General features: G+C 71.5%; 202 protein-coding genes, 1 tRNA gene, 1 pseudogene and 1 riboswitch (1 of these 205 running past the window's edge). Of the genes and pseudogenes, 84 read left to right on the top strand and 120 right to left on the bottom strand.

Going from position 1 to position 229796, the window contains the following annotated elements; genetic code table 11:
- The 4 genes from PUR53_RS42220 to PUR53_RS42205 all read right to left on the bottom strand — a co-directional run.
- Positions 1-1615, bottom strand: the 5' portion of a protein-coding gene (locus PUR53_RS42220; RefSeq protein WP_329912080.1) for a TerD family protein. The gene continues 461 nt to the left of window position 1, outside the view; the window shows 1615 of its 2076 coding nt (coding positions 1-1615); its start codon is at positions 1613-1615; its stop codon lies beyond the left edge, outside the window.
- A gap of 45 nt (positions 1616-1660) precedes the next feature.
- Positions 1661-2239 carry a TerD family protein gene (locus tag PUR53_RS42215; protein ID WP_239753347.1) on the bottom strand — a complete coding sequence of 193 codons (579 nt, stop codon included), beginning with the start codon at positions 2237-2239 and terminating at the stop codon, positions 1661-1663.
- Positions 2240-2409: 170 nt separating this feature from the next.
- Positions 2410-4545, bottom strand: coding sequence for an excinuclease ABC subunit UvrB (uvrB, locus tag PUR53_RS42210; RefSeq protein WP_329899111.1), 2136 nt, complete (start codon positions 4543-4545; stop codon positions 2410-2412).
- Positions 4546-4585: 40 nt separating this feature from the next.
- Positions 4586-5455 (bottom strand): MHYT domain-containing protein, encoded by an 870-nt coding sequence (locus tag PUR53_RS42205; RefSeq protein ID WP_329899110.1) that lies wholly within the window; start codon positions 5453-5455, stop codon positions 4586-4588.
- A gap of 281 nt (positions 5456-5736) precedes the next feature.
- Here PUR53_RS42205 and PUR53_RS42200 point away from each other — a divergent pair, with 281 nt between their 5' ends.
- Both PUR53_RS42200 and PUR53_RS42195 read left to right on the top strand, forming a co-directional pair.
- Positions 5737-6606 (top strand): glycerophosphodiester phosphodiesterase, encoded by an 870-nt coding sequence (locus PUR53_RS42200; protein WP_329899109.1) that lies wholly within the window; start codon positions 5737-5739, stop codon positions 6604-6606.
- Positions 6607-6686: 80 nt separating this feature from the next.
- Positions 6687-7241: a methylated-DNA--[protein]-cysteine S-methyltransferase gene (locus PUR53_RS42195; RefSeq protein ID WP_329899108.1), complete on the top strand. Its 555-nt coding sequence runs from the start codon at positions 6687-6689 to the stop codon at positions 7239-7241.
- A gap of 107 nt (positions 7242-7348) precedes the next feature.
- Here the strand turns inward: PUR53_RS42195 and PUR53_RS42190 are convergent, their stop codons facing one another.
- Positions 7349-7777, bottom strand: a complete 429-nt coding sequence (locus tag PUR53_RS42190) for a VOC family protein (RefSeq protein ID WP_329899107.1) — start codon at positions 7775-7777, stop codon at positions 7349-7351.
- A gap of 99 nt (positions 7778-7876) precedes the next feature.
- On the opposite strand from PUR53_RS42190, the gene PUR53_RS42185 reads away from it, so the two are divergent.
- Together PUR53_RS42185 and PUR53_RS42180 are read left to right on the top strand one after the other, a co-directional pair.
- A complete protein-coding gene (locus PUR53_RS42185; protein ID WP_329912079.1) occupies positions 7877-8782 on the top strand; it encodes a pseudouridine-5'-phosphate glycosidase in 906 nt (301 codons plus the stop codon).
- 1 nt (position 8783) lies between these two features.
- On the top strand, positions 8784-9716 hold the full coding sequence (locus PUR53_RS42180) for a carbohydrate kinase family protein (RefSeq protein ID WP_329912078.1): 933 nt from the start codon (positions 8784-8786) through the stop codon (positions 9714-9716).
- 112 nt (positions 9717-9828) lie between these two features.
- On the opposite strand, the gene PUR53_RS42175 is transcribed toward PUR53_RS42180, so the two are convergent.
- Complete coding sequence (locus PUR53_RS42175) at positions 9829-10626, bottom strand: methyltransferase domain-containing protein (RefSeq protein WP_329899104.1); 798 nt, start codon at positions 10624-10626, stop codon at positions 9829-9831.
- 289 nt (positions 10627-10915) lie between these two features.
- Between PUR53_RS42175 and corA the strand changes: the two genes are divergently transcribed.
- Positions 10916-12043, top strand: coding sequence for a magnesium/cobalt transporter CorA (gene corA / locus PUR53_RS42170; RefSeq protein ID WP_329899103.1), 1128 nt, complete (start codon positions 10916-10918; stop codon positions 12041-12043).
- A 78-nt stretch (positions 12044-12121) separates the two neighbouring features.
- On the opposite strand, the gene PUR53_RS42165 is transcribed toward corA, so the two are convergent.
- A complete protein-coding gene (locus PUR53_RS42165) occupies positions 12122-12550 on the bottom strand; it encodes a CBS domain-containing protein (RefSeq protein ID WP_045560979.1) in 429 nt (142 codons plus the stop codon).
- A gap of 189 nt (positions 12551-12739) precedes the next feature.
- Complete coding sequence (locus tag PUR53_RS42160; RefSeq protein WP_329912077.1) at positions 12740-13381, bottom strand: uridine kinase; 642 nt, start codon at positions 13379-13381, stop codon at positions 12740-12742.
- 92 nt (positions 13382-13473) lie between these two features.
- Here PUR53_RS42160 and PUR53_RS42155 point away from each other — a divergent pair, with 92 nt between their 5' ends.
- The 3 genes from PUR53_RS42155 to PUR53_RS42145 all read left to right on the top strand — a co-directional run bounded on the left by PUR53_RS42155 (position 13474) and on the right by PUR53_RS42145 (position 16360).
- Positions 13474-14157: a DUF2293 domain-containing protein gene (locus PUR53_RS42155; protein ID WP_329899101.1), complete on the top strand. Its 684-nt coding sequence runs from the start codon at positions 13474-13476 to the stop codon at positions 14155-14157.
- Between the two features lie 144 nt (positions 14158-14301).
- The gene (locus tag PUR53_RS42150) at positions 14302-14781 is read left to right on the top strand and encodes an anthrone oxygenase family protein (protein WP_329899100.1); all 480 of its coding nucleotides are present in this window, start codon (positions 14302-14304) and stop codon (positions 14779-14781) included.
- 64 nt (positions 14782-14845) lie between these two features.
- Complete coding sequence (locus PUR53_RS42145; RefSeq protein ID WP_329899099.1) at positions 14846-16360, top strand: glutamate synthase subunit beta; 1515 nt, start codon at positions 14846-14848, stop codon at positions 16358-16360.
- Here the strand turns inward: PUR53_RS42145 and PUR53_RS42140 are convergent.
- A complete protein-coding gene (locus PUR53_RS42140; RefSeq protein WP_443080429.1) occupies positions 16357-16950 on the bottom strand; it encodes a carboxymuconolactone decarboxylase family protein in 594 nt (197 codons plus the stop codon). The two genes, PUR53_RS42145 and PUR53_RS42140, sit on opposite strands and share 4 nt — an antisense overlap.
- A gap of 47 nt (positions 16951-16997) precedes the next feature.
- On the opposite strand from PUR53_RS42140, the gene pdxR reads away from it, so the two are divergent.
- The 4 genes from pdxR (at position 16998) to PUR53_RS42120 (ending at position 22777) form a co-directional block, all read left to right on the top strand.
- Positions 16998-18410, top strand: a complete 1413-nt coding sequence (gene pdxR, locus PUR53_RS42135; RefSeq protein ID WP_329912075.1) for a MocR-like pyridoxine biosynthesis transcription factor PdxR — start codon at positions 16998-17000, stop codon at positions 18408-18410.
- Between the two features lie 190 nt (positions 18411-18600).
- The gene (locus PUR53_RS42130) at positions 18601-21006 is read left to right on the top strand and encodes a PEP/pyruvate-binding domain-containing protein (RefSeq protein ID WP_329912074.1); all 2406 of its coding nucleotides are present in this window, start codon (positions 18601-18603) and stop codon (positions 21004-21006) included.
- Positions 21003-21887, top strand: a complete 885-nt coding sequence (locus tag PUR53_RS42125; RefSeq protein ID WP_329899095.1) for a hypothetical protein — start codon at positions 21003-21005, stop codon at positions 21885-21887. Before PUR53_RS42130 ends, PUR53_RS42125 begins: the two co-directional genes overlap by 4 nt.
- Positions 21888-22048: 161 nt before the next feature.
- Positions 22049-22777, top strand: a complete 729-nt coding sequence (locus PUR53_RS42120; protein ID WP_329899094.1) for a phosphatase domain-containing putative toxin — start codon at positions 22049-22051, stop codon at positions 22775-22777.
- A gap of 85 nt (positions 22778-22862) precedes the next feature.
- Here the strand turns inward: PUR53_RS42120 and PUR53_RS42115 are convergent, their stop codons facing one another.
- The 3 genes from PUR53_RS42115 to PUR53_RS42105 all read right to left on the bottom strand — a co-directional run bounded on the left by PUR53_RS42115 (position 22863) and on the right by PUR53_RS42105 (position 24912).
- Entirely contained in the window at positions 22863-23678 is an 816-nt protein-coding gene (locus PUR53_RS42115) for an SAM-dependent methyltransferase (RefSeq protein WP_329912171.1), read from the bottom strand.
- Positions 23679-23757: 79 nt separating this feature from the next.
- Positions 23758-24042: a DUF397 domain-containing protein gene (locus tag PUR53_RS42110; protein WP_239753367.1), complete on the bottom strand. Its 285-nt coding sequence runs from the start codon at positions 24040-24042 to the stop codon at positions 23758-23760.
- Between the two features lie 9 nt (positions 24043-24051).
- A complete protein-coding gene (locus tag PUR53_RS42105) occupies positions 24052-24912 on the bottom strand; it encodes a helix-turn-helix domain-containing protein (protein ID WP_329899092.1) in 861 nt (286 codons plus the stop codon).
- Positions 24913-25198: 286 nt separating this feature from the next.
- Here PUR53_RS42105 and PUR53_RS42100 point away from each other — a divergent pair, with 286 nt between their 5' ends.
- From PUR53_RS42100 to PUR53_RS42090, 3 genes are all read left to right on the top strand, one after another.
- On the top strand, positions 25199-25996 hold the full coding sequence (locus PUR53_RS42100) for an ATP-binding protein (protein WP_329899091.1): 798 nt from the start codon (positions 25199-25201) through the stop codon (positions 25994-25996).
- Entirely contained in the window at positions 25987-26454 is a 468-nt protein-coding gene (locus tag PUR53_RS42095; RefSeq protein WP_329899090.1) for a hypothetical protein, read from the top strand. The genes PUR53_RS42100 and PUR53_RS42095 overlap by 10 nt, the downstream gene beginning before the upstream one ends.
- Before the next feature lie 260 nt (positions 26455-26714).
- The gene (locus tag PUR53_RS42090) at positions 26715-28688 is read left to right on the top strand and encodes an ABC transporter ATP-binding protein (RefSeq protein ID WP_329912073.1); all 1974 of its coding nucleotides are present in this window, start codon (positions 26715-26717) and stop codon (positions 28686-28688) included.
- Positions 28689-28691: 3 nt separating this feature from the next.
- Here the strand turns inward: PUR53_RS42090 and PUR53_RS42085 are convergent, their stop codons facing one another.
- The 4 genes from PUR53_RS42085 to PUR53_RS42070 form a co-directional block, all read right to left on the bottom strand.
- Positions 28692-28877 (bottom strand): hypothetical protein, encoded by a 186-nt coding sequence (locus tag PUR53_RS42085; protein WP_045555207.1) that lies wholly within the window; start codon positions 28875-28877, stop codon positions 28692-28694.
- Positions 28878-29125: 248 nt separating this feature from the next.
- Positions 29126-30553 (bottom strand): amidohydrolase, encoded by a 1428-nt coding sequence (locus PUR53_RS42080; RefSeq protein ID WP_329912072.1) that lies wholly within the window; start codon positions 30551-30553, stop codon positions 29126-29128.
- A gap of 191 nt (positions 30554-30744) precedes the next feature.
- Positions 30745-32745 carry an FUSC family protein gene (locus tag PUR53_RS42075; protein ID WP_329912071.1) on the bottom strand — a complete coding sequence of 667 codons (2001 nt, stop codon included), beginning with the start codon at positions 32743-32745 and terminating at the stop codon, positions 30745-30747.
- Between the two features lie 590 nt (positions 32746-33335).
- Positions 33336-34067: a DUF7873 family protein gene (locus PUR53_RS42070; protein WP_329899085.1), complete on the bottom strand. Its 732-nt coding sequence runs from the start codon at positions 34065-34067 to the stop codon at positions 33336-33338.
- A 78-nt stretch (positions 34068-34145) separates the two neighbouring features.
- On the opposite strand from PUR53_RS42070, the gene PUR53_RS42065 reads away from it, so the two are divergent.
- Complete coding sequence (locus PUR53_RS42065; protein ID WP_329912070.1) at positions 34146-34688, top strand: SDR family oxidoreductase; 543 nt, start codon at positions 34146-34148, stop codon at positions 34686-34688.
- On the top strand, positions 34685-35083 hold the full coding sequence (locus PUR53_RS42060) for a RidA family protein (RefSeq protein ID WP_319240744.1): 399 nt from the start codon (positions 34685-34687) through the stop codon (positions 35081-35083). Before PUR53_RS42065 ends, PUR53_RS42060 begins: the two co-directional genes overlap by 4 nt.
- Before the next feature lie 71 nt (positions 35084-35154).
- Here the strand turns inward: PUR53_RS42060 and PUR53_RS42055 are convergent, their stop codons facing one another.
- Complete coding sequence (locus tag PUR53_RS42055; protein ID WP_329912069.1) at positions 35155-35871, bottom strand: aspartate/glutamate racemase family protein; 717 nt, start codon at positions 35869-35871, stop codon at positions 35155-35157.
- Between the two features lie 2 nt (positions 35872-35873).
- On the bottom strand, positions 35874-37379 hold the full coding sequence (locus PUR53_RS42050) for an NCS1 family nucleobase:cation symporter-1 (RefSeq protein ID WP_329912068.1): 1506 nt from the start codon (positions 37377-37379) through the stop codon (positions 35874-35876).
- A 194-nt stretch (positions 37380-37573) separates the two neighbouring features.
- Between PUR53_RS42050 and PUR53_RS42045 the strand changes: the two genes are divergently transcribed.
- Positions 37574-38296 (top strand): GntR family transcriptional regulator, encoded by a 723-nt coding sequence (locus PUR53_RS42045; protein ID WP_329899081.1) that lies wholly within the window; start codon positions 37574-37576, stop codon positions 38294-38296.
- Positions 38297-38675: 379 nt separating this feature from the next.
- Here the strand turns inward: PUR53_RS42045 and pip are convergent, their stop codons facing one another.
- A complete protein-coding gene (pip, locus tag PUR53_RS42040; protein ID WP_329912067.1) occupies positions 38676-39644 on the bottom strand; it encodes a prolyl aminopeptidase in 969 nt (322 codons plus the stop codon).
- A gap of 75 nt (positions 39645-39719) precedes the next feature.
- Positions 39720-40484, bottom strand: a complete 765-nt coding sequence (locus PUR53_RS42035; RefSeq protein ID WP_329899079.1) for a uracil-DNA glycosylase — start codon at positions 40482-40484, stop codon at positions 39720-39722.
- A 63-nt stretch (positions 40485-40547) separates the two neighbouring features.
- Between PUR53_RS42035 and PUR53_RS42030 the strand changes: the two genes are divergently transcribed.
- Positions 40548-41057, top strand: coding sequence for an RNA-binding S4 domain-containing protein (locus PUR53_RS42030; RefSeq protein WP_329899078.1), 510 nt, complete (start codon positions 40548-40550; stop codon positions 41055-41057).
- A gap of 72 nt (positions 41058-41129) precedes the next feature.
- On the opposite strand, the gene PUR53_RS42025 is transcribed toward PUR53_RS42030, so the two are convergent.
- The 3 genes from PUR53_RS42025 to PUR53_RS42015 form a co-directional block, all read right to left on the bottom strand.
- Positions 41130-41564: a DoxX family protein gene (locus tag PUR53_RS42025; protein WP_329899077.1), complete on the bottom strand. Its 435-nt coding sequence runs from the start codon at positions 41562-41564 to the stop codon at positions 41130-41132.
- A gap of 120 nt (positions 41565-41684) precedes the next feature.
- Positions 41685-42365 carry a class I SAM-dependent methyltransferase gene (locus PUR53_RS42020; protein ID WP_329899076.1) on the bottom strand — a complete coding sequence of 227 codons (681 nt, stop codon included), beginning with the start codon at positions 42363-42365 and terminating at the stop codon, positions 41685-41687.
- Between the two features lie 117 nt (positions 42366-42482).
- Positions 42483-43472, bottom strand: a complete 990-nt coding sequence (locus PUR53_RS42015; RefSeq protein ID WP_329912066.1) for an acyltransferase domain-containing protein — start codon at positions 43470-43472, stop codon at positions 42483-42485.
- Between the two features lie 87 nt (positions 43473-43559).
- Between PUR53_RS42015 and PUR53_RS42010 the strand changes: the two genes are divergently transcribed.
- Positions 43560-43826, top strand: a complete 267-nt coding sequence (locus PUR53_RS42010) for a DUF6343 family protein (RefSeq protein ID WP_329899074.1) — start codon at positions 43560-43562, stop codon at positions 43824-43826.
- Positions 43827-43841: 15 nt separating this feature from the next.
- Here PUR53_RS42010 and PUR53_RS42005 read toward each other — a convergent pair whose 3' ends face one another.
- The 4 genes from PUR53_RS42005 to rpsA form a co-directional block, all read right to left on the bottom strand.
- Positions 43842-44222, bottom strand: coding sequence for a tetratricopeptide repeat protein (locus tag PUR53_RS42005; RefSeq protein ID WP_329899073.1), 381 nt, complete (start codon positions 44220-44222; stop codon positions 43842-43844).
- Positions 44223-44271: 49 nt separating this feature from the next.
- Positions 44272-44901: a dephospho-CoA kinase gene (coaE, locus tag PUR53_RS42000; RefSeq protein ID WP_239753386.1), complete on the bottom strand. Its 630-nt coding sequence runs from the start codon at positions 44899-44901 to the stop codon at positions 44272-44274.
- A 64-nt stretch (positions 44902-44965) separates the two neighbouring features.
- A complete protein-coding gene (locus tag PUR53_RS41995; protein WP_329899072.1) occupies positions 44966-45904 on the bottom strand; it encodes a proteasome assembly chaperone family protein in 939 nt (312 codons plus the stop codon).
- A gap of 169 nt (positions 45905-46073) precedes the next feature.
- Positions 46074-47570 (bottom strand): 30S ribosomal protein S1, encoded by a 1497-nt coding sequence (gene rpsA, locus PUR53_RS41990; protein ID WP_086800035.1) that lies wholly within the window; start codon positions 47568-47570, stop codon positions 46074-46076.
- Between the two features lie 316 nt (positions 47571-47886).
- On the opposite strand from rpsA, the gene PUR53_RS41985 reads away from it, so the two are divergent.
- Both PUR53_RS41985 and hrpB read left to right on the top strand, forming a co-directional pair.
- Positions 47887-48804, top strand: a complete 918-nt coding sequence (locus PUR53_RS41985) for a class I SAM-dependent methyltransferase (RefSeq protein WP_329899071.1) — start codon at positions 47887-47889, stop codon at positions 48802-48804.
- 25 nt (positions 48805-48829) lie between these two features.
- Positions 48830-51409 (top strand): ATP-dependent helicase HrpB, encoded by a 2580-nt coding sequence (gene hrpB / locus PUR53_RS41980; RefSeq protein ID WP_329899070.1) that lies wholly within the window; start codon positions 48830-48832, stop codon positions 51407-51409.
- On the opposite strand, the gene PUR53_RS41975 is transcribed toward hrpB, so the two are convergent.
- The 3 genes from PUR53_RS41975 to PUR53_RS41965 form a co-directional block, all read right to left on the bottom strand.
- Positions 51399-52391, bottom strand: coding sequence for a DUF3068 domain-containing protein (locus PUR53_RS41975; protein ID WP_329912065.1), 993 nt, complete (start codon positions 52389-52391; stop codon positions 51399-51401). The genes hrpB and PUR53_RS41975 overlap by 11 nt on opposite strands.
- Before the next feature lie 22 nt (positions 52392-52413).
- Complete coding sequence (locus PUR53_RS41970; protein WP_107072277.1) at positions 52414-52548, bottom strand: SPW_0924 family protein; 135 nt, start codon at positions 52546-52548, stop codon at positions 52414-52416.
- A 161-nt stretch (positions 52549-52709) separates the two neighbouring features.
- Positions 52710-54494 (bottom strand): lytic transglycosylase domain-containing protein, encoded by a 1785-nt coding sequence (locus PUR53_RS41965; protein ID WP_329912064.1) that lies wholly within the window; start codon positions 54492-54494, stop codon positions 52710-52712.
- 377 nt (positions 54495-54871) lie between these two features.
- Here PUR53_RS41965 and PUR53_RS41960 point away from each other — a divergent pair, with 377 nt between their 5' ends.
- Positions 54872-55723, top strand: a complete 852-nt coding sequence (locus PUR53_RS41960; protein ID WP_329912063.1) for a DUF4184 family protein — start codon at positions 54872-54874, stop codon at positions 55721-55723.
- A gap of 501 nt (positions 55724-56224) precedes the next feature.
- On the opposite strand, the gene polA is transcribed toward PUR53_RS41960, so the two are convergent.
- A complete protein-coding gene (gene polA, locus PUR53_RS41955) occupies positions 56225-58951 on the bottom strand; it encodes a DNA polymerase I (RefSeq protein WP_329899066.1) in 2727 nt (908 codons plus the stop codon).
- A gap of 285 nt (positions 58952-59236) precedes the next feature.
- On the opposite strand from polA, the gene PUR53_RS41950 reads away from it, so the two are divergent.
- The 9 genes from PUR53_RS41950 to PUR53_RS41910 all read left to right on the top strand — a co-directional run bounded on the left by PUR53_RS41950 (position 59237) and on the right by PUR53_RS41910 (position 69234).
- Entirely contained in the window at positions 59237-61516 is a 2280-nt protein-coding gene (locus PUR53_RS41950; protein ID WP_329912062.1) for an FdhF/YdeP family oxidoreductase, read from the top strand.
- 67 nt (positions 61517-61583) lie between these two features.
- Positions 61584-62072, top strand: coding sequence for a PaaI family thioesterase (locus PUR53_RS41945; RefSeq protein WP_329899064.1), 489 nt, complete (start codon positions 61584-61586; stop codon positions 62070-62072).
- Between the two features lie 81 nt (positions 62073-62153).
- On the top strand, positions 62154-62570 hold the full coding sequence (locus PUR53_RS41940; protein ID WP_329899063.1) for a hypothetical protein: 417 nt from the start codon (positions 62154-62156) through the stop codon (positions 62568-62570).
- Complete coding sequence (locus tag PUR53_RS41935) at positions 62567-63226, top strand: Tat pathway signal sequence domain protein (RefSeq protein ID WP_329899062.1); 660 nt, start codon at positions 62567-62569, stop codon at positions 63224-63226. The genes PUR53_RS41940 and PUR53_RS41935 overlap by 4 nt, the downstream gene beginning before the upstream one ends.
- Before the next feature lie 280 nt (positions 63227-63506).
- A complete protein-coding gene (locus PUR53_RS41930) occupies positions 63507-64736 on the top strand; it encodes a branched-chain amino acid ABC transporter substrate-binding protein (protein ID WP_329899061.1) in 1230 nt (409 codons plus the stop codon).
- 108 nt (positions 64737-64844) lie between these two features.
- Positions 64845-65777, top strand: coding sequence for a branched-chain amino acid ABC transporter permease (locus PUR53_RS41925; RefSeq protein WP_045555231.1), 933 nt, complete (start codon positions 64845-64847; stop codon positions 65775-65777).
- Between the two features lie 5 nt (positions 65778-65782).
- Complete coding sequence (locus PUR53_RS41920) at positions 65783-67606, top strand: branched-chain amino acid ABC transporter permease (protein WP_329899060.1); 1824 nt, start codon at positions 65783-65785, stop codon at positions 67604-67606.
- A gap of 3 nt (positions 67607-67609) precedes the next feature.
- Complete coding sequence (locus PUR53_RS41915; RefSeq protein ID WP_329912061.1) at positions 67610-68521, top strand: ABC transporter ATP-binding protein; 912 nt, start codon at positions 67610-67612, stop codon at positions 68519-68521.
- The gene (locus PUR53_RS41910) at positions 68518-69234 is read left to right on the top strand and encodes an ABC transporter ATP-binding protein (RefSeq protein ID WP_319245650.1); all 717 of its coding nucleotides are present in this window, start codon (positions 68518-68520) and stop codon (positions 69232-69234) included. Before PUR53_RS41915 ends, PUR53_RS41910 begins: the two co-directional genes overlap by 4 nt.
- A gap of 84 nt (positions 69235-69318) precedes the next feature.
- Here PUR53_RS41910 and PUR53_RS41905 read toward each other — a convergent pair whose 3' ends face one another.
- Positions 69319-69975, bottom strand: coding sequence for an ANTAR domain-containing response regulator (locus PUR53_RS41905; protein ID WP_329899058.1), 657 nt, complete (start codon positions 69973-69975; stop codon positions 69319-69321).
- Between the two features lie 100 nt (positions 69976-70075).
- Between PUR53_RS41905 and PUR53_RS41900 the strand changes: the two genes are divergently transcribed.
- Together PUR53_RS41900 and PUR53_RS41895 are read left to right on the top strand one after the other, a co-directional pair.
- Positions 70076-70150: transfer RNA gene (locus PUR53_RS41900), tRNA-Leu, on the top strand.
- Positions 70151-70255: 105 nt separating this feature from the next.
- Positions 70256-70999 carry a helix-turn-helix domain-containing protein gene (locus tag PUR53_RS41895; protein WP_329899057.1) on the top strand — a complete coding sequence of 248 codons (744 nt, stop codon included), beginning with the start codon at positions 70256-70258 and terminating at the stop codon, positions 70997-70999.
- A gap of 4 nt (positions 71000-71003) precedes the next feature.
- Here PUR53_RS41895 and pyk read toward each other — a convergent pair whose 3' ends face one another.
- Positions 71004-72440 (bottom strand): pyruvate kinase, encoded by a 1437-nt coding sequence (gene pyk / locus PUR53_RS41890; RefSeq protein ID WP_329899056.1) that lies wholly within the window; start codon positions 72438-72440, stop codon positions 71004-71006.
- A gap of 110 nt (positions 72441-72550) precedes the next feature.
- Positions 72551-73270: an SIMPL domain-containing protein gene (locus PUR53_RS41885; RefSeq protein WP_329899055.1), complete on the bottom strand. Its 720-nt coding sequence runs from the start codon at positions 73268-73270 to the stop codon at positions 72551-72553.
- 168 nt (positions 73271-73438) lie between these two features.
- Here PUR53_RS41885 and PUR53_RS41880 point away from each other — a divergent pair, with 168 nt between their 5' ends.
- Positions 73439-75247, top strand: a complete 1809-nt coding sequence (locus PUR53_RS41880) for a 5'-nucleotidase C-terminal domain-containing protein (RefSeq protein ID WP_329912060.1) — start codon at positions 73439-73441, stop codon at positions 75245-75247.
- An 80-nt stretch (positions 75248-75327) separates the two neighbouring features.
- Here PUR53_RS41880 and PUR53_RS41875 read toward each other — a convergent pair whose 3' ends face one another.
- The 5 genes from PUR53_RS41875 to PUR53_RS41855 form a co-directional block, all read right to left on the bottom strand.
- Entirely contained in the window at positions 75328-76764 is a 1437-nt protein-coding gene (locus PUR53_RS41875; RefSeq protein WP_329899053.1) for a lysine N(6)-hydroxylase/L-ornithine N(5)-oxygenase family protein, read from the bottom strand.
- Complete coding sequence (locus PUR53_RS41870) at positions 76761-78134, bottom strand: pyridoxal phosphate-dependent decarboxylase family protein (RefSeq protein WP_329912059.1); 1374 nt, start codon at positions 78132-78134, stop codon at positions 76761-76763. The genes PUR53_RS41875 and PUR53_RS41870 overlap by 4 nt, the downstream gene beginning before the upstream one ends.
- Positions 78135-78328: 194 nt before the next feature.
- Complete coding sequence (gene pepN / locus PUR53_RS41865) at positions 78329-80833, bottom strand: aminopeptidase N (RefSeq protein ID WP_329912058.1); 2505 nt, start codon at positions 80831-80833, stop codon at positions 78329-78331.
- 90 nt (positions 80834-80923) lie between these two features.
- A complete protein-coding gene (locus PUR53_RS41860) occupies positions 80924-81448 on the bottom strand; it encodes a response regulator (RefSeq protein WP_329899050.1) in 525 nt (174 codons plus the stop codon).
- Between the two features lie 71 nt (positions 81449-81519).
- Complete coding sequence (locus PUR53_RS41855; RefSeq protein WP_329899049.1) at positions 81520-81906, bottom strand: chorismate mutase; 387 nt, start codon at positions 81904-81906, stop codon at positions 81520-81522.
- A gap of 83 nt (positions 81907-81989) precedes the next feature.
- Here PUR53_RS41855 and PUR53_RS41850 point away from each other — a divergent pair, with 83 nt between their 5' ends.
- Positions 81990-82907, top strand: coding sequence for a hypothetical protein (locus PUR53_RS41850; RefSeq protein ID WP_329912057.1), 918 nt, complete (start codon positions 81990-81992; stop codon positions 82905-82907).
- Positions 82908-83019: 112 nt separating this feature from the next.
- Here PUR53_RS41850 and PUR53_RS41845 read toward each other — a convergent pair whose 3' ends face one another.
- Both PUR53_RS41845 and PUR53_RS41840 read right to left on the bottom strand, forming a co-directional pair.
- Positions 83020-83952: an SDR family oxidoreductase gene (locus PUR53_RS41845; RefSeq protein WP_329899047.1), complete on the bottom strand. Its 933-nt coding sequence runs from the start codon at positions 83950-83952 to the stop codon at positions 83020-83022.
- The gene (locus PUR53_RS41840) at positions 83949-84701 is read right to left on the bottom strand and encodes an SDR family oxidoreductase (RefSeq protein WP_329899046.1); all 753 of its coding nucleotides are present in this window, start codon (positions 84699-84701) and stop codon (positions 83949-83951) included. Before PUR53_RS41840 ends, PUR53_RS41845 begins: the two co-directional genes overlap by 4 nt.
- A 66-nt stretch (positions 84702-84767) precedes the next feature.
- Here PUR53_RS41840 and PUR53_RS41835 point away from each other — a divergent pair.
- The 4 genes and pseudogenes from PUR53_RS41835 to PUR53_RS41820 all read left to right on the top strand — a co-directional run.
- Positions 84768-85511 (top strand): annotated as a pseudogene (locus PUR53_RS41835) (enoyl-CoA hydratase family protein); the annotation flags it as partial.
- Between the two features lie 442 nt (positions 85512-85953).
- Positions 85954-86802 carry a CoA transferase subunit A gene (locus tag PUR53_RS41830; RefSeq protein ID WP_329912056.1) on the top strand — a complete coding sequence of 283 codons (849 nt, stop codon included), beginning with the start codon at positions 85954-85956 and terminating at the stop codon, positions 86800-86802.
- Between the two features lie 11 nt (positions 86803-86813).
- Positions 86814-87572 carry a CoA-transferase subunit beta gene (locus PUR53_RS41825; RefSeq protein ID WP_329912170.1) on the top strand — a complete coding sequence of 253 codons (759 nt, stop codon included), beginning with the start codon at positions 86814-86816 and terminating at the stop codon, positions 87570-87572.
- Entirely contained in the window at positions 87572-88618 is a 1047-nt protein-coding gene (locus tag PUR53_RS41820) for an NAD(P)H-dependent flavin oxidoreductase (RefSeq protein ID WP_329899044.1), read from the top strand. The genes PUR53_RS41825 and PUR53_RS41820 overlap by 1 nt, the downstream gene beginning before the upstream one ends.
- A 10-nt stretch (positions 88619-88628) precedes the next feature.
- Here PUR53_RS41820 and PUR53_RS41815 read toward each other — a convergent pair whose 3' ends face one another.
- From PUR53_RS41815 to PUR53_RS41805, 3 genes are read right to left on the bottom strand one after another with little or no spacing between them, the layout of a single operon-like run.
- The gene (locus tag PUR53_RS41815; protein ID WP_329912055.1) at positions 88629-89786 is read right to left on the bottom strand and encodes an acetyl-CoA C-acetyltransferase; all 1158 of its coding nucleotides are present in this window, start codon (positions 89784-89786) and stop codon (positions 88629-88631) included.
- Positions 89787-89827: 41 nt separating this feature from the next.
- Positions 89828-90463: a TetR/AcrR family transcriptional regulator gene (locus PUR53_RS41810; protein ID WP_329899042.1), complete on the bottom strand. Its 636-nt coding sequence runs from the start codon at positions 90461-90463 to the stop codon at positions 89828-89830.
- Between the two features lie 14 nt (positions 90464-90477).
- Positions 90478-91266, bottom strand: coding sequence for an SDR family oxidoreductase (locus PUR53_RS41805; RefSeq protein ID WP_329899041.1), 789 nt, complete (start codon positions 91264-91266; stop codon positions 90478-90480).
- A 49-nt stretch (positions 91267-91315) separates the two neighbouring features.
- On the opposite strand from PUR53_RS41805, the gene PUR53_RS41800 reads away from it, so the two are divergent.
- Positions 91316-92455, top strand: a complete 1140-nt coding sequence (locus tag PUR53_RS41800; RefSeq protein WP_329899040.1) for an acyl-CoA dehydrogenase family protein — start codon at positions 91316-91318, stop codon at positions 92453-92455.
- A gap of 123 nt (positions 92456-92578) precedes the next feature.
- Positions 92579-93556, top strand: coding sequence for an acyl-CoA dehydrogenase family protein (locus PUR53_RS41795; protein WP_329912054.1), 978 nt, complete (start codon positions 92579-92581; stop codon positions 93554-93556).
- 43 nt (positions 93557-93599) lie between these two features.
- On the opposite strand, the gene PUR53_RS41790 is transcribed toward PUR53_RS41795, so the two are convergent.
- Complete coding sequence (locus PUR53_RS41790; RefSeq protein WP_329899038.1) at positions 93600-94319, bottom strand: vWA domain-containing protein; 720 nt, start codon at positions 94317-94319, stop codon at positions 93600-93602.
- Between the two features lie 153 nt (positions 94320-94472).
- Here PUR53_RS41790 and PUR53_RS41785 point away from each other — a divergent pair, with 153 nt between their 5' ends.
- Positions 94473-95402, top strand: a complete 930-nt coding sequence (locus PUR53_RS41785) for a rhomboid family intramembrane serine protease (protein ID WP_329912053.1) — start codon at positions 94473-94475, stop codon at positions 95400-95402.
- A gap of 151 nt (positions 95403-95553) precedes the next feature.
- Here PUR53_RS41785 and PUR53_RS41780 read toward each other — a convergent pair whose 3' ends face one another.
- From PUR53_RS41780 to PUR53_RS41770, 3 genes are all read right to left on the bottom strand, one after another.
- A complete protein-coding gene (locus PUR53_RS41780; RefSeq protein WP_329899036.1) occupies positions 95554-97014 on the bottom strand; it encodes a glutamate synthase subunit beta in 1461 nt (486 codons plus the stop codon).
- Complete coding sequence (gene gltB / locus PUR53_RS41775) at positions 97007-101608, bottom strand: glutamate synthase large subunit (RefSeq protein ID WP_329899321.1); 4602 nt, start codon at positions 101606-101608, stop codon at positions 97007-97009. The genes PUR53_RS41780 and gltB overlap by 8 nt, the downstream gene beginning before the upstream one ends.
- 388 nt (positions 101609-101996) lie before the next feature.
- The gene (locus PUR53_RS41770) at positions 101997-102725 is read right to left on the bottom strand and encodes a VIT1/CCC1 transporter family protein (protein WP_329899035.1); all 729 of its coding nucleotides are present in this window, start codon (positions 102723-102725) and stop codon (positions 101997-101999) included.
- 277 nt (positions 102726-103002) lie between these two features.
- Here PUR53_RS41770 and PUR53_RS41765 point away from each other — a divergent pair, with 277 nt between their 5' ends.
- The 6 genes from PUR53_RS41765 to PUR53_RS41740 all read left to right on the top strand — a co-directional run bounded on the left by PUR53_RS41765 (position 103003) and on the right by PUR53_RS41740 (position 110482).
- A complete protein-coding gene (locus PUR53_RS41765) occupies positions 103003-104115 on the top strand; it encodes an ADP-ribosylglycohydrolase family protein (RefSeq protein ID WP_329899034.1) in 1113 nt (370 codons plus the stop codon).
- A 389-nt stretch (positions 104116-104504) separates the two neighbouring features.
- Positions 104505-105755, top strand: a complete 1251-nt coding sequence (locus PUR53_RS41760) for an ADP-ribosylglycohydrolase family protein (protein WP_329912169.1) — start codon at positions 104505-104507, stop codon at positions 105753-105755.
- Positions 105752-106948, top strand: a complete 1197-nt coding sequence (locus tag PUR53_RS41755) for an ADP-ribosylglycohydrolase family protein (protein ID WP_329912052.1) — start codon at positions 105752-105754, stop codon at positions 106946-106948. Before PUR53_RS41760 ends, PUR53_RS41755 begins: the two co-directional genes overlap by 4 nt.
- Positions 106945-108417 carry an ADP-ribosylglycohydrolase family protein gene (locus PUR53_RS41750; RefSeq protein WP_329912051.1) on the top strand — a complete coding sequence of 491 codons (1473 nt, stop codon included), beginning with the start codon at positions 106945-106947 and terminating at the stop codon, positions 108415-108417. The genes PUR53_RS41755 and PUR53_RS41750 overlap by 4 nt, the downstream gene beginning before the upstream one ends.
- Positions 108414-109631: a CaiB/BaiF CoA transferase family protein gene (locus PUR53_RS41745; RefSeq protein WP_329899031.1), complete on the top strand. Its 1218-nt coding sequence runs from the start codon at positions 108414-108416 to the stop codon at positions 109629-109631. The genes PUR53_RS41750 and PUR53_RS41745 overlap by 4 nt, the downstream gene beginning before the upstream one ends.
- The gene (locus PUR53_RS41740) at positions 109628-110482 is read left to right on the top strand and encodes an HpcH/HpaI aldolase/citrate lyase family protein (protein WP_329912050.1); all 855 of its coding nucleotides are present in this window, start codon (positions 109628-109630) and stop codon (positions 110480-110482) included. Before PUR53_RS41745 ends, PUR53_RS41740 begins: the two co-directional genes overlap by 4 nt.
- Before the next feature lie 324 nt (positions 110483-110806).
- Here PUR53_RS41740 and lgt read toward each other — a convergent pair whose 3' ends face one another.
- The 11 genes from lgt to hisI all read right to left on the bottom strand — a co-directional run bounded on the left by lgt (position 110807) and on the right by hisI (position 120284).
- Positions 110807-111805, bottom strand: coding sequence for a prolipoprotein diacylglyceryl transferase (gene lgt / locus PUR53_RS41735; RefSeq protein ID WP_329912049.1), 999 nt, complete (start codon positions 111803-111805; stop codon positions 110807-110809).
- Positions 111806-111922: 117 nt separating this feature from the next.
- Positions 111923-112699: a thioredoxin domain-containing protein gene (locus PUR53_RS41730; RefSeq protein WP_329899028.1), complete on the bottom strand. Its 777-nt coding sequence runs from the start codon at positions 112697-112699 to the stop codon at positions 111923-111925.
- 128 nt (positions 112700-112827) lie between these two features.
- A complete protein-coding gene (gene trpA / locus PUR53_RS41725; RefSeq protein ID WP_329899027.1) occupies positions 112828-113646 on the bottom strand; it encodes a tryptophan synthase subunit alpha in 819 nt (272 codons plus the stop codon).
- On the bottom strand, positions 113643-114932 hold the full coding sequence (gene trpB / locus PUR53_RS41720; RefSeq protein WP_329912048.1) for a tryptophan synthase subunit beta: 1290 nt from the start codon (positions 114930-114932) through the stop codon (positions 113643-113645). Before trpB ends, trpA begins: the two co-directional genes overlap by 4 nt.
- 201 nt (positions 114933-115133) lie before the next feature.
- A complete protein-coding gene (gene trpM / locus PUR53_RS41715) occupies positions 115134-115325 on the bottom strand; it encodes a tryptophan biosynthesis modulator TrpM (protein ID WP_329899319.1) in 192 nt (63 codons plus the stop codon).
- Between the two features lie 75 nt (positions 115326-115400).
- Positions 115401-116210, bottom strand: a complete 810-nt coding sequence (trpC, locus tag PUR53_RS41710; protein ID WP_319235418.1) for an indole-3-glycerol phosphate synthase TrpC — start codon at positions 116208-116210, stop codon at positions 115401-115403.
- A gap of 189 nt (positions 116211-116399) precedes the next feature.
- On the bottom strand, positions 116400-116843 hold the full coding sequence (locus tag PUR53_RS41705) for a DUF2752 domain-containing protein (protein WP_329912047.1): 444 nt from the start codon (positions 116841-116843) through the stop codon (positions 116400-116402).
- Between the two features lie 79 nt (positions 116844-116922).
- A complete protein-coding gene (locus tag PUR53_RS41700; RefSeq protein WP_329912046.1) occupies positions 116923-117201 on the bottom strand; it encodes an HGxxPAAW family protein in 279 nt (92 codons plus the stop codon).
- 175 nt (positions 117202-117376) lie between these two features.
- Complete coding sequence (locus PUR53_RS41695) at positions 117377-118021, bottom strand: TIGR02234 family membrane protein (RefSeq protein ID WP_329912045.1); 645 nt, start codon at positions 118019-118021, stop codon at positions 117377-117379.
- A 317-nt stretch (positions 118022-118338) separates the two neighbouring features.
- On the bottom strand, positions 118339-119817 hold the full coding sequence (locus tag PUR53_RS41690; protein WP_329912044.1) for an anthranilate synthase component I: 1479 nt from the start codon (positions 119815-119817) through the stop codon (positions 118339-118341).
- An 11-nt stretch (positions 119818-119828) separates the two neighbouring features.
- Positions 119829-120284, bottom strand: coding sequence for a phosphoribosyl-AMP cyclohydrolase (hisI, locus tag PUR53_RS41685; protein WP_329912043.1), 456 nt, complete (start codon positions 120282-120284; stop codon positions 119829-119831).
- A 181-nt stretch (positions 120285-120465) separates the two neighbouring features.
- Here hisI and PUR53_RS41680 point away from each other — a divergent pair, with 181 nt between their 5' ends.
- A complete protein-coding gene (locus PUR53_RS41680) occupies positions 120466-121101 on the top strand; it encodes a TIGR03085 family metal-binding protein (RefSeq protein WP_329912042.1) in 636 nt (211 codons plus the stop codon).
- Between the two features lie 108 nt (positions 121102-121209).
- Here the strand turns inward: PUR53_RS41680 and hisF are convergent, their stop codons facing one another.
- Genes hisF through hisD form a run of 8 tightly spaced genes read right to left on the bottom strand, consistent with a single transcriptional unit; the run spans position 121210 to position 126973 of the window.
- Entirely contained in the window at positions 121210-121965 is a 756-nt protein-coding gene (hisF, locus tag PUR53_RS41675; RefSeq protein WP_329899020.1) for an imidazole glycerol phosphate synthase subunit HisF, read from the bottom strand.
- A gap of 55 nt (positions 121966-122020) precedes the next feature.
- Complete coding sequence (locus PUR53_RS41670) at positions 122021-122413, bottom strand: RidA family protein (protein WP_086802851.1); 393 nt, start codon at positions 122411-122413, stop codon at positions 122021-122023.
- Positions 122410-123135 carry a bifunctional 1-(5-phosphoribosyl)-5-((5-phosphoribosylamino)methylideneamino)imidazole-4-carboxamide isomerase/phosphoribosylanthranilate isomerase PriA gene (gene priA, locus PUR53_RS41665; protein WP_192362382.1) on the bottom strand — a complete coding sequence of 242 codons (726 nt, stop codon included), beginning with the start codon at positions 123133-123135 and terminating at the stop codon, positions 122410-122412. The genes PUR53_RS41670 and priA overlap by 4 nt, the downstream gene beginning before the upstream one ends.
- 2 nt (positions 123136-123137) lie before the next feature.
- Positions 123138-123803 carry an imidazole glycerol phosphate synthase subunit HisH gene (gene hisH / locus PUR53_RS41660; RefSeq protein WP_329899019.1) on the bottom strand — a complete coding sequence of 222 codons (666 nt, stop codon included), beginning with the start codon at positions 123801-123803 and terminating at the stop codon, positions 123138-123140.
- A complete protein-coding gene (locus PUR53_RS41655) occupies positions 123794-123958 on the bottom strand; it encodes a hypothetical protein (RefSeq protein ID WP_033528086.1) in 165 nt (54 codons plus the stop codon). Before PUR53_RS41655 ends, hisH begins: the two co-directional genes overlap by 10 nt.
- A complete protein-coding gene (hisB, locus tag PUR53_RS41650) occupies positions 123955-124548 on the bottom strand; it encodes an imidazoleglycerol-phosphate dehydratase HisB (RefSeq protein ID WP_329899018.1) in 594 nt (197 codons plus the stop codon). The genes PUR53_RS41655 and hisB overlap by 4 nt, the downstream gene beginning before the upstream one ends.
- On the bottom strand, positions 124545-125654 hold the full coding sequence (locus tag PUR53_RS41645; protein ID WP_329899017.1) for a histidinol-phosphate transaminase: 1110 nt from the start codon (positions 125652-125654) through the stop codon (positions 124545-124547). Before PUR53_RS41645 ends, hisB begins: the two co-directional genes overlap by 4 nt.
- The gene (gene hisD, locus PUR53_RS41640) at positions 125651-126973 is read right to left on the bottom strand and encodes a histidinol dehydrogenase (protein ID WP_329912041.1); all 1323 of its coding nucleotides are present in this window, start codon (positions 126971-126973) and stop codon (positions 125651-125653) included. The genes PUR53_RS41645 and hisD overlap by 4 nt, the downstream gene beginning before the upstream one ends.
- Before the next feature lie 182 nt (positions 126974-127155).
- On the opposite strand from hisD, the gene PUR53_RS41635 reads away from it, so the two are divergent.
- From PUR53_RS41635 to ybaK, 4 genes are all read left to right on the top strand, one after another.
- Entirely contained in the window at positions 127156-128739 is a 1584-nt protein-coding gene (locus tag PUR53_RS41635; protein WP_329899016.1) for an oxidoreductase, read from the top strand.
- Between the two features lie 171 nt (positions 128740-128910).
- Entirely contained in the window at positions 128911-129921 is a 1011-nt protein-coding gene (locus PUR53_RS41630; protein ID WP_329912040.1) for a hypothetical protein, read from the top strand.
- Between the two features lie 70 nt (positions 129922-129991).
- The gene (locus tag PUR53_RS41625) at positions 129992-130732 is read left to right on the top strand and encodes an LON peptidase substrate-binding domain-containing protein (protein ID WP_329899014.1); all 741 of its coding nucleotides are present in this window, start codon (positions 129992-129994) and stop codon (positions 130730-130732) included.
- A gap of 17 nt (positions 130733-130749) precedes the next feature.
- Positions 130750-131250 (top strand): Cys-tRNA(Pro) deacylase, encoded by a 501-nt coding sequence (ybaK, locus tag PUR53_RS41620; RefSeq protein WP_329899013.1) that lies wholly within the window; start codon positions 130750-130752, stop codon positions 131248-131250.
- A gap of 258 nt (positions 131251-131508) precedes the next feature.
- Here ybaK and PUR53_RS41615 read toward each other — a convergent pair whose 3' ends face one another.
- The 4 genes from PUR53_RS41615 to PUR53_RS41600 all read right to left on the bottom strand — a co-directional run bounded on the left by PUR53_RS41615 (position 131509) and on the right by PUR53_RS41600 (position 135540).
- Positions 131509-132177: a DUF2567 domain-containing protein gene (locus PUR53_RS41615; RefSeq protein WP_329899012.1), complete on the bottom strand. Its 669-nt coding sequence runs from the start codon at positions 132175-132177 to the stop codon at positions 131509-131511.
- 34 nt (positions 132178-132211) lie between these two features.
- Positions 132212-133036, bottom strand: coding sequence for an ABC transporter permease (locus PUR53_RS41610; RefSeq protein WP_329899011.1), 825 nt, complete (start codon positions 133034-133036; stop codon positions 132212-132214).
- 106 nt (positions 133037-133142) lie between these two features.
- Entirely contained in the window at positions 133143-134168 is a 1026-nt protein-coding gene (locus PUR53_RS41605; RefSeq protein WP_329899010.1) for an ABC transporter ATP-binding protein, read from the bottom strand.
- 145 nt (positions 134169-134313) lie between these two features.
- A complete protein-coding gene (locus PUR53_RS41600; RefSeq protein WP_329899009.1) occupies positions 134314-135540 on the bottom strand; it encodes an NYN domain-containing protein in 1227 nt (408 codons plus the stop codon).
- A 245-nt stretch (positions 135541-135785) separates the two neighbouring features.
- On the opposite strand from PUR53_RS41600, the gene PUR53_RS41595 reads away from it, so the two are divergent.
- On the top strand, positions 135786-135950 hold the full coding sequence (locus tag PUR53_RS41595; RefSeq protein WP_329899008.1) for a hypothetical protein: 165 nt from the start codon (positions 135786-135788) through the stop codon (positions 135948-135950).
- 122 nt (positions 135951-136072) lie between these two features.
- Here the strand turns inward: PUR53_RS41595 and dnaE are convergent, their stop codons facing one another.
- The gene (gene dnaE / locus PUR53_RS41590) at positions 136073-139612 is read right to left on the bottom strand and encodes a DNA polymerase III subunit alpha (protein ID WP_329899007.1); all 3540 of its coding nucleotides are present in this window, start codon (positions 139610-139612) and stop codon (positions 136073-136075) included.
- A gap of 214 nt (positions 139613-139826) precedes the next feature.
- Here dnaE and PUR53_RS41585 point away from each other — a divergent pair, with 214 nt between their 5' ends.
- From PUR53_RS41585 to PUR53_RS41575, 3 genes are all read left to right on the top strand, one after another.
- Positions 139827-141185 carry a DUF2252 domain-containing protein gene (locus PUR53_RS41585; protein ID WP_329899006.1) on the top strand — a complete coding sequence of 453 codons (1359 nt, stop codon included), beginning with the start codon at positions 139827-139829 and terminating at the stop codon, positions 141183-141185.
- 99 nt (positions 141186-141284) lie between these two features.
- A complete protein-coding gene (locus PUR53_RS41580; RefSeq protein ID WP_329899005.1) occupies positions 141285-141968 on the top strand; it encodes a hypothetical protein in 684 nt (227 codons plus the stop codon).
- Positions 141969-142047: 79 nt separating this feature from the next.
- Positions 142048-142848: a DsbA family protein gene (locus tag PUR53_RS41575; protein ID WP_329899004.1), complete on the top strand. Its 801-nt coding sequence runs from the start codon at positions 142048-142050 to the stop codon at positions 142846-142848.
- Between the two features lie 52 nt (positions 142849-142900).
- Here PUR53_RS41575 and PUR53_RS41570 read toward each other — a convergent pair whose 3' ends face one another.
- Complete coding sequence (locus PUR53_RS41570) at positions 142901-143548, bottom strand: hypothetical protein (RefSeq protein WP_329912039.1); 648 nt, start codon at positions 143546-143548, stop codon at positions 142901-142903.
- A 319-nt stretch (positions 143549-143867) separates the two neighbouring features.
- Here PUR53_RS41570 and PUR53_RS41565 point away from each other — a divergent pair, with 319 nt between their 5' ends.
- The gene (locus PUR53_RS41565) at positions 143868-147245 is read left to right on the top strand and encodes an AAA family ATPase (protein WP_329912038.1); all 3378 of its coding nucleotides are present in this window, start codon (positions 143868-143870) and stop codon (positions 147243-147245) included.
- A gap of 136 nt (positions 147246-147381) precedes the next feature.
- On the top strand, positions 147382-149058 hold the full coding sequence (locus PUR53_RS41560) for an alkaline phosphatase D family protein (protein WP_329912037.1): 1677 nt from the start codon (positions 147382-147384) through the stop codon (positions 149056-149058).
- Positions 149059-149071: 13 nt separating this feature from the next.
- On the opposite strand, the gene PUR53_RS41555 is transcribed toward PUR53_RS41560, so the two are convergent.
- Positions 149072-149722 (bottom strand): dienelactone hydrolase family protein, encoded by a 651-nt coding sequence (locus PUR53_RS41555; protein ID WP_329899000.1) that lies wholly within the window; start codon positions 149720-149722, stop codon positions 149072-149074.
- 38 nt (positions 149723-149760) lie between these two features.
- Here PUR53_RS41555 and PUR53_RS41550 point away from each other — a divergent pair, with 38 nt between their 5' ends.
- Positions 149761-150888: a mechanosensitive ion channel family protein gene (locus tag PUR53_RS41550; RefSeq protein ID WP_329912036.1), complete on the top strand. Its 1128-nt coding sequence runs from the start codon at positions 149761-149763 to the stop codon at positions 150886-150888.
- Positions 150889-151229: 341 nt separating this feature from the next.
- On the opposite strand, the gene PUR53_RS41545 is transcribed toward PUR53_RS41550, so the two are convergent.
- From PUR53_RS41545 to PUR53_RS41525, 5 genes are all read right to left on the bottom strand, one after another.
- On the bottom strand, positions 151230-152816 hold the full coding sequence (locus tag PUR53_RS41545) for a Na+/H+ antiporter (RefSeq protein WP_329898998.1): 1587 nt from the start codon (positions 152814-152816) through the stop codon (positions 151230-151232).
- Positions 152817-152889: 73 nt separating this feature from the next.
- Entirely contained in the window at positions 152890-153366 is a 477-nt protein-coding gene (locus PUR53_RS41540) for a GNAT family N-acetyltransferase (RefSeq protein ID WP_329912035.1), read from the bottom strand.
- A complete protein-coding gene (locus tag PUR53_RS41535) occupies positions 153363-154307 on the bottom strand; it encodes an RluA family pseudouridine synthase (RefSeq protein ID WP_184895226.1) in 945 nt (314 codons plus the stop codon). Before PUR53_RS41535 ends, PUR53_RS41540 begins: the two co-directional genes overlap by 4 nt.
- Positions 154308-154430: 123 nt before the next feature.
- Positions 154431-155042, bottom strand: coding sequence for a signal peptidase II (gene lspA, locus PUR53_RS41530; protein WP_329898996.1), 612 nt, complete (start codon positions 155040-155042; stop codon positions 154431-154433).
- Positions 155043-155123: 81 nt separating this feature from the next.
- Entirely contained in the window at positions 155124-156041 is a 918-nt protein-coding gene (locus PUR53_RS41525; RefSeq protein ID WP_329912034.1) for a TraR/DksA family transcriptional regulator, read from the bottom strand.
- A 649-nt stretch (positions 156042-156690) separates the two neighbouring features.
- Between PUR53_RS41525 and ileS the strand changes: the two genes are divergently transcribed.
- Positions 156691-159834 (top strand): isoleucine--tRNA ligase, encoded by a 3144-nt coding sequence (gene ileS, locus PUR53_RS41520; RefSeq protein WP_329898994.1) that lies wholly within the window; start codon positions 156691-156693, stop codon positions 159832-159834.
- A 272-nt stretch (positions 159835-160106) separates the two neighbouring features.
- Here the strand turns inward: ileS and PUR53_RS41515 are convergent, their stop codons facing one another.
- The 16 genes from PUR53_RS41515 to rsmH all read right to left on the bottom strand — a co-directional run bounded on the left by PUR53_RS41515 (position 160107) and on the right by rsmH (position 178080).
- On the bottom strand, positions 160107-161363 hold the full coding sequence (locus PUR53_RS41515) for a DivIVA domain-containing protein (RefSeq protein WP_329898993.1): 1257 nt from the start codon (positions 161361-161363) through the stop codon (positions 160107-160109).
- A gap of 46 nt (positions 161364-161409) precedes the next feature.
- Positions 161410-161706 (bottom strand): YggT family protein, encoded by a 297-nt coding sequence (locus PUR53_RS41510; RefSeq protein ID WP_033528111.1) that lies wholly within the window; start codon positions 161704-161706, stop codon positions 161410-161412.
- Positions 161707-161766: 60 nt separating this feature from the next.
- Positions 161767-162408: a cell division protein SepF gene (locus PUR53_RS41505; protein ID WP_329898992.1), complete on the bottom strand. Its 642-nt coding sequence runs from the start codon at positions 162406-162408 to the stop codon at positions 161767-161769.
- 129 nt (positions 162409-162537) lie between these two features.
- Positions 162538-163257 carry a YggS family pyridoxal phosphate-dependent enzyme gene (locus PUR53_RS41500; RefSeq protein WP_329898991.1) on the bottom strand — a complete coding sequence of 240 codons (720 nt, stop codon included), beginning with the start codon at positions 163255-163257 and terminating at the stop codon, positions 162538-162540.
- A gap of 5 nt (positions 163258-163262) precedes the next feature.
- A complete protein-coding gene (gene pgeF, locus PUR53_RS41495) occupies positions 163263-164045 on the bottom strand; it encodes a peptidoglycan editing factor PgeF (protein WP_329898990.1) in 783 nt (260 codons plus the stop codon).
- Positions 164042-165235, bottom strand: coding sequence for a cell division protein FtsZ (gene ftsZ / locus PUR53_RS41490; protein WP_086804504.1), 1194 nt, complete (start codon positions 165233-165235; stop codon positions 164042-164044). Before ftsZ ends, pgeF begins: the two co-directional genes overlap by 4 nt.
- Positions 165236-165514: 279 nt before the next feature.
- Entirely contained in the window at positions 165515-166312 is a 798-nt protein-coding gene (locus PUR53_RS41485; RefSeq protein WP_329898989.1) for a cell division protein FtsQ/DivIB, read from the bottom strand.
- Positions 166313-166337: 25 nt separating this feature from the next.
- Positions 166338-167432 (bottom strand): undecaprenyldiphospho-muramoylpentapeptide beta-N-acetylglucosaminyltransferase, encoded by a 1095-nt coding sequence (gene murG / locus PUR53_RS41480; protein ID WP_329898988.1) that lies wholly within the window; start codon positions 167430-167432, stop codon positions 166338-166340.
- A gap of 6 nt (positions 167433-167438) precedes the next feature.
- Positions 167439-168788 (bottom strand): putative lipid II flippase FtsW, encoded by a 1350-nt coding sequence (gene ftsW, locus PUR53_RS41475; protein WP_329898987.1) that lies wholly within the window; start codon positions 168786-168788, stop codon positions 167439-167441.
- Between the two features lie 88 nt (positions 168789-168876).
- Positions 168877-170313: a UDP-N-acetylmuramoyl-L-alanine--D-glutamate ligase gene (gene murD, locus PUR53_RS41470; protein WP_329912033.1), complete on the bottom strand. Its 1437-nt coding sequence runs from the start codon at positions 170311-170313 to the stop codon at positions 168877-168879.
- A complete protein-coding gene (gene mraY / locus PUR53_RS41465) occupies positions 170295-171368 on the bottom strand; it encodes a phospho-N-acetylmuramoyl-pentapeptide-transferase (protein ID WP_329898985.1) in 1074 nt (357 codons plus the stop codon). Before mraY ends, murD begins: the two co-directional genes overlap by 19 nt.
- A complete protein-coding gene (locus tag PUR53_RS41460) occupies positions 171365-172780 on the bottom strand; it encodes a UDP-N-acetylmuramoyl-tripeptide--D-alanyl-D-alanine ligase (RefSeq protein WP_329898984.1) in 1416 nt (471 codons plus the stop codon). The genes mraY and PUR53_RS41460 overlap by 4 nt, the downstream gene beginning before the upstream one ends.
- Before the next feature lie 4 nt (positions 172781-172784).
- Positions 172785-174458 carry a UDP-N-acetylmuramoyl-L-alanyl-D-glutamate--2,6-diaminopimelate ligase gene (locus tag PUR53_RS41455; RefSeq protein ID WP_329912032.1) on the bottom strand — a complete coding sequence of 558 codons (1674 nt, stop codon included), beginning with the start codon at positions 174456-174458 and terminating at the stop codon, positions 172785-172787.
- A gap of 61 nt (positions 174459-174519) precedes the next feature.
- Positions 174520-176301 (bottom strand): peptidoglycan D,D-transpeptidase FtsI family protein, encoded by a 1782-nt coding sequence (locus PUR53_RS41450; protein ID WP_329899318.1) that lies wholly within the window; start codon positions 176299-176301, stop codon positions 174520-174522.
- 191 nt (positions 176302-176492) lie between these two features.
- Complete coding sequence (locus PUR53_RS41445; protein WP_329898982.1) at positions 176493-177107, bottom strand: hypothetical protein; 615 nt, start codon at positions 177105-177107, stop codon at positions 176493-176495.
- 16 nt (positions 177108-177123) lie between these two features.
- A complete protein-coding gene (rsmH, locus tag PUR53_RS41440; protein ID WP_329898981.1) occupies positions 177124-178080 on the bottom strand; it encodes a 16S rRNA (cytosine(1402)-N(4))-methyltransferase RsmH in 957 nt (318 codons plus the stop codon).
- Between the two features lie 356 nt (positions 178081-178436).
- Between rsmH and PUR53_RS41435 the strand changes: the two genes are divergently transcribed.
- From PUR53_RS41435 to PUR53_RS41420, 4 genes are all read left to right on the top strand, one after another.
- Complete coding sequence (locus PUR53_RS41435) at positions 178437-178982, top strand: beta-class carbonic anhydrase (RefSeq protein WP_033528125.1); 546 nt, start codon at positions 178437-178439, stop codon at positions 178980-178982.
- A gap of 285 nt (positions 178983-179267) precedes the next feature.
- Entirely contained in the window at positions 179268-180308 is a 1041-nt protein-coding gene (locus tag PUR53_RS41430; RefSeq protein WP_239753483.1) for an AAA family ATPase, read from the top strand.
- On the top strand, positions 180305-181663 hold the full coding sequence (locus tag PUR53_RS41425) for a DUF58 domain-containing protein (protein WP_329912031.1): 1359 nt from the start codon (positions 180305-180307) through the stop codon (positions 181661-181663). Before PUR53_RS41430 ends, PUR53_RS41425 begins: the two co-directional genes overlap by 4 nt.
- Positions 181660-184191: a transglutaminase TgpA family protein gene (locus PUR53_RS41420; RefSeq protein WP_329912030.1), complete on the top strand. Its 2532-nt coding sequence runs from the start codon at positions 181660-181662 to the stop codon at positions 184189-184191. The genes PUR53_RS41425 and PUR53_RS41420 overlap by 4 nt, the downstream gene beginning before the upstream one ends.
- A 283-nt stretch (positions 184192-184474) precedes the next feature.
- Here the strand turns inward: PUR53_RS41420 and PUR53_RS41415 are convergent, their stop codons facing one another.
- The 3 genes from PUR53_RS41415 to PUR53_RS41405 form a co-directional block, all read right to left on the bottom strand.
- Complete coding sequence (locus PUR53_RS41415) at positions 184475-184876, bottom strand: DUF3040 domain-containing protein (RefSeq protein WP_184895187.1); 402 nt, start codon at positions 184874-184876, stop codon at positions 184475-184477.
- Positions 184877-185164: 288 nt separating this feature from the next.
- A complete protein-coding gene (locus PUR53_RS41410) occupies positions 185165-185935 on the bottom strand; it encodes a methyltransferase (protein ID WP_329898978.1) in 771 nt (256 codons plus the stop codon).
- Between the two features lie 131 nt (positions 185936-186066).
- Positions 186067-186606, bottom strand: coding sequence for an SAV_6107 family HEPN domain-containing protein (locus tag PUR53_RS41405; protein ID WP_329898977.1), 540 nt, complete (start codon positions 186604-186606; stop codon positions 186067-186069).
- Positions 186607-186782: 176 nt separating this feature from the next.
- Here PUR53_RS41405 and PUR53_RS41400 point away from each other — a divergent pair, with 176 nt between their 5' ends.
- The 4 genes from PUR53_RS41400 to PUR53_RS41385 all read left to right on the top strand — a co-directional run bounded on the left by PUR53_RS41400 (position 186783) and on the right by PUR53_RS41385 (position 192486).
- Positions 186783-187721 carry an ATP-binding cassette domain-containing protein gene (locus tag PUR53_RS41400; protein WP_329912029.1) on the top strand — a complete coding sequence of 313 codons (939 nt, stop codon included), beginning with the start codon at positions 186783-186785 and terminating at the stop codon, positions 187719-187721.
- Positions 187693-189777 (top strand): YhgE/Pip domain-containing protein, encoded by a 2085-nt coding sequence (locus PUR53_RS41395; RefSeq protein WP_329912028.1) that lies wholly within the window; start codon positions 187693-187695, stop codon positions 189775-189777. The genes PUR53_RS41400 and PUR53_RS41395 overlap by 29 nt, the downstream gene beginning before the upstream one ends.
- 71 nt (positions 189778-189848) lie before the next feature.
- Positions 189849-190481, top strand: coding sequence for a TetR/AcrR family transcriptional regulator (locus PUR53_RS41390; RefSeq protein ID WP_329912027.1), 633 nt, complete (start codon positions 189849-189851; stop codon positions 190479-190481).
- Between the two features lie 490 nt (positions 190482-190971).
- Entirely contained in the window at positions 190972-192486 is a 1515-nt protein-coding gene (locus tag PUR53_RS41385) for a phytoene desaturase family protein (protein ID WP_329912026.1), read from the top strand.
- 37 nt (positions 192487-192523) lie between these two features.
- Here the strand turns inward: PUR53_RS41385 and PUR53_RS41380 are convergent, their stop codons facing one another.
- From PUR53_RS41380 to PUR53_RS41355, 6 genes are all read right to left on the bottom strand, one after another.
- Entirely contained in the window at positions 192524-193462 is a 939-nt protein-coding gene (locus PUR53_RS41380; RefSeq protein WP_329898972.1) for an SCO2102 family sporulation regulator, read from the bottom strand.
- A 56-nt stretch (positions 193463-193518) separates the two neighbouring features.
- The gene (gene metF, locus PUR53_RS41375) at positions 193519-194442 is read right to left on the bottom strand and encodes a methylenetetrahydrofolate reductase [NAD(P)H] (RefSeq protein WP_329898971.1); all 924 of its coding nucleotides are present in this window, start codon (positions 194440-194442) and stop codon (positions 193519-193521) included.
- A gap of 111 nt (positions 194443-194553) precedes the next feature.
- Positions 194554-195198, bottom strand: a complete 645-nt coding sequence (thiE, locus tag PUR53_RS41370; protein ID WP_329898970.1) for a thiamine phosphate synthase — start codon at positions 195196-195198, stop codon at positions 194554-194556.
- 99 nt (positions 195199-195297) lie between these two features.
- Positions 195298-195663 (bottom strand): Rv2175c family DNA-binding protein, encoded by a 366-nt coding sequence (locus PUR53_RS41365; RefSeq protein WP_190208348.1) that lies wholly within the window; start codon positions 195661-195663, stop codon positions 195298-195300.
- Between the two features lie 107 nt (positions 195664-195770).
- Positions 195771-197000, bottom strand: a complete 1230-nt coding sequence (locus tag PUR53_RS41360; RefSeq protein ID WP_329898969.1) for an NAD(P)/FAD-dependent oxidoreductase — start codon at positions 196998-197000, stop codon at positions 195771-195773.
- 82 nt (positions 197001-197082) lie between these two features.
- Positions 197083-197442 (bottom strand): hypothetical protein, encoded by a 360-nt coding sequence (locus tag PUR53_RS41355; protein ID WP_329912025.1) that lies wholly within the window; start codon positions 197440-197442, stop codon positions 197083-197085.
- A gap of 52 nt (positions 197443-197494) precedes the next feature.
- A riboswitch (TPP riboswitch) is annotated at positions 197495-197606 on the top strand.
- Between PUR53_RS41355 and thiO the strand changes: the two genes are divergently transcribed.
- From thiO to PUR53_RS41330, 5 genes are all read left to right on the top strand, one after another.
- Positions 197604-198779 carry a glycine oxidase ThiO gene (thiO, locus tag PUR53_RS41350; protein ID WP_329912024.1) on the top strand — a complete coding sequence of 392 codons (1176 nt, stop codon included), beginning with the start codon at positions 197604-197606 and terminating at the stop codon, positions 198777-198779. (Overlaps the previous riboswitch by 3 nt.)
- A 29-nt stretch (positions 198780-198808) precedes the next feature.
- The gene (thiS, locus tag PUR53_RS41345) at positions 198809-199009 is read left to right on the top strand and encodes a sulfur carrier protein ThiS (RefSeq protein WP_045555797.1); all 201 of its coding nucleotides are present in this window, start codon (positions 198809-198811) and stop codon (positions 199007-199009) included.
- 4 nt (positions 199010-199013) lie between these two features.
- Entirely contained in the window at positions 199014-199808 is a 795-nt protein-coding gene (locus PUR53_RS41340) for a thiazole synthase (protein ID WP_329898966.1), read from the top strand.
- A 163-nt stretch (positions 199809-199971) separates the two neighbouring features.
- Positions 199972-201891: a Stk1 family PASTA domain-containing Ser/Thr kinase gene (gene pknB / locus PUR53_RS41335; protein ID WP_329912023.1), complete on the top strand. Its 1920-nt coding sequence runs from the start codon at positions 199972-199974 to the stop codon at positions 201889-201891.
- Positions 201892-201957: 66 nt separating this feature from the next.
- A complete protein-coding gene (locus PUR53_RS41330) occupies positions 201958-202869 on the top strand; it encodes a deoxyribonuclease IV (RefSeq protein WP_329898964.1) in 912 nt (303 codons plus the stop codon).
- A gap of 24 nt (positions 202870-202893) precedes the next feature.
- Here the strand turns inward: PUR53_RS41330 and PUR53_RS41325 are convergent, their stop codons facing one another.
- Complete coding sequence (locus PUR53_RS41325; protein ID WP_329898963.1) at positions 202894-203541, bottom strand: sulfite oxidase-like oxidoreductase; 648 nt, start codon at positions 203539-203541, stop codon at positions 202894-202896.
- 175 nt (positions 203542-203716) lie between these two features.
- Here PUR53_RS41325 and bfr point away from each other — a divergent pair, with 175 nt between their 5' ends.
- Positions 203717-204196, top strand: coding sequence for a bacterioferritin (gene bfr / locus PUR53_RS41320; RefSeq protein WP_045555341.1), 480 nt, complete (start codon positions 203717-203719; stop codon positions 204194-204196).
- Between the two features lie 18 nt (positions 204197-204214).
- On the opposite strand, the gene PUR53_RS41315 is transcribed toward bfr, so the two are convergent.
- The 3 genes from PUR53_RS41315 to PUR53_RS41305 form a co-directional block, all read right to left on the bottom strand.
- Positions 204215-204448 carry a (2Fe-2S)-binding protein gene (locus PUR53_RS41315; protein WP_033528147.1) on the bottom strand — a complete coding sequence of 78 codons (234 nt, stop codon included), beginning with the start codon at positions 204446-204448 and terminating at the stop codon, positions 204215-204217.
- A 163-nt stretch (positions 204449-204611) separates the two neighbouring features.
- Positions 204612-205961, bottom strand: a complete 1350-nt coding sequence (locus PUR53_RS41310) for a class II 3-deoxy-7-phosphoheptulonate synthase (protein WP_329898962.1) — start codon at positions 205959-205961, stop codon at positions 204612-204614.
- Positions 205962-206074: 113 nt separating this feature from the next.
- The gene (locus PUR53_RS41305; protein ID WP_329898961.1) at positions 206075-207613 is read right to left on the bottom strand and encodes a hypothetical protein; all 1539 of its coding nucleotides are present in this window, start codon (positions 207611-207613) and stop codon (positions 206075-206077) included.
- A gap of 123 nt (positions 207614-207736) precedes the next feature.
- Between PUR53_RS41305 and PUR53_RS48440 the strand changes: the two genes are divergently transcribed.
- Positions 207737-207793 carry a trp operon leader peptide gene (locus PUR53_RS48440; protein WP_071528813.1) on the top strand — a complete coding sequence of 19 codons (57 nt, stop codon included), beginning with the start codon at positions 207737-207739 and terminating at the stop codon, positions 207791-207793.
- A gap of 118 nt (positions 207794-207911) precedes the next feature.
- Complete coding sequence (locus PUR53_RS41300; RefSeq protein ID WP_329912022.1) at positions 207912-209789, top strand: anthranilate synthase family protein; 1878 nt, start codon at positions 207912-207914, stop codon at positions 209787-209789.
- A gap of 296 nt (positions 209790-210085) precedes the next feature.
- On the opposite strand, the gene PUR53_RS41295 is transcribed toward PUR53_RS41300, so the two are convergent.
- From PUR53_RS41295 to PUR53_RS41280, 4 genes are all read right to left on the bottom strand, one after another.
- The gene (locus PUR53_RS41295) at positions 210086-211114 is read right to left on the bottom strand and encodes a 6-phosphofructokinase (protein ID WP_329898959.1); all 1029 of its coding nucleotides are present in this window, start codon (positions 211112-211114) and stop codon (positions 210086-210088) included.
- 164 nt (positions 211115-211278) lie between these two features.
- Positions 211279-211926, bottom strand: a complete 648-nt coding sequence (locus PUR53_RS41290; protein WP_329899317.1) for a response regulator transcription factor — start codon at positions 211924-211926, stop codon at positions 211279-211281.
- An 83-nt stretch (positions 211927-212009) separates the two neighbouring features.
- A complete protein-coding gene (macS, locus tag PUR53_RS41285; RefSeq protein WP_329898958.1) occupies positions 212010-213257 on the bottom strand; it encodes a MacS family sensor histidine kinase in 1248 nt (415 codons plus the stop codon).
- An 81-nt stretch (positions 213258-213338) separates the two neighbouring features.
- Positions 213339-214154, bottom strand: a complete 816-nt coding sequence (locus PUR53_RS41280) for a lysophospholipid acyltransferase family protein (RefSeq protein WP_329898957.1) — start codon at positions 214152-214154, stop codon at positions 213339-213341.
- A 184-nt stretch (positions 214155-214338) separates the two neighbouring features.
- Here PUR53_RS41280 and PUR53_RS41275 point away from each other — a divergent pair, with 184 nt between their 5' ends.
- From PUR53_RS41275 to PUR53_RS41260, 4 genes are all read left to right on the top strand, one after another.
- Positions 214339-215184 (top strand): alpha/beta hydrolase, encoded by an 846-nt coding sequence (locus PUR53_RS41275; protein WP_329912021.1) that lies wholly within the window; start codon positions 214339-214341, stop codon positions 215182-215184.
- The gene (locus PUR53_RS41270; RefSeq protein ID WP_443078198.1) at positions 215177-215908 is read left to right on the top strand and encodes a hypothetical protein; all 732 of its coding nucleotides are present in this window, start codon (positions 215177-215179) and stop codon (positions 215906-215908) included. Before PUR53_RS41275 ends, PUR53_RS41270 begins: the two co-directional genes overlap by 8 nt.
- Positions 215909-216178: 270 nt before the next feature.
- Positions 216179-216802: an RNA polymerase sigma factor gene (locus PUR53_RS41265; protein ID WP_086784408.1), complete on the top strand. Its 624-nt coding sequence runs from the start codon at positions 216179-216181 to the stop codon at positions 216800-216802.
- A complete protein-coding gene (locus tag PUR53_RS41260; RefSeq protein WP_329912020.1) occupies positions 216795-217871 on the top strand; it encodes a CU044_5270 family protein in 1077 nt (358 codons plus the stop codon). Before PUR53_RS41265 ends, PUR53_RS41260 begins: the two co-directional genes overlap by 8 nt.
- A gap of 18 nt (positions 217872-217889) precedes the next feature.
- Here the strand turns inward: PUR53_RS41260 and PUR53_RS41255 are convergent, their stop codons facing one another.
- The 6 genes from PUR53_RS41255 to PUR53_RS41230 form a co-directional block, all read right to left on the bottom strand.
- Positions 217890-218645, bottom strand: a complete 756-nt coding sequence (locus PUR53_RS41255; protein WP_329901275.1) for an endonuclease/exonuclease/phosphatase family protein — start codon at positions 218643-218645, stop codon at positions 217890-217892.
- A 120-nt stretch (positions 218646-218765) separates the two neighbouring features.
- The gene (locus PUR53_RS41250; RefSeq protein WP_329901274.1) at positions 218766-219719 is read right to left on the bottom strand and encodes an ROK family glucokinase; all 954 of its coding nucleotides are present in this window, start codon (positions 219717-219719) and stop codon (positions 218766-218768) included.
- 94 nt (positions 219720-219813) lie between these two features.
- The gene (locus tag PUR53_RS41245) at positions 219814-220371 is read right to left on the bottom strand and encodes a DUF5304 domain-containing protein (RefSeq protein ID WP_329912019.1); all 558 of its coding nucleotides are present in this window, start codon (positions 220369-220371) and stop codon (positions 219814-219816) included.
- 57 nt (positions 220372-220428) lie between these two features.
- Positions 220429-221607, bottom strand: coding sequence for an ArsA family ATPase (locus PUR53_RS41240; protein WP_329912018.1), 1179 nt, complete (start codon positions 221605-221607; stop codon positions 220429-220431).
- 328 nt (positions 221608-221935) lie between these two features.
- Entirely contained in the window at positions 221936-222376 is a 441-nt protein-coding gene (locus PUR53_RS41235) for an SRPBCC family protein (RefSeq protein WP_329901271.1), read from the bottom strand.
- 107 nt (positions 222377-222483) lie between these two features.
- Positions 222484-223239: a metallophosphoesterase family protein gene (locus PUR53_RS41230; RefSeq protein ID WP_329901287.1), complete on the bottom strand. Its 756-nt coding sequence runs from the start codon at positions 223237-223239 to the stop codon at positions 222484-222486.
- Positions 223240-223595: 356 nt separating this feature from the next.
- On the opposite strand from PUR53_RS41230, the gene PUR53_RS41225 reads away from it, so the two are divergent.
- Entirely contained in the window at positions 223596-225392 is a 1797-nt protein-coding gene (locus PUR53_RS41225) for an AMP-dependent synthetase/ligase (RefSeq protein WP_329912017.1), read from the top strand.
- Between the two features lie 31 nt (positions 225393-225423).
- Here the strand turns inward: PUR53_RS41225 and PUR53_RS41220 are convergent, their stop codons facing one another.
- Both PUR53_RS41220 and PUR53_RS41215 read right to left on the bottom strand, forming a co-directional pair.
- Positions 225424-227010, bottom strand: coding sequence for a GMC oxidoreductase (locus PUR53_RS41220; protein ID WP_329912016.1), 1587 nt, complete (start codon positions 227008-227010; stop codon positions 225424-225426).
- Positions 227011-227204: 194 nt separating this feature from the next.
- Complete coding sequence (locus PUR53_RS41215) at positions 227205-228347, bottom strand: glycosyltransferase family 4 protein (protein WP_329912015.1); 1143 nt, start codon at positions 228345-228347, stop codon at positions 227205-227207.
- Positions 228348-228550: 203 nt separating this feature from the next.
- Between PUR53_RS41215 and PUR53_RS41210 the strand changes: the two genes are divergently transcribed.
- Positions 228551-229777, top strand: coding sequence for a glycosyltransferase 87 family protein (locus tag PUR53_RS41210; RefSeq protein WP_329912168.1), 1227 nt, complete (start codon positions 228551-228553; stop codon positions 229775-229777).
- The last annotated feature ends 19 nt before the right edge of the window (positions 229778-229796 follow it).

Raw genomic sequence — 229796 nt, 5'->3', positions numbered from 1 at the left:
GCACACCGGCCTGCGTCAGGGGTGCCAGCGCGGACGAGCCCGCTCCGGCCGCGTCGACGACGTGCACGGCGAACTCGCCCGGCGGGTAGACCGCGAGCAGTCGGGCGGCGAGAGCCACCGCCGTGTCCAGCGCGAGGCGGCGCAGCTCGTCGGAGTCGACGAGCGAGTCGCGGGAGCCGGAGCGGCCGCTGTCGATCCACAGGCCGCGCTCCAGCGGCAGCCTGACCAGCATCGGTATGCGCACGTCCTCGCTCTCCGGCAGATGGAGATCGCCCAGGCGCAGGGCCATCGGGATCTCCATCGGCACCCGGTAGCCGTGCCAGACCGGGTTGTCCCAGCTCGCGTACGCCGGGGGCAGGGCGGGCTCGACGACGTCCGCCTCGGCCCCGAGCTGGGCCAGGTCCCGGTCGAGGGCGGCCCTGGCCTGGTCGACGAGCTGGGCGTGCTTGGCCCGGGCCGCCTCGCGCGCGGCGTCGCCCTGGCCGCTGATGCGGCTGCGCGGGTCGGACAGGACCTTGTCCAGCTCCTGTTCCATCCGCGACTCGGCGAAGTCGACGGCGCTGCGGTACGCGGCCGTGGTGCGGGCGAGGTCCTCGAACATGCCCCACACCTGGTTGTAGAGCCGCTCCTCCATGGACCAGCCGGTCGCGTCCCCGGCGACGGGCCGCGCGGGCTGTCCCGGCTCGGCCGGGGGCGCGGTCGGCGCGGGCGGTGGCGGCGCGGTGGTCTGGCGGCCGGGGTGGCTGTAGTTGACCGGGCCGGCGGTGGCCGGGCCGGGCTGGCCGGTGACCGGGGCGGCCGGAGTGGGGCCGCCGTGCTGCGCGGCCGCGGCGTGGTCGGGCAGCGTGCCGTCGTGCGGGGAGCCGTACGGGGGTGTCGTGCCGTACGGCGAGGTGGGCTGGTGGCCCTGGGACGGTGCGGGGTTGCCGGTCACGCCCTGGGGTGTCGCACCTTGGGGTGTCGCGCCGCCGTGGGTCTCGTCGGGGCCCGTCGCGGGGGCGGTCGTCCGGCGCGGGCGGTCCGCCTCCGGCAGCCGGGGCGGAGGGGCGGCCACCGAGCGGGCGAGGCCCTGGGCCACTGCCTCGTTGATGCTGCCGGCCAGTTGCTGGGCCTGCGGCAGTCCCTGGTCGGTGAGCAGCGCCGCGAGGCCGCCCGCGTACCCCTGGCCGACCGCGCGGACCTTCCAGGCGCCCTGCCTGCGGTACAGCTCCAGGGCGACGACGGCCGACTCCGGTTCGAGGTCGGTGATGGTGTAGCTGGCTACCTCGGTGCCGTCGAGGCCGGTGACCGCGACGAAGGGGGCGGCCACGGCACCGAAGCGCGCCGGGCCGCCGGTCCCCGTGGGGAGGGCGAGCAGCACGGTCACCCGGTGCACGGACGGCGCCAGGGCGTCGAGGTCCACGGCGAGGCGGTGGTCGGCCGCCGCCTGCCTCGGCACCTCGATGCCCGGGAGAGTGGGCGCGCCCGGGTGGGCGACCCACTCGACACCGCGCACCCGGCCCTGCTCGTCGCCGAGGGTGGCCCCGGCCACGATCGGCGTGCCGGCCGAGACGCGGATCTCCAGTCGGACCTCGGGCAGCGGATGGTTCTGCCCCCGGACCAGCTCGGCCGTCATCGCTTCGTCCCCCTGTGTCGCGTGCTGTGTCTGCTCGGTGCGTGCCTACAGGACCGGCAGGATCGCCGGCATCAGGTCCTGGAAGGTGCGGCCGTTGGCGGGCGAGCCGATGGCGGTCATCTGCCAGCCCGCGCCCGCGCGGTGCACCTTGGCCATGATCTGGGCGGTGTACTGGCCGCCGCCCGCGAGGGTGTAGCGCGCCAGCTCCTGGCCGTTGGTCTCGTCGACGAGCCGGCAGAACGCGTTCTGCACTTCCTGGAAGGTCTGGCCCGTGAAGGAGTTCACCGTGAAGATGATCTGGTCGATGTGGACCGGCACCCGGGCCAGGTCGACGAGGATCGCCTCGTCGTCGCCGCCCTGGCCGACGCCGCCGACCAGGTTGTCGCCGGTGTGACGGACCGAGCCGTCGTCGCTCACCAGGTGACGGAAGAAGACGACGTCGACAGGCTGCTTGTCCGCGAACAGGACGGCGGAGGCGTCGAGGTCGATCTCACGGGTGCGGGATCCGAACAGGCCGCGCCTGGGGGCAGCCTGCCAGCCGAGACCCATGCGCACCGCGGTCAGACTGCCTCCGTCGTTCTTCTGCAGACTGATGGCCTGACCCTTGGTCATGTTGACGGTCACGCGCTGATTCCCCTCTCGAACTGTCCCCTGTCCCCGCGGAGTCCGCGGATGTGCAGCACCTTACGCAGCGGCACTGACATTGCCGCAGCCTGTGTCGCACTTTGTGTCGGTCTTGCAACACAGCGCGCCGACGCCGGGGAGTGCCCCCTCCCCGGCGTCCGTGGGGGCGGTCAGGCCAGGCCCGCCTCCTTCATCTGCCGCAGTTCCTTCTTCATCTCGGAGACCTCGTCACGCAGCCGGGCGGCGATCTCGAACTGCAGCTCGGCGGCGGCCGCGCGCATGCGCTCGGTCATGTCCTCGATCTGCTGGGCGAGCTCGGCCGCGGGACGGTCGGTCGGGACGGTCTCGGCGGCCCTGGTCCTGCCCTTGGCGGACTTGGCCGCCTTGCCGCCGAGGGAGGGCACGGGGGCCTTGGCGCTTGTGCCGTCCTTGCCCTTGCGATAGCCGGAGCCGAGCAGCTGCTCGGTGTCGACGTCCTCGCGGGCGATCTGCGCCACGATGTCGTTGATCTTCTTGCGGAGCGGCTGGGGGTCGATGCCCTTGGCCTTGTTGTAGGCGACCTGCTTCTCCCGGCGCCGGTTGGTCTCGTCGATGGCCTTCGCCATCGCCGGGGTGATCTTGTCGGCGTACATATGAACCTGGCCCGACACGTTGCGCGCCGCGCGGCCGATGGTCTGGATCAGCGAGGTCCCGGAGCGCAGGAAGCCCTCCTTGTCCGCGTCCAGGATCGCCACCAGGGAGACCTCGGGGAGGTCGAGGCCCTCCCGGAGGAGGTTGATGCCGACCAGGACGTCGTACTCACCGGCGCGGAGCTCGCGCAGCAGTTCGACGCGGCGCAGGGTGTCGACGTCGCTGTGGAGGTAGCGGACCTGGATGCCGAGTTCCAGGAAGTAGTCGGTGAGGTCCTCGGCCATCTTCTTGGTGAGGGTGGTGACGAGGACGCGCTCGTCCTTCTCGGTGCGGCTGCGGATCTCGTGCACCAGGTCGTCGATCTGGCCCTCGGTGGGCTTGACGACGACCTCGGGGTCGACCAGACCCGTGGGGCGGATGATCTGCTCGACGTGGCCGTCGGAGCGGGACAGCTCGTACTGGCCGGGCGTCGCCGAGAGGTACACCGTCTGGCCGACGCGCTCCTGGAACTCCTCCCACTTCAGGGGTCGGTTGTCCAGGGCGGACGGCAGCCGGAAGCCGTGGTCGACGAGGGTGCGCTTGCGGGAGGCGTCGCCCTCGTACATCGCGCCGATCTGGGGCACGGTCACATGGGACTCGTCGATGACGAGGAGGAAGTCGTCCGGGAAGTAGTCCAGCAGGGTGTTCGGCGGAGAGCCTGGCTCGCGGCCGTCGAAGTGCATCGAGTAGTTCTCCACACCGGAGCAGGAGCCGATCTGGCGGAGCATCTCCAGGTCGTACGTCGTGCGCATGCGCAGCCGCTGGGCCTCCAGGAGCTTGCCCTGCTTCTCCAGCTCGGACAGGCGCTCCCCCAGCTCCTTCTCGATGTCGTTGGCGGCGCGCTCCAGACGCTCTGGGCCGGCCACGTAGTGGGAGGCGGGGAAGACGTACAGCTGCTGGTCGTCGCTGATGATCTCGCCGGTGAGCGGATGGAGGGTGGAGAGGGCCTCGATCTCGTCGCCGAACATCTCGATGCGGACGGCGAGCTCCTCGTAGACCGGGAAGATCTCGATGGTGTCGCCGCGCACACGGAAGGTGCCGCGGGTGAACGCCAGGTCGTTGCGGGTGTACTGGATGTCCACGAAGCGGCGCAGCAGCTCGTCCCGGTCGAACTCCTCGCCGACCTTGAGGGGGACCATGCGGTCCACGTACTCCTGTGGCGTACCGAGGCCGTAGATGCAGGAGACGGAGGCGACCACGACGACGTCGCGGCGGGTGAGCAGCGAGTTGGTCGCGGAGTGCCGCAGGCGTTCCACCTCCTCGTTGATCGAGGAGTCCTTCTCGATGTAGGTGTCCGACTGCGGGACGTAGGCCTCGGGCTGGTAGTAGTCGTAGTACGAGACGAAGTATTCGACCGCGTTGTTCGGCAGCAGCTCGCGGAACTCGTTGGCCAGCTGGGCGGCCAGTGTCTTGTTCGGCGCCATCACCAGGGTCGGGCGCTGGAGCTTCTCGATCATCCACGCGGTGGTGGCGGACTTGCCGGTGCCGGTCGCGCCGAGCAGGACGACGTCCTTCTCACCTGCTCCGACACGCCGGGCGAGATCGGCGATGGCCGTGGGCTGGTCGCCGCTCGGCTGGTAGGGGCTGACGACCTCGAAGGGCGCCACCGTGCGTTCGATCTTGGAAACGGGCCGCATGCAATCCACCGTACGACCCCGCACTGACAACGGGCTCCGATCAGCGATTCTGCGGGGTGCGGGAACGTCGCTCGCGGTGCTCCTGGTCGGCGCGGGACTCCGGGTGCCGGCAGGCGTGGGCGGTCGCCTGGGCCGGAATACCGGGCCGGCGCTCGACCGGGTTCCCGTGGAACCTGCCCATGATCATGAACGGGTCGAACATCACGACGACGCCCGCGAGGAGCAGGAACACCAGCGGGCCGATCATCAGCGGGGCCAGGAGAGCGGCGGACGACGAACCGACGGCCGGGTCGGGGCCCGCCGCGCTGTGCAGATGGACGCTGAGGGCGGCCATGCCCGTGTAGTGCATGCCGCTGACGGCGATCCCCATGACGAGGCTGGCGCCCACGCTCCACAGGAAGCCGCGCACCTGTCCGGCGGCCCACAGGGCGGCGATCGCGGCCACCACCGCGATGACGACCGAAGCGGCCACGGTGACGGTGTTGTACTGGAACGTGCCGTTGAGCCGCATGCCGGCCATGCCCAGGTAGTGCATGGAGGCGATGCCGAGGCCGGTGATGGTGCCGCCGGTGAAGAGCGCGGCCCCCGTGGCGCCCTTTGAGCCGACCATGAAGATCCCGATGCCGACCATCACGATCGCCACGGCGAGACTCGCGAACGTGGTCAGCGGGTCGTAGTGGATCGGGGTCTGCAGGACCTTGAACCCCATCATCGCGACGAAGTGCATGGTCCAGATGCCGGAGCCGATGGCCGCCGAGCCCAGCGCGAGCCAGCCGATCCGCCAGCGGCCGTCCACGAGCATCGATCTGGTGGTGCAGCGCAGGCCGAGCGCGCCTCCGAGGCAGGCCATGAGATAGGCCACCACCGGTGTGACGAGTCCGTAGCTGAAGCCGTCGACCGTGCCCTGCATTCGCGGCTGCCTTTCCCGCCCTGTCGCGTTACTGGATTTTCTGCAATGCCCCCCAGCCCCGGCACCGCCACGACGGTCAGGGTTGTCGCAGAGAGTATGACCCCCACCGGAATGGTCGAACGATTTTCCGGCAAAGAAACACGGCCTTGCCCCACTTGTGCGGTGCCCGTGAGCGGACTTGGGCAACTCCATTCAGTTCGTGGTCATCCTGCGCCCCTCTGCCGTTGACCCTCTGCTGTCACTCTTGAGCTGACCGTGATCGATCGACGCGAGGAGTACGCATGCACGTGCGCGCAGTTGCCGCCGCGACCACAGCGTTCTTGGGGGCCACCGTCCTCCTGCTCCCCACTTCCGCCGCGCACGCGGCCGCCGACGCCGAAAACCCACTGGTCGTCGCGCATCGCGGAGCTTCCGCCTACGCGCCCGAGAACACCCTGGCCGCTGTCGACAAGGCCCACGAGATGGGCTTCGACTGGGTCGAGAACGACGTCCAGCGCACCAGTGACGGCAGGCTCGTCGTCCTGCACGACGCGACGCTGGCGCGGACGACCAACGTCGAGGAGCTCTATCCCGAGCGCGCGCCCTGGAACGTGGCGGACTTCACCGCCGCGGAGATCGGACGCCTGGACGCGGGCAGCTGGTTCGGCACTGACTACGCGGGCGCGCGCGTGCCCACGCTGGAGCAGTACATGCGGCGGGTGTCACGCAACCACCAGAAGCTCGTCCTGGAGATCAAGAACCCGCAGCTCTACCCGGGGATCGAGCAACAGACCCTGAAGGTGCTCGGCAACGAGGGCTGGCTCGGCCCGGCCCACCTGGAGAAGCTGGTGATCCAGAGCTTCAGCGCCGACACCGTACGCCGGGTCCACGAACTGAGTCCGGCGGTGAAGACCGGTCTGCTCGGCACACCGGACATCGCCGACCTGCCCGAGTACGCGACGTTCAGCGACCAGATCAACTCCTCGTACACGACCATCTCCGAGTCCTACGTCGCCACGATCCACGCGCTCGGAGGCCCGCACGGCAAGCCGCTGGAGATCCTCACCTGGACCGTGAACGACGCCGCCAACGCCCGCCGGGTGGCCGACTACGGCGTGGACGGCATCATCACCAACAAGCCGGACGTGGTCAGGGACGCCACACAGGGCTGACACCTGTCCTCGGCCGGGGTGTGCGTTCCGCGCGAGCGCACACCACGGTCGTTGTCAGTGGGGGCCCCTACGGTGGTCACATGAACAGCCATGCGCAGGGCGAGCAGCAGGTGGTGTGGGCCGTCGTCGGCTCGGACATCGGACCGCTGTTGCTGGCCGCGACGGACGAGGGCCTGGTCAACGTCGTGTTCCACGCCACGGAGCCGGTGCGCGAGCGGACCCTCGACCGGCTCGCCTCCCGCCTCGGCACCACCCCGGTGGAGGCGCCCGACGCACCCCAGCTGGTCGAGGCGATACGCCAGTTCGAGGCGTACTTCGCGGGCGAGCGGCACGACTTCGCGCTGCCGCTCGACTGGTCGCTGATCTCCGGGTTCAACCGCCAGGTGCTGCGCGAACTGGCGTCCGGCGTCCCCTACGGCTCGGTCGTGGGCTACGGCGATCTCGCGCGGCGCGTGGGACAGCCCGGCGCGGCGCAGGCGGTCGGCGTCGCGATGGGGTCGAACCCACTGCCCGTGGTGGTGCCGTGCCACCGGGTGGTGGAGAGTGGCGGCGGCATCGGCGGGTTCGGCGGCGGCCTGGAGACCAAACGGAAACTGCTGGCGCTGGAAGGGGTGCTTCCGGAGCCGTTGTTCTGAGGAGGCCGCGCGCCGACCCGGACGGCCACGGGCTCCGTGGACAGCCTGTGCACATCCCTGGACGACCTGGGTGGCTGGGAACCCTTCACGACGACGGCCGGGGCGCGCTAGTCGTAGTGCCGCGCTTCGAAGACGTTGCCGTCCGGGTCCCGGAAGTAGAAGCTTCGCCGGGCGAGTCCGCGGGCGCCGAAGGAGTCCTCGGAGATCTCCGAGACGGGGACCGCCTGCTCCTCCAGCCGGCCGCGCAGTTCGTCGAACGCGGGGCCGGGCATGGCGAGGCACACATGGTTGACGGGATGCCCGGCGCCCGCGGCGGCGCCCGGCACCATCCGCATCTCCGGCGCCATGGCCAGCGGCATGAGATCGATGATGGTCTCGTCGTTGACCCGGACGGAGGGGAAGGGGGCCTGTCCCGCCGCGTACTCGGTGACCCTCACGGGTTGCAGGCCCACGGCCTTCTCGTAGAAACCGGCCGCGGCAACGGGGTCCCGCACCCAGAGGACGACATGGTCGAGGCGGGTCGTGTTCTCCTTCATGCACCTCAGGCTGGTGTCCTGCACCACAGCGCGCAAGGGTTTGGCCGGGCGCGCCGTCCGCCAGGGATGAGAGAAGAACGTCAGACAGGAGGCAAGCGCGTGCTGGTGGTGTCCGAAGAGGTGCGGGAAGCGGTTGACGCGCGTCGACCCGTGGTGGCGCTGGAGTCGACGATCATCGCGCACGGGCTGCCCCGCCCCCGCAATCTGCAGGTGGCGCTGGAGCTGGAGGAGGTCGTACGGCGGGAGGGCGCGGTACCCGCGACGATCGCCGTGCTGGACGGGCGGCCCCATATCGGTCTCGACAAGCAGCAGTTGGAGCGGGTCGCGAACGAGGACGGCATCCGCAAGCTCGGGCACCGCGATCTGCCGCCGGCGGTGGCCGCGGGCGTGAGCGGGGCGACCACCGTGTCGGCGACCGCGCAGCTGGCGGCCCTCGCGGGCGTACGGGTGTTCGCGACGGGTGGGCTCGGGGGCGTGCACCGGGAGTGGACGGTGACCCAGGACGAGTCCGCCGACCTGGGGCTCCTCGCACGTACCCGGATCACGGTGGTGTGCGCGGGCGTGAAGTCGATCCTGGACGTACCGGCGACCCTGCAGCGGCTGGAGACGCTGGGTGTCGCGGTCGCCGGGTACGGCACGGACCGCTTCCCCGGCTTCTATCTGTCCGACTCGGGTCATCCGGTGGAGTGGACGCTCGGCTCGCCGGGCGAGGTCGCGGACGTCATGCGGGCGCAGGACGCGCTCGGCGGCCCCGAGTCGGCGCTGATCGTCGCCAACCCCGTGCCGGAGGAGGAGCAGCTCGATCCCGAGCTCCACGCGCGCGTGCTCGCGGAGGCGCTGGCGGCGTGCGAGGCGGAGGGTGTGACGGGCCAGGCGGTGACACCGTTCCTGCTGAGCTATCTCGTACGGCACACCGACGGCGCCTCCCTGAGCGCCAACCTGGCGGCGGTACGCGGCAACGTACGGCTCGCGTCACGCATCGCGGCGGCCTGGGCCGGGGCGTGAGGTGAGCGGGTCCGGTGGTGGTGGGGACGGGGCTCTGCTCGTCGTGGGGGACGTCGTCACGGATGTCGTCGCCCGGCACCGCGGGCCACTCGCGGTGGGCACCGACACGGCTTCCGCGATCCGGACGCTGCCGGGTGGGGCGGGCGCCAACGTGGCCTGCTGGGCCGCTCACCAAGGCTGCGCGGACGTGCGACTGCTCGGGCGTGTGGGCACGGACAGTGCCGCGTGGCACGAGCGGGAGCTGCGGGCCTCGGGCGTGCGCCCCCAGCTGGTGGTCGACCCGGAGGCGCCCACGGGGACGGTGATCTGCCTGGTGGACACGGGCGCCGCGGCCGAGCGCACGTTCCTCACCGACAGCGGTGCCGCGCTGCGCCTCGACCCGGACGACTGGTCGCCGTCCCTGCTCGACGGGGTCGCGCGACTCCACCTGTCGGGCTATCTGTTCTACGCCGAGTCGAGTCGCGCGCTGGCCGCCGTGGCCCTGGAGTCGGCACGCGCGCGTGGAGTGCCGGTGAGCGTGGATCCCGCGTCGGCGGGATTCCTCGCGCGGCTCGGCGTGGACCGTTTCCTCGCGCTCATCGACGGGATCGACGTGCTGTTGCCCAGCCGCGACGAGGCCCACCTGCTCACCGGGCTGCCCGATCCGGCCGACGCGGCGGCCAAGTTGAGCCGTTTCGTGCCTCTGGTGGTGGCCAAGCAGGGAGCGGAGGGCGCACTCGTCGCGCGCGAGGGCGGTGTGGTGGCACGGATCCCGGCGACGCCCGCCACACCCCGCGACACCACCGGCGCGGGCGACGCCTTCACGGGGGCGTTCCTGGCAGCGCTGCTCGCGGGCGCGGACGCCGAGGGCGCGGCGGCCGAGGGGTGCGGGGCGGGAGCGCGGGCGGTGGAGAAGGTGGGCGGAAGACCGCCGGGAGCCGACCAGCCCCCGTGACCGGCCGACCGGACCGGCCGCACGTGCCGAGGGATCGCCCCCGGCCGGCCACCCGACCACCCGCACCTGCCGACGGATCTCCCCGGCCCACCATTGGAACCGGCCTCTACAGCTACGCCTTGCGGCCCCAGGCCGAGATCAGGGGTGGGGCGGCGATGTCCATCGTGTCGGCGGCCGCGTTCGTCAGGTGCCGGTCGATCTCCTCCGCCGTGGCGAGGTTCGCCGTGACGAGCGCTTCGCGGAGCCGGCCGACGGTCGCCACCTCCAGGGCGGCGCAGGCCGGTGCGGCGACGGGGAAGTACGCGTCGGCCTCCACACCGCGCAGGCCGGCGGCCCGCAGCAGGCGCGGGAGTCTGCGGCCGTGCGCCGGGTCGATGCCGCGTTCGGCGAGCAACTCGCGCACGGCCTGGCGGAGCCGGTTGGCCGACTGGTGCTCGGGGCCGGATTCCTCGAGGCACGCCAGGGGTTGGAGGGCGAGGTCGATGTCCTCGATCAGGAGTCGTCCGCCGGGACGCAGCGCCTTGATCATCGACGACAACGCCTGCTCGTGGTCCGCCACGTGAGCCAGGGCGAGCCGGGCGTGCACGAGGTCGAAGCCGTCCCCCGGGGGCTGGTCGACGTCCACCTGATGGACGAGGGCCTCGACCGGCGGGCGGGTGACCGAGGGCACGGCCCAGGAGATGTCGGTGTCCGTCGCGATGACCTTGCCCGTCGGTCCGACCCTCTTGGCCAGCCAGGAGACCACCGAGGCGCCGCCCGCGCCGACCTCCCAACAGCGCCAGCCGGACCCCAGGCCGAAGGCCTCCATGTGCCGGAACGTCGTGGGGTCGAAGAGGGTGGCGAAGGCGTCGGGGCCCTGCCCCGTCTCGGCCCGCCGGTGGTCGAGGACATACCCGTCGGTTCGCATCATGCCCCGATCATCCCATTTGACCGACTTGCCCTTGGCGGCGACGCTCCCGCAGCCGCGAGGCCACCCCACGGCGACGGGCCCGAAAGCCGGAACGATTGACCGGAAACCACCGACCGGAAACCACCGGATGACGACGGCCGGATCGGAACGGCCGCGCCGGATCGGACGTCTACAAGTGAAGCGGAACACTCCGTTCCCACAGCCTTACCCGGCACTCGTTCGGCCCTGGCAAACTGGCGCCACAAGGCACGGAGTGCGGTGCGAGGAGATCCACGCAAGGAGAAGCCAGATGTCCATGGCAGGGAATCTGCGGAAGGTCACCGGCCTAGACAGGGTCGTCGGCCTGCGCACGATGGCACGGCTGGCCCGACGGCGCCCCCGCGTCGACCTCAGCCATCCGGCCCGCTCCCCGCTGGGCACCTCGGTGGTGAACTGCGTGGCCTACCACAAGGGCGTCCGCTCCCCCGCGGCCCGCGATGTCGTCGAGGCCGTCAAGCAGGTCCGCAAGCACGACCACGGCTTCGTCTGGCTGGGGCTGCACGAGCCGACACAGCGGGAGTTCGCCGGTATTGCCGAGCTCTTCGACCTGCACCCGCTCGCGGTGGAGGACGCGGTCGAGGCCCACCAGCGCCCGAAGCTGGAGCGCTACGACGACACGCTGTTCGCGGTGTTCAAGACGGTCTGCTACGTCGAGCACACCGAACTGACCGCGACCAGCGAGGTGGTGCACACCGGCGAGATCATGGTCTTCGTCGGCGCCGACTTCGTGATCACGGTCCGCCACGGACGGCACGGCTCGCTCGGTCCGCTACGGGAGGAACTGGAGGCGAATCCCGAGCAGTTGGCCAAGGGACCTGCCGCGGTGCTGCACGCGATCGCGGACCATGTGGTCGACGACTACCTGAGCGTCACGGACTCGGTCCAGACGGACATCGACCAGGTCGAGACGGACGTGTTCGCCTCGAACGGCGCACGTGTGGACCCGGGCCGCATCTACCAGCTCAAGCGCGAACTGCTCGAACTGAAGCGGGCGGTGGCCCCGCTCGCCCGCCCGCTCCTGGAGCTCACCTCACGACCGATCCGCGTGGTCGACCCGGAGATACAGGCCTACTTCCGCGACGTCTCCGACCACCTGCTGCGGGCCACCGAGCAGATCGCCGCGTTCGACGAACTGCTCAACTCGATTCTGCAGGCGCACCTCGCGCAGGTCAGCGTCGCTCAGAACGAGGACATGCGGAAGATCACGGCGTGGGCCGCCCTGATCGCCGTGCCGACCATGGTGTGCGGGGTGTACGGCATGAACTTCGAGTACATGCCGGAGTTGCACTGGAAGCTCGGCTATCCGCTCGTCCTCGGAGTCATAGCCACCGCCTGCGTCACCCTCTACCGGGGCTTCAAGCGCAACGGGTGGCTGTGACTCCCGGAACCGGAAGGTGATCGATCGGCCGGGCGCCACACCCGGCGCCGACGGTCACTGCGTCGCCGTTGCCGGCGGTCAGTGCGTCGCGCTCTTCGCGTAGACGCTCTCGACCCAGGAGGCGATCTGGTCGTCCGACAGATGATGGGCCAGGTCGGCCTCGCTGATCATGCCGACGAGACGCTTGTTCTCGATCACGGGGAGCCGACGGATCTGGTGCCCCTTCATCTCCTGGAGCACCTCGCTGACGTCGGCGTCCGCGTCGATCCAGCGGGGTGTGCCCTTGGCCATTTCGCCGGCCGTGATCGTCGACGGGTCGTGGCCCAGGGCGACACAGCCGACGACGATGTCGCGGTCGGTGAGAATGCCGCAGAGCCGTTCGTTCTGGTCGCTGATGGGCAGTGCCCCGACGTTCAGCTGGCGCATCAGCTGGGCGGCGCGGTCGAGGGTCTCGTGGGCGGGGATCCACTGGGCGCCGCGGTGCATGATGTCTCCGGCGGTGGTCATGTGATACCTCCCGTTGCCGGACGGCCGGCGCGGCGCAGGACGCACCGCTAGTCCCGGCGCCCTACATTCTTGCCGCGTCCGGGCCGGGCCGCACTCGGAGCGACAGCGGCACCCCACCGACGCGAGCGGGGCTCAACCGCGGCGGCGGACGGCTTCATCGCCTGTCGCACCCCGCGCCCCGCGCCCGCATCAGCCGTTCCAGGCCGGGTGGCGTGGGTCGTCGGCGCGCACCAGGACATCGGCCGTGGCAGCCGGGTCGGTCTCGGTCTCGTAGCGCGCGAAGGCGGGGAGGGTCCACTGCTCGCCTTCAGGGGTGCGCCGGCGCAGGGCGCCCGGGGAGAGGAGGACATGGACGGTCAGGTCGAAGGGGAACCAGTGTTTCAGGAGGAGGGGGCCGTGCGTCAGCAGGATCGCGCCGGGCGGGAGTGGGACGTAGGGGCTGCGGGTCGCGCGGTCGGTGGTGGGATCCCAGAGGTCGGGCAGGACCCGCCCCGTGCCGCCGGGGTCGAGCGGACCGAAGACCTCTCGCCACAGGGCGGCGGTGTCGAACCAGCCGTCGTAGTACGCCTCCACGTCCTCGTGGCCGTACTCGAACCGCAGCGACGCAGGCCGGAGGAAGCCCTCGGTTCCCACGACGAGCGAGGACCGGCCGCGTATGCGCAGCGCCTCGGACACCAGGGCGGCGAGATCGCCGGGGCGCGCTGCCGGGGCGCCGTCGAAGGCGATCCGCGGCCAGGGCGATCCGTCGTCCGGCTTCAGGTTGAGGAGGCGGTCTGCGAGCAGGGCGGCGAGCCGCTCCCAGGTGATCGCTTCGAATCGCACACGGCCCATGATGCCGCGCGCCGTGAGCCGTGCCCGACCCGGTCGACGGTCCGGTCCGAGGGTGGGGTGACCGTGCGACCACCAGGGGGAATGAACCGCGTATGGCAGCGCTCGCTACTCCCCCGCCCCGTACCGGACTTGTCGTCGTGCAGGCACTCAGGAAGAAGCACTGCGCCGAGTGCCGGAGCGGTCCGGTGGCGCTGCTGGTCCTGGAGGAGGGGGCGCCGCGTTGCCTGGACTGCGCGGACCTCGGGCACCTGGTGTTCCTGCCCCGGGGCGACACCGCGCTCACCAGGAGGGCGCGGGAGGAGAGTGCGCTGTCGGCCGTGGTCGTACGGTTCAACCGCCGCCGCAGCCGGTACGAGCGGCAGGGCGTCCTGGTCGAGGAGGCGGGGCTCGCCCGGGCCGAGGAGCGGTGTCTGGCGGACGCGGAGGTGCGACGCCGCCGCCGGGTGCGGGACGCGCGCCGCCGGGCGGCGGAGGACGTGCGCTTCACGGACGCGTTCGCCGCGGAGATTCGGCGGCTGTTCCCCGGCTGTCCGCCCGAGCGGGCCCGGGAGATCGCCGCCCACGCCTCGGTGCGGGGCAGCGGTCGCGTCGGCCGTAGCGCGGCGGGGCGTGCGCTGACGGAGTTCGCGGTGACCTCGGCGGTCATCGCGTCCGTACGCCACGTGGACACCCCGTACGACCACCTCCTGATGACCGGCGTGCCCCGCTACGCGGCACGCAGGCGGATCGCGGTCACCGTGGAGGCGACGCTGCGGGGGTGGCGGCCGGCGGGGTGAGGGCAGGGAGGGTGCCGTGCAGGCCGGCCGCGCGCGTATGCGGGTGAGCGGCTCGGCCATGGGGGCTGGGGGCTGTGCGGAGGTTCACTTGTGGGGAGGTCGGACGGTGGGCAGGATCTTCGAGGGATCGAGGTGGGAGCGGACATGATCGATGGGCCGTACTTCGTGCTGACGGTGCTGGGGCTGCTCGGGACGGCGATCGTGGCGGGCGTGTTCTGCGGGTTCTCGACATTCGTGATGAAGGGGCTGGCGTCGCTGCCGTCCGCCCAGGGCGTGGCGGCCATGCAGGCGATCAATGTGAGTGCTCTGACGCCGGCGTTCATGCTCGTGTTCGTGGGTACGGCGGTGCTGTGTGCCGTGCTGGCCGTCGTGACGTTCGTGGTGTGGCCGGACGAGGGCAGGGTCGAACTGCTGCTGGGCAGCGCGCTGTATCTGTTCGGCTGCTTCGGGGTCACGATGGTGGCGAACGTGCCGCGCAACGACACGCTCGCGAAGCTGGACGCGGATACGCCCGAGGCAGCGGCGTACTGGCGCGACTACGTGAGCCGGTGGACCACGTGGAACCACATACGGGCGGTCGCCGCGGGCGCCGCGGCCCTGTCGTACCTGCTGGCGCTCGCCTGAGGCGGGGGCGGCGGGCCCGTCGTATCGTGGCCGGTACGCGTACCTCTCCGTGAGGGAGACGGCCATGGCCGATCCCAAGGGTTTTCTGACCACACCTCGCGAGGACTGGCCCCGTCGCCCTGTGGAGGAGCGGGTCCGGGACTGGGACGAGGTGTATGTTCCCGGGGCTCTGCTGCCGATCATCAGCAAGCAGGCCGACCGCTGCATGGACTGCGGGATCCCGTTCTGTCACGACGCCTGTCCGCTGGGGAATCTGATCCCCGAGTGGAACGATCTCGTGTCGCGTGCGGACTGGCGGGCGGCGAGCGACCGGCTGCACGCCACGAACAACTTTCCCGAGTTCACGGGGCGGTTGTGTCCCGCCCCCTGTGAGGCGGGGTGTGTGCTGGCGATCAACCAGCCCGCGGTGACCATCAAGAACGTGGAGGTGGCCATCGCGGACCGGGCCTGGGAGGACGGCTTCACCCCGCCGCGTCCGCCCGACCGGCTGTCCGGGAAGACGGTCGCCGTGGTCGGCTCCGGGCCCACCGGGCTGGCGGCGGCGCAGCAGTTGACGCGGGCCGGGCACACGGTCGCGGTGTACGAACGGGCCGACCGGATCGGGGGGTTGCTGCGGTACGGGATCCCGGCGTTCAAGATGGAGCGACGCCATCTGGACCGGCGGTTGGAGCAGATGCGGGCGGAGGGCACCAAGTTCCGGACGTCGACCGCGGTGGGGGTGGACGTCGGGGCGGCCGAGTTGCGGGCCCGGTACGACGCGGTGGTGATCGCGACAGGGGCCACGGCGTGGCGTGAACTGGACGTGCCCGGGCGGGAGTTGGTCGGCGTCCATCAGGCGATGGAGTATCTGCCGTTGGCCGACCGGGTGTGTGAGGGGGATCTGGAGGTGTCGCCGTTGTCGGCGGCCGGGAAGCATGTCGTGATCGTCGGGGGAGGTGACACGGGGGCGGACTGTCTGGGGACGGCGGTGCGGGAAGGGGCCGCGTCGGTGACCCAGTTGGACATCTATCCGCTGCCGGAGGCGGAGCGTGACGAGGATGTCGATCCGTGGCCGACGTATCCGAAGGTGTACCGGCTCTCGGCGGCGCACGAGGAGGCGCGAGACCTTCGGTCCGCGCCTGCGGCGGACGCGGACGCGCGGCTCTTCGCGGCGTCCACGCTCCGCTTCACCGGGGACGGGTCGGGGCGGGTGCGGGCCCTGCACCTGGTCGAGGTGGACGAGCGGCGGCGGGCCCGGCCGGGTACCGAGCGGACGCTGCCCGCCGATCTCGTCCTGCTCGCGCTCGGGTTCTCCGGTCCGGACCGTCACGACGGGCTTCTGGAGCAGCTGGGGGTTGCCCTCGATCCGCGCGGGACGATCACCCGGGGGCCGGACTTCGCGACGAACGTGCCCGGTGTGTACGCCGCCGGGGACGCCGCCCGTGGGCAGTCGCTGATCGTGTGGGCGATCGCCGAGGGGCGCTCCGTGGCCGCCGCGGTCGACCGCGGGCTGACCGGCACGGACCGCCTGCCGACCCCGATCGGACCGTACGACCGCCCGATGACGGCCCTGCCACCGGCCACCGGTGGTGGGGGCTAGCGGTTGTCCGTGCCGGCTTGTTTGGCGGTGGCGAGGGCGATGCGGTTCCACGTGTTGATGGTGAGGATCAGGGCCAGGACGTGGGCCAGTTCGGTCTCGTCGAAGTGGGTGGCGGCCTCGGCGTAGACCGCGTCGGGGACACCTCCGTCGGCGACGAGGGTGACCGCTTCGGTGAGGGCGAGCGCGGCCTGTTCGCGGGCGGTGAAGAAGTGCCGGGCCTCGCGCCAGACCGGGATCATGTGCAGCCGGTCCTCGCTCTCCCCGGCCTTGCGGGCGTCGTTGGTGTGCATGTGGAGGCAGTAGGCGCAGTGGTTGAGGTGGGAGGCGCGGATCTGGATCAGTTCGACCAGGGCGGGGTCGATGCCCTCGCGGGCCGCCGCGTCGAAGCCGATGAGGGCGCGGAAGGCGTTCCGCGCCGACTTCGCGAAGTCGAGACGCGGGACGGGGGTCGTCCCCGCGTGCGCCGCTGCCGTGTTCGCCGCGGCCGTTTCAGTCGCCGTCGTGTCGGTCGCTACCGTCTCGGTCGCTGTCGTGTCGGTCGCTGTCGTGTCGGTCACTGCAGTCTCGGTCGCTGTCGTGTTCGTCGTCATGACCATGAATCTACGAGGCGGAAAGACCTGCCGTAGGGTGCATTTCCATGGAGGATTCGTGGGTCAATTCGGCGGAGTCGATCGGGGCCGATCTGCATCTCGAACTGGCCGGTGGGGGTGGGCGGCGGGCGGCACTGATCCGGGCGTTGCGGGAGGCGGTGCGTGGTGGTCGGCTGGCGCCCGGGACCCGACTGCCGCCGTACCGCTCGCTCGCCGCGGACCTGGGCGTCGCGCGCAACACGGTCGCCGACGCGTACGCGGAGCTGGTCGCGGAGGGCTGGCTGACCGCCCGGCAGGGGTCGGGGACGCGGGTCGCGGAGCGCGTCGAACCCCTGGGCTCCGCCGCGCGTGTGCCCCGGAAGGGGCCGCCACGCGCGCGTGGGCCGCAGCACGATCTGCGGCAGGGCACGCCGGACGCGTCGGCGTTCCCGCGGGCGGCCTGGGCGGCGTCGTACCGCAGGGCGTTGACGCGGGCGCCCAACGAGGCGTTCGGGCCGGGTGATCCGGCGGGCCGGGTCGAGCTGCGGGAGGCGCTCGCCGAGTACCTGGCACGCGCGCGTGGCGTGCGGACCGAGCCCTCGCGGATCGTGGTCTGCTCCGGTTTCGCGCACGCGTTGCGACTGCTGTTCCACGGCCGGGTGTTGCGGGGGCCGCTGGCCGTGGAGTCGTACGGGCTGGGATTCCACCGAGAGCTGCTGGCGGCGGCGTCCGTACGGACCGTTCCGCTGCCGCTCGACGAGGACGGTGCCCGGGTGGACGGGCTGGACCGGGAGAGAGCGGTGCTGCTCACGCCCGCGCACCAGTTCCCCACCGGCGGGCCGCTGCATCCCGAGCGGCGGGCCGCGGTCGTGGACTGGGCACGCGCGCGGGGCGGGCTGGTCCTGGAGGACGACTACGACGGGGAGTTCCGCTACGACCGCAGACCGGTCGGGGCCGTGCAGGGTCTGGATCCCGACCGGGTCGTCTTCCTCGGCTCGGTCAGCAAGAGCCTGTCGCCCGCGCTGCGGCTGGGGTGGATGGTCCTGCCGGAGCGGCTCGTGGACGCCGTACGGGAGGCCAAGGGCGAGCGGGAGGCGTGGGCGAGTGTGCCGGACCAGCTCGCGCTGGCGGACTTCGTGGTGTCCGGGGCGTACGACCGTCATGTGCGGCGCATGCGGCAGCGGTACCGGACGCGTCGGGACCGTCTGGTCGCGGCGCTGGCCGCGCAGGCGCCGCACATCGAGGTCACCGGGATCGCCGCCGGGCTGCACGCCGTGCTGCGGTTGCCGCCCGGTACCGAGCGGTCCGCGGTGAAGGCGGCGGCCTGGCGGGGGGTCGCGCTGGACGGGCTGGCGGAGTTCCGTCATCCGGAGGCGAGGGAGGACGCCCCGGACGGGTTGGTCGTGGGGTACGCGACGCCGCCGGAGCACGCGTACGGGGCGGCGCTGGAGGCGTTGTGCGGGGCGCTCCCGCCCGAGTGAGGGCCGTGGGTTCCCGGTCGACAGGAAAAGCGGGGCGGTGGGAACATTGAGGTCAGGAGGTACGTCGCCGCTGTCGCCGCGGGCATCCCACAATTCGGTGGTGGCCTGCCCCCATCCTTCGTTCCGTCGTCAGGCGTAGGGCCCCTCCCTCGCGTCCCCCCTGTTGACGGCCGGTCCTGGAGGGTGCTCGATGACGACGCTCGACGAACGTCACGGAGAACACGGAGAAGGCGCGCACGGCCGGGCTCCGCTCCGGCGCGGTGGCACACTCGGTTCTCACGTCGTCCCCCTGGACCGGCCGACGGCCTCGCTGCCTCTGCTCACCGGTTCCAAGGCGGCCCACCTCTCGCGAGCGGCCCGCGCCGGGTTGCCGGTGCTGCCCGGGTTCGTGATCCCGTACGACGCTCGGGAGGCGGATGACCAGCGGCGGGACGCCGACGCCCTGCGGGACCCCGACGCGATGGCGGACCCTGACGCGATGGCGGACGCCGACGGCCCACGGGACTTGGCTCGTGCCTGGGCCGAGCTGTCCCGGCGCGGTACACGGTCCCTCGTCGTACGGTCCTCCTCGCCGCAGGAGGACACGGAGGAGTCCTCTCTGGCGGGGCGGTTCGACTCGGTGCTCGATGTGCGGGGGTGGGAGGAGTTCCGGGCGGCGGTGCGCACGGTGCTCGGCTCGGCGCGGCGGCCCGACGGTGCCGACGCGCCCATGGCCGTGCTGGTGCAGCCGATGCTCAGGGCCCGGGTCGGAGGTGTGCTGTTCGGCGCGGATCCCGTGGCCGGGCGGACCGATCGGATGCTGGTCAGCGCGGTGCGGGGCGGGCCTCACACATTGGTGAGCGGGGAGCAGCCGGGGACGACTCACTGGTTGAGCAGGTGGGGACGGCTGCTGCGGACGGAATCGTCAGGCGTGGAACCCGGGGCGGATTGCGGGACGGAACCGCTTGAGGTGGAACCGTCGGGCGCCTCGCGGGCGGTCGGCGGTGGGGCCTTGCTCACCGCCGGCGAGTTGCGTCGTCTGGCGCGTCTCGCGCGGCGGGCCGCCCAGGTGTTCGGCGGACCCCAGGACATCGAGTTCGGTTTCGACGAGGGCGGGCGGCTGTGGCTGCTCCAGAGCCGTCCGATCACGGCGATGGGGCCCCGTCCGGCGCGCGGTGCCCGGCTGCTCGGTCCCGGGCCGGTGGCGGAGACCCTGCCGGGGCAGTTGGAGCCGCTGGAGGAGGATCTGTGGGTGGCGCCGATGGAACGGGGGCTCGCGTGCGCGCTCGACCTCAGCGGGAGCGCGCCACGTCGGCGGTTGCGGTCGGTGCCGGTCGTCACGGCGGTCGGTGGCCGGGCCGCGGCGGACCTGCGGCTGCTGGGTGCCGTCCCGCCGAGCCACCCCGGACTGGCGTGGCTCAATCCGGCGCCGGGCGCCCGGCGTCTCGGTGCCGCCTGGCGGGTGGGGCGGCTGACCTCGACACTGCCCGACCTGGCGACGGACCTGGTCGCGGATGTCGACCGGCGGCTGGTCGAGACACCGCAGACCGGGGACCTGCCGACCGTCGAGCTGATCTCGACCCTGCGCTGGACGCGCTCCGTCCTGGTGTCGCTCCACGCGCAGGAGGCTCTGGCGGGTGCCCTCCTCCCGGAGCCCCACGTCACGGCGGCGGGCACCGCTCTCGCCACGCTCACCGAGTCGAGGTTCCGGGACCGGAACCTGTCGGACCACCAGGTGGTGGCCGCCGAGCCCGTGGTCCTCGCGCTGACGGCGCCGAGCCTGTGGGGCGAGCTGCGACTGCCCCCACCCGAACCCGTCCACCACAACGGCGCCTCCGCGACCGCCGCCACATCCACCTCCGTCCCCTTCCCCGAAGCCTCGGCCCACACCCCCGCCACCTCCGCCCCCGCCACCCCCACCCGGGCCCCCACCGCCCCCGGCGACGGCCCGGCCCCCTTCTCCTCCTCCCGGCGCGCGGGCTCCGTCTCCCCGGGTGCCCTGCCGCCACGTGAGGCCCTGCGGCTGCGGATCCGCTGGGTGCAGGAGCTACAGGTCAGGCTGGTGAGGGAGGCGGCGCGCAGGTTGCTCGTCCGGGGTGTGCTGGACGAGGCGCGGCGGGTGGGGCTGCTGCGGTGGAAGGAGTTCGTGACCGCGCTGGAGACCGGTGGGTTGCCGGGGGACTTCGAGGAACGGTTGCCCCGGGCCGTCTCCGCGCCGCTGCCGGACCGGTTCCGGCTCGCGGAGGGCGGTGTGGTCGTCGCCGAGCGCACCGCCGGGCGTTCCGGCGCCGGAAACGGAAACGGAGACGGAGACGGAGGCCGGGGCGTGTCCGGCGGCCGGGGCATCGGCACGGTGTGGAACGGCGAGGGTGCAGGGCCGTCGGATGCCGTGCTGGTGGTCCGGACGCTCGATCCGGCGCTGGCCCCGCTGCTGCCGCGCGTCACGGGGCTGGTGGCGCAGACGGGCAGCCCGTTGTCCCATCTCGCGGTGCTGGCCCGGGAGTTCGGCGTGCCGGCCGTGGTGGGCGTGGACGACGCGGTGCACCGCTTCCCGCCGGGCACTCGGGTGACGGTCGACGGCGGCTCCGGCGAGGTGAGGACGGAGGGTTCGCGATGAGGCGGCTCGCCTACCTCTTCGGGGGCGCGGCGGCGGTCGGCGCGGGCGTCTACTTCGTCGTCTACCTCTACCGGTGGCAGTGGCAGCGGGCCATCCTCAGCGGGGTGGTGCTCCTGATCGTCGGGGTGCTGTTGCTCGGGCTCGTGCTGCTGGGGCGGCTGGCGCGGATCGAGGAGCGGATCCGGGAGAGCGACCGGCGGCAGCAGGACGCGCTGGCCCGGCTCCGGCAGGCGCACGCACGGGAGCGCGGCGACCGTTTCCGCTGGCTGGAGGATCCGGCGAGTCGTACGTATGTCTTCGTGCCCGTGCTGTTGATCACCGGTGTGGTGCTGTCGGGGATCGCGTGGCTGGTGCAGCGGATCGCGTCGGTCACGGCCCGGCCGACGGCGGAGCGGCACCTCGCCGGGCGGCTGGCGGTGCTCACCGCGCCCGACCCGGCGCCGGACGCCGATCTGGAGGACAGGGCTCCGCTCGGCGGCGGCCGGGGGCGGACGGCGCGGCTGATCACGGTGGGCGTCGGCGTCGCACTGCTGGTCTCGCTGGTGGTGGGTCTCGCCGACCTCACCCAGACCAGGAAGGAGGAGCGGAACGGGGCCGTGGCGACGTCCGTGCTGGTCCGCGTGGACATGCGGGGTGTGCCCACGAGCGCCGAGCGGCAGTCCATGGCCGCGTCGCAGGCCTGGGAGCGCTGCCGCAACTCCACGTCGGTGCCGCTGCGGCGGACCACGCTCGGCGAACTGGGCGACGGACTGTTCGCGGGGGTCGTCCGCCCGTCCCTGACCGATCACGACCGTCTGCGGCTGCGCGGCTGCCTGGAGGACGCCGACGTGGACCGCGCCCACCTCACGGTGGTCGGCATCGGCGACGCGGACCAGCCCTGAACCTCGGCAAGTGTCGAGCGACGAGCGACACCGACGCCCCGCCCGAACAAGATCACCTCAACCTCACAAACAACGTGAGTTCTCACACAACCAGACAGAACGCTTATCTCGGGCGGGCTACGATGCCGGACAGACCCCCGTCCCCAACCCCCGGGTCATCCATGTCTGTCGCTGTCACTCCTCCGCCCGTACGCCAGGATCCGCTCCCCACCCCCTCCGCCCGCCCCCGCTCGCTGCGCGGCAAGGTGGTGCGCGTGTTGATCGGTGTGCTGCTCGGCTACCTCGCCCTGTGGGCCACGGGCTCCCTCGGCATCCTGGCCATGTCGTACGTGGCGCGTGAGACCACCTCCGTGCCCGAGGGGGCGCGCTCGGTGAAGGGCATCCACAACTTCCAGCCCGTCGGCACGGACGGCGAGCTGTGGCGCGGGGCCGTCCCCTCCCCCGCCGGTTACCGGGCGCTGGCCGACCTCGGCTTCACCACGGTCGTCGATCTGCGCGCCGAGAAGCTGAGCGGCGCCCAGCTCGCCCTGCCGCGCGAGGCGGGCCTCGACGTCGTACGGGTGCCGATGCGTGACGGGCAGACCCCGACGCCCGAGCAGGTACGGCGCCTGCTTGACACCGTCTCCGAGAACTCCGGGCCGGTGTTCGTGCACTGCGGCGCCGGTGTCGGCCGTACGGGGACGATGGCCGCGGCCTACCTCGTGAGGACCGGGCAGGAGGACTCGCCCGGCGCGGTCTGGCGCAACCTGTCGGTCGGGCCGCCGTCGATCGAGCAGATCTACTACGGGCTGATGCTGGAGCGGGAGCGGGAGACCGCGCAGCCGCCGCTACCGGTGGTCGCGGTGAGCCGCCTCGTGGACGCGCCGCGCCGGATCTGGTCGTACGTGTAGGCGCGCGCAGCACGGTGTGACGACTGCGCGGCGCGGGCCCAGGAGCCCCGCGCCGCGCAGTCGTCACACCTGTCTCGGCGCAGCCCTACGGCTTGCGCGCCACCGCCCCGTAGCCCGGGATGACCCCGTCGTCCTGGCCGGGGACGGGGTCGCCGAGTTCGGGGTGCCAGTGGTGGGGCACCTCGACGCCGGGGTCGACCAGTTCGAGGCCGTCGAAGAAGCGGGTGAACTCCTCGCGGGAGCGCAGGGCCAGGGTGACGCCGGCGGCCTTGAGCTTCTCCGTGGCCGCCTTCGACTCCTCGGGGGTGAAGTCGGCGGTGGCGTGGGTGACGACCAGGTAGCTGCCCGAGGGCAGCTCGGACATCAGCCGCTGGACCAGCGCGTGCGCGCCGTCCTCGTCGGAGACGAAGTGCAGCAGCGCGATCAGCGAGAGCGCCACGGGCCGGTCGAAGTCCAGGATCTTCTTGGCGCCCTCGACGACGGCGTGCGGGTCGCGCACGTCGGCCTGCAGATACTCCGTGCGCCCCTCCGGCGTACCGCGCAACAGGGCCGCCGCGTGGGCCAGCACGATGGGGTCGTTGTCGCAGTAGACGACGCTCGTGTCGGGGGCGACCCGCTGGGCGATCTGGTGCAGGTTCGGCTCGGTCGGGATTCCGGTGCCGATGTCGAGGAACTGACGGACGCCGCGCTCCGCCAGCCAGCGGGTGGAGCGGTGCATGAAGGCACGGTTGACCTGTGCCATCACCGGCACCCGGGGGTCGAGAGCCAGCATCTGCCGGCCCATCGCCTCGTCGACGGGGTAGTTGTCCTTGCCGCCGAGATACCAGTCGTACATCCGCGCGGGATGGGGTCTGCTCGTGTCGATCTCGACGGGGGGACGCCCGTTCATGACGTACTCCATAAGGTTCCGCAGCAGCAAGTGATCAATTCAGGGCCAACATAGGGGGATCGGCTGAGCAACAGGGAGGGCGCAACAGGCCTCAGGAGAGCAGGAAGTCGGCCACCCCCGCCTTGGCGCCCTGGATGAAGGCGTTCATCTCGTCGGGCGTGTAGATCAGCGCCGGTCCGTCGGGGTCGGTGGACTGCCGTACGGCGATCCGGCCGTCGGCGAGCTTCATGGCCTCCAGGCAGTTCCCTCCGTTGCCTCCGCTCCAGGGCTTGTGCCAGCCCTCGCTGCCCAGCTCCCTGGCGGGCATGCCGTTGTAGACGCGTATGTGCGACTGCGTGCGTGTGCGCGCCTGCGACTGCGGCTTGATGAGTTCCATTCGGTGTCTTCAGAGCTCCTCGCGGAGATCCCAGAGGATCTCCTTCGTGCGTTGTGCCGTGGCGGCCTGGGCCGCCATGCGGTCCATGACCTCGAGGTGGGTCGCCACCTCGGAGCGGTCGTCCAGGTAGACGGCGCCGGTCAGGTACTCGCTGTAGACCATGTCCGGAAGCTCCGGCATGGCGAAACGGAACAGGACGAACGGCCCATAGGTGCCGGGGTGCGGTCCTGTGTCGAACGTGGCGACCTGCAGCGTCACATGGAACAGCTCCATCGCCTCCAGCAGTCGGTCGATCTGCGCGCGCATGACCGCCGGTCCGCCGACGGGGCGGCGCAGGGCGGTCTCGTCCATCACGAACCACAGCCGGGGCGCACCCTCACGGGTGAGCAGATCCTGGCGTTGCATGCGCAGGTCGACATGGCGCTCGATGTCCGCGGGTTTGGTCTGGCCGATGGCTCCCGAGGTCATGACGGAACGCGCGTAGTCCTCCGTCTGCAACAGGCCGGGGACGAAGTGCGGGTCGTACCCGCGGATCAGGGAGGCCGCGCCCTCCAGGCTGACGTACATGGAGAACCAGCCCGGCAGGATGTCGTGGTAGCGCTGCCACCAGCCGGGCTTGTTGGCCTCCTCGGCGAGCCGGACGAAGGTCTCGGCCTCCTCGTCACCCACCCCGTACGCCTTCAGCAGGAGCTGGAGGTAGGGAATCTTGAGGGCGACCTCGGCGGTCTCCATACGGCGGACGGTGGCTGCGGTGACGTGCAGGACGCGTGCGGCGTCCTCGCGTCTGATGCCCGCGCGCTCGCGCAGGTCCAGCAGACGCCGACCGAGCACGACCTGCCCGACCGTCGGCGCGGACCGCGGCTCGCTCATCTCGCCTCTCTTCCCTCTGACTCTGCGCTGACCTGCGTCGATGTCCGGCCCGTCCCGGTGCCGACAGCCCTGCGGCGCCCTTCGGAGGCCTCACGCGTCGCACCTGTCCGTGTACACATACGAACACTGTGCGTGCATACGAACGTTGTGCGAGGGATTTCCAACTGGCGCCGCTACACGTGCTGTTGCGTGCAGTGTGCCACGACCGTTCAGAGAGTCACACGGCACTCTGCAATTTTCAGAGTGACACTTGCCAAGTGTTCACGGCGGGGCGATAGTGGCAAGCGTGATTCCGCCCCCTGCGCCGTTAGGAACAGACGCCGCCGGTGACCGTGTCGGTCCCGGTCCGGCCGCCGGGGCGCGCCCCGAGACAATCGCCGAGCGCCGGTTTCGATTCGAGCTGGCCGCGCACCCGGGTGCCGTGGCCCAGGCCCGGCGTGTGACCCGTACCCAGCTCACCGGCTGGGCCCTCTGCGAGGACACCTGCGACACGGCCGCCCTTGTCGTGTCCGAGCTGGTGACCAACGCGATCGTGCACACCGCGAGCACCCAGATCGTCTGCGAGCTGCAGGACGGCGACGAACTGGTGCGGATAGCGGTACGGGACGAGGGCTGCGCTCCCGGCGAGCCGCACCCCTCGCCGCAGCGGCCCGAGGAGGAACACGGCCGGGGGCTGCTGCTCATAGAGTCCCTCTGCCGCTCATGGGGTGCGCAGCCGGTCGGTCTGGGGCTCCTGGTGTGGGCGGACGTGCCGCGCGGCCTCCTCACCTCCGCGGCCACGGCGATCCCGCCGCAGACCGTCGCGGCGGACGCGCCCGACGCGGTCGCGGACATCACGCGCGGCGCGGACATCACGCTCCGCGCGGGCAGCAGCGCGGACACGGCAGCCCGGTCCGATCTGGGCTGGGGTGCGAAGAAGCCGCCGACGGAGGACCGGGACGGTGAGGCCGAGGCCTTCCGTCTCACCGGCGTCGAGAGCCACCGCGGTGGTACCCCGGCCGGGTACCGCACGGGTTTCGAATGTCGTACGGAAGCCGGAGTCCGGCCGCAGGCCGGTCGGCGGGCGGGGGCCGAATGGGTGTGAGCGCGTCGATCGGTCCCCCTCGGCCCCCCGGTGGGGGCAGAGTGGCCCGCGTGGTGAGCCTCGACACCCTGACCCGACTGCGCCGCGCCCAGCGTTCCGCCGCGCCGCCCCGCCCCATTCCGCTGCCCGAGGGCATGACCGCGCCCATGGGATGCGACGCGGTCGCCGTCCCGGCCCGCTTCGGCCCGATGGTCCTGCCCCGGCTGCCCCGCGTGGGCTGTGTCTACGCGGACCGCGCGCACTGGTGGTGGCTGGTGCCGGCCGACTCCGACTACGCGCTGGAGTGGCCGTCGCCGGTGCGTTACACCACCGGGGCGCTGGTCTCCGACAGTGCGGCCGCTCCCGGGCTCATCCTCAGGCCCGAGGGGACGATTCCCTATACGCCGCCGATACCGCTGTATCTGGCGTTGTGCCGGGTGACGGGGACGACGCCTACGTGGTCCCGGATGACGGCGTAAGGCTCCGCCGGTTGGGCCGAGCTCGTGGCAGGGGCTGCGCCCCTGGTGCGCGTCGGGTTGCGGTGGGGTCGGTAGCTGTGCGACTGCCGGTTTGTGAGGGGCTGGTCGCGCAGTCCCCCGCGCCCCTGAAGGAGCCTTCGGTCCTTCATCGCGCGCCCCTTGTGCTCCGGGTGGGGCGTGGTGGCACCGTCGTGCGCCCTGGTCGGGAGCGGAGAGCACCGGGATAGTGGCCGTCTGCGACGACTCGGGGGAGGCCGTGAGTGCGGAAGGCGCGTGATGGGGGCAAGCCGGAGACGTCCGAGTCGGAGACACTGCTCTTCGGAGGGCCGCTGCGGTACGACATGGGCTGGTCGCAGCACGCCGACGCCTTTCTGGAGCTGAACTTCCGCGCGATGGTGCGGCGGCTGCCGTCCCTGCTCGCGTCGAGCTTCCGGCTGGCCTGGCAGGCGGACCGGCGGGCCGCCCGTACCGTGCTGGCCGCCGAGACGGGCCGTGGCCTCGCCCAGGCGGTGAGCCTGCTCGCGGTGAACACGATCCTGGCCCGGCTGATGACGGACGGCACAGTCGAGGAGCGGCTGCGGGAAGCGGTCCCCGCCCTCGTCACCATCGCCGCCGTCATGCTGGTGGCCACGCTGCTGCGGGCCGCGTCGACGTACGCCACGGGCCGGTTGGAACCGAAGGTGGAGCGGGTCGCGACCGAGCTGTACCTGGAGCGGGCGGCGGCGGTGGAGCTGTCCGCGATCGAGGACGACGGCTTCCACAAGCTGCTGGACACCGCGAAGTACGGCGCCCAGTCGGCCCGCCGGATGATCAGCTACTCGGCGCGCGTGGTCAACGCGCTGATCTCGCTGATCGCCGCGGCCGGTGTGCTGACCGTGCTGCACCCGGCCCTGCTGCCGCTGCTCGTCACGATGACCCTGCCGAGCGCCTGGAGCTCCCTGACGATCGCCCGCCGCCGCTACACGTCGTTCCACGCCTGGGTGCAGCACGCGCGCGCGGGATATCTGATCGGCTCCCTGCTGATCGAGCCGGAGGCGGCCCCGGAGATCCGGGTGCACGGTGTCGGCCCGTTCCTGCTGCGCCACTTCCGCTCCATGTCGGAGACCGCGGAGGCCGAGCAGGCCCGCCTGGCCCGGCTGGCGGCCCGTACGGGCCTGTACGCGGCCCTGTGGACGGGGCTGGCCACCGTGGCGACGTACGCGACGCTGGGCGGTCTGCTGCTCGGCGGCGCCATGGCGCTGTCCGTCGCGGGTACGGCGGTGATCGCGATCCGCACCGGCTCCGCGAGCCTCGACACGCTGGTCCTGGAGGTGAACTCCCTGCACGAGGAGGCCCTCTTCGTGGGCGACATGCAGCGGCTGTACGTGGAGGCCGCCAAGCGCGCGATCCCGGAGGGCGGTGATCCGCTGCCCGAGGACCCGCGGGAGATCCGGGTGGAGAACGTGACCTTCGCCTACCCGGGCAAGGCCGGCCGGCCCGCGCTCAGCGACGTCACCCTGACCGTGCCGCTCGGCAAGATCGTGGCCCTCGTCGGTGAGAACGGCTCGGGCAAGACGACCCTGGTCAAGCTGCTCGCCGGGCTGTACACCCCGGACCAGGGCAAGATCATGTGGGACGGCGTGGACGCGGCGGGCGCCGACCGGCGGCAGCTCGCCGAGCGCATCGCGATGGTCGCGCAGGACTTCAAGCGATGGCCCTTCACGGCCCGCGTCAACATGGCGATCGGCCGCCCCGCCGCGCCGCTGACCGAGGAGCGGCTCGCGGCGTCCGTCGCGGAGGCCGGGGCGCAGGACGTGATGGAGGATCTACCGCGCGGCCTCGACACACTGCTGGGCAAGGGGTTCAGCGGCGGGCACGAACTGTCGGGCGGGCAGTGGCAGCGCCTCGGCATCGCGCGGGCCGCGTACCGGCGCGGGCGCATCCTCATCGTGGACGAGCCGACCGCCGCCCTGGACGCGCGCGCCGAGCTGGAGGTCTTCGAGAAGATCCGCGCCCTGGCGGGCACCGGTCAGACGGTCGTCCTGATCACCCACCGGCTGGCCTCGGTCCGCCACGCCGATCTCGTGCACGTCCTCGACCAGGGGCGTCTGGTGGAGTCCGGCACCCCGGACGAACTGCTGGCCACGGGCGGGGTGTACGCCGAGCTGTACTCGCTCCAGGCGGAGCAGTTCGCGGCACGGGTGCCGGCCGAGCGGACCGCAGCGGAGAGGGTTCCCGCGCCGAAGGCGGGGTGACGGTCAGGCCGACGCGGTCGCGGCGGTCTCGGCGCCGCGCACGATGACCAGGAACATGTCCGTCGCGATGTCCATGACGACCTCGGCCTGCTGCCCCTCGAGGCGGGCCGCGTGCGCCAACTCCTCCGCCGGCCACGAGCCGCGCGGCCCACCGGCGGGAAAGCGCCCCAGCACCGTTCGCCCGTTCACCCTGCACCTCCATGTCACGCTGAACCCGTGAGCCCGTAGCCCGCGGCTAGTCAGCTCGTAGATTTAAACGCCAACCATGGGGTGAACGGCTCGCGAAGTGACGGTACTGAGACGTAGTTGACACGAGGTCAACGAAGGATCGTGAGGTACCTCTCAGAAACCACACATTCCGGTGACGCCGCGTGCCAACACTTGCACTATTTGTCACTCTCGGACGCGTCGTGCCCGTGGAGGGTGGGAGGCGGCGGCTACTCGGGCGGCCTGTCGTAGTCCTGGATCCGGCCGCCGTAACCGCGGTCGGTGAGCGCGGCCAGGCGGCCGGTCATCTCCCGCACCGTCGCCCGCACGTCGACGGTGAGCAGCTCGCGGTCGCGCATGAGGACCCGGCCGTCGACGATCGTGGTGGTGACGTCGGCGGACCGGGCGCTGTGCACGAGGGTGGCGGCGAGGTCGTGCACGGGCTGCGTGTGCGGGCCGCTCAGGTCGACCAGGACGATGTCGGCCCGCCGGCCGGGGGCGAGGCTGCCGATGCTCTCCCCCAGTCCCACGGCCCGGGCGCTCTGGAGCGTGGCGTGGTGCAGGGCCTGGCGGGAGGTCAGCCAGCGCGGGTCGCCCTCGGTGGACTTCTGCACGAGCGCGGTGAGGGCCATGGCCTCCCACACGTCGAGGGAGTTGTTGGAGGCGGCCCCGTCCGTGGCGAGCCCGACGGGGATCCCGATGCGGCGCAGGGCACGGACCGGGGTGGTGGGCCAGGCGAACTTGAGGTAGCCCCGGGGCGCGGTCGCGACGGCCACCGGTCCCGTCGCCCGCTCCAGGACCGGCAGGTCGCGCTCGACGATGCCGGTGCCGTGTGCGATGAGGACGCCCGCGGGGACGCCGAGCAGTCCGGTGCGTTCCAGGACCTCGATGGGTGTGACGCCGTGCCGGGCCAGGCTGTTGTCGGTCTGGTCGCGGCTCTCCGCGGCGTGCAGGTGCACCGGGAGGCCGTGGTCGCGGGCGAGTGCGGCGGTCGCTGCGAGGTCGGCGTCGACGACGGTGTAGGGGGCGTGCGGGGCGAGCGCGGTGGTGATGCGGCCGCCGGCCGCGCCCCGGTGCCGTAGCGCGAACTCCAGGGACCTCTCGCGTCCTTCGGGTCCCTGCGAGGAGAAGAAGGCCTCCCCCAGATGCGCCCGCAGGCCGGTCTCCTCGACCACGGCTGCGACGGCGTCCATCGCGAAGTAGTGATCGGCGAAGCAGGTCACGCCACCTCGGATCATCTCCGCGCAGGCCAGCCGGGCGCCCAGCTCGACGTCCCGCGCCGTCAGGTTGGACTCGACGGGCCAGATGACGTCGTTGAACCACTCCTCCGCCGGCATGTCCTCCGCGATGCCCCGCAGCGCCACCATGGGCGCGTGCGTATGGCAGTTGACGAGCCCGGGCACGGCGACCTGGCCCCGTGCGTCGATGCGTTCCGCCGTGGCCACGGGGGCCGTCTCCTCCGCCGGTCCGATGCTCGCGATCACCCCCTCCCGTACGACGATCGCGGCGTCCTCGACGAACGTGATCCCCTCGTGCTCGTCGTGGACGAGGGCGGTGCAGCCGGTGATGACGAGATCAGCGGGAGACGTGGCCGAGGGCGAGGCCGGGACCGTGGGCGGGGGCACGGACGAGGGAGGCGGGGGCGGAGGCGGCGTCATGACGTCACGGTACGACCGGGGCGCGCTCGGGAGGGGGTGACTCGGGCGTCCGACGAGCGGGATCCGGCCGCTTCGCGCGCACGGACTCGGTCGGTCACGCCGACGCCGGGTCAGCGCCGTCGCCCCCTTATCCGTGCCCCCGTCCTCCCGGTCACCCCCTCACCCCGTCACCCCCTCACCCCGTCATGCCGTCATGCCGTCATGCCCGGCCTCGGCAGGAGGTCGGCCACCTCCGGTGGGGTGGGGAGGCTGATGTCGGCGTGCCTCCGGTGGCGGGCGAGTTCGTCGAGGAGCGCGGTGAGCCGCTCGGTGTGGTGGCGGCCCAGCCGTCCCGTGTCGTCGAGGTGCACGGCGCAGGCGGTGGTGGTGTCGACCAGCCGTTCGAGCACGGCGGCGATCTCGTCGGTGCCCTCGGTGTGCCGGGCCAGGGCGGGCAGTTCGGCCCCGGAGAGGGCGATCGCGGCGCGGGCGCCGGCGAGCGAGCGGTAGGCCTCGCGGCGCAGGGTCCAGCGGGCGGCCCGCTCGTCGGCCTCGCCCGGCAGGGCGGCCCCGACGGACACGGTCACGCCGTTGGCCACGGTGACCCCGTGGGGCGTGGACGTCCTGCCCGACGGGGAGGTCCCGCCCCCTCCCGGGCCCGCGCCCGGCGTGCGCGCCTCGTGCAGGACGTGTGCGAGATAGGCGTGCGCTGCCGTGCCCGCTTCGGTGAGCCGGGCGCGTACGCCCCCGCCGCGCTGCCCCCTGGGCATCGGCAGGTGGCCGACGATCAGGACGATGGCGCAGGCCAGCAGGGTCTCGGCGATACGGCTCCAGGAGGCCTGGGGGTCGCCGCCGACCATGACGAGCGCGAGCACCAGCACGGTGACGACCGCGGTCTGGGCGGCGAAGTGCCGGGTGGCCACGGGGATCAGCGCGCCGCTGACCGCGACCAGTGCGATGAGCCCCTCCGGCCGGGGCAGCACCGCGGCGAACCCGGCGAAGAGCACGGCACCGAGCACGGTCCCGGCCGCCCGGCACAGCACCCGGGACACGAGCGGCCCGAGGTCGGGCTTGACCAGGAAGACGGCGGTGGCGGGCAGCCAGTACCAGTGCTGGTGGTGCAGCGCCTGGGCCACGGCCGCGGCGGCGCCGAAGGAGAGGGCGACCCGCAGCCCGTACTCGCGCCCGCCGGAGCCGAGGCCGAGCCGGACGAGCGAACCGAGGGTACGGCGGCGGGTGTGCAGGTCGCGGGGGTCGCCGCCCCGGTCGAAGGCCTCGGCGGCGCGCAGGAGCGCGTCGTCGAGGGCGCGCAGCGCGGGCGCCGAGCGTGCGGGCGCGGGCAGCGGTCCGGTGCCGGTGTTGCCGCGTACGGCCGCGGCGAGCCGCCGGGGGCCTTCGGACGCGCGGCCGACGACGGCGTCCCCGGCCCAGGCCAGCGCGGTCGCCGCCTCGGCGAGCGGGAGAGCGGCCGTGTACTGGGCGTGCAGGCGCCGTTCGGCCGACGAGCTGGCGTAGCGCCGCAGCCGGGGTCCGGCGAGGGCGTCCTGGGCGTGGTCGAGGGCGGCGGTCAGCGCGGCCCGCCGGGCGATGGCACCGGAGGTGCCGACGGCGTCCAGCAGCGCCGCGATCGCGTCGTACACGGCGGCGACGGCGTCCCGTTCGCCGTCGAAGCGGTAGTCGCCGGCGGTGAGGATCGCGGGGGTGGGCAGGGCGAGGCGCACTGCGAGCAGCCATCCGGCGCCGGCCAGGTAGGCGAGCGCCCGCTGCCATCCCGGTTCGGGCAGCGGCATCCCGGCGCCGATGGCGGCGGCGACCAGCAGTTGGGTGCCCGCTCCGGAGGCCACGGGTCCGACAGCGCTCATCGCGCCGGCGAGCAGTCCGAGCGCGGTGAGCAGCAGGGTGAGGACGACGGCCCCGGCGTACTGTCCGGCGTACGTCCCGACGAGGAGCCCCACGGCTCCGGCGAGCGCGGGCACTCCGAGCCGTTGCACGGCGACGCGCCTGCTGCCGGGGCGGTCGTTGATTCCGGCGAGCATGGCGCCGAGTGCGGCGAGGACCCCGACGGAGGGGCGCCCCCACACCACGGCGACCAGCAGCAACGGCCCACCGGCCAACGCCCCTCGCAGCACCGCGTTCCAGGGCACCGGCCCCCGCTGCGCACGCAGAGCATGGGCGAGCCAGGGCGGCAGGGAGAGGACGGCGCGGCGGGACACGGGGCTCCTGTCGTCGGGTGAGGGCGGGGGTGTGCCTTCGGGCGACGGTGGCCGGGGCGTTGGTGGCGTGCGGATGCGGATGCGTGTACGTGTGTGCGTGACTTGTGCGTGCACTCCACCGTAGGTCGCGGACCTGGAGGATATGGGACGCTCGCATTACCGCGATGTGACGATCTCTGTAGAGGCCATGTTCTTTATGAACGCAATAAAGGTGGACCCGGGGGCGTAGCCGGCCCCCGGGCCCTGATATGCCGCCTCTTGGGCACGCCGCCACGGTTGAGAACCCAGGTCAGTCATCATGTCGCCGCGTCCTGCCTTTGGACCACCACGCATCGAGCTGCGCGGGCTGGACTTGAACCAGCATTTCGACGTCCGGGGCCTGAGTCCGGTCGTTGCGGCGATCGGCGGCGAATACTGAGTCTGGAGCAATAGTCTGAGATTGATCACGGCCCGTCCCTGAATTCCTGGGCGGGTACGGACCGCTCCGTCACGACAAGCCTCAGCTTCAGCTTGCGCTCCTCGCGCACCCCGCCCGGCTCACAGGCCGACCGGGGAGTTCATGGGGCTATTGGCCGTCCGAACAGGTAGCCCTATCCGAACAGGTAGCCGAAGACGGCGTCACCGACCCGCTGGTCGACGACGTCCACGCCGTTCGCTTCCTCCCGTGCGAACTTCACGGCCTGCTGCAACTTCTCGACGCGGCCGAGGATCTCGTTGACGCGTCGGGCGGGCAGGGCCCCGGAGAACTTCACGGTCGTCCAGTAGCCGACCGGAATGTCCTCGTAGTACACCTCGACCTGGGCGGGGTGCTTGTCGGTCGCCTCGGCCTTCACATGGTTGCGCGGCACCTTCTTCGTCCGCACCGTCCGCACCGCCTCGGTCTTCCAGGCGTCGGTGGACGGATCCTGCGCCCACGCCTCGGAGGCGTCGAGCACGGGCAGCTTCCGCACCAGTGTGTTGATCTCCCCGAGCTGTTTCTCCAGAAAGAGCAGATAGGCCACCGGAACGTCGGCGACGAGCACCCGTCCCTCGACCTGTACATCCGCCCGCGCGGTGCAATTGGCCCAGTCCTTGGTGGCGGTCACGTCGAACAGTCGCGTGAGAACTCCCGCTGTCTCCCGCAACACGTCCTCCGCCCGCACCTGCACCCGGGTCGACTCGGGCGGCAACTGCTCGCCCTCCTCGTCCTTCGGCTGATAGGTACGCGCGATACCGGCCAGCAAAGCCGGCTTCTGCAGCCCGTGATGAGCGGCCGTCAGGTCCTGCTGCGACTTGGCCTTGACGCCCTTCTCCACTGCGATGATCTGATTGAGTTTCGCCACGCGGAGGACGGTAACAGGGAAACTCCCTCCCTTTCGAAGGATTATTTCCGAGCGCTATTCGGAAGGCGGGAGGCCGTGATGGAACGTCCGGACGAGCGGGTGGCGATCGTCCAGGACGGCGCGGGGGCGGAACTGGCGGCGGAACTCGGCGGACAGTCCCGCCACCGGCGCCTGGACGTCACCGACGAGGACGGCTGGCGGCGGACGGTGGCCGTGATGGAACGGGAGCTGGGCCCGGTCTCGGTGCTGGTGAACAAATGGGGCTTGCGCGGGCTGACGAAGACGGCCGCGCTGGAACTGGCCGCCGACGGGGTCCGGGTGTGCTCGGTCCACCCGGGTGCCATCCGCACCCCGATGACGGCCGGCTTCGGCGACGCCTGTACCGCCGGGCAGCCCCTCCCGCGCTTCGGGGAACCCGACGAGGTCGCCCGAATGGTGCTCTTCGTCATCGCAGACGCCACGTTCTCGACGGGCTGCGCATTCGTGCTGGACGGCGGCGTTCTCGCGGGCCAGCCCCACCGTCGTGGCCTCGAACGACTGACCGCTCCGCTCGCCCTCGCCGGAATTCGGATGCGGAGGGAGAGCGGGACGAGCATCATCGACGGGTGTCTTCAGCGATGATCCGGCGCACCAACGTGCCCAGCCTCTTCTCACCGCCCGTCTACGCGCACGCGTCCGTCGTCGAGGCCGGGACGAAGCTCGCTTTCCTCGCCGGTTCCGTCCCGCTGGACGCCGACGGCAAACTGGTCGGGGAGGGCGATCCGGTGCGGCAGGCCGAGCAGGTGCTGGCCAACCTCGGGGAGCAACTACGGGCGGTGGGCAGTGACTTCGAGCATGTCGCCTACACCGATGTGTACGTCGTCAGCAGCGAGCCGGCCGTCCTCTCCGCCGTCTGGAACGTCGTCGAGGCGTCCGGCCTGAGCATCGGCCCCCACTCCTCGACGCTCCTCGGCGTCGCCTGCCTCGGCTACACGGGCCAGCTGGTGGAGATCACGGCGACGGCGGTGGTCCCGTAGCAGCAGGGATCCCGTAGCAGCAGGGATCCAGTAGGAGCAGTGATCCCGTAGGGCCGCAGCCCGCAAGCCCTCTAACGCGCCCCGTTCCCCCACGTCCTCCCCTTTGGCAGGGGCTTCGCGTAGCTCCCCGCCCGGCTGGTGGTCAGCCCCAGCCCCACCAGCGACTCGGCAAGTTTCACGGCCGCCCCCACCCCGTCGACGACCGGCACCCCCAGCTTCTCCCCCACCACCCGCTGCAGCCCGGTCATCCCGGCGCACCCCAGGACCAGTACCTCGGCCCCCGCCTCGCGGGCGCGCTGTCCGGCCGCGAGGAAGGCCAGGGTGGTGCGGTCGGTGTCGGCGAGGTCGAGGACGCCGAGCCCGGTGCCGACGATCGCGGCGCAGTTGCGGCCCACGCCGGCGGCGTCCAGGCTGTCCTCGATCTGCCCGCAGGTGCGGTCCAGGGTGGTCACCACCCCGTAGCGGCGTCCGAGCAGGCAGGCGAGGTGGGCGGCGGCCTCGGTGATGTCGACGACGGGGACGTCCAGCAGTTCCCGCGCGCCCTCGCGCCCGTGTTCCCCGAAGCCGGCCATGACGACGGCGTCGTACGGTTCCTCGTAGGTCCGCAGGGTGTCGAGGACGGCGGCGGCGGAGAGGTAGCTGTCGAACCAGCCTTCTGCGGACTCGGGGCCCCAAGCGGGAGTCAGTCCGGTCACGGTGGTGCCCGGGCCTGCTGCGGCCCGGGCACCTCGCACGATCTCCTCGGTCATTCCCTGCGTCGTGTTGCAGTTCGTGACGACGATACGCACGCTCAGCCCTCCACGGCGGGGGTCAAGGCGGCCGAGGGGGTCTCGGGGGAAGCCGTCGAGGGGGACCCCGCGGCCCGCTCGTCCCGGCACAGCACCGCGTACAGCCCGGCGGCCAGCGCCGTACCGATGAACCAGGAGTACGGGGCGACCTCGCTGAAGGTGGTGACCAGGGCGAGCACCGCCGAGACCGCGGCGGCGGGCAGGAACGCCCACAGGGCCTTGGGGTTGACGCCCTTGCGGTAGTAGTAGCGGGAGCCGGGCTCGGCGCTGAAGAGCTCGTCGACGTCGATGCGGCCGCGCTTGACCCAGAAGTAGTCGAGCATGATCACACCGAACAGCGGGCCGAGGAAGGCGCCCAGTCCGCCGAGGAAGTACTGCACCACGGTGGGGTTGGAGAAGAGGTTCCACGGGGTGACGACCAGCGCCGCGACGGTGCTGATCATGCCGCCGACCTTGAAGGTGATCTTCTGCGGCCAGACGTTGGCGAGGTCGTACGCCGGTGAGACGAAGTTGGCGACGATGTTGACGCCCATGGTGGCGATGGCGAAGGTCAGGGCGCCCAGGACGAGGATCCAGGTGTTGCCGACCTTGGCGACGAGTTCGGCCGGGTCGGTGATGGCCTCGCCGAAGACCTCCAGCGAGCCGGCCGTGACGATGACGGACACGACCACGAAGGCGGTCGAGTTGATCGGCAGGCCCCAGAAGTTTCCGCGCTTGACCGTCCGGTAGTCGGGGGCGAAGCGGGAGAAGTCGCAGAAGTTGAGCATCAGCGTGCCGTAGGTGGCGAGGACCAGCCCGATCGCGCCGAACCACTGCCGCCACTGCTCGCCGACGGAGACCGGGTTCGGGGTGGAGGTGAGGGAGATGGTCCAGTCGGCCTTGGCGAGGACCCAGACCGCCAGCGCGATCATGACGATCCAGATCGCCGGGCCGCAGAAGTCCTGGAACTTGCGGACCGACTCCATGCCCTGGCTGATGATCAGCGCCTGGATGAGCCAGAGGGCGACGAAGGTGCACCAGCCGAGCTGGTGCAGGCCCAGGAAGGAGTTGTGCGTCCAGGACTCCAGGCCCGGCCAGGCGGCCAGCAGCATGACGTTGACCGCGACGGACGCGAGGTAGGTCTGGATGCCGTACCACATGATGGCGATCACGGCCCGGATGAGGGCCGGGATGTTGGCGCCCCAGACGCCGAAGCTGATGCGGCTGACCACGGGGAAGGGCACGCCGTGGCGCTGTCCGATCTTCCCCATCCAGTTCATCCCGATGTAGATGATCACGAAGCCGACGAGCAGCGAGGTGAACACCTGCCAGACGTTCATGCCGAGGACGAGCAGGCCCGCGGCGAACGTGTAGTTGCCGAGGTTGTGGACGTCGGACATCCACAGGGCGAAGAGGTCGAAGACCTTCCAGTTCCGCTTCCCGGCGGGAGCGAGGTCTTCGTTGGTGAGGCGGGGGTCGGGAACGAACGCTGTGGTGCCGGTGGCTTCGACACTGTCGGCGAGGGACACGGGGCCTCCAGGAGCGAGAGGAGACGAGCGTAGGTGGTGGGGACGGGTGCGGCACCGGCGTGGGGGAACGGGGGAGCACCACGAGCAGTTTGGTATACCAAACTTCGCCCATAGTGCTCCCGTCGACCGTTCTGACCGATGTCGCCGTCGTTAACCCCACGTAAAACACCCCTCGTGTCGGCGAAGATTGCTCCATGAGCTCCCTGACTCCGGAAGGAGCGAAGATCGAACCCCTGGGTGCGGTGCGCGAGCGTGTCCTCGGCACCCTGCGGCAGGACATCATCGCGGGACGTCTCCGTCCGGGCGACCGGCTCGTCGAGCGCGAGCTGGCCGACCGCTTCGGGGTCTCCCGGGTCCCGGTCCGCGAGGCGATCCGCGCACTGGTCGCCGAGGGCTTCGTCCACTTCGAGACCCCGCGCCGTACGGTCGTCCGCCGCCTCACCCCGGCGGACGTGGCGGAACTCTTCGAACTGCGCGAGGCGCTGGAGGTGTACGCGGCCGGGCTCGCCGCCTCCCGCGCCACCCCCGAGTCCCTCGCCGAGCTGTCGGCCCTGCTCGACCGGGCCGCGGAGGCGACTCACGCCGGGGACGCCGAGACGATCACCGACATCAACACGCGTTTCCACGACCGCGTCCTCGCCATGGCCGGCAACAGCCTGCTCGCCTCCGTCATGGAGCCGGTCGACGGCCGACTGCGCTGGCTGACCCGCCAGAACACCGAGTGGCCCCAACTCCTCACGGAACACCGGGAGTTGTACGACGCCATCGCCTCAGGCGACCCGGACCGCGCCCGCGCACACGCCCTCACCCACGTCCGGACCAACTATCGGTCGACCGTGCGGCACCTCTTCGGCGAGACCGGGGAGGACGACCGGAACGGGGAGGGCGGCGTAAACGGGGAGGGCGGCGGAACCTAGAAGGACGCCGGACCGGACACGACGGCCGGACGTGGGAGGACGGCGGACCCGATACGACGGCCGGACGTGGGAGGACAGCGGACCCGACACGACGGCCGGACCTAAGAGGACGGCCGGCCCTGGGAGGGCGGCGGGGCCGGACACGACGGCCGGGTCTTGCGGGCCGTGAACCCCCGGCCGACCGGGTCGGCGGGCCGGCGCCGGTGGGCCGTGAGCCCCGGCGGGCCGTGAGCCCCGGCGGGCCGTGAGCCCCGGCGGGCCGTGAAACCACCGGCTTCTTCTCCCGCTACCGCTGGAGCCCCTGCGGCGCCTCGCCGGACTGTGACGGCGGCGCCCGGCCCGTCTCGGTGGCCCGCGTCGCCTCTGACGGCCGGCGGCCTCAGCCGTTCCCGGCGTACCCGTCCGTCGCCGCCACCAGTGCCTCCGTCATGTCCGGCGCGCCCGCGTCGTGTCCCACGTCGTCGACGAGGATCAACTCGCTGCCGGGCCAGGCGTGGTGGAGGCGCCAGACGATACCGAGGAGGTTGCCGGGGTCGAGGCTGCCCTGGACGAGCGTGCCCGGGATGCCCTTGAGCAGCGGCGCGTCACGCAGGACGACCCCGTCCGCGTCGCCGTCGCCGCCGAGGAAGTGGCCGTTGCCCCAGTAGTGGGTGACGGTACGGGCGAAGCCGTAGCGGAAGACCGGGTCCTCATAGCGCGGCACCGAGCGGGGCGGCTGCGCCGCGATGGCGGTCTCCCAGTCCGTCCAGGCCCGCGCGGCCCGCGCCCGCACCGCCTCGTCGGGCGACTCGAGCAACCGGTTGTAGGCGGCCGGCAGATTCCCGTCCCGCTCCTCCTCGGGCAGCTCGGCCACGAACCGTTCGAACGCCTCCGGGAAGAACTGCCCGAGTCCCCTGGTCAGCAGGGCGACTTCGGCGTCGGACCCGGTGGCGACACCGGTGAGGACCAGCTCCGTCACGGCCTCCGGATGCGTCTGCGCGTACCGCAGACCGAGCGCCGACCCCCACGACACCCCCCACACGAGCCACCGCCCGATCCCGAGGTGCCGCCGCAACAGCTCCAGATCGGCGATCAGCCGCTCCGTCGTGTTGACGCTCATGTCGGTCTCGTACGCGCTCGCCGGCGGCGTCGACCGTCCGCAGCCCCGCTGGTCGAGCAGCACGATCCGGTACGCCTCGGGGTCGAAGAGCCGGGGGAACCAGGCGTTGGCCCGAGAGCCCGGCCCGCCGTGCAGCACGACGGCGGGCTTGCCCCGCGGATTCCCGCAGACCTCCCAGTACACCCGGTTGCCGTCCCCGACGTCGAGCATGCCGTGGTCGTACGGTTCGATCTCTGGATAGAGGGGCATTGCGCGACCCTAACCGGCGTACGACGAGGTCCGCATCCGGTTTTCCGCTGGGCCGCCGCGCAGTTCTCCCCTCGGCTACGGCACGACCGCCAGCCCCGCCGACCTCGCCGCCGTACGCAGGACGTCCCGCAGCATGGCAGGGGTCAAGCGGCCGGTGAAGGTGTTGCGCTGGCTGACGTGGAAGCAGCCGAAGAGGTCGAGACCGTCCAGCGGGACCCGGGTGCCATGGGCGAAGACGGGCCGGGGCCGGGGCACGTCCCAGCCGGCCTCGGCGAGCGCGGGCAGCGCGGCCTGCCACCCGAAGCCGCCGAGCACGACCACGGCCCGCAGCGTAGGCCGCAGCAGCTCCAACTCCCGCACCAGCCAGGGCCGGCAGGTGTTCCGCTCCTCGGGTGTCGGCTTGTTGGCGGGCGGCGCGCAGTGCACGGGGGAGGTGATCCGCACGCCGTGCAGCTGCAGCCCGTCGTCCATGGCGACCGCCGTGGCACGCGAGGCCAGACCCACGTCGTGCAGCGCCGCGTAGAGCACGTCGCCCGAGCGGTCGCCGGTGAACATCCGTCCCGTCCGGTTCGCCCCGTGCGCCGCGGGTGCGAGCCCGACGATCAGCAGCGCGGCGTCGGGCGGGCCGAAGCCCGGTACCGGCCGCCCCCAGTACTCCTGGTCGGCGAACGCGGCCCGTCGGGTGCGCGCGACTTCCTCCCGCCACTCGACCAGCCGGGGGCAGGCCCGGCACCCGGTGATCCGCTCGTCCAGCGCGGCGAGACCGGTGCCCTCGCCGCCGCCTCGACCGCCTCCGCTGTCGGCCACCACCCCGTCACCACCGCTGCCGCCGCCGTCCATGTCTCCACGGTACGTCCGGTGATCGCCTGCCCCGTGGGGCGGCCGGGGAGCTAAGGTCGAGGCATGGCTTCTGAAGGTAGGCGGGAGCGGGCGGGCGATCCGGCCGCGACGGACGGGGGCTCCGACGGATCGCCGGCGACGTCCGCCGTGGCGGCCCGACCGGCGAGCGGCGAGAGCGTGCGCATCGACAGCTGGATCTGGTCGGTGCGTCTGGTCAAGACCCGTTCGATGGGCGCCACCGCCTGCCGTGGCGGCCACGTCCATGTCAACGGCGAACGCGTCAAGCCCGCATACGCGGTGCGCGTCGGCGACGAGGTACGACTGCGCCAGGCCGGCGGCCACGAGCGGATCGTGATCGTGAAGCGCCTGATCCGCAAGCGGGTCGGTGCGCCCGTCGCCGCCGAGTGCTACGTCGACAACTCTCCGCCGCCCCCGCCCCGCGAGGCCGTCGCCCCCGCCGGCATCCGTGATCGGGGCACCGGTCGCCCCACCAAGCGCGATCGACGGGACATGGAGCGCCTGCGCGGCCTGGCCGAGGCGGCGAACGCCGACCGGCACCGCCGCCCCAGCTGAGCCCACCCGCCCGCGCGGCCCCGAGGTGCCGTCGCCCGTATCGCCACGCCCTGCCCTGCCCAGCCGCGACGGTCACGCCCGGCGGCCGTGCGCGAGCTTCGTCAGCCCGGCCGCGTCCCGGCGGCGCACCCAGGCGATCAGGGCGAGCGGAACGATCAGGATGAGCGGTGTCGCCGCGTACTGCCCGTCGAAGGCGGTGAGCTGCGTGATGAACGCCCCCACCATCAACGCGCCCAGCGACACCGCCGCGACCGGGGCCAGCACGGGGATCAACAGCCCGACGGCGCCCGCAAGTTCGAGCACGCCGATGGTGTACATCCCCGCGCTGCCCCAGCCGAGCGTGTCGAAGGACTCGACGGCGGACGGGTGGGCGATCAGCTTGGGCAGAGCGCTCGCGAACCCGTAGAACAACGCGAGCGCGATCTGCAGCGCGCGCAGCGAGATGCGCGCGCCCTTGCCGCGCGCGGTGGCCTCGGTACGGACGACGGGAGCGGTGGTCTCGGACATGGGGTCTCCTCCGGGAAGCGGTTCCGTGTTCGCTGTCACGGAGGTAGACCGGGCCACTCCCCCGAACTCATCGCCGCCCGCCCGGAATTAACGCCTGAATCCGCACCCGGGCCGGTCCGCTCACCCCAACGGCACCGCCTTCACCCAGATCCGGTCCTCCGTCAGATACCGGTCCACCCTCAGCCCGGCCTCCGCCAGCGCCTCCTCGAACTGCTCCTTGGTCATGGGGCGTGAGCGGAACGTCTGGGTCCATTCGCCGTCCGGGAAGAAGTACTCCGCGGTCACCGAGTGGACCCCGTCGCCGATCGGTTCGGTCGAGGCTATGCGGATGGTGAAGCCTCGGGGGTCGACCCGTTCCCTGGGGACGTTGCTGTGGTAGTCCTCCCCCTCGCGCTGGATCAGGATGAAGCCGCCGTCCGCGAGATGGCGCACACACGTCGCGAGCATTCCCCGCCGCACATCGGGGTCCCCGGTGTGGACGAGGAAGGAGGCGAGCAGCACCACGTCGAACGTCTCGTCCAGATCGAGGTCCTCGATCGAGGCGTGGATCGTGCGGGCGCCGCGCACCCGCTCCAGCATCTCCGCCGACTCGTCGACGGCCGTGACGGTGAATCCCCGTTCGATCAGGGGGTGGGTCATCCGGCCCACTCCACAGCCCAGTTCGAGGATGCGCGCCCCCGCGGGTGCGACGCCCGCGATCACCTCCGGTTCGTCCCCCACCGGCAGTCGCGTGTACAGCTCGACCGCGCAGCCGTCCGGGGTGATCGCGCCGGACCCGCTCCCCTTGTATCCCTCACGCATCTGAATGCCCATGTCCGTCCAACGGCCGGGCCGACAGGGGCCGTTCCCCTCAGGCCTCACCCGATGGGGTGAATCAGCGTGTCCTCGACGTCTCGGTTCCGGCGGACCGCGCAAGCCTCACCAGGTGAACCAGCCGTGCCCGCTGTACCAGTGCCCGCCCGCGCGCAGATGATCGACCACGGCCCGTTCGAGACGCGTCCGGCGCGGCAGGGTCTCCACCGGCAGGTCGGGGTCCCCGAACACGAAGCGGACCGGCAGGTCGTCCTCGGGTTCGCCGGTGCCGCCGGCGACCCGGAACCGCTGCTGGAACCGGACGATGTTGGAGTCCGCCGGCAGATACCGCCGCAGCTGCGGGTCGAGGAGCCAGGAGTGACAGCAGCCCGCCGTGTACCGCTCCTCCGGGAAGTGCCGTGCGAAGAAGTCGCGGGCCGACGCCAGCGACCGGTCGCACGCCATCGGCGTCAGGGGCCCCGCGTAGTCGGGTATGTGCAGGTCGAGGCACGGCTCCCCGGGCCGCAGGGCGAGGCCCGCCGCCGCCAGCGCGACGCCCTCCCGTCCGCCCACCCGGGACCGCTGGTACTGCAGCCGGCCGAGCTGGAACAGCTCTCCGTGGAAGTGCAACGAGTACCAGGTCGGCGCGACGAGCCCGCCCACGCCGTACCGCCGGCGGTGCAGCACCAGACCTCGGCCCAGGTCGGCGAGGGTGCGCCGGGAGACGTCGTCGGGAATGCCGCGCTCCCGGTGGTACGCGCGCACGTACGGCAGGGCCGCCACGAAGACGTACACGTGGAAGTAGCGGCCGAGCGGACCCGACTCCAGGGGCAGCGGCAGCAGTCTCAGCCCCTTCCCGACCCTCCCCATGTCCCGTACCAACCCGTCGACGCACCGCCCGAGCAGCCAGGTCGCCCCCTCGTCGGCGGCCAGCGCGCGGCGCAGCGCGATCAGGTCGTTGACGTCCTCGAACGGCACGGTGAGATCCAGCAGCGCGTCGAGCAGTTCGTCGTCGGTGTCCGGCAGCCGCGCCTCCACCGCGGCGGCCCCGCTCTCCTCCAGGCTCCCCAGCCAGTCGGCGAGCCTCTCGTCCGCCCGCACCGCGTCCAGCAGCACCTTCGCCTCCCCGTTTCCGTCGGTCTCCTGGGGAAACGCGTGGGACGAGGAGTACGTTTCCGAACAGGACGAGGAGGAGTGGCGGCGATGCGTACCGGCAGTGAACCGACGACAGCGCGCAGTCCTCTGCGGATGCGGCTCTGGCTGAGTGTGTGGGGCCTGATCTGGGCGATCGCCGGGACGGCGGCCTTCGCGGTCGTCGGCCGTACCGGCTGGGCCGTCGCCTGCGGGGTGCTGTGGATGATCGTCACCGTCGACCTGGTGATGGTCGTGCGCCACATCCGTCAGGGGCCGCACTACCAGCCGGGCCGTGACATCCCGCCGTACCCACCGCCGGGGCCCCACCACCCGTAGCGGGCGGTCGGGCCGTCAGGAGTCGAACCGGGCCGCTTCCACGTACTGCGGATTCGGGTCGAGGGCCGCGGCGAGCCGGAAGTGGCGCTTGGCCTGGTCGGGGCGGGCCTGGCGCTCATAGGTGCGGGCCAGGGCGAAGTGCGCGAACGCGTTGTCCGGCTCGCGCTCCAGGACGATGGTGAACTCCAGCTCCGCGGGCCGCAGTTGGGCCGCGGCGAAGAAGGCGCGGGCGCGCAGCAGCCGGGCCGCCGTGTTCTCGGGGTGCTCGGCTATGACGCGGTCGAGCAGTTTGACGGCACCCCGCGGGTCCTTCGCGGCGAGCAGGTGCTCGGCGGCGCGGAAGTCGATGACATGCGTCTGAGGGCTACGTCCGGTGGAACCGCTGGTCTCGGGCACGGCTGAGTCCTTCCCTTGCTGGGACGGTTCAACGCCCCGTGCGACCCCGCTATTCCTGTGGGTGTTCGGATCCCTCCCGGGACGCGTGGGCCCGGCGGGTCAGGTCCGCCCACACCTCCCGCACTCTCCGCCGCAGGTCGTCGAGGGGGACGTCGTTGTCGACGACGATGTCCGCGATCTCCAGCCGCTTCTCGCGGGTCGCCTGGGCGGCCATGCGCGCGCGGGCGTCCTCCTCGGTCATACCGCGCAGCCGCACGAGGCGGTCGAGCTGGGTTTCGGGCGCCGCGTCCACGACGACCACCAGGTCGTAGAGCGGGGCGAGGCCGTTCTCGGCGAGCAGGGGGACGTCGTGGACGACGACGGAGTCCTCGGCGGCGGCGGTCTCCAGCTCTCTGGAGCGGGCGCCCACCAGGGGGTGCACGATCGCGTTCAGCGCGGCGAGCTTCTCCGGGTCCGCGAACACGACGGAGCCCAGCTTGGGGCGGTCCAGACTGCCGTCCGGCGCGAGGACGCCCTCGCCGAAGGTCTCGACGACCGCCGCGAGTCCGGGGGTGCCCGGTGCGACGACCTCACGCGCGATACGGTCGGCGTCGATCAGCACGGCGCCGCACTCCACCAGCAGCCGTGACACCTCGCTCTTGCCGGCACCGATGCCGCCGGTCAGGCCCACTTTCAGCATGCCCGGCAGCTTAGGCCCTGCCACTGACACACCTGAAGAGCGGACCCGGGCGGGCTCGGCCGGCTCAGCCCTCGCCCTCCCGCTCCGCCAGGAACTTCTCGAACTCCCGCCCGATCTCGTCGGCGGAGGGGATGTCGACGGGCTCGGCGAGCATGTTGCCCCGCGTCTCGGCGCCCGCGGCGGCGTCGTACTGGTGCTCCAGGCCCTGCACGAGAGCGAGCAGTTCCTCGTCGCCCTCCCGGATCTGCCGGTCGATCTCCGTCTGCGTGCGGTGCGCCTCGGTGCGCAGGGCGTGGGCGACGGTGGGCAGCACCAGTCCGGTGGCGGCCGTGACGGCCTCCAGGACGGTCAGTGCGGCGTCCGGGTAGGGCGAGCGGGCGATGTAGTGCGGGACGTGTGCGGCGACGCCCAGCACGTCGTGTCCGGCCTCCATGAGGCGGTACTCCACCAGGGACTCGGCGCTGCCGGGCACCTGCGCCTCCTCGAAGGGGCTGCGGTGGCCGGGGACGAGCTCGGCCCGGTTGCCGTGCGGGGTGAGGCCGACCGGGCGGGTGTGCGGGACGCCCATGGGGATGCCGTGGAAGTTCACCGAGAGGCGGACACCGAGGCGCTCCACGATCTGCCGGACGGCGGCGGCGAAGCGCTCCCACTCCACGTCCGGCTCGGGGCCCGACAGCAGCAGGAACGGCGCTCCGGTGGTGTCCTGGACGAGCCGCACCTCCAGGGCCGGCACCTCGTAGTCGCTCCAGCGGTCGCGCTTGAACGTCAGCAGCGGGCGGCGGGCGCGGTAGTCCACGAGCCGGTCGTGGTCGAAGCGGGCCACCACCTGGTGGGGCAGCGAGCCGAGGAGCCGTTCGACGATCTGGTCGCCCGTCTCACCCGCGTCGATGTATCCGTCGAAGTGGTAGAGCATGACAAGTCCCGCCGACTCCTGGGCGAGTGCCATGTCGACGACTGCCAGGCCCTTCGGCTCCCATGCGTACAAACCCTGCGGATCAAGCACTGTGACCGCTCCTCCTCGTGTTCGTACTGCACAACGCGGGGCGGAGGCCCGGCATTCCCGGGAAGGTGAACACCTCGGCGGGGACGTCCAGTTCATGACGCACCTCGGGCCCGCGTCCAGGAAGGACGCGGGCCCGAGGTGTTATCGGCTAACGCTCAGCCGTGGGCGTTCAGCTCTGGCCGCCGGCCAGCTTCTCGCGGAGGGCCGCCAGGGCCTCGTCCGAAGCCAGGGCACCGGAGGTGTCCGCACCCTCGGAGGAGTAGGAGCCACCACCCGCGGCCGGAGCCGCACCCGCGGCGTCGCCGCCCTCGGCCGCGGCAGCGGCGTCGGCCTCGCGGGACTTGATGACCTGGGCCTGGTGCTGCTCGAAGCGCTGCTGCGCCTCGGCGTACTGGCCCTCCCAAGCCTCGCGCTGGGTCTCGTAGCCCTCGAGCCAGTCGTTGGTCTCGGGGTCGAAGCCCTCGGGGTAGATGTAGTTGCCCTGGTCGTCGTAGGACGCGGCCATGCCGTACAGGGTCGGGTCGAACTCGACCGAGGCCGGGTCCGAACCGAAGGACTCGTTGGCCTGCTTCAGCGAGAGGCTGATGCGACGACGCTCGAGGTCGATGTCGATGACCTTGACGAAGATCTCGTCGTTGACCTGGACGACCTGCTCCGGGATCTCCACGTGGCGCTCGGCCAGCTCGGAGATGTGGACCAGACCCTCGATGCCCTCGTCCACGCGGACGAACGCACCGAACGGAACCAGCTTGGTGACCTTACCCGGGACGACCTGACCGATCTGGTGGGTCCGGGCGAACTGCTGCCACGGGTCTTCCTGGGTCGCCTTCAGCGACAGGGAGACGCGCTCGCGGTCCATGTCGACGTCGAGGACCTCGACCGTGACCTCCTGGCCGACCTCGACGACCTCGGAGGGGTGGTCGATGTGCTTCCAGGACAGCTCGGAGACGTGGACCAGACCGTCGACGCCACCCAGGTCCACGAAGGCACCGAAGTTGACGATCGAGGAGACCACGCCGGAGCGGACCTGACCCTTCTGGAGGGTCGTGAGGAACGTCTGGCGGACCTCGGACTGGGTCTGCTCCAGCCAGGCACGGCGGGACAGGACCACGTTGTTGCGGTTCTTGTCCAGCTCGATGATCTTCGCCTCGAGCTCCTTGCCCACGTAGGGCTGGAGGTCGCGGACACGGCGCATCTCGACGAGGGAGGCCGGCAGGAAGCCACGGAGGCCGATGTCGAGGATGAGACCACCCTTGACGACCTCGATGACGGTACCGGTGACGATGCCGTCCTCTTCCTTGATCTTCTCGATGGTGCCCCAGGCACGCTCGTACTGGGCGCGCTTCTTCGAGAGGATCAGGCGGCCTTCCTTGTCCTCCTTCTGGAGAACAAGGGCCTCGATCTCGTCGCCGACCTTGACGACCTCGTTCGGGTCGACGTCGTGCTTGATCGAGAGCTCGCGGCTCGGGATGACACCTTCGGTCTTGTAACCGATGTCGAGCAGGACCTCGTCCCGGTCGACCTTCACGATGACGCCGTCGACGATGTCGCCGTCGTTGAAGTACTTGATCGTCTCGTCGATCGCGGCGAGGAAGGCTTCCTCGTTACCGATGTCGTTGACCGCTACCTGCGGGGTGGTGGCGGTGGTCTCGGTGCTGCTCGTCATGTGGGAAAGGGCTCCGGTACGGACAGTGAGTCGTAGGTACTGCTACGCCGGGAGCCCGTATCGCTCTGAAGAAGCCGGACAGCCAAGGAAGCGCCCCATGACGAAAAGCCGGTGGCGCCTCGAAAACCGAGGGGACATACAACAGATGCGAGCGCAGCCTGCTACGTCTGAGGTGCGCAGGCCCGCAGCGCAACTTGTAGCATACGGGGGCAGCCAGGCAGGGTCAATGCGCGAAGGCGCACACCCGGGGCGGAACGCCGCATACCCGGCACAAAACCTGTCCCTTGAGGCCACGCAGGCCTGGGAGACCCCTTTCGTGTCACCGCCGGAGCGGGTCGCGGCACGCAGGTTACGGAAGAGTACGACGAGGGAGCCGATCATCCAAGAGCCCGAAGTCCACGAAGCCGCCGGGGCCCACGAGGCGTCCGGTGCCACCGGGACCGACGAACCGGAGGCCACCCGCCGCGACGCCGGGATGACGGAGAGTTCCCGGGCCAACCGGGGCTGGTGGGACCGGAACGCCGACGACTACCAGGTCGAGCACGGCACGTTCCTCGGCGACGACCGATTCGTGTGGGGCCCGGAAGGGCTCGACGAGATCGAGGCGGAGCTGCTGGGGCCGCCGGAGGAGCTGAAGGGCAAGGACGTCCTGGAGATCGGAGCCGGTGCCGCGCAGTGCGCGCGCTGGCTGGCCGCCCAGGGCGCCCGTCCGGTGGCCCTGGACCTCTCCCACCGCCAGCTGCAGCACGCGCTGCGCATCGGCGGGTCCTTCCCCCTGGTGTGCGCCGACGCCGGCGATCTGCCGTTCGCCGACGCCTCCTTCGACCTGGCGTGCTCGGCGTACGGGGCGCTGCCCTTCGTCGCCGACCCGGTGCGGGTGCTGCGGGAGGTCCGCCGCGTCCTGCGCCCCGGGGGCCGTTTCGTCTTCTCGGTGACCCATCCGATCCGCTGGGCCTTCCCCGACGAGCCCGGCCCGGAGGGGCTGTCCGTCTCCGGCTCCTACTTCGACCGCACGCCGTACGTCGAGCAGGACGAGACGGGGAACGCGGTCTACGTCGAGCATCACCGCACGGTCGGCGACCGCGTCCGGGACGTCGTCGCGGCGGGCTTCCGCCTGGTCGACCTGGTCGAGCCGGAGTGGCCCGCCTGGAACACCTCCGAGTGGGGCGGCTGGTCCCCGCTGCGCGGCAACCTGATCCCGGGGACGGCGATCTTCGTGTGCGAGCGGGACTGAGTCGGGCAGGCGACACACTGGGGGCGTGATCCGTTACGACGCCCTGGACGCGCTGCCCGTGCGCGCCGCCCTGCCCGCACTGGACGACGCCCTGGAAGCGCACGGCACCGCCGTCCTCGTCGCGCCGCCCGGGACGGGCAAGACGACGCTGGTGCCGCTCGCCCTGGCGGGCCTGTTGGGCGGCGGGCCGGTACGGCGGGTGGTCGTCGCCGAGCCGCGGCGGATCGCGGCGCGGGCGGCGGCCCGGCGGATGGCGTGGCTGCTGGGCGAGAAGGCCGGCGACAGCGTCGGCCACACGGTGCGCGGCGAACGGGTCGTGGGACCACGCACGCGCGTGGAGGTCGTCACGACCGGTGTACTGCTGCAACGGTTGCAGCGGGACCAGGAGTTGCCGGGTGTCGACGTCGTCGTGCTCGACGAGTGCCACGAGCGGCATCTGGACGCGGACACGGTCGCGGCGTTCCTGCTCGACGTGCGGGCGGCGCTGCGGCCCGAGTTGCGGCTGGTGGCGGCGTCGGCGACGACCGACGCGGAGGGCTGGGCACGGCTGTTGGGCGGGGCGCCGGTGGTCGCGGCCGAGGGGGTGTCGTACCCGGTCGAGGTGGTGTGGACGCCGCCGGCGCGTCCGGTACGGCCGCCGCACGGGATGCGGGTGGACCCGGCGGCGCTGACGCATGTCGCGTCGGTGGTGCGGCGGGCGCTGGCCGAACGCGAGGGCGACGTCCTGTGCTTCCTGCCGGGGGTGGGCGAGATCGCGCGGGTGGCGGGGCAGTTGGGCGGGCTCGGTGACGTGGACGTGCTCCAGGTGCACGGGCGGGCACCGGCCGCGGTGCAGGACGCGGTGCTGGCGGGCGGGGAGCGACGCCGGGTGGTGCTGGCGACGTCGGTGGCCGAGTCCTCGCTGACGGTGCCCGGGGTGCGGGTGGTCGTCGACTCCGGGCTCGCGCGGGAGCCGCGGGTCGACCACGCGCGGGGCCTCGGCTCGCTGACGACGGTACGGGCCTCGCAGGCGGCCGGACGGCAACGGGCCGGGCGGGCCGGGCGCGAGGCCCCGGGCGCCGTCTACCGGTGCTGGGCGGAGGCCGAGGACGCCCGTCTGCCGCGCTTCCCCTCGCCGGAGATCAAGGTGGCCGATCTGACGGCGTTCGCGTTGCAGGCGGCCTGCTGGGGCGACCCGGAGGCCACGGGGCTCGCCCTTCTGGACCCGCCGCCGGGCGGGGCGATGGCGGCGGCGCGGAACGTGCTCTCGGCGATCGGGGCGGTCGACTCCGCGGGCCACGCCACGGACCGGGGTGTACGCATGTCCCGCCTGGGCCTGCATCCCCGGCTGGCCCGGGCCCTCCTGGACGCGGCGCCGCTGGTGGGCGCCGAGCTCGCGGCGGAGGTCGTGGCGCTGCTGAGCGAGGAGCCGCCCCGGGAGTACGGCGACGACCTGCCCGCCGCGTTGCGCAGCGCCCGGCGCGGGGGCGACGCCTACGCGGCCCGCTGGCGCGCGGAAGCCCGGCGCCTGCGGACCGCATCGCCGCCCGCGCCTGCGGCGCGGCCCCTGTCCCACCCGAAACCGGCCCATGACGCCTCGCCGGGCGAACCGCGCGGGGATGCTCCGTACGGTGGGGCGGCGGCGGGTGCCGGGGGCGACCACGCGGCCGGAGTAGTGGCCGCGCTGGCGTTCCCGGAGCGGGTGGCCCGACGGGACGACGGGACGTTCCTCATGGTCTCCGGGACCCGGGCCGAGGTGTCGGAGGCGTCCGGGTTGCGCGGGGTGAGCTGGATCGCCGTCGCCGTCGCCGACCGGGCGGTGGGGAGCGGGCACGCGCGCGTGCGGCTCGGGGTCGCGATCGACGAGGGGGTCGCCCGGGAGGCGGCCGGGGGGCTGTACCGCCGGGACGAGGAGGTCGTGTGGCGGGACGGGGACGTCGTGGCGCGGCGGGTGGAGCGGCTGGGGGCCGTGGAGTTGGGGGTGCGGCCGTTGCGGGATGCGACGCCCGCACGCGTACGCCAGGCGTTGCTGGAAGGGCTGCGGGCCGAGGGGTTCGGGCTGTTGCGGTGGTCCCAGGACGCGGCAGGGCTGCGGCAGCGGCTGGCGTTCCTGAGGGGGCGGCTCGGTGAGCCGTGGCCGGACGTGTCCGACGGCGCCCTGCACGCGCGCGTGGAGGAGTGGCTGGAGCCCGAGTTGAGCCGGGCCAGGCGGCGGGCCGACCTCGCGCGGATCGATGCCGGGGAGGGGCTGAAGCGGCTGCTGCCGTGGGCCACGGGGGACGCCGTACGGCTGGACGAGCTGGCGCCCGAGCGGATCGAGGTGCCGAGCGGTTCGCGGATCCGGGTGGACTACTCGCGGCCAGAACAGCCGGTGCTGGCGGTGAAGTTGCAGGAGATGTTCGGGCTGCGGGAGTCGCCCGTGCTGGCCGGGGTGCCTGTGCTGGTACACCTGCTGTCCCCCGCCGGGCGGCCCGCCGCCGTCACCGCCGACCTCGCCTCGTTCTGGCGGGACGGGTACCGGGCCGTGCGGGCGGAACTGCGCGGGCGGTATCCGAAGCATCCGTGGCCGGAGGACCCGGCGACGGCGGAGCCCACCCGGTACACCAACGCGCGGCTCAGGCGCTGACCGGCTCGGACGCCGGGGGCTTACTGGCCTCCGGTTCGCCGGGCCTGCGGCCGCGGGCCTCGACGTAGAGGGCGAGGGCGAGGAGCAGCAGGCCGAGGCCCAGGAATCCCCAGGGGAGGTAGGAGGTCATGAGCAGGACGAGCAGGCGCTGGGACTTGACCAGGTCGACGGTGTGCTCGATGTAGTCCTCGCGCATCTTCACGTGCCCGGCGAAGGCGGTCACCTTCTCGCGGTCGCCCAGGAGCGTGCCGCCGCGGAGTTCCTCCTTGTGGATCTCCTCGCCGTAGACGGGGGCTCCGGTGACGGGTTCCACCCAGAACTTGCGGACCGTGGTGTACCAGCGGGTCGTGCCCGTCGGGGCGACCGTCTCCCGGGTGATCCCCTCGACGGGCATGACGCGGGGGAAGGGCACCTCGGTCCACGGGATGGTCTGTTCGAAGTAGTAGACCTCGACGCCGCGGAAGTCCTGGGTGCCCTTGTAGTGGATGGGGGCGGTGATCCTGGCCTGGGCGTCGAAGTACTCGTAGTCCCTCTTCTCCGTGAGGAAGGGCCATTTGAATTCCAGGCCCTGGCGTTTCACGGGGTCGCCGTCGACCATCTCGCCCTTGGCGTGGACGGGTTCCTGGGTGTGGGCGTCGAAGATGTAGCGCTCGGGGATACGGGAGACCATCTCGCCGTCGGGGCCCTGGACGTACGACAGGCCGTCCCAGACGACGACGTCCCGGTCGGTCGTCCTCTCGATCTCCTCGGAGGCCTCCACGTTGCCCTTGAGGGTCTGCACGATGGTGACCTTCGGCACCGTACGGGCGGTCATCGTGGCGTAGTCGAGCAGAGTGGCGTCCTTGGCCTCCAGGACCATGTCCTGGTACTGGTTCGCCGGGATCTTGGCCAGGTTCGGGAAGGCGTACCAGCGCAGCAGTGGGGACAGCGCGGTGAAGAACACGGCGAGCGCGAGCAGGATCAGACCGGCCCTACGGCGCATCTCGGGCCTCCCTCCCTGGCGGTCATGGATGTGCGGGGACCGTCGTCAGCAGTGGCTTCGGGGACGTCTTCCCCGTCGGTGAGCCCAGCGCGGTGAGCGTGAACACCAGGGCGAAGGCGAGGGCGAGACCGGTCGCGGCGGCGATCAGGGCGCGCATACGGACCTCCCGACTACGGGCCCCAGAACGGGAACTGATAGTTCGTCAGATCCGGCACCGTAGCAACGGGCGGGCGAGATGAGAACACGTCGCGCACACACGATGGCGGCGCCCCTCCTCCGGGAGGGGCGCCGCCGTGGCCGTGGGACGACCGATCAGGTCTAGGACTCGCTGGGGCTGGGCGTCGCCGGCTCGGTCGTGCCGGTCGACTCCGTCGGTCCGGTCGGCTCCGTCGTCCCGGCCGGGGCCTCCACCTTCAGTTCGAGCGTGAGGGTCGCGCCGCCCTCGGTCTCGATGCGGAGCAGGAACGTGCCGACGGTGTCGTCCGCGTGGAGCTTCGGGAGCTTGAGCAGACCGTCGGCGTCGGTCTCCAGGGCGGTCAGGGTGCGCACGGGGTTGCCCGCCGCGTCCTCGAAGTAGGGGCCCTTGTCGTTCGCGGTGGGGTCGAGGACGGACTTGATCAGGGTCGCCTTGACGGCGACCTTGTCCGCGACCTCGCCCCGGTAGGTGGCCTTGAGCCCGACCTGCTCGGCGAACTCGCCGTTCGTCACGCAGGTCAGCGCGGCCGTGCCGACGCGGGCGAGGGCGTCGGCCCGGCGGGCGGTGACGGTGACCTTGTGATCGAGGGCGGTCACGGAGCGGCCCACGACGGTGGACCGGACCGTGACGGTGCCGGTCTTCTCACCGGCCACGAGCGCCGGGGCGGTGGCCTTGCCCACGCTGTCGGTGATGACGACCGCCACCTTCTCGCCGCCGACGAACGTGGTGTCGGTGTCGCCCACGACGGTGAAGCGGACCCGGACCTTCGCGACGGCCTTGCCGTCCTTGGTCTCGGTGCGGGTGGCGAGCTTGCCGGTGAAGGTGTCCCCGGCCATGGCCGTGAGGTTGGACGCGCCCGCGTTCTCCAGGTGGTGCACGGTGTCCGTGGGGGTGGGCGGCGTCGAGGGCGGCGGTGTGGTGGTGGGCGGCTTCGGGGTGCTGCCACCACCGCCCGGCTCGTTGGTGCCCGGCTTCCCCGGCTTGGACGGATTCGACGGCTTGGGGCTGGGGCTCGTCGTGGAGCCGCCGCCGTTGCGGCCACCGCTGTTGCCGCTGCCGGTGTTGTTGCTGTTGCCGCCGCTCGGCGTCTGGGGCAGGGAGCCGGTGCCGTCCGGGATCTCGTGGGTGCCCTTGCGGTAGTGCTCCAGCCACCTCATGACGGTGTTGTAGTACTCCGTCGAGTTGTTGTAGCTGAGGATCGCGCTGCGCAGGTTGGCGTCGTTCGACAGATCCCAGTCGAAGCGGCACAGGTAGTGGCCGGCGGCGAGGGCGGCGTCGTAGATGTTGTTGGGGTCCTTGGCACCGTCGTCGTTGCCGTCGCGGCCCGCCCACTCCCAGGTGGAGGGGATGAACTGCATCGGGCCGACCGCGCGGTCGTGCGTGCGGTCGTCGTCGTAGGCACCGTCGTCGGTGTCGCTGATGTTCGCGAAGCCGTTGCCGTTGAGCGGGGGGCCGAGGATCTTCTTGCCGGTCGTCGTGCCCTCGGCGTCGACCCGACCGCCGCTCGCCTGGCCGGACTCGACCTTGCCGATGGCGGCGAGGAGTTGCCAGGGCAGGTTGCAGCCGGGCTTGGACTCGCGCAGGGACGCCTCGGCCTGCTTGTAAGCATCGAGGACGGTCGCGGGTATGCCGCGCTCGGAGCCGGTGGTGCCCGAGGTGTCGCCCGTGCCCGTCGTCGGGGTGGGGCTGTCGAGGGGCGGAAGGTCCGTGTAGTACCGCGAGTTGCCGGTGGCGGTGTCGTCGGCCTGGGTGCTCATCTCCGGTGAGGGCGAGCCCGTGGTCTGTCTGCCCGCGCCGTCGGTGGTCACTCCCGGGGCCTGCGAGGCGGCCATCGCCGCCACGGTGGCCGCGGCCAGGACGGTGGTGGCCGCCCCCTTGCGGAGCCTCAAACCGAACTGCGCCGCCATTGAGTGAACCCCTCCCGGTGGCCGAACGCCTTGGCGTTCTTCCCGTCTCGTGATGTCTCGGGCATTTCTTCCGGTTTCGCCGGACCGGCTTTCCCTGCCCAGGTACACCGACTCCGAAGTTCCGGTCTTGGTTGCCCTGTTCCGGCATTCCTTTTCCCGAACTCCGGCGACCACCGCGCCGACCGGCACGACGGCCCAGGCGACCCTACGACAACTTCCGCCGCCCGGACACCCGTTCGTGCCCGATATTCACCGATTGGCCTTATCGGTTTGCTGTCTGTGGGCGTCCTCCTTGGGGCGGCTCCCTTGTCGCGCATACTGGCGACCGGTCATCGCCGGGCGATCCGTCCGGCCAAAGTCCGTCACAGGGGGACGACTTGCCCTTCACGCTCAGCCATGCGGCCGCCGTACTGCCCGCCCTGCGGGGGAACGGCACCGGACGCGGCCCTCTGGTGCCCTCGGTGCTCGTGGCCGGTTCGTTCGCGCCCGACATGACCTACTACGCGGCGAGTGTGCTGCCGGAGGCCATGGAGTTCGGCGATGTCACGCACTCCTTCGCCGGGGTCTTCACCGTCGACGTGCTCGTCACCTGGGCCTTGGTCGGGCTGTGGCTGGTGCTCCGGGAGCCGGTGGTGGCGCTGCTGCCGAGACGGCGGCAGGGGAGGGTGGCCGCGCTGGTGCGGTGCGGGACGGGGGCGCGGCCGTTCAGCTCTTCGGTGGCGCTGTGGTGGTACGTCTCGGCCGCCCTCGGTTCGTTGACCCATGTGGTGTGGGACGCGTTCACGCATCTCGACCGGTGGGGGATGCGGCTCTTCCCCGTCCTCGGCGAGGAGATCGCGGGCTCGCCGCTCTACTGGTACCTCCAGTACGGGGGCTCGGCGGTCGCGGCCGTCGTGCTCGTCGTCTTCGTCGTGCGGGCGCTGCGCCGGCAGCCGGTGGGCGAGCCCGTGGGCGTGCCGGTGCTCTCCTCGGCCGACCGGTGGGTGGCGGGCGTCGTCATCGGTGGCTGCGCGCTGGTCGCGGCGGTGCAGCGGGTGGCCCGGTGGTGGGCGCACTGGGGGGCGGTCGCCAAGCCGTACGAGGTGATCCCGACGGTGTGCTTCGGGGCGGGCGCCGGGCTGGTGGTCGGTGTGATCCTCTACGGGGTCGGGGTCAGGGTGCGGCGCCCGGCTCCTGCCGTTGCGGCGCCCGCAGTCGACGCGGAGGCGGACAGTTCGGTCCGCCGCTGAGTGCCGGGCGCCGGGGTGGGGCTCCGCGGGGGATGCGGGGTCTGGCGGCGCGGGGGGCGTAGGGCGGGACGTGGCCGAGGAGGGCCGCGAGGGGGTGGGTCAGCGGCCAGGGGTAGAGGCTGTGCGGCCGCCGGACGCGGGGGCGGGTCCAGGGGCCCCGGGTGAGGCGGGATCGCACCCCTGACAGGCGGGTGGCAGCTGTCGCTGTACGACGGCGGAGCGTGCGTATGCCCATGCGGGCATCCTTACGGCTGCGCTCCGCTGGGGGCGCGGTGGTGGGGGCCGGTCGGGTGAGTGCGGGGGTTTGTGGGGCCGCGTTCGGGTGCGGGTCCGGTGGGGGCTGGTCGCGCAGTTCCCCGCGCCCCTGAAAAGCAGGGGCTGCGCCCCGTGCTTTTCGGCCCGAAAGGCCGGAGGCCTTTCAGGGGCGCGGGGAACTGCGCGAGAAGCCCCACCGGAGCCGCACCCGACAACGCACCCCGCACCCCACCCCACCTCCGTCGGCTAGTGCGCCGCCGACTCCCAGTCCGGGCCGTGGCCCACCGAGACGTCCAGGGGGGCCAGCAGATGGACTGCGTTGGACATTTCGTGGCGGAGGAGTTGTTCGGTGCGTTCGCGTTCACCGGGGGCGATCTCCAGGACGATTTCGTCGTGGACCTGGAGGAGCATGCGGGAGGCGAGGCCCGCCTCGTCCAGCGCGCGGCCGACGTTGAGCATCGCGATCTTGACGATGTCGGCCGCGGTGCCCTGGATCGGCGCGTTCAGAGCCATCCGCTCGGCGGCCTCGCGACGCTGACGGTTGTCGCTGTTGAGGTCCGGGAGGTAGCGGCGGCGGCCGAACAACGTCGCCGTGTAGCCCGTGGCCCGGGCCTCGTCCACGACCCGGCGCAGATAGTCCCGCACCCCGCCGAACCGCTCGAAGTACGCGTCCATCAGGGCCCGCGCCTCGCCCGCCTCGATGTTCAGCTGCTGGGAAAGACCGAACGCGGACAGCCCGTAGGCCAGGCCGTACGACATCGCCTTGATCTTGCGGCGCATCTCCGCGTCGACGGCGGACTGCTCGACGCCGAACACCTGCGCGGCTGCCGTGGTGTGCAGGTCCTCGCCGGAGGTGAACGCCTCGATCAGGCCCGCGTCCTCGGAGAGGTGGGCCATGACGCGCAGTTCGATCTGGCTGTAGTCCGCCGTCATCAGCGACTCGAACCCCTCGCCGACGACGAAGCCGCGGCGGATGGCCCGGCCCTCGTCGGTGCGGACGGGGATGTTCTGCAGGTTCGGGTCGACGGAGGAGAGACGGCCCGTGGCGGCGACCGTCTGGTTGAAGGTGGTGTGGATCCGGCCGTCCGCGGCGATCATCTTGATCAGGCCCTCGACGGTGACCCGGAGCCTCGCCTGCTCGCGGTGCCGGAGCATGATGACCGGCAGTTCGTTGTCCGTCTGGCCCGCCAGCCAGGCGAGGGCGTCCGCGTCCGTGGTGTAGCCCGTCTTCGTGCGCTTGGTCTTGGGCAGCCCCAGCTCGCCGAAGAGGACCTCCTGGAGCTGCTTGGGCGAGCCCAGGTTGAACTCGTGCCCCGCCGCCGCGTGCGCCTCCTTCACCGCCTGCTGGACGGCGCCCGCGAACATCTGCTCCATGGTCTCCAGGTGCGCCCGGTCCGCCGCGATGCCGTGGCGCTCCATCCGGGCCAGCAGCGCGGAGGTGGGCAGCTCCACGTCACGCAGCAGCTCCGCCGCGCCGACCTCCTCCAGCCGCTCCCCGAAGGCCTCGCCGAGGTCGAGGATCGCGCGGGCCTGCACCATCAGCGCGTCGGCCTCGGCGCCCTCGTCCGCGCCGAAGGCCAGCTGGCCGTCGGCCGTGGCGGCGGGCGCCAGCTCGCGCCCCAGGTACTCCAGGGAGAGCGCGTCCAGGTCGAAGGAGCGGCGGCCCGGCTTGACCAGATAGGCGGCCAGCGCGGTGTCCATGGAGACGCCGTCCACGCTCCAGCCGTGCTCGGCGAAGACCCGCATCGCGGCCTTGGCGTTGTGGAACACCTTCGGCCGGGCGATGTCGGCGAGCCAGGTCGTCCACGCCGTCTCGTCGGTCTCGTCCAGCTGCGTCGGGTCGAACCAGGCGGCCGCTCCCCCGGCGGCGGCGAGAGCGACCTCGGCGACCGAGCCGGTGCCGAGCGCCCAGGTGTCGACCGTGGCGACGCCGAGGACGTCCGTGCCGTGCTCGGTGAGCCAGGGGGCCAGCTCGCCGGAGGCGAGGACCGTGCCGTCCACCGCGACGCCGGGGGCGGCCGGCGAGGCGGCGTCGGATTCCTCGGCGCCCGGGTCGACGGCGAGCAGGCGCTCGCGCAGCGAGGGGTTGCGGATCTCCAGGGTGTCCAGGACCATCGCGACGGCCTTGCGGTCGTACGCGGCGCGCTCCAGGTCGCCCACGCCCTTGGGGAGTTCGACCGTGCGGACCATCTCGGTGAGGCGGCGGTTGAGCTTGACGGCGTCCAGGTGGTCGCGGAGGTTCTGCCCGGCCTTGCCCTTGACCTCCTCGACGCGCTCGACGAGATCCGCGAACGAACCGAACTGGTTGATCCACTTCGCGGCGGTCTTCTCGCCGACGCCGGGGATGCCGGGGAGGTTGTCGGACGGGTCGCCGCGCAGGGCCGCGAAGTCCGGGTACTGGGCCGGGGTGAGGCCGTACTTCTCGAACACCTTCTCCGGGGTGAACCGGGTCAGCTCCGAGACGCCCTTCGTCGGGTAGAGCACGGTGGTGTGCTCGCTGACGAGCTGGAAGGAGTCACGGTCGCCGGTGACGATGAGGACCTCGAAGCCCTCGGCCTCGGCCTGGGTGGCGAGGGTGGCGATGACATCGTCGGCCTCGAAGCCGTCGACGGCGAAGCGGACGGCGTGCATCGCGTCGAGCAGCTCACCGATCAGCTCGACCTGGCCCTTGAACTCGTCCGGGGTCTTCGAGCGGTTCGCCTTGTACTCGGTGAACTCCTCCGAGCGCCAGGTCTTGCGGGAGACGTCGAACGCGACCGCGAAGTGGGTGGGGGCCTCGTCGCGCAGGGTGTTCGCCAGCATCGACGCGAAGCCGTAGATCGCGTTGGTCGGCTGGCCCGTCGCCGTCGTGAAGTTCTCCGCGGGCAGCGCGAAGAACGCGCGGTAGGCCAGCGAGTGCCCGTCCATGAGCATGAGCCGGGGACGGCTGCCGCCGGAGGTGCTGTCGGTCTTCTTCGATCCTGTCTCTGCCACGCCCCCGATCCTGCCACGTACCACTGACACCCGGACCCCAGGGACGTCCGGAGGCCCGGACGGGGCCGGGGCACCGACCGCTCCACCGACGGCCCCGGCCCCCACCGCGGCCCCCTCCCCTCCCCCCGGCCCCCCCCAGTCCCGCCCCGGCACCCCGCTCCTTCACCACCCCGCCCCACTCACCACCCGCCCCCGATCACCCTCGTTCCCGTCCGATCGCTCGTGCGAGGATCGGAGATGTAGCCACCCGCCCGAACAGCACGTGTATGCGATATGGGAGCAGCCATGGCCGGCAAGGCGCCGAAGAATGATCCGGTTCAGGACGCGCCCCGGGTCGCGGAGCCCCAGCACGCGGCGGCGGGGCTGCCCGCGATCGGGCACACACTGCGGGTCGCGCAGCAGCAGATGGGCGTGAAGCGGACCGCGCTGACCCTGCTGCGGGTCAACCAGAAGGACGGGTTCGACTGCCCGGGCTGCGCCTGGCCTGAGCCGGACCACCGGCACGCGGCGGAGTTCTGCGAGAACGGCGCGAAGGCGGTCGCCGAGGAGGCCACGCTCCGCCGGGTCACGCCCGAGTTCTTCGCCGCCCACAGCGTGGCCGATCTCGCCACCCGCAGTGGTTACTGGCTGGGGCAGCAGGGCCGGCTCACCCACCCCATGTACCTCCCCGAGGGCGGCGACCGGTACGAGCCGGTGTCCTGGGACCGCGCCTTCGACATCGTCGCCGAGGAGCTGAAGGCGCTCGCCTCCCCCGACGAGGCCCTCTTCTACACGTCCGGGCGGACCAGCAACGAGGCCGCGTTCCTCTACCAGCTGTTCGCCCGCGAGTTCGGCACGAACAACCTGCCCGACTGCTCCAACATGTGCCACGAGTCGTCGGGCTCCGCGCTCTCCGAGACCATCGGCATCGGCAAGGGCAGCGTCCTGCTGGAGGACCTCTACCGGGCCGACCTGATCATCGTGGCCGGACAGAATCCGGGGACCAACCATCCCCGGATGCTCTCCGCCCTGGAGAAGGCCAAGGCCAACGGCGCGAAGATCATCACCGTCAACCCGCTGCCCGAGGCCGGTCTGGAGCGGTTCAAGAACCCGCAGACGCCGCAGGGCATGCTCAAGGGCGCCGCCCTCACCGACCTGTTCCTCCAGATCCGCATCGGCGGCGACCAGGCCCTGTTCCGCCTCCTCAACAAGCTGATCCTGGAGACGGAAGGTGCCGTCGACGAGACCTTCGTCGCCGAACACACCCACGGTTTCGAGGAGTTCACCGCAGCCGCCCGCGCGGCCGACTGGGACGAGACGCTCACGGCGACCGGTCTGACGCGCGAGAAGATCGACGAGGCGCTGCGCATGGTCCTCGCCTCGAAGCGGACCATCGTCTGCTGGGCCATGGGTCTCACCCAGCACAAGCACTCGGTGCCGACCATCCGCGAGGTGGTCAACTTCCTGCTGCTGCGCGGCAACATCGGCCGCCCCGGCGCCGGTGTCTGCCCGGTGCGCGGCCACTCCAACGTGCAGGGCGACCGCACGATGGGCATCTTCGAGCGGCCCGCCCCGGCGTTCCTGGACGCCCTGGAGAGGGAGTTCGGCTTCGCCCCTCCCCGGGAGCACGGCTACGACGTCGTACGGGCCATCAAGGCCATGCGCGACGACAAGGCGAAGGTGTTCTTCGCGATGGGCGGCAACTTCGTCTCGGCGTCCCCCGACACGGAGGTCACGGAGGCGGCGATGCGCCGGGCGCGGCTGACCGTGCACGTGTCGACGAAGCTGAACCGCTCGCACGTGGTCACGGGCGCCCGGGCGCTGATCCTGCCCACCCTGGGACGCACCGAGCGCGATCTCCAGGGCGGCGGCGAGCAGTTCGTGACCGTCGAGGACTCCATGGGCATGGTGCACGCCTCGCGCGGCCGACTGGAGCCCGCGAGCGGGCAGCTGCTGTCCGAGCCGGCCATCGTGTGCCGGCTCGCCCGGCGGGTCCTCGGCGAGGAGAGCGGGACGCCCTGGGAGGAGTTCGAGAAGGACTACGCGACGATCCGCGACCGCATCGCGCGCGTGGTGCCCGGGTTCGAGGACTTCAACGCGCGCGTGGCCGACCCGTCCGGCTTCGCCCTCCCGCACGCCCCGCGCGACGAGCGCCGCTTCCCCACCGCCACCGGCAGGGCCAACTTCACGGCCGCGCCGGTGGAGTACCCGCGGCTGCCCGAGGGCCGTCTGCTGCTGCAGACCCTGCGTTCGCACGACCAGTACAACACCACCATCTACGGCCTGGACGACCGCTACCGCGGCATCAGGAACGGCCGCCGGGTCGTGCTGGTCAACCCCGAGGACGCGCGGGAGCTGAAGCTCGCCGACGGGTCGTACGTGGACCTGGTGGGCGAGTGGAAGGACGGCGTCGAGCGACGCGCCCCCGGTTTCCGGGTGGTGCACTACCCGACGGCGCGGGGCTGCGCGGCCGCCTACTACCCGGAGACCAACGTCCTGGTGCCGCTGGACTCCACCGCTGACACCAGCAACACCCCGGCCAGCAAGTCCGTCGTGGTCCGTCTGGAACAATCGTCGACCGACTGAGCGTTTGCTCAGCTGTCCGGCGCTCCTCCGCCGGCGGCGAAACGCGATCGACGACGAACGGAGCCCCATGGGCGAGCAGCACCACGCGAAGTTCCCGCAAGAGGTCATCGACGAGTACGCGGCCCTCGGCATCGACCTGGTCGCGATGTTCTCCGCCGGGCACCTGGGCACCCGGATGGGCGTACAGATCGTGGAGGCCTCGGCGGACCGGGTCGTCGGCACGATGCCGGTGGAGGGCAACACCCAGCCGTACGGGCTGCTGCACGGCGGCGCGTCCGCCGTGCTGGCGGAGACGCTGGGCTCGGTCGGCTCCATGCTGCACGCCGGCAGCTCCAAGATCGCCGTCGGTGTGGACCTGAACTGCACCCACCACCGGGGCGCACGGTCCGGCCTGGTGACAGGTGTCGCCACACCGCTGCACCGGGGGCGCTCGACGGCGACGTACGAGATCGTCATCAGCGACGAGGACGGCAAGCGGGTCTGCACCGCCCGGCTGACCTGTCTGCTGCGGGACGCGCCCACCGCCCCGAGCGCGAAGGCCCGGACGGCCGAGTGACCCGTGCGGACGAGGGGCGGGCCGGGGCGGCGACCTGTTCGCCTCTGGTCCGCCGGGCCGCGCAGGCCCTAGCGTCGGGGCATGGCAACGGGAGGAGCCCCCTGGCCGGGGGCGGTGCTCGGGCCGGCGCTGCTGATCGGCGTCCTGGTCACCGGGTGCGCGGAGGCGAAAGAGGCGGACGGGGCGGCGGGCCCCTCGACGGCCGTGCGGGGCGGCGGCTCGCCATCGCCGTCGGCCACCCCGCCCGAGGAACTGTGCGCGAAGCTCGTCTCGCACTGGTCGCTGGAGGTGCTGGACGGCGACACCTATGGGGACTATCAGTCCATGGGACTGTCGAACGGGCAGTACGACATCCTGCGGGAGGTCGTCGACGAGGCGCGGGCCGAGAAGAAGCGCGCGGGCGCCACGGCGGCCCGGCGGCTGATCGAGCGGCGGGCCCGCGCGGGCTGCGAGGAGTGGTACCGCTCGGGCGGCCCGGGCGAGGGGCCCTGGAGTTGAGCGGGGTCGGCCCCGTGGAGCCGGGCGAGGGCACGCGCGCGTGGGACGCGGCCAACGAGCCGGCGGACGCGGACGCCCCGCCCCCGCCGGAACCGCCGCGCGGACGGTACGCCCAGGCGTACGCCCACCACCGCCGGGCCGTGCTCGCGGGGGCGGCGGCGGTCGTCGTACTCGCGGGCGGCGGCTACCTCTACGCGACCCGGCCCACCTCGGCCCCGACGCCGGAGCCGACACCGCGGGAGACGCCGTACCCCTCCCAGGCCATCGTCGTCAGCTACCTCGGTCCGGTGGCGCGCTCCGGCCGGGCGCCGCGCGGACGCTTCGATTTCGAGGTGCGGCTGAGCGTGCGGTACGGCCCCCCGATCACCGTCGAAGGGGTGACCCAGCCCTACGAGGGACTGTCGCTGCGCACGGACCCGCGTACTCCGCTCCGGATCGGGACGAAAGATGCCCGAAAGATCCTCGTCACCATGCGCGTCACCGAATGCGGGAAAGCACCGGAGGGCGCCGGACTCCCCTTCCTGGATGTAACTCTACGTAATACGCGCGCAATAGAAGCGCACAGTTTCATCTTGGGTGAGCGCTACGCACAGGACCTCTCCGACGCCCTCCGAGTCGCTTGTGGCAACGATTCCGCGTCATCACCAAAAAGCTGAACACTCCTGAACCTACCCGCGTCGACCCTGCACGTTCTCACTATGCGGACAGGGCGAATCGGCCTGAATTCCGCGCAACCGCCCACTGAGTACCGCTCTGCATTACCTCGTGTCATAACAAGAGCGTCACAGCCTTGGTCAGACTCTCCTCCACGTTGTCCACACACGCTTAGAGTCACGGCCAGTCACCGCGCCAACGGAATCGAAGTCACGTCTTCGGCCCAGCGCTCGACTCGGCCGCTTCCAAACAGGAAGGGCCGTGCCAGGGAAAGGACTGATCGTGCGTCAACGTTCGCTCATCGCCATCACCGCCGCGCTGGCGGCGGGAGCACTCACTCTCACCGCTTGTGGTTCGCGCGACGACGACAAGGGCGGCTCGGACACCGGCAGTGGGACCACTGTCGTCATCGGCGTCGACGCCCCGCTGACCGGTGACCTCTCGGCGCTGGGCCTCGGCATCAAGAACTCCGCCGACCTCGCCGCCAAGACCGCCAACAAGGACAAGTACGTCGAGGGCATAACCTTCAAGATCGAGGCCCTCGACGACCAGGCGCAGCCCTCCTCGGGCCAGCAGAACGCCACCACGTTCGTCGCCAACAAGGACGTTCTCGGCGTCGTCGGCCCGCTGAACTCCTCGGTCGCCGAGTCCATGCAGAAGGTCTTCGACGACGCCAAGCTCGTCGAGGTCTCCCCGGCCAACACCGGCCCGACCCTGACCCAGGGCGCCGACTGGCAGACCAAGAAGGTCCGCCCGTACAAGTCGTACTTCCGCACCGCGACCACGGACGCCATCCAGGGCCCGTTCGCCGCGCAGTACCTGTACAACAAGGCCAAGAAGACGAAGGTCTTCGTCATCGACGACAAGAAGACCTACGGCGCCGGCCTGGCCGCCACCTTCACCGACGAGTTCAAGAAGCTCGGCGGCAAGGTCGTCGGCACCGAGCACATCGACCCCGAGACCAAGGACTTCTCCACGGTCGCCACCAAGGTCAAGAACTCCGGCGCCGACGTCGTCTACTACGGCGGCGAGTACCCGCAGTCCGGCCCGCTGACCAAGCAGATCAAGGCCGCGGGCGCCAAGATCCCGGTCGCCGGCGGCGACGGCATGTACGACCCGACCTACATCGAGCTCGGCGGCAGCGCCAGCACCGGCGACTTCGCCACCTCCGTCGGCGCCCCGGTCGAGGAGCTCCCCTCCGCCAAGACGTTCATCGAGGACTACAAGGCCGGCGGCTACAAGGAGCCCTACGCGGCCTACGGCGGCTACTCCTACGACTCCGCCTGGGCGATCATCGAGGCCGTGAAGAAGGTCGTCGAGGACAACGACGGCAAGCTTCCCAGCGACGCCCGCGCCAAGATCACCGAGGCGATGCAGAACATCTCCTTCGACGGCGTGACCGGCAAGGTCTCCTTCGACGAGTACGGCGACACGACCAACAAGCAGCTCACCGTCTACAAGGTCGAGGGCGGCGAGTGGAAGGCGGTCGACTCCGGTACCTACACCGGCTGACCCAACCCGCACACACCTGAGCCGCGCGGGGCGCTGCACCACAGCGCCCCGCGCGGACTCACATCCGGTCACATTCGTCGAACATCCGAAAGTCTCGGAGGACATGCGGTGAACGAACTGCCGCAGCAGCTGGTCAACGGCCTGCTACTAGGATCCATGTACGGGCTGGTCGCCATCGGCTACACGATGGTCTATGGCATCGTCCAGCTCATCAACTTCGCCCACGGTGAGATATTCATGCTGGGCGGCTTCGGCGCCATCACGGTCTATCTCTACGTGCTGCCCGACGGAACGAGCATGTGGGTCGCACTCCCGCTGATGCTCGTCGGAGGCATCATCGTCGCCGTGCTCGCCGCCGTGGGAGCGGAACGCCTGGCCTACCGGCCCCTGCGCACCGCACCCCGCCTCGCCCCCCTCATCACCGCCATCGGCCTCTCCCTGGCCCTCCAGCAGGCCGTGTGGGCGTGGTACCCGGACGCCAAGGAGTCCATCAACTTCCCGCACATCGACGGCGGACCCTTCGAGATCGGCAACGTCACCATCCAGACCGGTGACATCTTCCTGCTCGTCGCCGCCCCGATCAGCATGGCGATCCTCGCCTACTTCGTCATGAAGACCCGCACCGGCCGCGGCATGCAGGCCACCGCGCAGGACCCCGACACCGCCAAGCTCATGGGCATCAACACCGACCGCATCATCGTGGTCGCCTTCGCCCTCGGCGCCGCGTTCGCCGCCGTCGGAGCCGTCGCCTACGGCCTCAAGTACGGCCAGGTCCAGTTCCGCATGGGCTTCATCCTCGGCCTCAAGGCCTTCACCGCGGCCGTCCTCGGCGGCATCGGCAACATCTACGGCGCCATGCTCGGCGGCGTCGTCCTCGGCCTCGCCGAAGCCCTCTCCACCGCCTACATCGCCGACATCCCCGGCATGGAACAGTTCGGCAGCCAGTCCTGGGCCAACGTCTGGGCGTTCGTACTCCTCATCCTCGTCCTCCTGGTCAGGCCACAGGGTCTGCTCGGTGAGCGCGTGGCGGACAGGGCGTGACACCGATGACCACAGACACCACCGCGATCCCCGCCTCCACCAAGCACGACAGCACCCCCAAGGGACTCGTCGGCATCCCGGAGAACATCGGCCGTGCCCTCGCCACCGGCGGCGGCGTCCTCACCATTGTCTCCACCTTCCTCGCCTGGACCTGGACCTCCGCCTTCCCCGGCGACCTCACCTACTACGGCTACCCCGGCGGCCTGCAGGTCCTCGCCCTCATCGGCGGCGCCCTCACGGCCCTCTTCGGCCTCGCGTCCTACGGCATCAAGGGCCTGCGCTGGCTCGTCCCCGCCGGCGCCGACAGCGCCATCAGCCTCGCCGCGCTCGGCACCTTCATCACCACCTGGTACACGATCCTCGCCATCAGCATCCAGCTCGGCGGCGTCGTCAACCTCGAACCCGGCGGCTACGTCGCGGCCATAGCGACCCTCGCCGCCCTGCTCGGCGCGCTCTCGCTGCCCTTCGAGCACCCCGAGGCCGAGACCGCCGACCCCGAGGACACCCCGGGAGAACGGCTCGCCCGCGTCGGACGCCAGATCCGCGCCCTGATCAAGTCCGCCTTCGCCACCGGCACACCCACGCCGGCCCCGAAGCTGCCCGCCTACGCCGAGATCCTGATCATCGTCGCGGCCATGGCCCTCGGCCTGCTCGTCTTCACCTACGGCATCGGCACCGAGTACGACGAACTGTTCATCGGCTTCCTCATCATGGCCGGCTTCGGCTTCGGCGCCCTGGCCAAGGCGGGCCTGGTCGGCCGCGTCTCCGCCGTCACCTCGAAGCACCGCACCGTCACCATGGCCGGTGCCTTCGCCGCGGCGGCGGCCTTCCCGTTCACCCAGTCCGACGACCAGTACGCGACCATCGGCGTCTACATCCTGATCTTCGCCACCGTCGCCCTCGGCCTCAACATCGTCGTCGGCCTCGCCGGCCTCCTCGACCTCGGATACGTCGCCTTCCTCGGCGTCGGCGCCTACACCGCGGCCATGGTCTCCGGCTCCCCCTCCTCGCCCTTCGACATCCACCTGCCGTTCTGGGCCAGCGCCATCCTCGGCGCCGTCGTCGCCATGATCTTCGGCGTCATCATCGGCGCCCCGACCCTGCGACTGCGCGGCGACTACCTCGCCATCGTCACCCTCGGCTTCGGTGAGATCTTCCGGCTCGCCGTCCTCAACATGGACGGCACCTCCGGCCCCGACATCACCAACGGCTCCAACGGCATCTCCTCGATCCCGAACCTCAACATCCTCGGCTTCGACTTCGGCCAGGAGCACACCATCGCCGGGTTCACCATCGCCCGGTTCGCCAACTACTTCTTCCTGATGCTCCTCATCACGTTCATCGTCGTGGTGGTCTTCCGGCGCAGCAGCGACTCCCGCATCGGCCGCGCCTGGATCGCCATCCGCGAGGACGAGACGGCCGCCCTCGCCATGGGCATCAACGGCTTCCGGGTCAAGCTCATCGCCTTCGCCCTGGGCGCCGCCCTCGCCGGCCTCGCCGGCACCGTCCAGGCGCACGTCACCTACACCGTGACCCCCGAGCAGTACCAGTTCGCCCACGTGGTCCCGCCGAACTCGGCGTTCCTCCTCGCCGCGGTCGTCCTCGGTGGCATGGGCACCATCAGCGGCCCCCTCGTCGGCGCCGCACTGCTCTACCTCATCCCGGCCAAGCTCCAGTTCCTCGGCGACTACCAGCTCTTCGCCTTCGGACTCGCACTCGTGCTCCTCATGCGCTTCCGCCCGGAGGGCCTCATCCCCAACCGGCGCCGCCAGCTCGAATTCCACGAAGAGGCCGAAGCACCCACAGTCCTCAGCAAGGCAGGGGCCTGACCCATGACCACCGACACCACCACCAAGGACGCCACACCCGGCGCCAACGCCCCCGGCGAGACCGTCCTCGACGCATGCGGCGTCACCATGCGCTTCGGCGGCCTCACCGCCGTACGCAACGTCAACCTCACCGTCAACAGCGGCGAGATCGTCGGCCTCATCGGCCCCAACGGCGCCGGCAAGACGACCTTCTTCAACTGCCTCACCGGCCTCTACATCCCCACCGAGGGAGAAGTCCGCTACAAGGACCAGGTCCTGCCGCCCAAGTCCTTCAAGGTCACCGCCGCCGGCATCGCCCGCACCTTCCAGAACATCCGCCTCTTCGCCAACATGACGGTCCTGGAAAACGTCCTCGTCGGACGCCACACCCGCACCAAGGAAGGCCTCTGGTCCGCCCTCCTCCGCGGCCCCGGCTTCCACAAGGCGGAGAAGGCCTCCCGCGAACGCGCCATGGAACTCCTCGCGTTCGTCGGCCTCGACGCCAAGGCCGAACACCTCGCCCGCAACCTCCCCTACGGCGAACAGCGCAAGCTGGAGATCGCCCGGGCACTCGCGAGCGAACCCGGCCTGCTCCTCCTCGACGAGCCCACCGCCGGCATGAACCCCCAGGAGACCCGAGCCACCGAGGAACTGGTCTTCGCCATCCGCGACCAGGGCATCGCTGTCCTCGTCATCGAGCACGACATGCGGTTCATCTTCAACCTCTGCGACCGCGTCGCCGTCCTCGTCCAAGGCGAAAAACTCGTAGAAGGCGACAGCGCCACCGTGCAGGGCGACGAACGCGTCGTCGCCGCCTACCTCGGCGAACCCTTCGAGGACGCACCCGGCCAGGACGAGATCGCCGAGGTCGAAGCCGCCGAAGCACACGCCGAGGCCTCGAACGACGCCGCGCCCGGCAAGGAGAACGACCGATGACCGCACTGCTCGAAGTAGAGGACCTCCGGGTCGCCTACGGCAAGATCGAAGCCGTCAAGGGCATCTCCTTCAAGGTCGACGCCGGCGAGGTCGTCACCCTCATCGGCACCAACGGCGCCGGCAAGACCACCACCCTGCGCACCCTCTCGGGCCTCCTCAAGCCCGTCGGCGGCCAGGTCAAGTTCAACGGCAAGTCACTCAAGAAGATCCCCGCGCACGACATCGTCGCGCTCGGACTCGCCCACTCCCCCGAGGGGCGGCACATCTTCCCGCGCATGACCATCGAGGACAACCTCCGCCTCGGCGCCTTCCTGCGCAACGACAAGCCCGGCATCGAGAAGGACATCCAGCGCGCCTACGATCTCTTCCCCATCCTGGGCGAACGCCGTAAGCAGGCCGCGGGAACCCTCTCGGGCGGCGAGCAGCAGATGCTGGCCATGGGCCGCGCGCTCATGTCCCAGCCGAAGCTGCTCATGCTGGACGAGCCCTCCATGGGCCTCTCGCCGATCATGATGCAGAAGATCATGGCCACGATCGCCGAGCTGAAGTCCCAGGGCACCACCATCCTGCTCGTCGAGCAGAACGCCCAGGCGGCGCTCTCCCTCGCCGACCAGGGGCACGTCATGGAGATCGGCAAGATCGTCCTCTCCGGCACCGGCTCCGACCTCCTGCACGACGAGTCGGTCCGCAAGGCCTACCTCGGCGAGGACTAGCCTCCGGCCCACACACGACGAGGCCCGCACCCCCTTTCAGGTAGGGGGTGCGGGCCTCGTCGTGTGTGGGCCGGAGTGAGGGGATCAGCCCTTGGCCGCCTTCTTCTCGTCGGCGTCCCGGATGACCGCCTCCGCCACCTGCTGCATCGACATCCGACGATCCATCGACGTCTTCTGGATCCACCGGAACGCGGCCGGCTCCGTCAACCCGTACTCCGTCTGCAGGATCGACTTCGCCCGGTCCACCAGCTTCCGCGTCTCCAGCCGCAGCGTGAGGTCGGCGACCTCCTTCTCCAGCTCCTTCAGCTCCGTGAACCGCGACACGGCCATCTCGATCGCCGGCACCACGTCACTCTTGCTGAACGGCTTCACCAGGTACGCCATCGCGCCCGCGTCCCGGGCGCGCTCGACGAGGTCGCGCTGCGAGAACGCGGTCAGCATCAGCACGGGGGCGATGCTCTCCTCGGCGATCTTCTCCGCCGCCGAGATCCCGTCCATCTTCGGCATCTTCACATCGAGGATCACCAGATCCGGCTGGTGCTCCCGGGCCAGCTCGACGGCCTGCTCCCCGTCACCGGCCTCGCCCACGACGGAGTAGCCCTCCTCTTCGAGCATCTCCTTGAGGTCGAGACGGATCAACGCCTCGTCCTCGGCGATGACGACACGGGTCGTCAGCGGAGGCACGTGCGACTTGTCGTCGTCGGGCGCGTCGAGGGGCTGGGGCGACTCGGGGGCGGTCACGTGGGCTCCTTGTTCGGGGCAGGGGTACTGCTGACATGAGGGTACCTAGCTGCGATATGGTGGTCGGGCAGCGGGTCGAGGTAAACCTTCGATTCACTGAGCCCCGGTAGCCCAATTGGCAGCAGGCAATGGATTCAAAACCCATACAGTGTCGGTTCGAGTCCGACCCGGGGCACTTTCCTTAGATTCCAAGGTCACCATTCGGAAGCGGATGTTCTCGTTCTCGTGAACATCCGCTTTTTGCTGCACGCGGTGGCGATCAGTCACCGAGAGTGGCCGCATGTACGACATCAGCACACGCAAACGAGCACTCGCGTTGGTTGCTCAGGGCCGCAGCCTCAACTCGGTGAGCCGGGAAACCGGCATCTCACGCGCAGCGATCCGTTCCTGGCAGCAGCGCCTCGAACCGCTGCCTCGCATGGCACCCTGCGATCCGGGCCCACCAGCCGATGACGGCGCGTACGCCTATCTGCTGGGCCTCTACCTGGGCGACGGCTGCATCTCCGCACACCCTCGCAGTGGCTACTACCTCCGCATCGCCTGCGCAGACGCTTGGCCCGGGCTCATGCAGCAGTGCCGTGAGGCCATCGCGAAGGTCCGCCCGGGCATTGGCGTCTACTCCTTACAGAAGGAGGGGTACACCATGGTGACCAGCTACTCCCGACACTGGCCCCTACTCTTTCCCCAACACGGCCCCGGCAAGAAGCATGAGCGCCCGATCGTCCTCGCGCCCTGGCAGCGGACCATCGTCGACGCGCACCCCTGGGAGTTCATCCGAGGACTCATCCACTCCGACGGCTGCCGCGTCACCAACTCGACGACCCGTGTCGTCGGAGGCGAGCGCAAGCGCTACGAGTACCCCCGGTACTTCTTCACCAACGTGTCCGGTGACATCCTCCGACTCTTCACAGCAACGCTCGACCAGGTGGGCGTCGATTGGAGACTCGCCAACGCCCGCAACGTCTCCATCGCCCGCAAAGCCTCCGTCGCCCTCATGGACACCCACGTGGGCCCCAAGTACTGACGTCCTACTGCGGGCCGCCGCCCTCCCCGATGTGATGCACCCGCACCATGTTCGTCGTGCCCGCCACCCCCGGCGGTGAGCCCGCCGTGATCACCACCACGTCGCCCTTCTCGCAGCGGCCGTACTTCAACAACAGCTCGTCCACCTGGTCGACCATCGCGTCCGTGGAGTCGACCTGTGGGCCGAGGAAGGTCTCCGCGCCCCACGTCACGCTCAGCTGTGAGCGCGTCGCCGGGTCCGGGGTGAAGGCGAGGAGGGGGATGGGCGAGCGGTAGCGGGAGAGGCGGCGGGCCGTGTCGCCGGACTGGCTGAAGGCGACCAGGAACTTCGCGTCGAGGAAGTCGCCGATCTCGGCGGCCGCTCGGGCGACCGCGCCGCCCTGGGTGCGGGGTTTGTTGTGCTCGGTGAGGGGCGGGAGACCCTTGCCGAGCATCTCCTCCTCCGCCGCCGCCACGATGCGGCCCATCGTCCGCACCGTCTCCACCGCGTACTTGCCCACGCTCGTCTCGCCGGACAGCATCACCGCGTCCGTGCCGTCGAGGACCGCGTTGGCGACGTCGCTGACCTCGGCGCGTGTCGGCCGGGAGTGGTGGATCATCGAGTCGAGCATCTGGGTGGCGACGATGACCGGCTTGGCGTTGCGCTTGGCGAGTTTGATCGTGCGCTTCTGGACCAGCGGGACCTGTTCCAAGGGCATTTCCACGCCCAGGTCGCCCCGCGCGACCATGACCCCGTCGAAGGCCGCGACGATCTCCTCGATGTTGTCGACCGCCTGCGGTTTCTCGATCTTGGCGATGACGGGGAGCCGACGGCCCTCCTCGTCCATGATCTGGTGGACGCGTTCGATGTCCCGGCCCGAGCGGACGAAGGACAACGCGATCACGTCGAAGCCCGTGCGCAGGGCCCAGCGGAGGTCCTCCTCGTCCTTCGGGGAGAGGGCGGGGACCGAGACGGCGACACCGGGCAGGTTGAGGCCCTTGTGGTCGGAGATCATTCCGCCTTCGACGACCCTGGTGTGGACGCGGGGGCCGTCGACCGCCGTGACCTCCAGGGTGACCTTGCCGTCGTCGACGAGGATCTGTTCGCCGGGGGTGACGTCGGCGGCGAGGCCGGCGTAGGTCGTGCCGCAGCCCTCGCTGTCGCCGGTCGCGCCCTCCTCGACGGTGAGGGTGAAGGTGTCGTCGCGTTCGAGGAGTACGGGGCCTTCGGTGAAGCGGCCGAGGCGGATCTTCGGGCCTTGGAGGTCGGCGAGGGTGCCGACGCTGCGGCCGGTCTCGTCGGCGGCCTTGCGGACGCGCTGGTACCGCTCGTCGTGTTCGACGTGACCGCCGTGGCTGAGGTTGAAGCGGGCGATGTCCATGCCGGCCTCGACCAGTGCCTTGATCTGGTCGTACGAGTCGGTGGCGGGCCCGAGGGTGCAGACGATCTTTGCTCGGCGCATGGTGCGAGCCTACGGCTTACCCGCCGGTAGCGACTTGGCGGAGCGTGACTACTCAACGGCGGTCGGGTGAAGGGTAATTGACAAGTAGTCATCAGATGCGGGAGGGCCTGTCACAGGCGTGGGGGCCGCATCGTGAAGCGGGCGTTGACCTGTGCGTGGACGCGCTGGCGTTGGGGTTCGAGGTCGAGGGGTGCGGCGTCGGTGTCGTCGGCGCTCTTGGCTCTGGCGGAGCGCATGAGGCCGCCGGGGGCGTTGGGGCGGAGGGGTTGGGGGGCTTCGGCGCCGATGTCGGCGAGTTCGACGAGGGCGGCGAGGGTGGTGCCGAGGGCTTCGGCGTATTCGCGGGCGCGTTGGACGGCTTCTGTGACCGCTTTCTGCCTGGCCTTCCTGTGGGCGGGTGAGTCGGGGCGGAGGGACCACCAGGGGCCGTCGACCCGGGTGAGGTCGAGGTCGGCGAGGCGGGTGGTGAGTTCGCCGAGGGCGGTGAAGTCGGTGAGTTCGGCGGTGATGTGGACGCGGCCGTGGTAGGCCTGGATGCGTTCTCCTCGGCCCTTCTCCTTGAGTTCGGGGGTGATGGAGAAGGCGCCGGTCTCCAGTCGTTCGACTGCTTCGCCGTAGGTCTTGACCAGGTCGAGGACGGTGGTGTTGCGGCGGGTGAGGTCGTCGAGGGCGGCGCGCCGGTCCTTGCCGCGGGCGAGGACGGTGACTCCGATGCGGGCTATTTCGGGGTCGACGTCGAGGCGGGCTTCGCCGCGTACGGCGATGCGGGGCGCGTCGGGGGTGCCGTAGGGGACGGCGGTGGGCTGGGCTTCCTCTGGACTGGTGGTCATACGCCCCACTCTGTCACTGATGGCCTGGTGGTGGGTGTTGTCGGTCACCAGATCGCAACCTGGGGGGTCTGTTGCGGTGGGGGCGCGGCGGGTCAGAATCTACGCGCGTTGTGACGTCCCTTGTCTACGCGCGTTGCGATCGTCCGTTCCTCCGAGGAGTGCCCCGATATGCCCCTGAACCGCCGGAAGTTCCTGAAGAAGTCGGCCGTCACCGGTGCGGGTGTGGCCGTCGCCGGTACGGCGCTCGCTCCGAGCGCGCAGGCGGCCGAGGTGAAGCCCGAGGGGAAGAAGGCGCCGAAGCGGTACAGCTTCACCGTGATGGGGACGACCGACCTGCACGGGAACGTCTTCAACTGGGACTACTTCACGGACAAGGAGTTCGACGACAAGGCGCACAACGATGTCGGTCTGGCGAAGATCTCCACGCTGGTGAACCGGATCCGCAAGGAGAAGGGGCGCCGGAACACGCTGCTCATCGACGCCGGTGACACCATTCAGGGCACTCAGTTGTCGTACTACTACGCGAAGGTGGACCCGATCACCGCCAAGGGTGGTCCGGTGCACCCGATGGCGCAGGCGATGAACGCGATCGACTACGACGCGGCGGCGCTGGGCAACCACGAGTTCAACTACGGCATTCCGGTACTGCGGAAGTTCCAGGAGCAGTGTCGTTTCCCGTTGCTCGGGGCGAACGCGCTGGACGCGAAGACGCTGCGGCCGGCTTTCCCGCCGTACAGCATGCACCGGTTGCGTACGCCGCACGGGCGTGATGTGAAGGTGGCGGTGCTGGGGCTGACCAACCCGGGGATCGCGATCTGGGACAAGGCGAACGTGCAGGGGAAGATGACGTTCCCGGGGCTGGAGGAGCAGGCGGCGAAGTGGGTGCCGAAGCTGCGGTCGATGGGGGCGGACGTCGTCATCGTGTCGGCGCACAGCGGTTCGTCGGGGACGTCGTCGTACGGTGACCAGTTGCCGTACATCGAGAACGCCGCCGGGCTGGTCGCCGAGCAGGTGCCGGGGATCGACGCGATTCTCGTGGGGCACGCGCACACGGAGATCCCGGAGTACTTCGTCACCAACAAGGAGACGGGCAAGCAGGTCGTGCTGTCGGAGCCGCTGAAGTGGGGGCAGCGGCTGACGCTGTTCGACTTCGAGCTGGTGTGGAGCAAGGGCTGCTGGAAGGTCGAGAAGGTCGCGGCGCAGGTGCTCAACTCCAACACGGTGGAGGAGGACCCGGTGATCGTGAAGATGCTGGGTGACGAGCACGAGAAGGTCGTGGCGTACGTCAATCAGATCATCGGTACGAATGCCGCCGAGATGACGTCGGTGGAGGCGCCGTACAAGGACGTGGCGATCATCGATCTGATCAACCACATCCAGGCCGACACGGTGAAGCAGGCGCTCTCGGCGACCGAGTACGGGTCGTTGCCGGTGCTGTCGCAGGCGGCGGCGTTCTCGCGGAGCGCGGTGATCCCGGCGGGGAACGTCACCATTCGGGACGTCGCCGGTCTGTACGTCTTCGAGAACACGCTGGAGGCGCGTCTGATGACGGGTGCGCAGATGAAGGCGTACCTGGAGTACTCGGCGAACTACTTCGTGCAGACGGCGGCGGACGCGGCGGTCGACCCGGCGAAGCTGACCAACGCGAACGGGACGCCTGACTACAACTACGACGCGGTGAGCGGGCTGTCGTACGAGATCGACATCGCGAAGCCGGCGGGGTCGCGCATCACGAACGTGCGGTTCGAGGGTGCTCCGCTGGCGGACGAGCAGAAGTTCGTGTTCGCGGTGAACAACTACCGGGCCAACGGCGGTGGCAACTTCCCGCATGTCGCCGCGGCGCAGCTGCTGTGGTCGAACTCGGACGAGATCCGTAACACGATGATCGCGTGGGTGAAGGCGAAGGGGTCGATCGACCCGGCCGACTTCGCTTCGGTGGACTGGAAGCTGACGCGGAACGGTACGCCGGTCTTCTAGTCGGTACGCCGGTCTTCCAGGGGGGAGGTGGCCGTAGCGGTTGCTGCGGCCGCCTCCCCCCTTGCTTCTTTGCCTGTCGGCTACCTCACGTCGACCAGGGGGGTGAGGGGGACGGCGGAGTCGGGCCTGCGGGCGGGCGGGATCTGCGGCTGGGGTTCGAGGCCGAAGGTGGTGAAGGCGGTGCGGCCGGGCAGTGGGTAGGGCTCCTTGTCGGTGAGGGTGTTGAGGATGGTGGCGCTGCGCCAGGCGGCGAGGCCGAGGTCGGGGGCGCCGACGCCGTGGGTGTGGAGTTCGGCGTTCTGGACGTAGACGTGGCAGCCCGAGGCGGTGATGGACGGGTCGAGGATCATCCGGAAGTTCTCGTCGACGCGGGGCCGCTCGCGGTTGTCGCGCCGCATGTACGGGTCGAGGCCGGCGAGGACGCGGTCCAGGGGGCGTTCGCGGTAGCCGGTGGCGAGGACGACGGCGTCGGTGGTGAGGCGGGAGCGGGTGCCCTGCTCGAGGTGTTCGAGGTGGAGTTCGACCCGGGTGGTGGCGAGTCGGCCGGCGGTGCGGACGTGTACGCCGGGGGTGAGGACGGCGTCGGGCCAGCCGCCGTCGAGGGTGCGGCGGTACAGCTCGTCGTGGATGGCGGCGATGGTGTCGGCGCCGATGCCCTTGTGGAGCTGCCACTGGGCGGCGACGAGCCGGTCGCGGGTGGGTTCGGCGAGGGCGTGGAAGTAGCGGGTGTAGTCGGGGGTGAAGTGTTCCAGGCCCAGCTTGGAGTACTCCATGGGGGCGAACGCCTCGGTCCGGCCGAGCCAGTGCAGTCCTTCCCGGCCTGCGGGCCGGTGTCTGAGCAGGTCGAGGAAGACCTCGGCGCCGGACTGTCCGGCGCCGATGACGGTGACGTGTCCGGCGGTCAGCAGGCGGTCGCGTTCGCCGAGGTAGTCCGCGGCGTGGACGACGGGCACGCCGGCCGCCTCGACGAGCGGCTTGAGGGGTTCGGGCACGTACGGTTCGGTGCCGACGCCGAGCACGATGTTGCGGGCGTGGGTGCGGCCGAGGGCCTCGACCTCTCCGTCGGCGTCGAGTCGGCTGAAGTCGACCTCGAACAGGTCCCGTTCGGGGTTCCAGCGCACCGAGTCGACCTGGTGGCCGAACCGTAGTCCCGGCAGGTTCTCGGCGACCCAGCGGCAGTAGGCGTCGTATTCGGCGCGCTGGATGTGGAACCGCTCGGCGAAGTAGAACGGGAAGAGCCGGTCGCGGGTCCTGAGGTAGTTCAGGAACGACCAGGGGCTCACCGGGTCGGCGAGGGTCACCAGGTCGGCCAGGAACGGCACTTGGACGGTGGCGCCGTCGATGAGCAGGCCGGGGTGCCAGTCGAAGCCGGGGCGCTGTTCGTAGAAGACGGCGTCGAGTTCGGCGAGGGGGTGGGCGAGGGCGGCGAGGGAGAGGTTGGCGGGTCCGATGCCGACGCCGACGAGGTCGCGGGGAGCTTCGGGGTCGGGCTGGTCGTGCGCGGGGGTGGTGCTCATGTGGGGGTGTGTCCTTCGGCGAGGCTTGCGAGGTCTACGAGCTTCAGCAGGGCGGTGAGATCGTCCGGCCGGGCGTGGGGGTTGAGCAGGGTGGTTTTCAGCCAGAGCCGGCCGTCGAGCTCGGCGCGGCCTATGACGGCCCGGCCGTCGTGGAGGAGCCGGCGGCGAACGGCTGCCACGGCCGTGTCGGGGGCTCCGGCGGGCCGGAAGAGGACCGTGCTGATGGTGGGCCGGTCGTGGAGCTCGAAGCCGGGGTGTGCCTCGACGGTGTCGGCGAACTCCTGGGCGAGGGCGCAGACCTGGTCGACGAGTCGGCCGAGTCCGGTGCGGCCCAGGGTCTTGAGGGTGACGGCGGTCTTGAGGATGTCGGGCCGTCGGGTGGTGCGCAGTGACCGGCCGAGGAGGTCGGGCAGGCCGGCCTCGGTGTCGTCGTCGGCGTTGAGGTAGTCGGCGCGCTGGTGCAGGGCGGCGAGGTCTGCCGCGTCGCGTACGGCGAGGAGTCCGGCGGCGACCGGCTGCCAGCCCAGTTTGTGCAGGTCCAGGGTGACGGTGTGGGCGCGGGCGAGGCCGTCGAGCCGGGGCCGGTGCCGGTCGCTGAACAGGAGGCCTCCGCCGTAGGCGGCGTCGATGTGGAGCCGGGCTCCGTGTGTGCGGCAGAGGTCGGCGATGGCGGGCAGGGGGTCGATGAGTCCGGCGTCGGTGGTGCCGGCGGTGGCCGCGACGAGGAGGGGGCCGGGGAGGTGGGTGAGGGCGTCGTCCAGGGCGGCGGGGTCGAGGGTGCCGGCCGGGGTCGGGATGACGACGGGTTCGGGCAGGCCGAGGAGCCAGGCGGCGCGGGGCAGGGAGTGGTGGGCGTTGGCACCGCAGACGAGTCGTACGCCGGGGTGTGTCTCCCGGGCCAGGAGCAGGGCGAGTTGGTTGGATTCGGTGCCGCCGGTGGTGACGAGCGCGTCGGCGGCGCCGGTCTCTTCGGCGAGTGCCCGGGTCACGAGTGCTTCGAGGGCGGAGGCGGCCGGGGCCTGGTCCCAGGAGTCGAGGGAGGGGTTCAGCACGGAGACGGCGAGGTCCGCGGCGGCGGCGACGGCCAGGGGTGGGGTGTGCAGGTGGGCCGCGCACAGGGGGTCGGCGGGGTCGGCGGTGCCGGCGGCGAGGGCGCGGACCAGGCGGTGCAGGGCGTCCGGGTCGCCTTCGGCGGGCAGCGGCTCTCCGAGGGCGTCCCGCACCATCGCCGCGACGGCCTCCGGGCCACCGGCGGGGAGGGGGCCGCCCCGTGTCCCGGCCCCCTCCCGCAACGCGTCGAGCACGGTGTCGAGCAACGGCCGGAGCGCGTCGGGACCTTGGGGTCCCGAGGCGAGGGGCGGGGCGGTCATGGGTTCCTCCGAGCACGGGGAATCCCATCTTGTACGCCAATCGGGTGCCGAGCCCGAAAAGGCCGTTGATTACAGCCGAAAGAGGGTACGGGAGGACGCCCCGCACAGCAGCGGCCCCGTCAGGGGCGCGGGGAACTGCGCGACCAGCCACGAACGGCCCGCAGAACCCCCAAGCCCCTACGGCGCACCCCGGCCTATGCCTCCCGCACCCGCAACGCCCGTGCGAGATCGTCCAGTTGATCCACGAGCTTGCGCCGGAGCGCCGGGATCACCTCACCGTCCTGGAGGCACCGCTCCCCCAGTCCCAGTGTCTCCGGGTCCACCGCGTACACGGGGAACGCCCACCGCCCCGCCGCTTCCGCGATCGCCGGTCCGCGCCGAGCGGCCAGCGACACCGCGTCGGCCCAGTACCGCTCGACGTACTCCGTGAGGAGTTCCGCCTGTTCGGGCTGCCAGAAGCCCTGGGCGGTGGCGGTGAACAGGTAGTTGGAGAGGTCGTCGGAGGTGAACATCGCCTCCCAGGCGGCCCGCTTGGCCTCGGCGTCGGGCAGCGCGGCCCGGCAGCGGGCCGCGCCTTCCCGGCCGCTGGCGCTGGGGTCCCGCTCCAGTTCGCCGTCGATCGTGGCGGCGTCCACCGCGCCGAGGACGGCGAGCCGGCCGAGGACGCGCCAGCGCAGTTCGGGGTCGAGTTCGGGCCCGCCGGGGACCGTGCCCTCGGCGAGCCAGGCGGCGATGGTCTCGGGGTGGGCGGTGACGTCGATGAAGTGGCGTACGGCGATGAGGCGCAGGCCGGGGTTGTCGCCGTCCTCGGTGCGGCGGATGAGGTCGCGGCAGAGGGAGCCGAGGGTGGCGAGGCCGGCGGCGCGCTGTTCGGGGGCGAGGTAGCGGGCGGCGACCTGGGTGCCGGCGAAGCCGAGGACGCCCTGGACGATGGCGAGGTCGGTCTCGCGCGGGAGGTGGGTGCGGGCCGCCTCCAGGTAGGCGGTGGGCGGGAGTTCGGCGTCGCGTACGGCGTCGCGCAGGGCGTTCCAGACGACGGCGCGGGTGAGGGGGTCGGGCAGGCCGCAGAGGTGGCCGGTGACGGCGGTGAAGGAGTCGGGGTCGAAGCGGACCTTGGCGTAGGTGAGGTCGCCGTCGTTGAGGAGGAGCAGTGCGGGTCGCTTGCCGATGGGCTGGGCGGCGGTCTGGGGGAGGTCGAGTTCGACGCGGTCGCGGAGGGTGAGGTGGCCCTGGTCGTCGCCGTGGTCCCGGTCGTAGAGGCCGACGGCGATGCGGTGGGGGCGGCCGCCGGTGTGGTCGACGGTGAGGGTGTAGGTGCCGTCGGCGGCGCGGGTGACCTCGGGGGTGAGGGTGTCGACGCCGGTGGTGCGGAGCCAGGCGTCGGCCCAGGCGTGGACGTCGCGTTCGGTGGCGCCGGCGAGGTTGTCGATGAAGTCGGCGAGGGTGGCGTTGCCGAAGCGGTGGCGGGTGAAGTGGGCGTTGATGCCGGCGAGGAAGTCCTTCTCGCCGAGCCAGGTGACGAGTTGGCGCAGGGCGGAGGCGCCCTTGGCGTAGGAGATGCCGTCGAAGTTGAGGAGGGCGGCGGCGGTGTCGTCGACGTTCTCGGGGGCGACGGGGTGGGTGGAGGGGCGCTGGTCGGCGTCGTAGCCCCAGGCCTTGCGGGCGACGCCGAAGTCGACCCAGGTGTCCGTGAAGCGGCTGGCCTCGGTGAGGGTCTGGTAGCCCATGTACTCGGCGAAGGACTCGTTGAGCCAGATGTCGTCCCACCACTTGAGGGTGACGAGGTCGCCGAACCACATGTGGGCCATCTCGTGGGCGATGACCATGGCGCGGGTCTGGCGTTCGGTGTCGGTGACGGCGGAGCGGTAGACGAACTCGTCGCGGAAGGTGACGAGGCCGGGGTTCTCCATGGCGCCGGCGTTGAACTCGGGGACGAACGCCTGGTCGTAGGAGTCGAAGGGGTACGGCTCCTCGAACTTCTCGTGGTAGCGGTCGAAGAGGGCGCGGGTGACGTCGAGGATCTCGTCGGCGTCGGTGTCGAGGTGGGGGGCGAGGGAGCGGCGGCAGTGGATGCCGAAGGGCAGGCCGCGGTGTTCGGTGCGGACGGAGTGCCAGGGGCCGGCGGCGACGGCGACGAGGTAGGTGGAGATCAGCGGGGTGGTGGCGGCCCGCCAGGTGCCGTCGTCCTGTCGTTCGGTGATGCCGTTGGCGAGGACGGTCCAGCCTTCGGGGGCGGTGACGGTGAGGTCGAAGGCGGCCTTGAGGTCGGGTTGGTCGAAGGCGGCGAAGACACGCTGCACGTCGTCCATGAAGAGCTGGGTGTAGACGTAGGTCTCGCCGTCGGTGGGGTCGGTGAAGCGGTGCATGCCCTCGCCGGTGCGGGAGTAGCGCATGGCGGCGTCGACGCGCAGTTCGTGGTCGCCCGGGGTGAGGCCCTTGAGGGGGAGGCGGTTGCCGTCGAGGGTGGCTGGGTCGAGGGCTTCGCCGTCGAGGGTGACGGTGCGCAGCTCGGCGGGCTTGAGCTCGACGAAGGTGTCCGCGGCCTTCTTCTTCCCCCGCACGGTGAAGTGGATGACGGTACGGGAGTCGAAGGTCTCGTCGCCGCGCGTGAGGTCGAGTGCGATCTCGTAGCGGTGGACGTCGAGGAGCCGAGCACGGGCATGCGCTTCGTCGCGCGTCAGTACGGACATGAGGGACATGCTGCCTGATGGCCTTGACGCAGGACAGGGGCGGGCCTGGTACGCGACCTTTGTCCGGTCGTACGCGCCGCGCGTCCGGCCGTATGCGGCCTATGCCCGGTCCTTCGCTCCGTCGGCCTGCGCGGGGACGCGCCCCTTGTCGCGGTGGCCGCCGTCGCCGTGGCGCCGGGGTTCGTCGTGGTTCTTGAGGCGTGCGCGCAGGTCGCGGACCTCGCGTTCCAGGGCGTGGGAGCGTTCGTGGGCGTCGTAGAGGTAGCGGACCTTGGTGCGCAGGGCCCAGGGGTCGATGGGTTTCATGACGAGGTCGGCGACGCCGAGGCGGTAGGCGGTGGCGGTGAGTTCGGCGTCGGGGCCGAAGCCGGTGAGGAGGATGACGGGGATGTGCTGGGTCTGTTCGACGCCGCGCATGTAGCGGACGACGTCGAGGCCGCTGACGCCGGGCATGCGGACGTCGAGGAGGAGCAGGCCGACCTGGCCGCGGAGGACTTCCTTGAGTGCCGCGTCGCCGCTGGTGGCGCGCGTCAGCAGGTAGCCCAGGGGGGCCAGGGCGCTCTCCAGGGCGTACAGCGTGTCCTCATGGTCGTCGACGATGAGGATCTTGGTTTCCGACGGCATGGCTTCTCACGGTGTGTGGTCGATTCCTGACAAGCAGTGCTCACGCAGGATGCCCTTTGGAGGACTCGATGTCACTCCCCCCGGTTGGGTGCGGTGCCCGCCGCGCTGTTGAGGGCGTCGTCCGCGATGCGTTCGTGGTGGCGGATGACCTCGGCGATGATGAAGTTCAGCAGTTTCTCCGCGAACGCCGGGTCCAGTTTGGCGCTTTCGGCGAGGCCGCGCAGGCGGTTGATCTGCTGGGCCTCGCGGCCCGGGTCGGCGGCGGGCAGGTGGTGCGCGGCCTTGAGGTGGCCGACCCGCTGGGTGCACTTGAAGCGTTCGGCGAGCATGTGGACGACGGCGGCGTCGATGTTGTCGATGCTGTCGCGCAGCCGGGTGAGTTCGGCCCGGACGTCCGCGTCGACGTGGCCGGCCGGGGCGGCGCCGCTGTTCGCCTGATCGGTGTTGCTGGTGGTCATGGTCGTCACCCTACGACGCCGTGGTTCGCGGCCCGCACCGGCTTAGAGTGGAACGTATCGGGGCGTCTTCTGGGGGTGCGGACGTGGCGAACGGCGGACCTGTCGAGCACGGCTACCCGCACCTGGACACCGTGCGGGCGTCGATCACCGCACTGTACAAGCGGCTCTCGTACGACACGATCCAGACCTTCGCCACCAGTGTGGCCCCCGTCGACGTGGCGTTCTGCGACACCGACGATCTGTATCTGGGGGCGCAGCGGGTGGCGCGGGAGTTGGTGCGGCACTATCGGTTGCCGGACGCGCGGATGATCGTCTCGTTCCGGGAGATGACGCACGCGGCGCATGTGGAGCTGGCGGCGGGGCCGGAGTACTTCGTCGAACTCAACGACCGTTTCCGCAGGCATCGGCGGGACATCGGGGCGGCCCTGGCGCACGAGGTGATGCACGTCTATCTGCACCGGCTCGGGCTGTCCTTTTCCGGTACGCGGGAGAACGAGATCCTGACGGACACGGCGGCGACGTATCTGGGGGCGGGGTGGCTGCTGCTGGACGCGTACCGGGAGGACGGCGCGTCGTCGCAGAAGCTGGGGTATCTGACGCCGGAGGAGTTCGGGTACGTGCTGGCCAAGCGGGCGCAGGTGTTCGGTGAGGATCCGTCGGTGTGGTTCACCAGTGCGCAGGCGTATGCCGCGTTCGCGGAGGGCCGGGTGCGGGCGCGGAGCGACGAGCGGCAGCCGCCGCTGACGGCGGCGGGGTGGGTGGGGCGGCGGCGGTATGTGCAGGATCGGCGCCATGCGGGGGACCTGCGGTCGGCTGGGCCGGGGGGTGTGGGGGCGGGGGGTGCGGGGGTCTCGTATGCGTTCACGGCGGAGGGGCGGGGGGTCGCGTTGCGGGTGTCGTTTCCCTGTCCGACGTGTCAGCAGCGGATTCGGGTGCCGGTGCGGGGGCGGGTGCGGGCTCGGTGTGGGTTGTGTCGGACGGTGTTGGAGTGTGACACGTAGGGGTGGGTGGGGTGGGGCGCGGGAGGGGGTGGTGGGTTCGGTTGGGGGGCGGGTGCGGGTGGGTGGGGGCTTGTCGCGCAGTTCCCCGCGCTCCTTAGGGGCGCGGGTCCGGTCATGAGGTGCCGTATACCGGGGCCGGGGGGCGGGCCTCCGCCAGGAGCTTTCGTACGGTCTCGCCCGCCTCCTCCGGGGTGCGGCGGGCGTGTTTGTCCTCGGTCGGGCCCGGGTGCCAGCCCTCCATGACGGTGATGCGGCCCGCTTCCGTCTCGAAGACGCGGCCGGTGACGCCGTCGCTCGCGGGGGAGCCCAGCCAGACCACCAGGGGGGAGACGTTCTCGGGGGCCATGGCGTCGAAGCCGGTGTCGGGGGCGGCCATGGTCTCGGCGAAGACCGTCTCGGTCATCCTGGTGCGGGCCGCGGGGGCGATGGCGTTGACCTGGACGCCGTAGCGGGCGAGTTCCGCGGCGGCGACGAGGGTGAGGCCCACGATGCCGGCCTTGGCGGCGCTGTAGTTGCCCTGGCCGAGTGAGCCCAGCAGGCCCGCACCGCTGCTGGTGTTGACGATGCGCGCGGTGGGGGTGCGGCCCGCCCTGGTCTCGGCGCGCCAGTGGGCGGCGGCGTGTTTCAGGGGCAGGAAGTGGCCCTTGAGGTGGACGCGGAGGACGGCGTCGAAGTCGTCCTCGTCGAGGTTGACGAGCATCCGGTCGCGCAGGAAGCCGGCGTTGTTGACGAGGGTGTCGAGTCGGCCGTAGGTGTCCAGAGCGGTGCGGACCAGGGAGGCGGCGCCGTCGGTCGTGGCGATGTCCCCGCCGTGCGCGACCGCGTCCCCTCCCTGGGCGCGGATCTCCTCGACGACCCGGGCGGCGGGGCTGTCGGGGTCGGGTGTGCCGTCGAGTCCGACGCCGAGGTCGTTGACGACCACGCGGGCGCCTTCGGCGGCGTACGCGAGCGCGTGCGCGCGCCCGAGGCCGCGGCCCGCGCCGGTCACGACGACCACGCGCCCTTCGCAGAGCCGCCCCGCGCGGTGCCGGTGTGTGCCGCTCATCGTGGTTCTCCTTCGTCGGTGTGGGCCGTCGCCGCGTCCAGGAAGGCGGGGCGTTCGCCGCCACCGTGGACGAGGAGGGAGGCGCCGGTGATGTAGGCGGCCGCGTCGGAGGCGAGGAAGACCGCCGCGTCGCCGATGTCGGAGGGGGCGGCGAGGCGGCCCAGCGGCACGGTGCGGGCGACGGCGGCGACGCCGGCCTCGTCGCCGTAGTGGAGGTGGGAGAGCTCGGTGCGGACCATGCCGAGGACGAGGGTGTTGACCCGGATCTCCGGGGCCCACTCCACGGCCATGGAGCGGGCGAGGTGTTCCAGGCCGGCCTTGGCGGCGCCGTAGGCAGCCGAGCCGGGTGAGGGGCGGCTGCCGCTGACGCTGCCGATCATCACGATCGCGCCCCGGGTCCGCCGTAGCTGCGCGTGGGCGGCGAGGGAGACGGTCAGCGGGGCGGTGAGGTTGAGTTCGAGCACGCGCGCGTGGCGGCGGGCGTCGGCCTCGGTGAGTGGGCGGTAGGGGGTGCCGCCGGCGTTGTTGACGAGGACGTCCACGCGGGGCAGTTCGGCGAAGAAGCGGTGCACCGCGTCGGGGTCGCGGACGTCCAGCGGTATGAACTCGGCGCCCTTGAGCGGTACTTCGGGCGGTCTGCGGGCGCAGGTCACGACCTCGGCGCCGGCTTCGGTGAAGGCGCGGGCGATGCCGGCGCCGACGCCGCGCGTGCCGCCGGTGACGACGGCGACCTTCCCGTTGAGCCGCATCCGCTGCTACCTTCCGCAGAAGAGACGCACCAAACAAACGTTAGGTGGAAGGTAGCTGATGCGCCGATGAGTGTCTCCACCTCGTCCCCGGAAAAGGGGATTTCCGTCGTCACGGTCGACTTCCCGCCGGTGAACGCGCTGCCGGTGCGCGGCTGGTTCGAGCTGGCGGAGGCCGTGCGCGGCGCGGGGCGCGATCCCGAGGTGCGGTGTGTCGTGCTGGGGGCGGAGGGGCGCGGGTTCAACGCCGGGGTGGACATCAAGGAGATCCAGGCGGTGGGGCAGAGCGCGTTGATCGGCGCCAACCACGGGTGTGCGGAGGCCTTCGCCGCGGTGTACGAGTGCGAGGTGCCGGTGGTCGCCGCCGTGCAGGGGTTCTGTCTGGGCGGTGGGATCGGGCTGGTGGGGAACGCGGACGCGATCGTGGCGAGCCAGGACGCGACCTTCGGGCTGCCGGAGCTGGACCGGGGCGCGCTGGGTGCGGCGACGCATCTGGCCCGGCTGGTGCCCCGGCATCTGATGCGCGCGCTGTACTACACCTCGCGTACGGCGACCGCCGCGGAGCTTCGCGCGCACGGCTCGGTGTGGCGGGTCGTACCGCGTGCCGAACTTCCCTCGGCCGCGCTGGAGTTGGCCCGGGAGATCGCCGCGAAGGACGGCCGCCTGCTGCGCCTGGCCAAGGCCGCCATCAACGGCATCGACCCGGTCGACGTCCGCCGCAGCTACCGCTTCGAACAGGGCTTCACCTTTGAGGCCAACCTCAGCGGACTGGCGGACGAGATCCGCGACCGGTTCGGGACGGGGGGAAGGGCCGAGAGGGAGCGGACGGAGGGCAGGGCCGAGACGGCGGAGGGGGCACGGGTGGTGGAGAGGGCCGGGACGAAGGCGAGGGCCGGGACGACGCGGAGGGAGGGAAGGGCCGAGGCGGAGGGGACGGCCGAGACGGCGGAGCGAACGGCAGGGGCGGCGGAGCGGACAACAGGGGCGGAGCGGACGGCAGGCGCAGCCATGGCCCGTCCACCAGCACAAGCCCCACCGCCAACCCAAGCCCGCACACCGGCCCAAGCCGCTCCACCGGCCCAAGCCCGCACACCGACCCAAGCCGCTCCACCGGCCCAAGCCCGCACACCGACCCAAGCCGCTCCACCGACCCAAGCCCGCACGCCAACCCGCGCCCGCACGCCAGCCCAGGCCGGCCCGCCGAACCAAGCTCGCCCGTCGGCCATGAAACCGGACGCGGTGGAGGGGGACCCGGGTGCGTGACAAGAGCATGACGCTCGACGAAGTCGGCTCGCGGCTGGTGAGTGGGATGACGGTCGGTATCGGCGGCTGGGGCTCGCGCCGCAAGCCGATGGCCCTGGTGAGGGCGGTGCTCCGGGCCGGGATCGGCGATCTCACCGTCGTCTCGTACGGCGGCCCGGACGTCGGCATGCTCGCCGCCGCCGGACGGATCAGGAAACTGGTCGCCCCCTTCGCCACCCTGGACTCCATCCCCCTCGAACCCCATTTCCGCACGGCGCGCGAGCGGGGCGCGTTCGAGTTGATGGAGGTCGACGAGGCGATGTTCCTGGGGGGCCTGCGGGCCGCCGCGCACCGGCTGCCCTTCCTCCCGGTGCGGGCGGGCATCGGCTCGGACGTGATGCGGGTCAACCCCGGCCTGCGGACGGTCACCTCGCCGTACGACGACGGCGAGACCTTCGTCGCCATGCCCGCCCTGCGCCTCGACGCCGCGTTCGTGCACGTCAATCGGGCCGACCGCGGGGGCAACGGCCAGTATCTGGGCCCGGACCCCTACTTCGACGACCTGTTCTGCGAGGCGGCCGACACGGCGTATGTCTCCTGCGAACGGATCGTGGACACGGCCGAGTTGACGAAGGAGGCGGCGCCGCAGACGCTGCTGGTCGGCCGCCATGTGGTCACGGGTGTGATCGAGGCCCCGAACGGCGCGCACTTCACGTCCTGCGCCCCCGACCACGGCCGGGACGAGGCCTTCCAGAGGATGTACGCGACCACGCCCTGGGAGGACTTCGCCGAGCGGTTTCTCTCCGGCGACGAGCCCGCCTACCAGTCGGCCGTGCGGACCTGGCAGAAGGAGGGCTCGTGAACGAGGGGCCGATGCCGAGCGGAACGACGCGCGGAACGACAAGCGGAGCAACGCGCGCCGAGTACTGCGTGATCGCCTGCGCCGAGGCCTGGCGCGGGGCCGGGGAGATCCTCGCGAGTCCGATGGGGCTGATCCCGTCGCTGGGCGCTCGCCTCGCCAGGCGGACGTTCTCGCCGGACCTGTTGCTGACCGACGGCGAGGCGCTGCTCGTCGACCTCGACGGCACCGTGGAGGGCTGGCTGCCCTACCGTCGGCATCTGGACCTGGTCACCGGCGGCCGACGGCACGTGATGATGGGCGCGAGCCAGATCGACCGGTACGGCAATCAGAACATCTCCTGCGTCGGCGACTGGGCGAGGCCGAGGCGGCAGTTGCTGGGGGTGCGGGGAGCACCGGTCAACACCCTGAACAATCCGACCAGTTACTGGGTTCCGAGGCACTCCCGGCGGGTCTTCGTCGAGAAGGTCGACATGGTGTGCGGGGTGGGCCACGACCGCGTGGCCGCGCATCCGGCCGCCGCCCGCTTCCACCACCTGCCACGGGTCGTGTCCGACCTCGGGGTGTTCGACTTCGCGACACCCGACCGCGCGATGCGGCTGGCCTCGCTGCATCCCGGGGTCACGGTCGAGGAGGTCGCGGAGGCGACGGGTTTCGCGCTCGCCGTCCCGGACGAGGTGCCGTGCACACGGGACCCGACGGCGGAGGAGCTGCGGTTGATCCGCGAGGTGATCGACCCGGCGGGCACCCGCGACCGTGAGGTCCGGGGCTGATGGAGACGGCGCTGACCCGGCTCGTCGGCGTCCGCCATCCGGTCGTGCAGACCGGTATGGGCTGGGTGGCCGGTCCCCGGCTGGTCTCCGCCACGGCGAACGCCGGGGCGCTCGGGATCCTGGCCTCCGCGACGATGACACCGGCGCGGCTCCGGGACGCCGTACGGGAGGTGCGGTCCCGCACGGACGCGCCGTTCGGGGTGAATCTGCGGGCCGACGCGGGCGACGCGCGGGAGCGGGTGCGGATCCTCGTGGAGGAGGGCGTCCGGGTGGCGTCGTTCGCGCTCGCGCCGTCCAGGGAGCTGATCGCCGAGCTCAAGGACGCGGGGGTGGTGGTGATCCCGTCCGTGGGCGCCCGGCGGCACGCCGAGAAGGTGGCCGCGTGGGGGGCGGACGCGGTGGTCGTGCAGGGCGGCGAGGGCGGCGGACACACCGGGGAGGTGGCGACGACCGTGCTGCTGCCGCAGGTCGTGGACGCCGTCGACATTCCCGTGGTGGCCGCCGGCGGTTTCCACGACGGGCGGGGGCTGGTGGCCGCGCTGGCGTTCGGGGCGGCCGGGGTGGCGATGGGCACGCGGTTCCTGCTCACCTCGGACTCGACGGTGCCCGACGCGGTGAAGGCCCGTTATCTGGCGGCGACCGTCAAGGACGTCACGGTCACGCGGGCCGTGGACGGGTTGCCGCACCGCATGCTCCGCACGGAGTTCGTGAGCGCGCTGGAGGCGTCGGGACGGGCGCGCGCCCTGGTGCGAGCCGTGCGGCACGCGGCGGGCTTCCGGCGGCTGTCCGGGCTCACCTGGCGCGGCATGGTCCGCGACGGCCTCGCGCTGCGGCACGGCAAGGACCTCGCCTGGAGTCAGGTCCTGCTCGCCGCGAACACGCCCATGCTGCTCAGGTCCGCGATGGTGGAGGGCCGTACGGACCTGGGGGTGATGGCTGCCGGGCAGGTCGCCGGGGTGATCGACGACCTGCCGTCGTGCGCGGAGCTGGTGGAACGGATCATGCGGGAAGCGGAGGAGACCCGTCGACGCCTCACCGACACCTGACCGCCTTCCCTCAGAGCCGCTCGATGATCGTCACGTTCGCCTGCCCGCCCCCCTCGCACATCGTCTGGAGCCCGTACCGGCCGCCCGTGCGCTCCAGTTCGTGCAGGAGGGTCGTCATGAGCTTGGCGCCGGTCGCGCCCAGGGGGTGGCCGAGAGCGATCGCGCCCCCGTTGACGTTGACCTTCTCCGGGTCGGCGCCCGTCTCCTTCAGCCACGCCAGGACGACCGGCGCGAAGGCCTCGTTGATCTCGACGAGGTCGATCGCGTCGAGGGTGAGGCCGGACTTCTTCAGGGCGTACGCCGTCGCCGGTATCGGCGCAGTGAGCATCCGTATGGGGTCCTCACCGCGTACGGAGAGATGGTGCACGCGGGCGCGCGGGGTCAACCCGTGCTCCCGTACGGCGCGTTCGGAGGCGAGCAGGAGCGCGGCGGCGCCGTCGGAGACCTGGGAGGAGCAGGCGGCGGTGACGGTGCCGCCGTCGATGACGGGCTTCAGCGCGGCCATCTTCTCCAGCGAGGTGTCGCGGCGCGGCCCCTCGTCGACGGTGACGTCCCCGTACGGCTCGGTCTCGCGCGCGAAGCGGCCCTCGTCGACGGCCCGTACCGCGCGCCGGTGGGAGCGCAGCGCGTACTCCTCCTGGTCGCGGCGGCTGATGCCCCACTTCGCGGCGATCATCTCGGCGCCGGCGAACTGGTTCACCGGCCGGTCGCCGTAGCGGGCCCGCCAGCCCTCGCTGCCCGCGAAGGGGCCGTCCGTGAGTCCGAGGGGGACGGCGGCCTGGCGGGAGGCGAACGCGATGGGGATCATCGTCATGTTCTGGACGCCGCCCGCGACCACCAGGTCCTGGGTGCCGGAGAGCACCGCCTGCGCGGCGAAGTGCACGGCCTGTTGCGAGGAGCCGCACTGCCGGTCGACGGTGGTGCCCGGTACCTCCTCGGGCAGCCCGGCGGCCAGCCAACTGGTGCGGGCGATGTCACCGGCCTGCGGGCCGACGGTGTCCAGGCAGCCGAAGACGACGTCCTCCACGGCGGCCGGGTCCACGCCCGCGCGTGCGACGAGCGCTTTGAGGGCGTGTGCGCCGAGGTCGGCCGAATGGACCCGGCCGAGCCCTCCTCCGCGCCGCCCGACGGGTGTCCGGACCGCTTCGACGATATAAGCCTCGGCCATGGCAACTCCCCTGACATCAAAGGTTGTTCACCGAATGAGCCCTAGGGCTCCGCGTGTACGGCGATCCCCTCCAGGACCATCGACAGGTACTGTCGGGCGATCTCCTCCGGGCCGAGTCGTCCGCCGGGCCGGTACCAGGAGGCGGCGACCCACACCGTGTCGCGCACGAACCGGTAGGTGAGCCTGGTGTCGAGGTCGGCCCGGAACTCCTCGGCGGCCACGCCGCGTTCCAGCGTGGTCAGCCATGCCTTCTCGAACTTGCGCTGTGACGCGTCGAGGAACTGGAACCGGTCCTGCGCGACCAGCTTCTTCGCCTCGTTCTGGTAGATCGCGACGGCGGCGCGGTGCCGGTCGATGGCGCGGAACGACTCGACGACCAGGGCCTCGAAGGTCTCCCGGGGGCGCAGTTCGGCGTCCAGGACGGCGTCGTAGCCCTCCCAGAGTTCGTCGAGGAAGGTCCGCAGGATCTCCTCCAGCATCGCGTCCTTGGACTCGAAGTAGTAGTAGAGGCTGCCCGCGAGCATGCCGACGTCGTCCGCGATCCTGCGGACGGTGGTGGCGTTGTAGCCCAGGTCGGCGAAGACCGTCGCGGCCCGGTCGAGGAGTTCCCGACGGCGGGCGGGTGCGGCGGGGGGCTTGTCGCCGGCGGTCGTCGGGGGCTTCTTCTTGGTCGGCACGCTGTTCCTCGTCCTCACGGGTGCTGGTTGCTGACGGAGACGATCTCACCCGTCAGGTACGAGGAGTAGCCGGACGCGAGGAAGACGATCACGTTGGCCACCTCCCAGGGTTCGGCGTACCGCCCGAGGGCCTCGCGCGCGGTCAGTTCCTCCAGCAGTTCCGGGGTGGTGACCTTCACCAGGTGCGGGTGCATGGCGAGGCTCGGCGACACGGCGTTGACCCGGACCCCGTACGCGGCCGCCTCGATCGCGGCGCACCTGGTCAGGGCCATGACGCCCGCCTTCGCCGCGGCGTAGTGCGCCTGGCCCGCCTGGGCGCGCCAGCCGACGACGGAGGCGTTGTTGACGATCACGCCGGCCCCGGCTTCCCGCATCAGTCGCAGGGCGGCCCGGGTGCAGCGGAAGGTGCCGTTCAGTGTCACGTCCAGCACCCTGGCCCACTGTTCGTCGGTCATGTCGACGAGGTCCGAGGTGCCGCCCAGGCCGGCGTTGTTGACGACGATGTCGAGCCGTCCGTGCAGCCGGGCGCCCGCTTCGAACAGTGCCCGTACCTGGTCGTCGTTGGTGACGTCGCACGGCACCGCGCGGACGGAGTCCGCCCCGAACTCAGCGACCAGCTCGGTCTTGTACTCCTTCAGCCTGCGCGTGTGGGCGTCGCTGATCAGTACGCGCGCGCCCTCCTCCAGGAAACGTCGCGCGGTGGCCCCGCCGATGCCCGCGCCGGCCGCCGCGGTGATCACGGCGGTCCGTCCGGCGAGCAGGCCGTGGCCGGGGACGTACGTCGGAGGGTCGACGTTCTTCATGCGGGCACGCTAACCTACCAAACACTTGTTAGGGAAGGAGCAGCGCTCCATGGACCTCGCCCGTTCCCCCGCCGACGAGGCCTTCCGCGCCGAGGCCCGCGCCTGGCTGCGCGCTCATGTCCCGTCGGAGCCGCTCCCCTCCCTGGAGACCGCGGAGGGCTTCGCCGCCCACCGCGCCTGGGAGGCCGAACTGGCCGCCGACCGCTGGTCGGTGGTGCACTGGCCGACCGCGTACGGCGGCCGCGACGCGGGCCTGCAGCGCTGGCTGGTCTTCGAGGAGGAGTACTACGCGGCGGGCGCCCCGGGCCGGGTCGGCCAGAACGGCGTCAACCTCCTCGCCCCGACCCTCTTCGACCACGGCACGCAGGAGCAACGGGCGCGCGTGCTGCCGCCGATGGCCTCCGGCGAGGTGGTGTGGGCCCAGGCCTGGTCGGAGCCCGAGGCCGGATCCGACCTGGCCTCGCTCACCTCCAGGGCCGTGCGCACGGCCGGGGGCTGGCTGCTGACGGGGCAGAAGACCTGGTCGTCCCGGGCGGCGTTCGCGGACCGGGCGTTCGGCCTGTTCCGCAGCGAGCCCGGCACCGCCAGGCCCCACCAGGGGCTGACGTACCTCATGTTCGACCTGCGCGCCCCCGGTGTGACGGTCCGCCCGATCGGCCGCCTCGACGGCAGGCCCGCGTTCGCCGAACTCTTCCTCGACGACGTGTTCGTGCCGGACGAGGACGTCATCGGCGAGCCCGGCCAGGGCTGGCGCGTCGCGATGTCGACCGCCGGCAACGAACGCGGGCTGATGCTCCGCTCCCCGGGGCGCTTCCTGGCCGCCGCGGACCGGCTGGCCGACCTCTGGCGCGACCGGGGAAGCCCGGCGTCCGCGCGCGACGCGGTGGCCGACGCGTTGATCGGCGCCCGCGCCTACGAGTTGTTCACCCACGCGGCCGCCTCCCGCTTCCTGGAGGGCACGCCGATCGGCCCCGAGGCCAGCCTGAACAAGGTCTTCTGGTCCGAGTACGACATCGCCCTGCACGAGACGGCGCTCGACCTGCTCGGCGAGGAGGGCGAGGCGGCGGACACCGGCTGGTCCGAGGGGTACGTCTTCTCCCTCGCCGGCCCGATCTACGCCGGCACCAACGAGATCCAGCGCGACATCATCGCCGAACGCCTCCTCGGCCTGCCGAAGGGGCGCCGCTGACGCGCCGCCGCTGACGCGTGATGGCGTCCGTCCGATGGCCGTCGCGGGCGCGTGGCCTCCACCCCAATCTCAACCTCAAGGGCCGCAGCTCACGCGTGGCCCCCTCCCGAAGGGCCGCCGCCGATGCGCTTCCTCCTGGACACCGAGCAGCGGGCGTTCGCCGAGTCGCTGGACGCCATGCTGACGGCCGCCGACACACCCGCCGTCGTACGGGCCTGGGGGCGCGGGGAGCACGCGCCGGGGCGTGCGGTGTGGGCGCGTCTCGCGGAAGCGGGCGTCTTCGCGCTGGCGGCGCCGGAGGCGTACGAGGGGGTCGGCCCGCTCCCCGTCGAACTGGCCGTCGCCTTCGTGGAGTTGGGTCGGCACGCCGTGCCGGGCCCGCTCGTGGAGACGGTGACGGCGACGGTCCTCCTGGCCGGCCTGGACGACCCTGGCCCGGCCGAGCGCCTGCTCCCGGCGCTGGTGTCGGGGAAGGCGATGGCCACGGTGGCGTCGGCGCCGGGGTCGTACGCGCTGGACGGGGACGCGGCGGAGACCCGCCTGTTGCTCGACCCGGCGGCAGGCGGACTGCGCCTCGCCCCCGGCCACGGCCCCGTGCGCCCGTCCCTGGACCCGGCCCGCCGTCTGACCCGCCTCTCCCCCGGCGGCGAAGTCCTCGCCCCCCACGCGCCCCTCCCCCACGCCCTCACCTGGGCCCGTCTCGCGGTGGCCGCCCAGGCGCTGGGCGTCGGGCTGTCCCTCCTGGACAGGACGGTGGCGTACGTCAAGCAGCGCACGCAGTTCGGTGTGCCCGTGGGGTCGTTCCAGGCGGTGAAACACCGGCTGGCGGACGCCAAGGTGGCCCTGGAGTTCGCGCGTCCGCTGGTCTTCGGGGCCGCGGTCACCCTGGACCCGGTGGACGCGGCGGCGGCCAAGGTGACGGCGTGCGAGGCGGCGCACACGACCGCGCGCACGGCGCTGCAACTGCACGGCGCGATCGGTTACACGGCGGAGTACGACCTCTCCCTCTGGCTGACCAAGGCGCGCGCGTTGCGGAGCGCGTGGGGCGCTCCGGCGGAGTGCAGGGACGTGGTCCTCAGTGCCGGCGGCCACCGCCGGTGATCTCGAGGTACTCCTCGCCACCCTCCCCGCTTTCGCGGTGCCGCTATCGCACGATCCCGTGGGTCCGCGCCGCCGCCAACCAGCTCGGGAACTCCCCCAGCAATCGGTCGTACAGCTCGGCGTCGGACACGGCCCCCGGGTCCGAACCGGCATGGAAGAACCCGGCGTTGTCGACGACCCGCTTTCCCGGCACGGCCAACTCGTCGAGCCTGCGCAGGAAGTCGAACTGCCTGCTGCCGGGGTCGCCGAAACCGATGAACTGCCAGAAGAGAGGGAGGCGGGCGGCCTTGCACACATACCGTTCGGCGGCGATCCTGCTGGTCGGCCCGCCGTCCGTCTGGAACACCACGAAGGCCGGGTCCTCGGCGCCGCAGGCGAGATAGTGGTCGATGACGGCGTCCATGGCCAGGTGGTAGTTGGTCTGCCCCATGTGTCCCAGGCCGGCCACGACACGGTCGATCCGCCCGCGGTGATCGGCGAGACCGATCTCGGTGACCGCGTCCACGCCGGTGGAGAAGAAGACGACCGGCACGCTCCCGTCGTCGTCGAGCTGAGCGGACAGTCCGAGCACACGATCGGCCAGGGCCTGCACACTGCCGTCCCGGTAGTAGGGCCGCATCGATCCGCTGTGATCGACCACCAGATAGACGGCGGCCCGCTGCCCCCTCAGGCCGTGCTTGTCGAGGGAGACGCCGGCGGCCTTGTAGAGGTCGACCAGCGCGGGGGCGGTCTCCCGCATCTTGCTGAGGCTGATCGCGGACATACGGCACTCTCCTGGCACAGGGGGGCTGCGGAACCCAGAGGCTAGGGCACTCCGGACACCACCCCCTCCCCGCGCACCCGACGCCGTTCGCTATTTTGTTCGCCGCCGTCCTCACCGGCTCGTCATCAGTCCCGCACCCACAAGGAGCCGGCCGTGGAACCCGAGTCCCCGTCGTCGTCCGAGCCCGCCGTCACCACCTGCTACCGCCACCCGAAAGTGGAGTCGTACGTCCGCTGCACCCGCTGCGAGCGGTTCATCTGCCCCGACTGCATGCGCGACGCCGCCGTGGGCCACCAGTGCCCGGAGTGCGTGCAGGAGGGCGCGCGAACGGTCCGCCAGGCCCGCACGGCCTTCGGCGGCCGGATCTCGGCGGTCCCGCTGGTGACGTACGTCCTGATCGGCCTGAACGTCGTGGCCTACGTCGCCGAACTGCTCCGCCCGTCGATCGTCGACGACTTCGCGATGCTGGGCCGGGGCCTCGCCGGCCCGGACGGTCTGCACTACGTCTGGCAGAGCGCCTACCCGGCCGACTTCCACCTCGAAGGCGTGATCGACGGCGAGTGGTACCGGCTCCTCACCGGCGCCTTCCTCCACATCCCGCCCACCGACGGCACGTTCGGCATCCTGCACATCGTGATGAACATGGTCACGCTGTGGAACGTGGGCCGGGTGGTCGAGGCCCAGCTCGGCCGGGCCCGCTATCTGAGCCTGTACCTCCTCTCGGCCCTCGGCGGCTCCGTCCTGGTCCTCCTCCTCGCCCCCGACGCCAGCACGGTCGGCGCCTCCGGCGCGATCTTCGGCGTCTGCACGGCGTACTACGTCCTGGCCCGCCGCCTCGGCGCCGACCCGGCGGGCATCAACCGCTTCATGGCGGGCCTGCTGATCTGGCTGGTCATCTCGGCGGTCGTGACGTCCTGGCAGGGCCACCTCGGCGGCCTCCTGACGGGCGGCCTGATCGCCCTGGGCTTCGCGTACGCACCCCGCGACCGGCGGCGGGTGCTGGTGCAGGCGGGGGCGTGCGCGGGGATGCTGGCGCTGCTGGTGGTACTGGCACTGGCGAAGGCGGCGGCGATGACGGGCTGAGGCCCTCACCTGGGACATGCGACGGCGCCTGCCCGGTAGTCCGGTCGGGGACTGGTGGGCAGGCGCCGTCTGTGTTCCGTACGCCGTTGTACGGGACGTGTGTGCGGGACGGTGAACCGTGAAAGGTCACCGTCCCGTGTCGCTCAGGTCGTCAGACCATCAGCGAGCGATCCGTCGGCCGGATCGGGGCCGGCAGTTCGCTCGCGCCCGTGAGGAAGCGGTCGCAGCCACGGGCCGCCGAGCGGCCCTCCGCGATCGCCCAGACGATGAGGGACTGACCGCGCCCCGCGTCGCCCGCCACGAACACACCCGGCACGTTGGTCTGGAAGTCGGCGTCGCGCGCGATGTTGCCGCGCTCGTCGAGGTCCAGGCCGAACTGCTCGACCAGGCCGTTCTCCCGGTCGGTGCCGGTGAAGCCCATCGCGAGGGTGACCAGCTGGGCGGGAATCTTCCGCTCCGTGCCCGGCTTCTGCGTCAGCTTGCCGTCGACGAACTCGACCTCGATGAGGTGCAGCCACTGCACGTTGCCGTCCTCGTCGCCCTCGAAGTGGGTGGTGGAGACGGAGTAGACCCGCTCGCCGCCCTCCTCGTGCGCGGAGGTGACCTTGTAGAGCATGGGGAAGGTCGGCCACGGCTGGTTCGGGGCGCGGTCCTCGCCCGGCTTCGGCATGATCTCCAGCTGGGTGACGGAGGCCGCGCCCTGGCGGTGGGCGGTGCCCACGCAGTCCGCGCCGGTGTCGCCACCGCCGATGACCACGACGTGCTTGCCCTCGGCCGTGATGGGGGGCGCCACGAAGTCGCCCTCCTGCACCTTGTTGGCCAGCGGCAGGTACTCCATCGCCTGGTGGATGCCGGCCAGCTCGCGGCCGGGCACCGGCAGGTCACGCGCGGTCGTCGCACCGGCGGCGATCACGACGGCGTCGTACCGCTTCTTCAGGTCGGTCGCCTTGAGGTCGCGGCCGATCTCGATGCCCGTACGGAAGCGGGTGCCCTCCGCGCGCATCTGCTCGATACGGCGGTTGATGTGCCGCTTCTCCATCTTGAACTCGGGGATGCCGTACCTCAGCAACCCACCGATCCGGTCCGCGCGCTCGTACACGGCGACCGTGTGGCCGGCCCGCGTCAGCTGCTGGGCAGCCGCGAGGCCCGCCGGGCCCGAGCCGATGACCGCGACCGTCTTGCCGGAGAGGCGCTCCGGGGCCTGGGGCGCGACGTCGCCGCTGTCCCACGCCTTGTCGATGATCGAGACCTCGACGTTCTTGATGGTGACGGCCGGCTGGTTGATGCCGAGCACGCACGCCGACTCACAGGGAGCGGGGCACAGACGGCCCGTGAACTCCGGGAAGTTGTTCGTCGCGTGCAGACGCTCCGAGGCGGCGCCCCAGTCCTCGCGGTAGGCGTAGTCGTTCCACTCGGGGATGAGGTTCCCGAGGGGACAGCCGTTGTGGCAGAACGGGATGCCGCAGTCCATGCAGCGGGACGCCTGCTTCGAGATGATCGGGAGCAGCGAGCCCGGAACGTAGACCTCGTTCCAGTCCTTCAGCCGTACGTCGACGGGGCGGGACTTGGCGACCTCGCGCCCGTGGTTGAGGAAGCCCTTCGGGTCAGCCATTGATCGCCGCCTCCATCATCTTCTCGGTGATCTCGGTCTCGGAGAGACCGGCCTGCTCGGCGGCGGCCTTGGCGGCGAGCACTGCCTTGTACGTGCTGGGGATGATCTTGCTGAAGCGGCCCACGGACACATCCCAGTCGGCGAGCAGCTTCTCGGCGACCGTGGAGCCGGTCTCCTCGGCGTGGCGGCGCACCACGTCGTGCAGCCACTGCTTGTCGGTGTCGTCGAGGGCCTCGACGGCGCCCGCGTTGCCGACGTTGACGTTGTCGCGGTTCAGGTCGATGACGTACGCGATGCCGCCGGACATACCGGCCGCGAAGTTGCGGCCCGTCTCGCCGAGGACGACCGCGTGGCCGCCGGTCATGTACTCGCAGCCGTGGTCGCCCACGCCCTCGGACACCACCAGGGCGCCGGAGTTGCGGACGCAGAACCGCTCGCCCGTACGGCCGCGGAGGAACAGCTCGCCGCCGGTCGCGCCGTAGGCGATGGTGTTGCCCGCGATGGTCGAGAACTCGGCGAGGTGGTCGGCGCCCCGGTCGGGACGGACGATCACCCGGCCGCCGGAGAGGCCCTTGCCGACGTAGTCGTTGGCGTCGCCCTCCAGGCGCAGCGTGACACCGCGCGGGAGGAAGGCGCCGAAGGACTGGCCCGCCGAGCCGGTGAAGGTGATGTCGATGGTGTCGTCGGGCAGACCGGCCCCGCCGAACTTCTTCGTCACCTCGTGGCCGAGCATCGTGCCGACGGTGCGGTTGATGTTGCGGACCTTGACCTGGGCGCGGACCGGCTGGGCGTCGGTCGCGTCGTTCGCGGCCAGCGCGTCGGCGGCGAGCTTGATCAGCTCGTTGTCGAGCGCCTTCTCCAGGCCGTGATCCTGCTCGATCACCTGGTGGCGGACGGCGCCCTCGGGCAGCTCGGGCACGTGGAACAGCGGCTCCAGGTCCAGGCCCTGCGCCTTCCAGTGGTCGACCGCGCGGGTCACGTCGAGCGCCTCGGCGTGGCCGACGGCCTCCTCGATGGAGCGGAAGCCCAGCTCGGCGAGGATCTCGCGGACCTCCTCGGCGATGAACTCGAAGAAGTTCACGACGTACTCGGCCTTGCCGGAGAACCGGTCGCGCAGCGTCGGGTTCTGCGTGGCGATGCCGACCGGGCAGGTGTCCAGGTGGCAGACGCGCATCATGACGCAGCCGGAGACGACGAGCGGCGCGGTCGCGAAACCGAACTCCTCGGCGCCGAGCAGCGCGGCGATGACGACGTCACGGCCGGTCTTCAGCTGGCCGTCGGTCTGCACGACGATGCGGTCGCGCAGGCCGTTGAGCAGCAGCGTCTGCTGGGTCTCGGCGAGGCCGAGCTCCCAGGGGCCACCGGCGTGCTTCAGCGACGTGAGCGGGGAGGCGCCCGTGCCGCCGTCGTGGCCGGAGATGAGGACGACGTCCGCGTGCGCCTTGGACACACCGGCCGCGACCGTGCCGACGCCGACCTCGGAGACCAGCTTCACGTGGATCCGCGCCTGCGGGTTCGCGTTCTTCAGGTCGTGGATCAGCTGGGCCAGGTCCTCGATGGAGTAGATGTCGTGGTGCGGCGGCGGGGAGATGAGGCCCACGCCCGGCGTCGAGTGACGCGTCTTGGCGACCCACGGGTAGACCTTGTGGCCGGGCAGCTGACCGCCCTCGCCGGGCTTGGCGCCCTGGGCCATCTTGATCTGGATGTCGTCCGCGTTGACCAGGTACTCGGAGGTCACGCCGAAGCGGCCGGAGGCGACCTGCTTGATCGACGAGCGCCGCGCCGGGTCGTAGAGGCGGTCCGGGTCCTCGCCGCCCTCACCGGTGTTGGACTTGCCGCCCAGCTGGTTCATGGCGATGGCGAGCGTCTCGTGCGCCTCGCGGGAGATCGAGCCGTACGACATGGCGCCGGTCGAGAAGCGCTTGACGATCTCGGAGACGGGCTCGACCTCGTCGATCGAGATCGGCGCACGGCCCTCGCCGGCCTTGAAGCCGAACAGGCCGCGCAGCGTCATCAGCCGCTCGGACTGCTCGTTCACCCGGTCCGTGTACTGCTTGAAGATGTCGTAGCGGCGCGTGCGGGTGGAGTGCTGGAGGCGGAAGACCGTGTCCGGGTCGAACAGGTGCGGCTCCCCCTCGCGGCGCCACTGGTACTCGCCGCCTATCTCCAGGGCGCGGTGGGCCGGCGCGATGCCGCTGGCCGGGTACGCCTTGGCGTGGCGGGCGGCGACCTCCTTGGCGATGACGTCGATGCCGACGCCGCCGATCTTGGTGGCCGTGCCGTTGAAGTACTTCTCCACGAACTCGTCCGCGAGACCGACGGCCTCGAAGACCTGGGCGCCGCGGTAGGAGGCGACCGTGGAGATGCCCATCTTGGACATGACCTTCAGGACACCCTTGCCCAGGGCGTAGATCAGGTTGCGGATGGCCTGCTCGGCCTCGATACCGGAGAGGAACGTTCCGGCGCGGACGAGGTCCTCGACGGACTCCATCGCCAGGTACGGGTTGACGGCCGCGGCGCCGAAGCCGACGAGCAGGGCGACGTGGTGGACCTCGCGGACGTCACCGGCCTCGACCAGCAGCCCCACCTGGGTGCGCTGCTTGGTGCGGATGAGGTGGTGGTGGACGGCCGCGGTGAGCAGCAGCGACGGGATCGGCGCGTGCTCGGCGTCCGAGTGGCGGTCGCTGAGGACGATCAGCCGGGCGCCGTTCTCGATGGCGGCGTCGGCCTCGGCGCAGATCTCCTCGATGCGCGCGGCGAGGGCGTCACCGCCGCCGGAGACCCGGTACAGACCGGAGAGCGTGGCGGCCTTCATGCCGGGCATGTCGCCGTCGGCGTTGATGTGGATGAGCTTGGCCAGCTCGTCGTTGTCGATCACCGGGAAGGGCAGGGTGACGCTGCGGCACGACGCGGCGGTCGGCTCCAGGAGGTTGCCCTGCGGGCCCAGCGAGGAGCGCAGACTCGTCACCAGCTCTTCACGGATGGCGTCCAGCGGCGGGTTGGTGACCTGCGCGAACAGCTGGGTGAAGTAGTCGAAGAGCAGACGCGGGCGGGAGGACAGCGCGGCGATCGGCGAGTCGGTGCCCATGGAACCGATGGGCTCGGCGCCGGCCTTGGCCATCGGAGCGAGGATGACGCGCAGCTCCTCCTCGGTGTAGCCGAAGGTCTGCTGGCGGCGGGTGACCGAGGCGTGGGTGTGCACGATGTGCTCACGCTCGGGCAGGTCGGAGAGCTCGATCTCCCCGGCCTCCAGCCACTCCGCGTAGGGGTTCTCCGCGGCGAGCTGGGCCTTGATCTCGTCGTCCTCGATGATGCGGTGCTCGACGGTGTCGACGAGGAACATGCGGCCCGGCTGCAGGCGGCCCTTGCGGACGACCTTGGCGGGGTCGATGTCGAGGACGCCGACCTCGGAGCCGAGGACGACGAGGCCGTCGTCGGTGACCCAGTAGCGGCCGGGGCGCAGGCCGTTGCGGTCGAGGACCGCGCCGACCTGACGGCCGTCGGTGAAGGTGACACAGGCCGGGCCGTCCCAGGGCTCCATCATCGTGGAGTGGAACTGGTAGAAGGCGCGGCGGGACGGCTCCATGGAGTCGTGGTTCTCCCACGCCTCCGGGATCATCATCAGCACGGAGTGCGGCAGGGTGCGGCCGCCGAGGTGGAGCAGCTCCAGGACCTCGTCGAAGGACGCCGAGTCGGAGGCCTCCGGCGTACAGATGGGGAAGATCCGGTCCAGCTTGTCCTGCGGTCCGAACAGGTCGGAGGCCAGCTGGGACTCGCGGGCCACCATCCAGTTGCGGTTGCCCTTGACCGTGTTGATCTCACCGTTGTGCGCGACGAAGCGGTACGGGTGGGCGAGCGGCCACGACGGGAAGGTGTTCGTGGAGAACCGGGAGTGCACGAGCGCGATCGCGGAGGCGAAGCGGCGGTCGGACAGGTCCGGGAAGAAGGGCTCCAGCTGGCCGGTGGTCAGCATGCCCTTGTAGACGATGGTCCGCGCGGAGAGCGAGGGGAAGTAGACGTCGACCTCGCGCTCGGCGCGCTTGCGCAGCACGAACGTCCTGCGGTCGAGGTCGATGTCCTTCGAGGACCCGTCGGAGACGAAGACCTGTCGGAAGGCGGGCATCGTCGAGCGGGCCGTGGCACCGAGCAGTTCGGGGGCGACGGGCACCTCGCGCCAGCCGAGGACGGTCAGGCCCTCCTCGGCGGCGATGGCCTCGATGCGGGCGACGGCGTCCTCGGTGCCCTCCTCGGGCAGGAAGCCGATACCGACGGCGTACGAGCCGGCCTCGGGCAGCTCGAATCCGGCCACCTCACGGAAGAACGCGTCGGGAACCTGGGAGAGGATGCCGGCGCCGTCACCCGAGTCGGGCTCCGAACCGGTCGCCCCGCGGTGCTCCAGGTTACGCAGAACCGTGAGCGCCTGCTCGACCAGCGCATGGCTCGCCTCGCCGGTGAGGGTGGCCACGAAGCCGACGCCACAGGCGTCGCGCTCGTTGCGGGGGTCGTACATACCCTGCGCAGCAGGGCGAGCATCCATGAACGACCACTTCTGGCCATTCGTGGAGTGCTGGGACGGCTGGCGCGGCGTACGCATCGGCTCTCCCGTCGTCGTCATCTGGCATATGCGATTGCCGAGGGACGACGCTGGCCCTCTGCGTAAGGTGCAAAATTTCGTGCAGGTTACATGATGGAACGATTCTCGGGAAGCGGATACTTCGTCCCAACATGCGGACGCCACGCCGCGGAGGGGTTGCCGCGCACGGTGGCGTGATCAAACACGATCAAGGGGGAGCCGACCGGACAGATCGGTGTCGGTCGACCGGGGCGCAGGAGGCGTCGTCGCCCACTACTTCAGGTGCTCCAGGTGCTTGACGGGCGTCGTTGCCCGCGGCGCTTACGGCTCATGCCCAGCGGTTAAGCATTCGAAACCGCCTGGTAACGACTACTTATGCGGTCCCGCGCATACGTAGCCATCCGATCCATCATACGGCCGCCCCGATCAGGCTACCCAGGGCGTACGTCACACCCGCCGCGGCGCCACCGAGGGCCAGCTGCCGCAGCCCGCTGAACCACCAGGTTCTGGCCGTCACCCGGGCCACCACGGCACCACACCCGAAGAGCCCGACGAGCGCCACCAGCACGGCGGGCCACAGCGCGCTCGCGCCGAGCAGATACGGCAGTACGGGCAGCAGGGCGCCCAGCGCGAAGGAGCCGAAGCTCGACACGGCGGCGACGACGGGCGAGGGGAGGTCGCCGGGGTCGATGCCCAGCTCCTCGCGCGCGTGGATCTCCAGGGCCTGTTCGGGGTCGTGCGAGAGCTGCCGCGCGACCTCTCGGGCGAGCCCCGGCTCGACCCCACGGCTCTCGTAGAGCGCGGCCAGCTCCTTCTCCTCGTCCTTGGGGTGCTTGCGCAACTCCCGCCGCTCGACGTCGAGTTCGGCCTGGACCAGCTCGCGCTGCGAGGCCACGGAGGTGTACTCGCCGGCCGCCATGGAGAAGGCCCCGGCCGCGAGCCCGGCCAGCCCGGCGACGACGACCGCCTCCCGCCCGGCCGTTCCGCCGGCGACACCGGTCATCAGCGCCAGGTTGGACACGAGCCCGTCCATCGCCCCGAACACGGCGGGTCGCAGCCAGCCGCCGTTCACGTCCCGATGGGTGTGGTTGTCCCGGTGCGCCTCGTGCAACGCGGCTTCGGTGTCGATGATCGCCACGATCAAGCCCCTTTCCTCACGTCGAACGTACGCTCGGAAAATCGCTTCTGCCAGCAAGGAAGGCCGTACTTACCCCGCCCTGCGGCTGTTCGAGAAACGGTCGCCGCTCATTCGTACAGGATGCTGCACAGATGTCGACCGGGTGATACAGGGGCGTTCCACGCGCCGCCGAGGCACCCGATGTGGGAGAGATCTTCCCAGCGAAAGCTGACAAATCTTGAGAGCGGATCAACTGCCCACCGGGCCGGACCTGCCCACGGGCCAGAGAGGCGACCATATGCCTTCCATCGCCTGCATTCCCTCGGTCCCGGCGCCCGGGGACACCGCCGACCTCCGCGAGCGGGCGCGGGGGGCCATGCTCGGGCTCGCCGTCGGGGACGCGCTGGGGGCGCCCGCCGAGAACATGAAGCCGTCCGAGATCCGCGCGCGCTGGGGGCGCATCACCGGGTATGTGGCCGAGCGCCCCTCGGGCACGGACGACACCGAGTACGCGATCTTCTCCGGGCTGCTGCTGGCCCGGCACGGCTCGGCGCTCACCGTCACCCATGTGGAGACGGCCTGGCACCAGTGGATCGCGGACCTGGACGAGGGCCCGTTCCGGGGAGCGGGCTTCAGCGAACGCGGCACCCTGGAGAACCTCCGCCGGGGCCTCGCCGCGCCTATCTCCGCCCAGCACCGGCACGCCTGGAGCGACGGCCTGGCCATGCGCGCGGCCCCCTTCGGCGTCTTCGCGGCGGGCCGCCCGGCGGAGGCCGCCCGGCTGGTCGCCGTCGACGGCTCGGTCAGCCACGACGGTGAGGGCATCTACGGCGGTCAGGCGGTCGCGGCGGGCGTGGCGGCGGCGATGGCGGGGGCGCCGACGATCGCGGTCGTGGCCTCCGCGCTCGCCGTGATCCCCGACGACTCCTGGACGGCGCGTTCCCTGCGCCGGGCGGTCGCCGTCGCCCACCGGGGCGAACGCGCGGTCCGCTCCGCCGTCGTCATCGGCGGCTACCCCTGGACCGATCTCGCCCCCGAGGCCGTCGCCCTCGCCTTCGGCGCCTACGCGGCGGCCGACGGCGACTTCACCGAGTCGGTGCTGACCGCGGTGAACATGGGCCGCGACGCCGACACGACCGCCGCGGTCGCCGGCGCGTTGGCCGGCGCGACCCGGGGGGCGTCGTCGATCCCGGCCGAGTGGGCCGCCGCGATCGGCCCGGCGCGAGGCAGCTGCCTGCCCTCCATGGCCGGCCACCACGTCCTGGACGTGGCCGAACTCCTGGTCCCGACCGAGGGCGGCAAGTGGACCACGGGCACGGCCGTCTTCCCCCACGGCGACCGACCCCTGCCGACCCCGCCCCCGACCGCCTTCACCCTCGCCCCGGCCGACCCGACGGAGACCCCCGCATGACCCCACCGACCCCGTGGGACGACACGACCCCCACGTCCCCTTCCTCGCCGTACGAGGAGCCCCCCGCCAGGCCGCCGATCCCACCACGCGAACCCCCGACGGGAACGACACCGCCCACGGCACCGGCCGAGCCGACGGCTACACCTGGCACCAGCGAGCGGCAGCGCCTGGCGAAGCCGACCGCCACGGGCCCCCTCGCGGCCAACCCCACACCAGACACCCAACCGCTCGCCCCTGCCCCGACCCCCGACACCGCACGGCTCGACCTCGCACCGACGCCCGCCCCTGCATTGCTCACCCCCGCACCCACGCCGCATTCCGCACCGCTCGCCCCCGAGCGCTTCGCGCCCGCTCGCCCGGTCTCGGCGGAGCCGCTCACCCACGGAGCGGTGGCCGTCGGCGGTGGGGGCGCCCCACTGGGGCCATCCGCGGCCGACGACGAAAGTCGCACAGGCGGTGCGGGTGGGAAAACGAAAGCCGAAGGCGGAGCCGAGGCCACGACCCGCACCCCGGACCGCATCGAGGGCCTCCTCCTCGGCCTCGCCGCAGGCGACGCCGCCGGCTGGCCCGCCGCCCGCCACCGCGCCGCCCGCATGCCGGAGTGGACCCGCCGCCTCACCCGCGAACTGGACACCTTCGCCGAGCAGAACGCCACCACCACCCTCCCCGTCCCCATCGCCCTCAACCAACCCCCCGAGCCCCTCCGCCTCGGCCCCTCCGACGACGCGGAATGGGCGGCCTTCGCCGCAGAGGCCCTCCTCCGCGCAGGCGACGCCGCGGCCCTCGGCGACCTCAGCCTGGAACGCCGTACCCGCGCCTCCATCGACCTCTCCTGGAACGCCGTGGCCAGCGAGATCGCCGCCGCCGCCGAACGCGCCCCCGAGGTCGAGTCCGCCGTACTCCCCCTGCGCGCCCGTATCTCCGTACGCGCCGGTCTCGGCAACCTCGCCACCGGCCTGCGCCCGCCCGCCACCGGCCACGACAACCCGCACTACTTCGACGACGCGGCCTGCGTCCGCGCCTGCGTCCTGGCGGTGGCCCACCCGGGCGACCCCCGACGCGCCGCCGACCTCGCCGAGTTCGACGCCCGGTACACCCAGGACGGCGACGGCGTGCACGGCGCCCGCGCGATGGCAGCGGCGCTCGCGCTGGCGCTCACCGGCGCGGACGTCGACGACTGCGCCGCCGCGGCCCTGGCCGAGCTCCCCGCCGAGACGGAGATCGGCCGCAACGCCCGCCACGCCCTCGACCTCGCCCACCGCCACAAAAAAGAAGGAACATTCGCTCTGGTCCCGCTCCTCGAACACCAGATCGTCGACCACGTCTACAGCTACGGCATCGCCGCCGCCGAGACCGTCCCCGTGGCCCTCGCCCTGGCCACCGCCGCCCGCGGCCGGATCGCCGAGGCCGTCCCCGCCGCCGCCTGCCTCTCCCGGGTGGCCGACTCCGCCCCCGCCCTCGCCGGCGCCCTGACCGGAGCACTCGGCGGCGGCACCGCCATCCCCGACACCTGGCGGGACGCCTGCCGCACCCTCTCCGGCTGCGCCCTCCCCCGCCTCACCGGCACCGACCTCGTCCACCTCGCCGAACTTCTCGGTACAGCGGAACTCCCCACCACCCCCGGCGTTAGCCGGGCATGACGCCCGCATCGCATCCCGCCCCCGTCCCGGCGCCCTCCCCCACGGCCGCTTCGGACGCCACGCTCGACGAACGCATCACCGGCGCCCTCGTCGGCGCCGCCGTGGGCGACGCCCTCGGCGGCCCGGTGGAGGGCTACACCCCGGAGCAGATCCTCGAACGCCACGGCGGCCGTGTGCACGGTGTCGTCGGGCCGTGGAACGGCGACGAGTGGCGCACCGCCCGCCCGATCGCCCCTTACCACAAGGGCGACGGCCACGTCACCGACGACACCTTGATGACCCATGCGCTCGTCCGGGTGTACGACCGCGTACGCGACCACCTCGACGCGTACGCCGTCGCCGAGCACCTGGTGCCGGACATGATGACAACCCCGCGCTGGATCCCCGAGCTGGAGGCCGAGGCCCTCCCCCTCCAACGGGTCTTCCTCGCCGAGAAGTGGCTGGTGGCCCGTATCCACTACGGCCACATCGACCCCCGCGAGGCGGGCACCGGCAACATCGTCAACTGCGGTGCCGCGATGTACATGGCCCCCGTCGGCCTGGTCAACGCGGCCGACCCGCCCGGCGCGTACGCCGAGGCGCTCGACATCGCGGGCGCCCACCAGTCGTCGTACGGCAGGGAGGCGGCGGGCGTGTTCGCGGCGGCGGTCGCCGCGGCGTGCGCGCCGGGCGCTACGGCGGAGTCGGTGGTCGAGGCCTGCCTCGCCCTGGCGAAGGACGGCACCCGCGCGGCGATCGAGTCGGTGTGCGAAGTGGCCCGCCGTCATACGGACTTCGAGTCGGCGCTGCGGCCGCTCCGCGAGGCGGTCACCCCGTTCGACACGGTCGGCCCCGACTACCGCGCCCCCTCCCTCGGCGCCCGCCGCCCTTCCCGCCTCCACGCCATCGAGGAACTCCCCATCGCGCTCGGCATGTTGCTCGTGGCCGGCGGCGACTACCGCCACGCGGTGCTGGGTTCGGTGAACTACGGCCGCGACTGCGACTCCATCGCCACGATGTCCGGCGCCGTCGCCGGCGCGCTGGGCTCGGAGGTCCCGTCCGACTGGGCCAAGACGGTGGCGGAGGCGAGCCGCCTGGACCTGCACGCCCCCGCCAGGACACTGACGGAGGTCACCCTGCGGATCCACGACCAGGACCTACGCCGCCGTCGCGCCCACGAGTCCGCCTTCGCCGCCCTGGCGCACGTCCGGTGACCCCCCTGCGTCTGACCTGGGTGCAGCCCGAGGACCTCCTCGGCCACGAACTCCACCAGGCCCGCCAGGACGGCCGCGAGCCCTCGGCCGTCGCCGCCCGCTGGCGTGCCGCGGGCGGCCCCCCGGCCCCCCTCCGCGCCGGCGCGTCCCCCCACCGGGTGTCCCGCTACCTCCGCCAACTCGCCGAAGACCTCCTGGACGAACTGGCGGACCTGCCGAGCGCGTTGCGGGACGACGAGCCGACGGACCTCAGCAGCATCAAGGCGCTGTGCCCGCACTGGCCCACCGAGCCCATCCGGCCGCCCGAGCCCACGCACCCGACCGAGCGCCCGGCTCCGACCGAGCAGTCCCACCCCGCTCAGCCCGCCTCCACCCCACCGGCGCGGGCCCGCGCCACCTTCCCCGCCCCGGCCACCTACACGCGACGCCTCGAAGCCGCCTGGCTCGGCCGCTCCGCCGGCTGTCTCCTCGGCAAACCCGTCGAGAAACTCCCCCTCTCCGCCATCCGCCGACTCGCCGCCGTCACCGGCAACTGGCCCCTCACCACCTGGTTCACCGCCCGAGGCGTCCCCCAGGAACTCCTCACCGCCCACCCCTGGAACCGCCGCTCGGCCCCCACCTCCCTCGCCGAGAACATCGACGGCATGCCCGAGGACGACGACCTCAACTACCCCCTGCTCAACCTCCTCCTCCTGGCCCGCCACGGCCGGGACTTCACCACCGCCGACGTGGCCGCCCTCTGGCTCGACGAACTCCCCGCGGGCCGCACCTTCACCGCCGAACGCGTCGCCTACCGCAACCTCCTCACCGGCATCGAGCCACCCCACACCGCCCGCCACCGGAACCCGTTCCGCGAATGGATCGGCGCCCTGATCCGGGCCGACGTCCACGGCTGGACCAACCCCGGCGACCCGGCGTCCGCGGCCGAACAGGCCCACCGGGACGCCACCCTCACCCACACCGCCAACGGCGTCTACGCGGCGATGTTCGTCGCGGCCACCATCGCCGAGGCGGCCACCGGCACCCACGACATCCACCAGTGCCTGCGCACCGGCCTGACGGTCGTCCCCCCGCACTCCCGCCTCGCGCGAGCGATCACCCACGCCCTCCGACTCACCGCCGCCACCGGGGACTTCGACACGATCGTCGACGAACTCCACGCCACCTACGCGGACCACCACTGGGTCCACGCCATCCCCAACACCGCCCTGCTCACCGCCGCCCTCACCCACGCGGACGGCGACTACACGGCCTCCATCTGCCGCGCGGTGTCCGGCGGTTGGGACACCGACTCCAACGGTGCGACGGCGGGCAGCATCGCGGGCCTCCTCACCGGCTCCCCGGACGCGCTCCCCGACCGCTGGACCGCCCCCCTCAAGAACCGCCTGGCCACCTCGATCGCCGACTTCAACGGCATCGGCTTCGACACCCTGGCCCACCTCACCCTCCGGGAGACCCCCCACCCATGACCCAGGCGCCACCCCCGACCCAGGCATACGACCCTCCACTCGGCCACCTCCGCGTCCTCGACCTCGCCACCCTCTTCGCGGGCCCCCTCGCCGCCACGATGCTCGGCGACTTCGGCGCGGAGGTCATCAAGGTCGAGCACCCCACGAAACCTGACCCGTCCCGGGGCCACGGCCCGTCGAAGGACGGTGTGGGCCTGTGGTGGAAGCTGCTGGGCCGCAACAAGCGCACCCTGACGCTGAACCTCTCCACCCCCGGCGGCCGGGACACGCTCCTGCGCCTCGCCGCCACCGCCGATGTGATCATCGAGAACTTCCGTCCCGGCACCCTGGAGAAATGGGGCCTGGGCTGGGAGGAGCTGTCGGCGGCGAACCCCGGTCTGGTCCTCGCCCGGGTCACCGGCTTCGGCCAGTTCGGCCCGTACGCGCACCGCCCCGGCTTCGGCACGCTCGCCGAGGCCATGAGCGGGTTCGCCGCGATCACCGGCGAGCCGGACGCCCCACCGGTCCTGCCGCCCTTCGGCCTCGCCGACTCCATCGCGGGCCTCGCGACGGCGTACGCGGTGATGACCGCGCTCGCCGCGCGTGACCGTACCGGACAGGGGCAGACGGTCGACATGGCGATCATCGAGCCGATCCTCACCGTCCTCGGCCCCCAGCCCCTCTGGTACGACCAGCTGGGCCACGTCCAGCCCCGGACGGGCAACCGCTCCGCGAACAACGCGCCCCGCAACACGTACCGCACGGCGGACGGCTCCTGGGTGGCGGTCTCCACGTCGGCCCAGTCGATCGCGGAACGGGTGATGCGCCTGGTCGGACGGCCCGAGCTGATCGACGAACCCTGGTTCGGTTCGGGGGCGGAGCGGGCCGGGAACGCGGACGTCCTGGACGAGGCGGTCGGCGCGTGGATCGCCCGTCACACCCGGGAGGAAGTGATCGAGGCGTTCGAGAAGGCGGAGGCGGCGGTGGCCCCCATCCAGGACGTACGGGAGGTGATGGCCGACCCCCAGTACCGGGCCCTGGACACGATCACCACCGTCGACGACCCCGACCTCGGCCCCCTGCGCATGCAGAACGTCCTCTTCCGCCTCTCCGCCACCCCCGGCGCGATCCGCTGGGCGGGCCGTCCGCACGGCGCCGACACGGACTCGGTCCTGACCGAACTGGGCCTGTCCGGACCGGAGATCGAGACCCTCCGCCGGGAGGGCGCCCTGTGACCCCTCGGTCGTCCACCTCCTTCCCCCTGACCTGGCTGTACGTCCCCGGCGACCGCCCGGAGGTGGTCACCAAGGCGCTGGCCTCCGGCGCGGAGGTGGTGATCGTGGACCTGGAGGACGCGGTGGCCCCCGACCGCAAGGCCTACGCCCGCGCGGCCACCGCCGAACTCCTCTCGACCCCGCCGCCCGTGCCGGTCCACGTGCGCGTCAACGCCCTGGGCACCCCGGACGCCGAGGAGGATCTCGAGACCCTCGCTCCGCTCCCCGGGCTGACCGCCCTCCGCCTCCCGAAGATCACGTCCCCCGACGAGGTGGCGCGGGTCGCGGAACGGACCGCGCCGGCCGAGGGAGGTGCGGTCGCCCTGTACGCCCTCCTCGAATCGGCCCTCGGCGTGGAACGGGCGTACGACATCGCCACCGCGCACCCCGCCCTCCGGGGCATCGCCCTCGGTGAGGCGGATCTCCGCGCCGACCTGGGCGTCAGCGACGACCGGGCCCTCGACTGGCCGCGCTCCCGGGTGATCCTCGCCGCCCGTGCCGCCGGTCTCCCGTCGCCCGCGCAGTCGATCTACCCGGACACGAGAGATCTGGAGGGCCTGGCGGCCACGTCGGCGCGCGGGCGCGCGCTCGGCTTCCTGGGCCGTGCCGCCATCCATCCCCGTCAGCTGCCGGTGATCGAACGCGCCTACACTCCCACTGCCCAGGAGGTGGAGTCGGCCGAGCGGACGCTCAGGGCGGCGACCATGACGGCCGGGGCACAGGCTCTTCCCGACGGGCACTTCATCGACCCGGCCGTGGTCGCGGCGGCGCGCAGAACCCTGACCCTTGCGGCCCGCCCCAGCAGGCTTTGAACGCCCCCGCCGCCCCTCCCGTCCCATCCCAGGGGCAGCGCCCCTTCGACCCCCAGACGTCCGCCCGGTGGGGGCTGATCGCGCAGTTCCCCGCGCCCCTGAAAAGCAGGGGCTGCGCCCCGTGCTTTTCAGGGCCGTCGCCGGTCGCCTTTCAGGGCCGCGGGGGCCTGGTCTTTTAGGGGCGCGGGGAACTGCGCCAGAAGCCCCACCGGACCCGCACCCGACGACGCACCCCAGTCACCCCGAACCAAAAACCCACCCGCCCCCGAAGGGACAGGTGGGTAAGCACCACAGCAACCGAATCAACCGAACCAACAGTCGCGGTCAGCTCTTCTCCGCCGACTCGGGCTCCTTCTTCACGCCCCCACCGCCGGAGGCCCCCGCGTCCTTCTTCTTCTCCTCGCCATCAGCCTCGGCCGAAGACTCCCCCGACTTCGACTGCGACTCCGACTTGGCCTCCGCGCCCCCGACCACCGCGGCAGCACCCTCGTCCCCGTCACCGTCGGAGACCCCCGGCTCGACGATCTCCTCCCGCCCCGGCCGCTTGCGGGCCGACAGGACGAGGTAGATCACGGCGAGGACGAAGACGAACAGCGCGGTCCAGTTGTTGAGGCGCAGGCCGAGGATGTGGTGGGCCTCGTCGACCCGCATGTACTCGATCCAGAACCGCCCCGCGCAGTACGCGGCGACGTACAGCGCGAACGCCCGCCCGTGCCCGAGCTTGAACCGGCGGTCCGCCCAGATGACGAGGAGCGCGACGCCGATGCACCACAGCGACTCGTAGAGGAAGGTCGGGTGGTACGTGCCCGGCAGCCGGCCGTCCGTGGAGGACGTGATCTCCACGGCCCACGGCAGATCCGTCGGCTTGCCGTACAGCTCCTGGTTGAACCAGTTGCCCCAGCGCCCGATCGCCTGGGCGAGGGCGATCCCGGGCGCCACGGCGTCGGCGTACGCGGGCAGCGGGATGCCGCGTCGGCGGCAGCCGATCCACGCCCCCACCGCGCCGAGGGCGATCGCGCCCCAGATGCCGAGGCCGCCCTCCCAGACCTTGAAGGCGTCCACCCAGTCACGGCCCTCGCTGAAGTACAGCTCGTAGTCCGTGATCACGTGGTAGAGCCGCCCGCCGATGAGGCCGAAGGGCACGGCCCAGACGGCGATGTCGGCGACCGTTCCGGCCCGTCCGCCCCGCGCGACCCAGCGTTTGTTGCCGAGCCAAACGGCTACGAAGACACCGATGATGATGCAGAAGGCGTAGCCGCGCAGCGGGACGGGACCGAGGTACAGCACCCCGCGCGACGGGCTGGGAATGTAGGCAAGTTCCATGGCAGGGTCGACGCTACCCTGCCGGGCCCGGCCGACGGCGGGCGGCCCGGCAACGGGTCCATAACGCCGTACCCCAACTACCTTGACGCCCCACGGCCCCCGCGCGGAGCCCCCGTCTCAGCCGGCGGCCCTGGCCTCCACCATCTGCTTCAGCTTGGCGGGGGTCATGGACTGGTCCGCGTAGATGTTGGTGCCGTTGAGGAAGACGCTCGGCGTGCCGGAGAAGCCGCCCTTCTGGAAGGCCTCGTTCGACTTGGCGACCCAGCTGTTGTGCTTGCCCTCCTCCACACAGGTGCGGAAGGCGGCGGTGTCCAGCCCGTCCACCTTCTTCGCCAGGTCGAACAGCTTGGTCTCGCTCGCGAAGGCGTCGTCCGTCTCGGGCGGCTGGTTCTCGTAGAGCACGTCGTGGTACGCGGGGAACCTGCCCTCGTTCTGTGCGCACGCCGCGGCGCCCGCGGCCTTGCGGGAGCCGCTGCCGCCCATGTTGCCGTCGATCAGGGTGGCGAGGTGGTACTCGACCTTCAGCTTTCCGGCCTCGGTCAGTTCGTGGATCGTCGAGCGATAGGCGTCCTCGAAGGACTTGCAGGCCGGGCAGCGGAAGTCCTCCCACACGGAGAGGGTCGATTTGGCGCCGGCGTCGCCGACGGGGATCGCGAGGCTGTCCTCGCCGTTCGCCCCCGAGGGCGCGACGACCGGGCCCGAGGCGTCGGACTCGTCGTCCTTGCCCGCGTTCGCCGCCACGACGCCGATCACGGCGGCCAGCCCCAGTACGCACACCACGGAGGCACCCACGATCAGCACCCGACGGCGCTTCTCGGCGGCCTTCTGCTTCTCGCGCTCCTCCGCCAGCCGTTCCCGGGCGGTGCGCTTTCCCTCACGGTTCTTCTCGCTCACATCCCGCAGAACGAACCGGGGAGGCGCTCAGCGCCTCCCCGATCCCACTTCCACCCGTTCGAGTGAGCGGGTTGCCCGTTACGTCCAGCCGTCCCCGTACGACAAACAGGTGAACGTCACAAGCTCCCTCACGCGCTCCGGCGTACGCCCTTCGCGAGGTCGCCCGCCAGTTCCCGGACCGCGTCCAGGCCGGCCGCCTCGTCGGGCGCGTCCAGCATCCGCTTCACGAACGCGGAGCCCACGATCACACCGTCGGCGAATCCGGCGACCTCGGCGGCCTGCTCGGCGTTGGAGACGCCGAGGCCGACGCAGACCGGCAGGCCCGACCCCGTGGCCCGGGTGCGTTCCACCAGGTCCTGGGCCTGCGCGCCCACCGACTCCCGGGTGCCCGTGACCCCCATCAGCGAGGCCGCGTAGACGAAGCCGCTGCCCGCGGCAGTGATCTCCGCGAGCCGGGCGTCCTTGCTGCTGGGCGCGACGACGAACACCGTGCCGAGGCCGTGCTTCTCCGCGTGCTCCCTCCACAGCGCCGACTCCTGGACAGGCAGGTCGGGCAGGATGCAGCCCGCGCCGCCCGCCTCCGCGAGCTCGGCCGTGAAGCGCTCGACGCCGTAGCGGTCGATGGGGTTCCAGTACGTCATGACGAGCACCGGCTTCCCGGTGGCCTCGTACGCCTCACGGACCGTACGCATCACGTCCGCGATCTTGACGCCGCCCCGCAGGGCGATGTCGTCGGCGGTCTGGATGACGGGTCCGTCCAGGACCGGGTCGCTGTGCGGCAGACCGACCTCGACGACGTCCGCGCCGCCCTCGAAGACCGCCTTGATCGCGGCGATACCGCCGTCGACGGTCGGGAACCCGGCCGGCAGATAGGCGATCAGCGCGGACCGCCCCTCCGCCTTGGCGGCGGCGAGGGTGTCGCTCAACAGCTGGATGTTGCCGCTCACTTGGCGTCCCCTTCGATCTCGGCGAGATCGGCCGCGTCGGCGGCGACCTCGGCGTCGGCGCCCTCGTCGTACAGGCCGAAGTAGCGCGCGGCCGTGTCCATGTCCTTGTCGCCGCGCCCGGACAGGTTGACGACGATCAGCCCGTCCTTGCCCAGTTCCCTGCCGACCTCCAGGGCCCCGGCGAGCGCGTGGGCGCTCTCGATGGCCGGGATGATGCCCTCGGTGCGCGACAGCAGACGCAGCGCCTGCATGGCCGCGTCGTCGGTGACCGCGCGGTACTCGCCCCGGCCGCTGTCCTTGAGGTAGGAGTGCTCGGGGCCGATGCCCGGGTAGTCCAGACCCGCCGAGATCGAGTAGGGCTCGGTGATCTGGCCCTCCTCGTCCTGGAGGACGTACGAGCGCGAGCCGTGCAGGATGCCCGGCTCCCCGGCGGTCAGCGTCGCCGCGTGCTCACCGGTCTCGATGCCGTGCCCGGCCGGCTCGCAGCCGATGAGGCGTACGTCGGTGTCCGGGATGAAGGCGTGGAAGAGCCCGATGGCGTTCGATCCGCCGCCGACGCAGGCGACGGCCGCATCGGGCAGCCGTCCGGCGCGTTCGAGGATCTGCTGCCTGGCCTCGACGCCGATGACCCGGTGGAAGTCGCGGACCATGGCGGGGAAGGGGTGGGGGCCGGCCACGGTCCCGAAGAGGTAGTGGGTGCGGTCGACGTTGGCGACCCAGTCCCGGAACGCCTCGTTGATGGCGTCCTTGAGGGTGCGGGAGCCGGACTTCACGGCGACGACCTCGGCGCCGAGCATGCGCATCCGAGCGACGTTGAGGGCCTGCCGCTGGGTGTCGATCTCGCCCATGTAGATGGTGCAGTCGAGGCCGAAGAGCGCGCAGGCCGTGGCGGTGGCGACGCCGTGCTGGCCCGCTCCCGTCTCGGCGATCACCCGGGTCTTGCCCATGCGCTTGGTGAGCAGGGCCTGCCCGAGCACGTTGTTGATCTTGTGAGACCCGGTGTGGTTCAGGTCCTCGCGCTTGAGGAAGACCCGCGCTCCCCCGGCGTGCTCGGCGAACCGGGGCACCTCGGTGAGCGAGCTGGGCCGGCCGGTGTAGTGGACGAGCAGATCGTCGAGCTCGCGTGCGAACTCGGGATCGTGCTTCGCCTTGTCGTACTCCACGGCGACCTCGTCCACGGCGGCGACCAGCGCCTCCGGGATGAACTTGCCGCCGAACGCGCCGAAGTACCCCTCGGCGCTGGGGACTTGACCCTCGGGGTCAGGAATGAAGAACTCACTGGACATGCGACTACCTCGCAGGGGCAGGGCCCCGTCGTCGGTCGGACTATGACTCACAGCGATCACGTACGCGCACGCCGCCCTCGCGCCCCCGCCGAGACGGCGAGTGACCACGACGGCGATGATCGGTGGTACCGAACCGGTCGTCTCCACCCTCACCCGCCGCCGGGGACGCGACACCCGGCGGTCAGCGAAGGGAAACGCGGCTCAGCTGCCCGCAGGCGTCCGCGTACGTGTCCTGGGCCATCGCATGCCGTTCACCTGACCCGGCTCGTCACCGATGACATAGCGGACCCGGCGCCCGTGGACACGACGGGCGGGCGCCCGGCAGCCACGGGGACGGCACCCGCGCGCGAGGCGGGCGTAGGGGTCCCTGGGTGTCATGGTGATCGAGAACATCGGGGCACAGCCTACCGGCACCGCCTCACCCGTGTGGGCGACACCGGTCACGGCCGTGCGGTCGGTCATGCCGGGTCAGCTCCGGCCGTGCCGCAGCGCCGGGTGCTCGCCCGCGGCCACCAGGTCGGCGACGGCGGTCCTGGGGTCCTTGCCGGTGACGAGGGACTCGCCCACGAGGACCGCGTCGGCGCCGGCGTTGGCGTAGGCGATGAGGTCGTGCGGGCCACGGACGCCGGACTCGGCGATCTTGACGATGGAGTCCGGGATCTCGGGGGCGACGCGCTCGAAGGTGGTGCGGTCGACCTCGAGGGTCTTGAGGTTGCGGGCGTTGACGCCGATCACACGGGCGCCGGCGTCGACCGCGCGCTCGACCTCGTCCTCGTCGTGGACCTCGACGAGCGGGGTGAGCCCGATGGACTCGGCGCGCTCGATCAGCGACTCCAGCGCCGGCTGGTCGAGGGCCGCGACGATCAGCAGCGCCACGTCGGCGCCGTACGCCCGCGCCTCCCACAGCTGGTACGAGGTGACGATGAAGTCCTTGCGCAGGACGGGGATGTCCACGCGGGCGCGGACGGCCTCCAGGTCGGCCAGCGAGCCGCCGAAGCGGCGCTGTTCGGTGAGGACGGAGATGACGGCCGCGCCGCCCGCCTCGTAGTCGGCCGCGAGCCCGGCCGGGTCGGCGATCGCGGCGAGCGCGCCCTTGGAGGGGCTGGAACGCTTGACCTCGCAGATCACCTTGACGCCGTCGCCGCGCAGCGCGGCCGCGCCGTCCTTGGCCGCCGGAGCCTTCGCCGCGCGCTCCTTGAGCTCGTCGAGGCTGACGCGCGCCTGCCGCTCCGCGAGGTCGGCACGGACTCCGTCGATGATCTCGTCGAGCACACTCACGCGAGCGGCCCCCTTTCAGACGGTGAAACGGTGGAAACGGCAAAAATCAGTGACAACCTTTGACGGTCATGTATTGACAGTCGAGCGGTTCTCAGGGTTCAGGCGGTTCACTGCGATGGTATCCGGAGGAGGGCGTAGGGCTCGCATCCGGTTGACGACGGTCCCATTACCTGGACGTTCGCCTGTTGATCAAGGGTGGAGCCAGCCACCGAACGGCAGGTTCCGGACAACCGTGAAGACCAGCGCCAATGCGCCGAGCGACCACATCTGAACGGTCCCGAACCGAAGCCGCAGGGGTCGTCCGCGCGCCACCTGGACCACCCAAACGGTCCACAGCACCGCGAATCCCAGGAACCCCGCGACGGCCAGCGCGTTGTCGGTGAGCGCGGTCGCGAGGTCGCCGTGCGCGAAGGCGTGCGCGCTGCGCAGACCGCCGCAGCCGGGGCAGTAGAGGCCGGTGAAGCGCCACAGCGGGCAGACCGGGTAGTGGCCGGGTTCGTTGGGGTCGACGGCCGCGACGTACGCGAAGGCGCTGCCGACGACGGTGAGCGCCGCGGCGGGCACCCAGAGGCCGCGGAGCGCGCGGCCCCGCTGCGGCGCGGTCGGTGCGGTCTCGGCGTTCACACACCGCATTCTGCCCCGCGCGGGCCGTACACGCGCACGAGGGGCGGCCCGGCGGTTCGATCCCGCCGGGCCGCCCCTCCCACGGACGTCAGCTCTGGACGGCGGCCGGCTCGGTGGTCGACGTGGCCGCGCTGCCGGAGCGCACCGCCGCCTTCTCGTACACGGCGTGCGCGTCCTTGGGCTGGCCCATGCCCATGGCGCGCATGACCATGCCGACGACGCCGCCGAGGACGACGATGACCATGCCGGCCCAGAATCCCAGCGGCTGGGCCATCACCATGTAGGCGCCCGAGACGCAGAAACCGATGAAGGCGATGGTGACGCCGGTCCAGGCGGCCGGGGTGTGACCGTGGCTGCTGCCCGCCATGACTTGCTCCTCGTTGTTCATTGCGTCGTGCTCGATGCGTGACGCTCGATGCCTGTGCTGAGTCGGACGCTCGTCGTCCATTGTTCCGTACGGGTACGGGTGCCATGAGCGGGGGTGTCCACTCTCACGTTCCCGGATCCGTTCGTGCGGCCCGCGCGTCCGTGCCGAGCGGACCTCAGGCGGGGTCGTGTCCCGTCGGGTCCTCGCCCCGGTCCAGGGCCTTCCACATGTCCTCGGGCCGGTCGGGGTCGACCGGCCTGGCCTTGCGGGGCTGGGGGGTGCCGTCGCGTTCGTAGCGGCCGGACATCGTGGGCCACTGCCGTCCGTAGCGCAGGGCGAGCAGTCCGGCGAGCAGGATGAGCGCGCCGCCGACGGCCGCGACGTACGGCCAGCCGGTGTGGCTGAGCGCGTCGACGGTCGCGCCACTGTCGCCGGAGGCCTCGGCCGCCTTGTCGTCGAGCGCCGCGCTGTCGTACGCCCCGAGCAGCGCCGCGGCGACGGTGCCCGCGCCGGAGAGGGCGAGCAGGGCGGCGACCAGGACGCGCCCGGACCGGCGTACGGCGAAGACGGCGACGAGCGCGGCGAGGCCCACCACGGCGAGGGACGCCGGGACGCCCGTGACGTCGCTGCCCTTGGCGGTCAGCGGGAAGGGGCCGCCGGCCACCGTGATGGTGCCCTCCGACCAGCGCTGCCGGGTGGCGAGCAGCACGACGGCCGCGCCGAGGGCACCGCTGAGCAGGGCCAGGGCGAGGCTGCGCCGACCGGAGCGGGCGGACGCGGGTTCGGAACGGGGGTGAGGTACGGCGGTCACGTACCCCACTATCGCCTGAGCCCCGGGTGGGTTGTCACCCGGGGCTCTTCGGAAACCTCCGGAGATTACTCACACGAACAGGTGAAGTAGAGGTCCCCTCGCAGCAAGGGCCCGACCAGTCGTGTTTCCTGGCAGGAATCCGGGCTGGTTCCAACCCGGCTGGTGTTGAGCGCGTAGGACCTGGCCTCTCGCTGAGTAGCCGGGCGGCGTGAGCCAGAAATCCCCTTGGGCTCCACAAGGGGAGGGTTCAAGTGAGAAGCGCCCTATGGCACATCTGAAGAGGGGCACGTGCTGCCGACCGCGTCATCCGGCGGGTCGGCAGCGCCCTACTGCCCCAGTCGGTTGGCCGTGTGCACCGCCCTCAGGACCGCTGCCGCCTTGTTGCGGCATTCGGTGTCCTCGGCGACGGGGTCGGAGTCGGCGACGATGCCGGCGCCGGCCTGGACGTAGGCCGTGCCGTCCCGGAGGAGGGCCGTGCGGATGGCGATGGCGGTGTCGGAGTCCCCGGCGAAGTCGAGGTAGCCGACGCAGCCGCCGTACAGGCCCCGGCGGGAGGGCTCCAGCTCGTCGATGATCTGCATCGCGCGCGGCTTGGGGGCCCCGGAGAGGGTGCCGGCGGGGAAGCAGGCGGTGAGGACGTCGAAGGCGGTACGGCCCGGCGCGACCCGGCCGGTGACGGTGGAGACGATGTGCATGACGTGCGAGTACCGCTCGACGGACATGAAGTCGACGACCTCGACCGAGCCCGGTTCGCAGACCCGGCCCAGGTCGTTGCGCCCGAGGTCGACGAGCATCAGGTGCTCGGCGCGCTCCTTGGGGTCGGCGAGCAGTTCGTCGGCGAGGGCCTGGTCCTCCTGCGGGGTGGCGCCCCGGTGCCGGGTGCCGGCGATGGGGTGGACCATGGCCTGTCCGTCCTCGACCTTGACCAGGGCCTCGGGGGAGGAGCCGACGACGTCGAAGCCGTCGAAGCGGAACAGGTACATGTACGGGGAGGGGTTGGTGGCCCTCAGGACGCGGTAGACGTCCAGCGCGCTTGCCGTGCACGGGGTTTCGAAGCGCTGGGAGGGGACGACCTGGAAGGCCTCGCCGGCCCGGATGCGCTCCTTGATGTCCTCGACGGCCTCCTGGAAGTCGGGGCCGCCCCACAGCGCGGTGTACTCGGGCAGCTCGGACGGCGGGAGGGCCGCCGGGGGCTGGGCGACGGGCCGGGCGAGGTCGGCCTCCATGGCGTCGAGGCGGGCGATCGCGTCGGCGTGGGCCTCGTCGACGCCGGTGTCCAGGTCGTTGTGGTTGATGGCGTTGGCGATCAGCAGGACCGAGCCCTCCCAGTGGTCCATGACCGCCAGGTCGCTGGTCAGCAGCATGGTCAGCTCGGGGAGCTTCAGGTCGTCCCGCTCGCCGGGGCCGATCTTCTCCAGGCGGCGCACGATGTCGTAGCCGAGGTAGCCGACCATCCCGCCGGTGAAGGGCGGCATGCCCTCCTGGTGCGGGGTGTGGAGCGTCTCGATGGTGGCGCGCAGGGCGGCGAGGGGGTCCCCGTCGACGGGGACACCGACGGGCGGGGTGCCGAGCCAGTGTGCCTGGCCGTCGCGGGCGGTGAGGGTGGCGTGGCTGCGGACGCCGACGAAGGAGTAGCGGGACCACGAACGGCCGTTCTCCGCGGACTCCAGCAGGAAGGTGCCGGGGCGCTCGGCGGCGAGCTTGCGGTAGAGCCCGACGGGGGTGTCGCCGTCGGCGAGGAGCTTGCGGCTGACGGGGATGACCCGACGGTCGGTGGCCAGCTTGCGGAACGTCTCGAGGTCCATGGCGGCTGACCTTACTGATCCGGTGTCGGTACGTCGGAATCGGCGGCGCCCGGGGCGCCTTCCACGGCTTTGAGCACGTCCTCGTCGAAGCAGGTGCGGTCGCCGGTGTGGCAGGCGGCGCCGATCTGGTCGACCTTGACGAGGAGGGTGTCGGCGTCGCAGTCCAGGGCGACGGACTTCACCCACTGGAAGTGGCCGGAGGTGTCGCCCTTGACCCAGTACTCGCGGCGGCTGCGCGACCAGTAGGTGCAGCGCCCGGTGGTGAGGGTGCGGTGCAGGGCCTCGTCGTCCATCCAGCCGAGCATGAGCACCTCACCGGTGTCGTACTGCTGGGCGATGGCGGGCAGGAGCCCGTCGGCGCCGCGCTTGAGGCGGGCGGCGATCTCGGGGTCCAGCGCGCCGGCGGTGCCGGGGCCGGTGGGGGCTCCGGGACCGAGGGGGCTGCTGGAGGACGGCGTGCTGGTCATGCGTGCCATTGTGCCGCGCCGCGCCGACCGGCCTCGTCCGTTGTCCACAGGCCGGACCTGTTTGTCATACGAAATGCCACGCCGGCCGGGCGCCCGTGCCTCCCCCCGTCCCAGGAGGCTCGTTCCACCTCGGCCGGACCTGCGCTGGGCGCGGCGGTGGCACGGTCGTAGGCTGGCTGACATGTCGACCCATGCCAAGCGTGAACGGCTTCTCTTCGCCGACCTGTTGGAGACCGCGGGCCCCGAGGCCCCCACCCTGTGCGAGGGCTGGACGACCCGTGACCTGGCCGCGCACGTGGTGGTGCGCGAGCGCCGCCCCGACGCCGCCGGGGGCATCCTCATCAAGCAGCTCGCGTCCCGCCTGGACCGGGTGATGGAGGAGTTCGCCGCGAAGCCGTACGAGGAGCTGATCCAGCTCGTGCGGACCGGTCCGCCGCGTTTCTCGCCCTTCTCCCTCAAGCAGATCGACGAGGCCTCGAACACGATCGAGTTCTACGTCCACACCGAGGACATCCGCCGGGCCCGGCCCGAGTGGACCCCGCGTGAGCTCGACCATGTCTTCCAGGACGCCCTGTGGTCCCGTCTCGAGCGCACCGCCCGTCTCATGGGCCGTGGCTCCCCCACCGGCCTGGTCCTGCGCCGCCCCGACGGCCGGACGGCGGTGGCCCATCGCGGCACCCCGGTGGTCACCGTCACCGGCGAGCCCTCCGAGCTGCTGCTGTTCCTGTACGGCCGCCAGCAGGTGGCCGACGTGGAGTTGGACGGCGAGAAGGAGGCGATCGCCAAGCTGCACGAGACGAAGCAGCTGGGGATCTGAGCCCAGTCGCGGTGTGCGCGCCCCGGCGGGGGTCCCGGCCACCTGGTGATCGTCGATGTAAGCCCCGGTCACCAGGTGGCCGGGGCTTACATCGACGGTCCGGAGGTGTCACCGGACGGGGTGACCGGCCCCCCGCAGCGCGTCCTTGACCTCGCCGATGCGCAGGTCGCCGAAGTGGAAGACGGAGGCGGCGAGGACGGCGTCGGCGCCCGCCTCGATGGCCGGGGAGAAGTCGGCGAGCTTGCCGGCGCCGCCGGAGGCGATGACCGGGACGGTCACGTGCCCCCGGACGGCGGTGATCATCTCCAGGTCGTAGCCGTCCTTGGTGCCGTCGGCGTCCATCGAGTTGAGCAGGATCTCGCCGGCGCCCAGCTCGGCGGCGCGGTGGGCCCACTCGACGGCGTCGATGCCGGTGCCCTTGCGGCCGCCGTGGGTGGTGACCTCGAAGGAGCCGGAGTCGGTGCGGCGCGCGTCGACCGACAGGACCAGCACCTGGCGGCCGAACCGCTCGGCGATCTCGCGGATCAGGTCGGGGCGCGCGATCGCCGCCGTGTTGACGCCGACCTTGTCGGCGCCGGCCCGCAGCAGCTTGTCGACGTCCTCTGCGGTACGGACACCGCCGCCGACGGTCAGCGGGATGAAGACCTGCTCGGCGGTGCGGCGCACCACGTCGTAGGTGGTCTCGCGGTTGCCCGACGAGGCGGTGATGTCCAGGAACGTCAGCTCGTCGGCGCCCTCGGCGTCGTACACCTTCGCCATCTCGACGGGATCGCCCGCGTCGCGCAGGTTCTGGAAGTTGACACCCTTGACGACCCGGCCGTTGTCCACGTCCAGGCAGGGGATGACTCGGACCGCCAGGGTCATGAATCCACGGCTCCTTAGAAAAACCCAGTAAGGCTGGGCCAGGCTCGACGGGGGCCTAGCCCCGGAATGCTTCGATCTCCACTTCGACCAGGATGCGCGGGTCGACGAAACCCTCCACGACCAGCAGGGTCGCGGCCGGACGCACCGGGTCGAAGATCTCCTTGTGGGCCCGCCCCACGGCCTCCACGTCCCGCATGTGCGTCAGGTACATCCGCGTGCGGATCACGGACGCGGCGCCGAGCCCGAACTCGCCGAGCGCCTCGACCGCGCTGGTGAAGGCCACCTTGGCCTGCTCGTAGGGGTCGCCCTCCCCATGGAGCACATCGCCCTTGAAGGCCGTGGTGCCCGCCACCAGGACGCGGTCGCCCGCCGCGACGGCGCGCGCGAAACCGAAGGACTCCTCCCAGGGACTCCCGCTCTGCACCCGCCGTACGGCATCGGACGTCATGACGACACAGCCTCCAGAGCCTCTTCCAGGGTGAACGCCTTCGCGTACAGGGCCTTCCCGACGATGGAGCCCTCGACACCGAGGGGCACCAGCTCGGCGATGGCCCGCAGGTCGTCGAGGGAGGAGACTCCGCCGGAGGCGACGACCGGGCGGTCGGTGGCCGCGCAGACGTTCCTCAGCAGCTCCAGGTTCGGGCCCTGGAGGGTGCCGTCCTTGGCGATGTCCGTGACCACGTACCGCGCGCAGCCCTCCTTGTCGAGGCGCTCCAGCGTCTCGTAGAGGTCGCCGCCGTCGCGGGTCCAGCCGCGGCCCTTCAGCGTCGTGCCGCGTACGTCGAGGCCGACGGCGATCCTGTCGCCGTGCTCGGCGATGACCTTGGCGACCCACTCGGGGGTCTCCAGGGCGGCGGTGCCGAGGTTGACCCGGGTGCAGCCGGTGGCCAGGGCCTTCGCCAGGGAGGCGTCGTCCCGGATGCCGCCGGACAGCTCGACCTTGATGTCCATGGCCCGGGTGACCTCGGCGACCAGGTCCCGGTTGTCGCCGGTGCCGAACGCGGCGTCCAGGTCGACCAGGTGCAGCCACTCGGCGCCCGCGCTCTGCCAGGCGAGCGCGGCCTGGAGCGGGGAGCCGTAGGAGGTCTCCGTGCCGGACTCGCCGTGGACGAGCCGGACCGCCTGGCCGTCACGGACGTCGACGGCGGGGAGGAGTTCGAGCTTTGCCATGGCTACAGGGTTCCGATCCAGTTGTTCAGCAGCTGCGCTCCGGCGTCGCCGGACTTCTCGGGGTGGAACTGCGTGGCCCACAGGGCGCCGTTCTCCACGGCCGCCACGAACGGCTTGCCGTGCGTGGACCAGGTGACCTTGGGCGTGGTGAGGGTCGGGTTGTGCGTCTCCAGGGTCCAGTCGTGGACGGCGTAGGAGTGCACGAAGTAGAAGCGGGCGTCGGCGTCGAGGCCGGCGAACAGTTCGGTGCCTGCCGGGGCGTCGACGGTGTTCCAGCCCATGTGGGGCACGATCTCGGCCTGGAGCGGCTCGACCGCGCCGGGCCACTCGTCGAGGCCCTCGGTCTCCACGCCGTGTTCGATGCCGCGCGCGAACAGGATCTGCATCCCGACGCAGATGCCCATCACCGGGCGGCCGCCGGAGAGGCGCCGGTCGATGATCCAGTCGCCGCGCGCCTCCTTGAGGCCCTTCATGCAGGCGGCGAAGGCGCCGACGCCGGGCACCAGCAGCCCGTCGGCGTTCATGGCCTTGTCGAAGTCACGTGTTATCTCGACCTCGGCGCCGGTGCGGGCGAGGGCGCGCTCGGCGGACCTCACGTTCCCGAAGCCGTAGTCGAAGACGACGACCTTCTTGGACGCGTTGTTCTTGGACGCGGTGCTCAATTCCACACCTCCAGCCGCAGGATGCCCGCGACGAGGCACATCGCGGCGCCGATCGAGAGCAGCGTGATGAGGCTCTTCGGCATCTGCTGCTTGGCGAACGAGATGATCCCGCCGACCAGGAAGAGGCCGACGACGATCAGGACGGTGGACAGCCCGTTCACAGCGCGCCCTTCGTGGAGGGCAGGATGCCGACCGCGCGCGGGTCGCGCTCGGAGGCGTAGCGCAGCGCCCGGGCGAGCGCCTTGAACTGGCATTCGACGATGTGGTGGGCGTTGCGCCCGTACGGCACGTGGACGTGCAGCGCGATCTGGGCCTGGGCGACGAAGGACTCCAGGATGTGCCGGGTCATCGTGGTGTCGTACTCGCCGATCATCGGCGCCATCTTCTCGGGCTCGGTGTGCACGAGGTAGGGGCGGCCGGAGAGGTCGACGGTGACCTGGGCGAGGGACTCGTCCAGCGGGACCGTGCAGTTGCCGAAGCGGTAGATGCCCACCTTGTCGCCGAGGGCCTGCTTGAAGGCGGCGCCCAGCGCGAGGGCGGTGTCCTCGATGGTGTGGTGGGAGTCGATGTGCAGGTCGCCGTCGGTCTTCACGGTCAGGTCGAACAGACCGTGCCGGCCGAGCTGGTCGAGCATGTGGTCGTAGAAGCCGACCCCGGTGGAGATCTCCGTCCGGCCGGTGCCGTCGAGGTTGATCTCGACGAGGACCGACGTCTCCTTCGTCGTCCGCTCTATGCGTCCTACGCGGCTCATGCGTTCTGCTCCTTCTTGAGTTCACGGACCGCGTCGAGGAACGCGTCGTTCTCTTCGGGGGTGCCGGCGGTGACCCGGAGCCAGCCCGGTACTCCGTTGTCCCGGACCAGGACACCCCGGTCGAGGATCCTCTGCCACACGGTGTGGGAGTCGTCGAAGCGGCCGAACTGCACGAAGTTGGCGTCGGACGCGGTGACCTCGTAGCCGATCGCCAGCAGTTCCTCCACCAGCCGGTCCCGCTCCGACTTCAGCTGCTCGACGTACTTCAGCAGTGTGCCGGTGTGCTCCAGGGCGGCGAGGGCGGTCGCCTGGGTGACGGCCGACAGGTGGTACGGCAGCCGGACCAGTTGGACGGCGTCCACGACCGCCGGGTGGGCGGCGAGGTAGCCGAGGCGCAGTCCCGCCGCGCCGAACGCCTTCGACATCGTGCGCGAGACGACGAGGTTCGGGCGGCCCTCGATGAGGGGCAGCAGCGAGTCGCCGTGGCTGAACTCGATGTACGCCTCGTCGACCACGACGAGCGACGGCTTCGCCGTCTGCGCGGCCTCGTACAGCGCGAGGACGGTCTCGGCCGGGACGGCGGTGCCCGTGGGGTTGTTGGGGGTGGTGATGAAGACGACGTCGGGCCGGTGCTCGGCGATCGCCTTCTCGGCGGCGGCGAGGTCGATCGTGAAGTCGTCGTTGCGGGGGCCGGAGATCCATTCCGTGCCGGTGCCGCGGGAGATCAGGCCGTGCATCGAGTACGAGGGCTCGAACCCGATCGCGCTGCGGCCGGGCCCGCCGAAGGTCTGCAGCAGCTGCTGGATGACCTCGTTGGAGCCGTTGGCGGCCCACACGTTGGCGAGGCCGACCTCGTGGCCGGAGGTGTCCGTCAGGTACGCGGCGAGCCGGGTGCGCAGTTCCACGGCGTCCCGGTCGGGGTAGCGGTTGAGGTTCCGGGCCGCCTCGCGCACCCGCTCGGTGATCCGCTCGACCAGCGGCTCGGGCAGCGGGTACGGGTTCTCGTTGGTGTTCAGGCGTACGGGGACGTCGAGCTGGGGCGCGCCGTAGGGGCTCTTGCCGCGCAGTTCGTCCCGTACGGGGAGATCGTCGATTCCGAAGCTCACTTGCCAGGTACCTTCCAGCCGAACCTTGCCTTGATCGCCGCGCCGTGCGCGGGGAGGTTCTCCGCCTCCGCCAGCGTCACCACGTGGTGCGCGACCTCGGCCAGCGCGTCCTCGGTGTAGTCGACGATGTGGATGCCGCGCAGGAAGGACTGGACGGACAGGCCGGAGGAGTGGCAGGCGCAGCCGCCGGTGGGGAGCACGTGGTTGGAGCCGGCCGCGTAGTCGCCCAGCGAGACCGGGGCCCAGGGGCCGATGAAGATCGCGCCCGCGTTGACGACGCGCTCGGCGACGGCGGCGGCGTCGGCCGTCTGGATCTCCAGGTGCTCGGCGCCGTAGGCGTTGACGACGCGCAGGCCCTCGTCGACGCCGTCGACCAGCACGATCGCGGACTGGCGGCCCGCGAGAGCCGGGCGGATGCGGTCCTCGATGTGCTTGGTGGCCTCGACCTGCGGCTGGAGCTCCTTCTCGACCGCGTCGGCGAGCGCGACGGAGTCCGTGACGAGCACGGCGGCGGCGAGCGGGTCGTGCTCGGCCTGGCTGATCAGGTCGGCGGCGACGTGCACGGGGTCGGCGGTGTCGTCGGCGAGGACCGCGATCTCGGTCGGGCCGGCCTCGGAGTCGATGCCGATGACGCCGGTGAAGTACCGCTTGGCGGCGGCCACCCAGATGTTGCCCGGCCCGGTGACCATGGGGGCGGGCGGGCAGGACTCGGTGCCGTAGGCGAACATCGCGACGGCGGTGGCGCCGCCGGCCGCGTAGACCTCGTCGACGCCGAGCAGGGCGCAGGCGGCCAGGATCGTGGGGTGCGGCAGCCCGTCGAACTCGGCCTGCGCCGGCGAGGCGAGCGCGATGGAGGGGACACCGGCCTCCTGCGCCGGGACCACGTTCATGATCACGGACGAGGGGTAGACGGACCGGCCGCCGGGGGCGTAGAGGCCGACGCGCTCGACCGGCACCCACTTCTCGGTGACGGTGCCGCCGGGCACGACCTGGGTGGTGTGGGTGGTGCGGCGCTGCGCGCGGTGAACGGTGCGGGCGCGCCGGATCGACTCCTCCAGGGCGGCGCGGACGGCCGGGTCGAGCTGCTCCAGGGCCTCGGTGAGGGCCTCGGCGGGGACCCGCACGGAGGTCAGGCGTACCCCGTCGAACTTCTCCGCGAAGTCGATCAGCGCCGCGTCGCCCCGATGATGCACGGCCTCGCAGATCGGACGCACCTTCTCCAGGGCGGCCGAGACGTCGAAGTCGGCTCGGGGCAGCAGGTCGCGCAGGGCGGGTCCCTCGGGGAGGGCGTCGCCGCGCAGATCGATTCGGGAGATCACAGGCCCAATTCTCTCAGACCCGCGTCGGCGGCCGTCCACGCGTTCCAATGGCTGATACGGCTCGCGCGGGAACCCGGAAGATCCTCTTCACGTCTAGCGTTCAGGCTGTCACTCAGCGGGCATCACCAGCGTAAACAGTTGCTGGATACACGTGCATGCACAGGACGGGGGAAGGAAGAGTCGTGAGCGAGGGGCCCGGCCTCCGGGACGACGGGGACCTGCCGGAGGACCTGACCGCCGCGGAAGCGGGCATGTGGCAGGCCTTCCGCAACGGCAGCGTGTACGACCTGCGCAACGGGGACGTCGCCGTGGACGATCCGCACGGCGGCCACCCCTGGGGCCCCGAGCGGACCGTGCGGGCCCGGATCGTGGCCTGGTTGCTGCTGGACGGCCCGCCCGCGCTGGCCGGCCGGGTGTCCGCGCTGAAGCTGGTCGGCGTCCAGATCAAGGGTGTCCTGGAGCTCGCGGGCGGCCAGGTGGTGCCGTACGTGGAGATGAAGGGCTGCCGGTTCGAGAAGGAGATCCTGCTGCCGGAGGCCCGGTTCACGACCGTCCGGCTGGTGGACTGCTCGGTGCCCCGGCTGGAGGCCGCCCGGCTGCACACGGAGGGCGATCTGCATCTGCCGCGCTGCCGGTTCCACAACGGGGTGCGGCTGGCGGACGCCCAGATCGGCACCGATCTGCTGCTCAACCAGGCGGTCGTCTACCGCGACCGGCACGGCCGCTCGCTCTCCGCCGACGGGCTGACCGTCGCCCAGGACGTCCAGGCCGAGATGCTGGAGTCGCACGGCGAGCTGAGCCTGCGGGGCGCGACGGTCGGCGCCTCGCTCAGCCTGCGCGGCAGCCGGCTCGCCAACCCCTACGGCCGCCTCGCCCTGAACGCGCCGCAGCTGACCGTCGAGCGCACCCTGTATCTGACCCCGGCCGGCCTCGGCAATCCGCTGCACACCAGCGGCAGCACCCCCGCGCGCGGGACCCGCGTGCAGCGCTTCGAGTGCCAGGGCGGGATCAGACTGGACGACGGGCGGTTCGGGGACTCCGTCGACCTGGAACGGGCCCGGTTCACCTTCACGGACGAACAGGAGCTGTCGCTGCGCCGCGTGCAGGTGCCCGAGCTGCGCTTCCTCGGGGAGAAGCCCGAGCGCGGCAAGGTCGTCCTGTCCGGGGCCCGCGTCGGCGTCCTGATCGACAAGTCGGAGAGCTGGCCCGGCCCGGGCAACCTCCACATGGGCGGCTTCCAGTACGAGACCCTCGTACCGCGCGGCCAGTTCCCGCTGGCCGAACGGCTGGAGTGGGTGGCGGCGGCGACCGCCGAGTACAGCCCGGAGCCGTACGAGCGGCTGGCGACCGTGCTGCGGGCGGGCGGGGACGACGAGGGCGCCCGCGAGGTGCTCCTCGCCAAGCAGCGCCACCGGCGGGAGAACCTGCCGCTCGCGGCCAAGCTCTGGGGGTACGCGCAGGACTGGACGGTCGCGTACGGGTACCGGCCGGGCCGGGCGGCGGTGTGGATGGCGGTGCTGTGGGCGCTCACCTCGTACGCCTTCTCGCACGCCGAGCATCCGCCGATGAAGAGCGGTGAACACCCGGATTGGAACGCGTCCCTGTTCGCCCTGGACCTGCTGCTGCCGGTCATCGACCTCGGCCAGGTCGGCTACTGGCAGCTGGAGAACAGCTGGCAGTGGCTGGCGGCGGTGGTCATCATCCTGGGCTGGATCCTGGCGACGACGGTGGCGGCGGGCGCCACCCGACTTTTGAGCAGGAACTGACCGGTTCCGTATCGGAGTTGACCGACGATTTCGTACTGATCTCCGATTCAGACAACCTGACTCGTCGTCCCTCCGTCTTCACAGCGAACCATCAATCCGCGAAACCACGACGGTGAGCACCCGGCCCGCGAGAGCGGCACCGGGCGAGGCGCAAAAGGGGGGCCAGGCGCCATGGATCCGCTGCGTGCGCTCGTCCGTACGGCCCGGATGGTACGTCACACCTCACGGCTCGCCGTGGGGCTGCCGGCCGACGACGAGGTGCTGCTCGACGCCCCCGACGAGCGGCTCGGGCCCGCGCTGGTGGCGGCCGGCCGCGGTGACCACACCCTGGCGGCGAAGCTGCTGGCGACCACCCGGGAGTCGGCCGAGTGGGAGAACCGCGACCGGTACGCGCTACGGCTGGCCGCGTTCGCCCACGCGCGCGACGCGTGGCTGCGGACCTGGCACCGGGCCGCACCGCACGACCCGGACGTCCTGCTGGTCAGGGCCGAACTGGCGGTGGCCCGCGGCTGGTGCTCCCCCGCCCGGGCCGAACTGCTGCGCGAGGCCGGCCCGTTGATCACGGCGGCGGCCGAGGGCGAGCCGCGCGATCCGGTGCCCTGGCGGATCGCGCTCGACCACGCCCGGGGCACCGGGCTCGACCACACCGGCTTCGAGCGGCTGTGGACGGAGGCGGTCCGCCGCTCACCGCACCACTACGGCTGTCATGTCTCGGCCCTGAAGTACCTGTCCGCCGCGTGGTACGGCTCGCACCGCGAGTGCTTCGACTTCGCCGAGCGGGCCGCCGACGACGCGCTCCCCGGGTCCCTCGTCCGGGCCCTGCCGGTGCGGGCGGCCTTCGCGTACCTTGCCGACGGCGGCGGGGCCGCGATCCCCCGCGCGCGGCTGGACGGGGCGGCGGACGGCGCGATCGCGCTCTCCGCCGAGTACGGCCCCGGCGACCCGTGGCCGGCCGAGGTCCGCAACCTGCTGACCTACGTCCTGGTCCGGCTGGAACGCTGGTCCGACGCCCTGGCCCAGCTGCGCTCGATCGGCCCGTACGCCACGTCGTTCCCCTGGGACCGGGTGTCGGACGATCCGCTGGGCCAGTTCCTCCAGCTGCGGGACGGAGTACGGCTGGAGGTGGCGTGCTCGATCCCGCTGTGCGCGCGGCCGGGGAGGCCGGCGCGGGCCGACGGGTAGCCCTCCCGGGAGGTCACCAAACGAGTACGGACGAACGCGTCCGCCCCGACGACCATTAGGCTCTGGCCTCGTGACCACCGTCCGGCTGCCGCTCTTCCCCCTGAACTCGGTGTTGTACCCGGGGCTCGTGCTTCCTCTGAACATCTTCGAGGAGCGCTATCGCGCCATGATGCGCGAGTTGCTGAAGACCCCCGAGGACCAACCCCGCCGCTTCGCCGTGGTCGCCATCCGCGACGGCCACGAGGTCGCGCCGAGCGCCCCCGGCATGCCGGATCCGACCGCGCTGCCCGACCGGGGCCCCACGGCGGGCTTCGGCGAGGAACCGACGAAGGCGTTCCACTCCGTGGGCTGCATCGCGGACGCGGCCACCATCCGGGAGCGCGACAACGGCACGTACGAGGTCCTCGCGACCGGTACCACCCGCGTGCGCCTGCGCTCGGTGGACACCACGGGCCCGTTCCTGATGGCGGACCTGGAGGAGCTGCCGGAGGAGCCGGGCGACGAGGCGGGCGCGCTCGCCGAGGGTGTCCTGCGGGCGTTCCGCCAGTACCAGAAGCGGCTCGCGGGTGCCCGGGAGCGCTCGCTGTCGACGGGTGCGGACCTGCCCGACGAGCCGGCCGTCGTCTCGTACCTGGTCGCGGCGGCGATGATGCTCGACACGCCCGCCAAGCAGCGGCTCCTGCAGGCCCCCGACACGGCGTCCCGGCTGCGTGACGAGCTGAAACTCCTGCGCGCCGAGTCCGCGATCATCCGTAGTCTGCCGTCGTTGCCCGCGTCGGAACTGACGCGGGGCCCGACGAGCCTCAACTGACGCACACGAGAAGGCCGATGGCGAAGAAGTCGAAGAAGCAGCAGGCGGGTGGCACGCCCGCGACGGTGGCCCTGACCGCGGCGGGCGTGGAGTACACCGTGCACGCCTACGAGCACGATCCGGCGCATCCCTCCTACGGCGAGGAGGCGGCCGAGGCGATGGGCGTGGCGCCCGAGCGGGTCTTCAAGACCCTGGTGGCGGACGTCGACGGCGCGCTCGTGGTGGCGGTCGTGCCGGTGGCGGGCTCGCTGGACCTGAAGTCGCTGGCGACGGCGGTCGGCGGCAAGCGGGCGGCGATGGCCGACCCTACGCTGGCGGAGCGCACGACGGGGTACGTGCGGGGCGGGATCTCTCCCCTCGGCCAGCGCAAGCGGCTGCGCACGGTGCTGGACGCGTCGGCGGACGCGCACGACACGATCTGCGTCTCGGCCGGGCGGCGGGGCCTGGAGGTCGAGCTGTCCCCGGGGGACCTCGCGAAGCTCACGGAGGCGGTGTCGGCGCGGATCGCTCGCGCGTGACCCTCCGGGGGGCGGCGCGTTTTCGGCTGCGGGTGCGTGGGGGCTGGTCGCGCAGTTCCCCGCGCCCCTGAAAAGCAGGGGCTGCGCCCCATGCTTTTCATCCCGCAGCCCCGTCGCCTTCAGGCCCTCAGGGCCGTTGCGCTTCAGGCCGCAGGCCGTGGTCTTTCAGGCCCGCAGGGCCTGAAGCTTTTAGGGGCGCGGGGAACTGCGCGAGACGCCCCACTCCCCCGCACCCGCCGACGTACCCGAACCCCCGAGCTACGAGGCGCCCGAAAACCCCGGCTCGGACTCAAGCGGCTCAGGATCCCGTGGCCCGAACATCGCCGTCAGCCCCAGGTGCACCAGCAACGCGGCCAGCGGCCACGCCAACAGCGCCCCCTTCGCCGCGAGCTTCAGCGGCGCCGAGAACGTCACCCCCTGCCCGACCTCCTTCGCCCGCGCGGCGACATCGGTCCCGGGCCCGAGCCACACCCCGAGCCGCCACGCCACCACGGCCCCCAGCAGCCCGCCGATCAGGAGCGCCACGGTGAGCGGCACCCCGCCACGCCGGCGCAGCAGGAAGACGACGAGCGCGCTGAGCGCCCCCGCACCCAGGGCCAGCAACGTGAACGTTCCGTCGACACCCACGGCCTGCTCGCCCTCGGTGTCCTTGAAGTAGACGGCCGAGCCGTCGGAGACGAGCGGCACGTGCGGCGCGAGCCACCACCACAGGACGCCCAGCAGCGCGCCACCGAGCAACGTCATGACCACGGTGACGACGGCGGCCTCGATCAACTCGGTCCTGAGCCCGGGGCCGGCCGGCTTCTCCGGCTTCTCCGGCCCGTACCAGGGTTCCGCCCCGCCCCCACCGCTGGTGGGCGGTGGAGCCCACGGGTCGTTCGGGGACTGGTCGTGCGGCGGCGGTGGAGGAGTCAACGGTGCGGTCACTCTGCCATCGTGCCAGGCCCGCCCGCGCGCCGCGTCACCGGACGGCGGCCCGCCGGTACGCCCAGGTGGCGGCGGCGAGCGAGACGACGCCGACCCCCGCGCACACGGCGAGGTCCCCGAGCACGAACGCCCAGTCGGGGTTCGGCCCGAACGTCCGCGCGAGAGCCTCCACGCCGTACGTCGACGGCAGCAGATCCCGGGCGAACTGGACGAAGCCCGGCATCCGGTCGGCCGGCAGCACGCCCAGCAGCAGCGCCGCCGACATGCCGAGCTGACCGAGCACGGTGGCGAGTTCCGGTCGCGGGGCGAGCAGCCCCAGCGCGGCGCCCAGGCCGGCGAGCGCGGCCCCCGCGAGCGGGATCACGGCGGCGAGCACCCAGAGGTGGGTCAGCGGCAGCCCGAAGAGCACACAGCCGAAGACGGCGGTCACGACGGTCCCCGGCACGGTGAAGGAGGCGTACGCGCCCGCCGCGCCCAACACCACGGCCGCCGGCGGGACGGGCAGGGTCGCGTAGTGGTCGAGCCCGCCGCTGGACCGCAGCTGCCCGAAGTACTGGGCCAGCAGGTTCAGGGCGACGAAGGCGACGACGAGTACCGACGAACCGGCGACCACGGCGTGCGCCTCGGCGCCGCCGTCCACCACCCCGCGCATCAGGATCATGATCCCGATCGACTGGAAGGTGGCCACGAACAGCAGCGGGATCCGCGCGACCCGCGCCCGGGACAGCTGCGCCCGGTACACCGCGCAGAGCGACGGCCACAGGCGCGCGCGGGGCCCGAGCTCGGCGGCTCCGCGCGCCACGCGCTCCTCCACCGCCAGGGCCTTGCCCGGCAGGATCTCGGCGGGTACGACACTCACGTCGAGTTGCTCCCCTTCGCTTTGGCTGTCGCCCATTTTCGTACGGCTGCGGCAGCCCTGCCGTTCACGTCCGCTTCGACTGTTCTCCGGTTCACGCCCGCGTCCCTCACCCCTTGACCAGTCCCTGAACGCTGCCCGCACTGCCGCCGAGCGCCAGGTAGACGTCCTCCAGGCTCGGCGTGGCGAGGGTGAAGTCGTCGAGCGCCACGAAGGCGGCGCCCCCGGTCACGGTGGCCACCACGGCGCGCGCCTCCTCGGGTGCGAGCCGGAGCGTCCAGCGGCGCCCGGACTCCACCGCGCGCGGGCGCAGGGCCGCGACCTCAGGCACATCCAGCGGGGCCTTCTCCCGCCACACCAGGTCGACCCGCACCTCGCCCGCGACCTGCTCCTTCAGCCCGGCCGGCGTGTCGCAGGCGATGACCCGGCCCTGGTCGAGGACGGCGACCCGGTCGAGCACGGTCTCGGCCTCGATGACGTTGTGGGTGACCAGCAGGACGGTGGTGCCGGACTCGGCGCGCCGTCGATCGACGGCGGCCCACACGGCGCGCCGGGCCACCGGGTCCATCCCGCTGGTGGGCTCGTCGAGCACGAGCAGCGGGCGCTCCCCGACGAGCGCGGTGGCGAAGCAGGCGAGCCGCCGCTGACCGCCGGACAGCTTCTTCAGCGGCCGCGCGGCGAGCCGGGTCAGCCCCAGCTCCTCCAGCACCGCGTCCCGCTCGGCCCGGGCCCGCCGTACGTCCAGCCCGCGCAGCCGCCCCGTGGTCTCGGCGGCGAGCGCCACGGTCAGCTCGTCCAGGGCGGTGGACTCCTGCCCCAGGTAGGCGAGGATCCGGGCGGCCCGCTCCGGGTGCCGCACGATGTCGTGGCCCAGGATCTCGACGGTGCCGTCGTCGGGCCGCATCAGCCCGGTCAGCTGTCGTACGAGTGTGGTCTTGCCGGCCCCGTTGGGCCCGAGCAGCCCGAAGATCTCCCCGCGCCGGACCTCCAGCGCCACCGCGTCGTTGGCCCGCACCTCGGGAGTCGCCGGCGTCCCGCGCCGTCCCCGGGTCGCCGGATAGGTCTTGGTGAGCCCCCGCACAGCACACACGACATCCCCACCATGCCGGACCGCCTGTGCCGTACGCGTACTCACGAGGGACGAGCCTACGGGGTCGGGAGGGCTGTCCCCTCTCCGGGGCACCGCAGCGCGCCCCGTCAGGGGCGCGGGGAACTGCGCGACCAGCCAGAATCAACCCGCAGTCGCCCGAAAACGGTCAGCCCCGGCCCGTGAGGCGCCCTTACCGCTCCCCCGCCGGCGCGTGCTCGACCCCGGTCCGCACATCGATCTCCCGCCAGAACCCGGCCCTGATCGCATACCGGTCGTGCTCGTCGATCTGATCGTCCTTGTGCGCCAGCAACCCGAACCGGGCGGCGTACCGCAGCAGCTCCCCGTCCACCCGGTGCGGCACCCTCGGATACATCCCCGACAGCTTCTGCAGATGCGACTGATCGGTCAGCCGGGCCATCCACCGCCGGGCGAACACCTGTCCGACCTCGAAGGGATCGCCCCCCACGGTCGTGATGTCCTCCTCCCGGTCGGCCCACCGCTGCTCCGCCGTCGTCAGCTGCGCCAGCGTCGGCATCGCCGCGGCCTCCGGCGGCTCCGCCGCGCCCCCGGGCCGGTCCACCCAGCCCTTGTCGGACGACCACCTGAGCGTGGCGGTGGCCGGATGCTGCACGGCGTGCGCACCGGGCCCGCGCATCGCCGCGAGGTCCTTCGGCGTCGGTACGCCCCCCTTGGGCGCGGACGCCCGCTCTTCGCTGCCGTTGCGCGCGGCACCGGCCGCCGACGCGTGCTCCGGCTCGCCCGGCGCCCGCTCGGCGGCCGCAGCGAGCGCCGACTCGGGCAGCGGCGCCGAAAGGATCGCGGCGATCTCCGGCCGAGGCACCGGCTGGGGTGCGCAGATCCCGCCGAGATCCTTGGCCCGTACGGCCTTGGTGATCCAGATCCGGTCGAGCACCCGCCGCTCGTCGGCCTCGGCCACCAGGTCCTCGGACTGGTTGTAGTCGCCGTCGGCGGCCTGCACGGCCCACAGGTGGACGGCGACGCCGTGCTCCTTGGCGGCCATCATGCCGGGCAGCAGATCCCCGTCGCCGGTCACGAGCACCACGTCGGAACAGGCGCGGTTGCGGGCCAGTTCGGTCAGTTCGGCGTGCATGGCGGCGTCCACGCCCTTCTGCGCCCAGCGTCCGTCGCTGCGGGTCAGCGCGCCCAGCCGGACGGTCACCCGGGGCATCACGCGCAGCCTGCGGTGCTCGGGCTGCGGAACCCGGTCGGGGGCGCCGTCGAACCAGTAGATGCGCAGCAACGGCCGTTCGGTGTCGGCCTCGGCGCGCTCGCGCAGCCCCTGGATGAGGGCGGCGTGATCGACGGTGATGCGGGAGCGGGAGGGTTCCCCGGCGAGGAGGCTGGCGGCCGCGCCGAGCAGATACCCGGCGTCCACCAGGACGATGCAGCGGTCCACGCGATCCACCCTCTTTCCGGGAGGTTTGCTTCGGGCTTCCTTCGAGTCTGCCCGACCGCGCGGAGGTTAACGGCCGGAACTCGATCTTCGGCGTGGCGTATCCGGGCGCGCGCCCCCCTGTATCGCGGTCCTTGGACCGACAACTCTCGTCACGGACGGTGATTTTCCGAAATGCGCACCTTGTCATGCTATGTGAGTCTGGTCGCGGCCCTGGCCCCTAGATCCCCCACAGGAGGCAGATCACCATGGCCAAGAACAAGAAGCAGGACCGTAAGCAGCCCCAGTCCGAGCGTGGTCAGCAGCAGGCCCAGCACTCCTCGCTGGAGTCACAGACCGAGCAGCGCGCGACCCAGGTGACGCCCGGCGACATGGCCCGCAAGGGCCGGCAGAAGCGCTTCGGTCACAACTGACATCTGCGTAAGGGCTGTTGCAGCCCAGGTACACCGAGGGGCGCGTCCGGAAGACCGGATGCGCCCCTCGTGCGTTCACGCCCGTCGGGCCCCGAACTCGTCCGAGGTCCGCCCGGGTCCGCTCAGCCGGCCAGGCAGGAGGGTCCGAGCAGTACCTTGAGGTCGCCGAACAGGGCCGGGTCGGGCTTGACCCGGTGCCGGTCGAGGCGGAGCACGGTCGTCTTGGTCGGGCCCTGGAGCCTGATCCGGACTTCGCTGTCGCCCTTGTGGTGGGTGAGGATCTCGCCGAGCCGGCTGACCATGGGCGGGGTGACCCGGGTCGCCGGGATGGTGAGGATCACGGGCGCGTTGGTGCCCGCGTTGGAGAGGTCGGGGACCTGCATCTCCATCGCGACCAGCCGCGGCACGTCCTCGCGCTTGTCGAGGCGGCCCTTGACGAACACGACGGCGTCCTCGACGAGTTGCGTGGAGACGAGCTGGTAGGTCGCCGGGAAGAACATGCACTCGATGGAGCCGGCCAGGTCCTCGACGGTGGCGATGGCCCAGGCGTTGCCCTGCTTGGTCATCTTGCGCTGGAGGCCCGAGATGATGCCGCCGATGGTGACGACCGCGCCGTCCGCGTGCTCGCCGCCGGTGAGCTGGGCGATGCCCGCGTCGGCCTTGTCGGCGAGCACGTGCTCCAGGCCGAAGAGGGGGTGGTCGGAGACGTAGAGACCGAGCATCTCCCGCTCCTGGGCGAGGAGATAGGTCTTGTCCCACTCGTCGGTGGTGAACTCCACGTCGAGCCCGAAGCCCGGCTCGCTGGTGTCGTCCTCGCCCATGCCGCCGAAGAGGTCGAACTGCCCCTCGGCCTCCTTGCGCTTGACCGCGACCACGTTGTCGATCATCGGGTCGAAGTGCGCGGTGAGGCCCTTGCGCGTGTGCCCCATGGAGTCGAAGGCGCCCGCCTTGATCAGCGACTCCGTGGTCCGCTTGTTGCAGGCGACCGCCTCGACCTTGTCGAGGTAGTCCGGGAAGGAGGCGTACTTCCCCTTGGCCTTGCGGCTGCGGATGATCGACTCCACCACGTTCGTCCCGACGTTGCGGACGGCGGAGAGGCCGAAGAGGATCACGTCGTCGCCCTGGGCGGCGAAGTTCTGCTCGGACTCGTTGACGTTCGGCGGGAGCACCTTGATCTTCATGCGCCGGCACTCGTTGAGGTAGACCGCCGACTTGTCCTTGTCGTCCTTGACCGAGGTGAGCAGCGCGGCCATGTACTCGGCCGGGTAGTTGGCCTTGAGGTACGCCGTCCAGTAGGAGACCAGGCCGTACGCGGCGGAGTGGGCCTTGTTGAAGGCGTAGCCGGCGAACGGGACCAGCACGTCCCACAGGGCCTGGATGGCCTCGTCGCTGTAGCCGTTCTTCTTGGCGCCGGCCTGGAAGATGGTGAAGTTCTTCGCCAGTTCCTCGGGCTTCTTCTTGCCCATCACGCGGCGGAGGATGTCGGCCTCGCCGAGCGAGTACCCGGCGATGATCTGGGCGGCCTTCTGCACCTGCTCCTGGTAGACGATCAGGCCGTAGGTGACCGCGAGGACCTCCTGGAGCGGCTCCTCCAGCTCCTTGTGGATCGGGGTGATCTCCTGGCGGCCGTTCTTGCGCTCGGCGTAGTTGATGTGCGAGTTCATGCCCATCGGGCCAGGCCGGTACAGGGCCGAGACGGCGGAGATGTCCTCGAAGTTGTCGGGCTGCATCTGGCGGAGCAGGGAGCGCATGGGGCCGCCGTCGAACTGGAAGACGCCGAGGGTGTCGCCGCGGCAGAGCAGTTCGAAGGTCTTGGGGTCGTCCAGCGGGAGGGAGAGCATCTCCAGGTCGATGCCCTTGTTGGCCTTCACCATCTTGATGGCGTCGTCCATGATCGTGAGGTTGCGCAGGCCGAGGAAGTCCATCTTCAGCAGGCCGAGCGACTCGCACTGCGGGTAGTCCCACTGGGTGATGGTCACGCCGTCGGTGTGCCGCACCCAGATCGGGGCGTGGTCGACGATGGGCTCGCTGGACATGATCACGCCGGCGGCGTGCACACCCATCTGCCGGACCAGGCCCTCGACGCCCTTGGCGGTGTCGATGACCTTCTTCACGTCCGGTTCGTTCTCGTACATCGACCGGATCTCGCCCGCCTCGCTGTAGCGCGGGTGGGAGGGGTCGGTGATGCCGTTGAGGTCGATGCCCTTGCCGAGGACGTCGGCGGGCATGGCCTTGGTGAGCCGGTCGCCCATCGCGTACGGGTAGCCCAGCACGCGCGCGGAGTCCTTGATGGCGTTCTTCGCCTTGATCTTGCCGTAGGTGCCGATCATGGCGACCTTGTCGGCGCCGTACTTCTCCGTCACGTATCGGATCACCTCGACGCGCCTGCGCTCGTCGAAGTCGATGTCGACATCGGGCATGGAGATGCGCTCGGGGTTGAGGAACCGCTCGAAGATCAGGCCGTGCGGGATCGGGTCGAGGTCGGTGATGCCCATGGCGTACGCGACGATCGAACCGGCCGCGGAGCCTCGGCCCGGACCGACCGCGATGCCCTGCTTCTTGGCCCACATGATGAAGTCGGCGACCACGAGGAAGTAGCCCGGGAACCCCATCGAGATGATGGTGTCCATCTCGTACTCGACCTGCTTCATGCGGTCGTCCGGGATGCCGTCCGGGAAGCGGCGGTGCATGCCGCGCATGGTCTCCTCGCGGAACCAGCTGACCTCCGTGTACCCCTCGGGGATGTCGAACTTCGGCATCAGGTTCTTCGCCTCGAACATGCCGCTGGTGTCGATCTGCTCGGCCACCAGCAGGGTGTTGGCGCAGCCTTCCTGCCAGGCGTCCGAGGAGTCGATGGCGTACATCTCGTCCGTGGACTTCAGGTAGTAGCCGGTGCCGTCGAACTTGAAGCGGTCCGGGTCGGAGAGGTTCTTGCCGGTCTGGATGCACAGCAGCGCGTCGTGCGCGGTCGCCTCGTGCGCGTACGTGTAGTGCGAGTCGTTGGTGACCAGGGGCGGGATGCCGAGCTTCTTGCCGATCTCCAGCAGGCCGTCGCGGACCCGGTGCTCGATCTCGATGCCGTGGTCCATCAGCTCCAGGAAGTACCGGTCCTTGCCGAAGATGTCCTGGTACTCGGCGGCCGACTTCAGGGCCTCGTCGAACTGGCCGAGGCGCAGCCGGGTCTGCAGCTCGCCGGAGGGGCAGCCGGTGGAGGCGATGAGCCCCTCGGACCACTGGGAGATGGTCTCCTTGTCCATCCGGGGCCACTTCTGGAGCCAGCCCTCGGCGTACGCGTCCGAGGAGAGCTTGAAGAGGTTGTGCAGGCCCGTCTTGTTCGCCGCCCAGATCGTCTTGTGGGTGTAACCACCCGAACCGGAGACGTCGTCCCGCTTCTGGTGCGGCTGGCCCCACTGGATCTTGCGCTTGTTGCGGCGGGACTCGGGCGCGACGTACGCCTCGATGCCGATGATCGGGGTGACGCCGGCCTTCTTCGCTGTGTGGAAGAAGTCGTACGCCCCGTGCAGGTTGCCGTGGTCGGACATGGCGATATGGGTCATGCCCATCTCGTTGCACGCGTCGAACATGTCCTTCAGCCGCGCGGCACCGTCCAGCAGCGAGTACTGGGTGTGGACGTGCAGGTGCGTGAACGGCGGCTTTGACACGGCTTCGGCCTCCAGGGGACACAGGGAAAACAGGCGTGAACGACTTCCCCACGGGCTGCGGACAGTCTGGGGGACAGCGTCGAAGTCTATGCCTCGGCACTGACACGGCGAGGGGTCTCCCCCGTACCTTTCGGGGAGGAGTCGTGGGCACTCCCGTGCGCGCTCGCACGTTGAGAGGTCGACCCACCCGTGATCCACCAGGAGGCACCCAGCGATGTCGGTTCCGCAGCTCAACGACGAGCGACGCGGTGAGGAGATCCTCGCCGTCTTCGACACCGCCTTCGGCCAGCTCCTGGCCGCCGACCCGGCCGCGTTCCGGGTGAAGTTCCGGAAGATGGCGGCCTCGGCCTTCGCGTTCTACCGGGGCACGGCGTGCCTGTTCTACAAGGACCTGGAGGAGGAGAACGCCGGGCGGGGTGGTGGGAGCGAAGGTGCCGGCCCCTACCTGGACGAGCGCACCTCGCGCGTGTGGATCCACGGCGACCTGCACGCGGAGAACTTCGGCACGTACATGGACTCCACGGGCCGCCTGATCTTCAATGTGAACGACTTCGACGAGGCGTACGTCGCCCCCTTCACCTGGGACCTGAAGCGCTTCGCCGCCTCCGTGGCGCTCATCGGGTACGCGAAGGCGCTGAGCGACGAGCAGATCACGGAGCTGGTGGAGACCTACGCGGCCGCCTACCGCGAGCGGATCCACGCCATAGCGACCGGTGCCAAGCGGGACGAGGTGCCCCCGTTCACCCTGGACACCGCCCAGGGCCCGCTGCTGGACGCCCTGCGTGACGCCCGCTCGCTGACCCGCTTCGGCCTCCTGGACTCGATGACGGAGATCCGCGACTTCGAGCGCCGCTTCGCGCCGGGCGGCGGCTCCATCGAGCTGGACGCGGCCACCCGCTACAAGGTGCTGGCCGCCTTCGACGGCTATCTGGAGACGCTGCCGGAGTCGTCCCTGACCCGCCCCGACTCGTACCGGGTGAAGGACGTCGTCGGCCGCCGGGGCATCGGCATCGGTTCGGCGGGGCTGCCGTCGTACAACATCCTGCTGGAGGGGCAGAGCGACGCCCTGGAGAACGACGTCGTGATCTACATCAAGCAGGCCCAGACCCCGGCCGTCTCCCGGCACATCACCGACCAGCGCATCCGTGACTACTTCGAGCACGAGGGCCACCGCACGGTGATCTCCCAGCGCGCTCTCCAGGCGCACGCGGACCCGTGGCTGGGCTGGACCGAGCTGGACGGCGCCGGGCAGCTGGTCGCCGAGGTCTCGCCGTACGCGGTGGACCTGGACTGGAGCGACATCGACGACCCGGAGGAGATCGCGGCGGTCGTCGCCGACCTCGGCCGGGCCACGGCCACGATGCACGCGGCGGCGGACGACCTGACCGGGCAGTCCCTGGTGCCGTTCTCCACGGAGCGGGCCATCGACGCGGCGATCGCGGCGGACGAGGAGGGCTTCGCCCCGCTCCTGGTGGACTTCGCCCACGCGTACGGGGCCCGCGCGCGTGCGGACCACCAGATCTTCGTCGACCTCTTCCGCAACGGCCGGATCCCCGGTCTGCGGAACCACTGAGCCCCTCCGCCGGGCTACCGTCGGACCATGAGGCATCGCCCACTCACAGGAGCCTTTTAGGGGTCCCTTACGGGTGGGCGTGGGAGACTCGTCATCGCCATGGACATATCCGGGACCCCCTTCAGAGCCGTACGCGCGGTGCTGTTCACGACGGTCGTCGTGACGCTCGGCACCGCGTCGCACGTGCTGCTGTCCGGGGTCCCGCTCCCGCTGACCACCGTCGCCGCGATCGCCGCCGCCGTCTTCCTCGTCGCCTACGCGCTGGCCGGCCGCGAGCGCGGCTTCGGGCGCATCGCCGGTGTGCTGGTCCCGCTGGAGCTGACCGCCGACACGGTCTTCACCGCGGGTCAGCACGCCTGCTACGGCGAGGCGGGCGGCCCCGTCACGGGTCCGCTGCGCCAGGTCGGGCTGGACGTGCTGTGCGGCGGCAGCGTCGGCGCACCGCTGGCGCGGGTCACCGGCGGCTCCGAACGGGCGGCGACGCTGCTGGCGGGCGCCGGTCCGACCGCCGCCTGGCTGCTGCTCGCCGCGCACATCGGCGTGGGGCTGCTGGCCGCCGCCTGGCTGCGCCGGGGCGAGCGGGCGCTGGCCCAGCTGCTGGAGGCCGCGGTCGCCGCCGGCTTCCGGCCGCTGCTGATCGCGGTCGCCTCCGTTCTCGTGCGGCCGGCTCCGGCGGAGCACCGGCCGAGGCGCGTCGCGCACCGTACGGCCACCGCCCGCACCCTCCTCTTCGCCCACTCCCTGGGACGGCGTGGACCGCCGTGCTCGGTCACGTTCGCGTGACCGCCTTCTGAGCACGAGCACATCCCCGTCACACCCATCCGCGCACCCCGGGTGCGCGTTTCCCAGGGAGTTCACCCTTATGAGCAAGCGGAACAGCAACGCGGCGAAGTCGGCGGCCCGTGAGCGGCTGCGTCTGGAGCGCGAGCGTCAGGCCAAGCGCGCGAAGGTCAGGCGGCAGGCGATCGTGGCGTCGTCGATCGTCGCGGTCCTCGCGATAGCCGGCGGCATCGGCTACGCCGTCGTCCAGAACAACAAGCCCACGAAGTGGGAGGCGGCCGCCGACGCCACGGTGGTCGCACCGGCCAACGCCACCGGCAAGAACGGCACGACCGTCCTGATCGGCGACTCCAAGTCCGACAACGTGGTCCACCTGTACGAGGACCCGCGCTGCCCGGCCTGCGCCAGCTTCGAGCAAACCGTCGGCGAGACGGTGAACAAGGGCATGGAGGACGGCGACTACAAGCTCTCCTTCACCCTCGGCACCTTCCTCGACGGCAACCTCACGGGCGAGGGCTCGAAGAACGCCCTCAGCGCGCTCGGCGCCGCCCTGAACGTCAGCCCCGAGGCCTTCCTCGACTACAAGGCCGCGCTGTACTCGACCAAGTACCACCCGTCGGAGTCGACCGACGAGTTCGCCAAGGACAGCTACCTGATCAAGGTGGCGAACACGGTCGACGCGCTGAAGAACAACAAGAAGTTCCAGGACGCCGTCGAGAAGGGCACCTACGACGCCTGGGCGATGCGGATGAGCAAGTCCTTCACCGACGCCGAGGGGGTCGAGTCGACCCCGACCATCAAGATCAACGACAAGACGATCAAGAACCCGTCCTCCGTCGCGGACTGGGAGACGGCGCTCAAGGACGCGGGCGTGACGAAGTAGCGACCCGGCGGCCGTAGCCGCGTGCTCGACGCGGCTACGGCTACGGCTACGGCTACGGCGCGATGTACGGCTTGACGCGGCCCCGGTAGTCCTCTGGCCGGACCTCGTTGTAGTACTTGTCGGCGTCCTCGTCGTCCGAGGTGAAGATGTAGGCCGGGCACTCGTCGGACTCGGCCTTGCCGCTGTGCGCGTACTGCTCCTTGCCGGTGCGCGCCTCGACGACCCGCAGCCGGTACGAGGTGTTGTACGTCCGGATCTTCAGCGGCTTGCCGTCGGCCTCCATGTCGCAGACCTTGCCGGTCGCGGTGGCCTTGGTGCGCTCGACGCAGACGACCAGCTCCGCCTGGGCCGGCTTGTCCTCGTAGCCGAGGAACCAGCCCTTGGGGAAGTCCCCGTCGAGGGGCACGCTGCTGTTCCAGCCGTCGCCGGTGCTGTTCATCAGCTGCGCCGGGTGCACCGTCTTCTTCGTACGGTCGTAGGCCGGCAGTCCCGCGAAGCCGAGTCCGTCCGTGCAGACCCGCTCCAGGTCCTGGGTGGTCAGCGGAACCTCCGGTTCGTCGGCGGCGGCACCGGCCGACGACGAGCCGCCGCTGCCTCCTCCGGTGCTCCCGGTGCTGCCGGTGCTCCCGGTGGATGACGAGCACCCGCACAGGACCACACCCAGCACTCCGGCGGCGACCCATACCCGGGCACGCTGCATCGACGACCTCCCTGCCGAAAGAGAAAGAAGCAGGCAGGGCATGTCCCCCCGGGTCATGCCCTGTCCCCCTGCCCTGCCGAGACAGAAGCGTGCCGGAGTCCGGGGCGCCGGGTATCGGGGAAGAACCCCCATGTAGTTGTGCGGCCCCTGTGAAACCGGGGGCTACTCTGTACGCGCCTCGAAGACGCGTGCGAGGGGTGCCCGGCGGGGGTGGCGTACGGGGGCGGCGCCCCCGGCGTACGGAGGGGACGTGCGCGCGAAGTACGGGAGGCGTACGGGGTTACCACGACCATCCCGACAGGGCGCAGGGGGCCTTGAGTTGTCGTCGTTCTCGCTGGAGCCGTCGTTCTCGCTGGAGCCGCCGGTCTCGTCGCTGTCCTCGCCCGCCCTGGTCGGCAGGGAGGCGGAGCGCGAGCTGCTGGCGGCCGTCGTCCGGGCCGGCCGGGACGGGCGGGGTGCGTCGGTGTTCGTGCTGGGCGAGCCGGGCATCGGCAAGTCCCGGCTCGTCGAGGAAGCCGCGTCCGCCGCCGCGCACGCCGGGGCGCGTGTCCTGCGCGGACGAGCCGCGTCCGCCGGGCGCGCGGTGCCGTTGCGCCCCCTGGCGGAGGCCGTGTTCTCCGCGTTACGGGGCGACGGGGCGCCCGCGGACGGGGATCTGGGCCTCTACGAGCCGCTGCTGACCCGGCTGTGCGGGCTGGCGCCGCAGGACGGCGCGCCCCTCGTCGGGTACGCCGAGGCGGTGCTCCGGCTCCTGCACGTCCTCGGCCGGGACTGCGGCTGTGTCCTGGTGCTGGAGGACCTGCACGACGCGGACGCCGACACGCTCGCCATCGTCGACTACCTGACCGACAACCTCTCCGGGCAGCGGACCGTCCTGCTGGCGACCCTGCGCGGCGAGTCCGGCCCGGCGCTCGACCTCGCCGCGGCCGCCACGTCCCGCCGTACGGCCCGGACGATCCGACTCGCCCGCCTCGGGGCGGCCGGCACCGCCGAGCTGGCGGCCCGCTGTCTGGGCCGCGACTCCGCCGAGGACGTCCCGGCCGCGGTACTGAACCGGCTGCACACCGTGTCCGAGGGCGTCCCCTTCGTCGTGGAGGAGCTGCTGCGCGCCATGGTCGACGGGGGCGGTCTCGTCCGGGACGGGGACTCCCGCTGGACGGTGACCGGCTCGCTCGACGCCGGTGTCCCCGCCACCATCGCCGCGGCCGTCCTGCAGCGCGTGGACCAGCTGCCGCCCGCCGGTGTCGCCCTGCTGGAGGCGGCGGCGGTCCTCGGCCGGCGCTTCCCCGTGGACATCGCCGCCCGCGCCGCCGGTCTGGACCGCGCCACCGCCCTCACCCAGCTCCGCCACGCCTCGCACGCCCACCTCGTCGCCGACGCCACCACGCCCGCCGACCCCGGCTGGCACTCCTTCCGCCACGCCCTCACGGCCGACGCCATCACCCACCGCCTGCTCCCGGCCGAACGGGCTGCCCTGTGCCTGGCGGCGGCGGACGCGATCGAGGGGACGTGGGGGGTGAGCGGCGAGGAGACGACCTCGGGCGGGACACGTGCCGGTGGGCCCACCCCGACACGCCCGACCGCCCTGGACCCAGCGGCCCACGACGCGCCGGGCCCTGGGGAGCCCCCTGGTGTGCCCGGCCGGCCGCCTCGGGGCCCCGGCCCGGCCGACCGCCCCGACACACCCACTCACGACGACGGCCACGGCACTACCTCCGAGACAGCCGAACGCCCCCTCCCACCGCACCCCACCCACGAACCGGTCGGCCTCTCCCGGGCACCGTTCCGAGGCCCCGAGTCGGTCGGACCGCGGGTGCCGTCCCCCAGCGACCCAGACCCAGCCGCCCCTCCCCTCACCCCGCCCACAGCCGCCGCTCTCTCCCCCATCCCCGTCGGCGAGGACGCCAGTGAGGATCTGTACCGGCTCGCCGCGGAGTTGTGTGTCGCCGGTGGCCGGCCGGCGCGGGCGGCCGTGCTGCTCGCCCGGGCAGGTCGGCAGGCCGTCGCACGGGGCGCGCTGCTGACCGCCGTGGAACTCCTCGACCGGGGCCTGGAACTGGTCGCCGACACGCCGGACGCGCCGCCCGAGGCCGTGGCCCGGCTGCTGGAAGAACTGCTCGGCACGCTGGTCCTCACCGGGGACGTACGGCGCGTACCCGAACTCGGTGACCGGCTGGACCGTGTCCTGACGGTGTCCGGCGCGCCGACCGGCCGACGGGCGGCGGGTTTTCTGACCCGGGCGCGGGCCGCGGCGACCGCCCAGCAGTGGGAGGAGGGCCTGACCGCCGTACGGCGGGCGAGGGACCTGCTCGGCGACACGCCCGACCCGGCGTCCCGCGCCGCGCTGGACGCGGTCGCCGCCCACCTGGTGCTCAACTCGCAGCGCCCGGACCGGCTGGAGAGCGCCCGCGCGCTCGCCGAGGGCGCCGTCGCGACCGCGCAGGAGGTGGGGCTGCCGGAAGTGGCGTGCAAGGCGCTCAACATGCTCGGCTACTGCCTGCGCCCCAAGGACCTGGGCGAGGCCGAGGACGCGTTCGCCCGGCTGGTCGCCACCGCCGAGGCCCACGCGCTGCCGGTGTGGCGGATCCGCGGCCTGCTGGAACTGGGCGTGCTCGACCGCGTCCGGTTCACCGGCACGGACCGGCTGCTCGCCGCGCGCGCGGCCGCCGAGGCCACCGGCGCGGTGCTCATGACCGCCTGGGCCGACATGCATCTCACCCTCGCCCACATCCTGCGCGACGAGCAGGACCGGGCCACGGAGTCCGCGCGTCGCCTCCGGGAGACAGCCCGCCGACTGCGGTTGCGCGAGGTGGAGTTGATCGGCGCGGGCGTGGAAGGCATCATCGCCGCCGCGCTCGGAGAGCGGGAGAAGCTAGACGCCACCCTGCGCACGCTGGAGCGCGCGCTCGCCGGGCGCAGCGCGGGGGCGCTCTGGGGCTACGCCGACACCTCCGTGTGGGGCTGGGCCCAGGGCATCTGCTCCCTGCTGCGGGAGGAACACGACCGCGCGCTGGCCGAGTTCACCGAGGCGGACGCCGTCATGCGGGCGCTGCCCAGTACCCGTGGCGTCACCGGCTTCCTCGGCCCGTACCTCCTGCTGCGCACCCTGCGCGGCACGACCGACTGGGTCGAGCTCGACGGCCCCGGCACCGGACGGCTCGCCCAGGTCCACTGGGACCGTCCCTTCGCCGGCTGGTCCCGGGCCGTCCTGCTGGGCCGCGAGGGCCGGGCCGCCGAGGCCGCCAAGACGGCGGAGGAGGCCCTGACCGACACCGCCGCGATCCCGCTGGCCGCCCACCTCTGTCTGCGGCTGGGCGCCCAGGCCGCACTGGCCGACGGCTGGGGCCGGCCCGTCGAATGGCTGCGCGCCGCCGAGCAGTTCTTCCACGAGCGGGGCACGACCCGGGTGTCCGCCGCGTGCCGGGCGCTGCTGCGCGACGCCGGTTCGCCCGTGCCGCGCCGCCGCCAGGGGCACGACACGATCCCGGGAGAACTGCGCCGCGTGGGGGTGACCGCCCGGGAGTACGAGGTGCTGCGTCTGCTCGCCGCCAGGCTCGGCAACCAGGAGATCGCCGACCACCTCTTCCTCTCGCCCCGCACCGTCGAGAAGCACCTCGCCAGCCTCCGCCACCGCACCGACAGCCCCGACCGCGCGGCCTTGATCGCCCTGGCCAGACGCTATGCCGGGGACCGGTGACCACCGGGGCAACGGGCTCTTCGGAGCCCTGATCGCGGAGTGCGATCCGACGAACACCGCACGGCTGTCTGAACATTGAGCGGATTTCGGGCTTCTGTCTTACCTCCGGCCCTACCCATCAGTAATCTCATCGGCCGTGACCAGTCGCAGATCTCACTCCAGCCCCGACTCCCCGACCAGACCCACGAGTTCGTCCGCCCCGAGCCGCCGTACGGTGGTCAAGGCGGCCACGGCCGGTGCCGTCCTCGCGGCACCGCTGGCGGCCGCGATCCCGGCACGCGCGGCGGAGGCCCCCGCCTTCCTGCACGGGGTCGCCTCCGGTGACCCGCTGCCCGACGGTGTCCTGCTGTGGACCCGGGTGACGCCCACCGCCGCCGCGCTGCCCGGCTCCGGTGTCGGCCCGGACGTCGAGGTCGGCTGGACCATCGCCCTGGACAAGGCGTTCACCCGCGTCGTCGCCAAGGGTTCGACGACCGCGAGCGCGTCGTCCGACCACACCGTCAAGGCGGACGTGCGCGGCCTCGCGCCCGCCACGGACTACTGGTTCCGTTTCTCGGCCGGCGGCACCGACTCGCCCGCCGCCCGCACCCGCACGGCCCCGGCCGCCGACGCGGCCGTCGCCGGCCTGCGCTTCGGCGTGGTGTCCTGCGCCAACTGGGAGGGCGGGTACTTCGCGGCCTACCGGCATCTCGCCGCGCGCGGCGACCTGGACGCGTGGCTGCACCTCGGCGACTACATCTACGAGTACGGCACCGGCGAGTACGGCACCCGCGACCGGGTCGTACGCCCGCACGCGCCGACCCACGAGATCCACTCCCTCGCCGACTACCGCGTCCGGCACGCCCGTTACAAGACCGACCCGGACCTCCAGGCCCTGCACGCGGCCGCGCCGGCCGTCGCCATCTGGGACGACCACGAGATCGCCAACGACGCGTGGTCGGGCGGCGCCGAGAACCACACCGAGGGCACGGAGGGCACCTGGGCGGCCCGTCAGTCGGCGGCCAAGCAGGCCTACTTCGAGTGGATGCCGGTGCGCCCGGCGGTCGCGGGCACCACCTACCGACGGCTGCGCTTCGGCAAGCTCGTCGACCTCTCGCTCCTCGACCTGCGTTCCTTCCGCTCGCAGCAGGTGGGCATAGGCAACGGCGAGGTCGACGACCCGGACCGCACGCTGACGGGCCGGGCCCAGCTCGACTGGCTGAAGGCCGGGCTGAAGTCCTCCGACACGACCTGGCGACTGGTCGGCAACTCGGTGATGATCGCCCCGTTCGCCCTCGGCAACCTCACCGCCGACCTCTTCGAACCCCTCGCCGAACTCCTCGGTCTGCCGAAGGAGGGTCTCGCCCTCAACCCCGACCAGTGGGACGGCTACACCGACGACCGCCGCGAACTCCTCGCCCATCTGCGGGAGAACGCCATCCGCAACACGGTCTTCCTCACCGGCGACATCCACATGGCCTGGGCCAACGATGTGCCGGTCAACGCCGGTACGTACCCGCTGTCGGCCTCCGCCGCCACCGAGTTCGTGGTCACGTCGGTCACCTCCGACAACCTGGACGACCTGGTCAAGGTCCCGGAGGGCACCGTCTCCGCGGTGGCCTCCCCGCTGATCCGCGCCGCGAACCGGCACGTCCACTGGGTCGACACCGACCGGCACGGCTACGGCGTCCTGGACATCACCGCCGCGCGGGCGCAGATGGACTTCTACGTCCTGTCCGACCGTACGAAGGCCGACGCGACCTCGTCCTGGGCGCGCTCCTACCGGACGCGGAGCGGGACGCAGAAGGTGGAGCGGACGTACGACCCGGTGTGATCCGCCCCCGGGCTCACAGGGTTTCGAGGAAGCCGAGCGCCACCTGCCAGGTGGCCTCGGCGGCTTCCTCGTCGTAGTCGGGGAGGTCGGGGTCGGTGTAGAGGTGACCGGCACCGGCGTATCTGTAGACCTCGACGTCGGCGCCTGCCTTGCGCATCTGCAGGTACCAGGCGCTCAGCCAGTCGTCGGGCTCGAAGGGGTCGGGCTCGGCGACGTGCAGTTGAACGGGCAGGTCGTCCACGGAGGCGGTGGCGGCGATGTCCGACGTGCCGTGCAGGAGCAGCAACCCGCGGGCGTTCTTGTCGCCCAGGGCGAGGGTCTGCGCGACGGCGGCACCGAGCGAGAACCCGGCGTAGACGAGCCCTCGCTCCGAGTAGGGCGCGGCGGCCAGGACCGCCCGCTTGAGGAGCTCCTCCCGGCCCAGCTCCTCGTTGAGGGCCCTGCCGTCCTCGACCGTGTCGAACGTCCTTCCGCCGAAGAGGTCGGGGGTCCACACCTCGTGTCCGGCGGCGCGCAGCCGGTCCGCGGCCTGGCGTACGGCGGGCCGCAGACCGTAGGTCGAGTGGAAGAGCATGATGTTCATGGGGCCATGGTGCCAGCCGGGTCCGACAAGGCGTCCGCCGCCCGGTCCCGGCGCCCGTACCCAGAGCGCGGCCGAAGTCACATGTTCAGGACCCCGCGCGGCCGGTTACGTTCGAAGGCATGGAGAACCTACTCCGCCCATTGATCGTCATCGGTGGCTCGGTCGTCCTCACGCTGCTCATCGGCTGGACGACCGATCTGCTGCTGCGCAAAGCGGACCAGCGGCACCACGAGACACCTCTGTGGGGCCTGCTGCGCCGTGGCCGCATCCCCTATCACCTGGTCCTGTGCGCGGCCTTCCTCAGAGGCGCGTACGACGAGGCGCAGCTGCTGGAACAGCACCGCACCGCCATCGGCCGCACCCTCACGCTGGTGCTGATCGGCGCCACGGCCTGGCTGGTGATCCGGATCGCGGCAGCGATAGTGGAGTCGACGTACAGCCGTTACGCCCGCGCCCACCGCGATCCGGCCCGGGTACGCCGGGTGCGGACCCAGGTCTCGCTGATCATGCGGGTCGTCTCGGCGATCGTCGGTGTGGTGGCCGTGGCCTCGATGCTGCTGACCTTCCCGGCGATGCGCGCGGCCGGCACCTCACTGCTGGCCTCGGCCGGACTCCTGGGCATCGTCGCCGGTATCGCCGCGCAGTCCACGCTGAGCAACCTCTTCGCCGGGCTCCAGATCGCCTTCGGCGACATGGTCCGCCTCGGTGACGTGGTCGTGGTGGAGGGCGAGTGGGGCACGGTCGACGAGATCACCCTCACGTTCCTGACGGTCCGCACCTGGGACGAACGCCGGATCACGATGCCGGTGTCGTACTTCACCTCGAAGCCGTTCGAGAACTGGTCGAGGGGCGGCGCCCAGATGACCGGCACCGTCTTCCTGCACGTCGACCACGCCGCGCCGCTGGCCGCGATGCGCGACCGGCTCCGCGACATCCTGCGTTCCTGCCCCGCCTGGGACGGCCGCCACTACGACCTGACGGTCACCGACTCGACCCCCTCCACCATGGAGGTGCGTGCGCTGGTGACCGCCAAGGACCCGGACGACCTGTGGACCGTCCGCGTCTCCGTCCGCGAACAGCTCATCCAGTGGCTCACCGAGACCCACCCGTACGCCCTCCCCCGCGTCAACACCGCCGACGCGGTCCTTCCCCCGACCCACCCCAACTCCCACAACGGCGACGGCAGGGCCCTGCGCACCAACCGAAGCCGCGTCCACGAGCCCCCGAGGGCCCCGGACCGAGGCTGAACACGGCCACCGTCCGCGCGTCGACATGAACATGGGCGGCCCCCCGAACCTCGGGGGGCCGCCGACGACGTCCCCGAGGGCGTACCGGCCAGCCCAGGTCCGCGCCCCACCCGAACAAGCAGCCACGGACGACATCCAGGCGACCAACCACGAGCCAGCAGCCGCCAACGACGCCCGCCCCCCACAGGAGACCCCCACCTCTCCACCAAGGAGCCACGGGCGGCGCGCGGGCGGGCCCCCCAACTCGCAGCCGCCAACGCCCCCCAACCCCCACAAGCGACCCCCACCTCTGCAGCGAGGAGTCACGGGCGGGCGCGGGTGGGCAAGGAGCGGCCGCAAACTCACCGCAGGCTACGCACATCCAGATGCCGCAACACCCGATCCACCACCTCGGGATCCGCCCCCGGTTCACTGCGCGCGGCCAACACCTCATGCCGCGCCGCACTCAACATCTCCCCCTGGATCCGCCGCATCCGACGAAGCCGCCGCACCCGCTGCTCATGCCCCTCGCGCCGCTCGTCCTCCCCCACCTCCGGACTGATCCGCACCCCGATCTCGAAGGCCCGCCGCAACAACCGCTCGGACATCTCCTCCGGCAGCTCCTCCACCTCCTCGATCTCCTTCAGCCGCCGCTTCGCCGCCTTCGCCGCTCGCACGGCCAGCACCTTCTCGAACTCCTTCTCGGCCCCCTCATCCGCCCGCACCCCCAACCGCCGCACCAGCCACGGCAGAGTGAGCCCCTGCAGCACCAGCGTCGCCATGATCACCCCGAACGCGATGAACACGATCTCGTCCCGGTCCGGGAACGGCGCCCCACTGTCCGTCTCCAACGGAATCGCCAGCGCCAACGCCACGGAGGCCACCCCGCGCATCCCCGACCACCACATCACCACGGTCTCGCGCCACGACATCGGGATCTCCTCGTCGTAGTCCCGCTTCGCGTGCAACCGCCGCGCCAGCCACGTCGCCGGCAGCAACCACACCAGCCGTACGAACACGACGACGCCCACGACGGCCGCCGCCCAGCCGAGCATCTCGCCCCACCGCCCCGACGCCGTACGGATCGCGTTGTGCAGCTCCAGCCCGATCAGCCCGAAGGCGACCCCGGTGACCAGCGTGTCCACGACGTCCCAGACGGTGTGCCCGGCGAGCCGCGTCATGACGTCGTCCGCACCGAGCGCGTACTCCGCGAGGAACAACGCGGTGGTGAGCACGGCGAGCACCCCGGACCCGTGGAGTTCCTCGGCCATCACGTACGACGCGTACGGCACCAGCAGGGTCAGCCCGATCTGCAGCGTCGCGTCCTCGAGGAAGTCCATCAGCTTGTTGGCGGCCCAGCCGAGCCCGATCCCCACGGAGAGGGCGACGACGGCCGACAGCACGAGCTGGAGCGCGGCGCTCGACCAGGAGAACGATCCACTGACGGCGGCGGCGATGGCCACGTGGTAGAGCACGATGGCCGTGACGTCGTTGAAGAGGCCCTCGCCCTCCAGTATCGACACCAGCCGTCGCGGCAGCCCGAGTTGCCCGGCCACAGCGGTCGCCGCCACCGGGTCGGGCGGCGCGACGAGGGCCCCGAGCGCCACGGCCGCCGCTATGGGCAGTCCGGGCACGATCGCGTTCGCCACGGCGGCCACCGCGGCGGTGGTCACGAACACCAGCGCCACGGCCAACAGGAAGATCGGCCGCCGGTTGGCGGTGAACTGCCGCCAGGACGTCCGCCGCACCGCCGCGTACAGCAGCGGAGGCAGCAGCAGCGGCAGGATGAACTCCGGCGGGATCTCCACATTGGGCACGAACCCGGGCAGGGCCAGGGAGATACCCAGCAGCGTCATCAGCACCGGCGCCGGCAGCTTCAGCCGCTCCCCCACCGGCACACTGACCACGGCCCCGACCAGCAGTACGAAAAACAGGGCCAACTGATCCATGGGGGCGCTCCGCTGGTGCTAGACGATCAGGACCGACCGGATGCCCAGGGTGCCCCACCCGCACCGCCGAACGCTAAAGCCTTCGCCGCATCGCCCGATGAGGTAGGCCCGCGTCCACGAACTCCGGTCCGTACGCCTCATACCCCAGCCGCGCGTAGAACCCCAGGGCGTGCGTCTGTGCTCCCAGGTCCACCGCGGTCAGTCCCTTCTCCCGCGCCGCATCCTCGACGGCCCGTACCAGCGCGACCCCGACCCCCAGCCCCCGGGCCTCCGCCACGACGGCCAACCGCCCCAGGGACCCCACACCGGGCTCCCCACCGGTCTTGCCGGCGGCGGCCTCCCCGTACAACAGCCGCCCGGCGCCGAGGGGTGTCCCGTCGTCCCGCACGGCGAGCACATGCACGGCCCCGGCGTCGTACGCGTCGTACTCCAGGTCCTCCGGCACGCCCTGCTCGACGACGAAGACCTGCTTGCGCACCGCGAAACAGGCCTCGCGGTCAGCGGTACCGTCGGCGACGCGCACCTCGTAGGACACCGGCACGGGACTCACGCGTACGTCTCCTCCCGGACCTTGTCCAGGGCCTTCTGCAGATCGGCCGGGTAGTCGCATTCGAACTCGACCCAGCTGCCGTCCCCGGGGTGCTCGAAGCCGAGCCGCACGGCCTGCAGCCACTGACGGGTGATCCCGAGCCGCTTGGCGAGCGTCGGGTCGGCGCCGTACGTGAGGTCGCCGACGCAGGGGTGCCGGTGGGCCGACATGTGGACGCGGATCTGGTGGGTGCGCCCGGTCTCCAGCTTGATGTCGAGCAGGGACGCGGCCCGGAACGCCTCGATGAGGTCGTAGTGCGTGACCGACGGCTTGCCCTCGGCGGTGACGGCCCACTTGTAGTCGTGGTTGGGGTGGCGTCCGATGGGCGCGTCGATGGTGCCGCTCGTGGGGTCGGGGTGGCCCTGGACCAGCGCGTGGTAGCGCTTGTCGACCGTGCGCTCCTTGAACTGGCGCTTCAGCGACGTGTACGCGTACTCCGACTTGGCGACCACCATGAGACCCGAGGTGCCCACGTCGAGCCGGTGCACGATGCCCTGACGCTCGGCGGCGCCGGAGGTCGAGATCCGGTACCCGGCGGCGGCGAGCCCGCCGATGACGGTCGGCCCGGACCAGCCGGGGCTGGGGTGGGCGGCCACCCCGACCGGCTTGACGATCACGACCACGTCATCGTCGTCGTGCACGATCTCCATGCCCTCGACCGGCTCGGCGACGACCTGCACCGGCGCGGGCGCCTGCGGCATCTCGACCTCGAGCCAGGCCCCGCCGTGCACCCGCTCCGACTTGCCGACCACCGACCCGTCGACCGTGACCTTCCCCGCGGCGGCGAGCTCGGCCGCCTTGGTGCGGGAGAAGCCGAACATGCGGGAGATGGCGGCGTCGACACGCTCGCCCTCCAGGCCGTCGGGCACGGGCAGGGTACGGATCTCGGGAATCGTGCTCACCCGACGAGTATGCCGGACCGCCACGACACGCCCGACCGCGCCTGTGGAAAACCCTCGTCCGACCCCGTCCCCCCGTCAGTACTTAGTGAACCCAGTCCTTGATGGGCTCAGTACTTGATGGGCTCAGTCCTTGTGGACGGTCCCGTCCGGGTCGAGCCCCCGGAACGACAGCAGCACGATCAGGATGCCGCCGCACACGATGGCCGAATCCGCGAGGTTGAAGACCGCGAAGCCCTTCGGCGCGATGAAGTCGACGACCGCGCCCTCGAAGACGCCGGGCGACCGGAAGATCCGGTCGGTGAGGTTGCCCAGCGCACCGCCGAGCAGCAGACCGAGCGCGATCGCCCAGGGCAGGCTGTAGAGCTTGCGGGCGAGCCGGGCGATCACCAGGATCACGATCGCCGCGATCACCGTGAAGATGATCGTGAAGGCCTCGCCGAAGCCGAAGGCCGCGCCCGCGTTGCGGATCGCCTCGAACTTCAGCCAGTCCCCGATGATCTCGATCGGCTCGTGGTGCTCCAGCTTCGCGACGACGATCATCTTGCTGACCAGGTCGAGCGCGTACGCCAGCGCGGCGACCCCGAACAGCACGGCGATCCGGCGCCTGCCGCGCGGCTGCGCGGTCGCCTCGGCCCGCTGCGCCGCGGCGTCCTCGCCGCCGTCGGACTGCTCCGGGTCGGCCCCCGCCGCGTCTGGAATGTCCGGCGTACCGATGATGCGCTCCGCCTCTGCCACGTGAGTCCCTCAACCTAGGTTCCTGACTGAGGACAAAGGTACGACACGCCCGCCGCGGACCAGGGGCTCAGTCGGCGATCGCTAGCGGCGTTCCTGCTTCTGCTTGCACTCGACGCACAGGGTGGCCCGGGGGAACGCCTGCATTCGCGCCTTTCCGATCGGATTGCCGCAGTTCTCGCAGAGTCCGTAGGTGCCCGAGGCGAGCCGGTCCAGGGCGCGCTCCGTCTGGTCGAGCATCTCGCGCGCGTTGTGGGCGAGGGACAGCTCGTGCTCGCGCGTGATGTTCTTGGCCCCGGTGTCGGCCTGGTCGTCGCCCGCGCCGTCCCCGGAGTCCCGCATGAGCCCCGTCAGGGCCCGCTCGGAGGCCTCCAGTTCGGTCCTCAGCCGCACCGCCTCGGACTGCAGCTCCGTCCGGGCCTCGGCCACCTCCTCGGGGCTCCAGGGGTCCTCACCGGGGCGTACCGCGAGCTCGCCGGGCTCCACCGCGGCGGGCCGTGCCTTGGGGACGGCGGTGGGCTTCTTCTTCGCCGCCGTAGCCGTACCAGGAGTGTTCTTCGCAACCACCGTCGTGGCTCCCGTCGTCTCGGCGGCCTCGGCCGCGCCCGCCTTCTTGACCGTGCTCTTCGTCGCAGAGGTGCTCTTCTTGGCCGTCGTCGCCTTCTTGGCCGCGCTCTTCCCGACGCCCGACTCGCCCCCGGCCGACCTGTCGCCGCCCGACTTACCGCCGCCCGACCTCCCGGCGACAGACTTCCCGGCGACGGACTTGTCAGGGACGGACTCCTCAGGGACGGACTCCTCAGCTGCGGCTTTCCTGCCCGCCGCCGCCTTCTTCGCCACCGCTTTCGTGGCCGATGCCTTCGCGGCCACCGCCTTCTTCGCCACCCTCTTCTTGCCTGCCGCCTTCACCGCCGCGGCCTTCTGCCCCTCGTCTCCACCGCCGGAGGCCACCGTGGATACACCGGACGCCGACTGCGGTACGGCCGTCTTCTTCGCCACCATGGCCGCGCCCCTTCACATATTGTGATCTTGCACGCGCATCGTGCTGGGACGATAAATCGACCCGAGTCCCGCGGCAACGGGGCAGACCACTCATTTCACCCGCCTCACGACCGTCGCGCGACGAGCCTGCAAGCGTTGTGCCCAGCTCCCCGCCGGGTATTCCGCCGCGCCGGACGTCCCAGGATCCGGACGCCCGACCCGCTCCATTCGGGTCATCCCGCAGGTCACCACACTCCCGCCCGACGAACAAGGCGAAAGCCCTGCCGCAGCGCGCCCACGGCCGCCGGAAATCCGGTCGGCCGCTGTCCGTACGGCGCCGTACACTGGGCGGAGCGAGAAGCGTGGATGGGGACGAGTAGCGTCGTACGCAGCCCAGAGCGACCCGGGGACGGTGGAAGCCCGGGGGCGAGCGCGATGTGAAGATCACCCCGGAGCCGCCGGAAGAAACCCGCACCCGAGGGCACAGTCCGTGGGGCGCGGCGAGTAGACCCGGTATCGCGACCTCAATGAGGGGGTTCACCGGCGCGTACGGCGCGCGGGGGAGCCAAGGAGGGTGGTACCGCGGGAGCGCGCCGCACACGGCGTTCGAAGGATCGAAGCTCTCGTCCCTCCGACGGAAGGCAGCAAGTCCGTTGGAGGAAGCCCGCTCATGACAGAGCCGACGTACCGCCAGGTGCCCGCCCAGGTCGATCTGCCCGCGCTCGAGCACGCGGTGCTCGACTTCTGGCGCGAGCAGAAGATCTTCGCCAAGAGCCTGGAGCAGTCCGAGGGCCGCCCCGAGTGGGTGTTCTACGAGGGCCCGCCCACCGCCAACGGCATGCCGGGCGCCCACCACATCGAGGCGCGCGTCTTCAAGGACGTCTTCCCCCGCTTCCGCACGATGCGCGGCTACCACGTGGCCCGCAAGGCCGGCTGGGACTGCCACGGCCTCCCCGTGGAGCTGGCGGTCGAGAAGGAGCTCGGCTTCAACGGCAAGAAGGACATCGAGGCGTACGGCATCGCCGAGTTCAACGCCAAGTGCCGCGACTCGGTGACCCGGCACACCGACGCCTTCACCGAGCTCACGACCCGCATGGGCTACTGGGTCGACCTCGACGACGCCTACCGGACCATGGACCCCGAGTACGTCGAGTCCGTCTGGTGGTCGCTCAAGGAGATCTTCAACAAGGGCCTGCTCGTCCAGGACCACCGCGTCGCCCCCTGGTGCCCCCGCTGCGGCACCGGCCTGTCGGACCACGAGCTGGCGCAGGGCTACGAGACGGTCGTCGACCCCTCGGTGTACGTCCGTTTCCCGCTCACCTCCGGTCCGCTCGCCGGTGAAGCCGCGCTCCTGGTGTGGACGACCACGCCGTGGACGCTGGTGTCCAACACCGCGGTCGCCGCCCACCCCGAGGTCACCTATGTGGTCGCCACGGACGGCACCGAGAAGCTCGTCGTCGCCGAGCCGCTCGTCGCCAAGGCGCTCGGCGAGGGCTGGGAGACCACCGGCCAGACCTTCACCGGCGCCGAGATGGAGCGCTGGACCTATCAACGTCCGTTCGAGCTCGTGGAGTTCCCGGAAGCGGCCCATTTCGTCGTCAACGCCGAATACGTCACGACCGAGGACGGTACGGGTCTGGTCCACCAGTCCCCCGCCTTCGGTGAGGACGACCTCAAGGTCTGCCGCTCGTACGGCCTGCCCGTGGTGAACCCGGTCCGCCCCGACGGCACCTTCGAGGAGGACGTCCCCCTCGTAGGCGGCGTCTTCTTCAAGAAGGCGGACGAAAAGCTCACCGAGGACCTCCAGCAGCGCGGCCTGCTCTTCCGGCACATCCCGTACGAGCACAGCTACCCACACTGCTGGCGCTGCCACACCGCGCTCCTCTACTACGCGCAGCCGTCCTGGTACATCCGCACCACCGCCGTCAAGGACCGTCTCCTCCAGGAGAACGAGAAGACCAACTGGTTCCCGGACTCGGTCAAGCACGGCCGCTTCGGCGACTGGCTGAACAACAACATCGACTGGGCGCTCTCCCGCAGCCGCTACTGGGGCACCCCGCTGCCGATCTGGCGCTGCGAGGAGAACCACCTCACCTGCGTGGGCTCCCGCGAGGAGCTGTCCCAGCTCTCCGGCACCGACCAGTCCGAACTGGACCCGCACCGCCCGTTCATCGACGCGGTCACCTTCCCCTGCCCCCAGGACGGCTGCGGCAGCACCGCCACGCGCGTCCCGGAGGTCATCGACGCCTGGTACGACTCGGGCTCGATGCCGTTCGCGCAGTGGGGCTACCCGTACAAGAACAAGGAACTCTTCGAGTCCCGCTACCCGGCCCAGTTCATCAGCGAGGCCATCGACCAGACCCGCGGCTGGTTCTACACGCTGATGGCGGTCGGCACCCTGGTGTTCGACAAGTCGTCGTACGAGAACGTCGTGTGCCTCGGCCACATCCTCGCCGAGGACGGCCGCAAGATGTCCAAGCACCTGGGCAACATCCTGCAGCCGATCCCGCTCATGGACCAGCACGGCGCCGACGCCGTCCGCTGGTTCATGGCGGCCGGCGGCTCCCCCTGGGCGGCCCGCCGCGTCGGCCACGGCACCATCCAGGAGGTCGTCCGCAAGACCCTCCTCACGTACTGGAACACGGTCGCCTTCCAGGCCCTGTACGCCCGCACGTCGAGCTGGGCACCCAGCGCGGCGGACCCGGCCCCGGCCGACCGCCCGGTCCTGGACCGCTGGCTGCTCTCCGAGCTCCACGCCCTCACCGACCAGGTGACCGGCGCCCTGGAGGCGTACGACACCCAGCGTGCCGGAAAGCTCCTCTCGGCGTTCGTCGACGACCTGTCCAACTGGTACGTGCGCCGGTCGCGCCGCCGCTTCTGGCAGGGCGACAAGGCCGCGCTGCGCACCCTGCACGAGGTCGTCGAGACGGTCACCAAGCTGATGGCCCCGCTGACGCCGTTCATCACCGAGCGGGTCTGGCAGGACCTGATCGTGCCGGTCTCCCCGGGGGCCCCCGAGTCGGTGCACCTGGCCGCCTGGCCGGAGGCGGACCTCTCCGCGATCGACCCCGAGCTGTCCCGGCAGATGGTCCTGGTGCGCCGCCTGGTCGAGCTGGGCCGGGCCACGCGCGCGGAGTCGGGCGTCAAGACCCGCCAGCCCCTCTCCCGCGCCCTGGTGGCGGCGACGGGCTTCGACGCCCTGAACCCCGAGCTGCACGCGCAGATCACGGAGGAGCTGAACGTCAGCTCGCTGGCCTCCCTCTCCGAGGTCGGCGGCTCCCTGGTGGACACCACCGCCAAGGCCAACTTCCGCGCGCTGGGCAAGCGCTTCGGCAAGCGGGTCCAGGACGTGGCCAAGGCCGTGGCGAACGCCGACGCGGCCGCCCTGTCCCTGGCCCTGCGCGAGGGCACGGCGACGGTCGAGGTCGACGGCGAGACCATCAGCCTCGCCCCGGACGAGGTGATCATCACGGAGACGCCTCGCGAGGGCTGGTCGGTGGCCTCCGACTCCGGCGCGACGGTCGCCCTCGACCTGGAGATCACGGAGGAACTCCGCCGGGCGGGCCTCGCCCGTGACGCGATCCGCCTGATCCAGGAGGCCCGCAAGAACAGCGGCCTGGACGTGGCCGACCGGATCGCCCTGCGCTGGACGGCGACGGACCCGGCGGTGACCGCGGCACTGACCGAGCACGCGCCCCTGATCGCGGACGAGGTCCTCGCCACGGACTTCGCCTCCGGCGAGGCCGACGACACGTACGGTGCCCCGTTCACGGACGAGCCCCTGACGCTGACGTTCCGCCTGCGCAAGGTCTGACACCTGCCCGCGCCCCTGACGGGGCGCGGGCAGCTCCCAGCCCCGCCGTGCGTATCCCCGCCCAGCACCAGCCATCGGGCACTACCAAGGCCTGGGGCACCGAGATTCTCGGTGCCCCAGGCCTTCGGCGTTGCGTACGCAGGACATCAGCCCCGCCCCCGAAAAAACACCCACTGGCCCCGGGCCGCTCACAGCACAAGGGCGGGGCCCCGGATCAAAAATCCGGGGCCCCGCCCTGAACGCTGCCGACGCCTACGGCGTACCAGTAATCGTCAGTTGTCGTCCTCGTCGATGAGGAACCCACGCATCGGCGAGGGAGCCTGCCCCATCGGAGAGGGGCCCTGCGGCCGGACCGGAGCCATCGGCTGGGTCATGGCCGGAGACATCTGCTGCTGACCGCCGTAGGAGGGCGCGGCCGGAGCCGGGGCACCGCCCATGCCTCCACCCATGCCGCCCGGGTTGCCACCGTACGACGGGGCGCTCGCGCCGGCCGGAGCCATGGAGGGCGCCGGGGACGGCGGCAGCGACGCGGTCGCCGGAGTGCGCGGCGGGGCCAGCGAGTCGTCCGCCTGGGTCTCCAGCTGACGCAGCTGCGACTCCAGGTAGGACTTCAGACGCGTGCGGTACTCGCGCTCGAAGCCACGCAGGTCCTCGACCTTGCGCTCCAGCGTGGCGCGGGCGGACTCCAGGGAGCCCATCGCGACGCGGTGCTTCTCCTGCGCGTCCCGCTCCAGCGCGTCGGCCTTGGCACGGGCGTCCCGCTCCAGACCCTCGGCGCGGCTACGGGCCTCGCCGACGATCTTGTTGGCCTCGGAACGGGCCTCGGCGATCGCCTGGTCGGCGGTCTGCTGGGCCAGCGAGAGCACGCGCGCGGCGCTGTCGCCGCCGGGACCCTGACCGGGGCCGCCCATCGGACCACCCATGGGGCCGCCCATCGGACCGCCCATCTGCTGCTGCATGGGAGGCTGGCCGCCCATGGGACCCTGACCCATCTGGCCCTGGCCCATCTGCGGCTGCATCTGGCCCTGACCCATGGGGCCCTGGCCCATCGGTCCCTGACCCATCGGGCCGGGACCCTGCTGCCCCTGGCCACCAGGGCCGGCGGGCAGCTGCGGAGCACCGCTCGGCAGCTGGGGCGGGCCACCCATGGGGCCCCCCATCTGCTGCGGCGGGCCCGATATGCCGGCGGGTACGGGTCCACCGGGACCTCGCATACCCTGCTGCTGCATACCGCCCTGTTGCTGCATGCCGCCCTGCTGCATACCGCCCTGCTGCTGCATGCCACCCTGCTGCATGCCGCCCTGCTGGTCCTGGGGCTCCGGCGGCTTGCGCATGTTCTGCTGGTTCTGGGCAGCGGCGCGCGTGGCCGCGGCCAGTTTGGCGCGCAGGTCCTCGTTCTCGCGGAGCAGGCGCGTCAGTTCGGCTTCGACCTCATCGAGGAAGGCATCGACCTCGTCCTCGTCATAGCCTTCTCGGAGGCGGACGGTCGTGAACTGCTTGTTCCGCACGTCCTCGGGGGTCAACGGCATCTCTTCACCTCAACGTAGTCGTCGGCATTCGGCAAGACCGCATCTCTCACACCGCTCCCATCCCGCTGGCTACCACCGCACGCAGGATGAAAACGATGATCATCAGCACGAAGAAGGACAGGTCGAGCGCCACGCCCCCGAGACGCAGCGGCGGAATGAACCGCCGCAGAAGCTTGAGCGGTGGATCGGTGACAGTGTAGGTGGCCTCCAGAACGACCACCATCGCCTTGCCGGGTTGCCATGAGCGGGCGAACTGGAAGACGTAGTCCATGACCAACCGGAAGATCAACACGATGAAGAACACCGTCAGCGCGATGTAGAGGATCGTCAAGACCACGCTCATGTCCGGTGTTTCCCTCTCCCCAATTCCGTGTTGCTCTACCGCTGTTTCCGGTCGTACGTCTCAGCTCTGGTTGAAGAACCCGCCCTCTGCGATGCGGGCCTTGTCCTCCGCCGTGACATCGACGTTAGCAGGCGACAACAGGAACACCTTCTGCGTCACCCGCTCGATGCTGCCGTGAAGACCAAACACCAAACCGGCCGCAAAGTCGACAAGTCGCTTCGCATCTGTGTCGTCCATCTCAGTCAGATTCATGATCACCGGGGTGCCCTCACGGAAGTGTTCCCCGATGGTACGGGCCTCGTTGTAGGTCCGCGGGTGCAACGTGGTGATCCGGTAAGGCTCTCGCTCGGACACGACCTTGGGCATGATCACCGGTGCGTTCTTCTCCAGACTTGAACGTTCTTGTGTGATGGACGCCACGGGAGCGATCCGGGCGGGTCGCACCGATTCCGCGGGGAGCGAAGTGGCGTGCGCCACCGGTTCGCGCTGCACCGGAGGCTGCACCACTCGTACCGATTCATCCCTTTGGGACTGGTGTGACTGGTGTGACTGATGCACCGACTCGTGCCGGCGGTGGTCCCGCTCGGGCTCCGGGTCGAGCTCGGGCTCGAAGTCGTCATCGGGGTCGAATCCCCTGCCGTCGTACCCATCGTCCTCCACGAGGCCGAGGTAGACCGCCATCTTGCGCATCGCGCCGGCCATGCTCTGAGTCCTCCGCTCTGTGGTGGATCGACTGACGACTTCCCAAGTGCCCGCGATCCACGAGGTCGTTGCGCCCGCCTCTCGACGGAATGACCATATTTTCTGCTGTGGTCCGACTTCTTGGCGACGTTACCCGAGCCCGGGACGGACTCCGAGTACCGCAGTGCCGACGCGCACATGTGTCGCTCCGGCCGCCACGGCATCCTCGAGGTCCGCACTCATCCCTGCGGAGACCATGTTCGCAGCCGGATGGGCTCGGCGCAGGTCGGTCGACAAATCCATCAACCGCTCGAACGCGGCCCGTTGGCGTCCGGCGTACTCCCCGGTGAGCGGCGCGACGGTCATCAGACCATCGACCCGCACCCCCGGCGACTCCGCCAGGAGGTCGGCCAACTCTTCGATTCCGCCCGGACCGACACCTCCCCGCTCCCCGCGACCGCTCTCGTCGGCGTCGAGCGCGACCTGGATGAGACATCCCACCTCACGGCCGGCCCGAACGGCCTCTTTCGACAGAGTCGTGACAAGCCTGGAACGATCGACGGACTGCACGAGATCCGCGTAACGCACCACAGAACGGACCTTGTTGGTCTGCAACTGGCCCACGAAGTGCCACACAAGGGACAGATCCGAGCATTCGGCCGCCTTGGGGGCCGCGTCCTGGTCCTTGTTCTCGGCGACGTGGCGCACACCGAGTTCGGACAGGATCCGCACATCGCTCGCCGGGTAGGTCTTGGTGACCACGATCAGGGTCACCTCGTCCCGCTTGCGGCCCGCGGCCACGCACGCCGCCGCGATGCGGTCCTCCACCTTCGCCAGGTTCGAGGCGAGTTGTGCCTTACGGTCGGTCATGTCCCTCAGTCCAGCCAGACATATCCCGCGAGTCGCCCTGTGGCGCGGTCGCGACGGTACGAGAAGTGGTCGCGCGACTCCAGCGTGCACACCGGCGACTGCTCCCGGTCGCGCACTCCGAGGCGCTCCAGCTGTGCGTGCACTCCGGCGCACACATCCACGGAGGGCGTACCCCAACTGGTCTCGGCGTACGCCGCCGGCTCGACGGTGGCCACCTCGGCGCGCATCGCCTCGGGCACTTCGTAACACCGCCCGCAGACGGCGGGGCCGGTGCGGGCGACGATCCGGGCCGGGTCGGCGCCGAGTCCGGTCATGGCCCGTACCGCCGCGGGGACGACCCCGGCGATCATGCCGGGCCGGCCCGCGTGGGCGGCGGCGACCACTCCGGCGACGGGGTCGGCCAGCAGCACGGGGACGCAATCGGCGGTGAGGACGGCGAGCGCGAGACCGCGCCGGGTGGTGACGATCGCGTCGACGGCCGGGATGCCGCCGGAGACGGAGCAGGAGTCGGGGTCGGAACCGGGGCCGGAGTCGGCGGCGGATGGGGAGCCCCACGGTCCGTCGACCACGGCCACGTCCGCGCCGTGCACCTGGTTCATCCAGACGACCCGGTCGGGCTCCAGGCCCAGCGACTTGGCCGCCAGCTCCCGGTTGGTCGTCACGGCGGCGGCGTCGTCCCCGACCGCGCCGCCGAGATTGAGCTCCTCATACGGAGCGGCGCTCACCCCGCCCCACCTGTCGGTGAAGGCGAAGTGCGCGCCGCTCACGTTCTCGCGCTGTCCTATCACTTGAGGAAGTCCGGCACGTCCAGCTCCTCGGCGGCGCTGTCCGAGTAGGACCGGGACGGCGGGACGGGCGGGGCGACCGGAACCTCGTTCACCGGCTCCGGGGCGGGCGCCGCCGGCTCCTCCTTGGGCTTGACGCTGCCGAGCGAGCCGAAGGACGGGCGGCTCTCGGCGGGCCGCGCCGGGGCGGGCTCCTCGCGCTTGGCCGCGGCCGAGCCGAGGATGTTGTCCCGCTTGGCCGGGGGCTGGCCGCCGTCGAAGCCGGCCGCGATGACCGTGACCCGGACCTCGTCGCCGAGGGCGTCGTCGATGACCGCGCCGAAGATGATGTTGGCCTCGGGGTGCGCGGCCTCGCTGACCAACTGGGCGGCCTCGTTGATCTCGAACAGACCGAGGTCGGAGCCACCGGAGATGGAGAGCAGGACGCCGCGGGCGCCGTCGATGGAGGCCTCCAGGAGCGGCGAGGAGATCGCCATCTCGGCGGCGGCCACCGCGCGGTCGTCGCCGCGGGCCGAGCCGATGCCCATGAGGGCCGAACCGGCCTCGGACATGACCGACTTGACGTCGGCGAAGTCGAGGTTGATCAGACCGGGCGTGGTGATGAGGTCGGTGATGCCCTGGACACCGGAGAGCAGGACCTGGTCGGCCGACTTGAACGCGTCCAGCACGGAGACCTGGCGGTCCGAGATGGAGAGCAGCCGGTCGTTCGGGATGACGATGAGGGTGTCGACCTCTTCGCGCAGCTCGGCGATGCCGTCCTCGGCCTGGTTGGCGCGGCGGCGGCCCTCGAAGGTGAAGGGGCGGGTGACCACGCCGATGGTGAGGGCGCCGAGGGAGCGGGCGATGTTGGCCACGACGGGCGCGCCGCCGGTGCCGGTGCCGCCGCCCTCGCCGGCCGTCACGAAGACCATGTCGGCCCCCTTGAGGACCTCCTCGATCTCCTCGCGGTGGTCCTCGGCGGCCTTCCGGCCGACGGCCGGGTTGGCGCCGGCGCCGAGTCCGCGGGTGAGTTCCCGGCCGACGTCGAGCTTGACGTCGGCGTCGCTCATCAACAGAGCTTGCGCGTCGGTGTTGATGGCGATGAACTCGACGCCCTTGAGACCGACCTCGATCATCCGGTTGATGGCATTGACACCACCGCCGCCGACACCGATGACTTTGATGACTGCGAGGTAGTTCTGCGGTGCTGCCACGTCGAAGGCCTCTCGCCTCGAGTTACGTGTCGCCGCTTCGCGGGGTACCCGCGAGCCGACGACTGATGCCGAAGTGGGACGGTCCGAACGCCGACCCGAACCCTAACGCTGAAGTTTAGGGTTACCAGTGTGACTGTTCCTTGGACTCTTCCGAACAGGACACTAAGTCGACAAGTGGCGCACGTTCAACGAACACGCCGAACCTCCCGTTTTTCTTTTCACCCTATGTGATCAGCCGTAGCGGTGCCCAACCAGGGTGCTGGCCTGCGCGTATGTGCGTCAACTCCCTGATGACGCGGGCGCGGTGGGGGCACTCACGTCGAAGTGCGCCGCGCCGGGGGCCGCTTTCAGCAGGGCGGTGAGCGCGCGGCCTTTCGCGCGCCCCCTCTCCGCACTCCCCCAAGCGACCGTACGGTCTCCGCTCAACTCCAGCGAGATGGCGTCGTAGGAGCGGACCTTGACGACCAGCGTCTCCTGCGCGATCGCGGCCGGAATCGCGTCGGCGACCCGCACCGCCTCGCGCACGAGCCGGTCCTCGCCGAATCGCCGCAGACTGGCGGCGGAGGAACCCGACCGAACCACCGTCAATTCCAGTACGGGAACGCCTTCCGGGGCGCGTGAAACCGTGGCAAAACGCACACCTTTCGCGTCCACTTCGACGTACTTGCCCGAATTTCCGGCCGCTTCGACAATCAGAACCGGAGTACGTTCGCTCACTTTCAGCCCGATTCCATCGGGCCATGAACGGGTGACCTCGACCGAGTCGATTCGGGGCAATTTCTCCAGCAGCCGTGACTCGATCGCGTCGAGGTCGACGGAAATCAGCGGATCGCCGAGCGGCACGGCGGCCGCCTCGCGCACCTGGGTCTCGGTCAGCACCCGGGTGCCCGACACCGAGACCCGCTCGGCCCGTAGCCACGAGGAGCCGTACAGGGCCCAGACGGCGACGCCCCCGACCAGGACCAGGGCGATCGCGGCGGCGATCAGCGCACGGGGGCCGGGGAGCCGCCGCCGGGGCGGCGGGCCGGAATCCAGATCCTCGTCTGCGCCGCGCTCGGCGGTGGTCGCTCCGGCCACGCTTCCAGCCCTCCGTCACCCGGTCCTAACGGCGATGCGACGCCGCGATCGCCTCGTACACCATCCCGACGAGCAGGTCGTCGGCGTCCCGACGGCCGAACTCGCTGGCGGCACGGGACATCTCGTACAGCCGGTGCGGGTCGGCGAGGACGGGCAGCACGTTCTGCTGGACCCACTGGGGCGTCAGCTCCGCGTCGTCGACCAGCAGTCCGCCACCGGCCTTGACCACCGGCTGGGCGTTCAGCCGCTGCTCGCCGTTGCCGATGGGCAGCGGGACGTAGGCGGCGGGGAGCCCGACGGCGGAGAGTTCGGCGACGGTCATCGCGCCCGCGCGGCAGAGCATCATGTCGGCCGCGGCGTACGCGAGGTCCATACGGTCCACGTACGGTACCGGGATGTACGGGGGCATTCCCGGCATCTGGTGCACCTGCGGCAGTTCGTTCTTCGGGCCGACCGCGTGCAGGATCTGGATCCCGGCCTGCTGGAGGTAGGGCGCGACCTGCTGGACGACCTCATTGAGGCGGCGCGCGCCCTGGGAGCCGCCGGAGACCAGCAGGGTCGGCAGATTGGGGTCGAGGCCGAACAGCGCGCGGGCCTCGGGGCGCACGGCGGCCCGGTCGAGGGTGGCGATGGAGCGGCGCAGCGGGATGCCGATGTAGCGGGCGTCGCGGAGCTTGCTGTCCGGGGTGGAGACCGCGACCTGGGCGGCGTACCGGGAGCCGATCTTGTTGGCGAGGCCGGGGCGGGCGTTGGCCTCGTGGACGATGATCGGCACCCCGAGGCGCTTGGCGGCGAGGTAGCCGGGCAGGGCGACGTAGCCGCCGAAGCCGACGACGGCGTCCGCCTTGGTGCGCTCCAGGATCTGCTCGGTCGCCTTGATCGTGCCGCGCAGCCGGCCGGGCACGGTGATCAGCTCGGGGGTCGGCTTGCGTGGCAGGGGCACGGCGGGGATCAGCGCGAGTTCGTAGCCGCGCTCGGGGACGAGGCGTGTCTCGAGGCCGCGCTCCGTGCCCAGGGCCGTGATGCCCACGGTCGGGTCCTGCCTGCGCAGGGCGTCCGCGAGGGCGAGCGCGGGCTCGATGTGACCGGCGGTTCCGCCACCGGCGAGTACGACATGCACCGAAATTCACCGCTCTCCGGACGAACGTGCCGAGACACGCCGTCGCATCGTGTTCCATCTCCCGGGCCCCGAAGGGCCGCCGCCACGCTTTCTACCAAAGCGGGGTTGCCGCATGGCAAGCGCCGCCCGCGCAGCGGGCTCGTCGCGCGCGAAGGCGATCAGCAACCCGATGGCGAACATGGTCGGCAGCAGGGCGGATCCCCCGTAGGAGAACAGCGGGAGCGGGACTCCGGCGATCGGCAACAGGCCGAGCACCGCACCGATGTTGATCACCGCTTGTGCGGTGATCCAGGTGGTCACGCCTCCCGCGGCATACCTGACGAAGGGGTCCTCCGTGCGTCCGGCCACGCGGATACCCGCATAGCCTAGAGCCGCGAAGAGGGCGAGCACCGACAGCGTCCCCGCGAGGCCCAGTTCCTCACCGGTGACGGCGAAGATGAAGTCGGTGTGCGCTTCCGGGAGTTGGCCCCATTTTTCCACACTGGCACCGAGCCCGGAGCCGAAGATTCCGCCCGAGGCCAGGGCGTAGATACCGTGCACGGCCTGCCAGCAGTCGGCGCCGTCCGTCCGGGGTTCGGTGGCTCCGATGCAGGCCAGGCGCGCCATACGGTTCTCGCTGGTCCTGATCAGGACGAACCCGATGAGTCCGGCGACGGACAACACGCCCACGAACATCCGCGTGGGCGCCCCGGCCAGCCACAGCAGGCCGAACAGGATCGCCGTGAGAATGATCGCGGTGCCCATGTCGCCGCCGAGCATGATCAGCCCGAGCAGCATGAACGCCACCGGAACGAGCGGCACCAGCATGTGCTTCCACTGCGTCAGCAGGCGCTTGTCCTCCTTGCGGGCCAGCAGGTCGGCGCCCCACAGGACGAGCGCCAGCTTGCCGAACTCGCTGGGCTGGATCTGGAAGGAGCCGCCGACGGCGATCCAGTTCTGGTTGCCGTTGATCGACTGCCCTATCCCGGGCACTTGAACCAGGGCCATCAGGAACACACAGCCGGCCAGGATCGGGTACGCCAGCGCGCGGTGCAGTTTGACCGGCATCCGCGAGGCCGCGAGCAGCAGCGCGGTGCCGATCGCGGCCGCGAGGAACTGTTTGCGGAAGAAGAAGGTGCCGGGCAGCGACTTCTGCAGGGCGGTGATCTGCGAGGCCGAGTAGACCATCACCAGGCCCAGCACGGTGATCAGCAGGCTGCCGCCGAGGATCAGGTAGTACGCGGTCAGCGGCCGGTCCCAGGCCTTGCGTGCCCGTGTGTGCAGCCTCCGCAGGGGGTTCTCGCGCGGCGGCCGGGAGACGGGGGGCCGCCGGGTGACGCGCTGGAGGGGCGCACGGCTCGTACGGCTACTCGGCATCGGGGGCGCCCTCGCCGCCGACCGACCAGTTCCGTGTCACGCGTCCCTCCCAGTGTCACCCGGCGCCGCCAGGCGAGGCCGGGCCGGGTCAGCCGTCCGTGGCGGCCAGTTCGCACACTGCCTCCGCGAACGCGTCCCCACGCCTGTTGTAGTTGACGAACATGTCCATCGACGCACAGGCCGGCGCCAGCAGCACCGTGTCGCCCGTCCGTGCCAGCGTCCGCGCCTCGCGGACGGCGGCGAGCATCGCCCCAGTGTCGGTCCGGCCGAGGTCGACGACCGGCACTTCCGGCGCGTGTCGCGCGAGCGCTTCCCGGATCAGCGCGCGGTCCGCGCCGATCAGCACGACCCCGCGCAGCCGCCCGGCGGCGCCGGCGACGAGTTCGTCGAAGGTGGCTCCCTTGGCGAGTCCGCCCGCGATCCACACGATCGACTCGTACGCGGCCAACGAGGCCTGCGCCGCATGGGTGTTGGTGGCCTTGGAGTCGTCGATGTACGCCACGCCGTCCACGTCGGCGACGTGCGCGATGCGGTGCGCGTCCGGGGTGAAGGCCCGCAGTCCGTCCCGTACGGCCGCGGCGGGGACGCCGTAGGCGCGGGCGAGGGCGGCTGCCGCGAGGGCGTTGGCGATGTTGTGGGGGGCCGGCGGGTTCACGTCCGCGACCTCGGCGAGTTCCTGGGCGTTCTTCTGCCGGTTCTCGACGAAGGCGCGGTCGACCAGGATGCCCTCCACCACGCCGAGTTGGGACGGGCCGGGCGTGCCGAGCGTGAATCCGACGGCCCGGCAGCCCTCCTCGACGTCGGCCTCCCGCACCAGGTCCTCGGTGGCCTTGTCGGCCACGTTGTAGACACAGGCGACCCGGTTGCCCTCGTAGACACGGCCCTTGTCCTTGGCGTACGCCTCCATGGAGCCGTGCCAGTCGAGGTGGTCGGGGGCGAGGTTGAGGACGGCGGCGGAGTGGGCGCGCAGGGAGGGCGCCCAGTGGAGCTGGTAGCTGGACAGCTCGACGGCGAGGACGTCGTAGGGCTCGTCGCCGAGGACCGCGTCCAGGAGCGAGACCCCGATGTTGCCGACGGCGGCCGTGCGCAGGCCCGCCGCCGTCAGGATGGAGGCGAGCATCTGAACGGTCGTGGTCTTGCCGTTGGTGCCCGTGACGGCCAGCCAGGGAGCGGCTTTCCTGCCGTCCAGGTCCCGCAGCCGCCAGGCGAGTTCGACGTCGCCCCAGATCTCCAGGCCGGCCGCACGGGCCGCCGTGAACAGCGGCTTGTCCGGCTTCCAGCCCGGGGCGGTGACGACGAGTTCGGTGCCCTCCGGCAGGGTCGCGCCGTCGCCGAGGCGCACGGTGATGCCGAGCGCCTCCAGGTCGGCGGCCTGCGCGCGGGCGCGTTCGTCGTCGCCGTCGTTGACGACCGTGACGACCGCGCCGAGGCCGTGCAGGACCTTGGCCGCCGGGATTCCTGAGACGCCCAGCCCGGCGACGGTGACGTGCTTGCCCTGCCAGTCGGTCACTTGTCCGCTGCCCATCCCGCGTAGAAGAGGCCCAGTCCGACGATCACACAGATGCCCTGGATGATCCAGAAGCGGACCACGACCAGAACCTCGGACCAGCCCTTGAGCTCGAAGTGGTGCTGGAGCGGGGCCATCCTGAAGACCCGCTTGCCGGTCAGCTTGAACGAGCCGACCTGGATGACGACCGACATGGTGATGAGGACGAACAGACCGCCGAGGAGCGCGAGCAGCAGCTCGGTGCGGGAGCAGATCGCGAGACCCGCGAGCGCGCCACCGAGGGCCAGCGAACCGGTGTCGCCCATGAAGATCTTGGCCGGCGAGGTGTTCCACCACAGGAAGCCGAGGCAGGCGCCCATCAACGCGGAGGCCACGATCGCCAGGTCGAGCGGATCTCGTACCTCGTAACAGGCGGACGGGTTGGTCAGGGTCTGCGTGTTGGCGCAGGACTCCTGGAACTGCCAGACGCCGATGAACGTGTACGCGCCGAAGACCAGCACGGAGGCGCCGGTGGCGAGGCCGTCCAGACCGTCGGTCAGGTTCACGCCGTTCGACATGGCGAGGATCATGAACAGGGCCCAGATGACGAACAGCACCGGGCCGATGGTCCAGCCGAAGTCCTGGACGAAGGAGATCTTGGTGGAGGCCGGCGTCTGGTCGCGGGCGTCCGGGAACTGCAGCGCGAGGACCGCGAAGGCGATACCGACGATCAGCTGGCCGGCCATCTTGGCCTTGGCCCGCAGACCCAGCGAACGACGCTTGACGATCTTGATGTAGTCGTCGAGGAAGCCGACGAGGCCCATGCCGCCCATCAGGCCGAGCACCAGCAGACCGGAGAAGGTCGGCGGCTGGCCCGTGATCACCTTGGCGAGGAAGTACGCGGCGATCGTCGCCAGGATGAAGGCGATACCACCCATGGTCGGCGTACCGCGCTTGCTGGCGTGCTCGCGCGGGCCGTCGTCGCGGATGTACTGGCCGTAGCCCTTGCGGGCCAGCAGCTTGATCAGCAGTGGGGTGCCGACCAGGGTCAGGAAGAGGCCAATGACTCCTGCGAACAGGATCTGCTTCATCATCGGGCGGCAACCTCACCCTCGTTGCCGCTGTCGAGCAGCGCCTGCGCCACGCTCTCGAGCCCGACCGACCGGGACGCCTTCACGAGTACGACGTCTCCCGGGCGCAACTGACTGCGCAACAGGTCGATCGCCGCCTGTGCGTCGGACACGTGCACCGACTCCTCACCCCACGAACCCTCGTTGTATGCGCCCAGTTGCAGCCAGGACGCTTCCCTGTCCCCGACCGCGACGAGCTTGCCGACATTGAGCCGGACGGCGAGCCGTCCGACCGCGTCGTGCTCGGCGAGCGATTCGTCCCCGAGCTCGGCCATCTTGCCGAGCACCGCCCAGGTCCGCCGCCCCTTGCCCATGGCTGCGAGCGCGCGCAGAGCGGCCCGCATGGACTCGGGGTTCGCGTTGTAGGCGTCGTTGACGACCGTCACGCCGTCCGGGCGCTCGGTGACCTCCATGCGCCAGCGGGAGAGGGAGCCCGCCTCGGAGAGCGCGGTGGCGATCTCGTCTGCGGACATGCCCAGCTCATGGGCGACGGCGGCCGCGGCGAGCGCGTTCGACACGTGGTGCTCACCGTACAGGCGCATGGTCACATCGCTTGCACCGGAGGGTGTGTGAAGCCTGAACACGGGCTGTCCGGCGTCGTTGAGCGTCACGTTCTCGGCGCGTACGTCCGCTTCGCCGGACTCGCCGAAGAGGAGGACCTTCGCCTTCGTGCGCGAGGCCATGGCCCGGACGAGCGGATCGTCGGCGTTGAGGATCGCGGCGCCGCCCTCGCTCGCCGGCGGAAGCGCCTCCACCAGTTCGCCCTTGGCCTGCGCGATCTGCTCGCGGCCGCCGAACTCGCCGATGTGGGCGGTGCCGACGTTCAGCACGAGGCCGACCTTCGGCGGGGTCAGGTCGGTGAGGTACTTGATGTGGCCGATGCCCCGGGCGCCCATCTCCAGGACCAGGAAACGGGTTTCCTCGGTGGCGCTGAGCGCGGTGAGGGGCAGTCCGATCTCGTTGTTGAGGGAGCCGGGCGTGAACACCGTCGGCGCCTTGCGCCGGAGCACCTGGGCGATCAGGTCCTTGGTGCTGGTCTTGCCGGCCGAGCCGGTGAGGGCCACGAGGGTCGTGCCGAGCTTGCGCACGACGTGCCGGGCGAGGGCGCCGAGCGCCGCCTGCACATCGGTCACGACGATCGCGGGCACGCCGACGGGACGGGACGCCAGCACCGCTGCCGCACCCGCCTCGACGACCGCGGCCGCGAAGTCGTGTCCGTCCACACGTTCGCCCGCGAAGGCGACGAAGAGACTGCCGGGCTCCACCTCGCGGGAGTCCCGGACGACCGGTCCGGTGACCAGCGCCGACGGATCCGGTATGTCGTGCGTCTGCCCGCCGACGACTTCTGCGATCTCGGCGAGAGAGAGGGCGATCACAAGTTCATCCCTGGGTCTGCTGGATAGCTTCGCGGAGCACCTGGCGGTCGTCGAAGGGACGGACCACGCCGGCGATGTCCTGGCCCTGCTCGTGGCCCTTGCCCGCGACCAGCACGGTGTCGCCCGGACGTGCGCGGGCCACCGCCGCGGCGATCGCCGCGGCCCGGTCCTCGAAGAGGAGGACCTCGCCGCGCTCGTGGGCCGGCACGGACGCCGCGCCTTCGAGCATGGTCGCGAGGATCGCGAGGGGGTCCTCGGAGCGGGGGTTGTCGGAGGTCAGTACGGCGGTGTCGGAGAGCCGGGCCATCGCGGCGCCCATCGGTCCGCGTTTGGTGGTGTCCCGGTCGCCGCCGCAGCCGAGCACGACGTGCAGGCTGCCCTCGGTGACCTTGCGCAGCGCCTTGAGGACCGACTCGACGGCGTCGGTCTTGTGGGCGTAGTCGACGACCGCGAGGTAGGGCTGCCCGGCGTCCACCCGCTCCAGCCGGCCGGGCACGCCCGGTACGGCGGCGATGCCGTCGGCGGCGGTCTGCGGGTCGATCCCGGCGACGGCCAGCGCGGCCACGGCCGCCAGGGTGTTGGCGACGTTGAAGGAGCCCGGCAGCGGTGACCTGGCGGCGATCCGCTCGCCCTTGGGTCCGACCACGGTGAACGTCGAGTCCATCGGCCCGACCCGGACGTCCTCGGCGCGCCAGTCGGCGTCGGGGTGTCCCTCGGCGGAGAAGGTGACGACCGGGACGCCGGCCTCGTCGACGAGCCGGCGGCCGTACTCGTCGTCGAGGTTGACGACGCCGATCCTGCTGCGCTCCGGGGTGAAGAGCTGTGCCTTGGCCTGGAAGTAGTCCTCCATGCCGGAGTGGAACTCCATGTGCTCCGGGCTGAGGTTGTTGAAGACCGCCACGTCGAAGACGCAGCCGTCGACCCGGCCGAGCACCAGGGCGTGGCTGGAGACCTCCATGACGACCGAGTCCACCCCGCGTTCGCGCATGACGGCGAAGAGGGCCTGGAGGTCGGTGGCCTCGGGGGTGGTCCGCTCGGACTTGATGCGCTCGTCGCCGATGCGCGTCTCGACGGTGCCGATGAGCCCGGTGGAGCGGACGGTCTTCAGGCCGCCCTCCACGAGGTATGCGGTGGTGGTCTTGCCCGAGGTGCCGGTGATGCCGATCTGGAGCAGGTCGGCGCCCGGCCGGCCGTAGAGGGTGGCCGCCAGCTCGCCCATCCGCGCGCGCGGATTCTCCACGACGAGGGCGGGGAGCCCGGCCGCGGCGGCGCGCTCGGCGCCGCCGGGATCGGTGAGGACGGCGACGGCACCGAGGCCGACCGCCTGGTCCACGAAGTCGGCTCCGTGCAGACGGGCACCGGGCAGGGCGGCGTACAGGTCGCCGGGGCGGACGGCGCGCGAGTCGTGGGTGATGCCCGTGACCTGGACGGCGTCCGCGCTCGTCGACTGCTCGGCACCCAGCTGACCGGCGAGTTCCGCGAGGGGTGTGGCGGAGACGTGGGCCGGCCTGGGCGGTCCCGGATATGTCACGGGAACGTCCTTCTGGGTGGTTTGGGACTGATCAGCGTGTGGCACGGCGGTGAGCGTACCGGGCGCACCCCCACGGGAGCGAAGCGAGGGTTGGTGCGAGCGGGGCTCGGGGGTGTGGTTCCCGGGGTCGGGAGTGATCATGGTCACGAGTGGGTTCCTGGCGGTTGCGCTGATCAGGGGGCGGATCAGGGTGGGGGCAGGAGGCGGGTCAGGGTGCGAAGGTGACGGGCAGGTTCGCGGGCTTGGCCCCGGTGGGCGGCACCTGGAGGGTCTTCAGTGCGAACTCCATGACCTCCTTGTAGATGGGTCCGCAGATCTGGCCGCCGAAGTAGTTGCCCTTGGTGGCGTTCTGGATCGCGCAGTAGACGGTGATCCGGGGCTTGTCGGCGGGCGCGAACCCGGCGAACGACGAGGTGTAGCCCCGGTATCTGCCGGTGGCCGGATCCACACGGTTGGCCGTACCCGTCTTGCCCGCGACCCGGTAGCCGGGGATGCGCGCCTTGGTGCCCGTGCCCTCCTCGTCGTCCACGACGGACTCCAGCATCCGGGCGAGGGTCTTCGCCGTCTTCTCGCTCACGACCCGGGTCTTGCCGGGCTTGGGGGCGGGGGCGAAGCGGCCGTCCGGTCCCTTGGTGCCCCGTACGAGCGTCGGTTCGACGCGTACGCCGCCGTTGGCGATCGTCGAGTAGACGGAGGCCGCCTGCATGGCGTTGATCGACATGCCCTGGCCGAAAGGGATCGTGTACTGCTGCGAGGTCGACCAGTCGCCGGGCGCGGCGAGGATGCCCCTGGTCTCGCCCGGGAAGCCGAGGCCGGTGTAGCTGCCGATGCCGAACTTGCGCAGGTAGGAGTGGAGGATCTTGTTGGACTCGGCCTGGTTGCGGCCGAGTTCGCCGGTGGCGAGGATCGTGCCGATGTTGCTGGACTTGGCGAGGACGCCGTTGAGCGTCAGGTACCAGGTCGGGTGGTCGATGTCGTCCTTGAAGAGCCGGTCGCCCCGGTGCAGCCGGTTGGGCACGGTGACGTGGGTCTCCGGGGTGGCGACGTTCTCCTCCAGCACGGCGGCCATCGAGATGACCTTGGCGGTGGAGCCGGGCTCGTAGGCGTCCTGGAGAGCCGCGTTGCCGAGCGCGTCCGGGTTCGCCTTCGTGAGGTCGTTGGGGTCGAAGCCGGGCGAGTTGGCCATGGCGAGGATCTCGCCGGTGCGGGTGTCCTGCACTATCACGTAACCGCGGTCCGCCTGGGACTTCTTCACCTGCTCGGTGATGGCGTTCTGCGCGGCCCACTGGATGTCGCGGTCGATGGTCAGCTCGACGTCGGAGCCGGCCACGGCGGGGGTCTCGGTGGAGCCCGCGGTGGGCACCAGCCGGCCGCCCGACTGGGCGTAGCGGATCTTGCCGTCCTTGCCCGCGAGGCGGTTGTTCCACTGCTGCTCGATGCCGCCGCCGCCCTTGCCCTCGGCGTTGACCCAGCCCAGTGTCCCGGCGGCGAGGTCGCCGTTGGGGTACACGCGCTTGCTGCTGGGCTCCTGGAAGACGCCGGCCAGGACGTTGACCGTGCCCTTCTCGTCCGCGGCCCGCTTGACGAGCGCGGTCTTCAGGTCGCTGATCTGGTTCCAGACCTGGGGGGTCTGACGGCGGGCGAGCAGCACATAGCGCGTGTTCTTCGTGCGGAGCTTCTCGGCGAGCGTCTCCTGGTCCGCGCCGAGGATCGGCGCGAGGAGCGCCGCCGCCTGCTCGGGGCCGTCGTCGATCCTCAGCTGCTCGCGCGTGAACATCGTCGGGTCGGCCGTGATGTCGTTGGCGTCGGTGCTGATCGCCAGGGCGACGCCGTTGCGGTCGGTGATCCCGCCGCGCTCGGCGGCCAGCACCCGGCCGACGTAACGGTTCTGGTCGGCCTTGGCCGCGTACTCGCTCGCGTCGACGGCCTGCACCTGGAGCAGCCGTACGACGAAGGCGATCATCACCAGGGTCAGCGCGAGGCTCACCATGCGCAGCCGGGGGCGGGGGCTGCCCAGGCGGATGGTGCGCCCCGGCGGCTGCCAGGGCCTGGACGGGCGGCGCTGTGCTGCGGGACGGGCGCCGGGGCCCGGTCGGCGCTGCCGGCCGCCCGGTCCTACGGGCCGGGCTGGTCCGGGTACGCGGCGGCGCGGGGGCTGCCTGCCTGAGTCGGCCACTTCCGTCACCTGCCGGGGGTCGTCGGGAGCTGGGTGGGCTGTACGGGCGGGGTGGTGGGGGTCGGCGTGGGAGGACCCGAGGGCTCCGGGGTCCGCGCGTGCGACAGCGGCTCAGGGTCGGTCGACATCGGCGTCGATGTCGGCGTCGGCGTCGGGGAGTCGGCGGGCGTGGGGCTCCCGGTGGGCGTCGGGCTCACGGGCGGGCCGGGGTCGAGGATCTCGGGCGCGAGGACGAGCGGCATCCGGGCCACGGACTGCTGGGCGGCGCTCGGGACGCCCTTGACCGTGCCGTCGGGGTTCAGGAAGGCCGGGTCGCCGCCGGGGACCATGCCCAGCTCACGGGCGCGGCGCTGAAGGGCGTCGGGCGCCGAGTAGGCGTCCACGTCGCGCTGGAGCGCCTGTTCCTCGTCGGTGTAGCTCTTCACGTCGTCCTGGAGGTCGTCGAGCTTGAACGACCCTTCGCTGAGCGCGGAGTTCAGCACGAGGAGGCCGATGAGGCCGCCGCCCAGCAGCAGGACGACCAGGAGGACGAACGGGGTACGGGCGGCCCCCTTGGGCCTCGTGGGCAGCAGCCGCGCGAGACGGGCGGCCCGGCCCCTCAGTTCGGGTTTCCTGCTCACGCGTCCCACGCACTCCTCATTCGACGTCCTCCCGCACGCGTTCCGCCCCGCGCAGACGTGCGGGGGCGGCGCGCCGGTTCTCGGCGACCTCTTCCTCGGTGGGAAGTTCGGCACCACGGGTGAGGAGCTTGAGCCTCGGCTGATAGCGCTCGGGGACGACGGGCAGTCCGGGCGGGGCGGTGGTGGCGGCTCCGGCCGCGAACACCTGCTTCACCAGCCGGTCCTCGAGCGAGTGGTACGACAGCACGGCGATCCGGCCGCCGACCGCGAGGGCCTTCACGGCGGCGGGGATCGCCCGCTCCAGGACGGTGAGTTCGCCGTTGACCTCGATGCGCAGGGCCTGGAAGGTGCGCTTGGCGGGGTTGCCGCCGGTGCGCTTGGCGGCCTGCGGCAGGGAGTCGCGGATCAGTTCGACGAGGCGGGCGCTGTTGCCGAACGGCTCCTTGGCGCGCTCGCGCACGATCGCGGAGACGATCCGCTTGGCCTGCTTCTCCTCGCCGTACGCCCTGAGGATGCGGACGAGTTCGCCGGGGGCGTAGGTGTTGAGGACCTCGGCGGCGCTGATGCCGGTCGTCTGGTCCATCCGCATGTCGAGGGGGGCGTCCTGGGCGTACGCGAAGCCCCGGTCCGCCTCGTCGAGTTGCATGGAGGAGACGCCGAGGTCGAACAGGACGCCCTGGACGCGCGGGAGGCCCAGGCGGTCGAGCACGTCGGGGAGTTCGTCGTAGACGGCGTGCACGAGGGTGGCGCGCTCGCCGAAGGGGGCGAGGCGTTCGCCGGAGAGGCGCAGGGCCTCCTTGTCCCGGTCGAGGGCGACGAGCCGTGCCTCGGGGAACCGGGTGAGGAGCGCTTCGCTGTGGCCGCCGAGGCCGAGTGTGCAGTCGACCACCACCGCGCCGGGCTCCGTGAGGGCCGGGGCCAGCATGTCCAGACACCGCTGGAGCATGACGGGGACGTGGCGGCTGTTGCTCAAGGGGCCCTCTCAGGTCCGGCGCGAGCCGCACGTACGCGCCGCGCACGCGGGGAGACGCCGGGCTCTCGCCGGTTCTCCTTGGGTTTCGGTCCAGCGGGGTGCTCGGGGGCTGTCGTCACGTTCCCGTTCTGCCCCGGCCTCCCGCTCGGCGTCACTTTAGTCCACGGCCCTGCGCGGTCAATCAACCGGCCTGCGCGTGGCGGCGCTCCCCCCGGCGAAGCCATGAATCCGGAGAAATCACCTGTACGGCCGTGATCCCGCCACTCCTGTGGGTTACCTCACAACAAGGCTCAATGACGTTCTTTGTCCTCTCTCACAGAGCGCCCTCAGCGGCCGTGACCAGTACCGTCTTGTCCATGACGACCTCCGCAGCAGTTCCCACCGGCCCCGAAGGCGCCATATCCGACGGCACCGTCACCGACCGCCTCGTCGAGGCGAACCAGCGCTATGCCGCCGCGTTCTCCGACCCCGGGATGGACGCCCGCCCCGTCCTGCGTGTCGCGGTCGTGGCCTGCATGGACGCCCGCCTCGACCTGCACGACGCGCTCGGCCTGGAGCTGGGCGACTGTCACACCATCCGCAACGCGGGCGGCGTGGTCACCGACGACGTGATCCGCTCCCTCACCATCAGCCAGCGCAAGCTCGGCACCCGCAGCATCGTCCTCATCCACCACACCGGCTGCGGTCTGGAGTCCCTCACCGAGGACTTCCGCACCGAGCTGGAGGCCGAGGTCGGCCAGCGCCCGGCCTGGGCGGTGGAGTCCTTCCGGGATGTGGACCAGGACGTACGGCAGTCCATGCAGCGGATCCGCACCAACCCGTTCCTGCTGCACTCCGACGACGTACGCGGGTTCGTCTTCGATGTGAAGACCGGTCTGCTCCGGGAGATCGACGCGGCCTGATTTCCGTCGAACCTCGCGGCCGGAACCGCCCTCCTACCGCCCGAAGGCGGTTCCGCGCAGCCCTGGTTTCCTGTCAATCTGCTGGCATCTCACCCCGCAAAACACCGCAAACCTGGCATATCGCGGACAGTTGTCCACAGGCGAGTGACACGGATTGGTAACGGCGGCAAGAATGCGGGTGTGGCATCACGCTGAGCAGTTCACGCGTGGTGTCCGTGTTTCGGGGTGGGCCGGTCCGCATCGCAGAGCGACGGCCCGGAGAAAGAACGGGCCGAGGAGGGCCGGGTGACGACCTATGACGATCGAGCGAGCCTCACTGATCTGACCAGCACTGTGGAGCGAGTCCGCAGTTCGGTCGAAGGAGTGATCGAGGGCAAGCCTGAGGTCGTACGGCTTTCGCTGACAGTGCTGCTCGCCGAGGGACATCTTCTGATCGAAGACGTACCCGGCGTCGGCAAGACCATGCTGGCCAAGGCACTGGCGCGGTCCATCGACTGCTCGGTGCGGCGTATCCAGTTCACGCCGGACCTGCTGCCGTCGGACATCACGGGTGTGTCCATCTGGGACCAGCAGCGCAAGGAGTTCGAGTTCAAACCGGGCGCGATCTTCTCGCAGATCGTGATCGGCGACGAGATCAACCGTGCCTCGCCGAAGACGCAGTCCGCGCTCCTGGAGTCCCTGGAGGAGCGCCAGGTCACGATCGACGGCACGACGTACGAGCTGCCGAGCCCCTTCATGGTGGTGGCCACGCAGAACCCGGTGGAGATGGAGGGCACCTACCCGCTGCCGGAGGCCCAGCGCGACCGCTTCATGGCGCGCGTCTCCGTCGGCTACCCCAGCCCGGAGGCCGAGCTGCAGATGCTCGACGTCCACGGCGGGGTCTCGCCGCTGGAGGACATGCAGCCGGTGGCACACGCGCACGAGATCGTGAAGCTGATCGAGGCCGTCCGTAATGTGCACGTCGCGGAAACGGTCCGGCGGTACGCGGTGGACCTGGTCGGCGCCACCCGCACCCATCCGGACCTCAGACTCGGCGCCTCGCCGCGCGCCACGCTGCACCTGCTGCGCGCCGCGAGGGCGACCGCCGCCCTGAACGGCCGGGAGTACGCCCTGCCGGACGACATCCAGTCGCTGGCCGTGTCCATCCTCGCCCACCGGCTGCTGCCCACCGCCCAGGCCCAGCTCAACCGGCGTACGCCGGAGCAGGTGGTCCAGGAGATCCTCCAGCGCACACCGGTGCCACAGGCCCCCCAGGCGCAGAGCGGGTACGGCTCGGTCCACACCGCGCCCGCGTACCCGCAGCAGCCGCCGCGGAGGCTTGGATGACCACCGCGGGGCCGGCGTCCGCCCCGGAACAGGACAAGGGCGGGCTGCGCACGGCCCTCGGCGGCCTCACCACGCGCGGGCGCTCCTTCCTGGCCGCCGGCGTGGCCGCCGCCGTCTGCGCGTACGTCCTCGGGCAGAGCGACCTGCTCCGGGTCGGCCTGCTGCTCGCCGTGCTGCCGCTGGTCTGCGCGACCGTGCTGTACCGCACCCGCTACCGGGTCGCGGGCAGCCGCCGCCTCTCCCCCGCGCGCGTGCCCGCCGGCAGCGAGGCCCGCGTCCATCTGCGGATGGACAACGTCTCGCGGCTGCCCACCGGGCTGCTGATGCTCCAGGACCGGGTGCCCTACGTGCTCGGTCCGCGCCCCCGTTTCGTGCTGGACCGGGTGGAGGCGGGCGGCCGCCGCGAGGTGTCGTACCGCGTCCGCTCGGATCTGCGCGGCCGCTACCCGCTGGGCCCGCTCCAGCTGCGCCTGACCGACCCGTTCGGCATGTGCGAGCTGACCCGGTCCTTCTCGACGTACGACACGCTGACCGTCGTCCCTCGGGTGGAGGCGCTGCCGCCGGTGCGGCTGAACGGCGAGGCCAAGGGATACGGCGACGGGCGTCAGCGCTCGCTGGCGTTGGCCGGCGAGGACGACGTGATCCCGCGCGGCTACCGGCACGGCGACGATCTGCGCCGGGTGCACTGGCGTTCGACCGCGCGCTACGGCGAGCTGATGGTGCGCCGCGAGGAACAGCCGCAGCGTGCCCGCTGCACGGTGCTGCTGGACACCCGGGCCGAGGCGTTCCTCGGCGCGGGCCCCGACTCCGCCTTCGAGTGGGCCGTCTCCGGCGCCGCCTCCATGCTGGTCCACATGCTCGAACGGGGCTTCTCCGTCAGGCTGTTGACGGACACCGGCAGCTCGGTGCCCGGCGAGGGCGCCGACGGGTTCGCGGGCGCCAGCCAGGAGTCCGCCGACGCGGCCGGACTGATGATGGACATGCTCGCGGTGATCGACCACTCCGACGGCACGAGTCTGTCGCCCGCGTACGACGTGCTGCGCGGCGGCAACGAGGGGCTGCTGATCGCCTTCCTCGGCGACCTCGACGAGGAGCAGGCGACGGTGATCGGCAAGATGCGTCAGCGCGGCGGTGGGGCGGTCGCCTTCCTGCTGGACAGCGAGACGTGGACGACCGAGCCGGGTGAGGTGCCCGGTGCCGGGGGCGCGAGCGAGGAGTCGCTGCGGCTGCTGCACGAGGCGGGCTGGACGGCACTGACCGTGCCGCGCGGCGCCTCGCTGACGGACCTGTGGCGGCAGGCGGACCAACAGCGCACCGGAGCGCTGTCCGGGAGCGGTACGGAGGGACGGTCATGAGCGGGCGGGCGAGGCTGGCACTGTGTGCCTGGGCCGCCACGATCATGGCGGCGTGCGCACTGCTGCCGCTGGTCGACCCGGCGACGTGGATCTTCCAGGCGGCGCTCATGCTGGGCGTGCAGACCGGTGTGGGAGCGCTCACCCGGCGCGTCCCGCTGGCCAGGCCGCTGACCGTGGCCGCGCAGGCCCTGGTCACGCTGATGATGCTGACGCTGGTCTTCGCCCGGGAGCGGGCGGTGGCCGGGATCGTCCCCGGTCCGGAGGCGTTCCAGCACTTCGCGACGCTGCTGCAGACCGGTGCGGAGGACGTCGGCAGGTACGCCATCCCGGCGCCGCTGACCGACGGCATCCGGCTGATGATCATCGGCGGTGTGCTGGTGATAGGCCTGCTGGTGGACGCGCTCGCGGTGACGTTCCGCAGCGCCGCCCCGGCCGGTCTGCCGCTGCTCGCGCTGTACTCGGTCGCCGCCGGACTCTCCGACGGCGCCGCGTGGCTGTGGTTCGTGCTGGCCTCGGCCGGCTATCTGCTGCTGCTCCTGACCGAGAGCCGCGACCGGCTCTCGCAGTGGGGCCGGGTCTTCGGAGGTGCGCCGCAGGGTCCGCGCGCGGAGTCCCCGAGCGGTGCCGTGGCACCCGTGCGCACCGGGCGGCGCATCGGCGCGGTCGCGCTGGGCATCGCCCTGGTGGTGCCGCTCGGGCTGCCCTCCCTCGACGGCGGGCTGCTGGACGGCACGGGCGCCGGCCTCGGCGGGGGTTCCGGTGGCGGCGGCACGATCGCCGCGGTGAACCCGGTGGTGCAGCTGCGCGGCAGCCTGAACGTGGACGAGGACCGCCAGGTCCTGTCCTACCGCACCAACACCGACGACGTGCAGGAGATGTATCTGCGGATCGTCTCCCTGGACAACTTCAACGGCACCTCCTGGACCCCGACCGAGCGTTCCATCACGGGGGTCCCGGACGACTTCGGCACCCCCACCGGTCTCGCCTCCGACGTCAAGCGGACGTCGATCGAGACCCGGATCGCCGCGTCGGAGGACTACGAGCAGAACTGGCTGCCGATGCCGTACCCGGTGACCAGTGTGGACATCGACGGCGACTGGCGGTACGAGCCCGTGGGCCGCACCCTCGTCGGTGACCACGGCCAGGACACCAAGGGCGCCCAGTACAAGGTCGAGAGCCTGATCGTGCAGCCGACGGCGGAGCAGCTGGCCTCGGCGCCGGAGCCGCCCCCGTCGCTGCGGCGGGAGTACACCAAGGTGCCGGCCTCGCTGCCGCCGGTGGTGGCACGGACGGCGCTGGAGGTCACCGAGGGCGCGAAGAACGACTACGAGCGGGCGGTGAAGCTCCAGGACTGGTTCGCCTTCAGCGGCCAGTTCACCTACGACACGGAGGTGCGGTCGGGCACGGGCGCGCGGGCGATAGCCCGGTTCCTGGAGGACAAGGAGGGCTTCTGCGTCCACTTCTCCTTCGCGATGGCGTCCATGGCCCGCACGCTGGGCATACCCGCCCGGGTGGCGGTGGGCTTCACCCCCGGCACCCCGCAGACGAACGGCACGATGTCGGTGGGCCTGCGCGACGCGCACGCCTGGCCGGAGCTGTACTTCGAGGGCGTGGGCTGGACCCGCTTCGAGCCCACGCCCAACCGGGGCTCGACTCCCGAGTACACGGTGCCGGAGGACACCGGCACCGGCGGTCTTCCCGAGGTACCTCGTCCCTCGTCGTCGGCGTCGACGGCACCGTCGGCCGAGCCGACGGCGAGCGAGAGCTGCACGCCGCAGGAGGCGAAGCTCGAAGCCTGCGGGACCGAGTCGGCGGCGGCCGTGCCGGGTTCGGACGACGAGGAGCGCTCGTTCCTGGAGCTGGTGTTCTTCTCCCCCTGGACCCTGTTGATCGTCCCGGGCGCGCTGTTGGTCCTGGCGATCCCGCTGCTGCCGATGCTGTGGCGGCTGCGGGTCCGGTCCGTGCGGCTGGGCGCGCATCAGGGCGCGGTGCCGAAGGGGCCCTCGGAGCCCGTCGTCGCGCGGGAGGTGGCCCATGAGGACAGCGCGGCACCTGGCTTCTTCGACCCGCCGACCAGGGCCACCTCGTACGGGCGTACGAAGGCCGCGGCGGCACATGCGCTGGCCGCCTGGCAGGAGGTGGCCGACACGGCGTGGGACTACGGGATCGCGCCGGACGAGTCACAGACGCCCCGCAAGGCAGCCGCGCGGATCGTGCGGCTCGGGGAGCTGGAACCGGCGGCCGCCGACGCGGTGCACCGGGTGGCGGCGGCGGTGGAGCAGGTCCTCTTCGCTCCGCGTCCGCAGATCCCGGCGGGGCTCGCCCGGGACGCGCACGAGGTCGCGGTCGGCCTCAGGGCCCACGCCGGTCGCCGCACCAAGCTGCGGGCGCTGCTGCTGCCGCGTTCGACCGTCCGGGTGGTGTGGGTCCTCGCCGGGCGCTGGGCGGACACCAGGGACGAGCTGCTGTCCCGCCTCCCCACGCCCCGTCTGCCCTGGCGACGCCCCACACCGAGCCAGCACGGCTAGCGCGGACACGTCACGGTCCTGTCCCCGCCGGGTTCGCCCGACGGGGACAGGACCGTTCGTCTGTCAGGAGCCCCTTTCGCCTGTTGGGAGCCCCGTCTGCGGCAGCACGGCGACGGCTGCTGGGCGGTGGGCTGGGCGGTGGGCGGGCTGGCCCCGCATCCGTCGTACGGCGCGCCGATGCGCGGGCGTTCGTTTGAGGGCATGCTCGAAGGGTGACCGCCGCTTGGGTGGTCACCCTTCGTCCGTGTTCAGCTGTGGCTGTCGGGTCGGCTGTTCGGCGGGTTCAGTGGCCGCCCTGCTCGTCACGACGGCGCTGCCAGCGCTGTTCGATTCGGTCCATCATGGAGCGGCGCTGTCGTGTCTGCCGACGCGCACCGGCGGAGCCTGCGGCACCGGCGGGCTGCTCACCCGGCTTGGGGGCCTTGCGCCAACCGGTGACGGCGAGCACGGCGCAGCCCAGCATGACGAGGAATCCCACCACGCTGACCCAGATCTGCTGTGCGACCATTCCGGCCATGAGGAGCGCGATACCCACCAGAAAGCCCGCGACCGCCTGGTAGACCCGCCGCCGGGTGTACGTACGCAGCCCGCTTCCCTCAAGCGCTGACGCGAACTTGGGATCTTCGGCGTACAGCGCTCGCTCCATCTGCTCGAGCATGCGCTGCTCGTGCTCTGAGAGCGGCACGGAGTCCTCCTCATCGTGCGGTCGCCGGGGCGACCCGGGGGGTCCTCTTCAGGATAGGCAGGGAATCGCCCCCTTGAAACCCGCCCCTCTACGCCAATTCGCCAACCGGAACCCGCCATGGCACCCCGACTCGCTGAGGTGTGAATTCCCCAGCGAACGGCCCGTCATGCCGGAACGGTCTCCCTCGATCATACGGCTCCGAGCGCTCGATCGGGGGGCCTGTGGCGTACTCCATCCGCCGCCGAGCCCCTGATCAGCGGGGCACCCTCGTCCGCCGCGGGAGACGGCTCAGGACTCCGCGGCCCCTCGCGTCTCACCCAGCACATGAAGTTGGGTGGCCACGGAGTGGAAGGCGGGCAGCTCGGCGGCCGCCGCCTCCAGCTTGAGCAGGGCGTCCAGGGCACCGGGCTCGGTGTCGACGAGGACCCCGGGGACGAGGTCGGCGAAGACCCGGACGCCGTGCACGGCGGCGACCTGGAGGCCCGCGCCCTCCACGAGGCCGGTGAGCTGTTCGGCGGTGAAGCGGTGGGGAACCGGATCACCCTCGCCCCAGCGTCCGTTCGGGTCGGCGAGCGCCTGCTGCGCCTCCTTGAAGTGCCCGGCGAGAGCGCGGGCGAGGACGGCCCCGCCGAGGCCGGCGGCGAGCAGACTGAGGACGCCCTCGGGGCGCAGCGCGGCGACCGCGTTGCCGATGCCCTCGGCGGGATCGTCCACGTACTCCAGGACGCCGTGGCAGAGCACGGCGTCGTACCCGCCGCGCTCGACGACGTCGAAGAGGCCGTGGGCGTCGCCCTGGACGCCCCGGACGCGGTCGGCGACGCCCGCCTCGGCGGCCCTGCGCTCCAGCGCGAACAGCGCGTTCGGGCTGGGGTCGACGACGGTGACGCGGTGGCCGAGGCGGGCGGCGGGCACCGCGAACCTGCCGCTGCCGCCCCCGGTGTCCAGTACGTCGAGCGACTCACGCCCCGTCGCCTTCACCCGGCGGTCGAGGGCGTCCTGGAGGACCTCCCAGACCACGGCGGTACGGAGAGAGGCGCGGGGTCGCATCGGGTCCGACACGGCAGTTGACTCCTCGGCGCGGCACCGCCTGGTGTGCGGCGGAGCGATGGGCTTGCGGCTCCGCCGGGCCGGTGGCCGTGACGGAGGGTGCTGGTGCCCCCAACCCTAATGGGCGGCGCCGGGACGGTCGGTCAGCCCGCGTCCGGGACCTCGGGGCCGCCGTCCTGCCGGGGTTGCGGCAGCACCGGCTGGAGCACCAGCATCCGTTCGACCAGGCGCAGGAACATCGCGACGTCGCGTATGAGGTCGTCGGCGTCGCGCGCGCTCGCCGCGCCCTGGATCCCCGCCTCGGCCCGTGCGCGGCGGGCGGCACCGGAGGCGAACAGCGCGCTCCACTCGGCGAGTTCGGGCGCTATCTCGGGGAGCACTTCCCAGGCGCTCCGGATCTTGGCCCGGCGCTTCGGGGTGGGTTCGGGGCGGCCCCGGGCGGCGAGCACCGCGGCGGCGGTGCGCAGGGCGGCCAGGTGGGCGGTGGCGTACCGCTCGTTGGGCGTGCGCAGCACGGACGCCTCGTCGAGTCCGGAGCGGGCCTGGGCGAGCAGGTCGAGGGCGGCGGGCGGGGCCGTCGCCCGGCGCAGCACGGGGTGCACGTCGCTCGCCGGGCCGGTCAGTGAGGGGGCAGGGCCGGTGGCGCGGCGCCGGCCTGCGGCTGCTGCGTGGTAGCTGGCCATGACGAACCTCCTGTCGTCTGCGGACGGCACGCTCTGACACGAGGTGCCGTATGTGCCCATCGTGAGGTATGCCACTGACAATCCGTTCTGACCTGCACTTTTGCTTCGATCAAAGGTTCGGAGTAGTTTTTGCACTGACCAGTCAGTTCAAAGACGGGCAGAGGGGTTCCGGGGACATGGCAGAGGCAGCGGAGGCGGGCACCGGGCGGGGAACGGCCCGCGGTGTCGCCGTCGGCGCGGAGGGGTTCGGGCTCAGCGGGCCGCGCGGCTGGGCCTTCCGGGGCGTCGGGTTCGACGCGGAGGCCGGCTCGCTGGTCGCGATCACCGGGCCGTCCGGGTCGGGCCGGACCTGTCTGCTGCTCGCGCTCACCGGCCGGATGAAGCCGAGCGAGGGCCGGGCCACGGTCGGCTCCCTGCCGCTGCCGAAACGGATGGCGGCCGTGCGCCGGATCAGCGCCCTCGCCCATGTCCCCGGGGTGACCGACCTCGACCCGGCCCTGACCGTCGGGGAGCACCTGCGTGAACGGGCGCTGCTGCAGCGGCGGTTCGACGGCACCCTGCGCGGGCTGCTGCGGCCCCGGGCCGAGCGCGCCGCCGAGGCGAAGGCCCGGATCGAGGCCGCCGTGACCGCCGCCGGGCTGGACCAAGAGGCCCTGCCGAAGGGTTCCCGGACCGCCGTACGCGACCTCGACCGGATGGAGGCCCTGCGGCTGTCGGTCGCCCTCGCCCTCGTCGGCCGACCCCGGCTGCTCGGCGTGGACGACGCCGACCTGAAGCTCTCCGACGCCGAACGGACGGAGATGTGGGCCCTGTTGACGTCCCTCACCGAGTCCGGGACCACGGTGGTGGCGGTGTGCAGCGAGGCACCGGAGGGGGCGGTCGTGGTGTCGACGGCGCCCGAGGAAGCCGCACGCGCGCGTGGCGACGTACACGAACCCCCGGAGCCCGCCACCGACACGGCTGACACCACGGACACGACTGACACCACCGACACCGCGGACACCGCGGACACCGCGGACACCGCGGACACCGAACCCGACACCGGTACCGACACCGACACCGACACCGACGACAAGGAGACGGCCGATGCGCTCGCCGGGACTCGCCGCGCTTGAGCTGAGGCGGTTCGGCCGGGGGAAGCTGCCGCGCGCCGCGCTGGTCTCGCTCCTGCTGCTGCCGCTGCTGTACGGCGCCCTGTACCTGTGGTCCTTCTGGGACCCCTACGGCCGGCTGGACCGCATCCCCGTGGCGCTGGTGAACGACGACCGGGGGGCGTCGGTCGGCAAGGAGCGGCTGACGGCGGGCGACGACATCGCGAAGGGGCTGCGGGACAGCGACACCTTCGAGTGGCACCGGGTGAGCGCCGCCGAGGCCCGCGCGGGCGTCGAGAACGGCACGTACTACCTGTCGCTGACCATGCCGAAGGACTTCAGCGAGCGCATCGCGTCCAGTTCGGGGGACGTGCCGGAGACCGGCGCCCTCCAGGTGCGGACGAACGACGCGAACAACTACATCGTCGGCCAGATCTCGCGGACGGTGTTCTCCGAGGTGCGGACGGCCGCGTCGACGAAGGCCTCGCGGTCGTTCCTGGACCGCATCTTCATCTCGTTCTCGGACATCCACGGGAAGACCGAGGAGGCGGCGGACGGCGCCGACGACCTCAAGGGCGGTATCGACAAGGCCGAGCAGGGCTCGAAGGACCTCGCGGACGGGCTGCGGAAGGCCAAGGAGGGCAGCGGGGACCTGTCCGGCGGGCTGAAGGATCTGGACGAGGGTGCGGGCGACCTGGCGGACGGTGCCCAACAGGTCGCCGACGGCACCGGGAAGCTCGCCGACAAGGTCGGCGCCGCGGCCGACCGGGTGCGGCCCTTCCTCGACGAGAACAGCGGCACCATCGCCGACACCGCCACCCTGGTCGCCGACTCGGCGGCCACGATCCGGGACCACCTGGACGCGTTCGTGAAGACGGCACCGGCCGCCGCGACAGGCACCCGTGCCGCCTCCGACACCCTGAACGACGTCCACAGGCGCCGCTGCGAGGAAGCCGTCCTGCCCGACGCGGCCTGCGCGGACCTGAAGAAGGCGAAGGACGCGGCCGCTCAGGCCGCCGTGCTCGCCGAGGACGTGAACACCGTGGTGAAGAACTACGACGGTGACATGAAGGCCTTCGACAAGGACCTCCAGACCCTGGAGAAGCAGGCCCGCGCCCTCGCGAAGGCGGCGCCCACCCTCTCCACGGACCTCGACGACGCCGTCGCCAAGATCGACGCGCTCGACAAGGGAGCCGCGGAGGTCGCCAAGGGGGCCAAGGCCCTGCACACCGGCCTCGGCACCGCCAAGACCGGCGCGGAGGACCTCGACACCGGCGTCGGAGACCTGAAGACGGGCGCCGTCGACCTCAAGGGCGGCATGTACAAGCTGGCCGACGGCTCCGGGAAGCTCGCGGGCGGTCTGCACGAAGGGGCCGAGCGGATCCCCGACTACGACGAGCGGGACCGCGACCAGCGCACCGAAGTGATGGCCGACCCGGTGCAGTTGGCCACCAGGGATCTGCACAAGGCGCCCAACTACGGCACCGGGTTCGCCCCGTACTTCATCCCGCTGTCCCTGTGGGTGGGCGCGATGGTGGCGTACATGCTGATCCAGCCGCTCAACCGGCGGGCCCTCGCGGCGGGTGCCTCGGCGTGGCGGATCGCGCTGGCGGGCTGGCTGCCGGTGGCCGCGCTGGGCGTGCTGCAGACGGTCGCGCTGATGGCGGTGCTGCACTGGGCGGTCGGCCTGCAGATGGCGCGGGCGGCCGGGACGGTGGGCTTCCTGTTCCTGGTGACCGCGTGCTTCGCGGCGATCGTGCAGTGGCTCAACGCGCGCTTCGGCGCGGCGGGCCGGATCCTCGTCCTCGCCTTCCTGATGCTGCAGTTGACGTCCGCGGGCGGCACGTATCCCGTGCAGACCAGCCCGGACTTCTTCAACGCGGTCCACCCCTTCCTGCCGATGAGCCATGTCGTCGACGCACTCAGGCGGCTGATCACGGGCGGCGGCCTCGGCCCGGTGTGGCAGGCGTGCGCGGTGCTGCTGGCCTTCACCGTCGGCGCCCTCGCGCTGACCGCCCTCTCGGCCCGCCGCAAGCAGGTGTGGACCCTGGACCGCCTGCACCCGGAGTTGAGCCTGTGACCGCGCGGCGGACGGTTCCCGCGCGGCCCATGGGTCCCGCGCAGCCCACGATTCCTGTGACAATCAGGGCCATGGAAAGCAGCAACGCCCCCGGCGGCGCAGGCGGGGGCCGCCGTGAGGCGACCCGGCAGAAACTCTACGAAGCGGCCGTCACCCTCATCGCGGAGCAGGGGTTCTCCGCGACCACGGTGGACAAGATCGCCGAGCGCGCCGGAGTCGCCAAGGGCACGGTGTACTACAACTTCGCGAGCAAGTCGGTCCTCTTCGAGGAGCTGCTGCGGCACGGCGTGGGACTGCTCACCGCTTCTCTCCGTGAGGCGGCCGAGGGGACCGCGCGGGAGGGCGGCAGCAGGGTCGACTCCCTGGATGCGATGATCCGGGCCGGGCTCGTCTTCATCGACCGCTACCCGTCCTTCACCCAGCTGTATGTGGCCGAGCTGTGGCGCACCAACCGGGCCTGGCAGTCCACGCTGATGGTCGTCCGGCAGGAGGCGGTCGCCGTCGTCGAGGGGGTGCTCCGCGAGGGCGTCGAGGGCGGCGAGCTGAGCGACGAGATCGATGTCGGCCTGACGGCGTCGGCCCTGGTCGGCATGGTCCTGGTGGCCGCGCTGGACTGGAAGGCCTTCCAGCCGGAGCGCTCGCTGGACGACGTCCACGCGGCGCTGTCCCGGCTGCTGCAGGGCCGGGTGAGCGGAAAGGGCTGACCGGGCCGGAGCACGAACGAGAGCGCCGGTCCGAACTGGCCGCGTCCCCCGCGGGCCACCTCGAACCGGCGCTTCCCCGTTCCCCCGTACTCCCCCGTGCCTCGCTCCCGCCGACTCGCGTCGACGGAAGGAGCGGTAAGAGCGCGAGAGCCGTTCCGCCGCCCCGTGTCGGCGGTGCCGGAGCCGCGCCCCTTCCCGTGCCTCCACTCTCCCGTTCCCGCAGGTGGGAGCCCATCCGTACGGGTACTCAACTCACCGCATAGGTACGCGTACTCAGCCCTGCGCACTCAGCCCCACCCCGCGCTGTCGCCGACTGGTGACGATCGCGCCCGCGCAAGTACTCCCCGGGCCCGGATCGGCGGCGCAGCCGCCGATCCGGGCCCGGGGAACCGCGCGACAAGCCACGACGAGCCCGCACCCGCCGAACGACCGCACCCCCCGAGCTCTCCCGCGAAACACTGGTAACACGGCGCCCGATAAGGTCACCGGCATGGCAAGAATCGCGGTGATCGGCGCCGGAATGGGCGCCCTGGCAGCCGCCGCCCGGCTGGCCGTCGCCGGCCACCGCGTGGTGGTGCACGAGAGCACGACGACCTACGGCGGAGCCGTGGGCCGCTTCGAGCGCGACGGCTTCGCGTTCGACACGGGCCCGGGGCTGCTGCCGCTCCCCGCCGTCCACCGCGACCTGTTCCTCAAGACCGGCAAGGAGCCGCTGGAGAAGTGCGTCGACCTGGTCCAGGTCGACCCGGCGGCCCGGCACGTCTTCGCGGACGGCACCGACCTCCTGCTGCCGAACGCCTCACGCGCGGGCGTGGTCGCCGCGCTGAACTCCGCGCTCGGCGCGGGCGCCGGCGACCGCTGGGGCGATTTCCTGGTGCGGTCACGCGAGGCCTGGGACCGCACCCGGCGGCCCCTCCTGGAGGAGCCGCTGTGGTCCGACTGGAAGCTCCTCGCCGAGCGCGAGCCGTACCCCTCGGTCCCCCACAAGCGCCTGCTGCGCACCCGCCGCGCCGCCACCCTCGCCGAGGTCGGCGCGTGGGAGCTGCGCGACCCCCGGCTGACGGCGCTGCTGGAGAGCCACGCCCTCGCGTACGGCCTGGACCCGAGGAGCGTCCCGGCGAGCGCGGCGGTCCTGCCCTACCTGGACCACGCCTTCGGGACCTGGTACGTCCGGGGCGGCGTACGGGAGTTGGCGCGGGCGCTGTACGAGCGGTGCCTGGCGCGCAGGGTCGAGTTCGTCTTCGGTGCCGAGGTCACGGGGATCGTCGAGAAGGACGGTCGGACGGCCGGGGTGGAGCTGGCCGACGGGACGGTGACCGGGGCCGACTTCGTGGTCGCCGGGGTCGCGCCCGAGGTGCTGGGCCGCCTGGCGGGGCGGTCGGTCGTACGGAGTGCCGACGAGGTACCGGCCCAGCGCGGGACGACGAGCCGGCTGACCGTGCTGCTGGCGCTGCGCGGGGGCCGTCCGCAGGGCGCGGCGCACCGGACGGTGGTGCACGCGGAGGACCGTGACGCCGAGCTGGAGCTGCTGTTCGGCGCCGCGCACGGGGTGGCCGCACGGCCCACGGCGACAGTGCTGCGTCCCGACGATCCGGGACTGGTGCCGGACGCCGACCACGAGGCGGTCACGGTCACGTGCGCGGTCCCCGCCGAACCCGAGCGGACCGGAGCGGGGCCGGAGACCTACGAGCAGCGGGCCGAGCGGCTGATCGACGCCGCCGAGCGGGCCGTACCCGACCTGCGGGAGCGGCTGCTGTGGAGCGAGGTGCGCACCCCGGCCGACATCGCGCGGGCGACCGGAGCGGAGGGCGGCGCGGTCCCGGCCCCGGCGCTCGCGGCGGCGGACGGGCGGTGGCTGCACCCGTCCAACAGCACCGCTCTGCCGGGCCTGTTCACCGTCGGCGGCTGGTCCCACCCGGGCGGCGGCCTTCCGCACGCCGGGATGTCGGGCGCGCTGGTGGCGGGACTGATCGTGGAGGGGCCGGACTTCCGCGGCTCCCAGTGAGGCTCACCGGGGCAGGAGCGGGGGCCGGGCGGGCGCTTCAGAAACGGTACTGCTGCTCGTCGTAGCCGTTCTGGCCATTGCCGTTCCCGTTGCCCTGGTACGGGTACTGCTGGTCGGACGGGAGGTCCGAGCCGAGCGGGTCGTCGGTGTTGCGCTGCTGCGGGACCCAGACACCGCCGGGCGGGGTCTCGCCGTAGCCGCCGTTGCCGTACTGGTCCTGGCCGTAGCCCTGTTGACCGTAGCCCTGCTGCCCGTAGGCCTGGTCGTACGCGGCCGTGGCGTCGTACGTCTGGGTGCCGATGTACGGGTCGGAGTAGGCGGCGTACTGCTGCTGGGACGGGTCGTAGCCGTACCCCTGCTGGTCGTAGCCGTAGTAGGCGAAGGCCTCGTCCTGCGCGGCCTGGTCGGCGGTCGCGTGCTGCTGGCCGGCGGCGCCCGCGTAGGCGTTGTCGTCCCTGTAGACGCCGTAGGTGCTGGTGTCGTCCGGCATGGGTTCCGGGGAGTAGACGGGGGCCGGCCCGGCCGCGGAGGGCGTGGACTGCGGTCGGACGAACACGTCGTCGTCGCGGTCGTCGAGCAGGTCGTCGCCTTGGTGGTACGTGCCGGCGGCGGTGTTCTCCAGGTCCGTGACCTCCAGGGTCGGGTCCTGGCGGTCCGGTTCGCCGCGCCGCCGCTTCTTGCCCGCCTTGGGCAGCCGGCCGCCGTCCTCGCCCTCGCCGGAGCGCGGGCGGACGGCCCAGCCCGCCTCGAAGCCACGCCGGAACGACAGCGTCACATAGGTCTGACCGATGGCGAACCCGATCGCGCCCAGCGCGATGACGATCACGTTGGGGATGAGGACACCGAGGACGACACCGAGGAAACCGGCGAAGGCGAGCAGCCGCCAGCGCAGCCGCGCCTTGTACTGCAGCAGCACCTCACCCAGCAGCCACAACGCGACGACGCCGAACGCGATGTAGAGGACCGCCCAGCCCATGTACGCCCCTCTCCCTGTAGCCGCTACGCAGTGTGTCGTACGCGAGTGCGACCGGTCTAGGCCCGTGATGGATGGTGCAGGCCCAGGTTCTCGTAGATTTCCAGAGTCGCGGTGGAGTTGTTCAGGGTGATGAAGTGAAGTCCGGGGACTCCTTCGTCCAACAGCCTCGCGCAGAACTCCGTGGCGAACTCGATGCCAATGGAGCGTACAGCGGCCGGATCGTCTTTGGCTGTGACGATCCGCTCTTTCAGGGCGTTCGGGATGGCGGCGTTGCTGAGTTGCGGCAACCGTTCCAGCATCTTCACGCTGGTGACGGGCATGACCTCGGGAATGACGGGGGTTTCGCAGCCGGCCGTCGCGACCGCGTCCCTCAGACGCAGGTACGAGTCGGGGTGGAAGAACATCTGCGTGATCGCGTAGTCGGCCCCGGCCCGGCACTTGTCGACGAAGCGCGCCACGTCGCTGTCCCAGTCGGGGGAGCGCGGGTGCATCTCCGGGAAGGCCGCGACGCCCACGCAGAAGTCGCCCGACTCCTTGATGAGGTGGACCAGTTCGGCGGCGTAGGTCAGGCCCTGCGGGTGCGCGACCCACTCGGCCATGGGGTCGCCGGGCGGGTCGCCGCGGACCGCGAGGATGTTGCGGATCCCGGCGTCCGCGTACTGGCCGATGATGTTGCGCAGCTCGGCGATGGAGTGGCTGACCGCGGTGAGGTGCGCGACCGGCGTGAGCGTGGTGTCGGCGGCGATCTGCTCGGTCGCCTTCACGGTGCCGGCCCGGGTGGAGCCGCCCGCGCCGTACGTCACGGAGACGAAGCTGGGGGCGACGGCCTCGATCCTGCGGAGGGCGTTCCACAGGTTCCGCTCGCCCTTCTCCGTCTTGGGTGCCCAGAACTCGAAGGAGTAGGTGGTTTTGCCCGTGGCGAGCATGTCACGCACGGTCCGTGCGCGATCCGTCCTGGTGGAAGCGGTTCCTAGGGCCATACCGGCAGGTTAGTCAGATCGGCGCCGTCCCCCAACCACACCTGGAGCTTTTGTCCCCTTTGCCGCTCTGGTGTCCACGCCTTGGACGGCCGTGGATCGCGGGCACCGCCGCTAGAGGGCACGCAGCCGCTCGGCGAACTCCGCCGCGGCGGCTCCCGGGTCGTCGGCCTCCGTGATCGCCCGGACGACCACCACGCGCCGGGCGCCCGCCTCGACGACCTCGTCGAGGTTGCCGAGGTCGATGCCGCCGATGGCGAACCAGGGGCGGTCGGTGGCGAGGGCGGCGGTGTACCGGACGAGGTCCAGGCCAGGGGCGTGGCGGCCGGGCTTGGTGGGGGTGGGCCAGCAGGGGCCCGTGCAGAAGTAGTCCACGCCCTCCTGGACGGCCGCGGCGGCGGCCTCCTCCTCGGCGTGGGTGGAACGGCCGATGAGCACGTCCGGGCCGAGGATCGCGCGGGCGGCGGGGACGGGAAGGTCGCCCTGGCCGAGGTGCAGCACGTCCGCGCCGATGGCGTGGGCGACGTCCGCGCGGTCGTTGACGGCGAGCAGCTTGCCGTGCCGCCGGCAGGCGTCCGCGACGACCTGGAGGTGCTCCAGTTCCTCGGCCGCCTCCATGCCCTTGTCGCGGAGCTGCACGATGTCCACGCCGGCGCCGAGGACGGCGTCCAGGAACCGCGGGAGGTCGCCCTGGCGCTTGCGGGCGTCCGTGCAGAGGTAGAGCCGGGCGTCGGCGAGCCGGGCGGCGGCGTCGGACATGGGTGGGTCCCCCGTTGGCATGTGTGATCGGTGCGGCGTACGGGGACGTGGCCCTCGCGGGCCCCGGCCCCCGTACGCCGTACGAGCGGGTGTTTCGGGTCAGACGGCGAGCGCCTGGGCGCGGCGCTTCACCTCCGTGCCGCGATTCTCGCTCAGGGCCTGGGCCGGGGTGCCGGGCAGGCTGGGGTCCGGAGTGAAGAGCCACTCCAGCATCTCTTCGTCGGTGAAGCCGTCGTCCCGCAGCAGGGTCAGGGTGCCGGTCAGGCCCTTGACCACCTTGTCTCCGTCGATGAAGGCGGCGGGGACGTGCAGCGCGCGGTTCTCACCACGGCGTACGGCGATGAGCTGGCCTTCCTTCACCAGCTGCCGCACGCGGGTCACCTCGACGTCCAGCATCTCTGCGATGTCGGGGAGGGTCAGCCACGCGGGGACGAGAGCATCGATCTTTGCGTCAATCTCGGTCACGTCTCCAAGACTGCCATCTGGGACTGACAGTGGGTAGCCGAGCCGCCTCCGGCGCAGCCGACCGAGGGGTGCGGAGCGCGTCGGTGGGATCCCGGGAACCCGCCCGGTTACGCCGCCGCCGCCTTCAGCGGCCTCGCCGGGTCCTCCAGCAGCAGCGGGTCCATCGGTGTGCCGGCCTCGATCAGGCGGCGGCCCTGGGCCAGGTCCCGGGGGCGGCCCACCGCCAGCAGGGCGACCAGCCGGGACTCGCGCAGCCAGCACACCGACCAGGCGGCGCCGGTCGGGTCGCCGCGCCGGACCATGGTGTCGGCCGAGGCGTGGTCCCCGGCGTACTGGACGAACCGGCCGAACTGCTCGGACCAGAAGTAGGGCACGGGATCGTAGGGCTCGGGAGTCTCGCCGACGATGTTCGCGGCGACCGTGCGGGGGCCCTGGAGGGCGTTGTCCCAGTGATGGACGAGGAGACGCCGGCCGTACCTGCCGGAGGGGAAGGAGGCGCAGTCGCCGACGGCGTAGACGTCCGGTGCGGAGGTGCGCAGATGGTCGTCGGCCACCACCTCGCCCTGGGCGCCCAGCTCGATGCCGGAGCCCTCCAGCCAGGCCGTGGCGGGGCGCGCGCCGATGCCGACGACGACCGCGCCGGCCGGGATCCGGGTGCCGTCGTCCAGGACCACGGTCCCGGGCTCGACGCGCTCCACGCGCGCGTGCGTGCGCAGAGCGGTGCCGCTGTCGGCGTACCAGGCGGTCATCGGGGCGGCCACCTCCGCAGGGAGGGCGCCCGCGAGCGGGCGGTCGGCGGCCTCGACGACCGTCACCGCGCAGCCCGCCTCGCGGGCGGCCGTGGCGAACTCGGCGCCGATCCAGCCCGCGCCCACGACCACGATGTCGTGCTGCCGAGCCAGCACGGGCCGCAGCCGCTCGGCGTCGTCCAGGGTCCGCAGCAGATGCACCCCGGGCACGCCGTCGGCGCCCGGCAGCCGGATCGGTTCCGCGCCGGTCGCGACGACGAGGAGGTCGTACGGGACGGGCCCGGCGGGCGTGTCGAGTTCGTGGTCGGCGGGGCGCAGGCCGGTCACCTCGCGGCCCAGCCGGAGGTCGATGCCGAGCGCCTCGAAGTCGACGTCGAAGGCGGAGCCCTCGGCGTTGCCGAGCAGAACGGCCTTGGAGAGGGGAGGTCGGTCGTAGGGCTGGTGCGGCTCGGCGCCGAGCAGGATCACGTCGCCGGCGAAGCCCTGTTCCCGCAGGGCGACCGCCGTCTGCACGCCCGCCATGCCCGCGCCCACGACGACCACGCGCCGCGCCGGTGATCCGCCCCTCTGCTGCGTCAGCTCGCTCACCCGATCACCATAGACAACTGATATTCGGTCAGTCAGGGGGTGGGTGGCCCGGTCGTCCGGCGGACGGCCGGCGAGGGTGACTTCAGCGGGCGCGGTCCGACGTCTCGTGGACCTGCTCCACCACGCTCGTCCCGCTTCCGGACCGCGACTCCCACTCCCAGGTCTCCTCCAGCCGGACGCGCCCGTCGGGCAGTTCGGCCACGAGGGACACGCAGTGGCCGGAGGCGGTGGTCCCGTCGGTCTTCAACTGCACGTAGCGGAAGTCCAGCCGGTCCCCCGCGCGCGTGCCCACGAGCCGGCCCCGTACGACGTCGCCGCCCGTGTAGTCGGCCCAGATCTCGCCGTCCTTCTCGTGGTACGTGAACCGGGTGCGGGTGCCCACCTGACCTGGGGCTTGGTCGGCGACGGGGGCGAGGACGAGACCGTCGAGCGAGCGGGCCATGGGCACGGGCTCCCTTACTGAGGCGATCGGCGGGGGCTAGGGTGGGCCACCGTAGAGCACTCGCGGGAGCCCGGACGCACCGGGCTGAGAGGGAGGCTGGCGGCCTCCGACCGTACGAACCTGATCCGGGTCATGCCGGCGAAGGGAGGGGCTGGACGCCCATGTCGCGTACGCACACGTCAGACGTCCTCGTCGTGGGGGGCGGAATCATCGGACTCGTCACGGCGTGGCGGTCCGCGCAGCGCGGGTTCACCACGACCGTGGTCGATCCCGAACCCGGTGGCGGGGCCGCGCGGGTGGCGGCCGGGATGCTCGCCGCCGTGACCGAACTGCACTACGGCGAGGAGACGCTGCTCGGGCTCAACCTGGAGTCCGCGCGCCGCTACCCGGACTTCGCGGCCGAGTTGACGGAGGCCACCGGCCTCGACCTCGGGTACCGCCGCTCCGGCACGCTCGCCGTCGCGCTCGACGCCGACGACCGCGCCCATCTGCGCGAACTGCACGCCCTGCAGCGTCGGTCGGGGCTCGACTCGGAGTGGCTGAGCGGACGGGAGTGCCGGCGCCTGGAGCCGATGCTCGCGCCGGGCGTGCGCGGCGGGCTGCGGGTCGACGGGGACCACCAGGTCGACCCGAGGCGGCTCTCCAGCGCCCTCGTCGCGGCCTGCGAACGCGCCGGGGTGGTGTTCCACCGGGCTTGGGCCGAGGAACTGACGGTGACCCGAGAGCGAGCCACCGGGATCCGGACCGGCGAGGGTGACCGGCTGAGCGCCGGGCACACCGTCCTCGCCGCGGGCAGTCTCAGCGGCCGGCTCGCGGGGGTCCCGACCGACGTGCGGCCGCCGGTGCGGCCGGTGAAGGGGCAGGTGCTGCGGCTGACCGTGCCGAAGCAGTACGCGCCCTTCCTGAGCCGAACGGTGCGGGCCGTGGTGCGCGGCAGCCAGGTCTATCTGGTGCCGCGCGAGAACGGCGAACTCGTCGTCGGCGCGACCAGCGAGGAGCAGGGCTGGGACACGACGGTCACCGCGGGCGGGGTGTACGAACTGCTGCGGGACGCCCATGAACTCGTCCCCGGGATCACCGAACTGCCGCTCACCGAGACCCGCGCGGGACTGCGGCCCGCCTCCCCCGACAACGCTCCGCTCCTCGGCCCGAGCGGACTGGACGGCCTGCTCCTGGCGACCGGCCACTACCGCAACGGGGTGCTTCTCACACCGGTCACCGGCGACGTCCTGGCCGAGGTGCTGACCACCGGTGAACTACCGGCGGAGGCACGCGACTTCACCCCTCTGCGGTTCCGCGCCGGTGCGGCCCGCGAACTCCTGGAGCAGCCCGTATGAGCACCAGCCGTATGAGCACCACCGGGACCCTGACCGTGTCCGTCAACGGGGAGCCGCGGCAGATCGCCCCCGGCACCGCGCTCGACGCGCTCGTGCGGACGCTCACGCCGTCCGTCTCCGGTGTCGCCGCCGCCCTCAACGAGACCGTCGTCCCACGCGCGCGGTGGACGACCACCGCCCTCGCCGAGGGGGACCGTGTCGAGGTCCTCACCGCCGTCCAAGGAGGCTGATCCCATGGCAGACGACCCCTTCGTCCTCGGCGGCACGACCTACGCGTCCCGCCTGATCATGGGCACCGGCGGCGCGAGCGGCCTGGACGTCCTGGAGCGCGCGCTGGTGGCCTCCGGCACGGAGCTGACCACGGTCGCGATGCGCCGGGTCGACGCCGGCACGCAGGGCTCGGTCCTGTCCGTGCTCGACCGGCTCGGCATCCGGGTGCTGCCCAACACGGCCGGCTGCTTCACGGCGGGCGAGGCCGTGCTGACGGCCCGCCTCGCGCGCGAGGCGCTCGGTACGTCGCTGGTCAAGCTGGAGGTCATCGCCGACGAGCGCACCCTGCTGCCCGACCCGATCGAACTGCTCGACGCCGCCGAGACGCTCGTCGACGACGGTTTCACGGTGCTGCCGTACACGAACGACGACCCCGTGCTGGCGCGGAAGCTCCAGGACGTGGGCTGTGCCGCGATCATGCCGCTGGGGTCGCCCATCGGCTCGGGGCTCGGCATCCGCAACCCGCACAACTTCCAGCTGATCGTCGAGCACGCGCGCGTGCCGGTGATCCTGGACGCGGGTGCCGGGACGGCGTCGGACGTGGCGCTCGCGATGGAGCTGGGGTGCGCCGGTGTCATGCTCGCCTCCGCCGTGACCCGGGCGCAGGAGCCGGTCCTGATGGCCGAGGGCATGCGGCACGCGGTGGAGGCCGGACGGCTCGCGTACCGGGCGGGCCGCATCCCCCGCCGTCACTTCGCCGAGGCCTCCTCGCCCGGCGAGGGACTGGCCCGGCTGGATCCGGAGCGCCCGGCGTTCTGAGGCGGAGCTCACGCCGCTCCGGCCGCCACTCGAACAGCCGAACGAGTCAGGTCGGAGACCCGCTCGTCACAGCGCTCCGGGCTCGGTCACAGGTCTGCTGCAGTACGTCTCGCGGGCCACGGGGCCCCTGGGCCTGTCGGCGGCGGCTCGTACACTCACCTGCGTGGACACGACCCTTCAGGACCCGCTTGTCGGCCAGGTGCTCGACGGTCGGTATCGAGTCGAGGCGCGGATCGCGGTCGGCGGGATGGCCACGGTCTACAGGACCGTGGACACCCGCCTCGACCGCGTGCTCGCGCTCAAGGTGATGCATCCGACGCTGGCCGCGGACCGGACGTTCGTCGAGCGGTTCATCCGGGAGGCTAAGTCGGTCGCCCGGCTCTCCCACCCGAACGTGGTGGGGGTCTACGACCAGGGCACCGACGGCTCGTACGTCTACCTCGCGATGGAGTACGTGGCCGGCTGCACCCTGCGTGACGTGCTGCGTGAGCGCGGGGCGCTCCAGCCCCGCGCGGCGCTGGACATCCTGGAGCCGGTGCTCGCCGCGCTGGGCGCCGCGCACCGCGCCGGGTTCGTGCACCGGGACATGAAGCCGGAGAACGTGCTGATAGGGGACGACGGCCGGGTCAAGGTCGCCGACTTCGGGCTCGTCCGGGCCGTGGACACCGTCACCAGCACCACCGGCAGCGTCCTCGGCACCGTCGCCTACCTCGCCCCCGAGCAGTTGGAGCACGGCACGACCGACACCCGTGTCGACGTGTACGCGTGCGGCGTGATGCTCTACGAGATGCTCACCGGTGGCAAGCCGCACGCCGGCGACTCCCCCGCGCAGGTGCTCTACCACGCGCTCCACGACGACGTGCCGCCGCCGTCGGCCGCGGTGCCGGGGCTGCCCTACGAGCTCGACCACCTGGTCGCCTCGGCGACCGCCCGCAATCCGGAGCTGCGGCCGTACGACGCCGTGGCTCTGCTCGCGCAGACACTGGAGGCACGGGCGGGGCTGAGTGCCGAGCAGTTGGACGTGGTGCCGCCGCAGGCGATAGCCGACGGCCATGACACGGCGGAGGACCGGACGAGCGTCATCCCGCGTTCCCTGTCCGTGTCGCGGTCGGTGGGACTGGATCCCGACGAGCGGTTGAACCGCACGAGCCGGTTCGATTCGCCTCCGCCGCCGCCCCGGGGCGCCCGCACCTTCCCGGCGCCCCGGCGCGGGCTGTGGGCGGTCGTCGTCGCCGTGGTGCTCGTGCTGGGTGTGGGCGGGGGTGTCTGGTACATCAACTCGGGTCAGTTCACGCAGGTCCCGGCCGTGTTGCAGCAGAGCGAGGCGGACGCCACGAGGCGGCTGGAGGGTGCCGGGCTGGACGTCGACGTCAAGCAGGCGTTCAGCGACACCGTCGAGCGCGGCAGGGTGATCGGCACCGACCCGGCGCCCGGCGAACGGATCCGGGACAACGACACCGTGACGGTGACGATCTCCAGGGGCCCGCAGACCGTGAAGGTGCCGGATCTCAAGGGCACCCCGCTGGCCGAGGCGAAGACCCAGCTGAAGGACGACGGACTCGAACCGGGTGTGGTGACGCGGGAGTTCAGCGACGAGGTCCTCCGGGGACAGGTGATCGGCACCCGGCCGGGCGCGGGCACCGAGATCTCGTCCGGCGCGGCGGTCCGGATCGTGGTCAGCCGGGGCGCCCCGGTGGAGGTGCCCGAGGTGTCGGGTGCGTCGGTCGCGGACGCCACCGCGGAGCTGGAGGAGGCGGGCCTGAAGGTGAAGATCGCCCCCGGCCGGGTCAACTCCGAGTTCGACAAGGGGCTGGTGGCCGAGCAGTCCCCGGGCGTCGGCAAGCAGGTCGGGCAGGGCGACACCGTCACCCTGACGCTCTCCAAGGGGCCCGTGATGGTCGAGGTCCCCGATGTCGTGGGCGACAGCGTCGACGACGCGACCCGGCAGCTGAAGGACGCCGGTTTCGAGGTCGAGGAGGACCGAGGGATCCTCGGGCTCTTCGGCGACGAGGTCAAGAGCCAGTCGGTGGACGGCGGGGACACGGCGCCCAAGGGCTCGACCATCACCATCGAGATCCGCTGACGGGCGGCCCGGCCGTCGCCTCGAACCGGCGGCCGGGCACCGCGGGCCCCATGACACCCTGGTGCGGTGAGCACTCAGCAGTCCCCCGCCCTCCCGGGCCCCGTCCCCACCCCCGCCGGCCCGTCCCGCAACCCCGTCGGCGGCCATGTGCCCGTCGCCGGGGGCCTGAACTCCGTAGGGCTGACGTACGCCCGTGATCTGAGGGCCGAGACCGTCCAGGTCTTCGTCGCCAACCCGCGCGGCTGGGCGACCCCGGTCGGCAACCCCCGGCAGGACGAGGAGTTCCGCGCGGCCTGCGCCGAGGAGTCGATCCCCGCGTACGTGCACGCGCCGTACCTGATCAACTTCGGCTCGCACACCGAGGCGACGGCGGAGCGGTCCGTGGAGTCGATGCGGCACTCGCTGCGCCGGGGGCGGGAGATCGGCGCGCTCGGGGTGGTCGTGCACACGGGGAGCGCGACCGGCGGGCGGGACCGGTCGGTGGCGCTCAAGCAGGTGCGGGAGTATCTGCTGCCGGTGCTGGACGAGTTGACCCACGACGACGACCCGTTTCTGCTGCTGGAGTCGACGGCGGGCCAGGGAGCCTCGCTGTGCTCGCGCACCTGGGACTTCGGGCCGTACTTCGAGGCGCTGGACGCCCATCCGAAGCTGGGTGTCTGTCTGGACACCTGCCACATCTTCGCGGCCGGCCACGATCTGACCGGCCCGGACGGTATGCACCGGACCCTCGACCTGCTGGTGGACACCGTCGGCGAGGGCCGGCTGAAGCTGATCCACGCCAACGACTCCAAGGACGTGGTCGGCGCCCACAAGGACCGCCACGAGAACATCGGCTCCGGCCACATCGGCGAGGACCCCTTCCGCGCCCTGATGACCCACCCCGCCACGGCGGGCGTGCCACTGATCATCGAGACCCCGGGCGGCAAGGAGGGCCACGCGGCGGACGTGGAACGCCTGAAGAAACTCAGGGACGGCTGACGCGCCCCCTCGTGGACAGGCCCGTCAGAGGTCGGGCCCGTCCCCCGGTTCCTCCTGGTAGGAGTAGCGCTGTTCCTGCCAGGGGTCGCCGATGTTGTGGTAGCCGCGTTCCTCCCAGAAGCCGCGGCGGTCGGCGGTCATGTACTCGATGCCGCGGACCCATTTGGGGCCCTTCCAGGCGTAGAGGTGGGGGACGACGAGGCGGACCGGGAAGCCGTGCTCGGCGGTGAGGAGTTCGCCGTCCTTGTGGGTGGCGAAGATCGTGCGGTCGTCGGCGAAGTCGGCGAGGCGGAGATTGGAGCTGAAGCCGTACTCCGCCCACACCATCACATGGGTGACCTCGGGGGCGGGTGGCGCGATGTCCAGGATCGTCCGGGCCGGGATGCCGCCCCATTCGGCGCCGACCATGCTGAACTTCGTCACACAGTGCAGATCGGCCACGACCGAGGCGTACGGCAGGGCGGTGAACTCGTCATGGGTCCAGGCGTGCTTCTCGCCGTCGGCGGTGGCGCCGAAGACCCGGAAGTCCCAGCGCTCGGGACGGAACTTGGGGACGGGCCCGTAATGCGTGACGGGCCAGCCACGCTGGAGCCGCTGTCCCGGCGGAAGCTGCGACGACGCCGCGTTCTCAGAGGCGCGATCTCCTGATGCGCGTTCCACCGGCTGACCCATGACTCCATCCTGACAGACCCCGGGTGGTGCACATGACCAGGGCCCACCCGACCCGGACATTCCGAACTAAGGCTGCACTTACTTACTAAGCTTGCACTTACTGGACGATCTTCGACAGCGGTGCAATCATCGCGGCGCAACCTCCTCATTCCCCGCTTGGTAAGGAGCTTCTGCGATGCAGGGCGACCCCGAGGTCATCGAATTCCTCAACGAGCAGCTGACCGCGGAGCTCACCGCGATCAACCAGTACTTCCTGCACGCCAAGATGCAGGAGAACTTCGGCTGGACGAAGCTCGCGAAGTACACGCGTCACGAGTCGTTCGACGAGATGAAGCACGCGGAGGTGCTCACCGACCGGATCCTGTTCCTGGACGGCCTGCCGAACTACCAGCGGCTGTTCCACGTCCGGGTGGGCCAGACGGTCAAGGAGATGTTCGAGGCCGACCGGATGATCGAGGTCGAGGCGATCGACCGGCTCAAGCGCGGTATCGAGGTGATGCGCAACAAGGGTGACGTCACCTCGGCGAACATCTTCGAGTCGATCCTCGCGGACGAGGAGCACCACATCGACTACCTCGACACCCAGCTGGAACTGCTGGAGAAGCTCGGTGAGGCGCTCTACATCGCGCAGCTGATCGAGCAGCCCGAGAGCTGAGCCGGGCCGCTTCCTGGGTCAGGCCGCTTCCTCGAGCTCGGTGAAGACCGACTCGCCCTGGTCGGCCGACTCACGGCGCGGGCACGCGCCCCGGCCGAGGATCGCCTGGATCCGCCGGACGCACGAACCGCAGTCGGTGCCCGCCTTGCAGGCGGACGCGATCTGGCGAGGGGTGCAGGCACCGTCCGCCGCATGCTTCTTGACCTGCTGCTCGGTGATGCCGAAGCAACTGCAGACGAACACGCGGTTCACCTCCCGCCGGGATCGATAGGTGGCGCCATCCCGATGATCGGTGAGGCTAACCTAACCTTACCCGGCGGGCGAGGACCGCAAAAGTGGAGTGGGGCGCGGATCGTATGTGATCCGCGCCCCACGTCATGCCCCTGTAACAGGCGCACCCACTGTTGATCTTTTACTAGTCGCGGTACAGCTCCGCGACCAGGAACGCCAGGTCCAGGGACTGGCTGCGGTTGAGCCGGGGGTCGCACGCGGTCTCGTAGCGCTGGTGCAGGTCGTCGACGAAGATCTCGTCGCCGCCGCCCACGCACTCGGTGACATCGTCACCGGTGAGCTCCACGTGGATGCCGCCCGGATGGGTGCCGAGGCCCTTGTGGACCTCGAAGAAGCCCTTGACCTCGTCGAGCACGTCGTCGAAGCGGCGGGTCTTGTGGCCGGAGGCCGCCTCGAAGGTGTTGCCGTGCATCGGGTCGGTCACCCAGGCCACGGTGGCGCCGGAGGCGGTGACCTTCTCGACCAGCTCGGGCAGCTTGTCGCGGACCTTGTCCGCGCCCATGCGCACGATGAAGGTGAGACGGCCCGCCTCGCGGTGCGGGTCGAGGCGCTCGATGTACTGCAGCGCCTCCTCGGCCGTGGTCGTCGGGCCGAGCTTGATCCCGATCGGGTTGCGGATCTGCGAGGCGAACTCGATGTGCGCGTGGTCCAGCTGCCGGGTGCGCTCGCCGATCCACACCATGTGCGCGGAGACGTCGTACAGGTGCCCCGTGCGCGAGTCCACGCGGGTGAGCGCCGACTCGTAATCGAGCAGCAGCGCCTCGTGCGAGGAGAAGAACTCGACGGTGCGGAACTCCTCCGGGTCGGCCCCGCAGGCGTGCATGAAGTGCAGCGCGTTGTCGATCTCGCGGGCGAGCTGCTCGTAGCGCTGGCCGGACGGGGACGACTTCACGAAGTCCTGGTTCCAGGCGTGCACCTGGCGCAGGTCGGCGTAGCCGCCGGTGGTGAAGGCGCGCACCAGGTTGAGCGTGGAGGCGGAGGCGTTGTACATCCGCTTCAGGCGCTCGGGGTCCGGGATGCGGGCGGCCTCGTTGAAGTCGAAGCCGTTGACCGAGTCACCGCGGTACGTCGGCAGGGTCACGCCGTCGCGGGTCTCGGTGCCCTTGGAGCGGGGCTTGGAGTACTGCCCGGCGATCCGGCCGACCTTCACGACGGGCACGGAGGCCGCGTATGTGAGGACGGCGCCCATCTGGAGCAGTGTCTTCAGCTTGTTGCGGATGTGGTCGGCCGACACGGCGTCGAAGGCCTCGGCGCAGTCGCCGCCCTGGAGGAGGAACGCCTCTCCCTTGGCGACGGACGCCATCCGGGCGCGCAGCTGGTCGCACTCGCCCGCGAAGACGAGCGGCGGATACGACTCGAGCTCCGCAACGACTGCGCGCAGAGCCTCGGTGTCGGGGTACTCGGGCTGCTGCGCCGCGGGCAGGTCTCGCCAGGTGTTGCCAGCGCTCGCGCTGGACTTAGCGTTCACGGTCACGACGTCCACATTACGGGGTCATGTCCGGTGTCCATCCCGCTGCTCATCAAGTGAGACGAACCCCGCTCGATCGGGAGCGGGGTTCGTCGGGCCGGTGGTGTGGGCCGCCGGTGTCAGTGCAGGTTCATGACCGCGCTGTCGTCGAAGCCGACGGCGAAGACCGTACGCAGCGACAGGTTGGCGGCGTTGTTGTAGCCGTCACAGGCGTTCTTCTTCTCGTCGGGCTCCTCCACGGCCTTGAACTCGTGGGGGAAGCTCGTGCGCAGCGTCGTACCGGGGCAGATGTGCTCCGTGAGCCCCCACAGCTCCTCCACCTGGTCCGTGCCGAGCCTCGGCCAGTAGCTCAGGGCCTGGGGCGTGCCCACCGCCCAGTTGCCGTTCGCGTACACCGTCTCGCCGACCGTGCGGTTGCAGGCCGTGGTGGCGCGGGTGTCGCCCACCCAGGTGCGCGAGAAGACGGCGGGCTGGAGGGCGCAGCCCTTGTGGAAGGCGAAGTTCAGCAGCCCGGCGCCGTCGGTCCAGGTCATGCCGCCCTGGAGGCCCACGTAGCGGGAGGCGGCGTAGGCGTCCTGGATCACGGTCTTGCCGCCCGACATGTTGAGCAGCCCCGGGTAGGTCGAGGCGCTCGTCGGATTGAGCTGGTAGCGCACCACCCGGCCGCCCGCGGCGCTGCCGAACCACTCGCCGGTGACCAGCTTGTACGGGCTGCCGCCGGACTTGTCGAGGGAGAGCCAGGAGTAGCAGAGGGAGTCGGCGTCGGGGGTGCCGTTCACGGCGTCCGCGTCACAGGCGCCGGAGGGCGGCGGGGAGGCCTGCTTGTAGTAGTGCACCTGCGGCAGCACGTACGGGTAGCCGCAGGCGCTGGACTTCCCGGCGCTGTCGATGCCGTAGGAGTTGAGGCCGGAGCCGTAGGTGTCGACCTTGCCCAGCTTGTTGATGTCGAAGACACGGATGCCGTTGGAGGTGTCCGTGACGTAGATGTAGTTGCCGTACCAGACGATGCCGCCGCCGTGGCCGGTGACGAACTTGAAGTCCGCGCCGCCCTCGGTCGGCTCGGCGAGCAGGATGTGGCGGTACTTCTGGGTGTCACGGTCGATGAGGGTGAGCTTGAGCAGGTTGTTCGTCTTGCACTTGTCGTTGGCCTCGTAGTCACCGGCCGCGTTGGTCTTGAAGGTCTCGTAGTGCCAGGCGACCGCCGTGACGCGCTTGTCCTGGATGGCGCCGTCGGCCCCGTCGGCGGTGCCGGTGCTGCTCATGCCCTGCGGCCACCAGCGCGGGGTGGTGTCGTCGCCGTGCGCCGAGGACCAGCACCAGGCGACCTTCCGGGTCACCGGCGGCAGGGCCTTCGTCTCGTCGCCGGCGCAGGCGCGCATGGTGCGCAGGTTCATCCAGGGGTCGCTCGCCCCGGAGGAGTTCGTCGTGTAGTTGGTGGTGACGACGTCGGCGAGGTCGGCGTCCGCCAGCTTGCCGTCGAGGGTGGTGGCCGCCGACACGGTGCTGGTGTCGGTCATCTTGAACCTGTCGCCGCTCAGCGTCAGCTTCGTCACCACCGGCTCGTCCGCGGCCGCCGCCGGTTGCCCGGTGAGCCCGGCGAACAGGGCTGCCGCCGCGACGACGAAGGCCAGGGGCCTCGTTCTCCCTATGAGTGACACACTCGCCCTTCCGTATCCACAAATCGACTCGAACATGTCAAGTCTGAACAGTAGGTGATCATAAATTGAACCCTCGGCGCGGATCACCTGAGTTCCGCGGAAATCTCCGGTAAGGTGCCGCGCATGTTCGCGCACTCGACCCAGAACTGGTGGTGGACCGCTCATCCGGCGGCCCACTGACTGCGCGTACGCAAGACTTCGCGAAGGCCGCCCGAGGGGCGGCCTTCGGTGTTTCCAGGGCCGGGCCGTTCCTCTCTGATCACCGCGACGACCGTGATCCCCCAGGGAAGAGGAACCCATGGATCTGACCCGGCTGCTGTCCGACGACCGCCCGTTCGCGCTGCTGCGACGGCGCACCCCCGGCCTGTACGACCACGACACGGTGGAGCTGCTGATCGGCCCGGTGACGACGTACGAGCGGCTCGCCGACCTGCCCGACGAGGGGCTGGCGCTCGTCCCGTTCCGGCAGATCCGTGAACGCGGCTTCGACGTCCGCGACGACGGGACGCCCCTGTCGGTGCTGATGCCCGAGGAGTCGTACGCACTGCCGCTGGAGCGGGCCCTCTCACAGTTGCCGGCGCACGACGTCCGGGTCGAGGGCGGTGGCTTCGACGTGGGCGACGAGGAGTACGCGGAGATCGTCGGCCGGGTGCTGCGCGACGAGATCGGGCGGGGCGAGGGCGCCAACTTCGTGATCCGGCGGACGTACGAGGGCACGGTCCCGGGCTTCGGTCGCGCCGACGCGCTCGCGCTGTTCCGGCGGCTGCTGGAGGGCGAGCGGGGGGCGTACTGGACCTTCGTGGTGCACACCGGGGAGCGCACACTGGTCGGCGCCTCCCCCGAGGTGCACGTGCGGATGTCCGGCGGGACGGTCGTGATGAACCCGATCAGCGGGACGTACCGCTATCCGGCCGAGGGCCCCACCCCGGAGGATCTGCTGGCCTTCCTCGGCGACGGCAAGGAGATCGAGGAGCTGTCGATGGTCGTCGACGAGGAGCTCAAGATGATGTGCACGGTCGGCGACATGGGCGGGGTCGTGGTCGGGCCCCGGCTGAAGGAGATGGCGCACCTGGCGCACACCGAGTACGAGCTGCGCGGCCGGTCCTCGCTGGACGTGCGGGAGGTGCTGCGGGAGACGATGTTCGCCGCGACGGTCACCGGCTCGCCGGTGCAGAACGCGTGCCGGGTGATCGAGCGGTACGAGCCCCTCGGGCGGGACGGTGTCGCGCGCGGGTACTACGCCGGGGCGTTGGCGCTGCTGGGGCGGGACGCGGGCGGTGCGCAGACCCTGGACTCGCCGATCCTGATCCGTACGGCCGACATCGCGGCGGACGGGCGGCTGAAGGTGCCGGTGGGGGCCACGCTGGTGCGGGGCTCGGACCCCGCGAGCGAGGTCGCCGAGACCCATGCGAAGGCGGCGGGGGTGCTGGCGGCGCTGGGGGTACGGCCCGGACGGCCGGAGCAGGAGCGGGTGCGGCCGGGGCTGGCCGAGGACTCCCGGGTGCGGGCCGCGCTGGACGGGCGGCGGGCCTCCCTGGCGCCGTTCTGGCTGCGGATGCGGGAGCGCACGGGTGAGCTGACCGGTCACGCGCTCGTCGTCGACGCCGAGGACACCTTCACGGCGATGCTCGCGCATCTGCTGCGGTCGTCGGGGCTGGAGGTGACGGTACGGCGGTACGACGAGCCGGGGCTGCGGGAGGCCGTGCTCGCGCACGAGGGCGTGCTGGTGCTGGGGCCCGGGCCCGGGGATCCGTCGGACGGGGACGACCCCAAGATGAGGTTCCTGCGGTCGCTGACCGCCGAGGTGCTGCGGGGGCACCGGTACGGGGTGCTCGGGGTGTGTCTCGGGCACGAACTGATCGCGCTGGAGCTGGGGTTGGAGATCGTGCGGAAGGAGGTGCCGTACCAGGGGGCGCAGACGGAGATCGATCTGTTCGGGCGGCCCGAGACCGTGGGGTTCTACAACAGCTTCGTGGCCCGGTGCGACGACGGGACGGCCGGGGAGTTGGCTGCGCGGGGGGTCGAGGTCAGCCGCACTGGGAGCGGTGAGGTGCACGCGCTGCGCGGCCCCGGGTTCGCGGGGGTGCAGTTCCATCCGGAGTCGGTGCTGACGCTGGACGGGGTGAGTGTGGTGGGTGAGCTGGTGGCGGGGGTTCAGTCTCTGCGGGCGGTTTAGGGGCCGGGGGGGTAGGTGGGGCTCGGGGTGGGGGGGGGGGGGGGGGGGGGGGGGGGTCCGCGGGGGGGGGGTGTTTTGGGGGGGGGGGGGGTTGGGGGGGCTCGGGGGGCGTCGTCGGGTGCGGGTGCGTGGGGGCTGGTCGCGCAGTTCCCCGCGCCCCTAAAAGACCAGGCCCTGCGGGCCTGAAAAGCACGGGGCGCAGCCCCTGCTTTTCAGGGGCGCGGGGAACTGCGCGAGAAGCCCCACCGGAGCCGCACCCGCCGACGCAGCCGCCCCCCACCCCATCAAGCGCACCCTCAGCCGAAGAAGACGCCGACCTCCTCGTACAGGCTCGGATCCACCGTCTTCAGACGGGCCGTCGCGTCGGCGATCGGGACGCGGACGATGTCGGTGCCACGAAGGGCCACCATCTTGCCGAAGTCCCGGTCGCGCACCGCGTCGATCGCGTGGAGGCCGAAGCGCGTGGCGAGCCAGCGGTCGAACGCCGAGGGCGTGCCGCCGCGCTGGACGTGACCGAGGACGGTCGTCCGGGCCTCCTTGCCGGTCCGCCTCTCGATCTCCTTGGACAGCCATTCGCCGACGCCGGAGAGACGGACGTGGCCGAAGGAGTCGAGCGAACCGTCCTTGAGGACCATCTCGCCGTCCTTCGGCATGGCCCCCTCCGCGACGACCACGATGGGCGCGTACGAGGCCTTGAAGCGGGACGTCACCCAGGCGCACACCTTGTCGACGTCGAAGCGCTGTTCGGGGATGAGGATGACGTTGGCGCCGCCGGCGAGACCGGAGTGGATGGCGATCCAGCCGGCGTGACGGCCCATCACCTCCACCACCAGGACCCGCATATGGGACTCGGCGGTGGTGTGGAGGCGGTCGATCGCCTCGGTGGCGATGCCGACCGCGGTGTCGAAGCCGAAGGTGTAGTCCGTGGCGGAGAGGTCGTTGTCGATGGTCTTGGGGACGCCCACGCACGGCACGCCGTACTCGTCCGACAGGCGCGCGGCCACCCCGAGGGTGTCCTCGCCGCCGATGGCGATGAGTGCCTCGACCTCCTGCTTGGCGAGGTTCTCCTTGATCCGGCGGATGCCGTTCTCCTGCTTGAGCGGATTGGTGCGGGAGGAGCCGAGGATCGTGCCGCCGCGGGGCAGGATGCCGCGCACGGCGGGGATGTCGAGGCGGACGGTGTCGTTCTCCAGCGGTCCTCGCCAGCCGTCCCGGAAGCCGACGAAGTCGTAGCCGTACTCCTGTACGCCCTTGCGGACGACGCCCCGGATGACGGCGTTGAGCCCGGGGCAGTCGCCGCCTCCGGTCAGTACTCCGACGCGCATGGAAATGTCCCTTCGCCGCGGTTGCCTGGTGAGGGTCACGCTAATAGTGATCCAGGTCACTTCGGCATGCACGGGAAGCCAATTCCGGCGAATTACGGCCGATTGAGGGGGAGTTGGCCGGAGTTGATCAAATCGCCATCACTCTATGGGGTGATTCAAGGCGTTTACTCATCGTCGAGACCACGCTCTATGGCATAGCGGACCAGCTCCACCCGGTTGTGGAGCTGGAGCTTGCCGAGGGTGTTCTGGACGTGGTTCTGGACCGTGCGGTGCGAGATGACGAGGCGTTCGGCGATCTGCTTGTAGCTCAGGCCCTTGGCGACGAGCCGCAGCACCTCGGTCTCGCGGTCGGTGAGCTGCGGCGCCTTCGGCTCGTCGGCGCCCGCCGCGGGCGCGGGCTCGGAGGCGAGGCGGCGGTACTCGCCGAGGACCAGGCCCGCGAGACCGGGCGTGAAGACGGGGTCGCCGACGGCGGTGCGGCGTACGGCGTCGATGAGCTCCTCCGTCGACGCCGACTTCAGCAGGTAGCCGGTCGCGCCGGACTTCACCGCCTCCAGGACGTCCGCGTGCTCCCCGCTCGCCGACAGCACGAGGACGCGCAGGGCGGGGTTGGCCCCCACCAGCTCCTTGCAGACCTGCACGCCCGGCTTCGCGGGCAGATTCAGGTCCAGGACGAGCACGTCCGGCCCGGTGGCGCGGGCACGCCGCACCGCCTGCTCGCCGTCGCCCGCCGTGGCGACCACGTCGAAGCCGGACTCGGACAGGTCGCGCGCGACGGCGTCGCGCCACATGGGGTGGTCGTCGACCACCATGACCCTGATCGGGCCGCCGCCCCCGCCGGGCCGCGCCACCGCGTCCGCCGACCCGTTGTCGCCCACGCTCTCCACGCTGTTCGTCACCGCTTCTCCGCCTTCCCCCGTACGCCCTTCGGCCCCTCTGCGGCCTTGGGCACCTTCAGTTCGACTTCCGTGCCCTGGCCGGGCACCGAGATCAGCTCGGCCGTGCCGCCGATGTCGCGCAGCCGCCCCCGGATTGAGAGGGCCACCCCGAGTCGGCCCTCACCCTCTGCCTGCGCGAGCCGTCCCTCGGGGATGCCGGGCCCGTCGTCCCGTACCGTCACGATGATCTCGTCCGGCCAGTCCTCGACCAGGATCCAGGCGCGGGCCCCGTCGCCCGCGTGCTCGCGCACATTGTCCAGGGCGGCACCGACCGCCGCCGCCAGCTCCCGCGCCCGCCCCGGGGCGAGCGTCACCGGGCCGCCCGGCTCGGAGAAGGTGACCATCGCGCCGGCGTACGGGGCGAGCAGCGCCCGCAGGTCCACGGGGTCCCCGGCGCCGTCGTCGGACGCGTCCGGTTCGTCCACCACGCGGACGAGGGCACCCTGGGCGGCGTCCTCCGAGATCCGGGAGACGGGGACCAGGCCGCCGGAGACCAGGGTGCGCAGCGCGACCTCCTGCTCGCCCGCCATCCGGCCCAGTTCGGCGGCCTCGCCGCCGAGAGCGGTGCCGCGCCGCTGGACCATGGCGAGGACCTGCAGCACGCTGTCGTGGATGTCCCGGGCGAGGCGTTCCCGTTCGCGGGTGGCGGCCTCGATCTCCAGGGCGCGGGCGAGGGTGCGCTCGGAGGCGCGGGCGACCTCGACGACGTAGCCGATGGCGATGGAGGCGACCCAGACCAGCAGGACGTTGTGGATGGTGTCGCGGGTGGGGGCGCCCCGGTGGATCAGGTTGGCGACGGCGACGAGCGTGGAGGCGAAGGCGGCCCAGCGCCAGCCACCCTTGATGGCGAAGGCCAGGACGGCGCCGGCGGTCCATATCGACGGCAGCGTGGGGCCGCCGGCCTCGATCCGCGCGGTCGAGTCGGCGAGCCGGGTGAGCAGGATGCCGACGATCGCGATGGTGAGGTCGGCCGCGAGGAACCGCTTGGTGCAGCTGGCGGCGCCCGCGACCTTGGGCAGGGTCACCAGCGTCCAGCCGGCCAGCACCACGAAGTAGGCGATCGCGAGCCAAGGCCGCTCGAACTTGTCGTACGCGCTGATGAACAGCCCGACGGCGTAGATCATCGTCAGGACGCGGTAGCCGGTGAGCGCGCGCCACAGCGGCTGCTCCACCGACATCGCCATGACCCGCTCAAGCTTCGGCACGTCCCCCACCCCCTGCTGACCCGCCACCGGGCACCCCCGGCGCACGCGTCCGGAAGGCGACCGTACCCGGGAACCCGGCGGTCACGAAGCCGGGCGGTCCTCGTCCGCGTCGCCCTTGCCCGCGCGGGCCTTCTCGGCCTGTTCCCTGAGCTCCTTGGCGGCCTGTTCCTTCTCGGCCTTGGCGAGGGCGGCCCTGGCGGCCTTGTCGGCCTCCTTCTCGGCCTTGGCGGCGTCCGCGATCTGCCGCTTGGCGGCGGTCGCGTAGATGTCGACGTACTCCTGGCCGGAGAGCTTCATGATCTCGTACATGACCTCGTCGGTCAGCGCCCGCAGGACGAAGCGGTCGTGCTCCATGCCCTGGTAGCGGCTGAAGTCGAGGGGCTTGCCGATGCGGATGCCGGGGCGCATCACCTTCGGCAGGACCTTGCCCGGGGGCTGGATCTTCTCCGTGTCGATCATGGCGACGGGGATGACGGGCGCACCGGTGGCGAGGGCCACGCGGGCCAGGCCGCCGGGCTTGCCCCGGTAGAGGCGGCCGTCGGGCGAGCGGGTGCCCTCGGGGTAGATGCCGAACAGTTCGCCGCTCTCGATGACCTGTATGCCGCTCCTGATCGCGGCCTCACCCGCGCCGCGCGCGCCGGACCGGTCCACCGGGAGCTGGCCGACGCCCTTGAAGAAGGCGGCCGTCAGCTTGCCCTTGATGCCGGGGGTGGTGAAGTACTCGGCCTTCGCGATGAACGTGACCTTGCGGTCCAGGACCGCGGGGAGGAAGAACGAGTCCGAGAAGGAGAGGTGGTTGCTCGCGAGGATCGCGGCGCCCTCGGCCGGAATGTTCTCCAGGCCCTCCACCCAGGGCCTGAAGGTGACCTTGAGCGGTCCCCCGATAGCGACCTTCATCGCGCCGTACAACAACCGAGTGCCTCTCTGTGATCCGTGGATGAGACCTTAACCCGGACGCCCGACGAAGAGTCCGACAGGTCCGGCCGGTGTCGACCGAAGCCCCTGGTCGGTGTCAGTGCGGTCGCGTACGGTGAACCACATCCGGACTTTCACACCCTTCTCATGAACAGGAGACCGAACCGTGCCGGTCCTTCCTGGAGCCGAGCCGTACCACCACGAGGGCGGGGAGGTCGGAGTCCTCCTCTGCCACGGTTTCACCGGGTCACCGCAGTCCATGCGTCCCTGGGCGGAGTATCTCGCCGAGCGCGGGCTGACCGTCGCGCTGCCCCTGCTGCCGGGCCACGGCACCCGCTGGGAGGACCTCCGCCCCACGGGCTGGCAGGACTGGTACGCGGAGGTGGACCGCGAGCTGCGGACCCTGCGTGAGCGCTGTACGCGGGTCTTCGTCGCGGGGCTGTCCATGGGCGGCGCCCTGGCGCTGCGGCTGGCCGCGAAGCACGGGGACGCGGTCGCCGGCGTGATGGTCGTCAACCCGGCGAACAAGGTGCACGGCCCGGCCGCGCACGCCCTCCCCCTGCTCCGGCACTTCGTCCCCACCACGAAGGGGATCACCAGCGACATCGCCAAGGAGGGCGTCGAGGAGCTGGGGTACAGCCATGTGCCGCTGCACGCGGCGCACTCCCTGCGTAATTTCCTGCGCCTCGTCGACGGGGAACTGCCCCAGGTCACCCAGCCGTTGCTGCTGTTGCACAGCCCACGGGACCATGTGGTGCCGCCCGTCGACTCCGAGCGCGTCCTCGGCCGGGTGTCGTCGACGGACGTCACGGAGATCCTGCTGGAACAGAGCCACCACGTCGCGACGTTGGACCACGACGCGGACCGCATCTTCGAGGAGAGCCACGCGTTCGTCACCCGGCTGGTGAAGAAGTCCGACGCGGAATCCGTACAGCAGTCTGATTCGGGGTCCGCGGAGCGGAACGGTCCGGGATCCTTGGAGCAGAGGGAAGGGACGGCCACTGGTGGCTGAGCACGACTCCGAGCGTGAGCCGGAGGAGCAGGGAGCGCCTCTCGGCGCCTCACCCGGTGACTCACGGGGTGACTCCTCGGGTAGCTCCGCGGGCGGCCCCGCCAAGGGCGCCGGGGGTGCCTCGTCCGGCGAGTCGCCGGACGAGGAGCAGCACGCGGGCGAGGAGCAGCACGTGCCGTTCGACGAGGACGCCGCCTGGCGGGCCATCGTCGCCGGGTTCGGTGCGGAGCCCCCGGACCCACCGGGTGCCAAGCCGTTCAAGTCGGTGGAGGACCTGGCCCTCCTGGAGCCCGAGCCGGAGGAGTCCGCCGACAAGGCCCCGGACGGCGCCGCCGGCCCCGCGGCCCCCAGGCCGCTCGGCAGTTCGGTCGCGTTCGCACCCGGTGTAGGAGCGGGCCCGCGCGACTACAGCGTGCCGGACCCGGTCGGCGAGGACACGGGAGACGAGGCCGACGGCGAGGACGACGAGGACGGCGAGGGTCACTTCGTGCCGCCCGAGCCGCCCCCGCTGCCCGAGGCCGACGCGACCGCCAAGTTCGCCTGGCTGGGCGTGGCCGGCGGTCCGGTCCTGCTGCTGCTCGCCGTGCTGCTGGGCTGGGAGATGACCTGGTGGCTCACCACCCTGGGCATCGGCGGCTTCCTCGGCGGCTTCGCCACGCTGGTGATGCGGATGAAGAGCGACGACGAGGACGACGACGATCCGGGCCGGGGCGCGGTCGTCTGACCTCACCGCCACCGACGTCGCGTCGTGTACGAGGGCCCGCCCGGGATCGTTCCGGGCGGGCCCTCGCCGTCGCCCGGCGCCACGACACGGTCCCCGGCGGTCCCCGGCGGTCCCAGCGGTCCCAGCGGTCCCAGCGGTCCCAGCGGTCCCAGCGGTCCCAGCGGTCCCAGCGGCGGAATGGAACTCGATTCCGGTGAACGGCGAAGTACGGGTGCACGACCCGAACGAGCCCAAGTCTTCGAGGCGTTCGGACGAACGAGAGGAGCCCCGATGCCCGTCGGACCACCGGGACTCGGCACCCGCGAGCGAGAGCGCGAGGAGAGTGACGCCCGTGTGATCGAGCGGTCCCGGGACGAACCCGAGCTGTTCGCCGTCCTCTACGACCGCCATGCCGACGCCGTCCACCGTTACGCGGCCCGGCGGCTCGGTCCCGAGGCGGCGGAGGACCTGATGGCGGAGACCTTCGCCATCGCCTTCCAGCGGCGGCACACCTACGACCTGGAGCGGCTCGACGCCCGCCCCTGGCTGTTCGGTGTCGCCACCAACCTGCTCGGCAGGCACCGGCGGGCCGAGGCGCGCCGCTTCCGGGCGCTGGCCCGGCTGCCGGAGCCGGTGGAGCACGAGGAGCCGGTCGCGGACCGGGCGGTCGCCAGGGCCGGTGCCACGGGGGTGCGCCGGGAGCTGGCGGCTGCGCTGGCCGGGCTGTCCGCCCGGCACCGCGACGTGGTGCTGCTGGTGGCCTGGGCCGGCCTCGACTACGAGGAGGCGGCCCAGGCCCTCGGCGTGCCCGTCGGCACGATCAGATCCCGGCTGAACCGGGCTCGCGGCAGACTGCGCGAGGCACTGGGCGGATCCGATCCGACCGCTTTCCGAGAGGCAGACGCCCATGCGTGACATCGACGACCCGAGGACCCTGGGGGAGCTGCGGGGCCTCGCCGACTACGACGCGGGGGTGCCCCCGTTGGACGAGGAGACCCGGCGGCGGGGGCGGGCCCGGCTGCTGGCCACGATCACCGCGCCGGACGCGGACCGGACACGGAAGCCGGCCTTCCGGCTCGCCCCGCCGGTACACCGCCGTCCGGTCCCGCGGATCGCGCTGAGCGGGCTGGTCGCCGCGGCCGTCACCGCCGGTGTCCTGGTCGCCGTGCAGCAGGACGGCGACGACGGCCGGGGCGGGACCGCGAAGCCGCCGGTGACCAGCCTGCCGCCGATGCGGAACGTGAGCGCGCGGACGGTGCTCAACGGGGCGGCCGCGTACGCGCGACAGCACGAGAAGCAGGTCAGCCCGCGGGACGACCAGTTCATGTACACCAAGGAGATCATCAAGGAGACCGACCAGAAGACCGGGAGAACGAAGACCCACGTCGCCGAGAACTGGCGCTCGGTGGACGGCTCCAAGCGTTCGTGGGTCATGGAGCTGGGCAAGGGGTGGTGGGCCACACCGCTGGCCGCGAACGAGAGCGTGTGGCCGCCGCAGGACTGGAGCAGGCTGCGGAAGCTGCCGACCGACCCGGAGCAGCTGATCCTTGCGGTCCAGAGGGAGTCCTTCGGACGCCAGGGGAAGAACGCCTCCCTCGACGACATCACCGACGAGGAGTGGATGCACATCCACTTCAGCCTCGCCGGGCTGCTCAAGCTGGTCCCGGTGATGCCCGAGGGGCTGCGGCCGGCGGCCTACGAGGCGCTCGGGATGGTCCCGGGGGTCAAGGCGGTGCCGAACCAGAAGGACGCCAAGGGACGGGTCGGCGTGGCCATCACCTACAAGGCCCCGGACCTCCCCGGGGGAAGCTTCGACTACGGCGGCTACTTCATCTTCGACCCGGTGACGTACGCCTTCCTCGGCTTCCGTGACGAGCGTTCCTCGGGCGACGGCAAGAACATGAAGGTGTACACCCAACTCTCCTACCTGGACAGTTGGGCGATCGTCGACCGGGCCAAGGAGTACCCGTCGGCCGCCGGGTAGCGGCGTACGAAACACCCCCTAGGCGTCGGCGGGGACCCTGAGGGCGGCCAGGACCGGCAGGTGGTCCGTGGCCGCCCTCAGGTCGTCGCCGGTGATGCCGGGGTGGTCGAGGGGGACGCCGCAGCCGAGGACCTCGATGCCGCCGGTGGCCAGGATCGCGTCGATGCGCTGGTGGGGGTCGGTGGGGGTGGAGGTGTACTCGCCGCCCCAGGGGGTGGTGCTCCAGCAGTCCTGGAGCTCGCCGGCGAGGCGGCGGAACGTGCGGCCCTGCGGGCGCTCGTTGAGGTCGCCGCCCGCGACGGCGTGCGGCACGCCCAGGCCGGCGAGGTGGTCCAGGAGCATGCCGCCCTGCTCGTACCGCTCGTCCTTGTGGAGGGAGAGGTGGCAGGACAGGACGCCGAGGCGGGCGCGCCCGAAGCGGACCACCGCCGTGGCGAAGCCGCGCCGGTGCAGGCCGGGGGTGAGGGGCAGCAGGACGTCCTCGGTGTGTTCGACCGTGGCCCGGAGGCCGCACAGCAGCGCGGGGCCGGAGGCGGTGGCGCCGCCGGAGAGGGTGACCAGGCCGGAGGCCGCGGCGAGCCGCGCGAGCTTCTTGCGCCAGCGGAAGAAGCGAGGGGCTTCCTGGATCAGGACCAGGTCGGGGGCGCAGGCGGTGATCACTCGGGCGAGGGCGTCCGTGTCGTCGCGCATGGAGCGGATGTTGTAGCTGAGGACGCGGATGGTTGCCGAACCGTCGGGGTGCGTACGGGAGTTGGGCAGCGGGGTGGTCGCCATGCGGATCAAGATACGCCTAAGAGCTCGGGGCATTTGTCCGTTTGCGACTGCAGGTGCGTCGTGGTTGTTCGCGCAGTTCCCCGCGCCCCTGAAAACGGGGCGCGGGGTGCCGGCCGGTGTCTACATGATCGGGTCGGGTTCTCTCGCCAGGTCCGCCGCGCCCACCAGGCCCGCCTCGTTACCCAGCTGGGCGGCGATCACGTCGGCGACCGGGCGCCAGTTGCCACCCACGAGCCAGCGCTTGTAGGACTTGCGGATGGGGTCGAGGACCAGTTCGCCCTCGTCCGACAGGCCGCCGCCGACGATGAAGGCGGAGGGGTCGAAGAGGGAGGCGAGGTCGGCGAGGCCCGCTCCGGCCCAGCGGGCGAGTTCGCGGTAGGAGTCGACGGCGACCGGGTCGCCCTGGCGGGCGGCCATGGAGATGTGCTTGCCCTCGATGCCGTCGGGGGTGCCGTCGCCGAGGCCGAGCAGCAGTTCCGCGTTCTCCGGGGTGGCGTTGGCGCGCTGCTTGGCGTACCGGACGAGGGCGCGGCCGGAGGCGTACTGCTCCCAGCAGCCCTGGCTGCCGCAGCCGCAGAGCAGGCCGTCGGGGACCATACGGATGTGGCCGAACTCGGCGGCCACGCCGTAGTGCCCGCGGCGCAGCTTGTTGCCGATGATGATGCCGCCGCCGAGACCGGTGCCGAGGGTGATGCAGATGACGTTGCGGTGGCCCTTGCCCGCGCCGAACTTGTACTCGCCCCAGGCGGCGGCGTTGGCGTCGTTCTCCACGACGACCGGCAGGCCCACGCGGGCCTCGACCTTCTCCTTGAGCGGCTCGTTGCGCCAGTCGATGTTGGGGGCGAAGTAGACCGTCGACCGCTGACGGTTGACATAGCCGGCCGCGCCGATGCCGACACCGACGATCTCGTGTCCGGCTCGCGCGCCCTCGACGGCGGCGGCGATGGCGTCCACGATCCCCTCGGGCGTGCCCGGGGTCGGCACCTTGTGCGTCGAGAGGATGTTGCCTTCCTCGTCGACCACACCGGCCGCGATCTTGGTACCGCCGATGTCGACGCCGATGGTGAGTCCCATGAATCCCTCAGTTTCGGTCGAGCCCCGCTACGGCCAACCGTACCCGAGGCCCTGCACCGGGACTCCCGGCGTCCGCCCGGCGGACGGGCCGCCGTCAGTCCAGGTCGATGCGCTCCCCGGGGCCCGGATCGTCCCCCTGGTCACGGCGTGCCTGGTGGCCGGTGTCCCGGTTCGTCCAGCGGCGCTCCTGCGCCTCGACGGCGGAGCGGTAGGCGGCGAGGAGTTCACCGCCGGCGGCGGCGAGATGGTCGAAGACGTCCGGGTTGCGTTCGATGACCGGTTCGACGGCGGCCTTGGCCTGGCGGACGACCTGGTTGACCATCTGCTGGGCCGCGCCGCCGGCGACCGCGCCGAGCAGCGGCGACTGGAGCCCGGACAGCTTGTCCGCGACGGTGTCGACCAGCTTGCGCAGTTCCTCGGCGGCCGAGCCCGGGGGCGGCCCGTACCGGGCGCGGCGGCGGGCCTTCTCCGCGATCAGGTCCTCCTCGCACGCCGTCGCCCAGGCGTCGGCGTCGGTGGCGCGCGCACGGTCGCTCTCGCGTCCCTGCTCGGCCGTCCGCGCCTCCTCGGCCGCGTCCCTGCGCGCGGCAGCGTCCCTACGCGCGGCCGCGTCCTCGCGAGCGGCGTCGGACGGGGGGCGCTCTTCGCTCATGGCGGGCTCCTGCCTACGGTTCGTACCTTCGACGTTACCCGAACGGGCGTATGCGGTTCACCGGGTCCGGGGCCACAACTGCGGGTCCGGCGCGAATCGGATCCTCAGGGAGCCCTCGCGCAGGGCCGCGCCGTCCACCGTGCACCGGCGCAGTGCCGACGGCAGCGGAACGATACGGCGGAACTGGCCGGCCGTGACGACCAACTCGTCGCCGCGCCGGATGAGATCCAGCTCGTCCCGTATCGCGCCGGGCAGCGGGATGTGCCACACGAGCACGCCCTCGTCCGCGAGGTTGTCGGTGACGGGCCAGACGACGCGTGCGGGAGCGTCACCCGTACCGGGTACGCCGAGAGCGGCGAGGTCGTCGAGGCCGCGGGGGTCGCGTCCCAGGTGGCCCACTCCCCGTACGGGGCGGGCCTCGCCCTGTTCCTGCCACTCCTCCAAGGCCTTGCGCTGCTGGGCGACGAGGCCGGCGAGCCAGGTGTCGTGGGTGCCCTGGGGCAGGACGCGGTTGGCGATCAGCAGGTCGACGGGGAGGGCCCGCAGGGCGAGTCCGACGCTCGCGAGGCGGATGTGGTCGGCGCCGGCCGGGCCGGGCTCGGCGACCAGGCGCACGCTGGTCCCCGGGTCCTCGACGATCGCGGCGACGGCGGCCAGTTCGACGTCCCAGCGGGCGGCCGTCTCGTAGAGCCACTCGGCGGGCATCGGCACCCCGGCGAGCCGTCCGAGCACCGGGCGCAGCGCGCGGGCCGCCTGCCGCTCCGGCGGGAGGAGTCGGCGCAGGTAGCGCCGCAGTTCCTCCGGGAGGCCGAGCAGGGCGAGGGCCTGCGGCGCGGGGGGCAGATCGACGACGAGCAGGTCGTACGCCTCCGACAGCGCGGCGTCGCGCAGCGCCCGCAGCAGGGCGAGTTCCTCGGCGCCGGGCAGGGGCGTGAGTTCCTCGGCGTCCAGCCGTCCCGCGCCCAGCAGGTCGAGGACGGAGGCGGCCCGCTCCTGGAACGCGACGAGGTCCTCGCGGAAGCCGGCCGCGGCGTCGGGGCGCCAGGCGGTGAGGTTCGGCGCCACCCGCACGGGTTCCGGGCCGGTGGCCGTGGCGAGGGCCGCGCCCAGCCCGTCCGTGCGGTCGGCACTGAGGACCAGCGTCCGCGTGCCCGCGCGGGCCGCGTCCAGCGCCGTGGCCGCGGCGACCGTCGTACGGCCGCTGCCGCCTTGCCCGGTGATCAGGATGGTGCGCATGGGGGTGAACGGTAACCCAGCGGCGGGCGCCCCCGCGCCGGGCGGCACCCGGCGCGGGGCTCGGCCGGGGGTGGGAGGCGCTTACCGGCGCTGACAGGGTGCCGCCTGCGCCCACCGTGCCGCCCCAGCGGCACGACTGCCCGCAGGTGGAACGGGAACGGAGGAAGAGGGAAAAGGGCGAAGCCCGATTTCCAGGGGCGCGGGGAACTGCGCGATCAGCCACGAACGACCCGCAGCCGCGCCCCGTCCCAGCCCACCCAGTCATGCCGCGCCCGACGGCACCCTCCACCACCAAGGCAAGCCGGGCGGGTGGGCGGGGGGCAAAAACCTACGCCCCCGACTCCACCCGCTTCTTCAACCCCGCCAACGCCCGGTCGATGATGACCTTCTCCGCCTTGCGCTTGATCATCCCGAGCATGGGGATCTTGACGTCGACGGTCAGCTGGTAGGTCACCTCCGTCACCGAGTCGCTCACCGGCTTGAGGATGTACGACCCGTCGAGGGAACGGAGCATCTGGGACTTGACCAGCGTCCACGAGACCTCGTTCGCCCCGGTCCAGGTGTACCCCAGCGTCTGGTCGTCCTTGATCGCGCCCGCGTCCATGACCAGCCGGACCTGCTCGGCCCGCCCCTGCTCGTCCGTCCGGAGGACTTCCGCCTCCTTCACCTCTCCCGTCCAGTCCGGGTAGCGGGCGAAGTCGGCGATCACTCCCATGACGTCGGCCGCCGCAGCCTCGATCGTGATGCTCGAACTGGTGAATTCCGCCATCGCCGTGGCTCCTCCAGAGACGTTCCGGTGAGGGAGGTGGGTGCGCACGTATGTGCAGCGTGAAGGCTACCGCGCGCCCGCCGAAGCCTCGCCACCCCATCCGGCGTTCACCACTCCAGCGCCCACGGCTTCCCGCTCCCCGCGAAGTGCCCCACATTCACACACTCCGTGGCCCCGATCCGCATCCGCCGCGCCAACGGCTGGTGGACATGGCCGAACAGCGAGTACCGGGGCCGGGTCTTCCGGATCGCCTCCAGCAACGCCCGGCTCCCGCGCTCGAATCGGCGCGCCACCGTGTCGTAGACCAGTTCGGGCACTTCCGGGGGGATGTGCGTGCAGAGCACGTCGACCTCCCCCACCGCCTCGATCTTGGCCGCGTACTCCTCGTCGCTGATCTCGTAGGGCGTCCGCATGGGCGTGCGGAGTCCGCCGCCCACGAAGCCGAAGACCCGGCCGCCGATCTCCACCCGTTCGCCGTCGAGGACGGTCGTCCCCGGTCCCGCGTACTCCGGCCACAGTCGCGGCATATCGACATTGCCGTAGGTGGCGTACGTCGGTGTGGGAAAGGCCGCGAACAGCTCGGCGTACTGCTTGCGGACGGCCTTCTCGATCACGGTGGAGCGGTCCTCGCCCACGCCCGCCCAGAGGCGGGCCCCGAGTTCGCGGGCCTCCTCGAACCGCCGGGCGGTGCGCAGTTCGACGAGCCGGCTGGCGTTCTCGGCGCCGAAGAGGTCGGGGAAGATGCCGCGGGAGTGGTCGGCGTAGTCGAGGAAGAGGACCAGGTCGCCCAGGCACACCAGGGCGTCGGCGTCCTCACCCGCTCTGGCCAGGTCGCGCGCGTTGCCGTGCACGTCGCTGACCACGTGAATGCGCGTTCTGCCGTTACCGTCCCGTGTGCGTGCCATGACGATCAAGCGTAGGCGTGTGCGGCATACGTGAACAGAGCCGGTCGCACGTGCGGTTACTGGCCAGTCAGCAAGTGAGGGGATTATTCTTCCCGGGGAGAGCCCCCATGTGTGACGCGGAGAACATCTCGCCGGACCCCCCTCGCGGAGAGGCCATACCGACGGGTAACGTCCGGGCAGTCCAGTTGTGCTCAGGTTTTCAACCAGTAAGGCCCAAGGATCCACAGGGGACCTGAGCGCTCGCCCCAGCCTTGGACCGCACCGTCGCAGCAACACAGAGTCGTGGCGCCGGCGCCCTATGAGGAGCAGCAGTCTTGCGCGAGTTCAGCCTTCCGGCTTTGTACGAGGTCCCGACGGACGGCAATCTGACCGACATCGTCCGCAGAAACGCCGCGCAGCATCCCGATGTCGCCGTCATCGCCCGCAAGGTGGGCGGCGCCTGGCAGGACGTGAACGCCGTCCAGTTCCTCGCCGAGGTGCGCACCGCCGCGAAGGGGCTGATCGCCGCCGGGGTCCAGCCCGGTGACCGGGTCGGGCTGATGTCGCGTACGCGGTACGAGTGGACCCTGCTGGACTTCGCGATCTGGACGGCCGGCGGGGTCACCGTGCCGGTGTACGAGACCAGCTCGCCGGAGCAGGTGCAGTGGATCCTCGCCGACTCGGGCGCGACCGCCATGATCGTGGAGCTGGACGGGCACACGGCGGCCGTCGAGTCGGTGCGCGACCGGCTGCCGGCGCTCAAGCACGTCTGGCAGATCGAGGGCGGCGGGGTGGAGGAGCTGGGCCGCCTCGGCCAGGACGTCACCGACGCGGCCGTCGACGAGCGCAGCTCGCTGGCCAAGGCCGACGACCCGGCGACCATCGTCTACACCTCGGGCACCACCGGCCGCCCGAAGGGGTGCGTGCTCACCCACCGCAGCTTCTTCGCCGAGTGCGGGAACGTGGTGGAGCGGCTGCGGCCCCTGTTCCGTACGGGCGAGTGCTCGGTCCTGCTCTTCCTCCCGCTCGCGCACGTCTTCGGGCGGCTCGTGCAGGTCGCGCCGATGATGGCGCCGATCAAGCTGGGCACCGTTCCGGACATCAAGAACCTCACCGACGAGCTGGCCTCCTTCCGGCCGACGCTGATCCTCGGTGTGCCGCGGGTGTTCGAGAAGGTCTACAACTCGGCGCGGGCCAAGGCGCAGGCGGACGGCAAGGGCAAGATCTTCGACAAGGCCGCGGACACGGCGATCGCGTACAGCAAGGCGCTGGACACCCCGTCGGGCCCGGCCCTCGGTCTGAAGATCAAGCACAAGGTGTTCGACAAGCTCGTCTACAGCAAGCTGCGCGCGGTGCTCGGCGGCAAGGGCGAGTACGCGATCTCGGGCGGCGCCCCGCTGGGCGAGCGCCTCGGCCACTTCTTCCGGGGCATCGGGTTCACGGTCCTGGAGGGCTACGGCCTCACCGAGTCCTGCGCGGCGACCGCGTTCAACCCCTGGGACCGGCAGAAGATCGGTACGGTCGGGCAGCCGCTGCCGGGGTCCGTCATCCGGATCGCGGACGACGGGGAGGTGCTGCTGCACGGCGAGCACCTGTTCAAGGAGTACTGGAACAACCCGGGCGCGACCGAGGAGGCGCTGGCCGATGGCTGGTTCCACACCGGTGACATCGGCACCCTCGACGAGGATGGCTACCTCCGGATCACCGGCCGTAAGAAGGAGATCATCGTCACCGCGGGCGGCAAGAACGTCGCCCCGGCCGTGATCGAGGACCGTATCCGCGCCCACGCGCTGGTCGCGGAGTGCATGGTGGTGGGTGACGGGCGGCCGTTCGTCGGCGCGCTGGTCACCATCGACGAGGAGTTCCTGGGCCGTTGGGCCGCCGAGCACGGCAAGCCGACGGGTTCCACCGCGGCGTCGCTGAGCGCGGACGCCGATCTGAACGCGGCCGTTCAGGCCGCGATCGACGACGGCAACGCCGCGGTGTCGAAGGCGGAATCGGTGCGGAAGTTCCGCATTCTGTCCTCCCAGTTCACGGAGGAGTCGGGCCACCTGACGCCGTCCCTGAAGCTCAAACGCAACGTGGTGGCGAAGGACTACGCGGACGAGATCGAGGCGATCTACCAGAAGTAGCAACCCATACCGGCCGCACGGGCCGGTCGGCTCATGGCGCGGTGTCCTCCACCAGGACCCGCGCCATCGTGCGTTCCGCGAGCGCGGTGATCGTGACGAACGGGTTCACCCCGATCGAGCCGGGCACCAGCGAGCCGTCGGTGACGTACAGCTTCGAGTAGCCCTTCACCCGCCCGTAGCCGTCGGTCGCCCTGCCCAGCACACAGCCGCCCAGCGGGTGGTACGTGAAGTCGTCGGCGAACACCCTGTTGGACGAGCCGAACAGGTCGTAGCGGTACATCGTGGAGTTGGCGGAGTTGATCCGGTCGAAGAGCTTCTTGGCCATGGAGGACGAGACCGCGCTCTGGGCGGCGCTCCAGCCGAGCTTCGCCGAGTCGCCGGCGGCGTCGTAGGTGAAGGAGGCGCGCTCGGTGTTCTTGGTGATCGCCAGGTAGAGGCTGACCCAGTGTTCGAGGCCGGTGGGCAGGGGGGCGATCTCGGCGAAGACCGGGTTGGCGGTGTTGGCCCAGTCGTCGATGCCCATGACCGGCATGGTCGACTGGTTCTCCCCGACCGTGTCCCACAGGTGGTTGGCCCGTCCGAGCATCACATTGCCGTTGGGGCCCCAGCCGGCGCCGACACTGGCGTCCAGGGCGGCGAGGGTGCCCTTCGCCCGCGCGCGGACGAGGAGTTCGGTGGTGCCGACGCTGCCGGCGCCGAGGAACAGGTAGGTGCAGCCGTACTCCTTGGTCTCGACGACGGTGCCCGTGCCGTCGACGCGGTCGACGGTGACGACGTACGTGCCGTCGCTCAGCCTGCGGATGCCCCTGGCCCGTTCCAGGGTGTGGATGGTGACGTTGCCGGTGCCGAGGGCGGCGGCCAGGTACGTCTTGTCGAGGCTCTTCTTGCCGTGGTTGTTGCCATAGATGACCTCGCCGGCGAGGGCCGACTTCGTCGCCGTGCCGGCGGCCTCGCGCCGCATGTGGTCGAAGTCGTAGACGCTGGGCACGAAGGTGGTCCGCAGGCCGGTCTTCTCGGCGTGGGCCCGGGAGATCCGGCTGAAGCGGTACCACTCGGTGGACTCGAACCACGCGGGGTCGATGGTGTTGACGCCGAGCATGGCGCGGGCGCGCGGGAAGTACGTGGCGTACATCTCGGCGGTGTCGACGGTCGGGAACTGCTCGGCGAAGTACGACCGGAGCGGGGTGACGGCCATGCTGCCGTTGACCAGGGAGCCGCCGCCGACGCCCCGGCCGAGGAAGACCGACATGTTGGCGTAACGGACCCGGTCCAGCACGCCGGGGTAGGCGCTGATGTCCTTGTTGACGACGTCCAGCCAGAGGAACGTGGCGAGCGGGGCCTCGGTCCGGGTCTTGAACCACATGGAGCGCTCGTCCGGCTCCCGGGTCGAGCAGAAGATCTTGCCGTCGGCGCCGGGGGTGGTCCACGCCTTGCCCATCTCCAGGACGAGGGTGCGGATGCCGGCCTGGCCGAGGCGGAGGGCGGCTACGGCGGCGCCGTAGCCGGAGCCGATGACGATCGCCGGGGCGTTGTCGACGGCGTCGGGCTCAGCCGCGTGGGCGGACTGGAGGCCGATGCGGGTGAGGCCGAGGCCGGCCGCCGTCTGAAGGGCGGCCATACCAAGGATGTGACGTCTCGTCAGCTGACGCTGCATCAGTTTTGCTGTCATGTGCGCAGCATGTGCGGATTATTCGGCTCCGGCTAGGGGCTCCACCGTGCCGGGTGGCGCCTACCGGGGTGCCGGGTGCTCCCGGAAGGCGAGTTCCGGTCGTCTTGTGGCTGGTCGCGCAGGTCCCCGCGCCCCTCACGGGGCTACAGCAACGTCTTCAAAGTTTCTGCCAACAGGTCCCAGCGCCATTTCTCCTCCACCCACTCCCGGCCCCGCTGTCCCATGCGTTCCCGTAGCTCCGGGTCGCCGAGGAGGGTGACGATGCGTTCCGCGGCCTCCGTGGGGGAGCCGCCCCGGACGACCCAGCCGGTCTCGCCGTCGAGGACGGCGTCGGGGGCGCCGCCGGAGTCGCCCGCGACCACGGGCAGGCCGGTGGCGGAGGCCTCCAGGTAGACGATCCCGAGGCCCTCGACGTCCAGACCTCCCCGGCGGGTGCGGCACGGCATGGCGAAGACGTCACCGGCGCCGTAGTGGGCGGGCAGCTCGGACCAGGGGACGGCGCCGGTGAAACGGACGGACCCGGCGACCCCGCTCTCGTGGGCGAGCCGGCGCAGCTCCTTCTCGTACGGGCCGCCGCCGACGATCAGGAGCACCGCCTCGGGCTCCGCCGCGAGGATCCCGGGCATCGCCCGGATCAGCGTGTCCTGCCCCTTGCGCGGCACGAGCCGGGAGACACAGACGACGACCGGCCGGTCGGTGAGCCCCAGCCGGGCGCGGACCTCGGCGCCGCCGGAGCCCGGGTGGAAGGTCTTCTCGTCGACGCCGGGCGGCAGTTGGACCATCCGCCCGGCCGCGTCCGGGGTGAGGGCCGTGGCGATCCGGGAGCGGGTGTACTCCCCCAGGTAGGTGATCGTGTCCGTGCCCTCACCGATCCGCCGCAGCAGCTGCCGGGCGGCCGGCAGCTGCGCCCAGCCCGCCTCGTGGCCGTGCGTGGTGGCCACCAGCCGCTCCGCGCCCGCCCGGCGCAGCGCGGGGGCCATCAGGCCGAGGGGGGCCGCCGCGCCGAACCAGACCGACGTGCAGCCGTGCTCGCGCAGCAGCGAGACCGCGCGACGGGTGACGGCGGGCGTCGGCAGCAGCATGGTCGTCCGGTCGCGGACGACGGTGAAGGGCTGCTCGGCGTCGAAGGCGGCGGTCGCCTCCACGCCCTCCCGGCTCCGCTTCCACGTCGACGCGTAGACGACGAGGCGCTCGGGGTCCAGCCGCAGCGCCATGTTGTGCAGGAACGCCTGGATGCCGCCGGGCCGGGGCGGGAAGTCGTTGGTCACGATCAGGGTCTTGTGCATCGCCGCCGACCCTACCGAACGGGTGCCGGGCCACCGCCGCCAGGCACATCCACCCGGTCCCGGGCGGTCGACCGGCTTCCCCGGGCACGGCGCCACGAGCCCGGCCACGCTTCACGGCGGCCTCACAGCCCGACGGGGGATCATGTCCCTCACCAACACGACCAGTGCGCGGACGGACAGGGATTCACGTGGCTCAGACCGACATGACGGGCTCTCGACGGCTCCCGTCCGGGCTGCTCGCCCTCTGGGGCGCGACCCGGCTGCTCCTGCTGCTGTTCGTCTTCAAGGTGTTCGTGTTCCCGGGACCGGACGTCACCGGCGACGTCTCGGTGATCTACCACGGCTGGTACGGGACGCTGCGCGCGGGAACGTATCCCCTGGACGACGTCACCTGGCAGTACCCGCCCGCCGCGGCCCTCGCGATCCTCTCCCCCGCGCTGCTGCCCTTCCTGGACTACGCGTCGGCGTTCTTCGTCCTCGCCCTCCTCGCCGACCTGGTCGTCCTCGCGCTGCTCCTCCACGCGGGCACGCGTCCCGGCCGGACCTGGCGCGGCGCCCGGGTGTGGGTGGTGGGACTTCCGCTGCTCGGTCCGACCGTCTACGCCCGGTACGACGTGATGGTGACGGCCGTGGCGGTCGCGGCCCTCCTGGCGGGCAGCCGCCATCCGCGCGCCATGGGGGCGCTGACGGCCTTCGCGGCCCTGCTGAAGGTGTGGCCGGCCCTGCTGCTCCTGGGCGCGCGCCGGCGCGCCGCCTGGGCCTGGGCGGCGGGCACCGGCCTGGTGCTGGCGGTGGGTTTCGCTCTGGCCAGGCCGGGCGCCTTCGCCTTCCTGACCTTCCAGCGCGACCGGGGCACCGAGGTGGAGTCGCTGGGGGCGCTCGTGTTCCATGTCGCCCGGCAGTTCGGCTGGGACGGGCTGGTGCTGCTCAACTACGGCTCGGTGGAGTTCCTCGGCCCGTACGTCGGCGTCGTCAGCGACGCGGCGCTCGTGCTCAGCGGGGTGGCCTTCGCGTGGCTGCTGCTGTGGCGGGTGCGGGCGCGGCGGTTCGCGCCGTACACCCTCGCGGACGCGGCGTTCGTGGGGGTGCTGATGTTCACGGCCACGAGTCGGGTGATCAGCCCCCAGTACATGGTGTGGCTGGTGGGGCTGGCCGCCGTCTGTCTCTGCTTCCGGGCGAGCCGTATGGGGCTGCCGGTCGTCATGGTGCTGGTGGCGTCCTTCGTGACCGTCCTGGAGTTCCCGATCTGGTTCGGCCATGTCGTGGCCAGCGACTGGCTGGGCATCACGCTCCTCTTCGTCCGCAACGGCCTGCTCGTCGTGGCGACGCTTCTCGGGGGGTTGGAGCTGTGGCGGGACACGGTGGTGCGGGGGGTGCCGGAACCGCTGCCGGGCCGGGCCGACCGTGCGAGGGAACCGCTGGGGTCCTGAGGCCTGGGTGGGTGGGGTG

Source organism: Streptomyces sp. SP18BB07 (assembly GCF_036322545.1).
Classification (GTDB): domain Bacteria; phylum Actinomycetota; class Actinomycetes; order Streptomycetales; family Streptomycetaceae; genus Streptomyces; species Streptomyces deccanensis.
This window is presented reverse-complemented; position numbering and strand designations above follow the sequence as displayed.

Excerpts from the sequence above, each read along its gene's own strand:
- PUR53_RS41390 (WP_329912027.1), top strand. The coding sequence starts at position 189,849 with ATGGAAAGCAGCAACGCCCCCGGCGGCGCAGGCGGGGGCCGCCGTGAG.
- PUR53_RS42125 (WP_329899095.1), top strand. The coding sequence starts at position 21,003 with ATGAGGCGGCTCGCCTACCTCTTCGGGGGCGCGGCGGCGGTCGGCGCG.
- PUR53_RS42030 (WP_329899078.1), top strand. The coding sequence starts at position 40,548 with ATGGCTTCTGAAGGTAGGCGGGAGCGGGCGGGCGATCCGGCCGCGACG.
- PUR53_RS41790 (WP_329899038.1), bottom strand. The coding sequence starts at position 94,319 with ATGTCCGCGATCAGCCTCAGCAAGATGCGGGAGACCGCCCCCGCGCTG.
- PUR53_RS41400 (WP_329912029.1), top strand. The coding sequence starts at position 186,783 with ATGGCAGAGGCAGCGGAGGCGGGCACCGGGCGGGGAACGGCCCGCGGT.
- PUR53_RS41280 (WP_329898957.1), bottom strand. The coding sequence starts at position 214,154 with ATGAAGGTCGCTATCGGGGGACCGCTCAAGGTCACCTTCAGGCCCTGG.
- thiO (WP_329912024.1), top strand. The coding sequence starts at position 197,604 with ATGTCGCGTACGCACACGTCAGACGTCCTCGTCGTGGGGGGCGGAATC.
- PUR53_RS41265 (WP_086784408.1), top strand. The coding sequence starts at position 216,179 with ATGCCCGTCGGACCACCGGGACTCGGCACCCGCGAGCGAGAGCGCGAG.
- PUR53_RS42130 (WP_329912074.1), top strand. The coding sequence starts at position 18,601 with ATGACGACGCTCGACGAACGTCACGGAGAACACGGAGAAGGCGCGCAC.
- PUR53_RS41210 (WP_329912168.1), top strand. The coding sequence starts at position 228,551 with ATGACGGGCTCTCGACGGCTCCCGTCCGGGCTGCTCGCCCTCTGGGGC.
- PUR53_RS41245 (WP_329912019.1), bottom strand. The coding sequence starts at position 220,371 with ATGAGCGAAGAGCGCCCCCCGTCCGACGCCGCTCGCGAGGACGCGGCC.
- PUR53_RS42120 (WP_329899094.1), top strand. The coding sequence starts at position 22,049 with ATGTCTGTCGCTGTCACTCCTCCGCCCGTACGCCAGGATCCGCTCCCC.
- PUR53_RS41805 (WP_329899041.1), bottom strand. The coding sequence starts at position 91,266 with ATGAAGAACGTCGACCCTCCGACGTACGTCCCCGGCCACGGCCTGCTC.
- PUR53_RS41845 (WP_329899047.1), bottom strand. The coding sequence starts at position 83,952 with ATGAGCGGCACACACCGGCACCGCGCGGGGCGGCTCTGCGAAGGGCGC.
- PUR53_RS42060 (WP_319240744.1), top strand. The coding sequence starts at position 34,685 with ATGATCCGGCGCACCAACGTGCCCAGCCTCTTCTCACCGCCCGTCTAC.
- PUR53_RS41515 (WP_329898993.1), bottom strand. The coding sequence starts at position 161,363 with ATGCCGTTGACCCCCGAGGACGTGCGGAACAAGCAGTTCACGACCGTC.
- PUR53_RS41975 (WP_329912065.1), bottom strand. The coding sequence starts at position 52,391 with ATGCGCCGTAGGGCCGGTCTGATCCTGCTCGCGCTCGCCGTGTTCTTC.
- PUR53_RS41840 (WP_329899046.1), bottom strand. The coding sequence starts at position 84,701 with ATGCGGCTCAACGGGAAGGTCGCCGTCGTCACCGGCGGCACGCGCGGC.
- lgt (WP_329912049.1), bottom strand. The coding sequence starts at position 111,805 with ATGGAACTTGCCTACATTCCCAGCCCGTCGCGCGGGGTGCTGTACCTC.
- PUR53_RS41945 (WP_329899064.1), top strand. The coding sequence starts at position 61,584 with ATGGGCGAGCAGCACCACGCGAAGTTCCCGCAAGAGGTCATCGACGAG.
- hisI (WP_329912043.1), bottom strand. The coding sequence starts at position 120,284 with ATGACCAGCACGCCGTCCTCCAGCAGCCCCCTCGGTCCCGGAGCCCCC.
- PUR53_RS41570 (WP_329912039.1), bottom strand. The coding sequence starts at position 143,548 with ATGCAGCGTGCCCGGGTATGGGTCGCCGCCGGAGTGCTGGGTGTGGTC.
- PUR53_RS41965 (WP_329912064.1), bottom strand. The coding sequence starts at position 54,494 with ATGGCGGCGCAGTTCGGTTTGAGGCTCCGCAAGGGGGCGGCCACCACC.
- PUR53_RS41380 (WP_329898972.1), bottom strand. The coding sequence starts at position 193,462 with ATGGGCTGGGCGGTCCTCTACATCGCGTTCGGCGTCGTCGCGTTGTGG.
- PUR53_RS41755 (WP_329912052.1), top strand. The coding sequence starts at position 105,752 with ATGACGCCCGCATCGCATCCCGCCCCCGTCCCGGCGCCCTCCCCCACG.
- PUR53_RS41450 (WP_329899318.1), bottom strand. The coding sequence starts at position 176,301 with ATGGTGAGCCTCGCGCTGACCCTGGTGATGATCGCCTTCGTCGTACGG.
- PUR53_RS41340 (WP_329898966.1), top strand. The coding sequence starts at position 199,014 with ATGGCAGACGACCCCTTCGTCCTCGGCGGCACGACCTACGCGTCCCGC.
- PUR53_RS42080 (WP_329912072.1), bottom strand. The coding sequence starts at position 30,553 with ATGACGCCGCCTCCGCCCCCGCCTCCCTCGTCCGTGCCCCCGCCCACG.
- hisB (WP_329899018.1), bottom strand. The coding sequence starts at position 124,548 with ATGAGCCGCGTAGGACGCATAGAGCGGACGACGAAGGAGACGTCGGTC.
- PUR53_RS41795 (WP_329912054.1), top strand. The coding sequence starts at position 92,579 with ATGCGCTTCCTCCTGGACACCGAGCAGCGGGCGTTCGCCGAGTCGCTG.
- coaE (WP_239753386.1), bottom strand. The coding sequence starts at position 44,901 with ATGCTGAAAGTGGGCCTGACCGGCGGCATCGGTGCCGGCAAGAGCGAG.
- PUR53_RS41690 (WP_329912044.1), bottom strand. The coding sequence starts at position 119,817 with ATGGACCTCGAGACGTTCCGCAAGCTGGCCACCGACCGTCGGGTCATC.
- pdxR (WP_329912075.1), top strand. The coding sequence starts at position 16,998 with ATGGAGGATTCGTGGGTCAATTCGGCGGAGTCGATCGGGGCCGATCTG.
- PUR53_RS41765 (WP_329899034.1), top strand. The coding sequence starts at position 103,003 with ATGCCTTCCATCGCCTGCATTCCCTCGGTCCCGGCGCCCGGGGACACC.
- priA (WP_192362382.1), bottom strand. The coding sequence starts at position 123,135 with ATGGCAAAGCTCGAACTCCTCCCCGCCGTCGACGTCCGTGACGGCCAG.
- PUR53_RS41575 (WP_329899004.1), top strand. The coding sequence starts at position 142,048 with ATGAGCAAGCGGAACAGCAACGCGGCGAAGTCGGCGGCCCGTGAGCGG.
- PUR53_RS41510 (WP_033528111.1), bottom strand. The coding sequence starts at position 161,706 with ATGAGCGTGGTCTTGACGATCCTCTACATCGCGCTGACGGTGTTCTTC.
- PUR53_RS41500 (WP_329898991.1), bottom strand. The coding sequence starts at position 163,257 with ATGACCGACCGTAAGGCACAACTCGCCTCGAACCTGGCGAAGGTGGAG.
- PUR53_RS41405 (WP_329898977.1), bottom strand. The coding sequence starts at position 186,606 with ATGGCCAGCTACCACGCAGCAGCCGCAGGCCGGCGCCGCGCCACCGGC.
- murD (WP_329912033.1), bottom strand. The coding sequence starts at position 170,313 with ATGGGCAGCGGACAAGTGACCGACTGGCAGGGCAAGCACGTCACCGTC.
- PUR53_RS41355 (WP_329912025.1), bottom strand. The coding sequence starts at position 197,442 with ATGGCCCGCTCGCTCGACGGTCTCGTCCTCGCCCCCGTCGCCGACCAA.
- PUR53_RS41910 (WP_319245650.1), top strand. The coding sequence starts at position 68,518 with ATGACCGCACTGCTCGAAGTAGAGGACCTCCGGGTCGCCTACGGCAAG.
- PUR53_RS41385 (WP_329912026.1), top strand. The coding sequence starts at position 190,972 with ATGGCAAGAATCGCGGTGATCGGCGCCGGAATGGGCGCCCTGGCAGCC.
- PUR53_RS41300 (WP_329912022.1), top strand. The coding sequence starts at position 207,912 with ATGGATCTGACCCGGCTGCTGTCCGACGACCGCCCGTTCGCGCTGCTG.
- PUR53_RS41545 (WP_329898998.1), bottom strand. The coding sequence starts at position 152,816 with ATGGATCAGTTGGCCCTGTTTTTCGTACTGCTGGTCGGGGCCGTGGTC.
- PUR53_RS42105 (WP_329899092.1), bottom strand. The coding sequence starts at position 24,912 with ATGAGCGAGCCGCGGTCCGCGCCGACGGTCGGGCAGGTCGTGCTCGGT.
- PUR53_RS42145 (WP_329899099.1), top strand. The coding sequence starts at position 14,846 with ATGGCCGATCCCAAGGGTTTTCTGACCACACCTCGCGAGGACTGGCCC.
- PUR53_RS41325 (WP_329898963.1), bottom strand. The coding sequence starts at position 203,541 with ATGGGTCAGCCGGTGGAACGCGCATCAGGAGATCGCGCCTCTGAGAAC.
- PUR53_RS42115 (WP_329912171.1), bottom strand. The coding sequence starts at position 23,678 with ATGGAGTACGTCATGAACGGGCGTCCCCCCGTCGAGATCGACACGAGC.
- uvrB (WP_329899111.1), bottom strand. The coding sequence starts at position 4,545 with ATGCGGCCCGTTTCCAAGATCGAACGCACGGTGGCGCCCTTCGAGGTC.
- PUR53_RS41860 (WP_329899050.1), bottom strand. The coding sequence starts at position 81,448 with ATGCCGTCGGAAACCAAGATCCTCATCGTCGACGACCATGAGGACACG.
- trpB (WP_329912048.1), bottom strand. The coding sequence starts at position 114,932 with ATGTCCAGTGAGTTCTTCATTCCTGACCCCGAGGGTCAAGTCCCCAGC.
- PUR53_RS41220 (WP_329912016.1), bottom strand. The coding sequence starts at position 227,010 with ATGGCCGCCCTTCAGACGGCGGCCGGCCTCGGCCTCACCCGCATCGGC.
- PUR53_RS41630 (WP_329912040.1), top strand. The coding sequence starts at position 128,911 with ATGGATCCGCTGCGTGCGCTCGTCCGTACGGCCCGGATGGTACGTCAC.
- PUR53_RS42025 (WP_329899077.1), bottom strand. The coding sequence starts at position 41,564 with ATGTCCGAGACCACCGCTCCCGTCGTCCGTACCGAGGCCACCGCGCGC.
- PUR53_RS41250 (WP_329901274.1), bottom strand. The coding sequence starts at position 219,719 with ATGGGACTCACCATCGGCGTCGACATCGGCGGTACCAAGATCGCGGCC.
- mraY (WP_329898985.1), bottom strand. The coding sequence starts at position 171,368 with ATGATGAAGCAGATCCTGTTCGCAGGAGTCATTGGCCTCTTCCTGACC.
- PUR53_RS42140 (WP_443080429.1), bottom strand. The coding sequence starts at position 16,950 with ATGACGACGAACACGACAGCGACCGAGACTGCAGTGACCGACACGACA.
- pepN (WP_329912058.1), bottom strand. The coding sequence starts at position 80,833 with ATGTCCCTCATGTCCGTACTGACGCGCGACGAAGCGCATGCCCGTGCT.
- PUR53_RS42195 (WP_329899108.1), top strand. The coding sequence starts at position 6,687 with ATGAACAGCCATGCGCAGGGCGAGCAGCAGGTGGTGTGGGCCGTCGTC.
- PUR53_RS41895 (WP_329899057.1), top strand. The coding sequence starts at position 70,256 with ATGTACGACATCAGCACACGCAAACGAGCACTCGCGTTGGTTGCTCAG.
- corA (WP_329899103.1), top strand. The coding sequence starts at position 10,916 with ATGTCCATGGCAGGGAATCTGCGGAAGGTCACCGGCCTAGACAGGGTC.
- PUR53_RS42095 (WP_329899090.1), top strand. The coding sequence starts at position 25,987 with ATGGGTGTGAGCGCGTCGATCGGTCCCCCTCGGCCCCCCGGTGGGGGC.
- pyk (WP_329899056.1), bottom strand. The coding sequence starts at position 72,440 with ATGCGCCGAGCAAAGATCGTCTGCACCCTCGGGCCCGCCACCGACTCG.
- PUR53_RS41870 (WP_329912059.1), bottom strand. The coding sequence starts at position 78,134 with ATGACCGCCCCGCCCCTCGCCTCGGGACCCCAAGGTCCCGACGCGCTC.
- PUR53_RS41585 (WP_329899006.1), top strand. The coding sequence starts at position 139,827 with ATGTCGGTTCCGCAGCTCAACGACGAGCGACGCGGTGAGGAGATCCTC.
- PUR53_RS41295 (WP_329898959.1), bottom strand. The coding sequence starts at position 211,114 with ATGCGCGTCGGAGTACTGACCGGAGGCGGCGACTGCCCCGGGCTCAAC.
- PUR53_RS42035 (WP_329899079.1), bottom strand. The coding sequence starts at position 40,484 with ATGGACGGCGGCGGCAGCGGTGGTGACGGGGTGGTGGCCGACAGCGGA.
- metF (WP_329898971.1), bottom strand. The coding sequence starts at position 194,442 with ATGGCCCTAGGAACCGCTTCCACCAGGACGGATCGCGCACGGACCGTG.
- PUR53_RS41505 (WP_329898992.1), bottom strand. The coding sequence starts at position 162,408 with ATGGCCGGCGCGATGCGCAAGATGGCGGTCTACCTCGGCCTCGTGGAG.
- ybaK (WP_329899013.1), top strand. The coding sequence starts at position 130,750 with ATGGCGAAGAAGTCGAAGAAGCAGCAGGCGGGTGGCACGCCCGCGACG.
- PUR53_RS41525 (WP_329912034.1), bottom strand. The coding sequence starts at position 156,041 with ATGGTGGCGAAGAAGACGGCCGTACCGCAGTCGGCGTCCGGTGTATCC.
- PUR53_RS42200 (WP_329899109.1), top strand. The coding sequence starts at position 5,737 with ATGCACGTGCGCGCAGTTGCCGCCGCGACCACAGCGTTCTTGGGGGCC.
- PUR53_RS41290 (WP_329899317.1), bottom strand. The coding sequence starts at position 211,926 with ATGGTGGTCGACGACCACCCCATGTGGCGCGACGCCGTCGCGCGCGAC.
- PUR53_RS41880 (WP_329912060.1), top strand. The coding sequence starts at position 73,439 with ATGCCCCTGAACCGCCGGAAGTTCCTGAAGAAGTCGGCCGTCACCGGT.
- PUR53_RS41680 (WP_329912042.1), top strand. The coding sequence starts at position 120,466 with ATGTCGACCCATGCCAAGCGTGAACGGCTTCTCTTCGCCGACCTGTTG.
- PUR53_RS41595 (WP_329899008.1), top strand. The coding sequence starts at position 135,786 with ATGGCCAAGAACAAGAAGCAGGACCGTAAGCAGCCCCAGTCCGAGCGT.
- PUR53_RS41920 (WP_329899060.1), top strand. The coding sequence starts at position 65,783 with ATGACCACAGACACCACCGCGATCCCCGCCTCCACCAAGCACGACAGC.
- PUR53_RS41395 (WP_329912028.1), top strand. The coding sequence starts at position 187,693 with ATGCGCTCGCCGGGACTCGCCGCGCTTGAGCTGAGGCGGTTCGGCCGG.
- PUR53_RS41255 (WP_329901275.1), bottom strand. The coding sequence starts at position 218,645 with ATGGCGACCACCCCGCTGCCCAACTCCCGTACGCACCCCGACGGTTCG.
- PUR53_RS41235 (WP_329901271.1), bottom strand. The coding sequence starts at position 222,376 with ATGGCGGAATTCACCAGTTCGAGCATCACGATCGAGGCTGCGGCGGCC.
- PUR53_RS41705 (WP_329912047.1), bottom strand. The coding sequence starts at position 116,843 with ATGCGGTGTGTGAACGCCGAGACCGCACCGACCGCGCCGCAGCGGGGC.
- PUR53_RS41915 (WP_329912061.1), top strand. The coding sequence starts at position 67,610 with ATGACCACCGACACCACCACCAAGGACGCCACACCCGGCGCCAACGCC.
- ftsW (WP_329898987.1), bottom strand. The coding sequence starts at position 168,788 with ATGCCGAGTAGCCGTACGAGCCGTGCGCCCCTCCAGCGCGTCACCCGG.
- PUR53_RS42020 (WP_329899076.1), bottom strand. The coding sequence starts at position 42,365 with ATGCGTGAGGGATACAAGGGGAGCGGGTCCGGCGCGATCACCCCGGAC.
- PUR53_RS41825 (WP_329912170.1), top strand. The coding sequence starts at position 86,814 with ATGCCGAGCGGAACGACGCGCGGAACGACAAGCGGAGCAACGCGCGCC.
- PUR53_RS42175 (WP_329899104.1), bottom strand. The coding sequence starts at position 10,626 with ATGATGCGAACCGACGGGTATGTCCTCGACCACCGGCGGGCCGAGACG.
- PUR53_RS41885 (WP_329899055.1), bottom strand. The coding sequence starts at position 73,270 with ATGACCACCAGTCCAGAGGAAGCCCAGCCCACCGCCGTCCCCTACGGC.
- PUR53_RS42205 (WP_329899110.1), bottom strand. The coding sequence starts at position 5,455 with ATGCAGGGCACGGTCGACGGCTTCAGCTACGGACTCGTCACACCGGTG.
- PUR53_RS41260 (WP_329912020.1), top strand. The coding sequence starts at position 216,795 with ATGCGTGACATCGACGACCCGAGGACCCTGGGGGAGCTGCGGGGCCTC.
- hisF (WP_329899020.1), bottom strand. The coding sequence starts at position 121,965 with ATGACCCTGGCGGTCCGAGTCATCCCCTGCCTGGACGTGGACAACGGC.
- PUR53_RS41820 (WP_329899044.1), top strand. The coding sequence starts at position 87,572 with ATGGAGACGGCGCTGACCCGGCTCGTCGGCGTCCGCCATCCGGTCGTG.
- PUR53_RS42150 (WP_329899100.1), top strand. The coding sequence starts at position 14,302 with ATGATCGATGGGCCGTACTTCGTGCTGACGGTGCTGGGGCTGCTCGGG.
- PUR53_RS41940 (WP_329899063.1), top strand. The coding sequence starts at position 62,154 with ATGGCAACGGGAGGAGCCCCCTGGCCGGGGGCGGTGCTCGGGCCGGCG.
- PUR53_RS42065 (WP_329912070.1), top strand. The coding sequence starts at position 34,146 with ATGGAACGTCCGGACGAGCGGGTGGCGATCGTCCAGGACGGCGCGGGG.
- thiE (WP_329898970.1), bottom strand. The coding sequence starts at position 195,198 with ATGTCCGACGCCGCCGCCCGGCTCGCCGACGCCCGGCTCTACCTCTGC.
- PUR53_RS41215 (WP_329912015.1), bottom strand. The coding sequence starts at position 228,347 with ATGCACAAGACCCTGATCGTGACCAACGACTTCCCGCCCCGGCCCGGC.
- PUR53_RS42045 (WP_329899081.1), top strand. The coding sequence starts at position 37,574 with ATGAGCTCCCTGACTCCGGAAGGAGCGAAGATCGAACCCCTGGGTGCG.
- PUR53_RS41815 (WP_329912055.1), bottom strand. The coding sequence starts at position 89,786 with ATGGCCGAGGCTTATATCGTCGAAGCGGTCCGGACACCCGTCGGGCGG.
- PUR53_RS41950 (WP_329912062.1), top strand. The coding sequence starts at position 59,237 with ATGGCCGGCAAGGCGCCGAAGAATGATCCGGTTCAGGACGCGCCCCGG.
- rpsA (WP_086800035.1), bottom strand. The coding sequence starts at position 47,570 with ATGACGAGCAGCACCGAGACCACCGCCACCACCCCGCAGGTAGCGGTC.
- PUR53_RS41435 (WP_033528125.1), top strand. The coding sequence starts at position 178,437 with ATGACGACCTCCGCAGCAGTTCCCACCGGCCCCGAAGGCGCCATATCC.
- PUR53_RS41580 (WP_329899005.1), top strand. The coding sequence starts at position 141,285 with ATGGACATATCCGGGACCCCCTTCAGAGCCGTACGCGCGGTGCTGTTC.
- PUR53_RS41240 (WP_329912018.1), bottom strand. The coding sequence starts at position 221,607 with ATGCGCACCATCCTGATCACCGGGCAAGGCGGCAGCGGCCGTACGACG.
- bfr (WP_045555341.1), top strand. The coding sequence starts at position 203,717 with ATGCAGGGCGACCCCGAGGTCATCGAATTCCTCAACGAGCAGCTGACC.
- PUR53_RS41550 (WP_329912036.1), top strand. The coding sequence starts at position 149,761 with ATGGAGAACCTACTCCGCCCATTGATCGTCATCGGTGGCTCGGTCGTC.
- trpM (WP_329899319.1), bottom strand. The coding sequence starts at position 115,325 with ATGTTCTCGATCACCATGACACCCAGGGACCCCTACGCCCGCCTCGCG.
- PUR53_RS42010 (WP_329899074.1), top strand. The coding sequence starts at position 43,560 with ATGCGTACCGGCAGTGAACCGACGACAGCGCGCAGTCCTCTGCGGATG.
- PUR53_RS42165 (WP_045560979.1), bottom strand. The coding sequence starts at position 12,550 with ATGACCACCGCCGGAGACATCATGCACCGCGGCGCCCAGTGGATCCCC.
- PUR53_RS42155 (WP_329899101.1), top strand. The coding sequence starts at position 13,474 with ATGGCAGCGCTCGCTACTCCCCCGCCCCGTACCGGACTTGTCGTCGTG.
- PUR53_RS41700 (WP_329912046.1), bottom strand. The coding sequence starts at position 117,201 with ATGGCGGGCAGCAGCCACGGTCACACCCCGGCCGCCTGGACCGGCGTC.
- PUR53_RS42160 (WP_329912077.1), bottom strand. The coding sequence starts at position 13,381 with ATGGGCCGTGTGCGATTCGAAGCGATCACCTGGGAGCGGCTCGCCGCC.
- PUR53_RS41745 (WP_329899031.1), top strand. The coding sequence starts at position 108,414 with ATGACCCAGGCGCCACCCCCGACCCAGGCATACGACCCTCCACTCGGC.
- PUR53_RS41420 (WP_329912030.1), top strand. The coding sequence starts at position 181,660 with ATGAGCGGGCGGGCGAGGCTGGCACTGTGTGCCTGGGCCGCCACGATC.
- ileS (WP_329898994.1), top strand. The coding sequence starts at position 156,691 with ATGACAGAGCCGACGTACCGCCAGGTGCCCGCCCAGGTCGATCTGCCC.
- PUR53_RS41970 (WP_107072277.1), bottom strand. The coding sequence starts at position 52,548 with ATGCGCGCCCTGATCGCCGCCGCGACCGGTCTCGCCCTCGCCTTCGCC.
- gltB (WP_329899321.1), bottom strand. The coding sequence starts at position 101,608 with ATGCGTACGCCGCGCCAGCCGTCCCAGCACTCCACGAATGGCCAGAAG.
- PUR53_RS42110 (WP_239753367.1), bottom strand. The coding sequence starts at position 24,042 with ATGGAACTCATCAAGCCGCAGTCGCAGGCGCGCACACGCACGCAGTCG.
- PUR53_RS41780 (WP_329899036.1), bottom strand. The coding sequence starts at position 97,014 with ATGGCTGACCCGAAGGGCTTCCTCAACCACGGGCGCGAGGTCGCCAAG.
- PUR53_RS41855 (WP_329899049.1), bottom strand. The coding sequence starts at position 81,906 with ATGACCACCAGCAACACCGATCAGGCGAACAGCGGCGCCGCCCCGGCC.
- PUR53_RS41670 (WP_086802851.1), bottom strand. The coding sequence starts at position 122,413 with ATGACGTCCGATGCCGTACGGCGGGTGCAGAGCGGGAGTCCCTGGGAG.
- PUR53_RS41425 (WP_329912031.1), top strand. The coding sequence starts at position 180,305 with ATGACCACCGCGGGGCCGGCGTCCGCCCCGGAACAGGACAAGGGCGGG.
- PUR53_RS41875 (WP_329899053.1), bottom strand. The coding sequence starts at position 76,764 with ATGAGCACCACCCCCGCGCACGACCAGCCCGACCCCGAAGCTCCCCGC.
- PUR53_RS41800 (WP_329899040.1), top strand. The coding sequence starts at position 91,316 with ATGGACCTCGCCCGTTCCCCCGCCGACGAGGCCTTCCGCGCCGAGGCC.
- pip (WP_329912067.1), bottom strand. The coding sequence starts at position 39,644 with ATGCCCCTCTATCCAGAGATCGAACCGTACGACCACGGCATGCTCGAC.
- PUR53_RS42190 (WP_329899107.1), bottom strand. The coding sequence starts at position 7,777 with ATGAAGGAGAACACGACCCGCCTCGACCATGTCGTCCTCTGGGTGCGG.